The sequence below is a fragment of the Amycolatopsis eburnea genome (genome assembly GCF_003937945.1).
GTDB lineage: Bacteria > Actinomycetota > Actinomycetes > Mycobacteriales > Pseudonocardiaceae > Amycolatopsis > Amycolatopsis eburnea.
Genome location: NZ_RSEC01000058.1, coordinates 787258 through 1017943, shown reverse-complemented (window position 1 = coordinate 1017943; position 230686 = coordinate 787258). Strand labels below are relative to the sequence as shown.

Sequence of the window (230686 nt, the reverse complement as noted above, 5' to 3'; positions counted from 1 at the left end):
GGAACGTCGACTGCCGCCAGGCCGGCCCGCCCGGCTCGGTGCGGATCGGCGCGATGACGTTCACCAGCTGCGCCTGGTTCGCCATCGTGACGCGATCGACGTTGCGCAGCAGCGAACTCAGCAGCGACCCGACGACGACCGCGTCGGTGACGGTGTAGTCGTCCTCGATGATCCGCGGGTGCTCCCGCCAGCCGCCTTCGGCGAGCCGCGCCTGGTCGACCTCGTTCCAGCGGCGCAGGTCCCAGACGTTCCACTCGTCGACGCTGATCCCGACGTCGAGCCCGAGCTCGTCGATGATCCCCGCCACCGTGCCGATGTAGGCGTCGAGCGCGGCGCCGCTGGCCAGGTAGCTGTCGGTGTCGCCGTGCAGTTCCTGGTAGTAGGCGTGCAGCGAGATGTGGTCGACGAGCCCGGCCGTGTGGCGCAGCACCGTGCGCTCCCACTCGCCGAACGTCGGCATGTCCGCGTGCGAACTGCCGGCGACGACGAGCTCGAGGCCCGGGTCGATCATCCGCATGACCCGCGCGGTCTCGGCGGCCAGGCGGCCGTACTCGTCGGCGGTCTTGTGGCCGATCTGCCAGGGGCCGTCCATCTCGTTGCCCAGGCACCACAGCTTGAACCCGAACGGGCGGTCGGCGCCGTTCGCGCGCCGCCGCTCGCTCAGTTCCGTGCCACCGGGGTGGTTGCAGTACTCCAGGACGTCGGTGGCTTCCTGGATGCCGCGGGTACCGAGGTTGACCGCGTACATCACCTCGATACCCGCGGCTTCGGCCCACGCGACGAATTCGTGCAGGCCGAAGCGGTTGGACTCCACGCTGTGCCAGGACGGGTCGAGCCGGCGGGGCCGGTCCGGGCCGACGCCGTCCTCCCAGCGGTAGCCGGAGACGAAGTTGCCGCCGGGGTACCGGACAACCGTCGGCCCGAGTTCCCGCACCAGCTCCAGGACGTCGCCGCGGAAGCCGCGTTCGTCCGAAGTGGAGTGCCCGGGTTCGTACAACCCGGTGTACACGGACCGGCCCATGTGCTCGACGAACGAGCCGAAGAGGCGACGCGGGACGGGGCCGATGACCTGGCCCGCGTCGCCTTCGATGTGGACGCTCATCCCGCGCTGACCGTGAAGCCCTGCTGGTTTCCGTAGTCCACAATGGCCTGCTGCCAGGCCGCCAGCCCGGCGTCGAGGCCGGTGCCGTTCAGGTAGGCCTTGCCCGCGGTGTCGCTGAAGACGCTGTTGGCGTAGGTCTGGTACGGCAGGTAGGTCCAGCCCGGGGCGACGTCCTTCGACGCCTGCGTGAGCACCTCGTTGACCTTCTGGCCGCCGAAGTACGGCAGCGCCTCGCCGACGAACGCGGGTGAGGTCAGGTCGGCCGTGGTGGACGGGAAGCCACCGCTCTTGATGAACGGCTGGACGCCGCCGCCGTGGTTGAGCCAGCGCACGAACCCCGCCGCCAGCGCCGGGTTGGCGCTCTGCTTGAGCACCGACTGCGCGCTGCCGCCGTTCTCCGCGGTGACCGCCTTCTGCCCGTCGTAGGTCGGCATCGGCGCGACCGCCCACTTGCCGCTGCCGCCGGGGACCGAGGAGATGAAGTTGCCCGGCATCCAGGCACCGGTGACCAGGGAGGAGATGGTGCCGTCGCCGAGGGCGCGGAACCAGTCGTCGGACCACTCCTTGACCGGGGCGAGCAGCTTGCCGCCGATCAGCTGGTCCCACATCGCGGTCCACTTCTTGGTGCCCGCGTCGGCGAGGTTCACCTTCACGTTCCGGCCGTCGACGCTGAACGGGTGCCCGCCGGCCTGCCAGATCATGCTCAGCGCGAACCCGGGGTCGCCGGTGTCCGAGGTGATGTACTTCGTGGGGTCGGCGGCGTGCAGCTTCTTCGCCGCGGCGATGTACTCGTCCCAAGTCTTCGGCACCGCGATGGCGTTCTTGTCGAAGACTTCCTTGTTGTAGAACAGCGCCATCGGCCCGGAGTCCTGCGGCAGGCCGTAGATCCCGTTGCCGTTCTTGACCTGCGCCCACGTCGAGGCGCTGTAGTCCTTTTCGAACGAGCCGAAGCCGAACTGGTTCAGGTCGGCCAGCGCGTCGGTCAGCGCGAACTGCGGGAGGGCGTAGTACTCGATCTGCGCGACGTCCGGCGCGCCGGAGCCCGCCTTGATCGCGTTCTGCAGCTTGGTGTACTCGTCCTTGTTCGTTCCGGCGTTGACGTAGTTGACCTTGACGTTCGGGTATTCCTTCTCGAACGCGGCGACCTGGTCCTTGGCCGACGGGGTCCAGCTCCAGTAGGTGATCGTCCCGCCGGCCTTGAGCGCGGCGTCGACGGAGTCCTGGGTGCCGGTGGCGGCGGCGGGCCCGGACGTGCTCCCGGAGGAGCACCCGGCCGCGAGGGCGGCGGCGAGCGCCACGGCGGCGAACGCCTTGGCGCGACTGCGGATGCGTGACATCGAGTGTCCCTTCACGACGGTGTGACGGCTATTGCTTGACGCTGCCCGCGCTCAGCCCGGACTGCCAGAACCGTTGCATGAGCAGGAAAGCGAGGACGAGGGGGATGATCGTGAGCAACGACCCCGTGAGCACGAGGTTGAAGATCGGCTGCGCGCCGGCGCCGTTGGCCTGCGCGCTCCACTGGTTGAGCCCGACGGTCAGCGGGTACCACTTCGGTTCGCTGAGCATGATCAGCGGCAGGAAGTAGTTGTTCCAGGTCTGCACCATCGTGAACAGCGCGACGGTGACGATCCCGGGCACCAGCTGGCGCAGCGTCACGGTGAGGAAGATCCGGAACTCGCCCGCGCCGTCGATCCGCGCCGCCTCCAGCAGCTCGTCGGGGATGGCGTCGGCGGCGTAGACCCAGATCAGGTAGAGGCCGAACGGGCTGATCAGCGACGGGATGATGATGGCCAGCGGGGTGTTGGTCAGGCCCAGCTTGCTGAACATCAGGAACGTCGGCACGGCGAGCGCGGTGGCCGGCACGGCGACCGCGCCGAGCACGACGGCGAACACCGCGCGGCGGCCCGGGAAGCGGTACTTGGCCAGCCCGTACCCCGCCGCGGTGGCGAGGATGGTCGCGCCGCCGGCGCCGACCACGACGTAGAGCAGCGTGTTGCCCAGCCAGCGGAAGAAGATCCCGTTGTTGTAGGTGAACGTCTGGGCGATGTTGTCGAAGAGCGCGAACGGCCCGCCGAAGGACAGGCCCGACGTCGAGAACAGCGCCGCCTGGGTCTTGGTCGCGTTGATCACCAGCCACGCCAGGGGAACCAGGGTGTAGAGCAGGTACAGCGCCATGACGGCGGTGAGCGTGCGCGACTTCCTGGGCCGCGTCACCGAAAACGTGGCCACGTCACATCCCCTTCCGGGTACCGCGCAGCTGCACGACGTAGGCGATGACCGCGGTGATCACGCCCATCACGATCGCGACCGTGGCGGAGTAGTTGTACTGCTGACCGGCGAAGGAAAGGTTGTAGGCGTACATGTTCGGCGTGTAGAAGGTGCCGATCACGTTCGGCACCAGGTTGCGCATGATGTTCGGCTCGTTGAACAGCTGGAAGCTGCCGATGATCGAGAAGATCGTCGCGATCACGATGGCGCCGCGGATGGCGGGGAGCTTGACGGAGAAGATCGTGCGGAACGTGCCGGCGCCGTCGATCGCGGCGGCCTCGAACAGCTCCTTGGGGATCACCTTCAGCGCCGAGTAGAAGATGAGCATGTTGTAGCCGACGAACTCCCAGGTCACGACGTTGCCGATGGAGGTGAGCAGCCAGTTCTGGGACAGCGGCTTGACGGCGTCGGTGCCGAGCAGGTGGTTGAGGTCCGCGGCGAGTCCGAAGTGGTCACCGTAGATGAAGCCCCACATCAGCGCGGCGACCACGGCGGGCACCGCGTACGGCAGGAAGATCACGATCCGGAAGAACCCGGCGGCGTGCAGCCGGGCGCTGTCGATCGCCAGCGCCGCGACCAGCGCGAGCAGCAGCATGATCGGCACCTGCACGGCGAGGAACACCAGCACCCGCTGGAAGGACTCCCAGAACTTCGGGTCGGCGAGCACCTGCGCGTAGTTGTCGGCGCCGACGAAGACCGTGCCGCCGAAGAAGGCCTGGTCGCGGAAGAGGCTGAGGACGAAGGCGTAGACGACGGGCGCGATGAACGTCAGCGCGAACACGAGCATGAAGGGGGCGACGAAGAGCCAGCCGCGCCAGTTCCGCCGCCGACGGCGGGCCCGCGGCGCCGGCCGAGCCGGTGCCGCGACGGGCGGTGCCGCTGTGGACGTCATCGTCCCTCCGGGTTTTCGTACCGATGTTTACGTCAACATTTCCGCGCCGAAGGGTAACGTGTTGACGTAAACATGTCCAGGACACCCGAGGAGCCACCCGTGCCGACTGCATCCCCCCGCCGTGGACCGTCGATGGCGGACGTCGCGCGCGAGGCCGGGGTGTCCGGTCAGACGGTGTCGCGGGTCGCGAACGGCCGGACGAACGTCGACGACGCCACGCGCGACCGGGTCCTCGCCGCGATGCGCCGGATCGGCTACCGGCCCAACAGCGCGGCCCGCGCGCTGCGCAACGGCAAGTTCCGCAGCATCGGCGTGATCATCTCGGCGCTCCCGACGTTCGGCAACAGCCGCACCCTCGACGCCATCGCGGCGGCCGTCGTCGCGCAGGGGTTCTCGATCATCCTGATGCCGGTGACGCGGCCGACGCAGGGCGAGGTGACGGGCGCCTTCAGCAAGCTGAACGAGCAGGCGGTCGACGGCGTGATCATCCTGATCGAGCAGCACCAGCTCGACCAGAGCGAAATCGAGCTGCCGCACGGGCTTCCGGTGGTCGTGATCGATTCGAGCGCGCGCTACGACTACCCCGTCGTGGACACCGACCAGGCCGACGGCGCCGCGACGGCGACCCGGCACCTGCTTTCGCTGGGGCACGAGACGGTGTGGCACATCGCGGGCCCACCGCAGTCCTATTCGGCCGAACGGCGGCGGAAGTCCTGGCGGTCCACTTTGGAGCTGGCGGGTGCGTTCGTGCCCCCGGTGCTGACGGGTGACTGGTCTCCGTCGTCGGGCTACGAGGCGGGTTTGACGCTGGCGGCGGACCCGTCGGTGACGGCGGTGTTCGCGGCGAACGACCAGATGGCGCTGGGCTTGTTGCGAGCGTTGCACGAGACGGGCCGGCCGGTGCCGGGCGAGGTGAGCGTGGTCGGGTTCGACGACATGGAGGAGTCGGCGCACTTCTGGCCCCCGCTGACGACGATCCGCCAGTCCTTCGAGGCGGTCGGACGGCACGCGGTGGCGGCGCTGCTGACGGAGATCGAGACGGGCGCGGAGGCGGGCGAACCGGTGAGCGTCCCGACGGAGCTGGTCCTGCGCTCCAGCACGGCACCTCCCCCGGTGAGCTGAAGCGAGGGCCGCGGAATTGTCGGTGCCGTCCGGTAGCGTGGAAAACGGGGGGCGCCCCCGAGCGGCAGTTCTCGTTTCAGCGTGGGGAAGGCGGGGCATTACCGGCCCACCAAGCCGGGACCCCCGGCCCGCGAACGTCGCAATGGTGTGGACCATTCGGCGTCATCCCCACCGAAACGAGGCCGCCATGCTCGCCATTCTCGCCGCCGTGCTCTTCGGGCTCGCCCTGCTGATGGAGCTGGCCGGGTTCGGGCTCGGCCCGGTCATCACGACCGGGACGCTGACCACCGCCGGCTTGCTGTGCGTGGCCCTGCACCTGGCCGGGGTCGCCACCGACCGGTCGCGGTTCAGCCGGCGGCGGCGCCGCTGACCTCCGCCGCGCGCGTCAGCACCTGCGCGAACACCTCGGCCGACTGCGCGCCGGCGACGCCGAAGCGCTGGTCGACCACGAAGAACGGGACGCCGGACGCGCCGAGCGCGCGGGCCTGCTCGCCGTCCGCCGCGACTTCGGCTTCGTAGGCGTCGGATTCGAGCACGGCCCGCGCCTCCCCGGCGTCGAGCCCCGCCTCGGCGGCCAGCTCCACCAGCGAATCGCGGTCGAACAGCGACCGGCGCTCGGTGAAGTGCGCGCGGTAGAACCGGTCGACGACGGCGTCGGCCAGCCCGCGGTCGGCGGCCAAGTGGACCAGGCGGTGGCCGTCGACGGTGTTGCCCATGTGGACCCCGTCCAGGTGGTACTCGAGCCCGTCGGCGGCCGCGCGCTCTTCCATCTGCGCTTCCATCGCGTCGGCCTCTTCCAGTGTGCGGCCGTACTTTTCGGCCAGCACCTCCCGCGTCGGCCGCGAAGTCCCGCGCGGGAACGACGGGTCGAGCTGGAACGAGTGGTGCACCACCTCGACTTCGACACCGAGTTCGGCGACCGCCTGCTCGAAGCGGCGTTTGCCGAGATAGCACCAGGGACAGACGAGATCGGACCAGATGTCTACGCGCACGGGACCAAGCTAACCGGAGGGGCGCCGCGCACTTCAAGGTAACCGGCGGCGACCTGCGGGATAGGGTGGGCCCGGTGACCGTCTCGACCGACGACATCGTCCGGCACGCCGCGCGGCTGCTGTTCGCCGGCACCCGCCTCGACCTCGGCCGGATGGCCGCCGAACTGGGGATCTCGCGCACCACGTTCTTCCGCCGCGTCGGCAACCGCGACGACGTCATGGGCGCGGGGCTGCGCCTGCTGTCCGACCGCACCTGGCAGCGCGCCCTCGACGGCTGGCGCGCCACCCACGGCGACGCGGTCCGCACGCCGGACGGCCGGTTGCGCTGCCTGTGGGTCATGGAGGAGTACCGCCGCGAAGTCGCCGGCAACGACGGCATGCGCAAGCTGATCGAGGCGGAGTCGACGGTCGCGCTGCGCGTGCTGACCGACCCGCGCGGGGCGGTTCAGCCGGTACTGGTCGACCAGCACGTGGAGCTGTTCCGCGCCGACGCCGAGGCGGCCGGGCTGACGCCGTTGGTGGACCTGCCGGACCTGGCGTTCGCGGTGGTGCGGCTGGGCGAGTCGTTCCTGTACTCGGACGTGCTGGCCGCCCGCACGGTGGACCTGGCGGTGGCGACGACCCTGCTGGACACGCTCGTCCGCGGCGCCCTGGAGCCGGCCGCTTCCCGCTGACCGGCGATCGGCCGGGCAGACCACGCGGCCAGGTGACCCCGCCGCCGGTCGCACTTTTGTCACGTGCGTGAGTGCCGGACCGGCCAGGTTCACTGAGCGACCGCACAGTCCGTCAACCACTCACCCATTCGGCCGTTGTGGAACATTTCAGCGAAGTGTTTCATAAGGCGACCGGAAAGCGGTTACCCCGCGCCCGGCCCGCGGCACGCCCTTCGTTGCCGTGCAACGGTTCCATCGGTCCGCCCGTCCGTGTCCGGGCCCGCTTTCGCCTGCCCGGGGAAAGAGAGCGATCCATGTCCGTACTCACCAGCCCGCCGACGTCGTCAGGCCCGGGTGAGAAAATTTCCCGCCGCCGCCCGTGGCGCGTGAAGGCCGCCGGGGTCATCGCCGCCGCGCTGGCGGTGACCACCGCGGTCGCCTCGCCGGCACCCGCCGCCGACAACCCCTACGAGCGCGGGCCGGACCCGACCACGGCCAGCATCGAGGCCAGCCGGGGCAGCTTCGCGACCAGCACCACCACCGTGTCGAGGCTGGCCGTCTCCGGCTTCGGCGGCGGCACCATCTACTACCCGACGAGCACGACCGCCGGCACGTTCGGCGCGATCTCGATCGCCCCCGGCTTCACCGCCACGCAGTCGAGCATCGCCTGGCTGGGCCCGCGCCTGGCGTCCCAGGGCTTCGTCGTGTTCACCATCGACACCCTGACCACCAGCGACCAGCCCGACAGCCGCGGCAGGCAGCTGCTGGCCTCGCTCGACTACCTCACCCAGCAGAGCTCGGTCCGGTCCCGCATCGACAGCAGCAGGCTCGGCGTCGTCGGGCACTCGATGGGCGGCGGCGGCACGCTCGAAGCCGCGCGCTCACGGCCGTCGCTGCAGGCCGCCGTGCCGCTGACCGGCTGGAACCTGACGAAGAACTGGTCGACCGTGAGCGTGCCGACCCTGGTCGTCGGGGCGGAGGCGGACACCATCGCGCCGGTGGCGACGCACTCGATCCCGTTCTACACCAGCCTGCCGTCCACTTTGGACAAGGCGTACCTCGAGCTGCGCGGCGCCAGCCACTTCGCGCCGAACACGTCGAACACGACGATCGCGAAGTACACGCTGTCCTGGCTCAAGCGGTTCATCGACAACGACACCCGCTACGAGCAGTTCCTCTGCCCGATCCCGGGCACCAGCCTGTCCATTTCGGACTACCGGGGCACCTGCCCGCACCACGGCTGACGGCGGCCGCCGGGCCCGCGCGTCAGCGTTCCGCGGGCTCGGCGGACCACTGCAGCAGGAACCGCAGCGCCTCTTCCGAGGGTGACCCGGGTTCGGCGGTGTAGGCCACCAGCCGCTGCCCCGGGTGCGTCTCGACGGCGAACTGCTGCACGTCCAGGGTGACCGGCCCGGCCACCGGGTGGCGGTAGGTCTTGGTCAGCTCGCGGGCCCCGCGCACCTGGTGGCTGTCCCACCACAGCCGGAAGTCCGCGTCCTTCTCCAGCAGCTCGCGCACGAGCGCGGCGAGCACCGGGTCGGCGGGATCGCGGCCCGCCTCCATCCGCAGCACCTCGACGCACGCGCCCGCCGCGCGCGGCCAGTCCGCGTACCGGGCGCGGTAGTCCTCGTCGAGGAACGTCAGCCGGATCAGGTTGCGCTCGGCGGGCGGCCGCGCTCCGAAATCGCCCAGCAGCGCGACCGCCGCGCGGTTCCAGGCCAGCACGTCCTGGCGGCGGTTCAGCACCATCGCCGGAACGTCCGGCATGCCGTCGAGCAGCTGCCGCAGCGGGCCGGCGACGGTGTCCCCGGCCGGCGCCCGGGTCTCCGGCGCGACGTCGGCCAGGGTGAACAGGTACGCGCGCTCGTCCGGCGCCAGCCGCAACGCGTCGGCGAGCGCGTCGAGGACCGCACGGGACACGCGCCGCGTGCGGCCCTGCTCCAGCCGGACCACGTAGTCGATGCTGATGTGCGCGAGCTGGGCCAGCTCCTCCCGGCGCAGGCCGGGGACCCGCCGGAGGCGGCCGTCGTCGGGCAGCCCGGCCCGGCGCGGGTCGAGCGCGGCGCGGCGAGCCCGCAGGAACTCGCCCAGTTCGGTACCTGCCATGCCCCCAGTGTCGCAAGGCCGCCCGCCGCGTGCCTGGTACCAGGGTGCATAGGCAGTTCCCTCCCTGGCCCGCCACCCGGAACCGGGCGACGGTGGAGCCATGACCGAACGAACCACCCTCCGCATCGGCGACCTGACCACCGGCCGGATCGGCTACGGCGCGATGCGCCTCACCGGCCCCGGCCACTGGGGCGACTACCCCGACCGCGCCGCGGGCATCGCACTGCTGCGCCAGGTCGTCGACGCCGGCGTGACGCTGATCGACACCGCCGACGTCTACGGCCCGCACACCAACGAGCAGCTCATCCGCGACGCCCTCCACCCGTACCCGGAGCACCTGGTGCTCGCGACCAAGGGCGGCTTCGTCCGCAGCGGCCCGGAGATCTCGACGATCGCCGCGATCGGGCACCGCCAGTACCTGCGCCAGTCCGCGCTGCTGAGCGCGCGCCGCCTCGGCGTCGAGCGGATCGACCTCTACTACCTGCACAGCGGCTACGCGCAGGACGCCTCGTTCGAAGACCAGGTCGGCACGCTCGCGGAGCTGCGGCGGGAAGGCGTGATCGGGCACATCGGCCTGTCCAACGTGACGCTGGAGCAGCTGAAGGCCGCGCGGGAGATCGTCGAGATCGCCGCCGTCACCGCGCACTACAACGTCGTGGACCGCCACGAGCAGCCGTTGCTGGACGCCGCCGCCGAGGCCGGCGCGGTCTTCGTGCCGTGGCAGCCGGTGTCGCTCAGCACGCCGGGCGCGCCCACCGACACCGCCGGGCCGGCCGCCGTCCGCGGCGTCCTCGAACCGATCGCAGCACGGCACGGCGCCACCGTCTCCCAGGTCGCTCTCGCTTGGCTGCTCGGCCGCTCGCCCGCCGTCCTGCCGATCCCCGGCACGACGTCGCTGGCGCACGTGCGCGAGAACCTCGCCGCGCAGGACCTCGTGCTCAGCCCGGACGAGACCGCCGCGATCACCGCGCTACGACACTGACCTTCCCCCTGGTGTGCCCGGCTTCCTGGTAGGTGAACGCGGCACGCAGGTCGTCGAACGGGTAGGTCCGGTCGATGACCGGCGTGAGCGCGCCGGACTCGGCGAACGCGGCCAGCTCGCCCAGCACCGCCTGCTTGTCCGGGCAGGCCACCGCGTCGGCGAGGACGACCCGCCGTCGCGCGAAGGGGCCGGACGCCAGCGCGGCGAAGACGTGCCCGGCGGGCTGCAGCCAGCGCCCGGCCGGGCCGCCGACGGCGACGAAGGTGCCTCCGCGCTCAAGCACCCGGCGGCAGGCGAACACCGACCGGCCGCCGGCGATGTCCAGCACGAGGTCGTACCGGCGGCCGCTCCGCGTGAAGTCTTCGGTCCGGTAGTCGACGACGTGCGCGGCGCCGAGCGAGCGCACGAGGTCGGCACCGGCCGCGCCGCACACGGCGTCGACGTGCGCGCCGAGCGCCTTGGCCAGCTGGACGGCGAAGGTGCCGACCCCGCCGGAAGCGCCGTTGACCAGCACCCGCTGCCCCGGCGCCACGCCGCGCAGGGAGAGCAGCGCGGTGACGCCGGCCATCGGCATCGTCGCGGCCTGCTCGTGCGTCAGGTTCGCCGGCATCGGCGCCAGCAGGTCTTCGGGCACGCAGACGTACTCGGCGTGGGCGCCTCGCGGCAGGAGTGCGTAGACGTCGTCACCGGGCGCGAAGCGTGTCCCGGCGGTCTCGACCCGGCCGGCCAGGTCGCAGCCGAGCACCCCGGCCGGCGGGCGGCGGAGCCCGAAGCCGCCGGTCATCAGGCGGGCCACGCGGGGCTCGCCTCTCAGGAAGTGCCAGTCGTACGGGTTGACCGAAGTGGCGTGGACCCGGACGAGCACTTCGCCCGCGCCGGGCACCGGATCGGGCACGTCCTCCCAGTTCAGGCTGTCGGGCGGGCCGTACACACGCTGGACGAGAGCCTTCATCGCGCCTCCCTTACGTTGTAAGTCTTACGTCGTAAGGTAGCTCCGGACCGGACGGGGGGTCAAGGCAGACTTACGTTGTACGATCTTGCGCGTGACCACCGAAGCCCGGATCCCGCTGAGCCGGGAGCGCGTCCTCCGCACGGCCGTCGCGCTCGCCGACGAGCACGGCCTGCCCGCGGTGACGATGCGCCGGCTCGCGGAGGAGCTCGGCGCCGAGGCGATGTCGCTCTACTACCACGTGGCCAAGAAGGAAGACGTGCTCGACGGGATCGTCGACGTCGTGGCCCAGGAGATCAACGAGGCGGTCGCCGCGCTCGAGGCGGGCCCGGACTGGAAGCTGACGGCCCGGCGGCGCATCCTCGCCGCCCGCGAGGTGTTCCTCCGCCACCGCTGGGCCCCGGCGCTGTTCGGGACGCGGTCGTCGACGAGCCCGGCGGTGCTGAAGTACTACGACAACCTGGTCGGCTTGATGCGCGAAGGCGGCTTCTCGCACGACCGGATCCACCACGCGCTGCACGCGCTCGGCAGCCGGGCGCTGGGGTTCAGCCAGGAGCCGTTCGACCCCGGCCCGGGCGCGTCGGCCGAGGTCCCGCCGGAAGTGGTCGCGCAGCTGCCGAACCTGGTGGCCATGCTGAGCGAGATCGCCCACGACGACCCGGATTCGACGCTGGGCTGGTGCGACGACCAGGCGGAGTTCGAGTTCGGCCTGGACCTCGTCCTCGACGGGCTGGACCGGTTGCGGTAGTCCACCAGGTGGGACACCCCGGCGTACCGGAGCAGAATCGGCGGGGTGTCACGACCACTGCGGAAGCTCGGCTTCCTGACCATCGGCCTCTTCGACGCGGCCGACCCGCGGCGGGGGCACGAGTCGACCCTCGAGATCATCGAGCTGGGTGAGCGGCTCGGGTTCGACAGCGCCTGGGTGCGGCACCGCCACCTGCAGTACGGCATCTCGTCGCCGGTCGCCGTGCTCGCCGCCGCGTCGCAGCGGACCAGCCGGATCCACCTCGGCACCGCCGTCATCCCGCTCGGCTGGGAAAACCCGCTGCGGCTCGCCGAGGACCTCGCCACCGTCGACCTGCTGTCGGGCGGGCGGCTCAACCCCGGGCTCAGCGTCGGCCCGCCGATGCGGTGGGACGACGTCAAGCAGGCCCTCTACCCGGACACCGCCGACGTCGAAGACTTCTCCTACGACCGGGTGGAACGGCTGCTCGGGTTCGTGCGCGGCAAGCCGGCCACCGGGTTCAGCGGCACGCAGGGGTTCGAGGTGTTCTCCGACCGCGTCCAGCCGCAGGCACCCGGGCTCGGCGACCGCCTCTGGTACGGCGGCGCGAGCCTGCGCTCGGCCGAGTGGGCGGGCAAGCACGCGATGAACTTCCTGACCAGCAGCGTGGTCAGGGCCGAAGGCGACAGCACGGACTTCGCGGAAATCCAGCTGTCGCACATCAAAGCGTTCCGCGCGCACCACCCCGACGGCGAGTCCGCCCGCGTCTCGCAGGGCCTGGTCGTGATCCCGACCGACAGCGCGACGCCGGAGCAGCGCGCGAAGTACGAGGAATACGCCCGGAAACGGCTGCCCCGCACGGCCGAACCGCAGGGCCCGGCCCGGATGCTCTTCTCCCCCGACTTCGTGGGCACGTCGGCCGAGATCGCCGAACGGCTCCACGCGCACGAGGCGTTCCGCGAAGTCGACGAGGTGGCTTTCGCCCTGCCGTTCACCTTCGACCACGAAGACTACGTGCAGATCCTCACCGACATCGCGGAACGCCTCGGCCCGGCGCTGGGCCGGAGTTCCTGACCTACTTGTTGGTGCCCGGGGTCAGCACCTTGTCGATCACGAAGACCGTGGCGTTCTTCGTGGGGATGTTGCCGCACAGGATCTTCGCGCCGTTGACGGTCATGTTCTCACCCGAACCCTCGATCTTCAGCGGGCCGCCGGCGGTGTTCAGCGTGTCGAGCGAGCCCGCGGACGCGAGGCCCTTGGCGTCGTAGCGCTTGCCGACGACGTGGTACTGCAGGATCGGCGCCAGCTCGGCGGGTTTGCCGGCCAGCTCGTTGAACTTGGCGTCGCCCAGCGCGGCGAACGCCGGGTCGGCCGGCGCGAACACCGTGATGGCCTGCTGGCTGTTGAGCGTGTCGACCAGGTTGGTGGCCTTGACCGCGGCCACCAGCTTGGTCAGCAGCGGGTTGGTCGACGCGGCCGAGGCGACCGGCTGCGGGCCCATCGAGTCCAGCGAACCGGGCGCGGAACCCTGCGGCAGCTGGGAACAGGCCGGACCGAACACGTCGGCGTTGGTGGTCACGCCGTCCGCGGCGGCCGCGCTGGAGGACGGCGCGGCCATCGACGACGACGGCGCCATCGAGCTGCTGGAGCTGCCCGACGAAGCGGTGTCGCTGCTGCTGCACGCGGTCAGCGAAAGGGCGGCGACAGCGGCGACGCCGATTCCGGCGACACGAAGCTTGGTCACGAAAATCACTCCCACAATGAGCTTGGAACTTCTTCTTGTCCGGTATTCGGAACTACTCGGAAAGCGGATTGGCGCCCGATCGGGTGATCCGGGTCACCGCGCGGTGAATGCGATGCTGTGCCACCCGGTCGCGCCGTCGGGAACGGTGCCGGCGCGCATTTCGGTCTGCGTGTACCCGCTTTTGTCGGTCGCCCGGCAGACGACCTGGTGCCCGCCGGGCCCGGCGTCGAACTCGGCCCACCACATGCGCCAGGTGTCGAGGTTGACTTCCTGCGACAGCATGGCTTCGCGCCACGGCCCGTCGTCGATCCGCACCTCGACCTTCGCGATCCCGGTGTGCTGCGCCCAGGCGATCCCCGCCACGCGGACTTTCCCCGACGGGACGGTTTCGAAACCCTTCGGCGTGTCGATCCGCGATTCCGTCTTGATCGGCGCTTCGCGACCCCAGCCGCGTTTCAGCCAGTAGGCCTGCCGGGCCCGCCAGGTCGTCACTTCGAGGTCGGCCACCCATTTCGTGGCCGACACGTACCCGTACAAGCCGGGGATGACGAGCCGCGCCGGGAATCCGTGCTCGATCGGCAGCGGCTCGCCGTTCATCCCGATGGCGAGCATGGCGCCGCGCCCGCGGTCCAGCGCCGCGGCGACCGGGCTGCCCGACGTCCAGCCGTCCACACTGGACGAATAGAGCTGCTCGGCACCCGGGCGCACCCCGGCTTCCTCCAGCAGGTCGGCCAGGTCGACGCCGATGAAGTTCGCGGTGGACACGTAGGTGCCGCCGACTTCGTTGGACACGCAGGTCATGGTGATGGTGCGCTCGACGAGCGGCCGGTTCCGGATGTCGCCGTAGCGGTACCGGATTTCGCGGTCCACCATGCCGTGCAGCCGCAGGCTCCAGTCTTCGGTGCGGACCTGCGGGACCGACAACGCGGTGTCCACGCGGTAGAAGTCGGCGTTGCGGGTGACGAAGGTGGGCGTGCCGAGCTTCGCGAAGTCGGCGTCGGCCGGGATCATCGGCGCCGTGCGCACCGGGACCAGCCGCCCGACCGCCGCCCGCGACGACGCCGCGTCCCGGCTGCCGGCGAGCAGCTGCCCGCCGAACCCCGCCACCCCGGCCCCGGCGACGACCCCGGCGCCGGCCAGCAGGACCGTCCGGCGCGAGGAGCCGGCCGCGGGTTCGGGCCCGACCTCGCGCCGGGCCAGGCGGTGCAGCAAGACGAACACCGCGACGCCGGCGACCAGGCTCGCCAGCGGGGCGAGCAGCGCGACCGCGCCGAGGTCGGGCCGGGCGTACACCGCGACGAGCCCGACCAGGCCGAACCCGCTGATCACGACGATCCCGGGCCACGGCGTGCGGCGGGAGAGCAGGCCCGCCACCGCCGCGACGGCCACCATGACGACGGCCATCCCCGACAGCAGCACGAGCTTGTCGTAGGTGCCGAAGGTGCGGACCGCGAAGTCCTTGAGCCCCACCGGGGTCAGGTCGATCGCGCCGTTGCCGACCGCCAGGTACGGCGACGCGTTGACGCCGACCAGCCCGGCGATCAGGTGCCCCGCCGCGAGCGCCGCGGCGAGCGCCACGACGCCCAGCGCCGCGGCGACCCAGCGGCGCAGCCGGGGTTCGGCCGCTACCGGCCGGTCGGCAGTCGAGGTGCTCATCGCGCTCCTGTTCAGGGTCTGGGGATACGCCCCAATGTGGCGTTCGGTGCGTCCAGCGCACCCAATGTGGCGTTCGGTGCGTTGGACGCAACCAACGCCACATTGGGGCGTTCCGTGGTCAGGTCAGGTCTATCCGGGTGACCGCCGGGGTTGTCGGGCCCGCGGAACCGCCCGCGGGCTCGACCGTGATGCCGATCCGGTCGACGTCCGGCGGCACCGTGGTCGCCATCGGGCGCATGCGGTCCGGGGACTCCGGCTGCATCAGGCCGGCCGAGTGCGCGCCGCCCTTGCCGATCAGCCAGACCTGGTAGACGTGCGCCGTGTCGAGGGCGGGCAGGCCGGACGCGAGCAGCACGGCCTGGTGGCGGCTGCGGGACACCACGAGCGTCGCGCTGCCCTGGCCGGAGCTCCGGATCGCCGTGGCGTCCGGGGCGGCCAGCACCGGATCCGCCTGCTGCCGCGGGACGGTCGTGGTCTGCACGCCCGCCACGACCACCCCCACCACGGCCGCCGCGGCGGCGCCGAACAGCGCGACGCGCAGCTGCCACGTCTTGGCGCGGCTGAGCTTGCGCACCACGGGCACCCGCGGCGGCAGCTGGCGGGTGCGGGCCACGTCGGCGAGCACCACCAGCTTCAGCTCCGGCGGCGGAGTCACCTCGGCGGCCACGCCGAGCCGGGCGCCGGTCGCGCGCAGCTCCTCGACCTCCTGGCGGCAGGCGGCGCACTCCCCGAGGTGCCGTTCGAACTCCGCGCGGTCCACATCGGACACGGCGTCGAGCGCGTAGGCCCCGGTCAGCGTGTGCAGCTCGGCGGTCATCGGTCCACCCCCAAGCAGTCACGCAGGCGGATCAGGCCGTCGCGGATCCGGGTCTTCACGGTCCCCGGCGCCACCTTCAGCACCTCAGCGACCTCGGGGTAGGTGTAGCCGTTGTAGTAGGCGAGCACGATCGACTCGCGCTGCAGCTCGGTCAGCGCGGACAGGCACTGCCGCACCCGCTGCTGGTCCAGGCCGGCCAAAGTGGACTCGGTGACCTCGTCGAACGGCCGCCGCACGTCCATCCGCCCGGCCCGGTCCTCCCGGTCGAGCACGGCCTGGTGCGAGCGCACGCGGTCGACGGCCCGGCGGTGCGCGATCGTCAGCACCCACGAAAGCGCGCTCCCGCGCTCCGGGACGTACCTCGCGGCCTTGCGCCACACCTCCACCAGCACCTCCTGAGCCACTTCCTCGGCTTGCGCGTGGTTGCGCAGCACGCGCGTCACCAGCCCGAGCACCGGACCGGCGACGAGGTCGTAGAGCGACGAGAACGCCGCCTCGTCCCCCGCCGCCACCCGCCGCAGCAGTTCTTCGGCGCTCGGCGCGAGCGCCGGCGTTTCGCCCGGATGCAGCCGTAGCCGTCCACGCTCACCCATGTCCGGCACCCTCCACGTCACCCACCACGCCCTCCGGCCTCGGCAGGGGTTCGCGGCCGGACGGCGGCGCGGACTGGTGGGCAGTGGCCCTTCCCACCCGGAAGGCCCAACTCCGGGGCGCGGACCCATCCGGCGGCGCGGCGGCTCCGAAAGCTCGGGACGTGAAGCTCCGCCGCGCATCAGCCGGCGGGGAAAGTCGCGGCGGTTTGCCCCGTGGCGGCTTCGCCGACGTCCTGAATGACTCATTCAGGTCTTCGGAGGTCCTGAATGACTCATTCAAGACACCGCAGGGCCGCCCGGCGACTTTGCCGGGGCCCGGTCAGCCGGCGGGGAAAGTGCCCGTTCGGCCATGCCGACGGTGACCTCCGACACTTCTTGATCACCCCGAAGTGTGAAAGTTTTTCGGAACGCTGGGCGTTGACCTCACTATGCGTTATCCCTGGAACAAGCCGAAGTTAACCGACGAGTAGCAAAGGGGGTCCGATGAGCGACCCGCACAGCGTGACCAGCGCCAGCCTCGACTTCGCCCTGCGCACCTTCGGGGCCGGTCCGCGGCCGGTTCCCGCCGAGCTGGAGTACGACACCCGGGACCCGTACGCGGTCGCCGTGGTGCTGCACGCCGGCCCGAGCGCGGTCCGGTGGCTGTTCGGCCGCGACCTGCTGGCCGACGGCCTGCTCGCCCGCTGCGGCGACGGCGACGTCCGGATCGGGCCCGCCGGCGACCCCGCCCTGGTCGTCGTCGAGCTGACCTCCCCCGACGGCGCCGCCGTGCTCGAGGCGCCCGCGAAGGAGATCGCGGCCTTCCTGGACCGGACCTACGACGTCGTCCCGGCCGGCAGCGAGAGCGACTGGTTCGACTTCGACACCGAGCTGGAGAAGCTCTCCTACCAGGACTGAGTACCGTCCCGGCGTGAGCTTCTTCCTGACGAAGGTCCTCGACGCACTGGACGACGGCGGGGACCGCCCGCTGTTCATCCAGGACAGCGTCACGACCTACCACCAGGCCCGCGACCGCCTCCGCCGGCTGCACGCGGGCCTCGGCGGGACCGGCGTCGTCGCGGTCGACCTCCGCAACCGCCCCGAGACGGTCCTCGTCCAGCTCGCCGCCCTGCTGCGCGGGGCGACCGTCCTCCTGGTCCCGGCCTCCGCGCCGGACGGCCAGCGGTACCCGGGCGTGACCACCGTCGTCACCGACCGCCCGCACCACTGGCCCGGCGAAGACGTCCGCACCCTCGACGACCTCGACGGCGAGCCCGAGCCGCTCGACCCGCCGGACGCCGTCCGCCTGCTCTTCCCCACCGGTGGCACCACCGGCACCCCCAAGCTCATCCGCCACAGCGGCATCTACGACGGCATGGCGCACATCTTCGCGCCGTCCCCGGACGGCCCGGGCCGCACGCTGCTCGTCGCCCCGATGACGCACATGACCGGCAACGCCACCGTGCTCGGCGCTCTGCTGCGGCGCGACACCGTGGTGGTGCACGACGGCTTCGACGCGGGCGCGGTCCTCGCCGCGATCCAGGAGCACCAGATCGACACGCTTTCGCTGACCCCGCCGCGGCTGGCGGCCGTCCTCGACCACCCCGCGCGCGCACGCACCGACCTCAGCAGCGTCCGCTCGCTGTCCCTCGGCGCCGCGCCGCTGCCGCCGCACCGGCTCGCGCAGGCCCTCGACGTGTTCGGGCCGGTCGTCGGCCAGGGCTACGGCCTCACCGAAGCCCCGATGATCGCGAGCATCTCCGCGGCCGAGCTGATCGACCGGCCGGAGCGGCTGGGCTCGGTCGGCCGGGTCGTGCCCGGCATGGAGGCCCGGCTCACCGCCGACGGCGAGGTCGAAGTGCGCGGACTGTCCATGATGGACGGTTACCTCGACGGCCCGGACGTCGGCGCCGGCTGGCTGCGCACCGGCGACCTCGGCCGCTTCGACGACGAAGGCTACCTGTACCTGCTCGACCGCGCGGACGACGTCGTCGTGGTCGGCGAGCACGGCACGAAGGTCCCCACGACCGTCGTCGAGCACGCCATCGCGGCGCACCCGGCGATCGCGGCCGCGGCCGTCTTCGGCGTCCCCGGCCCGGACGGGCAGCTGCTGCACGCCGTCGTCGTGGCCACCGGGCCGGTCACCGCCGAGGACGTCCGGGCCCGCGCCCGGGCCGCCTTCGGCCGGGAGCACTACGTCCCGGCGGCCGTGGACTTCGTCGGCGCGCTGCCGCTCACCGAAGTAGGCAAGGTCGACAAGCGCGCGCTCGTTCAGCTCGTGACGGCGCCGTCCGACGACGACTTGACCAGCTTGACGTACTTGCCGAGCACGCCTTCCGGGAACTTGTTCGGCAACGGCTCCCAGCCCTGACGGCGGGCGGCCAGCTCGGCCGCGTCCACCAGCAGGTCGATGCTGCGCGCCTTGATGTCGACGGCGATCCGGTCGCCGGTGCGGACGAACGCGATCGGGCCGCCGTCGACCGCCTCCGGGGCGACGTGGCCGATGCACAGGCCGGTGGTGCCGCCGGAGAACCGGCCGTCGGTCAGCAGGAGGACGTCGCGGCCGAGGCCGGCGCCCTTGATCGCCGCGGTGATCGCCAGCATCTCCCGCATGCCCGGCCCGCCCTTGGGGCCCTCGTAGCGGATGACGACGACGTCGCCCGCCTCGATCCGGCCCTCGTTCAGCGCCGCCATCGCCTCCTGCTCGCGTTCGAACACGCGCGCCGGGCCCTCGAAGTTGGCCGTGTCGAAGCCCGCGGACTTCACGACGGCGCCCTCGGGGGCGAGCGAGCCGCGCAGGATGTTGATGCCACCGGTCGGGTGCAACGGGTTGTCCAGCCGGCGCAGGACCTCGCCGTCGATCGGGTCGGGGTCCAGCTCGGCGAGGTTCTCCGCGACGGTCCGGCCGGTGACGGTCAGCGCGTCGCCGTGGATCAGGCCTTCGTCCAGGAGCGCCTTCATCAGCACCGGAATGCCGCCGTGGCGGTCGATGTCGTTCATGACGTACTTGCCGAACGGCTTCAGGTCGCCCAGGTGCGGGACGCGGTCGCCGACGCGGTTGAAGTCGTCCAGCGTCAGCTCGACCTTCGCCTCGTGCGCGATGGCCAGCAGGTGCAGCACGGCGTTGGTCGAGCCGCCGAGCGCCATCACGACGGTGATCGCGTTCTCGAACGCCTCGCGCGTGAGGATGTCCCGCGCGGTGATGCCCTTTTCGAGCAGCCCGACGACGGCTTCACCCGAAAGGTGCGCGTAGTGGTCGCGGCGGCGGTCCGCGGACGGCGGCGCGGCCGAGCCCGGCATGCTCATCCCCATCGCCTCGGCCGCCGAGGCCATCGTGTTCGCCGTGTACATCCCGCCGCAGGCACCCTCACCAGGGCAGATCGCGCGTTCGATGCGGTCCAGGTCGGCGGTCTTGAGCCGGCCCGCGCGGCACGCGCCGACCGCCTCGAAGGCGTCGATCAGCGTGACGTCCTTCTCGGTGCCGTCGGTCAGCTTCACCCAGCCGGGGGCGATCGTGCCCGCGTAGAGGAACACCGACGCGAGGTCGAGGCGCGCGGCGGCCATCAGCATGCCGGGCAGCGACTTGTCGCAGCCGGCCAGCAGGATCGAGCCGTCGAGCCGCTCGGCCTGCATGACCGTCTCGACGGAGTCGGCGATGACCTCGCGCGAGACCAGCGAGAAGTGCATGCCGTCGTGGCCCATGGAGATGCCGTCGGACACCGAGATCGTGCCGAACTGCAGCGGGTAGCCGCCGGCCGCGTGCACGCCTTCCTTGGACGCCTGCGCGAGCCGGTCCAGCGACAGGTTGCACGGCGTGATCTCGTTCCACGAACTGGCGACGCCGATGATCGGCTTGCGCCAGTCGCCGTCCCCCATCCCGACGGCGCGGAGCATGCCGCGGGCGGGCGCGGCCTCGATGCCGTCGGTCACCGTGCGGCTGCGGGGTTTCGGATCGATCGTCATCGCGGGGCCCTCCGGTACGACGTTCGGACGCACTGCATGCTACCCGCGTCCGCGCGGTCCGCTGGCCGGAACGAAGGGCTTCCCGGACCCGGGCGAACCGGCGAAAACTCGGGCAGATGATCGCCACGGTGGTGTGGGGCACGGGCAACGTCGGCCGTGCGGCAATCCGGGCCGTCGACGCCCATCCGGCACTGGAGCTGACCGGCGTGCTGGTGCACGACCCGGCCAAGGTCGGCAAGGACGCGGGCGCGCTGGCGGGCGTCGGGGACCTCGGCGTCGCCGCGACCGACGACATCGACGCCGTGCTCGGCGCGAAGCCGCGAGCGGTGGTCTACGCCGCTTCCGGGGACGTCCGGTTCGACGACGCGCTCGCCGACATCGTCCGCGCGGTCGGCACGGGCGCGGTCGTCGTGACCCCGGCCCTCTACCCGCTCTACGACCAGCGCAACGCGCCCCCGGAACTGCGCGACCCGGTGCTGGCGGCGATCAAGGAGGGCGGCGGCTCGCTGTTCGTCTCCGGCGTCGACCCCGGCTGGGGCAACGACGTGCTGCCGCTGCTGATCAGCGGGCTCGGCACGGACGTCGACGGCATCCGCTGCCAGGAGATCTTCGACTACTCGACCTACGAGCAGCCCGACTCCGTCCGGTACCTGGTCGGCATGGGCCAGCCGATGGACTACGACCCGCCGATGCTGATGACCGGCGTGCCGTCGATGGTGTGGGGCGGGCAGGTCCGGCTGATCGCGCGCGGCCTCGGCGTCGAGGTGACCGAACTGCGCGAGACGCTGCAACGGCGGCCGCTCGAGGAAACCGTGTCCACGCGGACGATGGGCGAGTTCGAGAAGGGCACGCAGGGCGCGGTGCGGTTCGAGGTGCAGGGCATCGTCGACGGCGAGCCGCGGATCGTCATCGAGCACGTGACGCGCATCCACCCGTCGTGCGCGCCGGACTGGCCCATGCCGCCCAGTGGGGACGGCGCCCACCGCGTGATCATCGAAGGCCGGCCGCGCATCGAGGTCAGCGTCGAAGCTTCCGACGAGGGCGAAAACCGTTCGGCGGGCGGCAATGCCACCGCCGTCGGCAGGCTCGTCGGCGCGATCGACTGGCTGGCCGCGGCGGAACCCGGCCTCTACGACGCACTCGACGTCCCGCTGCGCCCGGCAGCCGGCAAGCTCGGAAGGAGGCGCTCGTGAACATCGACATCCCCGAGGGCAAGGACCCGATCGGCTACGTCTGGGGTGAAATGGTGCCCGGCATCGGGATCGCCGCGTCGCAGTTTTCGCTGGCGGTGTACGAGCACACGACGTTGGGGCTGCGGGAGTTCGAGGCCGCGCGGCTGCGGATCGCGCAGCTCAACGGGTGCGTCTTCTGCCTCGACTGGCGGACCGAACGCGACGGAGTGAAGGTCGAGGAGGAGTTCGCGGACGCCGTGCTCGAGTGGCGCACGACGGACCGCTTCGACGAGCGCACGCGGCTCGCGGCGGAGTACGCCGAGCGGTACACCTTGGACCACCACAACCTGGACGACGAGTTCTGGAAGCGGATGTCTTCCCAGTACACGCAAAAGGAGATCGTCGAGCTGAGCATGAGCCTCGGCGCGTGGCTCGCTTTCGGCCGCCTGAACCACGTCCTGGGCCTGGACACCGTCTGCGTCCTGCCGTCCCACCGGTCGTGAGGGGCGCTCCGGCCCCTCACGACCTTCGGGTCAGAAGTCCGTGGCGATGATCTTCTCGATGTTGCGCTCGGCCAGGGCCGTGATCGTGACGAACGGGTTGACGCTGGTGTTGCCCGGGATCAGGGAGCCGTCGATCGCGTACAGGCCCGGGTAGCCGGCGAGCCTGCCGTAGTTGTCGGTCGCCTTGCCGAGCACCGCGCCGCCGAGCGGGTGGTAGGTGAGGTGGTCGCCCCAGATCTTGTACACGCCGAAGAGGTCGGTGCGGTAGATCGTCCCCTCGGTCGCGTTGATCTTGTCGAAGATGGTCTTCGCCATGTCGATCGACGGCTGCTTCCACGCCGTCTGCCAGTTCAGCTCGACCGCGCGGGTCGTCGGGTTCCAGGTGAACTGCGCGCGGTTCGGGTTCTTCGTGATGGACAGGTAGAACGACGCCCACGTCTCGATCCCGGTCGGCAGCGGCGCGACCTCCGCGAAGGCCCCGCCCGCGGCCCAGTTGTCGATGCCGCCGCACGGGATGGACGACTGGAGGCTGCCGGTCGGGTCCCAGATGTGGTTGGCGCGCCCGCACATCACGTTCCCGTTGTCGCCCCAGCCCTTGCCGACCTCGCCGTTCAGGTTGGGCAGCGCGCCGGTCGCCTTCAGCTTCACCAGCAGCTTGCTCGTGCCGACGCTGCCCGCGGCGAAGAACACCTTGGCCGCCGTGACGGTCTTGATGGCGGACACCGCGCCCGCCGTGGTCAACTGCTCGATGGTCACCGCGTAACCGCCGGACGCGGGCACCGCCTGGGTCACGCGGTGCAGCGGGGAGATGGTGACGCGGCCGGTCGCGGCGATCCGCGGGAGGTAGGTCTTCTGCAGGGACTTCTTGCCGTAGTTGTTGCCGTACAGGATTTCCCCGGCCAGCGCCGACTTCGGCACGGTGCCGGCGGCTTCCTGCTCCATGTAGTTCCAGTCGTACACGTCGGGCACGAACACGAACGGGAACCCGGACCGCTGCGCCTGTTTGCGGCCCACGCGGGCGTACTGGTAGGCGTCGGTGGTGTCGAACCAGGCCGGGCGCACGGTGGCGACGCCGAGGCCGGCGTTGGCGCGCGGGTAGTAGGTGTTGTACATCTCGTCGGCGTTCACGGTCGGGAGGATCGCGCCGAAGTTCTCCCGCTTGGGCGTGACGGCCATGCCGCCGTTGACGAGCGAGCCGCCGCCGACCCCGCGGCCCTGGTAGACGGTGATGCCGCTGAACTCTTCGGCGTCGAGGATGCCGGTGTAGCGCGGGATGTCCTTGTCGATGGGGAACCCGAGGAAGTTGGACAGCGGCTGCTTCGTCTTGGTGCGCAACCAGAACGAGCGCTGGTCCGGGCTGGTCGTGTTGGCGAAGATCTTGCCGTCCGGGCCGGGCGTGTCCCAGGCCATGCCCATCTCGACCATGTGCACGTCGACGCCGGCTTCCGCGAGCCGGAGCGCGGCGACCGAGCCGCCGTAGCCGGTGCCGATCACCAGCGCGGAGACGGTGGCGCCGTCGGGGATCGCGGCCGGGGCGGCGGCGGCTTTTCCAGCCAGCGCGGCACCCGCCAAGATAGAACCGGTTCCTGCGAGGAAAAGACGACGGGAAACTGCCCCAGAAGTTGTACTCCACATGGATTCGTCGCGCATGTGATAGTCCTCACCGTTGAGGTATAATAGAACAGGTTATAACTCAGTGGTGCAGACAAGTCGACATATACCCGCCGGTAACATCCCCGGGTTGCGCGGGGGTTCCGCTGAATGGGCCATGATGGACGACTGTGGAGTCCACCCGTGTGGACCGCTGGCTTTGGGCGGTCCGGCTGACGAAGACCCGCCCGGACGCCGCGGCGGCGTGCCGCGGCGGGCACGTGCGCGTCAACGACAAGCCCGCCAAACCCGCGACGACCGTCGTCCCCGGCGACGAGGTGCGCCTGCGCATCGGCGGCACGACCAAGGTCCTCGACGTCGTCCGCGTGATCCAGAAGCGCGTCGGCGCCCCGGACGCGGCGACGTGCTACGTCGACCGCACCCCGAAACCACCCCCGGAGACGGCGATCCCGGTCGCCCGCCGGGACCGCGGCGCGGGCCGGCCGACCAAACGGGAGCGTCGCGTGCTCGACGCGTTCCGGCAGCGGGAGCCCTAGCGACCCCGGCAAAGTCGGTCGCCGGTTCGCGCCGACCGGAGTGGCCAACACAACGACCGGAGCGGCCAACACGTCCGGGGCTCCGGTGTGTTGGCCACTCCGGTCGCCGAACTGGCCGTTCCGGTCGCCGAACTGGCCGTTCCGGGCGATCCGCCCGTCTGGCGAGGTGAACGACCCTTTCATGACGTTCCGGCGGCCGCCGTCGATGGTCATCCGGCGACTTGATCGAGGGATCGCCGTCCGCGGCCCGGCCTGGCCGGACAGAGCGGGGAATTCGCCGTGCCCGGGTCCGCTCGCGGGGAAAACGGGTAGTCCCGGTACGTGACACGGGCGACGGGGAGAACGAGTCCTGGCGATCAGACCGCCACCCCGGACCGGCTGCTGGCCGCCGCGCGGCCGCTCGTCGTGCGCTACTGCCGCGCCCGGCTCGGGACCGGGCAGGATCCCGACGACGTCGTGCAGGACGTCTGCCTCGCGGTGCTGAAGGCGCTGCCCGCGCGGCCGGCGGCGCGGCCCTTCCCGATCTTCGTCTGCGGTATCGCCCGCCACCACGTCGAGGCCGCCCGCAGGGCCGCTGCCCGGCGGCGGGCCGAGCCGGTCGCCGAGCTGCCGGATGAGGGCGACGCGACGCTGGACCCCGAGCACCACGCGCTGCGGCGCGAGCTCGGCGAGCGGATGGCGAAGCTGCTGCGGGTCCTGCCGGACAAGCAGCGCGAGATCCTGGTGCTGCGCGTGGCCGTCGGCCTGTCCGCGGAGGAGACGGCGGCGGTGGTCGGGTCGACGCCGGGCGCGGTGCGCGTCGCCCAGCACCGGGCGCTGAACCAGCTGCGCAAAGCCGTCGCGGGTTGAGCGGCCGGCGCTACCCTGGCCTGGTGAGCGACAGCGAGAACTTCGAAGGACGCGACGTCGGGTCCGGGATCTCGGTGATCCGCGAGAGCACCGACGTCGTCGGCTCCGGGCCGCGCCTGCACCGGCACCCGTACGCCGAGACGTTCGTGATCATCCGCGGCCGCGCCCGGTTCACCATCGGCGACGAGCAGCGCGACGGCGGCGCCGGGGACGTGCTCGTCGTCCCGGCCGGCGTCGCGCACAAGTTCGCGGTGCTCGGCCCCGGGGTCTACGAGGCCGTGCACATCCACGAAAGCGACCACTTCATCACCGAGTGGCTGGAGTAGCGCTCAGAGCCCGCGCTCGCCGATCATGCCGCGCAGCTTGCTCAGCGCGCGGTACTGCGTGATCCGGACGTTGCCGGGCGAGATGCCCAGCGCGTCCGCGGTCTCGTTCGCCGACAGCCCGACGACGATCCGCATCGACAGGATCTCCTGGTGCAGCGGCGGCAGCAGCGCGAGCAGCTTGCCCAGCCGCGCCCCGAGGTCGAGGTCCAGGACGTGGCTCTCGGGCTCGTTCCCGCCGAGCGGCCGGTCCGGCAGCTCCGGTACCGGCTTCGACCGGTCGCGCGCCACGGACCGGAAGGCGTCGGCGACCTTGTTCGCGGCGATGGCCCGCACGAGGTACAGGAACGAGCCCCCGCGGTCCTGGTACCCGGGCAGCACCTTCAGCACGGCCAGGCACACCTCCTGCGCGACGTCGTCGGCGGAGAGGTAGGACAGGTCGCGCCCGCCGATCCGCGCCCGGCAGTACCGCACGACCGTCGGCTTGACCAGCCGCAGCAGCGTCTGCACGGCGTCCGGGTCCCCGGCCCGCGCGGCCGCCACGACGGGGTCGAGCTCCTCCTTCCCGAGCTTCCCCTCCGGCCGCGGCAAGTCCGCCGGCACGGAATAGCCGTCCACCGCCTCCGGCGCCGCCGGGATCATGGTTTCCACGGGTCCCTCCTCGCGTTCGAACAATCGGTTATCGAGGCGCTGAACAGGGACGTTGCACACCCGCACTTCTTGTCCACAAGTTGTCCGTTAACCAGAAACCGCCTGGTCGGCGGCCCCGCCGGGCACCACCGGATTTCCGGTCAAATTCTTGACAATTCCTGCCCGCGTGCGAGGAGCGGTAGCGAAAACGCGCTGTTCGCCGATCCACCGCCCGTACCGCCGCCGACCACCAGGACCCCCTCATGATCACCCACTGAATGCCGCCCCCTGACGCCACCGGAGAGTGTTCCCCGATGACGGATCCCGATCCCGGTCTGTCCGGCGCCCGCACGGCGGACCGATTCGACGTGTTCCTGTGTTCCACCCGCGCCGACGCCGGCAGCGCGACCGCGGTCGACCGGATCGAAGAAGCGCTGCGCGCGGACGGGCTCCGCGTGTTCCGCGACACCGGCATCGGCGTTTTCGAGCCGATCACCCGGGAACTCGCGGACGCGATCGCCGGCTCGCGCGTGCTGCTCGCCTACTATTCGCGGATTCTGCCGACCCGGTACGCGTGCCAGTGGGAATTGACGGCCGCGTTCGTCGCCGCCCGGCGCCACGGCGACCCCGCGGACCGCGTGCTGGTGATCAACCCGGAGCCGGGGACCGGGCACCTCGCGCCGGTCGAGCTGGCCGACGCGAAGTTCTTCACCGGCCCGGTGACCGCCGAAACGCTCCCGGCGCTCGTCGGCCGGGTGCGGCGGAAGGTCGAGCGCGCCGCGGTCCCGCTCGGCGCGCCCGCCGGTGCGGCAGCCCCGGCCGGACGGCGACCGCCGCCCCGGCTCGTCGGGCGGTACCCCGAGCTGTGGGCCGTCCACAGTGCACTGCACGCGGCCGCTTTTCCCGGCGCGACACCGTATTCGCGGCCGGTCGCCGTGCTGCGCGGGCTGCCTGGGGCCGGCAAGACGGCGTTGGCCGAGCAGTACGCCTACCTGTTCCACGACGCGTTCGGCGGCGGGGTCGTCCGGCTCGGCCCGTTCGGGCACCTCGAACCGGACGACTTCCTCGCGCAGTTCCCGCTCGCCCTCGCGAAGGCCGCCGCGGACCGCCTCGGCACCGACGTCTCCGGACTCGACCTCGACCGCCTGCGCGAGCTGCTCGCCGACCGGATCGACGCGGCGGGCGAGCGGGTGCTGGTGCTCGTCGACGACGTGCCGGCGGGCCTGCCGCCCACGGTCCTCGACCGGCTGCTCCTGCCGAGCGAGCGGGTGTACACGCTGATCACCAGCCGGTTCGGGCACGCGCCGTGGGACACCGCGACCGTGGACCTCACCGGCCTGACCCCGGAGGAGGGCCTGCGGCTCTTCGCGGAGTTCCGGGCCCCCGAAGGCGACGCCGAACGCGCGGCCGTGCTCCGCTTCGCCGACCGCTGCGGCGGGCACCCGGTCACCTTGCGGGCCACGGCCTTCGCGGTCCGGCACCGGCCGGGACCGCTGACCGACGACGTGTTCGCCGCGCTGCCGGACACCGCGCCGCAGGCGGTCCGCGACCTGCTCGCCGGCCTGAGCCCGCTGGCCCGCGACGTCGTCCGCCTGGGCACGGTGCTGGCGCCGGTGCCGTTCCCGGCGGACCTGCCCTGCGCGGTGCTCGGCCCGGTCGGCGCGCCGGAGCTGACCGCGGCCGTGGACGAGCTCGTCACGCGGGGCTTCGCCACCCGGTCCGACGGCGAACTGCGGCTGCAGGCACTGGTCGTCGAGGTCGCCCGCACCGAGCCCGCCCCCGCCGGGTTCGCCGGCCGGGCGGCCGAGGCGCTGCTCGGCCGGCTCCCCGGCGACCGCGACTTCCTGCTCCAGCACGCCCGCGCACTGGCCGAACACGCGCCCGGTCACCGCGTCCGGCTGCTGCGGCCGGTGGCCGCGGCGTACGAGGCCCAGGGCGACCCGGCCACGGCCGGCGAGGTGCACGCGGTCATCCTCGCGACCGGCGAAGCCACTTCGGCGGACTTCGCGGCGGGGGCCCGCGTCGAGATCGCCTGCGGGCTGTACGCGGAAGCCGTCGACCACGCGCGGGCCGCGCGGGCGCTGGCCGGCGACGAAGCCGAGCGGTACGCCGCCGGGCTGGCCGAAGCGCAGGCCCTCGACTGCCTGGGCGACTACGCCGAAGCGGACCGCACGTTCTGGGCGCGGCACGGCGACGGCCTCCCGGCCGAGGGCGAGGAGCGGTACCGGGCCGCGCTCGCCGTCGCGCTCGCCCGGCGGCTGCGCGGGCGGCCGCGGGACGCCGTCGCCCTCCTCGAACCGCTGCTCGCGGAGCTGCGGGACGCGCCGCCGGGCCCGGTCCGCGACGAGCTCGCGCCGGCCACCCGGCTGGAGTACGCGCGGAGCCTCCAGCTGGCCGGGCGGCCCCGCCGGGCGCGGGAGGTCGCCGGCGCCGTCGTCGCGGAGTACCACGCGAGCGGCCGGGAGCGGCACGCCCGCTGCGTCGAGGCCGAGCTGGTGCGCGCCGACGCGATGCTGGCGCTCGACCTGCGCGACCTGCGCGCCGATCCGGACGGCTGGGAGCGTTCGGCGGCCGAACTGCGGGACCTCGAAAGGAACTACGCGAAGCGGTACGGCTCCGAGAACCCGCTCACCTTGACCGCGACCGTGTTCGCCGACCGCGCCCTGCTGGCGCTCGGCCAGCCGAAGCAGGCGCTCGCCGTGCTGTCCGCGACCGAGCAGGTCGTGCTGCGGGTGCTCGGCGACGACCACCCGCTGCGCTACCGGATCCGGCACGGCATGGGGCTGGCGCACGCCCAGCTGCGCGAATTCGGCCGCCAGGCCGAACTGCTCGAGGACATCCTCGAACCGCAGATCCGGCTGCTGGGACGGGCCCACCCGGAGACCATCGAGAGCCGGCTCGACCTCGGGATCGCCCTCGCGCTGAGCGGCCGCGGCCCCCGCGCGCGGGCGACCGAGCTGGTCGACGGCGCCGCGCGGGACATCGCCGAAGCGCTGGGCGCGGCCACCGAACTGTCGGCCAAGGCACAGGCCGCGAAGCGCGTCGTGCGGCTCCCCCAGCCGTTCGTCTCCGCGCTCTTCACCGTCGAACGGCTGATCTGGCCGGGCCGCGAGAAAGGCGAATGACCATGGAACGTCAGCTGGCCGACCGCTACCGCCTCGGTCCACCCCTCGGTCGCGGACCGGCCGGCGAAGTCTTCGCCGCCACCGATCCCGCCGGCCGCGAGTACGCCGTCAAGCTCCTCGACGCGAGCCTGACCGGGGACCGCGACGCCGTCGAGCGGTTCCTGCGCGCCCAGTCCCCGCTCGTGGGCCTGGCGCACGAGCACCTGGTGACCCTGCACGACCTGGTCGTCGAGGGGGACACCGTCGCGCTGGTCGTGGACCGGGTGCCGGGTGGTTCGCTGCGCGAGCGGCTGAGCGCGTCCGGGACGCTGCTGCCGGCCGAGATCGCCCGGATCGGCGCCGGGATCGCGGCGGCGCTGCAGGTGGTGCACGACGCCGGGGTCGTGCACGGCGACGTCAAGCCGTCCAACGTGCTGATGGACGACACCGGCGCGGTGCGGGTGCCGAAGCTGACCGACACCGGCGTCGCGCTGCTGGCCCCGCGGCCGGCGCACACTTCGCTGGCGACCGCGTCGAAGTACGCGGCCCCCGAGGTGGTGCGCGGCGGGCAACCGGGGCCCGCCGCCGACCTCTACGCGCTCGGCGTCGTGCTCTACGAGCTCTACTGCGGGGTCGCCCCGTTCACCGGCGGGTTCGTCCGCGACGCGGGTGAAGGCCCGGGACGGCCCGGCGAGATCCCGGCCCCGCTGTGGGACCTGCTGCGGCTGCTGCTCGCCGTCGAGCCGTCGTTGCGGCCGCGGGCGGGCCAGGTCGCGACCGTGCTCACCGCGATGCTGCCGGACCTCGTCGGCGCTCCCGTCGGGCAGCGGCTCGACCGGCCCCCACCCCCCGAAACCGGCCACGCGGCCCCCTTCCCGATCGGAGACGACATGTTCGGCGAGCAGTTGTACAGCCCACCCCCGAAGAAGCGGAAGAAGTGGATCCCCGTCACGGCCGCGGCGGCGGTGCTGGCCGCCGCCGGCGTCACGACGGTGGCGCTGGCGAGTTCGGGCGGCACCCCGGCGGCCGCGCCCGCCCCGGTGACGATCACGCAGGCCCCGCCCACGGCCACGGTGACCGCCGCCGCACCCACCACGGCGAGCACCACGTCCGCGTCGGCCGTCCCGGCTTCCGCCGCCGGCGACGCGACGGTCGAGCAGTACCTGAGCGAGCTGACCCCGGTCGAGGGGTCCTTCGACCGCGGCCACGAGACCGGCAACATCGGCGGCGAGCCGTACCTGCACACGGTCGGCACCGGCGTCCAGGAGTGCTCGGAAGCCGACACGGCCGAGTACAACATCTCCAAGGGCTACCGGAAGTTCACCGCCACCGCCGGCCTCGACGACAACTCCGCCGACTCCGGCCTGAAGGTGCAGCTCGAGATCTTCGGCGACGGCCGCAAGCTGCAGACGACGGTGCTGGAACTGAACAAGCCCACGGCGATCGACCTCGACGTCACCGGTGTGCTTCGGTTGAAGATCGGCTGGCAGCCGGTCAAGTCCGGGTCGTGCGGCGATTCCGGCAACTACCTGAACCTCGGCGAGGCGAAGCTGCTCGGGGTGCCGGGCGAGGTGCCCACGTCCCTGGCCCCGACCGGCTGACCGCGTGTCTTGAATGACTCATTCAGGTCCTCGGAAGTCCTGAATGAGTCATTCAAGACCGTGGGGGTCAGGCTGCCAGCGGACGCCATACGCGAAGCCCGGCGCCAGGTGCCGGAACTGGACGTGCACCTCACCGGCGTCGTCGGCGGTCAGCGCCGTCCCGCGCGGGAACCGGTCGCGCGTGTCGTTCTGGAACGCCTTCTCCAGCTTCACGATCTTCTCCGGCACCTGGTCCCGGAAGCGGACGTGCAGGTCGAACAACTCGCACGGGTGCCGCGGCACGCACACGTAATGCGGTTCCCGCAGCCGCGCCCGGAACCGCAGCGCGATCTCGTGCCGCTGGCCGCGCCGCAACGGCGCCGGCAATCGCAACGCGAGCCCGACGCGGTCGCTCGACTCCATCTCGCGCTTGGTCAGCACACCGCCGTGGAACACGTCGACCTCGAGATCCGCGGCACTCACGGACGCGCCGGAATTGGCGGTCGTGGTGAGCGTCAGCGCGAGATCGAGTTCGCTGATTTCGTCGGCGTCCGCGACCACCCGGCGGATTTCGAACACCTCCGCCTCGGGCTGGTCCAGTGCCAGTGAGACGCGCAGTTCTTCGGTGTGCCAACTGCGGCTCGGGTAGGGCGACGGCGAGTGCGGCCGGGCGGCCGCCACCGCCATTGCCGCGATCTGCTCGATGCCGTCGTCGATGCGCCGCCGGACGGTGCGGTCGTCGCGTTCCAGCGTGGTCGCGGCCCAGCGCACCCGCTCCTGGTAGAAGGGCTTGCGCGCGGCTTCGTCCAGCGCGAACGCGGCCAGCAGCGCGATCCTCAGGTCTTCCGGCAGGGTCTCGACCAGCGGGCGCAAGCTATTCGTGAGTTTACGCCGCATCTCCACGGTGTCGTCATCTTCCAAAATGCCGCATGTGGTGCGCAACGCCGGGCCGACCCGATCGCCGAGCGGTGTGGTGAAAATTGCCCTCCCCTTGCGGAGAATCTTCAGCTCACCGACCACGTCCGCCGCACTGAGGTCCACCGTTCCTCCCCTGCCCGCTCCACGCACGGGGATCAATAATCGTCACCGCCGCGGCCGGTGTCCAGTCGATCATGACGGGACGAACGGATCGTTATCCCGGGGTTTCCTTTCCCCTCGTTAGCGGAAACAGGAAACTCCTTGTCGGCCCGTTCCGATGGGCCGCATTCTGCATGGGCCGCACCGATTCCGCGGCGATAAACCACAAGACCGCCGGGTGTTCCCGGGTGCCCGGGTGGCGCCCGCGTGCGCCCAGTCGAAGGAGTCGAAATGAAGGTCGTCTGTTCGTTTTCGCTGCTCCTGCGGCTGGCTTTCTGGCTGACCGCGTCGGCGCTGGTCGCCGGGGTCGCGCTGGGCCACCAGCCGGACCCGGCCACCGCGCCGCGGCAGCTCACCCCGGTGGTCGCCGCGCACGGAGAGGAGGTGCGGTAGCGATGCAGACCCACGCCATCGGGCTCGTCCTGGCCCTGCTGACCGTCGTGTTCGGCTGAGGCCGGCATGCGACACGACCACGCGCCGGCCGGGGCCACCGCCCCGGCCGGACGGTGTCCCGGCACCGTTTCCACGGCCATACTTGTCCTTCGACGAGGGTGGGTGCTGATGAGCGAACGAGCGACGTTCGGCGCGGAGCTGCGCCGCCTGCGCCACGCCGCCGGCCTCTCCCTCACGGAACTGGCGGACCGCGTCCACTACAGCAAGGGCTACCTGAGCAAGGTCGAAACCGGGCTCACCACGCCCAACGCGGCGCTGGCCGCCCTGTGCGAAGCCGAGCTCGGCGCGCCCGGGGCGCTCACCGCACTGCTGCCGCGCGAACCCGCCCGCCGGCGCACCCGGCCCGACGTCCGCCCATCAGGCCTGCCGCCGGCGACCGCGGGCTTCACCGGCCGGGCCGCCGAACTTCAGGCGGTCCGCGACGCGCTGGAAGCCGAGGCCGGCGTCTGCGTCGTGTCCGGCATGGGCGGCGTCGGCAAGACGGCGCTCGCGGTGCGCTGCGCCCACCGCCTCGAAGCGGCGTTCGCCGACGGGTGCCTGTTCGTCGACCTCCACGGCCACGCCGACGCCCCGGTGCCGGCCGCCGCGGTGCACGACCGCCTGCTGCGCGTGCTGGGCGTGCCCGCGGAGCGGATCCCGGCCGACCCCGACGACCGCGCCGCGCTCTACCGCTCCCGGCTGCGCGGCCGGAGCCTGCTGCTCGTGCTCGACAACGCGGGCAGCGCCGCGCAGGTCCGCCCGCTGCTCCCTGCCGAACCGAAGTGCCGGGTGCTCGTCACCGCCCGGTCGCGGCTGAGCGCGCTCGACGACGCGCGGCACGTCTCGCTCGACGTGCTGCCCGCCGACGCGGCGGCGGAGCTGGTCTCGGCGCTGACCGGGGCCGGCGAGGCGGACGCGGCGCGCGTCGCGGACCGGTGCGGCCGGCTGCCGCTGGCCATCCGGATCGCCGCGGCCCGGCTGCGCGCGCACCCGGCGTGGGACCTGGCCGAGCTGGACCGGCGGCTGGCGGACGAAGCCGGCCGGCTCGGCGAGCTCGACGACGGCGAACGCAGCCTGTCCGCGGCCTTCCGGCTGTCGGCCCGGCAGCTCGGCACCGCGGAGGCCCGGCTGTTCGGGCTGCTGGCCCTGCACCCGGGCAGCGACCTCGACGTGCGCGCGGCGAGCGCGCTGGGCGGGCTCCCGCCGCGGGAGACCGACCGGCTGCTCGACCGGCTGCACGACGCGTACCTGGTCACCCAGCCCGCGACCGACCGCTACGGCTTCCACGACCTCCTGCGCGTGTTCGCCGCCGGCACCCCGCTGGCCGAGGGCGAGCGGGAGCGGGCGTTCGGCAGGCTCGCCGCGTTCGCCGTCCGCGAGGCCGAGCGGGCCGACCGCGAACTGGCGCCGCAGCGCTACCGCCCGGAGATCGCTTACCCCGACGGCCTTCCCGAGCCGGCCCCGCTCGACGGCGTCGCGTGGTTCCGCGCGGAGTGGCCGAACCTGGTCGCGCTGTGCCGCCGGGCCGGCGAGCTGGGCGAGCACGAGCGCTGCTGGCAGCTCGCGTTCTGCCTGCGCGGCTACTTCTTCCTGGCGAAGCTGTGGGACCCGTGGATCGCGACGCACCGCTGGGCCCGCGCGGCGGCCGAAGCGGCGGGCGACCGCTGGGCGCTGGCGACGACGACGGCCAACCTCGGCGTCGCGCTGGTCGACCGCGGCGACCTCGACGGGGCGTCGGAGTGCTACCGCGAAGCCCTGCGGGAGTACCGCGCGATCGGCGACCGCCACGGCGAGGCGACCGCGCTCGCGCACGACGCCTGGGCCGCCCACTACCGCGGGGAGCACGCCGCGGCCCTGCGCGGTTTCCGGACGGCACTGGAGTTCTACGAGCAGGCGGGCAACGACCGCAACGCCGCCATCACGAACCGCGGCATCGCGCTGGTGCTCGTCGCGCTCGGCGAGGCGGCCGAAGCCGCGGAGCTCGCGGCGGGCACGCTGGCCGTGTTCGACGCACTGGACCTGGACCTCGACGCCGCGATGGCGCTGAACTGCCTGGGCTGGGCCCGGTTCCACACCGGCGAGCACGACCTCGCGGCCGCGGCCTACCGCGAAGCGGCGGCGCGGGCGGAAGCCTGCGACAGCGAACACGAAGCGGCGCGCGCATACACGGGGCTGGGCAACGTGGCGGCGGCCCGCGGCGCGCGCGAGGAGGCGGCGGGGTTCTGGGCCCAGGCGGAGGAGATCCACCCGGACCTCGACCCGGTCGTCGTCGGCGAAGCCCGCGTCCGGCCGGCGTAACGGGAACTCACGGGACACCGACTCTGGTGGCGCCCCCGAGCGGACGGAGAACGATGGTGACGCGCCGCCCCCGGGTTTTCGTGTCGTACTCGCACGACGACGAGAACCACAAGACACTCGTGCGCCGGTTCGCCGAGTTCCTGCACCGGCACGTCGGTCTCGAGGTGCACCTCGACCAGTGGGCGGACGGCTACCGGATCGACTGGGCGAAGTGGGCGGCGCGCCAGCTCCAGCAGGCCGACTTCACCCTCGCGATCGCCTCCCCGGTGTACCGGCGGCGCCTCGACGGCGACGAGCCGCCGCAGATCGGCTGGGGCGCCCAGTTCGAGGGGGCCATCCTCCGCAACCAGCTCAGCAGCGACATCGACGAGTACACCGCGCGGATCCTGCCGGTCGTGCTGCCGGGCCGGGCGATCGAGGAGATCCCCGGCTTCCTGACCCCGTATTCGGCGTCGCACTACCGGATCCGGCAGTTCCAGCTGGACGACCCGGGCGTGCGGAGCCTGGTGCGGGCGATCGCGGGCCGGGCCGAGCACCCCGGACCCGGCGACGAGCCCGGAGCGTTCGCCCTGCCCGGGTTCGTCCCGCCCGCGCGGCGCCGGAAACTGTTGCTGACCACCGAATTGAAGCCGGTGTCGAAGGGACCGGACGTCCGGCTCGGCGCGGTCGGCATCGACGGCGTCCACTACGGCAACGGCATCGCCTATCGCTGCTCGATGTTCTGCAGCGAACCGCGTGGTGTCGTCGAGTACCCGCTCGGGCGGAAGTACAAGAAGTTCGAAACGACGGTCGGTGTCCTCGACGACGCGAGCGATTCCCAGCAGACCGGCTACTTCGAGATCTTCCTCGACGGCGTCGCCCACCCGGGCGCGACGGTGAAGCTCGGCTCCCCGGCGCACCTGGCCGTCGACGTCTCCGAAGTGCTGCGGCTGCGGCTGGTGGCCTACCGCACGGACACGACGGCCCACCCGATGCTCGCGGGCGCGCGCCTGGCGGGCGGCCTGTCCAACGGCCTCCCCGAACTCGGCTGGGGCGATCCGGTTCTCTACACCTGATCGTGACGCGGGCACCGGATTGGCCCCGGCGGGCACCGGGTACTTGTTGATCATGAGCCCGAGGATGTGGCGCCTGTTGATCTCGGGGTCGTTGCGGCTGTTCCTGATCAGCGCCGTGCCGGCCGCCGTGCACCTTTCCGTGCTCGCCGGGTTGCTGGCCGGGGTGATCGCCTTCTTGGTGCCGGCACCGCGGGCGCCGAGCAATGTCGAGGGGTCTGGCTAGTCTCGCGACCCGGCGGGCCCGGCGCCCGGGCCCGGCAAAGTCGCGCCGGCGAGCCGCGGAATGTCATGAAAGGGTCGTTCATGTCGTCTGGCGAGGTGAACGACCCTTTCATGACATCGCGGATCGCCGGATCGGCCGTGCTGCGCGACCCGGCCGGCGCGGGCGCCGAGCGATGCCACGGGGTCTAGCCAGCCACCACCCGCGCCAGCACCGACGGCACCTCCCGCTCGAGGTCCCCCGCCGCCCCCTCCACCCCCGCCAGGTGACGCAGCAACGCCTGCTGGAACAGCCCGTCCAGCAGCGCATACGCCACCGACGCCGGAACGTCCACCGGCTCCGACACCAGTTCCGCGTACCTCGACACCACGTGCCAGATCATCTCTTCGCGCCGCCGGTCGATCTCCAGGACGTCGGCGCGGAACGACTCCTCGAACAGGCTCTGGTTGCGCAGGTCGTACCAGAGCCGGTGCAGCTTCGCGTCCGCGCGCAGCGTTGCCGCCATCGCCTTCGCGAAGTCGCGTTGCAGCTCTGCCGCCGTGCGGGCGCGGGCGACGATTTCGTCGTACCGGGTGACGCACACCTCTTCGAACTGGCGGACGCAGTGGGTCAGCAGGTCGACCTTGTCGGCGAAGTAGTAGTGCAGCACGCCGTGCGAGAAGTCGGAGTTCTGCGCGATCTCCCGCAGGCTCGTCCGCGCGTAGCCGAGCTCGGCCAGCGTCAGCAGCGCGGACTCCGCCAGCTGCGCCCGCCGCTGTTCGAACTTGTCGACCTGGCGGCGCGAGATCCGGTCCCGCGTCCGCTCCTTCGCCTCTGTCACCTGCACCGTCCGTCGTTTCCCGGGTTGACCGGGTCAGTCTATCGGGCACTTGACCAACTTTTCCTGGACGAGTGTCAAGGAAACTCTTGACGACTGTCCAGACCTTGGCTGATGCTGTGGCCCAGCCGTCTCGAGGAGGAGATGTCATGGGTGGGTACGACCTGACCGGACGAGCAGCGCTGGTCACCGGCGGAGCACGCGGCCTCGGGGCCGGCATGGCCGAGGCGCTGGCCAGGGCGGGTGCCGCGGTGGTGATCGCCGACGTCCGGGAGGACCTGGGCCGGGCGACCGCCGACGCGCTCAAGCAGACCGGCGCGACCGCCGCGTTCGTGCCCCTCGACGTCACCGACGACGCGGGCTGGGAGCAGGCCGTCACGGCCACCGTCGCCGAGCTCGGCAGGCTGGACATCGTGGTCAACAACGCCGGCGTGGAGATCTCCGGCCTGGTCGCCGACCTCGACCCGGCCGACGTGCGGCGGATGCTCGACGTAAACGTCCTGGGCACCGCGCTCGGCATCAAGCACGCCTTCCGCGCGATGCGCCCGGGCGGCGCGGCGGGCAACGGCGGCGCCGTCGTCAACATCGCCTCGGTCGCCGCGACCATCGCCTTCCCCGGCATCGCGGGCTACTCGGCGACGAAGTCCGCGGTCGACCGGCTGACCCGGGTGGCCGCGATGGAGTCCGGGAAGCTCGGCTACGGCGTGCGCGTCAACTGCGTCTACCCCGGCCTCGTCCCGACCGAGATGGGCAACCAGCTCGCCACCGACGTCGTGCGGCTCGGGCTCTTCCCCAGCGTCGAGGACGCGATCGGCGCCGTCGTCGAGCAGACCCCGGCGGGCCGGCTCGGCGAGGTCACCGACATGGCCGACGCCGTCGTCTTCCTGGCCTCCGACGCCGCCCGCTTCGTCACCGGCGCCGGCCTGCCGGTCGACGGCGGCATGGGCATGTGACCTGATCGCGATGCGCCTGGTCGACTACCTCGACAAGGGGGCCACCCTCGGCCCCGCGGCGCCGTGCCTGACGATGGACGGCGCCTCGCTGAGCTACGCGTCCGTCCAGGAGCTGTCCTGGCGGATCGCACGGGCACTGGCCGGCTCCGGCGTCCGGCCGGGCGAAAAGGTCGCCATCCTCTCCGCCAACGACCCCACCGCGTTCGCGTGCGTCTTCGGCGTTTCGCGCGCGGGCGCGGTGTGGTGCCCGGTCAACCCGCGCAACGCCGCCGGGGAGAACCGGGACCTCCTGGACCTCTTCGACTGCACCTGCCTGATCTACCAGTCGTCGTTCGCGCCGCTGGTCGAGCAGCTCCGGCCGGACCTGCCGAAGCTGAAGACGGCGGTCTGCCTCGACGACGGCTCGTTCGAGGACTGGCTCGGCGACGCCGCGCCGTGGGAAGCGCCGCCGGTGGACGACGTCGTGATGGTCGTCGGCACCGGCGGCACCACCGGCCGGCCCAAGGGCGTCGTGCTGACCGGGCACAACATCGAGACGATGACCGCGCTGACGCTGATGAGCTACCCCTTCCGCGGCCGGCCGCGGTACCTGGCACTGGCGCCGCTCACGCACGCGGCGGGCGTGCTGTGCTTCCCGGTGCTCGCGCTGGGCGGCGAGGTCGTCGTGATGCCGGCCCCGGACCTGACGGCGTTCCTCGGCCTTGTCGAGGAACGCGGGATCACGCACACGTTCCTGCCGCCGACGTTGATCTACCTGCTCCTGGACAACGCCGCGCTCGACACGACGGACCTCTCGTCGCTGCAGTGCCTCTGGTACGGCGCGGCGCCGATGTCGACCGCGCGGCTGCGGGAGGCGATCGAGCGGATCGGGCCGGTGCTGGGCCAGCTGTTCGGGCAGTCCGAGGCCCCGATGATGATCTCCACGCTGGCGCCGGCGGACCACCTGCACCCGGACGGGACGCTCGCCGTGGAACGGTTCGCCTCGGCGGGCAAGCCGACACCGCTCACTCAGGTGTCCATAGTGGACAGTAACGGACGCGCCCTGCCGCCGGGCGAACGCGGCGAGATCGTCGTGCGCGGACCGCTCGTGATGGCCGGGTACTACAAGGATCCCGAAGCCACGGCCAAGGCGTCGGCGGGCGGCTGGCACCACACCGGCGACATCGGCTACCTCGACGAGGACAACTACCTCTACATCGTGGACCGCTTGAAGGACATGATCATCAGCGGCGGGTTCAACGTCTACTCCGCCGAAGTCGAGCAGGCGCTGCTGAGCCACCCCGCGGTCCGCGACTGCGCCGTCGTCGGGCTGCCGCACGAGAAGTGGGGCGAGCAGGTCACCGCCGTGGTGCAGGTCCACGCGGGCCGCGACGTGACCGCCGACGAGCTGCGGGCGTTCGCGAAGGGGCTGCTCGGGAGCGTCAAGGCGCCCAAGGAGGTGCTCGTCTGGCCGGACCTGCCGCGGTCCAAGGTCGGCAAGGTGCTGAAGGTGGAGATCAAGCAGCAGCTGCTTGCCACCGGCGCAGCTTCTCCGGGTTCCGCACCGCCCACACGCGCCTGATCGAGTCCCCGGCGATGTCGAACGCGATGACGGCCACGACCACGCCGTCCTGGCTCGCGACCAGGCCCGGCCGCCCGTTGACCGTGCGCTCGGCGAGCGTCATCGCGGAAACGCGGGCCGCGAGCCCCACAGCGTAACCCGCGATCCGCTCGCGGCCTTCGACCGGGCGCAGGACGGCGGCGGCCAGGCCACCGCCGTCGGCCGTCAAGGTCGCTTCGGGGTCGAGGAGACCGATCAGGCCGTCGATGTCCTTGGCCTCCCACGCCGCTTTGAACGCCCGCACGACACCGGCCCGCGCCGGCGCCGGCTCCCGGACCACCCGGACCCGGCGCCGCGCGGCCGAGGCGAGCTGGCGGCAGGCGGGCGCCGACCGGTCGAGGACCGCCGCGACCTCGGCGAACGGGTAGCCGAACACGTCGTGCAGCACGAACGCCACCCGCTCGGCCGGGGTCATCGCGTCCAGCACGACGAGGAACGCGATGGTCACCGACTCGGCCAGCGCGACGCGGTCGGCGGGATCGGCGAGCGGGTCTTCGGGCACCGGCTCGGGGAGCCACTCCCCGACGTACCGCTCGCGCCGGACCCGCGCCGAACCGAGCAGGTCCAAGCAGAGGCGGGCGGCGACCGTCGTGAGCCACGCGCCGGGCGACTCGATCGCCTCGCGCTGCGACGCGGACAGCGCGTACCACCGCGCGAAGGCCTCTTGGACGACGTCTTCGGCGTCGCTCAGCGAGCCCAGCAGCCGGTAGGCGAGGCCGGTCAGCTGCCGGCGCTCGTGCACGATCGCGGTGGTCACGCTCATCCGACGAGTTCCGGCGCCCGGTTGTGACGCACGCACCGGCCCCGCAGCACGACCGCCACCGGGGCGGCGAGCTGCCCGAGGTCTTCCCGTGGATCCCGGGCGTAGACGACGGCGTCGGCCGGGGCACCGGGCTCCAGGCCGCGCAGGCCCAGGTACTCGCGCGCGCTCCAGGACGCCGCCGCCAGCGCGTCGTGCGGCCGGACGCCCGCGGCGGCCAGCGCGCGGACCTCCGCGAGGATCCCGCCGTGCGGCAAGGAATCCGTGCCAGCCAGCACGCGCACCCCGGCTTCCGCCGCGGCCGCCGTCAGCGTGGCGTGGCCGCGCGCGCCGGAGAGGTACCAGCTCCGCTTCGGACCGTCCGGCCACCCTTCCGCGCGCGCCCGGCCCGCGGTGATCACCGACAACGTCGGCGTCAGCGCCGTGCCGTGCGCGGCCATCCGCGCCAGCAGGTCCGGGTCGAGGCACATGCCGTGCTCCAGGGAGTCGACGCCCGCCGCGACCGCCGCCGCGCCGCCTTCCGGGTGCTGGCTGTGCACCGCGACCCGGCCGCCGACGGCGTGCACCTCGCGCACGACGGCCGCCAGCACGTCGGCGGGGACCGCGGAATCGCCGACGCGCCAGTCCGCGACGATCTTCGCCCACCCGGTCCGCGCGGCCTGCGCCGCCGCCAGCGCGGGCAGCTCGGCGTGGTCCGCGCGGCGGCCCCAGCCGTCGAAGAACTGGCCGTGCTGCGCCAGCCACGGGCCGGCGTGCCGGGCCCGCGGCACGTCGGGGTCCTCGCCGAACCACGGCGGCGGCTCGCCCGGCAGTCCCGGCGAGCGGATCAGCGTGACCCCGGCGTCGACGTGCTGGTGCAGCTGCTCCCGGAGCACGTCGCCGTCCATCGGCTGCCCCGGCTCGGTCGCGCCGGGGTGGGTGTGCGCGTCGACCAGGCCGGGCACCAGCCAGCCCTCGGCGACGAGCGTCGCGCCCGGGACCGGGTCGGTGGTCCAGCGGTCGCCGTCGGCGTACAGGTCGGCGTACTCGCCGTGCGGCAGGGCGTACCCCCGGATGCGGACGATCACCACACCGAACGTACCCGCGTACGCAGCCGGTCGTAGCCGCAAGAGCCGTACGTCGGCGGACGACCGCGGCGGCCGGGATGCCGACGATTGAGGGCGTCGAAAAGGAGGCGTCCATGAGGCTCAAAAGCCAGGCTCGCAAGTGGTGGCTGGTCGGACACATCGTCTCGGCGGGACTGTGGATCGGGATCGACGCCGTGCTCGGCATCCTGGTCTGCACCGCGCTGCTCACCGACGACCCCGCCGTCCGCGCCACCGGCCTGGAGGCACTCGGGCTGTTCGCCGTGTGGCCGATGTTCACCGCAGCGCTCCTCACCCTCACCACCGGGGCCGTGCTCGGCCTCGGGTCGAAGTACGGCCTGGTCCGCTACTGGTGGGTGGCCGTGAAGCTCGCCGTCAACGTCCTGATGGCGCTGCTGATCCTCTTCGCGCTGCGCCCCGGGATCGACGTCGCCACCGAGCAGCCGGAAGGCCTGCTCTACCCCGTGGTCGTCGCCCCGGCCCTGTTGCTGTTCGCCAGCGTCCTCGCGGTCTTCAAGCCGTGGGGCCGCGTCCGGAAGGAGTCCCGTGACCCAGCCAGTGGAAACGACCGCGCTGACGAAGCGCTACGGACCGGCCGCCGCGGTCGAGGACCTGAACCTCTCGGTGCCCGCCGGTGAGGTGTACGGCTTCCTCGGCCCCAACGGCGCCGGCAAGACGACGACGTTGCGGATGCTGCTCGGCCTGATCCGGCCGACCTCCGGGAGCGTCCGCGTGCTCGGCGCCGAACCCGGCCCGAGCAGCCTCACCCGCGTCGGCGCGCTCATCGAAGGCCCCGCGTTCTACCCGTACCTCTCCGGCCGGGCGAACCTGCGGATCCTCGCCGACCACGCCGGCGTGCGGCGGACCCGCGTCGACGCCGTGCTCGACGTCGTCAGCCTGACCGATCGCGCCAAGGACCGGTATTCGACGTACTCGCTCGGCATGAAGCAGCGGCTCGGCCTCGCCGCGGCGCTTCTGAAGGACCCCGAGCTGGTCGTCCTCGACGAGCCGACCAACGGCCTCGACCCGGCCGGCATGGCCGACATGCGGGTCACCCTGCGCAAGCTCGCCGCGGACGGCTGCACCGTGCTGCTGTCCAGCCACCTGCTGGCCGAGGTCGAGCAGATCTGCGACCGCGTCGGCGTGCTCGACCACGGGCGGCTCGTCACCGAGACCACCGTGGCGGACCTGCGGGCGGGCGGCGCGCTGCGCGTCGTCGCGGAACCCCTCGAGCAGGCCCGCGACCACCTGCGCCGGCACTACGGCGGCGTCCGCGTCGACGGCCCGGCGCTCGAACTCGACGTCGAGCCCGCGGAAGCCGGGCGCGTGAACGCCGGGCTGGTCGGCGCCGGGTGCGTCGTCACCGAGCTGCGCTGGCGCGAACCCGACCTGGAACAGACCTTCCTCGCCCTGACCGGAGGTACCCCCGATGCTGCGTGACATCCGAGCCGAGCTGCTCAAGCAGTCCCGCCGCCCGGCGAGCTGGCTGCTGCTCGCCGTCGCCGTCGTGCTGACCCTGACCTTCGGCTACGCCATCCCGTACGCCGGCCTGAGCGGGACGACGTCCGGGCCGCCCGGCTCGAACCGCGGGCTCGCCGCGATGCTGCCGGACGCGTTCGTCGGCAGCGCACTGGGCGGGCTGCCGATCTTCGTCGGCGCCCTCGCGCTGATCTTCGGCGTGCTGGTGGCCGGCAGCGAATACGGCTACGGGACCTGGAAGACCGTGCTGGTGCAGCACCCCTCGCGGATCGCGGTCTACAGCGCGAAGCTGGTCACCGTCGCGCTCGCCGCGCTGGCCGTCGTGCTCGCGCTGTTCGCGGCGGCGGCGGGCGCGAGCGCGCTCGTCGCGGCCCTGCAGGACCAGCCGCCGACCTGGCCGCCGGTCGCCGACGTCGTGCGCGGCCTCGGCGCGGGCTGGCTGGTCACCACGATGTGGGGCGCGCTCGGCGTGCTCCTCGCGATCGGCCTGCGCTCGGTCGCGCTGCCGATCGGGCTCGGCCTGGTGTGGCTGCTCGCCGTGCAGAACTTGCTGGCGTCCATCGCCGCGCCGCTGCTGGACTGGGTCGCGCAGCTGCAGAAGGGACTGCCGGGACCGAACGCGGGCGCGCTGGCCGCGGCGTTCGGGGCGAGCGCGCCGGGGGTCGAGCGGATCGTCGGCTCCGGGCAGGCCGCCCTCGTGCTGGCCGGGTACGTGGTCGTCTTCGGCGTCCTCGGCGGCTGGCTGCTGCACCGGCGTGACATCACCTGAACGGCCGGTGCGGTGCGCTTGTGCCCGGTCACACCCGGTGTAGTGTTTGCCGGTCCGACCGGCGGCCGCGACCACGTGAGGTGCCATGACAGTGCGGCGGTACCCGGTCGCGATCGTGCTCGTCGTCCTCACCGCGACGCTGGTCGTGGTCAACGGCTTCGCGTTCTGGGGCGACACCTTCGCGCTGTGGGTCGACGACGCCATGCAGCTGAGCGCCGGGGTCGGCGCGGTCGTCTGCGGCGTCGTCGCCGCCCGGCGGGCACGCGGGCACCAGCGCTGGTGGCGGGTCCTGGTGGCGGTCGGCATGGCGGGCTGGTCGCTCGGGCAGTGCGTCTGGTCGTGGTACCAGCTGGTCGACGGACGCGGGCTGCCGTCGCCGTCGCTGGCCGACGTCGGCTACCTGAGCTTCCCGGTGTTCGCGCTCGCCGCCTTGGTCACGCTGGCCAGGGCGCGCGTGCGGCCGGACCGCGAACGCTGGCAGCCCGCGCAGTGGACGGCGCACTTCGGCGTCGCGGTGGTGCTCGACGGCCTGATCGTCACCGGCTCGCTGTTCATCCTCACCTGGACCGCGGCGCTCGGGCAGCTCGTCCGCGCCACCGCACCGGACAAGCTGACCTGGTCCGTGGCGATCTCCTACCCGCTGTCGGACCTGGTGATCGTGGTCGTCGCGGTGCTGCTGGTGGTGTTCGACCGGGTGGACCGGCCCTACCGGGCGAACCTGCTGCTGGCCGCGGTCGGGATCGTCGCGCTGGCCGCGTCCGACAGCGTGTTCGCCTACCTCGTCAGCATCGGCGCGGAGAGCATGAAGCCGTGGTCGGACGGCGGGTTCGTGCTCGGTCCCCTGTTCATCGCCTTCGCGCTGCTGGCCACGCCCGGCACCCGGCGGCGCGACGACGCGAACCAGCCGGTCGGGATCGACTGGTGGCAGCTGGCGCTGCCGTACGTGCCGGTCACCGCGGTCGCGCTGCTGATCACCGTGCAGGTGGTGGCGGGCGCCGGCCCGGACGCCGTCGAGGTGTACGTCGGCGTGCTCGTGGTGTTCCTGGTGCTCGCCCGGCAGCTGCTTTCCCTGCTGGACAACAGGTTGCTGCTGCGCCGGGTGTACGAAGGCCGGCAGCAGCTGACCCACCAGGCCTACCACGACCCGCTGACCGGCCTGGCCAACCGCGCGCTGTTCGCCGACCGGCTGGACCGCGCGGTGGAGAGCGGGCCCCGGCCGCTGGTGCTCATCTTCGTCGACCTCGACGACTTCAAGGAGGTCAACGACCGCTTCGGGCACGCGGGCGGCGACGTCCTGCTGCACGCCGTCGCCCAGCGGCTGCTGAGCTGCGTCCGCGCGGGCGACACGGTGGCGCGCCTGGGCGGCGACGAGTTCGCGATCCTCCTGGAGGGCGAGGTGGACGCCCCGCAGGCGGTCGCCGACCGGATCCAGGGCGCGCTGCGGCGGCCGTTCGCGGTGCACGGCACGCTGGTCCCGGTGCGGGCGAGCATGGGACTGGTGGTGCCGGACCCGGCCGAACCGCTGGTCACGTCGGACGTGCTGCTCGGCCGCGCCGACACGTCGATGTACGCGGGCAAGCGCCTCGGCAAGGACACGACGGTGGTCTACCGCCCCACCGACGACGGCCCGCCCGACTTCCCGGCGGCCCTGCGCCGCGCGGCCGGCGGCATCCCGGAGGGCTTCGGCCTGGTGTTCCAGCCGATCGTCCGGCTGCCGGACGCGACCCCGGTGGCGGTCGAGGCGCTGGCCCGCTGGACCACGCGCGACGGCACGTCGGTGTCGCCGGAGACGTTCGTCCGCGCGGCCGAAGGGGCCGGCCTCGGCGCGGAGCTGGACGCGCTGGTGCTGGACCTGGCCTGCCGCGAGATCACCGCGGCCGGCGTGGACCTGACGGTGCACGTGAACGTGTGCGCCAGCCGCCTCGGCGCCGAGGCGCTGGAGGAGAGCGTCAGCGCGAGCCTCGCCCGCTACGGCCTGCCGGCGGACCGCCTCGTCGTCGAGATCACCGAGACGGTCCCGGTCCCGGACCTCGCCGCGGGCGCCGCCGCGATCCGCCGCCTGCAGACCCTCGGCGTCCGGGTGGCGCTGGACGACTTCGGCGCGGGGTACAGCTCGCTGACCGTGCTGCACGCCCTGCCGGTCGACCTGATCAAGCTGGACCGGGCCCTGACGACCGGCATCCAGCCCGACCGCGACGCGGCGCTGTGCCGGTCGCTGGTCGGGCTGTGCCGCGACCTCGAGGTGGCGGTGGTCGCGGAGGGCATCGAGACGGCCGAGCAGGCGGAGCTGGTCACGAAGGCCGGCTGCCCGGCCGCACAGGGCTACCGGTTCGGCCACCCGGCCCCGCTGTCCTCGCTCCGCCTGTCGGCCGCCCCGCTGCGCCGCTGACTGCCGGCTGACGTCGCGCCGGGTGGGCCCGCGGTGTCTTGAATGAGTCATTCAGGACCTCCGAAGACCTGAATGACTCATTCAAGACCTCGGCGAAGCCGCCGCCGAGCCCGCCTCAGCCTGCCGTCACCCCGGGCGGCAGCACCCCGAAGATCGTCGCCGTCGAGCCCGCGCCCCGCCGGTTGATCGGGCCGCCCGCCAGCACCCACGCGCCCGTCGTCGGCAGCTCCTTCAGGTTCGCCAGGATCTCCAGGCTGATCCGGTGCCGCCGGTAGACCAGCTTCGACACCGTGTACGTCTCGTCGGTGCCGACGTCCGGGCTGAACGTGTCGGTCCCGGTGCCGCCACGGCGGCCGAGCCGTCCCGTGTCGATCAGCCACTTGACCGCGGGGATCGAAAACCCGGGCTGGTGCAGCACGCCGTTCGCGTCGGTGTTCGGGAAGGCGGGGGTGCCCCACTTGGCGTCCCAGCCGGTCCACAGCACGACGACGCTCTCGTCGGGGATGCGGCCGTAGCGCCGTTCCCACGCCTTCAGGTCGTCGATCGTCACCGCGTAGTCCGGGTCGTGGGCCGCCTTGGCCCGTACGTCGATCTTCACAGCGGGCCGGAACAGATCGGCCGGGTCCATTTCGTCGGCCAGCGGCTCGCCGGTGTTGAAGTGGCCGGGCGCGCCCCAGTGCGTGCCGGTGTGCTCGCCTTCGCGGACGAACTGCAGGTAGTAGCCGTCGTCGGGGATGGTGGCGATGGTTTCCAGCTCGAAGGCCGGGTCGCCGGGGAAGACGTTGGTCGTCGCCGGGTCGTTGACGTGCGACAGGTTGACCAGGTTCAGCTGGTCGAGCCGCACCGGCGGGGTCGCCGCCTCGGCCGTCCGCCCGGACAGCGCGGCGCCGAACACCCCGGCCAGCCCCGCGGCCAGCACCCTGCGTCTCATCGGCATGGGGATCACCTTTCCCACCAGTGCCGCCCGTGCGGCGGCTCGCACGGTCCTATCACCCAGGCTCGGCGCAGCCAAGGAGTTGCGCGAGGATGGACGCCATGGACGACACCGAAGACCGCGCCGACGACGGCATCCTCGACCCCGAGGACACATTGGACGACCGCGACGAACTGGCGGAGGGTTATTCCCCACCGGAACGCGCGCAGGCGACCGAAGGCTGGGGCACCACCGCCCGTGAGACGGCGGAGGGCGAAAGCTGGGAAGCGCGCCTGGCGCGCGAAGTCCCGGACCTCTCGTCCGAAGCGGACGGAGACGGCCTCGGCGACAGCGAAGACACCGACGGCGAACTGGTGGACGACGAGGTCGGCGACGTCCGGGCGGGCCGCCTGGTGGCCGCGGACGAAGGCTTCGGCGAGGACAGCGACGAGGAGCTGTACGCCTCGGACGCGGGCATCGACGGCGGCGCGGCCTCGGCGGAGGAAGCCGCGGTCCACGTGATCGACCCGTCGCGCCGCTGGTGAAGTGACGGAACGGACCCCGGGTTCGAGGGTGCCCGGGCCCGCTCCGCCGGACGCCGGATCGACGGCGGCCGGTGGAGTAGCCGGCCACCACGGGGAAAGGCGATCCGGCCCGCGGCCGTGGCGGGGAACCACGAACCGCCCCCTCGACGGTTCGTGCCGGCGCCACCGACCCGTGCCACGGTGCCGGACGGGCCTTGCGCGAACCTTTCCCGGCCCTTTCCGGGTCGGTTACAGTGGGCGCCCGAGCGAGCACGGGGAGGGCGATCGGTGCGGTTCTGGCTGCTGGGCGAGCTCGACGTCCGCGCCGGCGACCGGGTCGTGGAGATCCGGCGGCCCCGCCTCCAGGGTTTGCTCACCGCGCTGCTGACCGACCTGAACAAGGTGGTGCCCGCCGACGTCCTCGCCGAACGGGTCTGGGGCGAGCGGCTGCCCGCCCATCCGCGCAATGCCTTGTACAGCTACGTTTCCCGGCTGCGCACGGCGCTCGGCGCGGCGCTCATCACCCAGCGCTCCGGCGGCTACCTGCTGACGGCGGATCCGGAAACCGTCGACCTGCACGTCTTCCAGCGGCTGCTCGGCGAGGCGGGGACGACCGACGACGACGAGACGAAGGCGGCGTTGCTGACGCGGGCGCTGGGCCTCTGGCGCGGCGACCCCTTCGGCAGCCTCGACACGCCGTGGTTCGTGAACCAGCGCGAGGCACTGGCGAGCCGCCGCCTCAGTGCGCAGCTGGATCTCGCCGACCTCCGGTTGCGCGGCAACCGGCCCGGCGAACTCGTGCCCGAGCTGACCGCGCTGGCCGAAGCCCACCCGCTGGACGAGCGCGTCCGCGGGCAGCTGGTGCTCGCGCTGCACCGCGCCGGCCGCCGAGGCGACGCCCTGCGCGAGTACGACCGCATCCGCCGTCTGCTGGCCGAAGAGCTCGGCACCGACCCCGGTGCGCAGCTGCGGCAGGTGCACGACCGCGTCCTGCGCGGCGAACCCGGCGCCTCGAGGCCGGTCCCGCACCAGCTGCCGGCGGCCCCGGCGGCGTTCGTCGGCCGCGCCGCCCTGCTGGCGGAGCTCGACCGGGCGACGGAAACCGCGGGCCCGGTGGTGATCTCGGCGATCGGCGGCGCGGGCGGGATCGGGAAGACGTGGCTGGCGCTGCACTGGGCCGCCGGGAAGCTCGACGACTTCCCGGACGGGCAGCTGTACGTGAACCTCCGCGGCTTCGACCCGGTCGCCGAGCCGATGCCGGTTTCCGTTGCGGTGCGCGGGTTCCTGCACGCCCTGGGCGTGGACGGCACCGCGGTGCCACCGAACCCGGACGCCCAGCTCGCGCTGTACCGCAGCCTGCTCGCGGGAAAGCGCGTTCTCGTCGTGCTCGACAACGCCGCCGACAGCGCGCAGGCCGCCCCGCTGCTGCCCGGCAGCCCCACCTGCCGCGTGCTGGTGACCAGCCGGAACCGGCTCGGCGGGCTCGTCGCGGCGCACGGCGCCCGGCCGGTCCCCCTGGACGTGCTGCCCGCGCGCGAGGCGCGCGAACTGCTCGACCGGCAGATCGGCCGCGAGCGGCTCGACGACGAAACGGCGGCCGAGCTGATCCGCCTCTGCGCCGGGCTCCCGCTCGCGCTCGGCATCGTCGCGGCCCGCGCGGTCACTTCACCGGAGCTGCCGCCGTCGTCGCTGGCCGAGGAACTGCGCGACCAGGCGGCGCGGTTGGACGGCCTGGACGCGGGCGACGCCGGGCTGAGCCTGCGAACGGTGTTCTCCTGGTCCCTGCGCCACCTCACCGACGAGGCTTCGGCGTTGTTCGGCCTGCTGGCCGCCGCTCCCGGCCCCGACATCGGCCTCCCCGCCGCGGCGGCCCTGGCGGGCCGTCCCCTCCCAGCGACGCGGAAGGTGTTGCGCACCCTCGAAAACGCGCACCTGCTGACGAGGACGGCGAGCGGCCGCTACCGGATGCACGACCTCGTCCGGCTCTACGCGGCCGAGCGGTCGGAACCCGTCCGCGAAGAAGCCCTGCGGCGGGTCACCGACTTCTACCTCCAGACGTCCTGGCACGGCCACCTCGCGATCGAGCCGCTCCAGACGCCGATCACGCTAGAGCCGCCGTTGCCGGGCGTCGAAGCACAGCGGTTCGACGGCCAGTCCGAAGCGGTGCGGTGGTTCGCCGCCGAGCACGCGTGCCTGACCGCGACGACCGAACTGGCAGCCGAGCGCGGCTGGCACGCCCAGGTCTGGCAGCTGGCCTGGCTGCTCAACGAATTCCGCGCCCGCCAAGGACAACTGCGCGAACGCGAGGCCGCAGGGCGCCTCGCCCTCGCGGCGGCGGCGCAGCTCGGCGACGTCACCGCGCAGCTGATCGCGTACCGGATCCACGCCAGCGCCAGCATCTTCGCGGGCAAGCCCGAAGTGGCGCTCGAGTGCCTGCCGCGCGCACTGGCACTGGCCGAGCGCGCAGGCGACCGGCTCCAGCAGGCCCACCTGCACTACGTCCTGGCCGGCGCGTGGGAGTACCACGCCCAGGACTACCGCGCCGAACTGGAGCAGTGCCAACGCATCTTCGAGCTGATCGAGCCGGACGACGCACCCCGCCTCTACATCAGGGCCCTCGACCTGGTCGGCTTCTGCCACCTCCAGTGGAGCGACTGGCCGGAGGCCCGCCACTGGCTCGACCGGGCCGCAGCGACCGCCCGCAAGTACGGCGACCCGGACGGCGAAGCGCACGCCCTCGGCAACCTGGGCTTCGTCGCCCTGCGCAGCGGCGACTGGCCCGAGGCCGTCGCGAACCTGGAGCGGGCGGTCGACATCCTGACGACGATCGGCAACGAGCGCCACGCGACGTTCTTCCTGGTGGGCCTCGGCGACAGCTACCGCATCGTGGGCCGCGAGGACGACGCGCGACGGGTGCTCCACGACGCGCTCGACCGCTACCGGGTCCATCCGGAAGGCGCACAGTTGAAGGAAGTCGAGGCTTGTTTCCTGGCTCTTGGGGGTTGATCTTTTAGCACCCGTTCGTGTGATGAACAGGTGTTCGTATAGCCGGTAGTCTTGGTGTGTGGACAGAGAAGCGGTGTGGCAAGCGGACGCGGTGGCCTTGGCCGACCGTGTTGTTTCGCTGCTCACTGTGGTGCGGTCTGCTGAGGCGGAAATCGGTGCGTTGCTGGTGGAAATCGAATCCCGCGGCGTCCAGGAACTCTTCGGATACCGCACCACCGCACGCCTGTACGAACACCTCGCCGACGTCCCGCATGCCGCCGCCAGACGCACCGTCGCCCGCGCCCAGGCCCTCTACTCCTCCGACGCCACCCCCGCCCTCGCTCCCGCCACCGGCGCCGCTGCCGTGACCGGCTCGTTGAGCACTCCAATGATCGACACCATCATCGACGCCGTCTCCCGGATCCCCGCGACCCATCGCGACACCGCCGAGGCCGATCTTCTGACTTTCGCCGCCGAGGGCGGTCACAAGCAAGTCGCCGCCCTGGGCGCCCGGATCTTGGCTCACCTCGATCCCGACGGCGTTGAACCCGACGACACCGAACCCGCCACCCCCACCCGGGAACTGTCGCTGCGCCGCAAACGCACCGGAACCTGGGAACTGTCCGGCCGCTTCGACGACGAAACCGGCACCCGCGCCAGCGCCCTGCTCGACGCACTGGCCGAACGCCGCGGCGCCGACGACCTCCGCTCCCCACAAGAACGCTACGGCGACGCCTTCTCCGATGCGGTCGACCTGGCGTTGAACTCCCCGGAGCTGCCCACCCAAGCTGGGGAACGCGCCCACGTCATGGTCGCGGTCTCCCTGTCCGACCTGAAATCCGGCCTCGGCCACGCCACCCTCGGCGACACCGGCCTGATCACAGCCGCCGAAGCCCGCCTCCACGCCTGCGACTGCAAACTGATCCCCGCCGTCCTCGGCACCCACAGCGAACCCCTCGACTTAGGTCGTGCCCGCCGCCTGATCAGCCCCGGCTTGCGCCGCGCGTTGTTCCTGCGCGACCGCGGCTGCGCCTTCCCCGGTTGCCACCGCCCACCGCGGCATTGCCAGGGCCACCACATCCGCCACTGGGCCGAGGGCGGTCCCACTGACCTGGCCAACCTGGTCCTGCTCTGCGGCCACCACCACCGGCTCCTGCACCGCTCCGGCTGGCAAGTCCGCATCGCCACCGACGGCCACCCCGAATTCCTGCCACCACGGTTCCTGGACAAACGCCGAAAACCCCGGCGCAACAACATCCACCAACCCCTGCCCTTCGCAGCCTGAACACGGGACAGGCCCGCAGCCACCGGCTACGGGCCTACACCCACGCGCCCAATCCGCCCGCCCACGCTCCAGCCCCCTCCAGTCCTGGCTCTGCGTGGCCTTCCGTCGTCTACCGCCGATTGCCGGTGCCTCAGCTGGCCCGCACGCCCACGCTCCAGCCGCCTCCTGCCCCGCGGCTTTACGCGCCCACGCGCCCGATCCAGCCGCCCACGCTCCAGTCGCCTCCCGCCCCGAGGCTTTTGCGCGCCCCGCGCGTCATCACTGCCCATCCACGTCCCGAAAGCCCCTCGCCGCAGGGCTTCGCGTGCCGCTCGGACACCACTGCCGCCCACGGTCACCATCGCCCCCCTCCCACTCCCCGGCCGCCACTCGCTCAGGCTCAACGCCGCGTCCCTCGAACGGCAAAGAAACGACGGCCACCACCCACCTCGCCGCTCGAGGACAACCCCGTCCGCATCAGCTCAACGCGCGGAAAGCCACCGACCTCACCGAAATCCCGGCCCACCGGCCCGAAAACGCGCACCCAGCCGAGGAACGACGGTCACCGCCAGCAGACAACACGCCAAGCACGTCACCCCAAGAAACCCGCTAAACCCGGTTGTACTCCCGCACCGCATCGAGGTACTCCGAAATAGCATCCCGGTTCCGCAGCAGGCATTCCGCCCGCCGAGCCATCCGATCCCGCTCCGCCTCCAACGTAGCCAGCATCTCCGGCGTCGCATCCGGAAAATAAATCGCCCGAGGCTTGTCCAGACACGGCAGGATCTGCTTGATGATCCGCGTCGGCAACCCAGCATCAAGCAGCCCGCGAACCTGCAGCACCCGATCGACCGTAGGCTCGTCGTAATCCCGATACCCATTGGCCCCGCGCGAAGCGACGATCAACCCCTGCTCCTCGTAGTACCGGAGCAGCCTGCGCGCGGTTCCGGTCCGTTCCGCCAGCTCGCCGATGCGCATGTGTGCCACCTCACGTAGACCTTCACACGTATGTGAGGGTTTCAGCATAACCGCATGACGATCTCCAGTACCCGGACCGCGACGCCCGCCCTGCTCGCCTTGACCACCGCCGCGTTCGTCACCGTGCTCACCGAGGCGTTGCCCGCTGGGGTCCTGCCCGGGATGAGCGCCGGGCTCGGGGTGAGCGTGGCCGCCGCCGGGCAGGCTGTGACGGTTTACGCGCTCGGGACCGCGCTCACCGCCGTTCCGCTCGCCGCCGCGACCGCGGCCTGGTCGCGCAAACGCTTGCTGCTGGCCGGGGTGGCCGGGTTCGCCGTGGCCAACACCGTGACGACGCTGTCCGCGGACTACGTGCTCACGATGGTCGCGCGGTTCGTCGCCGGGATCGCCGCCGGCGTCGTCTGGGCCTTGCTCGCCGGGTATGCGCGCCGGCTCGTGCCGGATGCTCCCGGCAAGGCGATCGCGGTGGTGATGGCGGGTATTCCGCTGGCGCTGTCGCTGGGGATTCCGGCCGGGACGTTCCTCGGCGAGCTGCTCGGCTGGCGCTGGGCGTTCGGGGTCATGTCGGCGATCGCGGCCGTCTTGCTGGCCTGGATCGCCGCGCGGGTTCCGGACCAGCCGGGGCAGGCGGGCGGGCGGATTCCGGTGCGGCGCACGCTGAGCGTGCCGGGGGTGGTGCCGGTGCTGGCCGTGACGCTCGTCTTCGTCCTCGCGCACACCGTGCTCTACACCTACATCGCGACCTTCCTCGCCCACGCCGGGCTCGGTGGCTCGGTCGACGTCGTGCTGCTGGTGTTCGGCGTCGCCTCGATGGTGGGCATCGGGGTCGTCGGCGCGGTGATCGACCGGGCGCCGCGGGCGCTGATGGTGGTCAGCACGGTCCTCGTCGCGGTGGCCGCGGCGGTGCTGGCGGTGTTCGCGGGCAGCCCGGTGCTGGTCTACGCCGCCGTCGCGGTGTGGGGACTCGGCTGGGGCGGGGTTCCGACGTTGCTGCAGACAGCCGCCGGTACCGCGGGCGGTGAGGCGGCGGACAACGCGCAGGCCATGCTCGTCACGCTCTGGAACGCGGCGATGGCCGCGGGCGGGGCGGCCGGCGGCGTCCTGCTCGACGCCGCCGGGCCGTCGTCGTTCCCCTGGACGCTCCTGCTGCTCCTGCTGCCGGTGCTGGCCGTGGTGCTCGGCGCGCGGCGGCACGGGTTTCCATCGTCCTGAGTGGACGAAGGGCCCGGGCGCGCTCACGCCCGGGCCCTCCAGCTTCTAGCAGCGGCCCGCGATGGCCCGCAGCAGTTCCGCGTTCGCGGTGTCGCCGGACAGCTCCCAGGCGAACACGCCGCCGAGCCCCTGCGACTTCGCGTACCCCGCCTTGGCCGAGGCCGTTTCGGGCGTGTCGTAGCTCCACCACTGCGAGCCGCACTTCGCGTACGCCGTGCCGGCGACCTTGCCGTTCGCGGGACAGGTCGTCTTGAGGACCTTGTAGTCCTCGACGCCCGCTTCGTACGTGCCCGGCGCCGGGCCGGTCGCGGTGCCGCCGGGCTGCTTCTGCGTGACGCCGTCCCAGCCGCGGCCGTAGAAACCGAGGCCGAGCAGCATCTTCGACGACGGGACGCCCTGGTGGCGCAGCTTCTGGATGGCCGCGTCGGCGTAGTACCCGGCGTGCGGGATGCCCGGGTAGGACCGCAGCGGCGAGTGCGGCGCGGTGGGCCCGGTCGGCTGGCCGCCCGCGACGAAGTAGTCGTAGGTCATCACGTTGTACCAGTCGAGGTACCGGCTCGCGCTGCCGTAGTCGGTGGCGTCGATCTTGCCGTTCTTCGAGCCGTCCGCGGTGATGGCGGCGGTGACGAGCTGCTTGTGCCCGAACTTCGCGCGCAGCGCCTTGACCAGTTCGGTGAACGCCTTCGGCCCGCTGGTGTCGCAGGTGTCGCCGCAGGCGTTGGGGTACTCCCAGTCGATGTCGATCCCGTCGAAGACGCCCGCCCAGCGCGGGTCGTTGACGAGGTGGTAGCAGGATTCGGCGAACGCGGCCGGGTTCTTCGCCGCTTCGCCGAAGCCGGCCGACCAGGTCCAGCCGCCGAAGGACCACAGCACCTTCAGCTTCGGGTGCAGCTTCTTCAGCTCGAGGATCTGGTTGAAGCTGCCGTGCAACGGGCCGCTGTCCGCCTGGCCGCTCACGCTCGTGGCGGCGTCGTAGGGCATGTCGTGGTCGGCCCACGGGTCGCCGACGGCGCAGCCACCGCCGGTGACGTTGCCGAAGGCGTAGTTGATGTGGGTCAGCTTCGCGGCCGAACCGGACGTCTCGATGTCCTTGACGTGGTAGTTGCGCGCGTAGACGTCCCAGTCGGCGAAGTAGGCCATCACCTTGCCCGAGGCCGGCCCGGCCTCGGCGGGCGGCGCGACGACGGTGGCGCCGGCGAGGGCCAGCGCGGCGGCGGCGATGCTCTTTTTCATCCGGTGCACGAAAATCTCCTTCGGCGAACCGCCCGTTCGGGTCCGAGGAGGCTAACAGGTCCAGACCACTGCGGACCAGAGCTAAACGTTGGGGTCAAAGGGTTTCCCGGTACCCCCGCAGCCGGGTGCGGATTCACGGCGTGCGATGATCGGCGGATGACCGAGTTCGGCTGCGCGCGCTGCTCGGGCGCCGACGCCCTCACCGCGCTGGCGTTCTGCACGACTCGCTTGCGCGAGACCCACCGGTTGGTCGAACGTTCGCATTTCGGCGTTTCCCTGCGCGAATGCCCGGAATGCGGCCAGGCTTTCGCCGCGATCTTCACGGAATTCGTCGACTGGAAGGGCGGGGAGGACGCGCAGTACTTCGACTTCGTGCCGCTCACCGCCACCGAGGTGACCTCGTTGGCGGCGCAGGGATCCCGCGTCGACCTCGCGGAGCTCGGCGCGCTCGGCAGCGTCCGGCGGCGGCTTTCCTCGAGCTGGCCGACCGGCGAGGAGAAGCGGATCGGCTGGCGGACGGACTCCCTTTCGGTGCGCGAAGGCTACTGAGCCAGCCGGAGGATCGCGGCGGCCGAACGGTCGACGTCGGCTTCGGTCGTGGACCAGTTGGAGACCGAGATCCGCAGGTAGCGGCGGCCGCGCCAGGTCGTGCCGCCGAGCCAGCAGGTGCCGTCCTCCTGCACCTTGCGGACGAGTTCGTCCGTTCCGTCCCCGAAGGACACCAGAACCTGGTTGAGCACGACGTCGTTGGCGATTTCGGCGCCGCCGTCGGCGAGCCGCGCGGCGAACCGGCGCGCGAGCCGGCAGCAGCGGTCGACGAGCTCGGCGACGCCGTCGCGGCCCAGTTCGCGCAGTGCCGCCCAGACCGCGAAGCCGCGCGCGCGGCGCGAGGATTCCAAGGTCAGGTCGCCCAGGCCGGCGAGTTCACCCGCACCGGCCAGGTAGGCGGCGCGATAGGCGATCGCCTCGGCGTGGACGTCCGGCCGGGCGCAGAAGACGAAGCCCGAGTCGTACGGGACGTTCAGCCACTTGTGGCCGTCGCAGGCCCAGGAGTCGGCGAGCTCGACGCCGTCGAGCAGCGGCGCCGTGGCCGGGTTCGCCGCGGCCCACAGCCCGAAGGCGCCGTCGACGTGCACCCAGGCCCGGTGGGCGTGCGCGGCTTCGCAGGCGGCGCGCAGGTCGTCGCAGGCACCGGTGTTGACGTTGCCCGCCTGGAGGCAGACGATCACCGGCCCGCTCCCGGCGTCGAGTGCCCGCCGGAGGTCGGCGACATCGATGGCACCCTGACCGCCGGCGGCCACCGGCTCGATCGCGCCGGTGCCGAAGCCGAGCAGCCGCAGCGCGCGGTCGATGGTGGCGTGCCGTTCTTCGCTCGCGACGATCCGGACCCGCGGCGCACCGGCGAGCCCATCGCGTTCGACGTCCCACCCGGCTCGGCGAGGACGTGGTGCCGCGCGGCGGCGAGCCCGACGGTGTTCGCCCCCTGGCCGCCGGTGACGAACCCGGCGGACGCGGTGGCCGGGATGCCGAGCAGCTCCTTGAGCCAGCGCCCCGCGGTGTCCTCCGCGGCGGCCGCGGCCGGGGAGAGCACGGCGTTGAAGCCGTTCTGGTCCCACCCGGCGGCGAGGACGTCGGCCGCGGTGGCGGCGGGCAGGGCACCCCCGATGACGAACCCGAAGAACCGCGGCCCGGCGGTGGCGACGAGCCCGGAGCCGCCGGCGCGCGCGAGCTCTTCGAGCACTTCGGACGGCGGCGTCGGACCGGCCGGCAGGGGACCGCCGAAGTCCGGCGGCGCCGCGGCGGTCGCGACCGGACGGTCCGGCAGGCTCGACCGGTAGTCGGCGGCCAGCTCGGCGGCACGGATCAGGAGGGCACGCGTCTCGTCCACGCGCCGACTCTAGGCCGGGCGGACCGCACCGCCCCGATCATCGACACCAAACTGTTCACCTTCTGAGCACTTTGCCGTGGGAACAATCCCGGCCGTCCCGGCGTAACGTCCTGTTATGGAGATCCCGCTGAAGACCGACCGGCTCGTGATCCGGGACTGGACGGTCGACGACGCCGAAGCCGCGTTCGCCGTCTACGGCGCGGAGGACGTCACGCACTGGCTCACCCCGGCGATGGACCGCGTCGGTGACCTCGGCGCCATGCGCGCCGTGCTGAACGCCTGGCAAGAGACCCAGCCGAACCTCGTCCCGCCGCGCGGGCGGTGGGCCGTCGAACGCCGGGAGGACGGGAAGGTCATCGGCGGCCTCGGCATCCGGCTGCTGCCGCCGTTCGAAGAGGACCTCGAACTCAGCTGGCAGCTCTCCCCCGAGGTCTGGGGCCAGGGCTACGCGTCGGAGGCCGCCACCGCGCTCATCAAGTGGGCCTTCACCCAGGACACCGACGAGCTGTTCGCCGTCGCGCGGCCGAACAACACGCGCGCGATCGCCGTCGCGAAGCGGCTCGGCATGCAGTGGGTCGGCGAGACCGAGAAGTACTACAACCTGCGGCTGCAGGTCTACCGGGTCCGGCCCACCGACCTCATCGGCTGACCGGCTCCAGCAGGAAGACACGGATTTCGCGGTGCTCGGCCCGCACGGCGTACCGGTCGTACGCGGGCCAGTACGCGGCGACGGCGTCCCACATCTCCTGGCGCTCGTCGCCGGCCAGGAGGCGGCCGGTGACCTCCTCGGTCCGCCCGTGCCGGGTGACGGTGGCCGCCGGGTGCGCGAGGAGGTTGGCCGACCAGGCCGGGTGCGTCTCGCCGCCCCAGTTCGAGCCGATCACGACGTAGCCGCCGGCACGCTCGACGTACAGCAGCGGCACCTGCCGCGGCTCGCCGCTGCGGCGGCCGGTGGTCGTGAGCAGCAACGTCCGCAGCCCGACCGCCGCGCCGACGCCGACCCGACCGCCGCTGATCCGCAGCAGCACCCGGTCGGCCGGCACGAGCGCCCGGCCCACGGCGGCGAACGCCTTGCTCTTGCCCAACCCCGCGAACACCCCGCGCAAACCAGCCACGGTCGAACCTTAGGTCACCACGGTGACGGCGCCGGCGGCGCCACGACCGGCGGACGGTCGTCGCAGGTGATCGTGTTCGGCAGCAGCCACGGCGCGAGCCAGCCGCCGTCGTTGCCGCCCAGGTCGGTCAGCGAGAACTCCGAACCCGTCGGCGGGAAGCCGAACGACCCGCAGTTGTTGACGCCCACCGCGCCGACGTTGCGCGCGTCGACGTTCCGGAACGACGCCGACCCCGCCGAGCGGGCGCTGAGCACCGAGGTCCCGGCGCCGTCGACGCGCAGGTCCGCGAACTCGAGCCCGGTGATCTTGTACTTGTCCTTCACCGGGAAGTCGCTGACCAGCATGATCGCGTTGTAGGTGCTGTCGAGGAAGTGGTCGCCGGTCACCTCGACGTCGGCGGCGATGTCCTTCTCCAGCGCGTAGAACCAGAGCGCGCCCAGCCCGATCTTCCAGTTCAGCTCGAACGTCCCGGCCCGGACGGTCGTGTTGTCCGTGATCCGCAGCGACCCGCCGAACGCCTCGGCGCCGAACCGCGAACCCACCTGGATGGCGCTGCCCTCGCGGATCGGGTCCGCCACCAGGTTGCCCGAGACCGTGTTGTCGACGCCGCCGTACAGCGCGATCCCGTTGGCCAGCACCGGCGTCTGGATCGTGTTGTGGTCGAACGTGTTCCGCGCGTCCTGGCTCTTCTCCGACCACATCGCCAGGCCGTCGTCGCCGGTGTTGCGGACGAAGTTGTTCGCCACCACCGAATCCGTGACTCCCGTGTGGAAGTTCAGCCCGTCGGCGATCTGGTCGGCGATGACGTTGTTCGTGACGCGCGTGTTCCGCATCGGCCCGTCGAACCAGAGGCCGACCTTCGTGTGGTGGAGGTACAACGAGTCCACAGTGGAGTCGCTGAGCGCGCCGCCGATCGCGTTGACCTGGTCGGTGTCGACGCGTTCCCGGACGTCGCCTTCGATCGCGAAGCCCGACAGGTGGACGTCGTGACTGCCCCCGGCAGCGGCTTCTTCGCCGTAGACGCCGACGCCGTGCCCCTTGAGGGTCGTGTACCAGCTGCCGGCACCTTCGATCGTGACGTCGTCGACGATGACGTGCCGGTTGACCTGGTACGTCCCGGGCGGCAGGTACACCTTCGAGTGCGCGCGCCGCGCGAAGGCGATGGCGCGGTCGAGGGCGTCGGCCGAGTCGCGGCGGCCGGTCGGGTCCGCGCCGAAGAGAAGTGCGTTGGCCGCGAACGGAACCACGCGCGGCGGCGCCACCTGCTCGGAGTCGAGCAGGTCGACGACCGTCCACGCGGCACCGGCCGACGCGGTCAGGCGCACCTTGTCCCCCGCCCGGTACGACCGGCCGAGCAGGAGCCGCTGCTCGTCGTAGAAGTGGCTGGGGCGGAACGGTTTCGCGATCGACGGCGCCGGCGTGGTCGCCGCGGGCACGCACCCGCACTCGGTGATCCACCAGTCCGGGTGCAGCAGGTCGGCGTCCGGGTCGTTGCTGAACGGGTATTGGTTGTACAGCCAGGAATACTGCGAAGTCAGCGTCATCCGCTGCCGGTGACCGCCGTTCACGGTGACGTCGAGGGGCGCGGTGATCCCGCCGCCGCGCGGGGCGTCGGGGATGCTGTAGCGGACGGTGATCGCGTTGGCCGCGGCGGGCAACGTGAACTCGACGTACTGCCCCGGCGCCAGGCGGACGGCGCGCCGTCCGGAAGCCTCCGAAGGCAGCGTGTACGCGGTGCGGTCGGGGCCGATCACGACGCCGTCGGTGCGCGCGTTCTCCGCCTCCTGTTCCAGGAAGCCGACGGCGGCGCCGCGCCCGGCGACCAGCGCGGGATCGAGCGCGGCCCGCGTCACGACCGGCCGGCCGGCGGCAGCCGCCGGTGCCGCCACCGAGACGAGCGCGGTGACCGCGACGAGCACGGCTCCGAAGGTGCGTCGCGACATCCAGGGCCTCGTTTCGCCGGAGGGACTGCGGCGGAAGATTAGGCGACGCTCGCGCATCAAACAAGACTTTGCTCGGAAGTTGCAAGAAGAAGTCGATTCCTTGCGTCGGTTTCCTCTGGCAGAGTTCAGGCATGACTCGTCCCGAATCCGCCGCCGAGGTCTTCGACGCGCTCGGCATGGACTACGAGCACGCGTTCCGCACCGCGACCGCCCAGCGCGCGGCGATCACCGACCTCCTCGCGGACCTGCCGCCGGAGGCGAAGGTGCTCGACCTCGGCGCGGGCACCGGGCGCCCCACCGCGGAGCTGCTGGTGGCCGCCGGTCACGACGTCAGCGGGTACGACGTCGCGCCGCGGATGGTCGAGCTCGCGCGCACCCAGGTCCCCGCCGCCCGGTTCGAGCTCGCCGACATGCGCGAGCTGTCCTTCGAGCCCGGCAGCTGGGACGCGATCACGGCGTTCTTCTCGATGCTGCAGCTCCCCCGCGCCGAGCAGGAGGCGATGCTCGGCCGGCTGGCGGACTGGCTGAAGCCGGGCGGCGTGCTGCTGTTCGCCACCGTGCCGGCTGACGTCGACGGGGTCGACATCGTCTTCATGGGACACCCGGTCCGCGCGAGCAGCTTCACCGCCGAGGCGCTCGCCGAGCGGCTGCGGGGCGCCGGCCTGGAGATCCTCCGCGAGGACCAGGCGGAGTTCGTCCCCGACCACCCCGGCGCCGGACCCGAGCCGCACGTCTACCTCACCGCGCGCAAACCGGCCTGAGCCCGTCAAGACCTCACGAGCACGATCACCCGGCGGAGATGAATTTTGCTCAAGTTCGTGCATGTCCCGAGCCGGGGACCCGAGCTAAAGTGAGGAATGGGCATCGAAGCTCTGGCCAGGCCGGTACCGCGGGAGCACCGTGAGCTCGTCCGCGAGATGCTGGCCAGGCTGCCGGAGTTCGCCGATCGGCTCGCCCGCCTGCTCAGCGAAGAGGACGAGTTCTACCGCCAGGTCGAGGACGTCGCGCCCGGCGAGCTGCGCCAGGTCTGCCGGGCCAACCTCGAACGGGCGCTGACCGCGCTGGTCGAAGGCCGCGGCCTCGCCCTCGACGCCGCCCGCAAGACCGGGCTCGTCCAAGCGCGCCAGGGCATCCCGCTGCCGGCGGTGCTGCGCGCGTTCCGGATCGGCGGCACCTTCGTCTACGAAGCGCTGCTCGAACTCGCCGGCCCGGAGTTCCTCAACCCCACCCGGACGATCGAGATCAACTCCTACGTCTGGAAGGCGATCGACCTCTACTCCGACGCGCTCACCACGGCGTATGAAGAGGTCGCGGCCGAGCCGTCGCACGCGAACGCCCGACTGCTGGACGACCTGCTGCGCGGGCGGCTCGCGAACCAGGCCGAGATGGAGGCGGCCGCGCGCGAACTCGGCCTGCCGACCGCGGGGATGTTCGTCGCGGTGGTCACCGAACACGTCGAGCCGGAGGCGCAGGACTCCGTCGAAGCGCTGCTGCGGGCCCGCCGCTGGCGGTCGGCGTGGCGGCCCGGCGGCGAGGCGGGCCTGGTCGCGATCGACCGGATCGAGGACGTCCGGCGGCTGCGCGAAGTGCTGGGATCGCTGCCGGTGGCGGCCGGGATGAGCCGTCCGTTCAGCGGGTTCCCCGACGTCCCGGACGCCCTGCACCGCGCGCGGATCGCCCGCCGCTCGCTGCCGTCGGCGACCGCGGGCGTGGTGGTGTTCGGCGATTCGCCGGTGACGACGCTGGTGGCGGCGGCGCCGGGGATGGCCCGCGACGTCGTCCGCTCCGCGCTGTCCGGGGTGCTCGCCCTGCCCGGCGCGGAACGCAAGGTCCTGCTCGACACGCTGCTCGCGTGGTTCGCCGGCCACGGCTCGGCGAAGGAGGCCGCGGACCGGCTGTTCGTGCACCCCAACACGGTCCGCTACCGCCTGCGGCGCGTGCAGGAACTGACCAAGCGCGACCTCACCGACCCGGTCGACGTCGGCGAGCTGTACGTCGCGCTGGAGTCGGTGCGGCTGGATCCGGAGCTCGACTGACCTATTGACTTTCGATAGATATCGAGCGATAGTCGGCGCCATGATTCCCGAGAAGTGGGCCGTGCGCGCGCTCAGAGTCTTTTTGGTGCTGCTGTTCGGCGTCCTCGTCGTGTTCCAGACGCTGTCGCTGCCGGGCGGGATCGCCTACACGACGTCGCAGAACCCGAACGACGCGAACCTGCGCTGGCCGCTGACCGCCATCGCGGTGTTCCTCGTGCTGTGCGTCGAGGTCGTGCTGGTCGCGACGTGGAAGCTGCTGACACTGGTCAAGAACGACCGGATCTTCACGCCGGCGTCCCTGAAGTGGGTCGACGTGATCGTCTGGGCGGTGGCCGCGGCGTGGCTGGTCTTCGTCGGCATGCTGCTGTTCGTCGGCTTCAACGCGGACGACCCCGGCATGCCGATGCTGCTGTTCCTGGTGACGGTGGCGATCACGGTGTTCGGCCTGCTCCTGGTCGTCATGCGGGCCCTGCTGCGGCGGGCCACCACGTTGCAGTCCGACATGGAAGCGGTCATCTGATGCCGATCGTCGTGCGCATCGACGTCGAACTGGCCAAGCGGAAGATGAGCGTCGGCGAGTTCGCCGAGAAGGTCGGCCTGACCCCGGCGAACGTGGCGGTGCTGAAGAACGGGCGCGCGAAGGCCGTGCGGTTCAGCACGCTGGAAGCGATGTGCCGGGTCCTCGGCTGCCAGCCCGGCGACCTGCTGGAGTGGGTCGAAGACGAACCCTAGCCGACAATCTTTTTTGTCTTGACTCCCGCACTTGTCGGTGCGATGGTGTGCTCAGCGCAGCGACGGACCACACGGAGGCAGGGCCATGCGGAAGCTGATTCTGGGTTTCTACGTCTCCCTCGACGGCAAGAGCGCCGACGGGGACAACGGGATCCGGGACGTCATGACGAGCATCGACGACCCCGAGCAGGAGGAGTACTTCGTCAACCGGCTCTGGGAAGCCGGCGCGTTCCTCATGGGCCGCACCACCTACGAGATCATGGCCGGGTACTGGCCGACCAGCGACCACCCGTCCGCCAAGGCGATGAACGAGATCCCGAAGGTCGTCTTCTCCCGCACCCTGACCTCGGCCGACGACTGGCCGGAAACCCGCATCGCCGGCGGGGACACGGCGACGGAGATCGCCAAGCTCAAGGCCGAGCCCGGCAAGGACCTCGTCGCCGCCGGGGGTACCTCGTTCCTGCACTCGCTGATCAAGCTCGGGGTCGTCGACGAATACCGGCTGTGGGTGCTGCCCGCCGTCACGGGGAAGGGCACCGCGCTGTTCCCGGAGCTGGCCGAGGCCGTGAAGCTGCGCCTGGTGAAGAGCACCGCCTTCCCGTCCGGGATCCTCGAACTGGTCTACGCACCGGCCTAAGCCGCGTCGGCCTGGACCAGGCGCGCCAGTTCCAGCAGCGTGCCCTCGAAACCCGGACCGGCGGTGAGCTCCACCGTGAGCGGACCCCCGCGCCGGTCCGTGCCCACCGGGAGCGCCACCGCCGGCTCCGTCCACTGGGGACGGTCCACGGCGGCCGAGACGACCACGTCCGGGCGCACGCCGCCGCGGCGGCGATCCGCGTCGAGGTCGAGGACCACGTTGCCGTGCAACGAAAGCAGGGCCGCGACGTCGGCCACCGCGTCGCGCAGTTCGCGGTCGGCGATCGAGTCCGAACGCGCGCCGATCGCCGCGCGGGAGGGTTCGGCGCCCAGTCTCGGGACGAGGACGGCGAGGTCGCCGGGGGCGCACGTGAGCACGCGGATGCCCGGCACGCCCGCCAGGGGGTCGGTGATGGTGATGCCCGCGCTCGCGGCCGCCGCCACGATCCGGGCCCGCCAGCGCGCGGTGGCCGCGATGGCGACCAGCGAAGGGTCCTGCGACAACAGGGAAATTCTCCTCTGCACTTCCGGCGCGGCGGATACGGATCGTCCGATGGTGGGGCCGTGCCCGTTGTGCCCGGGAACAAACTTGTTTGGTCGCTTGGTCCGAACGGCGGCGCCCATGCGACCTTCCGGTGGCACGCCGTGGCTGTGACCGCCGGTCACACTTTGACGCGCGACGTGGCGCGGGCCACTATCCGGGCACTGATTACCGCCGGGTAATTTGCGTCCGGAGTACGACCCTGGAGGACCGTTGCGACGAGCTTTCGGCCTGATCTTGCTGGCACTGGGGGTGTTCGCGGTCGCGGGGGCGGTGCTCCTGCCGGCCTACGTCTACCCGAAGCTCGCCAAGGTGCCACTGGACCAGGATTCGACGTCGGTGCTCGAGGGCACCGCGAGCAAGGTCCTCGCCGTCGTCGACAAGGGGCAGGGCCCGGTCACCGAGATCCGCGAGAACGCCAAGCTGACCGCGGTCGCCCACGTGCAGGCGAACTTCGCCGCACCGGAGATGCGTCAGGACACCGACTACGCGGTCTGGCTGCTCGCCGTGCAGGTCAAGGACGACGCCGACGACACCGTGGTCAGCGCGAGCAAGCGGCAGGTCTGCTTCGACCGGCGCACCGCTGAGGGCTACGACCCGCGCGGGGAGACCGATCCGCCGTGCGACGCCAAGAGCAGCTACATCACCGAACTGAAGGAGACGGCGGAGAAGGACGGCGAGAAGCCGGCGGAGACCAACGACTACAAGGCACAGCCCGGGCTGAACTTCAAGTTCCCGTTCAGCGCCGAGCAGAAGGACTACCGGGTCTACGACGACAACACCGGCGCGGCCGTCATCGCGCGGTACACCGGCACCGAGACGGTGAACGGGATCGAGACCTACAAGTACGTCCAGGACATCCCGGACACGAAGATCGCGACGAAGTCCGTGCCCGGTTCGCTCGTCGGCTCCACCCAGCCGACCGCCGACGCCGAGCTCTACTACCGCGGCGTCACCACGATGTGGGTCGAGCCGGTCACCGGGATCCAGGTGAAGCAGCAGCAACAGCAGCACCAGGAGCTGCGCACCGGGACCACGCCCCCGACCGTCGTCTTCGACGGCACCTTGGCCTACAACGGGAAGACCATCTCGCAGATGGTCGACCAGGTGAACGCGAACAAGGGCAGGCTGGAGCTCCTCTCGAGCACCGGCCCGCTCTGGCTGGGGATCGGCGGTGGCGTGCTGATCGTCGTCGCGATCGTCCTGCTGGTCCGCCGCCGCCCGGCCGAGCCACCCGCGCCGCCGCGGCGGCGTCAGGTGGCCTTCGCCCGCACCTAACGCTTTTCCAGCACCAGCACCAGATTCCACGACGCGATTTCGCGGAGGCCGGGAATCCGCACGATCCCCATCGCCCAGCCCGGGTGGTAGCGCGGGTACCCGGCCACCAGATCGGCCAGCGGTGTCGTTTTCGCCCAGCGGAGCGCGGCGCCGACGGAAACCGGGAACAGGCTTTCCCCGAATTTGTTCTTGGGCTGCTTCCCGAGTTTCCGGGCATAACGCTGGCGGGCGTAGTACCCGCCGAGGAAATGCCACGGCGCGGTCTCGTGCCCGCCCCACGGTGAATACCACGGGGTGAACGACGCGAAGACCGTGCCACCGGGTTTGGTCACGCGGCACATCTCGTCGAGCATGACCCACGGCTCGGCGACGTGCTCCAGCACGTTGGAGGAGTAGCAGACGTCCACGGATCCGGTGCGCACCGGCAGTTCCGTGCCGCTGGCGCGGATCATGTTCTCCCCCGGCTCGCCGCGCGCGGACAGCTCGCCGACGTCCGGGTCGAGGCCGAGGTAGACCGCGCCGGCCGCGCGGAAGGCGTCGGAGAAATAGCCGGGGCCACCGCCGACGTCGAGCACCGTGCGCCCGGAAAGCGGCGTGTGGGACGCCAATTGCCGGACGGAGTCGGCCGCGAGCGTGGAATAGAAGCCGTCGGGGTCGGTCTGCTCGGTGAGGAACGCCCGGAACAGCGTCACGGAACGGCCGAGCGTGGCGCGGTGGGGCCGCGCCGTCGCGGAGAGCACCGGATTACCTACCATTGAACCGTCGCTTTCCCGAATACGTTCATCTACTGTGTACGCACCAGTAACCTAGCACCGTCGCTACAGTTGGGATAACCCGATGGAACGTCCTCGCGTGCTCCTCGTCAACTGGCGCGACACCGGCCACCCCGAGGGCGGCGGGTCGGAGCGGTACGTCGAGCGGATGGCCGAAGGGCTCGCGAGAGCGGGGTACCGGGTCGAGATCCAGTGCGCGGCCTACCCGGGCGCGAGCGCGGGCGAGTGGCGCGACGGTGTCCGCTACCGGCGCCGCGGCGGGAAGTTCGGCGTGTACGCGCACGCGTTGCGCGCGATCCGCCGCGCCCGCGCCGATCTCGTCGTCGACGTGCAGAACGGCATGCCGTTCTTCGCCCGGCTGGTGGCCGGCTGCCCCGTGCTGGTGCTCGTGCACCACGTCCACAAGGAACAGTGGATCAGCGCGCTCGGCGAGGCGCTGGGCCGGGCGGGCTGGTGGATCGAGTCGCGGCTGGCGCCGTGGCTGTTCCGCAAGTGCCGCTACGTAACGGTTTCCGAGGTCACCAAGGGCGAGCTGGCCGGCCTCGGCGTCGAGCCGGACCGCGTCGCGGTGGTGCCGAACGGGCTGGACGCGCCCCCGGCGTGCGAGTCCGGCCGGGCGCCCGAGCCGACCCTGGTCGCGGTGAGCAGGCTGGTGCCGCACAAGCGGATCGAGCACGCCATCGACGTCGTCGCGCGGCTCGCCGGGCGCTGGCCGTCCCTGCGGCTGGAGGTGGTCGGCCAGGGCCCGTGGGACGAGGTGCTGCGCGCGCACGCGGCGTCCCGGGGCGTCACCGACCGCGTGGTGCTGCACGGCTGGGTCGACGAACGGACCAAGCACGAGATCCTCGCGCGCTCCTGGCTGCACCTGTGCCCGTCGGTCAAGGAGGGCTGGGGCATCGTCATCATGGAGGCCGCGGCGCACGGCGTGCCGTCGGTCGCCTACCGCGCCGCCGGCGGGGTCGCGGAGTCCATTGTGGAGGGCCGGACCGGCCTGCTGGCCGACGACTTCGACCACTTCACCGCGCAGGTCGACGGCCTGCTCGCGGACGGCCTGCGGCGCGCGGAGATGGGCCTGGCCGGCGCCGCGCGGGCCGGGACGTTCAGCTGGGAGCGCAGCGCGGCCGAGTTCGCTTCACTGGTGCGGGAAGTCTCCGGCCGGGAGGCGCCCCGGCCGCGGGTGCTGGCCGGCGCCCCGGAACTCGCTCAGCCCCGGCCCTGACGTCGCGCTTGCGTCTTGAATGAGTCATTCAGGTCTTCGGAGGTCCTGAATGAGTCATTCAAGACGTCGGCGAGACCTGGTCACGCACCGCGTCGGCGAACTCGGCCAGCAGGCGAACCGCGGCGGGGGCGTCGAAGTCGCGACGGCGGGCCCGGACCGTAACCGTCGTGGTGCCGCCGGTGGTCGCGGCGCCGAACGCCACGCCGGAGCGGCCGCTCGCGGCCGGGTAGAACGCCAGTGCGCGCACGGTGTCCGCGGTGGACACCAGGCCGAGGTTCGACACCAGGAACGTCGAGCCCAGCCGTCCGGCCAGCAGGCGGGTTCCCAGCCGGGCGACCCGGCTGCTGCGCGCGGGGAAGTCCGGCTCGGGCGGCTGCGTGCGCAGCAGCGCGGCGACGTCCGCCGCGCGGGAACCCAGCGGCAGCCGGAAGAACGCGCTGTCGTGCACCGGTTCCGGGGCCGCGCCGGAGCGCCGGGACGCGCCCAGCGCGGCGACGACCCGCGCGGTCCGGGCGCCGTGCGCGCGGTTCCAGCGTTCGGTGGCGCGGGCGGCGGCCGTGACGAACCCGGGCGCCCCGAGCCGCAGCCGCGGTTCGTCCCGGGCCGCGAAGACGTCCCCTGTGGACGGAACGGCCCGGTCCGGCACGATCCGGCCCGGTGGCGCGAAAAGCGCCTCAGCGAGCCGCTGGACGGCCGACACGAGAAAGGGTTTGCCGCCGCCGCGTGCGCCGATCCCGGTCGCCGCCGAGGAAACCGGGACGTCGAGGAGGATGCCGAGCAGTGCCAGGAGGCCGAGGCCGTCGAGGGCCCCGTGGTGCGCGGCGACGAGCACCGTGGCCGGGTCGGCGCGGACGGCGACGCGGACGAGCGGTTCGGTGCGTTCGTAGGGCTGGGCAGCGAACCGGTCGCGGACGGCGGGCAGGTCGTCCGCCCGCTCGATCCCGGGCACAGCACCGAGATGGGGGTACTGCTGGATCGCGGCGGCCAGGCGCGCCCGGAGCTTCTCCGGTTCCGGCGCGGCCGCGGCGAGGTCCGCTTCGAGGAGGATGCTCCAGGAAACGGTGGGGTCGCCGTAGAGCCCGACGACGCGGTGGGCGTGGTCGGAGGCGAGCCGGGTCACGCCGTCAGCGGTTCCCGTAGATCTTGCCGGGGTGGTCGGCCGGGTTGTACTTCACCTGCGCGTTGAGCTTGTCCTGAACCGGGGCGGCGGTGTCCGGGTCCGCGCCCTTGACGAGGGCGAACCCCGCCCCGGTCGCCACCCCGCCGCCGATGATGACGGCGACGACCGCGCCGATGACCGTGCCCACGTGTCACTCCTTCCGCGGCGGGGAAATCCTGCCGCGGCCCAATGTACGCATCGGTAACATGCGGCACAACAGTGCGACGCACAGCAATCCCAGCGCTACTCCGTTCGCCACCAACGCGGGCGTCCACGAGATCCCTTTCACCGGCGGCACACCCGGCGTCCGGTACAGCGTCAGCCATTCACCCGACCACACCGGTGTCGCGTCGGCGAGCAACCGTGGATCGACGTAGCCGGGGGTGCCGTGTTCGACGAGGATCCAGCCGATCCCCGCGTCGGTGAGCTCCCGCGCGGACGTCGCGGCGCGGACGTCGCCGATCCGCGGGTCCTCGCCGGCGATCCGCTCGTCCCCCACCTGCAGGGTGTCGTCCATCAGCACGGGTTTCGGCAGCGCGCGCGGCGCCGGGTCCAGCTGGGTGCGGCCGTCGTTCCAGGCGAACCCGCGGAACGCCGAAAGCGGCAGGGCGAGCACGTCGCCGGGGCGGTCACCGAGCACTTCGGACACCGCGCGCCAGTCGTCCGGGTACCGCGCGGTGCCGAGCCGTCCCCAGCCACCCCACGCCAGGTCCGGCATGGTGACCAGCGGGAGCGCGATCGCCGCCGTCGCCAAGGCGATCCGCCCGCGTCCGGTTTTCAGCTGCGCCGCGGCGGCTTCGACGGCCAGCGCGAAGCCGAGCGCGAGCGGCAACGCCCACCAGGCCACCCACTTCTGGGCGTCGCGCAGGAGCCCGGCGCCGGGCAGGTACCGCGTCGCCGCGGTCAGCAGCGCGGTTCCGCCGGGCAACGTCGCCAGCGACGCCAGCAGCACCCCCGCGACGCCGAGCAGGGACAGCGACCACACCGGCGCCTTCCCCCAGCGCCGCGCCAGCGGCCGGAGCCCGGCCACGGCGATCGCGACGACGACGAGCGTCAGCACCGGGACCAGCGGCATGGCCCGGCTGCCGGGCACGGTTTCGGCGTTCCAGATGCCGCCCAGCCCGAGCACGCTCAGCAGCGCGGGACCCCAGCTTTCGGCGCGCGCGCTGAACGCCGTGACGCCGGCCGGATCGGAGAACGTGCCGCCGGCGTTGAGGAAAGTGGGCACCAGCCACGGGAGGTTCAGCGCGAGGGCGATCGGGATCGTCTGCCAGAGCCGCCGGGATCCGGCCGACACCACCATGACGGCGGCCGCGAGCAGACCGCCGGGCGGGGTGAGGACCGCCGCCGCGCTCGCGAGCACCAGCCGCGGCAGGGAATTCGGTTCGTGCGCACGTACTCCCAGCCCGGCGGCGGCGATCCACGGCAGGCACGCGTAGGTCAGCAGCAGCGGCCAGTGCCCGATGAACAGCCGCTCGGCGACGTACGGCGTCCAGGCGTACGTCGTCGCGGCGACGAGCCGGGTACCGAGGTGCTCGGTCGGGACCAGCCGGCCCGCCCCGAGCGCGGCGGCGAAGAGGGCCAGCAACAGCACGATCTTCTGGACGATGTCGCCCGGTAGCACGGTGGTGGCCAGCGCGACGGCGGCGTCGGCGGGCACCGAACGCGGCAGCGTGCTGCCGAGCCCGAGGGCGTCCGGCACGAAGTACTGGCGGGGCGCGAACACCATGTCGTAGCCGAGGGTGAACCCGCGGCGCAGCAAGGGCGCGCAGACGGCGAGAGCGAGCACAGCGGACCACGCGGGGAGCGCGAACCGCCTGCCCGGTGCGTCCACGGCCCTTCCTTTCCGGTGCGCGCGAGGTTATGGTCGCTGCTCATTACTCGCCGGTAATGGGAGCCCGCCGTTGAGCGTAGCCACCGAAGCCCCGGCCCGGACCGGCAACCGGGTCGCGGCGATCCTCGTCTCGCTCGCGCTCGCGGGCAACAACGCGGCGAGTTACGTGCTCAGCCTGGTGGCCGCGCGGATCCTCGCGCCCGGCGCGTTCGGCGAGCTGAGCTCGCTGCTGGCGGTGCTGGTGATCGGCGTCGTCCCGGCGATGGGGCTGCAGACGGTCGTCGCCCTGCGGGTGGCGCGGTCGTCGTCACCGGCCCACGGGCCGTTGTTCGCGCTCGGGCTGGTGACGAGCGGGATCGTCGCGACGGCGGCGTTGACGCTCAGCCCGTTGCTGGTGCTCCTGCTGCACCTGGGCTCGCTGACGCCGGCGCTGCTGGTGACGGCCGCGCTCGGGCCGCTGACGCTGCTGGGGTTGTTCCACGGTCTCCTGCAGGGCGCGCACCGGTTCGCGCGGCTGGCCGGGCTGATCGCGCTGGAGGGGTTCGGCAAGGTCGGCGGTTCGCTGCTCGGCCTGCTGCTGACGGGTTCGACGGCCGGCGCGCTGGCCGGGACCGCGCTCGGTTCGCTCGCGGTCGTGGTGGCGGGCTGGCAGCTGTGCGGCCGTCCGCGCCCGCGCTGGGCCGACCGCCACGGCGGCGAAGTACTCCATACGGCGCAAGCGATGCTGGCGCTGGTGCTGCTGGTGAACCTGGACCTGGTGCTGGCGCGGCACACGCTGCCGGCCGGCGCGGCGGGCGAGTACGCGCTGGGTGCGATCGTCACGAAGATCGCGTACTGGCTGCCGCAAGCGGTCGGGGTGCTGGTGCTGCCGCGGTTCGCGGCGGCGTCGGGACGGCGGCGGGTGCTGCCGGTGGCGCTCGCGGTGTGCGCCGGCCTGGATGCCTTGGTGCTGCTGGTTTCGGTGGTCGTGGGTCCGGCATTGCTGGGCGTGATCGGGGGTTCCCGCTACGCCGGGAGCACCATGCCGGTGTGGCCGTTCGCGCTGGCGGGGTCGATGCTGGCGCTGGTGCAGATCCTGCTGTACGCCCGGCTGGCCGACGGCGACCGGCGGGTCACGCTGCTGATGTGGACGGCGGTGGCCGCGGAGGCGCTACTGATCGTGTCGTGGCTGCACGGGTCGGCCACGCAGGTCGTCACGGCGGCGGCGTGCTGTGCGGGCGGCCTCGCGGTGGCGGGCGCGGTGCTGGAGCTGCGGGCACGCCGGAGCTCATGAAAGGGTCGTTCATGTCGTCACGTGGCGGGGCCCGGCAAAGTCGCGCCGGCGAGCGGGTGACCGGCGGCAGAGTCGCCTGGGCCGCGTGGTCTGCCCGGCGCCGCGGGGATGTCATGAAAGGGTCGTTCATGTCGTCTGACGAGGTGAACGACCCTTTCATGACATCGCGGACCGGCCGCACCGGCCCGACTTTGCCGGAGCCCTGACGCCTGACCTCGTGAACGACCCTTTCACGACGTCTCAGGCGGGCGCGCGGGCCGGGTGAACCAGTCCACGCACGTCGACACCATCGCCGCCGCAGCCAGCAGCAGGGCCGCCTGCGTCACCGGGCCGTACGCCCACTCCTGGCCGTGGCCCAGAACCCTCCCCGTCACCGAAACCGCGGCCGCCACGGCCATGCCGCCGAACGCCAGGTACCTGGGCGCCCGCTCGGAGAACTGGCGCACCAGCAGGCACGCGATCAGCAGCACCACCGGCAGCATCCCGCCCAGCGCCACCAGCAGCCCGATCAGCACCACCGGCACCGCCGCGCCACCCGCCACGACGCGGTACGGCCGCCGCCGGGCCGGCCAGGCCACGCCGATCAGCACCAGGAGCACCGCCACCGCGCCGATCAGCAGGCCCGTCCGGTACGAGAAGTCCGGCGTGAACGACAGCGACACCACCCCGCCCGCGCCGGCCGGGACCAGCCAGGCCTGCTGCCAGCCGTCGACGCGGGTGCGGGCCAGCTCGCGACCGTCCACAGTGGCCACCCAGCCCGCGTTCGCGTTCTCCGGGATCGCCAGCACCGCTTCCTCGCCCGGCCCGACCGTCACCGTGCGCGAAGTCGCGTCCCACGTTCCCACCTGCACCGTCCGGTGCACGGGCGGCGCCGCGGACGCCTTCGCCGGGCGCAGCCACAGGTCCTGGACCACAAAGGACTCCGACCGGTCCGTCCGCAGCTCGTGCCCGCCCTCCGGCAGCGCGATGCCGCCCTCGGAATCCCGGCACATCCGCAGTTCCAGCGGCCGGTGCGCGGTGATGTCGGCCAGCGTGCCCTGCACCGACGTGCGGTAGTCGAGGCCGTCGAGGTGGACGTTCGGGCCCGACCCGCACGGCACCGTGAACGCCGGATCCGGGCCGGGCAGCAGCCCGGGCGTGCCCGACAGCTCCAGGCTGCCGATGCCGACGACCGCGCGGGCCGCCGGATCGTCGTCGTCGCCCGGCAGCACCAGCTGCAGCTGGTCGGTGTCCAGCGGTTCGAACGACGCCGCCCCGCTCGCGTCCAGCTCGACCGTCCGCGTGCCGGACCGGCCGACCAGCTCCACCTGCCGCGGCGCGCGGGCCCCGCTGCCCGGCGCAACCCCGATGTGCAGCCCGGAAATCCGCTTCGGCGACGCCCACCCGAGGGTCAGCGTCGGCCGCAGGTCCGTCACGTCGGGGCGCCACGTCGTGCCCGCGTCGCCGTCCACAGCCGCGAAGCCCGCCGCCGCCGGGTCGCCGGCCAGCTGGGACGTCGACGCGACCGTCACCCCCGGCAGCTGCACGGGGTTCCGGCCGCCGCCCGCGGGCAGCACCGAGCCGCCGACCAGGTACGTCTCCTCGGCCGGGGTGCTGAACAGGCGCCGGATCCCGTCCGGCTCCTCGCCGTCGCGCGCGGCCGAAGCGTCACACCGCACGGCGTCGCGCACCGGCAGGCACGCGTACCGCGGTGCCGCGCCGCGCGTGAACGCGAAGCCGGGCGCCGGACCGACCGGCAGGTCCGCGGGCACCTCCAGGGCGCGCTGCGGCTCGGTGCCGGGGATCTTCAGCTCCGCGATCCCGACGTTGCCGTCCTGCCGCCCGACCACCAGCGACAGCAGCGTGATCCGCACCTTGCGGGTCACCCCGCCGGCGACGCTGTAGGGGTGCGGGCCCGCGCCGCGGACCACCTGCTGGTCGACCGAACCGTTGTCGGTGGTGATCCGGATCCGGGTCGGCGGCCAGCCGACGCGGATGTCGTCCACCAGCTGCAAGTCGACCGAGTTGACCAGCCGCGGGGTGTCCAGCTCGACCTCGAGCCACTGGCCGATCGGCCCGGTGAACGACGACGAGTGCCACGCCGTGCGCGGGTCGCCGTCGATCGCGGCGAACGGCTGGTGACCGGGGTCGGAGCCGCCGAACGCGTCCGCGAAGGACGCCGCCGTGGACGCCGTCACCGCGCGGATCCCGCGGTACGCGGCCACGGTCTGGTGCTCCTGCCCGGGGAACGGCAGCACGTCGCCCGCCGCGCGCTGCTGGCGGTAGGCCTCGCCCGCGGTCAGCGTCTGGCTGAGGTTGTCCCGGACGCCGCCGACGTTCCGCTCGGCACGGCGCAGGCCGTCGGTCACCAGGCGCGGCCCGCCGGGCGAGCCGCCGTCGCCGGTGAGCACGGCCGGCGTCGAGGGGTCGAGCTGCCCGGAGTCGATCAGGGGAAGCAGGTTCTCCGGGCCGCCGCTCACCGTGGGGACGTCCTTTGTGGACGTCGCGGTGGCGAGCGGCACCGGCCGTTGCACCTGGTAGACCTCGAGCGGGCCGAACTCCGCCGCCTTCGCGATGCCCGGCGAGCCGGCCAGCCCCGCACGCAAAGTGGCGATGGGCGGGGCGTTCGTCCGCTCGCGCTCGATGTCGTTGCGCAGCAGCAGGAACCGGTAGCCCGACCGCGCGAGCAGCGCGGCGAGCCCGGGATCGCCGCGGCCGTCGGCGAGCGCCGCGTCCACGGAGTCCATCAGCCGCGTGTTGCCTTCGGACCCCAGCGGGACCTGGTTGCGCACCGCCCACGGGCTCTTCGCGATCGCCTGCGCGGGCTCGTCGACCGTGCGGCCCCAGTCGTACTCGCCGAACCCGGTGGCCGGCAGCAGCAGCGTGCGCGCGTTCGGGTCGGCCTTCGCGACGTAGCCCATGGCGTCGTACCAGTAGCCGGGAACCTCGTCCCAGCCCGGCCCGGAGCGCAGGTTCAGCAGCCACGCCGGCGCGGCCATCACCAGCACCAGCAGCAGCCCCACCGCGGGCCGCACGAACCGGCGCGCGGACGTCACCCGAGCCGGGCTCGAGATGCCGTGCGCGAACGCGAGCATCAGCGGCAGCCGCAGCACCGGCTCGAACTTGTGGACGTTGCGCAGCGGCGCGAGCGGCCCGTCGAGCAGGTGCCGGACCTGCTCGGCGACCGGGCTGTCGAGCGTGCCGACGTAGCCGATGGTCAGCAGGGTCAGGCCGGTGACCACGCCGAGGACGAGGAACCGCCGCTCCGGCAGGCCGCGCCGGGTCAGCCCGAACAGGCCGACGCCCGCGACGAGCCCGGTGGCGAGCATCAGCACCGGGTTGTCGATCAGCGACCAGCCGCCGGGCCACCACGGCGTGCCCTGCACGACGTAGGCGACCCACTGGTTGGTCCCGCGCAGCACCTCGAACAGCGACATCGGCGCGGTGGTGTTCGTCGCGGACTCGATGTAGTCGAGGAACGGCAGGCTGTATTCGCCGAGCAGCAGCAGCGGCAGGATCCACCACAGCGTCACGCCGACGACGAAGACGAACCACCACAGGACGAGCTCGACGTGCTTGCGCGTCCACTTGCGCGTGAGCAGCCACAGTCCCGGCAGGACGAGCGCCATCACGACCATCGCGCCGTTGACGCCGCCCATGCACAGCACGGCCAGCGCGGACAGCCCGGCCGCGCGCCGCGGCGACCCGATCGTCCCGGCCCGCACCAGCGGCACCAGCGCCCACGGCAGCAGCACGGCGGGCAGCATTTCCGCGGACAGACCGCCGATTTCGGTCAGCATGCGCGGGGCGAGCGCGTAGCCGAGCGCGCCGATCAGCCGCGTGCGCTCGGAGCCGATCTTCATCGCGCGCGCCAGCAGCAGCGCCCCGCCGAACGCGGCCGACAGCAGGAGCGCGCCCCACAGCCGTTGCGCGATCCACGCGGGCACGCCGACCGCCCGGCACAGCGCGAAGAAGGGACCCATCGGGAAGAGGTAGCCGTACGCCTGGTTCTGCAGCTCCCCCGCCGTGGCCTCGGGGTTCCACAGGTGCAGCGCGCGGCCGAGGAACGCGAGCGGGTCGACGGCGAGGTCGAGCTTGGTGTCGAACGTCGTCTTCCCCGGCATCTGCAGGAACGACAACGTGGTCAGCGCCAGCACGATCCAGGTGCTCGGCCGCCGGAAGAAGGCGCCCTTCCGGACGCGCCCGGAAGGTGGGGCGTCGTCCCGGGTTCGTTCGCGGGTGCCGGTTACCATCCGGTAGATACTAGGCGGAAACCTGGCTACCATGTGCCGACGATCCTCCCGAATTCAGGCAGGTGCGCCATCTCGTTCGAAGATGCCTGGGCCTTGGCCGAGCCGGTCAAGGGCTGGATGACACGCGCGCAGGGCGAAGCGCTGTGGGACGCCGCGTGCCGGCTGGAAAAGGGCGACGTCGTCCTGGAAATCGGCAGCCACCAGGGCCGGTCCACGATCGTCCTCGGCGCGGCGGCCCGCACGGTGGGTGCCACCGTGATCGCGGTCGACCCCTTCGTGGACGGCCGCCTCTTCGGCGGATCCCCGACGCGGCAACTGTTCGAGCGCAACATCCGCCGCGCTGGCCTCGACGACGTCGTCGAGCTGGTCGCGGGCTACAGCACGGCACTGCGCCCGCACTGGGACCGGCCGATCCAGCTGCTCTACATCGACGGCAAGCACGACTACTGGACCTACACCGACGACCTGCGCTGGTCGGCGTACCTGCCGCCGGGTGCGGAGATCCTGGTCCACGACTGCTTTTCCTCGGTCGGCGTCACGCTCGGCACGATCGCGAAGGTCCTCTTCGGACGCCGCTACACCTACCTGGACCGGGCGACGTCGCTGGCGCGGTTCCGCCTGTCCCCACCGTCCGCCCGCGATCGGCTGCGCGTGGTGGCGCAGCTTCCGTGGTTCCTGCGCAACGTCGTGCTGAAGGTGCTGCTGCGCCTGCGGTTGCGCCCGGTCGCGCGCCTGCTTGGCCACGACAGCCCGTACGACCCCTACTGAGCAATCGGTTTCCCCACTTCGGCCTTGGCGACGCAGACCGGCGCGCCCGGGCTGGACAGACGGACGGCGACGCTGTCGAAGAGGCCGTCCACCGGCAGGTACAGCGAGTGCAGCCCGGCCTGGAACCAGACCGGCGTGCGGTCCACCAGGCCCTCGCCACCGTCCGATGTGTAGTAGTCGAGCTTGAGCAAGTGCCTGCCCAGCACCGGTTTGTCCAGGCCGACGCGCACCGGTGTCTCGCCGATCGCGTAGCCGCAGTTCGGCACCGGGCCGGGCACCCCGCGCGAAACCGGGTCCACGCCGGTGATCTTGTGCGGCGTACCGGTGGTGTCGAGCAGGTGCATCCGGCTGGTGGGCTGGTCGAAGCGCGTCCCGGGCAGCAGGCCGACCACCCGTGACGCGCGGGAGTCCGCGCCGAACCATTCGTGCACCACGTCCGACGGCACGAAGGTGTCGTAGAAGACCAGGTCCGGATCCTCGCCGACGGCGGCCCGCACGTTCGCGACGTACTGCCCCGAGTGCTCGAACCGCAACGCCGGAGCCAGCCGCGTGAACCCGGAAGCGGAACTGGCGAGCAAAAGCACGCACAGCGCTAGCGCGATCGGCCGCTCACGCTTTCCGCCGGACGGCGCAACTTCCGCGGGCGGCAGGAAAGCGAACGCTCCACAAAGGGCAGCCACGAGTGCGAGATCGGCGACGTACCGCGGATCGTCGCCGGCCGACGGGCCGACTTCGCGCAGCCGGGTCAGCGCGAGCAGGGCGACGTCCACGGCGAACACGGCCGCGAGCAGTCCCCACGCGCCCCACGCCCGTCGCCCGCCGACCCGCCCGCCGGCGAGCACCACCGCCAGCGCGGCCAGCACGAGCAAGACCACCACGGCGAACGGCGAGGGTGCCCAGGTCGCGCCCGGCCCCGGGCCGGACCACGGCCCGCCGGCCAGCCCCGGCAGCAGGGTGTCGCCGAGCATCCGCGCGGTCAGGTCGGCGACCGTACCCGCCGACAGCGGCGACGTGCCCGTCCCGACCTGGCTCGACGTCACCGCGAAGAAGACCACCACGAACGCCACCAGCACCGCGGCGTGGCCCAGCCAGTAGCGGACGTGGTCGCGGAAGGACCGTCCGAGCAGGACGGTCACGGCGGCCAGCAGCACCGGGATCACCGCCGCCTTTTCGTAGAACGCGAGCCCGAACAGCGTCCAGGCGAACGTCCCGAGCCACCAGCGGCCGCCGTCGGCCAGGTAGCGGACGTGCGCGTGCAGCGCCGCGGCGGCGGCCAGCACGACCGGCACCACCTGGATCCCGAACGACCACCACAGCGTCGGGACCAGCAGCAGCGTCGACGCCGTGAACACGGTGAACGGCACCAGGATCGCCCACCGGCGGCCGAAGCAGCGCACGAGCAGGCACCAGAAGTAGACCGTCGCAAGCGCTTTCATCGCCAGCAGCGGCAGCGCGAACAACGGGAAGTTCAGCGGTGCCCACCAGGTCAGCACGGCGGCGAGGAAGAACCCGCCGGGCTGCAGGTGCCCGTGGTAGTCCTGGAACAGGAAGCCGGGGTCGAACGGGCCGGCCACGGCTGCCTGCCAGGTGACCACGAAGTCGTCCTGCGCGAAACTCCCGTGCAGGGCCGCCCACCCGTGCAGCAGCAACGGGACCAGCCCGGCCACGAACGCGGCCAGGACCACAGTGGACGGTCTTCGGATCGCCCGTGGCGCGGGCTGCCCGGTTTCCAGCAACACGGGTGTCCTCACTTCTTGCAGGCGGGCGGCTGGCACATCAGCTTGCTCAGCGCTTGGTAGAAGACGTCGGAGATCTTGCGCGGGTCCGGGGTGGTGAACGACTCGCCGCCGGTCGCGGCCGAGACCTGCCGCAGCTCGCTCGCGTCGATGTCCGGGCCGATGCCGATCCCGATGACGGGCAGCGGTTTCCGCGGGTCCTGCAGCCGGTTCAGCTCGGCGAGCAGGCCGGGCAGCCCGATCGAGTCGCTGTCCTCGTTGCGGCCGTCGGTGAGCACGACGACGACGTTGATCCGGCCGAGCTGCCAGTTCTGGCGGGCGTTCTGGTACGCGGCGAGGATCGAGTCGTACAGGCCGGTCGCGCCGCCGGGTTTCGGCTTGACCGCCTGCAGCGTCGCCACCCCGCCCGAGCCGAGCTGCTGCGAAATCGTCCGCATCGGCAGCAGTTCCTTGAAGTCCTTGACGCCGTCGAGCTTGGTGGAGAACAGCCACAGGCCGATTTCGGTGGTCGGCTTGAACAACCCGAGGCCCTGCGTCGCGGCTTCGAGGGTGAGGGCCATCCGGCTGCGGCCGGTGCCCGGGACCGTGGCGGCCATCGAGCCGGACACGTCGAGCAGCACCTGGACGCGGGCGCTGAGGTTCGCCCCCGCCCACGCCTGGAGCACGGCGTACATCGACTCCGGCGGCGGTGGCCCGCCCGGGCGCGGCGCGGCATCGGTCCGCGTGTCGCGGGGGCGATCGCCGAGCAGCTGACCGGACGGCGTCCGGAACCCGGCGTCCGCAAACGCTTTCGTCGCGGTCTGGTCGAGCAGGAGCCGCAGGAAGCGTTCGGCCGCCGACCGCGAGGCTTCCGACGCGCGCGGCAGCACGACGTACGGGTAGTCGAAGCCCGGCACCCCTGCCGCCGGGTACGCGGCGACGAGCTTGCGGGCCAGCACCGACTGCTCCGATGCCGGTGACGCGGTGTACGGCTCCTTCACCGCCGAGAGTTCGCGGATCTTCTCGGTGAACGCCGCGGCCGGGTCGGGCGCGTCCTTCGTGAGCTGCTGCAACCCGATCAGCGCGGAGATCGCCGCGGGGTCGCGGCCCGGGTCGGGCAGTCCGACCGGGTTCGCGGCCAGGACGTCCGCCCAGGACGGCGACTTCCCCGGCCAGCCGGCCCGCTTCGCGACGTCGTCGGTGAGCGCCAGCACCACCGGCGAACTCGCCACCGACTGCCCGGTCTCGGGCAGGTTCCACGCGCCGCCGTCGCGGGCCTGCAGCAGCCACGTGCTCGACTCCGGCACCCAGACGTCCGGGCCGGTCGCGCCGTTGGCTTCGAGCGCGGCGGCGGTGGCCGGCGACGCGCTCGAGGTGACTTCGACGGCGTAGCAGTCCTGCTGCGGCACGGTCCCGGCGAGCGCGGTGAGCACCGGCGCGATGTCCGGCGCGGCCGTGACGCGCACCGGCGTGGTCGTGTCGCAGCCGCCGCCGGCCAGCCGGTCCTTGAGGTAGCCGACGCCGGCCCAGGCGAGCAGGGCGGCCACGAGCAGCGCGCTCAGTACCACGACCCGCGCGTCGATGCGCCGGGCCCGCGCCGGGTGTGCCGCCATGCACGTCCTTCCGTGGTGAAGTGCTGGCAGCTTGCCAGCCGGGTGAGCGGGAAGCCAGTACCGGCAGCGGACCGTGACCATCCCCTCGTGAAGCCGGGGTGAAGGAATTGTGTCGTGCGGCCATTTTGGTGATTGACAAGAACTGCGTAACGTTCGCCGCTTGACGCCCGTCCCACTTGGGTAACATCACCATGGCGAATCGCGGAGACGATTTCGCCGTCCCCGAAACGGCGATGAGGCACCGAACGGAGACGCAACCCGTGCGCACGATGTACGACGCGGTCACGGCCGCGAACATCCCCGCCGACGCCCGGATGGTGGCGGGGTACATCGACAAGATCAAACTCGAACCCTGGTCCGCCGCCGACTGGGCACGCTTCCCCCAGGCCGTGAAGGTCACGATCGTCAAGAAGGCGTCCACCAACGACGGCCACGTCCTGGACGTCGAGCCCGGCGATGCCACCCCGGGCGAAGCGCCGGGCTGGGTCCGGATGCGCCGCGCGGCGGGCGCGGACCCGACCGTCTACTGCAGCCTCTCGACCTGGCCGTCGGTGCGCTCGGCGTTCGCCTCCGCCGGCGTCGCCGAGCCGCACTACTGGATCGCGCACTACAACGGCGATCCGACGATCCCCGACGGCGCGGTCGCCAAGCAGTACGCCGGCAACGTCGCCCCGGGCTACGACCTTTCGTCCGTCGTCGACTTCTGGCCGGGAGTGGACGGAACCGCACCCGCCTCGACTGGAGTGGAGATCATGGAGCGCATCACCGTCACCCCGCCGAACGGCGACCAGAACGCCGTCCGCGTCTTTCTGTCCGGCAGCCCCGGCGCGGCGGTCATCATCCGCCCCCGCCTCGGCGGCGACGGCTTCTCGAAGCCGATGTGGGTCGGTGACATCTTCGCGTGGGGCAACGACCACCAGGGCGTGGGCCACAACCCGACGCAGACGCCGGGGTACAACAACAAGCTGACGTCCCACCGCCGGTACGACCTGCCGGGCGCGGTGTGGGCGGACATCAACTACAGCTCGGCGGACCCCTTCGAGATCGACATCGTCGGGTAGCGCTCAGGCGGGTGGCAGCGCTCGGCACAACGCGTCGAGCGCTGCCGGGTAAGCGTGTTCGGGCGGCGTCGCGTACCCCACCACCAGACCGTCCATTGTGGACATAGTCGCCGCCGGGTGGCGGAACGCGGCCAGGCCGTCCAGCGCGAGGCCCTGCCACGCCGCGGCTTTGAGCGCGGACGCCTCCGTGCCCGGCGGCAGCCGCAGCACCGCGTGCAGCCCGGCGGCGATGCCGGTGGGCACGACGTGCGGTGCCCGCTCGGCCAGCGCCGTCACCAGCAGGTCGCGGCGGCGCCGGTAGCGCTGGCGCATGCGGCGGACGTGCCGGTCGTACGACCCCGAAGCCAGGAACTCCGCCAGCGTCAGCTGGTCCAGCACACCCGCCCACGCCTCGCGCTCGCCCTTGACCGCGAGCACCGGGTCGACGAGGTGCGCGGGCAGCACCAGCCAGCCCAGCCGCAGCGCCGGGGACAGGCTCTTGCTGACCGAACCCACGTAGACGACGTGCTCCGGGTCCAGGCCCTGGACCGCGCCGACCGGCTTGCGGTCGTAGCGGAACTCGCCGTCGTAGTCGTCTTCGAGCAGGACGCCGCCGGTCGCGCGGACGTGGCCGAGCACCGCGGTGCGGCGGTCGTGGTGCAGCGGGCCGCCGGTCGGGAACTGGTGGGCCGGGGTCAGCAGCACCGCCGGGACGTCGAGGTCCTCGACGCGCGCGCCGCGCTCGTCCAGGTCCAGCGGCACGGTCGGGACGTTCGCCGCGGCGAAGATCGCGCGATGGAACGCGAGGCCGTAGGACTCGACGGCGAGCGGGCCGGGCAGCACCGCGGGGAACAGCAGCCGCAGGGCGTGCGCGAACCCCGAGCACACGACGATCCGCTCCGGCGACGTCCGCACGCCGCGCGCCCGGGCCAGGTACCCGGCGAGCGCTTCCCGCAGTTCACGGCGGCCGCGCGGGTCGCCGGGGCCGAAGGCGTCGTGCGGGGCCACGGCCAGCGCGCGCTTCGCCGCGGCGAGCCATTCGGTGCGCGGGAACGAAGTCGCGTCCGGCTGGCCCTGCCGCAGGTCGTACCGGGGCGCCGGCGCGGACGGCGCTTTCCGGGGCACCCGCACCGGTTCGAGCGGTTCGACGCGTTCGGCGACGCGCGTGCCGGAACCCTGGACGGCGGTGAGCCAGCCCTCGGCGACCAGCTCGGCGTAGGCGTCGGCGACGGTGTTGCGAGCCAGCCCGAGGTCCGCGGCCAGCGACCGGTACGGCGGCAGCCGGGTGCCCGGGGCGAGCCGCCCGGCGCGGACGGCGTCCCGCAGCGCGGTGATCAGCGCGGCCCGCTTGCCGCCGGTGCCCGCCAGCTCCAGGTGCAGGTCCCGCTCCCCCGGATTGACCCACGAATCCACCACGGAAATGCACCCTACACGCGGGTCAACCGGGCCCTAGATTTCTGGTCATGACGAACCGAGTGAACTTCGCCAAGACCGCCCCGAAGGCCTTCAAGGCCCTGATCGGCTTCGACGCCGCGGCCCGCGCCGGGCTCGACCCCGCGCTGGTCGAGCTGGTCCAGATCCGCGCGTCGCAGCTCAACCGCTGCGCCTACTGCCTGCACATGCACACCTCGGACGCCCGCAAGGCCGGCGAGAGCGAGGAACGGCTGCACATGGTGGCCGTGTGGCACGAGGCCGCGAACTTCTTCAGCGAGAAGGAGCAGGCCGCGCTCGCGCTGACCGAGGCCGTCACGCTCGTCCAGGGCGGCGTGCCCGACGACGTCTACGCCCGCGCCGCGGCCCAGTTCGGCGAGGAGGAACTGGCCCAGCTGCTCGCGCTGATCTTCACGATCAACACGTGGAACCGCATCGCGATCACCACGGCGAAGGTCCCCGGCACGGACGAACGGGCGGCCTGACGCCATGAACGACTCTTTCATGTCGTCAGATGACATGAAAGAGTCGTTCATGGCATGGGGTCCCGGGCTCCGGCAAAGTCGCCGGGGGCGAGCGGGTGCCGGCCGCAGGCCGGCTGCGTGGTCTGCCCGGCGTCGCGGGAATGTCATGAAAGGGTCGTTCATGTCGTCTGGCGAGGTGAACGACCCTTTCATGACATCGCGGATGGGCGGATCGGCCGTGCTGCCCGACTTTGCCGGGCCCGGACAGCGGGGTCAGTCGGCGAGCGCCAGGAGGTCGCCCTCAGGGACCGGCTCTTCGGCCGGGCGCTTGCGGGCCACCAGGCCGCTGATCGCGATCAGCAGGCCCAGCACCGCGATGCCGGTGACCACGCTCAGCGCCGGGGTCAGCCCGGTCAGCAGCGCGGCCGGGGAGGCCTCGCGGCCGCCGTTGGCGGTCAGGACCGCCGTCACCACCGCCAGGCCGATCGCGCCGCCCACTTGCAGGGACGTGTTCAGCAGGCCGCCCGCCAGGCCCTGCTCGTTGTCGGCGACGCCTGCCGTGCCCTGGATGTTGAGGGACGAGAACGCCAGCGTGAAGCCGATGCCGAGCAGGATCATGCTGGGCAGGACGAAGCCCGCGTAGCCCGAGTGCTCGTCGATCCGCAGGAACAGCGCGTAGCCGAGGACGTGCGCGACCACGCCCGCGAAGATCGTGCGCGGGGTGCCGACGCGGTCGATCAGCGGCTCGATGCGGGGCGAGCCGAACGCCACGATCAGGGCGGCGGGCAGGAAGCCCAGCGCCGTCTGCAGCGCGGACCAGCCCAGCACCCGCTGCAGGTACAGCATCACGACGAACTGGAACCCGATGTAAGCGCCGAAGAACAGCGCGCCGCCGAGGTTGGCGCGGGCCAGCGGGCCCGAGCGCAGGATGCCCAGCCGCAGCAGCGGGTGCGCGCTGCGCTTCTCGATGAGCACGAACGTCACCAGCAGCGCGAGCGCGACCACGAACGTGATGAGCGTCCGCGGCGCGGCCCAGCCGATCTCCGGGGCCTCGACGACGCCGAACACCAGCAGCAGCGAGCCGGCGGCGCCGGTGATGGCGCCCGGGAAGTCGTAGCCGCGACCCGCTTCGCGCTCATACGACGGGATCAGCTTCCACGCGGCGGCGAACGCGATCAGCGCGATCGGCGCCGGGAGCAGGAACGTCCAGCGCCAGCCGACCTCGGTCAGCAGGCCGGAGAACACGAGCCCGGCGGAGTACCCGCTGGCGCCGAACACGGCGAAGATGCTGATCGCCTTGTTGCGGGCCGGGCCCTCCTGGAACGTCGTGGTGATGATGGACAGCGCGGCCGGCGCCGTGAACGCGGCGGCCAGGCCCTTGATGAACCGGCTGGCGATGAGCAGCGCGCCGTCGTCGACGACGCCGCCGAGCAGCGAGGCCAGCGCGAACACGGCGACGGCGACGAGGAACACCCGGCGGCGGCCGAGCAGGTCGGCGGTGCGCCCGCCGAGCAGCAGCAGCCCGCCGTAGCCGAGGACGTACCCGCTGACGACCCATTGCAGGGCGTTGGTGGAGAGGCCGAGGTCGGCCTGGATGGCGGGCAGCGCCACCCCGACCATCGACACGTCGAGCGCGTCGAGGCCGATGACGATCGAAACGGTGAGCAGGACACCCCAGAGACGTGCGTCCCACCGCGTTGAGGTGGTGGACAAGGACACGGAAGAGCTCATGGCGGCGACAGTACATGCACACGCATCTAATGTCTAAGCATTTAATGTATTTGCATCTGATGCCCGTGCATGCTAGGTTGGTCGCCGTGAGCGACGTCGCTGAGCAAGGCCTGGTGCAGGAGTGGCACGAGCTGCTGGCGCGCTACTCGGCCGTGTTCAGCACGCTCGAGTGCCGCCTCCAGGAGCGCCACGGGATCGGCGCGAACGAGTTCGAGGCCCTCGAGCGCCTCGCGACCTGCGACTTCAAGTGCCGCTCGGCCGACCTGACCGGCGCCGTCCACCTGAGCCAGAGCGCCACCTCGCGGCTGGTCGCCCGGCTGGAGAAGGAAGGCTTGGTCGAGCGCGCGCTGTGCGAAGTGGACCGGCGCGGCATCTTCGTGACGCTCACCGACGCCGGTCGCGAGCGCTACCTCGCGGCGAAGCAGACCCACCGCGAAGTGCTGAACGAGACCCTCCGCTAACCGACCGGACCCTCGATCGCCTTCACCGGCACCTGACGCTGCGCGCCGTCCGCGCTGGTCACCGTCAGGGTCAGCTGGTCGCCCGGGTGGTGGCCGTCCAGCACGGTCGTCAACGTCGTCGCCGAGTCGACCGGCTTGCCGTCGACGGCCGTGATGACGTCGCCGGCCGCGAGCCCCGCCTTCTGCGCCGGGCCGCGCGGAACCACCTGGCGGACCTGGGCGCCGCCGCCCTGGCCGTCGGTGACCGAGACGCCGATGAACGCCGTCTTGCCGATGTGGACCGTGTCCGACGCCGTGCCCGCGACGATCTGGTGGGCGATGTCGACCGCTTTGGTGATCGGGATGGCGAAGCCCTGACCGGCACCGCCGCTGCGGCGGCCGTTGAGCTGGTAGCCGGTGGACGCGGCCGTGTCGACGCCGATGACCTGCGCGTCCGCGTTGACCAGCGGACCGCCGGAGTCGCCCGATTCGATGTTCGCCCGGACCTGGATCAGGCCCTTGAGCTGCTCGGACGAGCCGCTGGACTCGTCCGAGGCGGTGATCGACTGGTCCAGCGCGGTCACCGTGCCGGGCGCGGGCACCGGGTCGCCGCCCTTGCCGCCCGCGTTGCCGAGACCGAGGATCTGGTCGCCGACCGCGACCTTCGACGAGTCGCCGATGACCGCGGTGGGCAGGCCGGACGCCTTCCGCAGCCGCAGGACGGCGATGTCTTCGCTGCGGTTGTAGCCGACGACGTCCGCCGTGTACGTGTCCCCCGTGCCGATGCTGGTGGCCTTGATGCTGGTCGCGCCGGCGACGACGTGGTTGTTGGTGAGCACCTCGCCGTCCGGGGTCAGCACGATGCCGGTGCCCGCCGCGGCCGCGCCCTGCAGGCCCAGCTCGGTTTCGATGTTGACGATGGCCGGGTTGACCTTGGCCGACACGGCATCGACGTCGAGCACCGTCTGCGACGCGCTGGGCTGGCCGGAGTACCCGAAGTTCTGGTTGCCGCTCGCGGTGGGGTTGTTCGCCCCGGCGATCACGTGCCCGATGCCGAGCCCGGCGACCACGGCCAGCGCGATCGCGACCACGGTGAGGGTCAGCGTCCGCAGCGGGTGCCGCTTGCGCGGCGGCGGCTGGTACGCGGGTGGCGGGTACATCGGCTGGGTGTACTGCGGGTACGGGCGGCCCCACTGGTCGCGGGGCTGGTCGTAGTACTGCTGCTGCCCGTAGTACTCCTGGCCGTAGTACTGCTGGTACGGCGGGTAGTCACCGCCGCTCTGCGGTCCTCGGTCGTACTCGCTCATGCACAGCTCCAGCCCTCGACAAAGCCTCCGGCCCGTCCATGGAACGCCTCGTTCCTGAGAATTTCCTGGCGTCCTTCCATGGACTCGCTGTGATTTACCCGGTGTCCTCAGCCGGTAACCACCGACGCCGTCAGCCGGGTGGCCCGGTCGCGGAGCCCCGCCACCCGCGGGTCGGCCGTGCCCGAGTGGACTTCGACGCTCACCCCGGCGGTCGTCGCGGCGGCGCGGGCCGCCTCGGCCACCGCCGCCAGATCGGTGGCCGAAAGCGCGTCCGGCGGCACCCGCTCCGCCAGGTCGAGCACCGCCGCCGCGGCGGTGATCACCTCCGCCGCCGGCTCGCACGCGCGACGGCGGGCGTCGGCCAGCGCGCGGTCCCGCGTCTCGCCGGGCGGCAGCCGGTGCGCGCGGTTCAGCGTCCGGAACGCGTGCGCCTCCTTCTCGGCCAGGCGCAGCGCGTGCATGCTCAACGTCTCGGCCGAGAGCAGGGCCGCGGCCTGGGCCACCTGCAGGGCCGCCGTCGCGCCGCCGCCCGGGGACGCCTCGGACGCGAGGGTCTTGAGGTAGTCGCTCATGATCTGATCACGCATGGCTCACCGCCGGATCCGTTCCATGCCGGGGTCGACCAGCGGCTCGGCGGCCACAGTGGCCGCGACCCGGCGGCCGAAGTACTCGATCTCCACGCTGCTGCCGATGTCCGCCGACGCCGCGAGCCACGCGTAGGCGATCGGCCGTCCCACGGTGTACCCGTACGCCGCGCTGGTGATGTAGCCCGAAGCCACGCCGTCGACGAACACCGGTTCCTTGCCCAGCACGACCGTGCGGCCGTCGTCGATCGTCAGGCACCGCAGCCGCCGCGACGGCGTCCGGCCCTCCAGGGCGTCCCGGCCCAGGAAATCACCCTTCGCCGGCCGCACCGCGAAGTCGACGCCGGCCTCGTACGGGTCGTGCTCGGTCGTCATGTCGGTGCCCCACAGCCGATAACCCTTTTCCAGCCGCAGGCTGTTGAACGCCGCCCGCCCGGCCGCGATGACACCGAGGGGCTGCCCGGCCGCCCACAGCGCGTCCCACAGCCGCAGTCCGTTGTCCGCGCTGGTGTAGATCTCCCAGCCGAGTTCGCCCACATAGGACAGTCGCATCGCGACCACCGGCACCCCGGCGATCCGCGCCTTCCGCGCCCGGAAGTACTTCAGCCCGGTGTGCGAAAAGTCCTCCTGCGACAACGGCTGCACGAGGTTCCGCGCCAGCGGACCCCAGACGCCGATGCAACACGTGCCGCCGGTGATGTCCCGGACCCGGACGCCGGGCGGCGCGTGCTTGACGAAGTGGTCGACGTCGATGTTCCCGTTGATCCCGACCTGGAACAGCTCCGGTTCGAGCCGCGCCACGGTGACGTCGCTGCGGATGCCGCCGGCGTTGTCGAGCATCAGCGTGTAGGTCACCGAGCCGACTGACTTGTCGAGCTGGTTGGTGGTCAGCGACTGCAGGAACTCCAGCGAGCCGGGCCCGCTGATCTCCACGCGCTTCAACGGCGTCATGTCGTACAGCGCGACGCCGTTGCGCGTGTGCCACGCCTCGGCCGCCGCGATCGGCGAGTGGAACTGCGCCGACCACGCGTCCCGCGCCGGCGGGAGCGCGTCGTGCGGGAGCTTCTTCAGCAGCGGCGCGTTGGCTTCGAACCAGTGCGGCCGCTCCCAGCCACCGGCCTCCAGGAACACCGCGCCCAGCTCGCGCTGCCGGGCGTGGAACGGCGTCACGCGCAGGTCGCGCGGGGAAAGCTTGGGCTGCAACGGGTGCAGGACGTCGTAGACCTCGACGAAGTTCTGCTGCGCGGTCTCCCGCACGTACGACGGCGCGAGCTGGACCTCTTCGAACCGGTGGACGTCGATGTCGTGGGTGTCCACTTCGGAATGCCCGTCGACGAGCAGCTCCGCCACCGCCTTCGCGATGCCCGCGGAGTGCGTCACCCAGATCGCCTCCGCCAGCCAGAACCCGCGGACGTCCGCGGATTCGCCGACCAGCGACTGGCCGTCGGGGGTGAAGGAGAAGATCCCGTTGAAGCCTTCTTCGACCTTGGTTCCGCCCAGCGCGGGCAGCAGCAGCTTGCTCTCCTCCCACGACGGCGCGAAGTCGTCCTCGGTGAAGGGCAGCATCGAGGGCATCGCCGTTTCGGTCACGGAATGGTCCAGTGTGGACTCTTCGACCGGCATCGGGCGGTGCGCGTAGGAGCCGATGCCGATCCGGTCGACGTGCTCGCGGAAGTACAGGTCCTGGTCCTGGTGGCGCAGGATCGGCAGGCTCGCCTCGACCTCCTCGGTGTTGCGCCCGGCCAGTTCCGCGACCTGCCCGGTCTTCGCGTACTGGTGCGCCAGTGGCAGCAGCGGGACGTCCATGCCCGCCATCGCGCCGATCTCCCGGCCCCAGAACCCCGCGCACGACACGACGACGTCGGCCGGGAAGTCGCCCTGATCGGTCCGGACACCCGTGACGCGGCCACCCTCTTGGAGAACGTCGGTCACGCGCGTGGACCCGATGAACCGCGCACCCCGCGAAGTGGCCCGCTCGGCGAGCACCTCGACGGCTTTCGCGGCCCGCGCCAGCCCGTCGGTCGGGGTGTGCAGGGCGCCGAAGATCCGCGAGCCGTCCAGGAGCGGCCAGCGCTCGACGCACTCGGCGGCGTCGATGAGGGAACCGGGCACGCCCCACGACGTCGCCCAGCCGTGCTTGCGCTTGAGGTCCTCCCAGCGGGCCGGCGTGGTCGCGACCTCCATGCCCCCGACCTGGAGGAAGCAGTCCAGCTCTTTCAGTTTCGACACGGTGTAGCGCGCGAAGTCCGTCATCGCCTTGGACGCGTTGGTCTGGAACACCAGGCCGGGTGCGTGCGAGGTGGACCCGCCGGTGCGCGGCAGCGGGCCGCGGTCGAGCACGGTGACGTCGGACCAGCCCCGGGTGGTCAGCTCGTCGGCCAGGTTCGCGCCGACGATGCCGGCGCCGATGATCACGACTCGCGGTGCGGTCATGGCGGATCTCCTAACGGAAGACGACGGTGCTGTTGCCGTTGAGCAGGACGCGGCGTTCGCAGTGCCAGCGGACCGCGCGGGAGAGGGCGAGGGCTTCGGCGTCGCGGCCGACGGTCACCAGCTCGCGCGGCGAGTACGTGTGGTCGACGCGCTGGACCTCCTGCTCGATGATCGGGCCCTCGTCGAGGTCGGGCGTGACGTAGTGCGCGGTGGCGCCGACGTACTTGACGCCGCGGTCGTAGGCCTGGTGGTAGGGCTTGGCGCCCTTGAAGCCGGGCAGGAACGAGTGGTGGATGTTGATCGCGCGGCCTTCGAGCTTCTGGCACAGCTCGTTGGACAACACCTGCATGTACCGCGCGAGCACGACCAAGTCTGCTTCGTACTCCCCGACCAGGTCGAGGAGCCGCTGCTCGGCCTCCGGCTTGGTGTCCGGCGTGACCGGGACGTGCACGAACGGCACCCCGGCCGCCTCCGCCATCGGCCGCAGGTCTTCGTGGTTGGAGACGACTACCGCGATCTCCGCGCCGAGGCCGCCCGCGCGCCAGCGGAAGAGCAGGTCGTTGAGGCAGTGCCCGAACTTCGACACCATCACGAGGATCCGCGGCGGCGTGCCGTCGGAGAAGCCGAACTCCATGCCGAAATCGCCTGCCACCGGGGCGAACGCGCGGGTCAGGTCGTCCACCGTGGCCGGTCCGGCGCAGGTGAACGACGTGCGTAGGAACAGCGAGCCGCGGACGTCGTCGTCGAACTGCTGGTGCTCGACGATGTCGCAGCCCTGCCCGACGAGGAACGTCGTGACGGCGTGCACGATGCCCGCGCGTTCGGGGCACTTGAGCGTCAGGGTGAAGGTCACGAGACGTACTCCAGACTCGCGTCGGCCAGCCAGGCCTTGAAGTAGTCCGAAAAGGACTGTCGCACGAGAATCGTGAACCCCTCTTCCCGGACCATGAGCACGATCCCGGTGCGCGCCAGCAACGTCTGCACGCAGGTACCCGGCGCCGCCGTCTCCAGGTCGATCGAGCACCCGTGCGCGAGAACGTCGGCCGCGTGTTCACCGGTCAGCCGGTAGACGTTGCGCTGCGCCGAGACGTCCACGACCGCGTCGCTTTCACGTGAAAGCGACGCTTCCAGCTCGGCCTGGCGGCCGGGTTCGGCGAGGACGAGGTACTCGTCGGGGCCCATCCAGAGGACGTCGACGCCGTTGCCGCTGGTGAAGGTGCACGGGCCGGGCAAGGGGACGCCGAGGAGCGAGCCGCCTTCGCGGAGGCGGACGGTGAGCTGGGTGCGGAACGGTTCGTCGACCGCGTCAACCGTCACGGCGGGCTCCTTCCTTGTCGAAGAGGACGGATTCGGTCACGGTCACCGGCACGACCTCGTCGCCGACGGGGACGTACAGCGTTTCGCCGATCCGCTCGCGGCCCGAGCGCACCAAGGCCAGCGCGAAGGTGCGGCCCAGGGCGGCGCTGTCGTAGCTGGAGGTCACGTGGCCGAGCATCCGCACCGGCGGTTCCGGCACGGTTTCGGACTCGATGATCTGCGATCCTTCCGGCAGCAGCACGAACGGATCGACCGGCAGCAGGCCGACGAACTGCTTGCGGTCCGGCCGGTTGTTCTCGGCACGGGCGAAGGAGCGCTTGCCGATGAAGTCGGCCTTCTTCTTCGACACCGCCCAGGACATGCCGAGGTCCTGCGGGGTGACCGTGCCGTCGGTGTCCTGGCCGATGATCGGGTAGCCCTTCTCCGCGCGCAGGACGTGCATGGTCTCGGTGCCGTACGGCGTCGCCCCGTGGTCCACTATGGACTGCCAGAGCGCGGGCCCGTGCCACGACGGGACGTTGATCTCGTAGGCCAGTTCGCCGGAGAAGCTGATCCGGCAGACCCGTGCCTGGAGACCGGCGACCTCGGCGTCCTGCCAGGTCATGAACCCGAAGGCCTCGTTGGAGACGTCGAGGCCGGGTGCCAGGCGGCTGAGGACCTCCCGCGAACGCGGGCCCACCAGCGGGATCGTGGTCCAGTGCTCGGTGACCGAGGTGGCGAACACCTTCAGGTGCGGCCACTCCGTCTGGAGCCACTCCTCCATCCACTCGAGCACCATGGCCGCGTTGCCGGTCGTGGTCGTGACGAGGAAGCGCTCTTCGCCGACGCGGATGACCGTGCCGTCGTCGATGACCATGCCGTCGACGCCGCACATCACGCCGTAGCGAATGCGACCGACCTTCAGCGTGCTCATCATGTTCGTGTAGAGCATGTCGAGGAACCAGCCGGCGTCCGGGCCCTGGACGTCGATCTTGCCCAACGTGGACCCGTCCATCACCGCGACGTCGTTGCGCGCCGCGCGGCATTCGCGCCGGACGGCGTCGGCCATCGACTCGCCGGGCCGCGGGTAGTACCACGGGCGCTTCCACTGCCCGACGTTCTCGAACTCGGCGCCGTGCTCGACGTGCCACGGGTGGATCGTGGTGACGCGCACGGGGTCGTGCAGCTCGCCGCGGTTCCGGCCGGCCAGCGCGGCGAACGAGACCGGTGTGTAGGGCGGGCGGAACGTCGTCGGCCGCCGGTCGGCGAGGTCGGCGCCGAGGGCTTCGGCGGTGATGCCGGCCGCGAGCATGCCGGACGTCTTGCCCTGGTCGTGCGCGGTGCCGATGGTCGTGTACCGCTTGACGTGCTCCAGCGACGTGAGCCCGGCGCCGGTGGCGCGCAGCACGTCGGACACCGTGGCGTCCCGCTGCTGGTCCACGAACCGCGTGTCCACTTCGGACTCCGGCGCGGGCACCTGCCAGAGCACCTTGGTCTCCGGCAACCCTTCGCCCGCGGCCGCGCCCACCACGCTCACGTTCGGCAGGTCACCGGCCGGGACGTACGAGCCGAGTTCCGGGGCGTAGCGCAGGGTGCCGCGGGCCTGGCTGTAGAGGTGCACGGCCGGGTTCCAGCCGCCGGACACGAGCAGCAGGTCGCACGGCACCCGCTCGCCCTGCAGCTCGCCGAGCTTCGCCACGTGCGCGGCCGTGATGTGCTCGTCACCGTCGGTCCCGATGACGCCGTACCCCTCGCGGGCATCGACGATCCGCACGATCTCCGCCCCCGCGCGCGCCAGATCGGAAGCCGCCTCGTACGCGGAATCGTTGGTGGTGAACACGACCACGCGTTTGCCGACCAGGACGCCGTAGCGGTTCAGGTACGTGCGGGCCGCCGAAGCCAGCATGATGCCAGGGCGGTCGTTGTCCGGGAAGACGATCGGCCGTTCGTGGGCGCCGGTGGCGACGACGATCCGCTTCGCCCGGATCCGCCAGACCCGCTGCCGCGAAGTGCGCTCGGGGGGTTCGCCCCGGCGTTCCAGGGCGAGCACGAAACCGTCGTCGTAGATGCCGAACGCCGTGGTGCGCGAAAGGAACCGGACACCCTCCGGCGCCTCGCCGTCGGGCTGGTCGTCGACCAGCAGGACCCGGCCCGACGCGGCGGTCGCGGCGGCACGACCGGCGGGTCCGGCGCCGATGACCAGGACGTCGCAGTGGGCGTGCTTGGCGTCGTACCGCGCCGGGTCCGGTTCGGTGGCGAGCCGTCCCTGACCGCGCAGGCCGCGGGCCTCCAGGCCGTCGTACAGCTCCACCGTGGTGGCCTGCTGCATCGGTTCGGGAAACGGCTTTTCGATCTGCACCAGCGCGTTCGAGTCCTCGACGCCGGCGCCGACGATGCCGCGCGGCCTGCCGTACTTGATGCTGGTCGCGACCCGGTGGATGCCGTTGGCCAGCAACGCGGACGCCAGCGTGTCGCCGAGGAAACCGGTCAGCTCGCGGCCGTCGAAGGTGAACTTGAGGGGGACGCCGGACAGTCGGGTCACGGGATCACCGGCCTGGGCTCGTCGAGGCGGTAGACCGCCTTCAGGTCGTGGGTGCGGGTGTCGCGGACGGCGTTGAACCACCGGCGGCAGCCCGCGGAATGGCTCCAGCGCTCGGCGAACGGGCCGCTCGGGTTCTCGCGGAAGAACACGAACTTCGCCCATTCCTCATCGGACAGTGCCGACGGGTCCGCGGGGTAGGCGACGTGCGCCTGGCCGCCGTAGTGGAACTCGGCTTCCTCACGCGGCCCGCACCAGGGGCAGGGAATCAGTTGCACGGCAGGACTCCTAATGCGCGACGGCGGCGGCGCCGTGCTCGTCGACGAGGGCACCGGTGGTGAACCGGTCGAGGCTGAAGGGTTCGGCGTACTCGTGCGGCTTGCCCCGCGCGATGGTGGCCGCGAAGACGTCGCCGACACCGGGCGTGGCCTTGAACCCGCCGGTGCCCCAGCCGCAGTTGAGGAACAGGTTCTCCACCGGCGTCAGGCCGATGATCGGCGACGCGTCCGGGCTGACGTCGACGATCCCGGCCCACGTCCGCAGCAGGTGCGCCCGCGCGAACACCGGGAACAGCTCCAGCGCGGCCGCCATCTGCTCCTCGATGACGTGGAACGAACCGCGCTGGCCGTAGCCGTTGTAGCTGTCGATGCCCGCACCCATCACGAGTTCGCCCTTGTGCGCCTGGGAAACGTAGACGTGCACGGCGTTCGACATGACGACGGTCGGGTGGATCGGCTCCAGCAGCTCGGACACCAAGGCCTGCAACGGGTGCGAGTTCAGCGGCAGGTCCAGCCCCACCATGCGGGCCAGCACCGACGTGTGCCCGGCGGCGCACAGCGCGACCTTGCCCGCGGCGATCCGGCCCCGGGACGTCTCGACACCGGTGACCCGTCCGTCCACTGTGGAGATTCCGGTGACCTCGCAGTTTTGGATCAGGTCGACGCCCATCCCGTGCGCGGCGCGGGCGAAACCCCAGGCCACGTAGTCGTGCTTCGCGATGCCCGCGCGCGGCTGGTAGGTCGCGCCGAGCACCGGGTAGCGGACGTCCGGCGAGGTGTTGACGATCGGGCAGATCTCCTTGACGCCGTGGGCATCCACCCATTCGGCGTCGATGCCGTTGAGCTTGTTGGCCTCGACGCGGCGGACGCTGTCGCGGACGTCCTGCAGGCTGTGCGCGAGGTTCAGCACCCCGCGCTGGCTGAACAGGATCGGGTAGCCGAGGTCTTCTTCGAGCCCTTCCCACAGCTTGAGGGAATGCTCGTAGATGCCGGAACTCTCGTCCCAGAGGTAGTTGGAGCGGATGATCGTGGTGTTGCGGGCCATGTTGCCGCCCGCGAGCCAGCCCTTCTCCAGCACGGCGACGTTCGTGATGCCCTGCTTGGCCAGGTAGTACGCGGTGGCGAGCCCGTGTCCGCCGCCACCGACGATGACCACGTCGTAGGCCTTGCGTGGCTCGGGGTCGCGCCAAAGGAAGTCCGGGTGCTCCGGCAGGTCGGTCATCGGGTCTCCTCCCCGGGGTACAGCGGGAACGCTTCGGCGAGCGCGGTGACCCGGGCGCGCAGCTTCTCGACGTCGTAGCCGGGCTTGAGCGCTTCGGCGATGACGTCGGCGGCCTCGCGGAACTCCGCGTCGCCGAAGCCGCGGGTGGCCAGGGCGGGAGTGCCGATCCGCAGGCCGGAGGTGACCATCGGCGGGCGCGGGTCGAACGGGACGGCGTTGCGGTTGACGGTGATGCCGACCTCGTGCAGCCGGTCCTCGGCCTGCTTGCCGTCCAGATCGGCGTTCCGCAGGTCCACGAGCACCAGGTGGACGTCGGTGCCGCCGGTCAGCACGTCGATCCCGGCCTCCAGGAGCCGTTCGGCCAGGATCTTCGCGCCGCTGAGCGTCCGCTGCTGACGTTCCGCGAACTCGGGCTCGGCCGCCATCTTGAACGCGACGGCCTTGGCGGCGATGACGTGTTCGAGCGGGCCACCCTGCTGACCGGGGAAAACGGCCGAATTGACCTTCTTCGCCAGCGCCGGGTCGTTCGTCAGCACGACGCCGCCGCGCGGGCCGCCGAGGGTCTTGTGCGTGGTCGTCGTCGTGACGTGCGCGTGCGGCACCGGCGACGGGTGCAGCCCGGCGGCGACCAGGCCGGCGAAGTGCGCCATGTCGACCATCAGGTACGCGCCGATCTCGTCGGCGATCTCGCGGAAGCGCGCGAAGTCGAGCTGCCGCGGGTAGGCCGACCAGCCGGCGATGATCAGCTTCGGCCGGTGCTCCTTCGCGAGCCGTTCGACTTCCGCCATGTCGACCCGGTAGTCCTTTTCGGACACTTCGTAGGCGGCGACGTCGTAGAGCAGGCCGGAGAAGTTGATCCGCATGCCGTGCGTCAGGTGCCCGCCGTGGGCGAGCGAGAGGCCGAGGATCTTGTCGCCGGGCTTCAGCAACGCCGCCATCGCGGCCGCGTTGGCCTGGGCGCCGGAGTGCGGCTGGACGTTCGCGAAACCGGCCCCGAACAACGCCTTCACGCGGTCGATGGCGAGCTGCTCGAGGACGTCGACGTGCTCGCAGCCGCCGTAGTAGCGCCGTCCCGGGTAGCCCTCGGCGTACTTGTTGGTCAGCACCGAGCCCTGGGCCTGCAGCACGGACAGCGGCGCGAAGTTCTCGGAGGCGATCATCTCCAGCGTCGACCGCTGGCGGTGCAGCTCGGCGCCGATCGCTTCGGCCACCGCCGGGTCGTAGTCGGCCAGGGAGTGATTGAGCATCGCGGACCCTTCGTGGTCGACTTCTGATATATCAATCGTCGATGTAGGCTAAGCGCCATGCACCCGCAGGTCAATCCCCCCTCGCTGGCCGAACAGGCGTACCTCTTCGTCCGTGATCGCCTGGTCATGCTGGACATCCCGCCGGGCTCCCCCATCAACGAAGAAGAGCTCGGCACCACGCTCGGCATGGGCCGCACGCCGATCCGCGAGGCGCTGAAACGGCTGGAGTCCGAACGGCTGGTCGTCGCGTACCCGCGGCGCGGGACGTTCGCCACCGACGTCAACATCTCCGACCTCGCGCACATCTCCGAGGTCCGGCGCACGCTGGAGCCGATGGCGACGGCCGCCGCGGCTTCCCGCGCCACCGACGCCGACCGGGCGACGCTGACCGAGCTGCGCGCGCAGCTCGACGCCGGGGTCCCGAGCGGGGACAACGCCGAGCTGCTGCGCACCGACCTCGCCCTGCACCGGGCCATCTACCGGTGCGTGCACAACCCGTACCTCGAGGACACGCTGATCCGGTACGACAACCTCGCCACCCGGATCTGGTGCGTATTCGTGCCCCGGCTGTCCGGGATGGCCGGCCACGTCGACGAGCACGTCCCGCTCCTCACCGCGATCATCGAGGGCGACGCCGAGAAGGCGGCCGCGCTCACGCTGGAGCACGTCACCGGCTTCGAGGCCGCCATCCGGGCGCTGATCTAAGCCAGCCTCGCCCGGACCCAGTCGTGGAAGGCGCCGATGTGGTGCTCGCTGGGCACGAGCACGCCGCCGTTGACGTAGGAGCGCGAGTCCATGGCGAGCTGGCAGCGTTCGCACGCCTCGAAGTCCTGCAGGTTGACGCGGTGGAACAGCTCGACCGAGCGGGTCAGGTCGCGCCCGGACTCGACCACCTCCGGCAGGTACAGCCAGTCGCAGCGCACCAGCGTCCGGTCCGGGGCCAGCGGGAACATCCGGTGGACGATGACGTGGTCCGGCACCAGGTTGACGAAGACACCCGGCTTGATGGTGATCGCGTAGTACTTGCGGTCCTGGGCTTCGGTGACCCCGGGCAGCCGGTCGACGCCCTCGCTGCCGTCGATCGTGAAGCCCTTGATCTCGCCGCCGAACTCGGCGCCGTGGCCGACGTAGTACTGCGCGGCGTACCCGTCGGCGAACTCCGGGAGCACCTCGGTGAGCTCCGGGTGGATCGTCGCGCAGTGGTAGCACTCCATGAAGTTCTCGATGATCTGCTTCCAGTTCGCCTTCACGTCGTACTCGATGCGCTTGCCCAGCGCGAGGCCGTCGATGCCGTAGGCGTCGATCTCGGTCGGCCCGCCGAGGCGCTCGGTGACGGCGCCGACGACGGTCTCCTCGAACGACGGCGGCTCGTCGGCCAGGCAGACCCAGGCGTAGCCGAGCCATTCGCGCAGGTGCACCTTCGTGAGGCCGAACTCGGTCCGGTCGACGTCCGGCATCCCGGTGAGGTTCGGCGCGGCGACGAGCTTGCCGTCGAGGCCGTACGTCCAGGCGTGGTACGGGCACTGGAAGGCGCGCTTGACCGTGCCGCTCTCGGCCGTGCAGAGCCGGGCGCCGCGGTGGCGGCAGACGTTGAGGAACGCGGTGAGCTTGCCGTCGCGGCCCCGGGAGACGAGGACGCTCTCCTTGCCGACCTGGACGGTTTCGAACGCCCCGGGTCCGGCCAGGTCGGCGCTGCGCACGGCGCAGAACCAGTCCGCCTCGAAGATCTTCGCCTGTTCCAGCGCGAAGATCGCCGGGTCGGTGTAGGAGCTGCCGGGCAACGTGGCGAGCAGGCTCGGCGGGAGATCGATTGCGGTCACCGGCGTGGTCCTCTCCGCGGGAGTTGCGCAGAACGCGTCTAGTTGCTCACTCCGAAACAGAGTGACTGCCGCCCCGCACGCCTGTCAATACGCTGTCCGGCCCCTGTGGATAAGCGGCACTTTCACGTGAAAGTGCCGCTTATCCACAGGCGGTGGGGCCGTGGATGGCCCGGCGGAACAGTGTTTCGATCTCCGCGCGGGTCGGGCGCGGGTCGGCCAGGGCCGCCTGCATCAGCAGGCCGCAGAACAAACCCGCCAGCAGCCGGCCGGTGAGCGGGTCGGTCCGCGAGCCGAAGAACGCGATGAGCGCTTCGTCCCAGGCCGCGCTCGCCTTGCGCAGCGCGGGCCGGTGCAGTGCCGCGACGTACAGGTCGTACTCGACGACGGTGTCGCGGTACTGCTCGTTGATGTAGCCCATCACCAGGTCGGCGAGCGCCGCGGCGAAGTCGGCGTCCGGCGGGAGCGCGGACTCCCACTCCTTCAGCGCGTGGACGTTCTTCTCGGCGGCCTCGTGCAGGGCGACCTCCAGGAGGTCGTCCAGCGTCGCGAAGTGGTAGGTCGTCGAGCCGAGCGGGACACCGGCCGCCGCCGCCACCGACCGGTGCGTGACCCCGTCGATCCCCCGCTGCGCGACCACCTCGATCGCCGCCTTGGCGATCCGCGCGCGCCGTTCGGGGTCGTTCGGACCGCGGCGCCGCGTCGCGCCGGGTTCGCTCTTCGCCATCGAGCCCCCTTGTGGACATCTGTACACACTTCGCGTACAAATGTACGCACTCCAGGCACCGAGCAGCCACTACCGATCCGGGAAGGGCCGCATGAAAGACCTGTACATCGACGGGAACTGGGCGGACGCCGCGGCCGGAACGCGGTCCGACGTGCTGAACCCCGCCACCGGCGAGGTCATCGAGACCGTCGCCGAGGCCGGCCGCGAAGAGGTCGACGCCGCCGTCCGCGCCGCCCGCCGGGCGTTCGACGAGGGCCCGTGGCGCCGCACGACCGCCGGCGAACGCGGCGCGCTGCTGCGCAAGACGGCCGACCTGCTGGTCCGCGACCGCGAGGAGCTGGCCCGCACCGAGAGCCTCGACACCGGCAAGACGCTGGGCGAAGGCCGCATCGACATCGACGACGTCACGAACGTCTTCCGCTACTACGCCGACCTCGCGGACAAGGACGCCGGGCGGCTGGTCGACGCGGGCAGCGCGAGCGTCGTCAGCCGGATCGTGCACGAGCCCGTCGGCGTCTGCGCGCTGATCGCGCCGTGGAACTACCCGCTGCTGCAGATGTCCTGGAAGGTCGCGCCCGCCCTCGCCGCGGGCAACACCGTGGTGCTCAAGCCCAGCGAAGTCACCCCGCTGACCACGATCAAGCTCGTCGCCCTGCTGGAAGAAGCCGGCGTGCCGGCCGGCGTCGTCAACCTGCTGCTCGGGCCGGGCCACGTCGGCGCGGCGATGGTCGAGCACCCGGCCGTGGACCTCGTCTCCTTCACCGGCGGCTACGCGACCGGCGAGAAGATCATGACCGCCGCCGCGAAGGGCGTCCGCCGGGTCGCCCTCGAACTCGGCGGCAAGAACCCGAACGTGGTGTTCGCCGACGCCGACTACGACACCGCGCTGGACTACGCGCTGATGGCCGCGTTCGTCCACTCGGGACAGGTCTGCTCGGCGGGCGCGCGGCTGATCGTGCAGGACGAGATCCACGACCGGTTCGTCGCGGACCTCGCCGCGCGCGCCGACAAGATCCGCGTCGGCGACGGTCTCGACCCCGCGACCGAGACCGGCCCGCTCGTCTCGGCGCAGCACCGCGCCAAGGTCGAGGGCTACATCGAAAGCGCTATCCGGGAAGGCGCCACGCTCCGGGCGGGCGGCAAGCGGCCCGAAGGAGCGCAGTACGAAAAGGGCTTTTTCCTGCGCCCCACCGTGTTTTCCGACTGCACCAGGGACATGGCGGTCGTCCGGGAAGAGGTCTTCGGCCCGGTCGTCACCGTGGAACGCTTCACCGAAGAGGCTGACGCGATCGCGCTGGCCAACGACACCGAGTACGGGCTCGCCGGAGCCGTGTGGACGTCGGACGCGTCCCGCGCCCAGCGCGTCGCCGGGGCCCTGCGCCACGGCACCGTGTGGATCAACGACTACCACCCCTACCTGCCGCAGGCGGAGTGGGGCGGCTACGGGAGATCCGGCATCGGCCGCGAGCTCGGACCGTCCGGGCTCGCGGAGTACCAGGAGAGCAAGCACGTCTACCAGAACATCGATCCCGTTCCGCAGCACTGGTTCAAGGGATGACTCCCACCACGTGAGGACGCCACGATGACCACACAGGAAAAGCCGAACGCCGCCCCGGACGACAGCTCCGACCTCGAAAAGTTCGGCTACCGCCAGGAACTCGAACGCTCCCTGGGCTCCTTCTCCAGCTTCGCCGCCGGGTTCTCCTACATCTCGATCATGACCGGCGTGTTCCAGCTCTTCTTCTTCGGCTTCGCCTCGGGCGGGCCGGCGTTCATCTGGACCTGGCCGCTGGTCTTCCTCGGCCAGCTCGCCGTCGCGCTGTGCTTCGCCGAGCTCGCCGGCCAGTTCCCGCTGGCCGGGTCGGTCTACCAATGGGCGAAACAGATCGCGAAGCCCGCGACGTCGTGGCTGGCCGGCTGGATCATGATCATCGGCGCGATCGTCACGGCCGGCGCCGTCGCGGTCGCCTACCAGATCATCCTGCCGCAGGTCTCGACCGTGTTCCAGCTCGTCGGCAGCGACTCCGACGCCGGGCTGACGTCGGCCCCGGGCGGCGCGCAGAACGCCATCATCCTGGCTTTGGTGCTGGTCGTGTTCGCCACGATCGTGAACGTCATCGGCGTCAAGCTGATGGCGAAGATCAACAACTTCGGCGTCGCGGTGGAGCTGTCCGCGGTCATCCTGCTGATCATCGCGCTGGCCATCCACATCAAGCGCGGCCCGCAGGTCGTCTTCGAAACGCACGGCACGGGTGACGGTCACTCACTCGGGTACCTCGGGGCGTTCCTGGTGGCGTCGCTGATGAGCGCGTACGTCTTCTACGGCTTCGACACCGCGGGCTCGCTCGCCGAAGAAACCACGCAGCCGCGCAAGCACGCGCCGCGCGCGATCCTGCGGGCGCTCACGGCGTCGTTCATCGTCGGCGGCCTGGTGATGCTGGTCGGGATGATGGCGGTCGGCAACATCGACGCCGACGAGCTGAGCACGTCCGGCATGCCCTACCTGCTCAAGAGCACCCTCGGCGAAGGACTCGGCGACGCCTTCCTGATCTGCTCGGCGATCGCGATCACCGTGTGCTGCCTGGCCGTGCAGACCGCGGCCATCCGGATGACCTGGGCGATGGCCCGCGACGGCCGCCTGCCGTTCAGCCGCGCGATGGCGAAGGTGTCGCCGCGCTCGAAGACGCCGATCCTGCCGGCGCTGATCACCGGCGGGCTCACGGTCGTGGTGCTGCTGATCAACCTGGGCAACCAGCGGGCGTTCTTCATCCTGACCTCGACCGCGATCATCCTGTTCTACATCCCCTACCTGATGGTCACCGGCCCGATGCTGCTGCGCCGCCTGCGCGGGCAGTGGCCGCGCCCCGGGCACGGCCCGTACTTCAAGCTGGGCCGCTGGGGCACGCTGGTGAACCTGGTGGCGGTGCTCTACGGCGCCGGGATGACGGTGAACCTGATCTGGCCGCGCGCCGAGGTCTACGGCGACGACCACTGGTACTTCCAGTGGGGCGCGGTGATCGTCACCGGGCTGATCGCGGTCATCGGTGCGATCATGCTCTACATCCGGCGCCGCACGTGGGGCTCCGCGCACACGAGCCCCGAGCACATGCCCGACAACGCCCCGGACACCTTGCCCGGCTAGGAGGACGCATGAGTACCGAAACCTACGACTTCGTCATCGTCGGCGGTGGCTCGGCGGGCTGCGCGCTGGCGAACCGGCTCTCGGCCGACCCGGCGAACAAGGTCCTCGTCCTGGAGGCGGGCCGGTCCGACTACAAGTGGGACGTCTTCATCCACATGCCGGCCGCGCTGACGTTCCCGATCGGGTCGAAGTTCTACGACTGGGGCTACCGCAGCGAACCCGAGCCGTACATGAACCGCCGTCGCATCTACCACGCGCGCGGCAAGGTGCTCGGCGGGTCGTCCAGCATCAACGGGATGATCTTCCAGCGCGGCAACCCGATGGACTACGAACGCTGGGGCGCCGACCCCGGGATGTCCACTTGGGACTACGCGCACTGCCTGCCGTACTTCAACCGCATGGAAAACTGCCTCGCGGACGCACCGGACGGCCAGTGGCGCGGCCACGACGGCCCGCTGGAACTCGAGCGCGGCCCGGCGTCGAACCCGTTGTTCCAGGCCTTCTTCGACGCCGCCGAGCAGGCGGGTTACCCGCGCACCGACGACGTCAACGGCTACCGGCAGGAAGGCTTCGCTGCGTTCGACCGGAACGTCCGGAAAGGACGGCGGCTGTCCGCGGCCGGCGCGTACCTGCACCCGGTGATGCACCGCCCGAACCTCACGGTGAAGACGCACGCGTTCGTGTCGCAGATCCTCTTCGACGGCACGCGCGCGATCGGCGTCGAGTACGCCCAGGGCCGCAACGCGCCGGGTGAGGTGTACGGCAAGGAGATCATCCTCTGCGGCGGCGCGATTAACAGCCCGCAGCTGCTGCAGCTGTCCGGCGTCGGGAACGCCGCCGAGCTGGAGAAGCTCGGCATCGACGTCGTCAAGGACCTGCCGGGCGTCGGCGAAAACCTGCAGGACCACCTGGAGGTGTACATCCAGTACGCCTGCAAGCAGCCGGTGTCGATGCAGCCGTCGCTGGCGAAGTGGAAGCGGCCCTACATCGGCGCGCAGTGGCTGTTCCTGCGGTCCGGGCCGGCCGCGACCAACCACTTCGAGGGCGGCGGGTTCGTCCGGTCCAACGACGAGGTGAAGTACCCGAACCTGATGTTCCACTTCCTGCCGGTGGCGATCCGCTACGACGGTTCGTCGCCCACGGGCGGCCACGGCTACCAGGTGCACGTCGGCCCGATGTACGCCGACACCCGGGGCTCGGTGAAGATCAAGTCCACCGACCCGCGGGAGCACCCGGCGATCCGGTTCAACTACCTGTCGACGCCGAACGACCGGCGCGAATGGGTCGAGGCCGTGCGGGTGGCGCGGAAGATCCTCAACCAGTCCGCGCTCGACCCGTTCAACGGCGGGGAGATCTCGCCGGGGCCGTCGGTCGAGACGGACGAGGAGATCCTCGACTGGGTCGCCAAGGACGCCGAGACCGCGCTGCACCCGTCGTGCACGGCCAAGATGGGCGTGGACGAGAAGTCCGTCGTCGACCCGCAGACCATGCGCGTGCACGGCACCGAGGGCCTGCGCGTGGTCGACGCGTCGGTGATGCCCTACATCACCAACGGCAACATCTACGCGCCGGTGATGATGACCGCCGAGAAGGCCGCCGACCTGATCCTCGGCAACACCCCGCTCGCCCCGGTCAAGCTGCCGTTCTACCGGCACGGCGAAACCGCCGCGAAGTAGCCCGGACGCCGTAACGCCCGTACCGCCATCCTCGGTACGGGCGTTCGGCGTGCCCGGAATACCCGTTACCGGATAACGAAAAACTACCCCGGCGTACCCCTTGACGACGCCCTTCGCGGGACTCAGACTTTGTTGCGTATCACAGTTGATGTTCCCCCATGCGCAACTATACGGAGGCGTCATGATTCGCGCGTGCACGGTGGACGAGCTGCCCCCCGGTGAATCCGTCCGGATCCCCGGGGCTCCCGCCATCGCGGTGTTCCACACCGAGGCCGGGGAGCTGTACGCCATCGACGACACGTGCACCCACCAGGACGCCTCGCTCGCCGACGGCTGGCTCGAAGGCTGCTTCGTCGAGTGCCCGCTGCACGCGGCGCTGTTCGACTTGCGTACGGGCATGCCGACCTGCCTGCCGGCGAAGGAGCCGGTGCGCACCTACCCGGTCCTCGTCGACGACGGGGTCGTCTACGTCCAGGGCGTGGCCGGCGAGGACGCGGCGTGAAGCGGATCGCCGTCGTCGGGGCCTCGCTCGCCGGGGTCCGCGCCGCGCAGGAGCTGCGCGCGCAGGGCTACGACGGCGGGATCGTGCTGATCGGCGAGGAGCCGCACCTGCCCTACGACCGGCCGCCGCTGTCGAAGGGCTTCCTCGCCGGCACGGCTTCCGCCGCTTCCCTGGAGCTGCTCGACGCCGGCGACCTCGCCTCGCTGGCCCTGGACTTCCGGCTCGGGGTGCGCGCGACGGCGCTGGAGCCCGCGGCGCGTCGGGTGCTGCTGTCGGACGGCGGCTCGGTGCACGCGGACGGCGTTGTCATCGCCACCGGCGGCCGGGCGCGCACCTTGCCGGGCTTCGAGGGCGCGTTCGTGCTGCGGACCCTCGACGACGCCGTCGCCCTGCGCGCGGCCTTGGTGCCCGGGGCCCGCGTGGCGGTCGTCGGGGCCGGGTTCATCGGCGCCGAGGTGGCCTCGACGTGCCGGTCGCTGGGCCTCGACGTGGTCGTGCTGGAGGCGCTGGCCGCGCCGCTCGCCCCGGTACTGGGCCCGTCGCTGGCCGCGGTGTGCGCCCGGCTGCACGCCGAGCACGGCACGGACCTGCGTTGCGGCGTCCAGGTTTCGGGCCTTTCCCCGGCGGGCGTCGAGCTGGCCGACGGCTCGCTGGTCCCGGCCGACGTGGTCGTCACCGGTGTCGGCATGACCCCGGCGACGGAGTGGCTGGCCGGCTCCGGGTTGAAGGTCGGCAACGGCGTCCACACCGACGAGGGACTGGTCACGTCACTGCCCCAGGTGGTCGCGGTCGGCGATGTCGCCCGTTACGGGGGCCGTCGGCACGAGCACTGGACGAACGCGTCGGAGCAGGCCCCGGTCGCGGTGGCCAACCTGCTGGCCGGGCGGACTTCGCGGACGTACGAACCGAGCGGGTACGTCTGGTCGGACCAGTATTCGGGGCGGCTGCAGCTGGCCGGGCACCCCCGTCCGGACGACACGCTTTCCTTCGTCGACGGCGACCCGTCGTCCTCGTCCTTCGTGGCGACCTGGCAGCGCGACGGCGAGACGGTGGGGGTGTTCGCGCTGAACAACGCGAAGCTGTTCAACCGCCTTCGCCGCCAGTCCCTCCGGCGGCCCGCGACCGTCTGAAAGTCTCAATCGGGGTTTCAAGGATACGCTTCACCCGCATGGAGCTGACCCTTCCCGAACTCCGCGCCTTGACGAGCTGGGCGGCAGCCTGCGCCACGCGGGCCCTGCCCCGGTACGAAGCCCGGGTCCCCGGCGACCCGCGTCCCCGCCAGGCGATCGCCGCGGCGGAGGCGTTCGCGGCCGGCGAGCCGCGCACGAAGACGTTGCGCACGACGGCCTGGGCCGCCCTCGCGGCGGCGGGCGAGACGTCCGATCCGGTCGCGTCGGCGGCCGCGCGGGCCGCGGTCGGGGCGGCCGGGGCCGCTTACCTGCACCCGCTGGAGTCCCCGCACCAGGTCAAGCACATCGTCGGCCCGGCGCAGCAGGCCGCCCTGGCGTGCGAACTGGACGGCGGCGACGCGGAGGCGGAGATCCGCTGGGCCCTTTCGCAAGCCCCACCGGAGGTGTCCACCCTGCTGCACCGCTTCCCACCCGGCAAGCCCGGCCGTACCCGCCTGGGCGAACTGCACCGCCGGCTGGAAACGGCCCTGCGCGGCACTTTCACGTGAAAGTGCCGGACTCCGGCGTTACAGCGCGAGGTCGTCCAGGTCGGATTCCAGGCGGGCGCGCCAGGTCCACCGGCGCTCAGTCGTGTCCGCGCCCTCCGGGGCCGGTGGCCCCAGCGGCAGTGCCGGGTCCGTGACCTTGAACGTCACCCGGTACGCCAGCACCGACGCCGCCGTGCGGAGCCAGGTGTCGCCCGTCGTTCCCGTCGGTGGGGCGACGCCCAGCGCGTGGCCGAACCACGTCGGGAGCAGCGCGTTCGAGCCCAGTGCGTCGGTGATGCGGGTGCGCAGGCGGACCTGCAGGTCGTGCCACGCCCGTTCGGCGCGCTCCAGCTGCGGGACCACCCGCGCCTCGACCGCGTCCGCCTCGCGCAGGGCCAGGCGGGCCTGGTCCGCCGCCGTGACGGCGGCCGGGATCTCCTCGTCCAGCAGCGTGCGGCGCCGGGTCGTCAGTGCGCGCAGGCGGGACTCCGCGTCGCCGCGGCCGCGGGAGCCGCGGTCGGTCGAGGCCAGGACGCCGATGACGTCGAGCAGGTCGGCGTCGCACCGGGCCTGTGCCTCGCGCACCGAAGAAAGGCGCTCGATCTCCTCGGAGTAGCGCCCGCGCTGCTCCTTCGTGACGAGCTCCTTGTGCAGGTCGTCCCACCGCGCCGCCTCGGCCGCGAGCGCGCGCGTTTCCGCGCCGACGTCGTCGAGGTCGGCGCGCGGGACGCCGTCGGACACGCGGACCGCGCGCTCCAGCGCGTGCACCTGCTGCTGCAGCCGCTCCAGGCGGCGGCCGAGCAGCTCGATCCGGTCCTCCTGCCGGGTCGCGCCGCCGCTCTCGAGCCGCTCGCTCAGGTCGGCGACGTCCTGACCCAAGCGGTCGTCGGCCTCGCGCAGCCCGTCGACCGCCGCGAACAGCTCCGCGAGGTCGCGCCGCGTGGTGTCGACCGGCTCGACGTACTCCTGCTCGAACTCGGGGTCGTCGCCGTAGGTCGCGTAGCCGTGGCTCACGGGATCCGGCTTTCCCGCCACAGCAGCCCGGCCGTGGCCGCGACGCCCAGCGCCGTCAGGATCGTGCAGGCCACCGACGGCGGCCACGGGATCAGCGCGCCAACGAGCAGCGCGGCCGTCACGCTGCCCGCCCACGCCGCGCGCGTGCGTTCGCGGATGACGGCGCCGGCCCGGCGGACCGGCGCGAAGCCGATCCACAGACCCGCCGTGAACAGCGGGACCAGCGCGAGCAGCCACACCGGCGTCAGCACCTCGAACAGCACGAGCGCGCCGGCGACCAGCGGCACCAGCACCGGCGCGGCCGCGAACCACACGACCGCGCGCTGGGTCGCCGCGTGCCGGGCCTCGAGCTTGGCGTTGGCGAGCCGGTGCTCGGCCTCCTCGAACGCCAGCTCGGCGTCGAGCAGCCGGTGCGCGCTCGCGACGAGCCCGTCCATCGCCTCGACGTCGCCGGGCGGGGTCGCCAGCCCGGCGCGCAGGTCCTGCTTGAGCCGGGCCACGCGCCCTTCCGCGAGGTCGCGGTCGTGCTGCGCTGGAGTCGTCACGCGGACACTTTAAGTGCCGCGGCCGTCACCACCGGCCAACGCCGCCGGTGCGTCTACAAATCACCGAGGGCGGTGACGGGTGACTCCACGCAGTCGGCGACGAACCGCAGGAACCCGCCCGCCGTGCCGCCGTCGCAGACGCGGTGGTCGAACGCCAGCGTCAGCTCGCAAACCTTCCGCGCGGCCAGCGCGCCGTCGACCACCCACGGCCGGTCGATGATCCGGCCGATGCCGAGGATCGCGGCCTCGGGGTGGTTGATGATCGCGGCCGAGCCGTCCACGCCGAAGACGCCGTAGTTGTTGACGGTGAACGTGCCGCCGGTGAGGTCCGCGGGCGCCAGCTTGCCGTCCCGCGCGGTGCGGGCGCGGTCGCCGATCGCCGCCGAGAGGTCCCGGGTCGACAGCGCGCCGGCGTCCCGCACGACCGGCACGACCAGCCCGCGGTCGGTCTGCGCGGCGAACCCGAGGTGGATCTCGTCCAGCAGGACGATCTCTTCGCCCTCGACGCGCGAGTTCAGCTCCGGGTACTTCTTCAGCCCGGCGACGGCGAACCGCGCGATCAGCCCGAGCAGGCTGACCGGCCGGTCGGTCTTGGCGTTCAGCGCCGCGCGGGCGGCGACCAGCCCGGTCGCGTCGACGTCCACCCAGACCGTGGCCTCGGGGATCTCGCGCCGGGACGTCGTCAGCTTGTCGGCGACGGCCTTGCGCACGCCGGTCAACGGGATCCGCTTCCCCTTCGCGGCGGGCTTCTTCAGCGCCGCCTCGACGTCGGCTCGGCGGATGATCCCGTCGGCACCGGAGGCGGTCACCTTCGCGAGGTCGATCCCGTTGTCCGAAGCCAGCTTCCGGACGAACGGCGAGATGACGCCGGGCGCCTTGGCCTTCGGCGCGGGCGCCTCGACGCGCCGGGCGCGCTTGCGGCGAGTCGCCGGCGCGGTGCCGTACCCGATGAGGACGTTGCCGCTGCCCGACGACGTCGTGACGCCCGGCTCGGCGAACCCGCCGACGCTCAGCAGCGGCGCCCCGACCGGCAGCAGCTGCCCCGGCTCGCCGTGCAGCGCGGACACCACGCCGGCGAACGGCACCGGCACCTCGACCGCCGCCTTCGCGGTCTCGACCTCGACGACGATCTGGTCGACGGTCACGGTGTCGCCGACCTGCACGCGCCAGTCCAGGATCGCCGCCTCGGTCAGGCCTTCGCCGAGGTCCGGCAGCAGGAAGTCAGGCACCGGCCACCACCGGGGTGTCGTTCCACTGCAGGCGCGCGATGGTGTCGAGGATCCGGTCGACGTCCGGCAGCGTGTGCCGCTCCAGCTTCGGCGCCGGGTACGGGATGTCGAGCCCGGTCACCCGCAGCACGGGCGCGTGCAGCTGGTGGAAGCACTGCTCGGTGACGCGCGCGACGACCTCGGCGCCGTAGCCGCCGAAGCCCGCGGCCTCGTGCACGACCACCGCGCGGCCGGTGCGGCGCACGGACGCCGTCACGGTCTCGTCGTCGAACGGGCTCAGGGAGCGCAGGTCCACGACCTCGACGTCCCAGCCTTCGTCCTTCGCCGCCTCGGCGGTTTCCATGGCGGTGGCGACCATCGGGCCGTAGGCGATGAGCGTGACGTCCGTGCCGGTCTTGCGGACGACGGCCTTGTCCATGGCCGGGCCGGTGCGCGTGAAGGTGACGTCTTCGCCGGACCAGTAGCGCGCCTTGGGTTCGAGGAAGACGACCGGGTCCGGCGAGTCGATGGCGTCGCGGAGCAGGTCGTAGGCGTCCTGCGCGGTGCCCGGCGTGACGACGCGCAGGCCCGGCGTGTGCGTGTAGTAGGCCTCGCTGGAGTCGCAGTGGTGCTCGACGCCGCCGATGCCGCCGGCGTAGGGGATGCGGATGACCATCGGCAGCGAAAGCGCGCCGCGGGTGCGGTTGCGCAGCTTCGCCACGTGCGAGGTGATCTGCTCGAACGCGGGGTAGGCGAAGGCGTCGAACTGCATCTCGACGACCGGGCGGAAGCCGCCCATGGCCATCCCGACGGCGAACCCGACGATGCCGGACTCGGCCAGCGGCGTGTCGAAGCAGCGGTTCTCGCCGAAGTCGGCGGTGATCCCGTCGGTGACCCGGAAGACCCCGCCGAGCGCGCCGACGTCCTCGCCGAAGACGAGCACGCGGTCGTCGTCCTTGAGCGCGTCGCGCAGGGCGGCGTTGAGCGCCTGCGCCATCGTGGTCGTCATCAGGCCTCCAGCTCGGCTTTGAGCGCGGCCCGCTGGGCTTCGAGCTGGCGGGTCGGCTCGGCGTAGACGTGGTCGAACAGGGACATCGGGTCCAGCTCGGGCTCGGCGTTGAGGGTGTCGCGGACGGTCTGGGCGAACTCCTCGGCTTCGGCGTGGCAAAGCTCGATGTCGTGCTCGCTCAGCGCGTCGCCGAGGTAGGTCTCGAGCCGCTTGAGCGGGTCGGCTTCGCGCCACTTCGCGACTTCTTCGGCGTTGCGGTAGCGGGTCGCGTCGTCGGCGTTGGTGTGGGCGTCGATGCGGTAGGTGTGCGCCTCGACGAGCACCGGGCCCTTGCCTTCGCGCGCGTGCTTCACGGCGTCGTCGAGGACGGCGAGGACCGCGACGAGGTCGTTGCCGTCGACCTGCTCGGCGCGCATGCCGTAGCCGACGCCCTTGTACGCCAGCGCTTCCGCGGCACTCTGCTTCTCGAAGGGGACGGAGATGGCGTAGCGGTTGTTCTGCACGAAGAACACCGCGGGCGCCTTGAAGACGGCGGCGAAGTTGAGCGCCTCGTGGAAGTCGCCCTCGCTGGTGGCGCCGTCCCCGATGAGCGCGAGCGCGACGGCGTCCTCACCCCGGCGCTGCATGGCGTGCGCGAGCCCGGCGGCGTGCAGGGTCTGCGTCGCGAGCGGGGTGCACTGCGGCGCCACCCGCGTCTCGGCCGGGTCGTACCCGCAGTGCGCGTCGCCGCGAAGCAGCGTCAGGACTTCGCCGGGCTTGAGGCCGCGCGCGACGAGGGCGACGGAGTCCCGGTAGGTGGGGAAGAGCCAGTCGTTGTCCTGCAGCGCCAGCGCGGCGGCGACCTGGCAGGCCTCCTGGCCGGCGCTGGAGGGGTAAACGGCGAGCCGGCCCTGCTTGGTGAGCGCGGTCGCCTGCACGTCGAACCGGCGGCCGAGGAGCATCAGCCGGTAGGCCTCCTTGAGCCGGTCTCCGGCCGGCTCGGCGTACCCGTGGTGCCGGTCGACGGGCGTCCCGTCCTCGGCGACGAACCGCACCGGCGACGCGGACGGCAGCAAGGCTTCCACGGACACCACCTCTCGCAGACATATGATGCTGGAATGGTGGTTCTCGGCGGTGTTGTGTTCAAGGGTTCGGCGAAATGAGCGACAAACAGTCTCCAGCGGGGTCGTCCGGCGACCAAACGTCTTTTTCGAGCGTGGCTCTCGGCGGCCCGCCAGGACGAACGGTCCCGGCCCTGGACGAGGTCGACCGCGCGATGCTGGCGGAGCTGTCCGCGGACGGCCGCCTGGCGGTCCGCGCCCTGGCCGAGCGCCTGCACATCTCGCGCACGAACGCCTACGCACGGTTGGAGCGCTTGATCACGGAGGGCGTGATCACGGGCTTCGGCGCCCGCATCGACCCGCGTCGTGCGGGGTTGGGGACGTCGGCGTACATCATGGTGACGGTCGAGCAGACGTCTTGGCGGACGATGGCCACGGACCTGCACGAGATTCCGTATGTCGACCACGTGGCTTTGGTGGGTGGGGACTTCGACATCCTGCTGCTGGTGCGGACGCCGGACAACCAGACGCTGCGGGACGTGGTGCTGGAGCGGCTGCAGGCGTTGGAGGGGGTGCGGTCGACGCGGACTTGGCTGATCTTCGAGGAGTTGCCGGGGTCGGTGCTGGGCTGACCCGCCGGGTCAGTCGAACTCGTCGTACTCCGGCCGCTCCTTCCACTCCGGCGGGGTGTACGCGATGCCGTCCAGGGTGCAGCCGACGAACCGGACGTCCTCGCTGAAGGTCACGTTCCCGAAGTCGGTGTTGCCGCTGAACTCGACGTTGAGGAACCACCCGTCCCTGGCGAAGGTGACTTCGACGAACCGGGCGTCACGCCCGAAGTCGACGCCCGGCAGGTACGCCGCGTCCGCGAAGGTGGCCCGCGCGAAATCGGCACGGCCGCCGAACGCGGCCTCGCTGAAGATGACCTTGCCGGCGAACTGGGTCTTCCCAAACCGTGCGTCACCCCGGAACCGGGCGCACCGGAACACCGTCGCCCCGAAGAAGGTCGCTTCGTCGAACCGGGCGTCGGCGAGAAAGGTGACGCCGTCGAAGCGGGTGCTGTCGGAGAACTCCGCCTCCGCGAACCAGGCTTCGCCCTCGAACACCGCCTCGTCGAACCTCGTGCTGCCGCGGAACCGGATGCCCAGCAGCGAGGTCTGCCCGACGAACCTGGCGCGGGCGAAGTTGGCGTTCCGCAGGGAACAGTCGTGGAACTTCAGATCGATCAGCACGGCCCCACCGAGGTCGAGATCGAGGTCCGCCCAGTACCGGTCCCGGTCGGCTCCGGCAGGCGCCAAGTGGCCGGTGAGGATCTGCTGCGCGGTCACCCGCACCTCACGCTCCTCCAGGCACGCACGGCGGTCGTCCTCGGCCACCGGGTCGTACGGCATGCGCAGGTAGGCGCTGATCACGTTGACGATGGTCTGCCGGTGCGCCGGGTTGTCCTGCGCCAGACGCTCGAGCGCGTAGAGCCCGGCCAGCCGGACCGGCGCCTTCTCGGCACCGAGTTGCTCGGCCGCCTTGAGGTAGCGGTCGCTGATCCGCCGTTCGGCGGCGTCGTGGCGGGCATCTTCGTTGGCTTGCTCGCGCAGGAGCAGGTCGTTGCGTTTCGTGGCGAGGTCGTGCTCGGCCGTTTGCTGCCGCCGGGCGGCCAGCAGCAGGGCGATGAACCCACCCGCGCCCAGCACGCCACGACGGCGACGAGGACCGGGACGACCGCCGAAACGGCGATCGTCCGGTTCGAGAGCAGCCGGTTCTCCCTCTGACCATCCCCCATCCACCCAGGATCGCAGCTTTGCGGGCGGCTCCCGGAAGTTCACCCCGCCGGTCCCGGAGACCGCCTACGCTGCCGCACATGACCGGCTACACCTGCACCAGCTGCGGCGAGCACCACGAAGAACTCCCCTTCGCCTACTCCGCACCGGCTCCCGCCTTCTGGCAGGACGCCCCCACCGACGTGCTCGAACCCGAACGCTGCGTCATCAGCGGCGAGCACTACTTCCTCCGCGGCCGCCTGGTCCTCCCCGTCCGGGACGCCGACCAGGACTTCGAGTGGGGTGTCTGGGTCTCCGTCAGCAAGGACAACTTCTTCCGCGCCGAAGAACTCTGGGACGACCCGAAGCGCACCGACGAGCCGCCGTACTTCGGGTGGCTCGCGACCGAGCTGCCCGGGTACGAGCCCGGGACGCTCAACCTCAAGACCAACCTCCACACCCGCCCGCCCGGCGAGCGGCCGCTGATCGAAGTCGAGCCCACCGGCCACCCGCTCGCCGTCGAGCAGCGGGACGGGATCACGCTGATCCGGGTCCAGGCCGTCGCCGAGCTGCTCCGGCACCCCTGACGAACGGGCAGAACCCTTGCCCGCCGGCACCCTTGTACTTCACCGCCACACCGGCTAAATGTGATCCCAGCACCGCCCGACTCTTATTTTATGTCGAGAAATAACTACCCCGAAACCTATTGACGCCGGTCGTCCGCCCGGTGAGGATCGGCCGGTCCGCCGTTCATCGCAGAATGGACCAGACCATGGCCAGAAGATCCCGCGCGTGGGTTCGTGCGCGCCGAAGTTCGCTCGTCACCTTGATGAGCCTGAGTCTGCTGGGCGGGATCGCCCAAGCGACGCCGGCCCAAGCCGACGCACCGGCACAGCCCGTCATCGGGCAGCCCGCCAAGGACGCGAACGGCTGCGCCAAGATCGAGAAGAGCCTGCCCACCCTCGCGGACTGGCCGAAGGTCGACAGCCGGTTCAAGGGCAAGGCCGACGACGAGGCGCGCATCGCCAAGATCCTCGCGGGCATGACGCTCGAGGAGAAGGTCGGGCAGATGACGCAGCCCGAGATCACCTCGATCACCCCCGACGAGGTCAGGCAGTACGCCATCGGCTCCGTCCTCAACGGCGGCGGCGCGTGGCCCGGCGGCAACAAGCACGCCACCCAGCAGGACTGGCTGAACCTCGCCGACGCCTACTGGAACGCCTCCAAGACCAGCCGCACCAAGATCCCCGTCATCTGGGGCATCGACGCGGTGCACGGCAACAACAACGTCTACGGCGCGACCGTCTTCCCGCACAACATCGGCCTCGGCGCCGCGCACGACCCGTGCCTGGTCCGCGACGTCGCCGGCGCCACCGCCCGGCAGATCCGCGCCACCGGCCAGGACTGGGCCTTCTCGCCCACGCTCGCCGTCGTGCAGGACGACCGCTGGGGCCGCACCTACGAAGGCTTCTCCGAGGACCCGCGCATCACGCGCTCCTACGGCTTCGAGGCCATCGACGGCCTGCAGGACGGCGCCACCAAGCGCATCGGCTACAACGGCGTCATCGCCACCGCCAAGCACTTCATCGGCGACGGCGGCACGATCAAGGGCCAGGACCAGGGCGTCAACCCCTCGTCTGAGGCCGACATGATCAACATCCACGGCCAGGGCTACTACGGCGCGCTCGCCGCCGGCACCCAGACCGTGATGGTGTCGTTCAACAGCTGGACCAACGCCGACCTCGGCATCAACGAGGGCAAGCTGCACGGCAGCGACAAGGCGCTGAACCAGATCCTCAAGGGCAAGATGGGCTTCGACGGCCTGGTCGTGTCCGACTGGAACGGCATCGGCCAGGTCACCGGCTGCACGAACTCCTCGTGCCCGCAGGCGATCAACGCCGGCATCGACATCGTGATGGTGCCCGCCGACTGGAAGGCGTTCATCACCAACACGGTCGCCCAGGTGCAGAACGGCCAGATCCCGATGGCGCGCATCGACGACGCCGTCACGCGCATCCTGCGCGTCAAGCTCCGCGACGGCCTGTTCGAGTCGCAGAAGCCGTCCGACCGCTCCTACGCGAACTCCGACGAGGCGCTGAAGGACAACTGGCTGGCCCGTGACGCGGCGCGCGCGTCGCAGACGCTGCTGAAGAACAACGGCAACGTGCTGCCGCTGAAGCCGACGTCGAAGGTGCTGGTGGTCGGCAAGAGCGCCGACAGCATCCAGAACCAGACCGGTGGCTGGACGCTGAGCTGGCAGGGCACCGGCAACACCAACGCCGACTTCCCGAACGCCACCTCGATCCTGGCCGGCATCAAGCAGGACCTCGGCGACGCGAACGTCACCTTCGACGCGACCGGCAACGTCGACCCGAAGGGCTACGACGCGGTCATCGCCGTCATCGGCGAGACACCGTACGCCGAGGGCGTGGGCGACCTGACCCGCAAGACGCTCGAGGCGGCGAAGCTCTACCCCGAGGACCTGGCCGTGCTGGACAAGGTCAGCGGCAAGGGCACCCCGGTCGTCACCGTGTACGTCGGCGGCCGCCCGCTGTACATGAACAAGGAGATCAACCGCTCCGACGCGTTCGTGGCGGCCTGGCTGCCCGGTACCGAGGGCGGCGGCGTCGCCGACATGCTGGTCAAGGGCAAGGACGGCACGGGCTACCAGGGCACGCTGTCGTACTCGTGGCCGAAGAGCGCGTGCCAGTCGCCGCTCAACCCGTGGTCGCCGGACTACGACCCGCTGTTCAAGCTGGGCTACGGCCTGAAGAGCGGCCAGCGCGTCACGATCGGCCAGCTGGACGAGACCCCGGGCCCGGCGGCCTGCGGCAGCACCGGCGGCGGCGGGACGGCGACCGAGGACCTCTCGATCTACGACCGCACCGACGTGCCGCCGTACACCAGCCAGATCGGCTCCGCTTCGAACTGGGGCGGCACCGTGATCGGCCCGGACGGCACGGCTTCGCACCCGGAGATCAACACGGTCCCGACGGACGTCAACGTGCAGGGCGACGGCCTGAAGGCGACCTGGACGGGTACCGGAGCGGCCCAGCTCTACATGCAGAACACGGCGGGCACGAACGACCTGCGCAGCTACCTGAACGCGGACGGGGCGCTCGAGTTCGACACGACCGTGCAGCAGGCGCCGGTCAACCGGACGGTGATCAGCATGCACTGCGTCTACCCGTGCTTCTCGGAGGTGAACGCGACGAAGCTGTTCACCGACCTGGCGGGCGGCCCGAAGACGACGGTCAAGATCCCGTTGTCCTGCTTCAACAACGGGCTGGACTTCGAGCACATCAACACGCCGTTCCTGGTGTACACGGACGCGCCATTCCAGGCGTCGTTCGCGAACGTGCGCTGGGTGCCCAACGGGGCGAAGGATCCTGATGCGAGACCTTGTTCGAGTTTGACCTAGGTGGTGACCGGGCCGGGAGCGGACAGCTCCCGGCCCGGTTCTTTTCAGCTTGACCGAGCTGGGCTGAAGGGGACGTTGCTCTCATCTAACGTGCTGAAGGGGACTTTCCTCTCAGCACATCGCAGGAAAGTCCCCTTCAGCCCACCTCGCCCCGCTCCCGAGGTTCGCGCCGGCCCGCGACAGCTTTGCCGGACCCCTGGGGCCGGGAGCGGACAGCTCCTGGCCCGGTTCTTTTCCAGCTCGGCCGAGCGGGCGTTCAGGGCGTTCGCAGCCAGTGGTCGAGCACCGGGATGTCCTCGGCGAGGAGCCCGCGGGACGGCACGACGCGGTGGAGCAGCGCACCGCCGTGATGGTGCGCGGACACCCACTCGCGGTCGGCGTCGGTCAGCTCGTCGTCGACCCAGATGAACGGTCGTCCGGCCGCCCACTCCACGAGTGGCCGGGTCTTCCAGTGCAGGCCGAACCACCGGTCTTCGCGCTCGCGCTCGGCGGAGGGCTCCGGCCAGCGCACGACCGGCAGCGGCGGGAGGCCGAGCCGGGGTGCCAGCTCGGTGTTGGCCTCGTGTTCCCAGGTCGTGGCCCAGACGAGGGCGCAGGGCAGCGCGGCCAGCCGAAGCCCCATTCCCGGATCGAGCCGGTCCAGGTGGGAATCCCCCGCGGCACCGAACGGCAGCAGGGTTCCGTCGATGTCGAGGAACAGCAACGGACGTTGGTGGTGACCGCTTCGCACGAGCGGACGATAGCCGCTCAGTGCTGCATCCCGTACGACTTCTGGCACGGGTAGCCATCATTGGTCGCCGACCAGCTCGGCGGGTAGCCGTTCTGGGCCCACGCCGCGTAGGCCTGTGCGTAGCTGTACCCCCGCGCGTGCAGCCACTGGCACGGTGTCTGGCCCGCCGCCGGGGTGATCGTGATCCACGGCTGGGCGGTGATCCAGCCCGGCTGGGCGTACCACTGGCTCGACGCGGCGACGCCCGCCGGGGCCGTGGTCACCGTCTGCGGCGGTGGGACGTAGACGGTCTGCGGTACCGGCGCCGTCACCGTCGGCGTGCTCGGGGCCGTCACCGTCGCGGTCGAAACCGGGGCCTGGGAAGCATTCCCGGCGATCGTGCGCGGCAAGCCGCACGAAGCCAGCGCGAGCACGGCCGAGAGCGCCGCGACTGTCCGAAGTGTACGCATGAGCGTCCTCATCCCGTCCTGGTCATGTGGCTGCCGACGATGACGCCGCCGGAAACGGTGTACGTGCCCGAGAACGTGCGGGTGGTGCCGTCCGTCTGGGCCGCCGACAGCACCACGGACACCGTGCTGCCGCGGACGTCGGTGACCGTCAGCGTGTCCCACGCCGTCGTCGCGAAACCGTTGGCGTACTTGGTGAATCCGCCGGCACCCGCGATGCGGCTGCCGCCGAGGGACCACGCGGTGGCGAAATCACGGCGGTTGATCGCGTCGTAGTAGGCGATCACCACGCCCGCTGCGGAAACCGGCGGCTGGACGTACACCGGCGCGGGCACCGCGACCGTCGCGGTGCTGGTCACCGGTACCTGCGGGACCACGGTGACCGGCACCGGCACGCCCGTCACGGGGATCCCGCACGCGGCCGCGCCCAGCAGCACCAGGGCGGCCACGGCGATTCTGGTCGCGTTCACGGCCATCACCTACTTCCGTGTCCGCCCCCTGGAATCGGGCGGCCGGCGGGATCCGCAACGGATCCGGCGAACCGCGACGCAAGCGTTATCCCGACAATTCCTGCCGGGAGATGTCGTAGGCCGTCATCGCGGCGGCCAGGTGGCGGGCGTCCTCGGGTCGCGTCGCGTCGTAGCCGGTGATCAGCTGGACGCGCCCGAGCCGGTAGGTGAGCGTGTTGCGGTGGATGTTCAACGCGGTCGCCGCTTCGCCGCGGTTGTAGCCCGATGTCACGAACGCGCGCAGGGCGTCGATCAGGTGCGGGTGCTCCGCCAGCGGCACCAGGACCGCGGCGAGGGCTTCCCGCGCCGGGCTCGGCCTGGCCAGCTGGTACTCGATCGCCAGGTCCGCCAGGCGGTACAGCCGGGGCGGCCGGCGCAGGCTTTCCGCCAGGCCGAGGACTTCCCCGGCTTCGGCGTGCGCGGCCGGGATGTCCGCGAGCCGCCGCGCGTGGGCGGCCGCCGCGGTGCACGCGCGCCCGCAGACGCGGTCCACTCGCGACGCGACCGCCTCGGCCGCCATCCCGGCGGGCACCAGGAGCACGCCACCGTCCCCTTTGAACGTCACCAGGACGCCCGGCTGGCTGTCCAAATCGGACCGGACCGCCCGAAAAAGATCCGTCGCCGCACGGGAACCCGCCGACGCGGGCAGCGACGGCAGGTGGAACACCACGACGTCGTAGCTCTCCGCCAGGTCGCGCCGCCGCACCGGACGGCCCGAAAGCAGGCTGGCCGCCAGGTTCTGGCGGTCCTCGCGCCGCTCCCAGTCGAGGTCGTCGCGCTCCTTCAGGTACGCCGAGGCGACGCGCGGCATCACCTCGCCGAGGAAGTCCAGCATCCGCGCGCCGAGCAGCGCGCGGTCGCCGGCCGCCAGGTCCCACGCGACGCTCGCGGCCAGCGGGTAGATCTTCAGCACGGCGTCCAGCGGCAGGCCGTCGCGGGCCCGCTCGGCGCCCCACGCGATCGGCAGCGCCAGCTCCCGCTCGGTCGGGCGCCGGTCCTCGGCGACCGTCGTCAGGAACAGCTCGAACACCGCGCGCGCATTGGCGACCAGGTCGCCTTCCAGCACGCTCGCCGGCAGCAGCCGGTACGCCGGGATCTCGGCGGCGCACCGGGCGATCATCGCGGCCGCGATCTCCCCGGCCCTGGGGAACAGCGCGTCGACGGCGTCCATGGCGAGCATTGTCACCATGCACAAACGGCCACGGCAAGTTTCTGCGCGTTTTGCCAGCAGACAGCGTTGATCAAGAGGCGCATGCTGTGCATGACAACCAGACGAAGGGACTTCGCAATGGCGCGGGGAACGAAACGATGGCTGGCCGCGATCGGCCTGGCGGGCGCACTGGTGCTGAGCGCGGCGGTCCCGGCCCAGGCGGCCGCGGGCGGCAACAACGACTTCGCGTGCCGTCCGAGCGCGGCCCACCCGAACCCGGTCGTGCTGCTCCACGGCACCTTCGCCACCTACTACGAGGACCTCAACTTCCTCCAGGCCGACCTCGCCGCCCGCGGCTACTGCACGTTCTCCCTGACCTACGGCGCCTACCCGCAGTTCCCCTTCGCCGGCGGCCTCAAGCCGGTCGCGGAGTCGTCGCTGGAGATCAAGGACTTCGTCGAAAGGGTCCGCGCGGCCACCGGCGCGGCGAAGGTCGACGTCGTCGGGCACTCCGAAGGCGGCCTCCAGTCGCTCTACCTGGCCAAGATGCAGGGCATCCAGAGCGAGATCGGCAAGGTCGTCGCCATCGCCCCGCCGACGCACGGCGCCAACGCGTCCGGCCTGCTGACGCTCGCCTACACGCTCCTGGGCAAGTCCACGTGGGACACGATCGTGAAGACGATCGGCCTGCCGATCTTCGCCGACGAACTGGACGGCGGCGCGGCGATCGTCGCGCTCAACACCGGCCCGGTCGCCCAGCCCGGCATCGCCTACACGATCATCACCTCCCGCTACGACGAGCTGGTGACCCCGACGGAGACGTCGTTCATCCGCGAACCCGGCGTGCACAACACCTACGTCCAGGATTCGTGCCCGTTCGACCCGGTCGGCCACATCGGCGAGGCGTACGACCCGAACGTCTGGCACCTGGTGCGCAACGCCCTCGACCCGGCGAACGCCACGCCGATCAAGGTCTGCGCGGTGGGTTCGCCGGGCTGAGCCGGCCCGGCGGCAAGCCGGGCGCCAGGCCCGCTAGGCCCGGCCGATCGCGAAGACGTGCAGGTCGCGGTCGGACGGCAGGGTCACCGACGCGATCGTCTTCCCGGCCGGGGCGTCGAACGGCGCCGTCGCGTACACCGACGCCCCGCCGCCCGGGCCGCCCGGCTGGTTGCGGTGGTCCGTGCGGGCCACCAGCGTGTTGCCGAACACCGGATCGGTGCCGCCGCCCGGGAAGACCCAGTCGCCGAAGGACAGGTCGGCCTGCGCGGTGGTGCCGTCGGTGAACGTGACCGTCGCCGAGGCCCGGTGGTCGCCGTTGGAGGCCGTGCCGATGAACGACAACCGCGTCCCGGACACCGCGACCGTCTGCCCGGCCGGGACGACGTTGTCCGGACGGCCCGCCGGTGCCGCCGGCCAGGTGAACGTCGTGCCGGACACCGAGGCCGGCTCGCCGCCGGTCAGGCCGGCCGCGGCGAGGGCCTGGCGCGAAAGGCTGTTCCCGGCGCCGTCGATGTCGGCCGAACCGGCGTCGCCGTCGTCGGAGATGCCGACGTTCGAGTACGCCGCCGCGAGCCCGCCCGGCGGCGCGACCAGCACGATCACCGAGCCGGGCACGGACGTCGCGCCGCCGCGGACGGTCACCGGCACCTGGTAGTAGCCCTCGGGCGTCCCGGCGGCGACCGACACGCTCAGCTTCGCGGTCCCGCCGCCGGTCCGGTCGTCGAGCCGGAGCTGCCGCGGCCCGGTCACCGCAATCCCGGACGGCGCCTGCGTGGCCACGTCCAGCACGCGGTCGTGCCCGCCGAGCCGCTGCGCGGTGACGGTGGCTTCCCCGGTCCCGCCGGGTGCGACGACGACCTGGTTGGTCGCCGAGGCCAGGAACGGCTTCTCCCCGTCCCGATAGGACGGTGGCGCCACATCGGCCGCCCAGCGTGTGTCCGGAGTGGACACCAGCGAGAAGTCCAGGCGGCCGCCGTCCCGCACGGTGTTCGCGGGCAGGGACGTCCGGTTCCAGTCGCGGCCGTTCAGCGACAGGGCGTGGACGTACGTCGCCGGTGCCTGGGGCGCCCGGATGTCGAGCGTCCGGCCGGACGGCAGCGAGAGCACCGCGCGTTCGAACAGCGGGCTGTGCACGACCAGGTCCGGCGTCCCCGGCGTGGCCGGGTAGATGCCGAGCGCGGCCCAGACGTACCACGACGACTGCGCGCCGAGGTCGTCGTTGCCCGGCTCGCCGTCCGGGGTCGCGCTGAACAGCGTCGTCGCGATCTCGCGGACCACCTGCTGGGTCTTCCACGGCTGCCCGACGTGGTTGTACAGCCACGGGACGCCGAAGTCGGGCTCGTTGCCCGCCCACATGTACGGCTCGTTCGGGCCGACGTTCAGCTTCTGGAAGAACGTGTCCAAACGGGACGAGACCGCGGCCGGTCCGCCCATCGCCGTCACCAGCCCGGCCGGGTCCTGCGGCACCAGCCACGTGTACTGCGCCGCGTTGCCCTCGTCGAAGCCGTCCTGGCCGAACTTGCCCGGCGGCGGCGGGACGTAGGCCGGGCCGTCCGGGAAGCGGCCGTCCTGCCCGCGTGGCTGGACGTACCCGGTGAGCGGGTTGAAGAGGTTCTGCCAGTTCTGGCCGCGTTTCGTGAACTCGCGGGCGACGTCCCGGTCCCCGATGCCCTGCGCGAACCGCGCGATGGCGAAGTCGTCGATCGCCCACTCCAGGGTGATCGACGCGCCGACGCGGGCGTGGTCGCCGCGGGAGGCGTCGTTGTTCGGCAGGTACCCGCGCGCGACGTAGTCGGCGATGCCCCGGCGCTCCTGGTAGGCCCCCGGCGTTCCGTCCACTGTGGTCGCGCCCTTGACCAGGTACTCCAGCGCCGTCTTGACGTCGAAGTCCCGCGCGCCGAACGCGTACAGGTTCGAGAGCAGCGCGACCGAGCTGTCGCCGGTCATCTGGCCGGTGTAGTCGTTCGCCATCGGCCAGCGCGGCCACCAGCCGCCCTGCACGGCGTCGTTGGTCAGCGACTGCGCCATGTCACTGGCTTCCCGCGGGAAGAGCATGGCGTGCAGCGGCGCGAGCGAGCGGTAGGTGTCCCAGTCGGAGAAGTTCGCGTACTGGTGGCGGCCCTTCGGCAGCGTCCGGACCTGGTCGTCGAAGCCGGTGTACCGGCCGTCGGCGTCGTCGAACGTGTTGGGGTGCAGCAACGAGCGGTACAGGGCGGTGTAGAACGTCTTGAGCTGTGCTTCGTCGCGACCGGCGACCCGGATCTTGCCCAGCGCCTGCGCCCACTTGTCCCGAGTGGACTTCCGGACCGCGCCGAAGTCCCAGCCGGGGACTTCGGCGGCCATGTTGGCCTTCGCGCCGTCGACGCCCACATAGGACATCGACACCTTCGCGTGCACGGTGCCCGAAGCGAAGGTCAGGTACGCGCCCGCGTGCGGCGAGTCGACGCTGTCGGTGCCCGGCTTGACCGCCGAGCCGTCCCAGGTCCCGTGCGCGGTGAACGGCTGGTCGAAGGTGATGGCGTAGAAAACGGTGTACTTGTTGGGCTTGCCGCAGAAGTTGCCGGTGGTGGCCGATCCGCTCACTTCGCGGTCGCCGGTGATCTTCAAGGTGGCCGCGGAGTTCCCGGCGAGGCTGGCGCCGCCCTTGACGAGCACCTGCGGCGTCGAGCCGGCCGGGTAGGTGAACGCGGCGAGCCCGGTGCGGGTGGTGGCGGTCAGCTCGGCCCGGACCTTCGAGTCCGCGAGCGTCACGGCGTAGTAGCCGGGCTCGGCCCGCTCGTCGTCGTGGGTGAAGTGCTCGACGCGGTTCCAGGGCGCGGTGCCGACGTCGCCGGTGACCGGCAGGATCGGCACGTCGCCGAACGCGTTGCAGCCGACCGAGGCGTGGTCGAGGCTGAATCCCCGGATCTGGTCGGAGTGGTACTGGTAGCCGGCGTACGCGCCTTGGGTGTCCGGCGAGAACTGCATCATCCCGAACGGCGCCGCCGGGCCGGGGAAGTTGTTGATCTCGCCGACCGAGCTGCCGCCGCGACCGGTGCCGATCAGCGGGTCGACGTAGGCCGCCGGGTCCCCGACCAGCGCTGACAACGTTGTCGGAGCCGCTGAAGCGACGCCGGGCACCCCGATCACCGCCGTCGCGGCCAGCGCCGCCATGAACCTGTACCGCACCCGGTGCCTCCCAGAGCCGACAGCCTTGTCATCCGACCTTTGCCGGTCCCCGAGCCCCGGGTCAACACTTCGACAAAGACCTGTCTCGTGCCTCAAGGTGTGAAGATCCGGTCAGGATCGGGTGGTGGCCGTGTCAGGACGCCTAACCTCGACCTCGTGTGCGCACGTGTACTGGTCGCCGAGGACGACGAGAAGCAGGCCGAAGTCCTCCGGCTCTACCTCGAGAGCGAGGGCCACACCGTGGTGCTCGCGCCGGACGGCCGGGCCGCCCTCGACGAAGCCCGCCGCGACCGCCCCGACCTGCTGGTCCTCGACGTGATGATGCCGAAGGTCGACGGCCTCGACGTCTGCCGGGTGCTGCGGCAGGAGTCCGACGTGGCGGTGCTGATGCTCACCGCCCGCGCCACGGAGGACGACCTGCTGCTGGGGCTCGACCTCGGCGCGGACGACTACCTGACCAAGCCCTACAGCCCGCGGGAGCTGATGGCCCGGGTCCGGACGCTGCTGCGGCGGACCGCCGGCCGGCGCGAGCCACCGGACACGGCGTTGCGCGCCGGCGCGCTGCGGCTCGACCCGGTTCGGCACGAGGTGTCGGTCGCCGGCCGCCCGGTGGAGACCACCCCGGGCGAGTTCCAGCTGCTGGAGACTCTGATCCGGCAGCCGGGGCGGGTCTTCACACGGCGGCAGCTGCTGGAGCTGACCCGCGGCGACGACCGGTTCGTCAGCACCCGGATCATCGACGTCCACGTGCTCAACCTGCGCAAGAAGCTCGAACCGGACCCGCAGAAGCCGGTCTACCTGCGGACCGTGTTCGGCGTGGGCTACAAGCTGACCCCCGAAGATGGCGCGTAGCTTCCCGAGGCGGCGCAGTCTCGTCGTCCGGCTCACCGCCGTCTCGCTGCTCATCGCGCTCGCCTCGATCGCCGCGACCGCGTGGCTCGCGGTGCAGACCACCACCCGCGCGATCCAGCAGGAGCAGGGCCAGGCGCTTTCCGGCGACGCGACGATCTACACCGAACTGCTCGGCTTCGCGGCGGCCAACCACACCTGGGGCCAGGTCGGCCCGCGGCTGAAAGCGCTGTCCGAGCAGACCGGCCGGCGGATCGTGCTGACCACCCTGGACCGGCACGTCCTCGGCGACTCCGGCGGCACCCCGGTCACGCTGCCGGTCAAGGCGACCGCGTCCGTCGACCCGCTGCACGTCGACCCGGTGCTGCTGCCCCAGGCCGGGACGAGCGGGATCGACCCGCGCGCGGCCGGTCCCTTCCGGCTGACCTCGGCCGAGCGCGACGACCTCGCGTCGCTGGCCACGAAGACCGCCGCCTGCCTCGCCTCGGTCGGCCTGCCCAGCCAGGTGCGCGAGTCGCCGAGCGGGCGGCCGCAGCTCGCCGGGCTCGATCCGCTGTCCGCGCGCTACTTCGCCGCGAAGTGCGGGCTCTACGAGCTGGCCGTGCCGACGCCGACCGAGCAGGCCGCGCTCGACAGCCTCAACGAGGCCGTCAACCGCTGCCTGCGAAGCCAGGGCGCGGAGGACGTGAAGCTCGGCCTCGACCTGGAAGTCCTCGGCGTCACCGACCAGCGCCCGACCCAGGGCTGCCTCGACTCGGCCCGCCGCGAACAGCTGACGCCGTTCGTCGCGCCGCCCGCGTTGCTGTTCACGCTCGGGCCGGGCGGGTCGCAGCTGCCGACGTTCACGCTGTCCCGCGAGAACCTCGCCCGGATCCTCGCGGTCACCGGCGGCGTGCTCGTGCTGGCCGTCGCGCTCACCGTGCTGGTGGCGACCCGGCTGTCCCGCCCGCTGCGGGCGCTGACCGAAGCGGCGAAGCAGGACCGTCCGGCGCCGGTGAAGTCGCGTGACGAAGTCGGCTACCTCGCGGCCGCGTTCAACGACCTCACCGCGCGGCGGGAGCGCATCGAGGAGCTGCGCAAGGCGATGGTCAGCGACATCGCGCACGAACTGCGCAACCCGCTCAACGTCATCCGCGGCCGGCTGGAGGCCGCCGAGGACGGTCACCTGCCCTTCGACCGCGCGCTGAGCGCGTCCCTGCTCGAAGAAACCGTGCTGCTGCAGCACATCGTCGACGACCTCCAGGACCTCGCCGCCGCGGACGCCGGTCAGCTGCGCCTGCACCCCGAGCCGCTCGACGCGGCCGAGCTGGCCGGGCACGTCGCCGTCGCCCACGCCGACCGGGCCGCCGCGGCCGGCGTCGGGCTCACCGTCGAAGCCGGCGGCGACACCGCGCTGACCGCCGATCCGGTGCGGCTGCGGCAGATCGTCGGCAACCTGGTGACGAACGCGGTCCGGCACACCCCGCCCGGCGGCCGGGTGACGATCCACGTCTCGTCCACTGTGGACGAGGTGGCGCTGGCCGTCGCGGACACCGGCACCGGGATCGCCGCCGAGGACCTGCCGCACGTGTTCGACCGGTTCTGGCGGGCCGAGAAGTCCCGCAGCCGCCAGACCGGCGGCAGCGGGCTCGGCCTCGCCATCGTGCGGCACCTCGTGCAGGCCCACGGCGGCACGGTCACCGTCGAGTCCGCAGTGGACGCCGGGTCGACGTTCACCGTCCGGCTACCGAAGGCGGATCCCGGTGGTGAGGGTGCCGGGGTGCGGGACCCTCAGGACGTGCAGCCGCCGGGCACCGTCGCGCAGGAAGGTGACCGGGGTCGCGGTGACGGTCGCGGCCAGGGCGGTGCCCCAGCCGATGGTGATCGTCAGGCCTGACGCCGTCGCGCTCGCGCCCGCGCCGTGAGTGACCGGGGTCCCGTCGGCGAACCGGACGTCGTCGCCCGGGTGCAGGACGAGCGGGATCTGCTCGGTCAGTGGTGTCGTGCCGCGGACCTCACGGGTCACGGTGTCCCGGGTGATGGTCAGGACCGTCCGGATGCGACTGTCCAACCCGTACCGGACAACGACCGGCGCCGCACCGGGCACCTGCCGGGTGCCGTCCCAGGCGCGGTCGCCGATGGCGTACGTCGCGTCGAGCAGGCCGCGCGCGTCCGGGCTGCCGTTGGGCAGCAGGCTCGCCCAGCACTGCGCGTCGTCCTGCTGGGAGTGCACGACCATGCCCGCCCGCGGGTGCCACAGCAGGCCCTGCGCGCCGCGGACGTAGCTCGACGGCCGCGTCCCCCAGAACCCGGCGAGGTAGAGCTGCGGGCGCCGGACGTAGACGTAGGTCTGGTTCAGCTCGTCGTCCCGGCGCTGCACGGCGAAGTCGGCCGAGCGCAGGTACGGGAGCTGCCGGACCGCGGCCTGCTTCTCGCCACGGGAAGGGAACGCTTCGCCGTAGGAGACGTGCGCGAGGATGCGCGGGGAAGTGTCCTGTTTGGCTGGTCCGATGGCCGGGCCCGGAACCGCCGCCCACTGCCTGCGCATCTCGGCGCGGTCCTCGCGGGTGGTGAAGAACGCGGCCAGGTCCGGGACTTCCGGGACGAACAGCGACGCGAGGTTGGTCCGGTCCGGGTCCGGGATGACGTCGTCGTAAAAGGACACGTGGGTGCGGCTCGACGTGGCGACGTAGGTGAGCGAGCCGGAACCGTCGGGTTCGCGGACGACGTTGTAGCCGAACCAGTCCGCGAACTTCCGCGCCATCGCGACGACGGTCCGGTTCCGGGTCAGCGCGTAGATCTCCGCGATTTCCGGCAGCATCACCTCGAAGTTGTAGTTGACGTCCATCCCGGTCGGCTCGTAGAAGAAACCCGCCGGGCTCTGGCCGTTCGCGGCGAGGAACTCGATCCGGTCGTGCAACTGCCTGCCCAGCACGGGATCCGGGTCCAGCCTCAAGGCGAGCTGGGACGACGACAGCCCGGACGCGTTCTGGTTGGCGTACTCGACCGGGTGCGCCCAGATCGGGTTGGCCGGGTTCAGGAACCACGTCATGCCCTGCCGCAGGGCGGCGGTCAGCTCGCCGCGGCGCGCCGGCAGCGCGTCGACCTGCCGCAGGTTGGCGAGGGTCTTCGCGAGGTAGCCCATGCCGAACCCGGTGGCGGCCTTGGACTTCTCGGTGATCGAGTACTCCGGGAACGAGCCGTCGGCGTGCTGCAGGTTCAGGTAGTGCGCGATCGCGGCGTCGAGCCGGTTCCGCAGGGCGGGGTCGAGGTGGTACGGGTTCCACAGGCGCCGGTTCGCGTAGAACCAGCTCAGGGTGTAGACGTGCTCCTGGACGCGGGCGTTGTACGGCTCACTCGGCGTCCGCCACCAGCCACCGCCGAAGAAGCCGAGGGTGGCCGGATCAGTGCTGACATCGTTGACAATGCCCGGCAAAATGGCGAGGTAGGGCGCGAAGCGCTGCTCCAGCGGCGAGAAGAGCCGCCGGTCCGGGGCACCGGGCGGGAGCGGGGCGAGCGGCGGGAACGGCCCCGCGGGCAGGGGTACCGCAGCCGACGCCGTCCCCGCGAGGGCGAGCACGGCGGCGGCGGTGGCCCCGCCGAGGAAGGTTCTGCGATCGATCACGATTGCCTCCTAGCCTTTGAGGCCGCTCTGGGCGAGCCCTTCGACGAACTGGCGCTGCGCGATGACGAACACGATCAGGACCGGCACGACCGTGGTGGTCGCGGCGGCGAGCTGGACGTTCCAGAGGTGGCCACCGTAGACGTCGACGTACTGCGTCAGCGCCACCGGCAGCGTGAACATGTCCTTGTCGGTCAGGTACACCAACGGTTCCAGGAAGAAGTTCCAGGTGTTGAGGAACGTGAAGATGGCCACGGCGGCCAGCGCGGGCTTGGCGATCGGCAGGGCGACGCGCCTGTAGAGCCCGAACCGCGAGAGGCCGTCGAGCCGGCCCGCCTCCTCGAGTTCGTTCGGGATGGTGATGAAGAACTGGCGCATCACGAACGTCGCCAGCACGCTCGGCGCCCCGAAGATCGGGACCACGATGAGCGGCCAGTGCGTGTTCGTCAGGCCGAGGTCGTCGACCACCCGGAACAACGGGATGATCGTGACCTCGCTCGGCACCATCAGTCCGATGAGGATCAGCGCGAAGAGCTTCTCGCCGCGGAACCGGATGCGGGCGAACGCGTACCCGGCCAGCGAGGAGAAGAACATCGTCCCGAGCGTGACGAGCACGGCGATGTACAGGCTGTTGAAGTACTGCTGCGCCAACGGGAAGTCGGTGAACGCCGTCCGGTAGTTCTCCCACTGCGGCTGGTTCGGGAACAGCTTCGGCGGGTACGCGAGCACCTCGTTGGCCGGCAGCAGCGACGCCGTGATCATCCACCACGTGGGGAACACGAACGGCACGGCCAGCACGACCATCACCGCGTAGCAGGCGATCTTGGCCCTACGACTCATGGAACACCCACCGCCTCCGCATCCGCCACTGCAGCAGCGTGAGCACCAGGATGACGAGGAACAGCACGACGGCCAGCGCCGAGCCGTAGCCGAGGTCGTGGTTGGCGAAGGCCTGTTGGTAGAAGTAGAAGACCAGGACGTTGGTGCTGTCGGCGGGCCCGCCCAGCGTCAGCACCTGGATCTGCGCGAACACCTGCAGCGCGCCGGCGACGGTGATGATCGCCGTCAGCAACGTGGTCGGGCTGATCATCGGCAGGATCACCGACCGGAACCGCCGCCACGGACCGGCACCGTCCAATTGCGACGCCTCCATGACGGACGACGGGATGCCCTGCAGCGCGGCGAGGAACAGCACCATGTTGAGCCCGACGTTCTTCAGCACCTGCACCACGATCACCGAGAGCATCGCGGTGCCGTTGCCGCGCAGCCAGTTCGGCCCGTCGACGCCGATCGTCTGCAGCAGCGAGTTGATCCCGCCGTTGTCCTGCAGGAGGAAGTTCCACACGATCGTCCAGGCGACGAGCGTGATGACCACCGGCGAAAAGAAGACCGTGCGGAACACCGTGGTACCGCGCAGTTTCAGGTTGAGCAGCAACGCCAGCGACAGCGCCAGCGCGAGGTTCAGCACGACCAGGCCGACGCAGAAGATCGCCGTCGCACGGGCGACCTTCGGCGCGGTCGGGTCGTCGAAGAGCTTCGCGTAGTTGTCCGCACCCGCGAACGTCGAAGTCCCGGCGAGGAGGTTGACGTCCTGGAAGCTGTACCAGACCACCGCGACCAGCGGCGCCACCACGAAAGCGAGGAAGCCGAGAGCCTGCGGGGCGATGAACAGCCACCCCGCCAGCTCCTCGCGCTTCTTCGACGTCCAGGTCATTGGCTCAGCGCCGGGTCGATGGCCTGGCAGACCCCGGCGAGCGCGGCGGGCACGTTCGCGTCCGGCTTCCACATCGGGTCCAAAGCGGACTGCACGAGCGACGCGATCCGCGCACTGCCGGTGTGCGACGGCAGCACCGCGCCGGTCTTGATGCCGTTCACCACGACGTTCTGCAGCTGCTCCTGGCTGAACAGCGGGTTCGCCTTCGCCAGGGTGGCCGCGTTGAGCAGGCTTTCGCGAGCCGGCGGGAAGTACTGGCCGAGCTTCGCCGAGTTGGCCGGGTTGGTGAAGAACGCGAGGAAGTCCGCGGCGGCCTTGGCGTGCTTGCCCTTCACCGGGACGCCGATCCCGGCCTGGCCGATGACCTGCGCGTTCGCCTTCGGCCCGGCGGGCAGCGGGACGATGCCCCACTCGAACGGCTTGGCCTTGAGCAGCCCGGCGCGGCTGATCTGCGCGATCGTCAGGCCGGCTTCCCCGGCGAAGAAGTCCGCCGTCGTGCCCGGGCCGGGCAGCGCCTTGTCGGTGAAGATCGCCTGGTGCAGGAAGGTCATCGCGGACGTCATCTCCGGGGAGGTGAACCCGCACGTCTTGCCGTCCGGCCCCCAGGCGTCGGCGCCGAAGCCGCGCCACACCGAGGCGAGCAGCACCCACTGCTTGTACTCGAACTCGCGGATGACCAGGCCCGCCTTGCCGGTGTCCTTCGCGGCGACCTGGGTGGCGATCCGCTTGGCCGCGTCCCAGTTCCACTGTCCACTCGCGACGAGCTGGTCGGGTGTTTCGGTGATTCCCGCCTGGGTGAGCAGGTTCTTGTTGTAGAACATGCCGAACGGCGACGTCGAGAACGGGTAGGCGTACAGGCCGCTGTCCTTGGTCCACAGCTTCGTCGCCGACGGGACCAGTTCGGCCGCGTTGTACCCGGCGGCCGCGTCCAAAGTGGGCTTGAGGTCGGTGAGCGCGCCGGACTGGACGAAGTCGGGCGCGTCGCGCTCGAGGATCCACGCGAGGTCCGGCGGGTTGCCGCCGGAGAGCTGGGTGGTGAGCGCGGCCGAGTAGGCGCTCGTGTCACCCGGGACGACGTCGAACTTGACCGACGCGACCTCCGGGTGGGTCTTGCGGTACTCGGTGGCGATGGAGTCGAAGAGGGCGAGCTGGTTCTTGTCCGTCGTCCAGACGGTCATGCGCAGTGCGATGTTCTTGTCGTCGCCGGCGCCGCCCGAGCACGCCGTCGAAGCCAGTGCGACGGCGGACAGGGCCGCGGCGAGCAGCCGGATTCTCCGGTAGGCCACGATGCCTCCTGGTTATTCGAATTAGCAGGGACGGTAAAGCGCCGCCCACTGCACTGTCAACAGGCCGTTCGGCCTCAGCGGGAGTCTGTTGTGGAGGGTCCGGCCGCGGTGGCGCCTTCGTGGATCGTGCACGGCAGGAGCAGCTGGCGCGACTGGGGTTTCTTCAACAGCTCGACGAGCACGCGCACGGCGTGCACGCCCATTTCGTGGCGCGGGATGCGGAACATCGACCAGTCGGTCGCGGTGCTGGGCACGGCGTGCGCGTGCGGCTGCTGCGACGGGTCGGCGTCGCCCAGCACGACCAGCGAGAGGTCCTCGGGCACGCTCAGCCCGAGGTCGTGCGCGCACGCCAGGATGCCGTCGGCCATCGCCGAGCTTTCGACGAGCAACGCCGTTACGCGCTCGTCGAGCGCCTGCTGCAGCGCGATCGCCGGGTCGTCGGCGAGGAAGACCAGCGGCGGACGGCGGTGCTTGCGCGCGGCGGCCTCGTACCCGGCGCGGCGGTCGAGCGTCGGCTCGTTCTCCTCGGTGACGCTGAGCAGCCCGATCCGGCGGTGCCCGAGGCCCCACAGCCACTCGTGGACCTCACGGGTGGCGGCGACGTAGTCCGCGCCGACGTAGCTGATCGGCCCGGTCGGCGACTCGCGGCGGCCGACGAACACGAACGGGAACTGCTCCTCGACCAGCTGCGCGAGTTCCTGCGGATCGTTGTGGCGGCCGAGCAGGATCGAGCCGTCGGCGATGCGCAGCCGGTTCGTGCCCGCTTCGTAGATGCGGCGGCGCCCGTCGCGGCGGCCACCGCTGGTGAACAGCAGCAGGTCGAAGCCCTGCTGCTCGGCCTCCTCCTCGATGCCGAGCAGGAACGGCCGGTAGAAGTCGGCCACCCCGGACGGGAACACCGACTCGTAGGTGAACACGCCGAGGATCTGGTTGGACCCGCCGCGCAGCCGGCGGCCCATGATGTCCACGGTGTAGCCGGTTTCGCGGAGCACCTGCTGCACGCGGTCGCGCGTCTCCGGGGTGATCCGCAGGCTGTCGGAGCCGTTGAGCACCATGGACACGACGGCCTGTGAGACGCCGGCCAGGCGCGCCACCTGGGCCTGCGTGACCCGGCCCGAACCCGCCGTCATCCGTGACTCCTCCTCGCGCGACTCCGCCAGACCTTACCGGCGGCACGGTCAGTACCCCCGCACTTCCGGCCACCGGCGTTCCACCCCGGCGGCGTCCAGCACGCGCGCGAAGTCCTCGAAGAGCCGGCTGTCTTCGCGCACGGCCTTCGGCTCGACGTCCTCGCCGACGGCGAACGCGGCGAGCAGCCCGGCGACCTCACCGATGTTCCACTCGACGGGGTGCAGCCGGAAGCAGCCGTTCGTGATGTGCGTGGTGCCGATGTTCTTGCCCGCCGGCAGCAGGTTCCGGGTCCGGACGGGCAGCAGCGCGCCGAGCGGGATCTCGTACGGCACGCTGGCGACGTCGATGTAGTTGTCCCCACCGGTCGACGGGTGCAGGTCGATCCGGTAGCTCCCGACCCCGACGGCGTCCGCCCGCCGGACGCGCCCGGCGACCCCGAGGATCTCGGCCGAGACGTCGTGTTCGGTGACCGTCGTGACGGCCTTGATGCGGCGCGCTTCGCGGACGTACGCGGACTTCGCGAGCCCGTCCGCGGTGTCGGTGACGTCGGGGCGGAGCCTGAGCCCGGGGAAGCCGGTCCCGCCGTCCGCGCGGGGTGCCTCGGTCTGCAGCCAGTAGAGGACCGACAGGCTGAGCTGCTTGGCTTCGCGGTGCGCGGTTTCGACGTCGGCGTCGGTGGTGTGGCCGGGGATCGTGAGGGCGGGCTTGAGCCAGTAGTCGTTGAGCGGCCAGTTGACCAGGGTGACGTCGGAGTCGAACGCGCCTGCGGTGTGGAGGTTGCGCGCGAGGATGCGGCGGAACGTCCACAGTTCCTTGTCGCCGGCATCGGCGCTCTGGTCGGCGCTGACGGCCAGGGGGTCGCCGGGCGGGTTCGGCACGAACGTGCGCTTGACCGGCTCGAGGGTCCGCGGGTCGGGGGCGACGAAGCCGAGCAGCGGGCCGGGCCAGAAGTCCGGCTGGTAGTCGCGCCAGAAGCCGTACATCTCGGGCTTGTCGATGACGTGGTTTTCGCCTTCGTGGTGCGAAACGGCGAAGCAGTAGGTGATGCCCTGCAGGTTGGCCGGGTCGGCTTTCTCCGGCGCGTGCGGCTCGCCGTGCTCGGCCCGGGATTCGGCCCCGGTGACGTGCTCGGCGCCGGCGAGCGGCAGGAGGTCGCCGTTCTCGGTGGCGTCGAGGACGTACTGGGCTTTGACGGTGACGCGGTCTTCGCCGTTCTCGACGACCACGGCGTCGACCCGGTCGCCGTCGGTGTGCACCGCGACCGGCCGGTGGCGGCGCAGGACGTGGATCCGCCCGGCGCTGACGTGCGGCGCGAGCATGGCTTCGATGACGGCGAGCGCCACCCGCGGCTCGTGGCAGAGCTTGCTGACCTTCCCGGCCCCGGGGTTGAGTTCGGCGTGCTTCGCGGCTTCGGCGCGGAGCGGGTAGTGGCGGCGGTAGTGGTCGCGGATGCCGGCGCGCAGCTCGCGGTAGGTGCGGGTGGACCCGAACCGCTCGATCCACGGGTTTTCGTCCGGTGGAACGGCTTGCGCGGTGAGCTGGCCGCCGAGCCAGTCGGTCTCCTCGGTGAGGACGACCCGCCGGCCGCGGGAAGCGGCGGCCAGCGCGGCGGCGACCCCGCCGAGCCCGCCGCCGACGATGAGGATCTCGGTGCCCAGTTCCTTCATGAAGCCTTCCCCGCGCGGTGATAATTCGAATTACTACGCGGGTATGGTGCGGGTGGATGTGGTGGGGAGTCAAGGGACAGAACCGGACAGTGTGCGGTCAGGTGCGGTCGCCGCCCAGGGGCGCGGCGGGTCGCGTCGGGCGGTCCGGCGGTGTCTTGAATGACTCATTCAGGTCTTCGGAGGTCCTGAATGAGTCATTCAAGACGTCGGGCAAGCCGTCGCAGGACCGATGCCTAGCCGGTCAGGCGGCGAGCATCGACGTGGCCAGCCGCTTCGCCGTGCGGAACGGGCCTGCGTCCTGGGCCACCACGGACTGCACCGCGGCCCCCTCGAGCACCAGCATCAGCTCATCGGCCAGCCGGTCAGCCCCAGCGGCCCCCGCCCGCGCGAGCTGGGCCCGCAGGTACCCGTGCAGTGCCGTCTTGTGGTGGCGGACCACCTCGCGGACCGGGTCGGCCGGGTCGGGGAACTCCGAAGTCGCGTTGAGGAACGCGCACCCTCGATACCCGTCCCGGGACAGCCACTCCTCGTACGCGTCGAACACCGCCAGCACCCGCTGGCGCGGGTCCGGGTGCGCCGCCGTGATCTCGTCGACCTGCTCCTGCCACGCCCGGTCGCGCTCGCGCAGGTACGCCACCACGAGCCGGCTCTTCGAACCGAAGTTGCCGTACAGGGCCGCCTTCGTGACACCCGCCTCCGCCGCCACCGCGTCGACGCCGACGACGTGGATGCCGTCCCGGTAGAACAGCGTCGACGCGGCCTTGAGCACCTTCCCCCGCGCGTCACCGGGGCGAGTCCGGCCCATCACACCTCCCGGTCTGCCGCTCCACCTGCCACAACCGTACCAGCCCTTGACAGCCAACAGACCGGTCTGTCTGATGGTGGCATGGCGACCAAGGCGGAAGCGACGACGTCCTGGTGGCCCCTCGCCGCGGCCGGCGCCGGGGTCATCGCCCTCTGCTACGGGTTCGCGCGGTACGCCTACGGGCTGTTCGTGCCGCGGTTCAGCGAGACGTTCGGGCTGACCACCGTCGGCATCGGCGTGCTCGGCGGGCTCTCGACCGCCGGCTACGCGGCCGGGCTGCTCCTGGCCCCGCGGACGTCGGCGCGCTCGGCGCGCGGCACCGTGCTGCTCGCCGGCGCGGCCGCCACGACCGGGCTCGCGCTCATGGCGCTGGCCCCGGGCGTCGCCGCGTTCGCCGCCGGCATCGTGGTCGCGGGCGCCAGCGCGGGGCTCGTGTCGCCCGGTGTCGCCCAGCTCATCGGCGAGACCACCGGCCAGGCTCGTGCCCAGACCTGGGCCAACACCGGCACCGGGCTCGGGCTCGCCGCGTCCGCGTTCACGCCGTTGCTCGCCCTCGGCTGGCCGGTGGTCTGGGCGGCGTTCGCCGGGCTCGGCGCGGTCGTGACGCTGCTCGCCTGGCGGACGCTCCCCCGCACCCGGCCCGCCGTCGTCACCACCGGCGGCGGGCACGGCCTCCGGCCGCTGGTGCTCAACGCCGTGCTCATCGGGGTCACGAGCGCGCCCTACTGGACGTTCTCCGGCTCCCGGCTCGCCGAAAGCGGACTGAGCCCGGTGGCCGTGACCTGGTGCTGGTTCGCGATCGGCGTCGCCGGGCTGGCAGGCGGCCTGGCCGGCCGGGTCGTCGAACGCGCCGGGCTGACGGCCGCCAACCTCGCGACCTGGACGCTCGCCGCGGCCGGGCTCGCCCTCCTCGCCGTGCCCGGCCTCGGGCCGGCCGGCGCGCTGGTGTCCAGCGCGCTCTTCGGCAGCACGTACATGGCGTTGACCGGCCTGTGCATCGTCTGGGCCGCCCGGGTGTCACCCGAGCGGCCCGCCCGCGGCGTCACCTGGTCCTACGTCGGGCTCGGCGCCGGGCAGACCGCGGCCGGCCCGCTGGCCGGCGCGGCCGCCGCGGGCATCGGGCTCGGACCGGTGTTCATACTGACCGGTCTGGTCGCTCTCCTCGCGTGGACCCCGTGGTTCAAGCCAGCGACGCCGGCAGACCCGCGGCCGTGACCAACGCCGGGCCGGGGAACTTGACCGCGCGCGACAAGCGGTCCCCGGTCACCGTGAACACCCACAGCCCCTCCGCGCGCAGGACGCCCGCGTCGTCCGGGCGGTAGCTGCCCGCGGCGGGCTGGCCGTTGGCGCGCGTGGGCCGCAGCCGGATCCCCTTGTCCGCCCGGAAGGCGTAGCGCTCCAGGAACGGCAGGCACACGCTCACGCCCTTGAACCACACCGGGTGCGGCACGGCTTCGAGGCTGAAGTCGTCGTGGATGACGGTCCGGATGGCCGCGGTGTCCTGCGCCTCGAACGCCGCGACGTAGCGGTCGAGCAACGCCCGTTCGACTTCCTGGTCCGGGGGCGCCGCGTCGAGGTCCAGCTCGTCGAGCCGCTGCCGGGCCCGCTGCAGCAGGCTCTTCACCGCGGGCACGCTGACGTCGAGCGTTTCCGCGATTTCGGCGGCGGACCACGACAGCACCTCCCGGAGCAGGAACGCCGCCCGTTGCCGCGCTGGCAGGTGCTGCAGCGCCGCGATCAGCGCCAGCCGCACCGACTCGCGCCGGACGACGACCTCCCCGGGGTCGCCCAGCACCGCGTCGGGCAGCGGCTCGAGCCACGCGAGCGCGCCGGCCCCGAACTCCCGGACGTCGGGATCGCCCGACGGCGCCCCCAGCCCGGCGGGCAGCATCCGACGGCTGTGGTGCTTCAGCTCGGTGAGGCACGTGTTGGTCGCGATCCGGTACAGCCACGTCTTGAGCGACGACCGCCCCTCGAACGCGCCGACCCCGCGCGCGGCCCGGAGGTACGTCTCCTGGACGACGTCTTCGGCGTCCTGGTAGGACCCCGTCATCCGGTAGCAGTGGGCGAGCAGCGCGGGGCGGAGCGCGTCGAACTCGTCCCGCAGCCGCGCGCTCCCGGCCAGTGGCATCGCCTCAGCTGACATCGCGCACTCCCCGCTCCTGGATGGCCTCCAAAGCATCCCTCATCCCGGCGAAGCCCGAGCGGTAGAACCGGGGTCCGAACGACACCCGCGCCACGCCCAACGCCGCCAGGCCGTCGAGGTCCAGCGCCGGATTCGTGTTGCCGTTGACCGGCCCGCCGACGTCGGCGACGAGCCGGCCGAGCGCGTCGCCGGGTGCCCCGATCGGGTACACGCAATCCGCGCCGGCCTCCCGGTAACCGCGGCCGCGCCGGACGGCCTCCGCCACCCGGTCCGCCTCGGGCACCCCGGCGGGCGGCAGGAAGACGTCGATCCGCGCGTTGACGACCAGCGGGACCCCGCTCGCGTCGGCGGCCGCGCGCACTTCGGCCAGCCAGTCCGCGTGCGCTTCCGCGTCCCGCAGCCGCCCGGCGCGGTGGTCGGTGTCCTCGAGGTTGCAGCCGGCCACCCCGGCTTCGACGAGCCGGTCCACGAGTTCACGAGGCGCCAAGCCGTAGCCGGCCTCGGCATCGACGGTCACCGGGACGGGCACCGCACGCGCGATCCGCGCGGCCGCCGCGAACATCTCTTGCCACGGCGCCGCTTCGCCGTCCTGGTACCCGAGCACGTCGGCCACGGCGGCACTGGACGTCGCCACCACGGGGAACCCGGTCTCGACGACCAGTTCCGCGCTGGCTTCGTCCCAGGCGTTCGGCAGCACCAGCAGCTCGCCGTGGTGCAGCTCGCGCAGCAGGTCGGCGTGGGCTTTCAGGTCGGTCATGGCTCAGTTCTCCTTCGGTTCGCGACTCGGGACGAAACAGCCGGCCAGCACGCCGGCGGCGGCGAGGGCGGCGCTGAGGACGACGGCGGCGGTGAACCCGCCGGTGAACGCGTCGTAGCCGCCGGCCAGCGAGAACCCGGCGACCAGGACGGCCACGCCGAAGGCCCCGCCGAGCTGGCGCATCGCGCTGAACGCACCGGAAGCCTTGCCGAGGAACCGCGGCCCGGCCGAGGTCAGCACCGCGCTCTGCACGGCGGGCAGGCACATCGCGATGCCGGTGCCCGACAGCACCAGCGGCGCGGCGAGCGCCCAGTACGTGCTCGCCGGGCCGGCGACCGCGGCGATCCAGAGCATGGCGAGCCCGTGCAGGCCCAGGCCGGCGACGATGAACGGCCGCTCGCCGAACCGGCCGACCAGGCGCCCCGCCAGCTGCGGGACGACCACGGTGGTCAGGCCCCACGGCGCCAGCCCGGCCCCGGCGGCGAGCGGCCCGTACCCGAGCCCTTCCTGCAGGAACTGGGCCATGAAGAACGTGGCGCCCAGCGCGGAGGCCCAGTGGAAGAAGATCACCGCGTTGCCCGCCGAGAACCGGCGCGAGCGGAACAGCCCCAGCGGGAGCATCGGGTGCGCCGCCCGCCGCTGCCAGGCGACGAACCCGCCGAACGCGGCCAGCCCGGCCACGAGCGGTCCGGCGACGCCCACCCAGCTCGCGGTGCCGACCTGCGCCAAGCCCCACACGACCCCGAACGAACCAGCGCCCGCCAGCAGCAGGCCCGGCACGTCGAGGGCGCGATCGGGCCCGTGGCTCTCCTCGATCCGGGTCAGGGCGAGCACGGCGAGCACCGCGCCGACGGGGACGTTGATCCAGAAGATCCACGGCCACGAGATGCCCGCCACCACGGCACCGCCCAGCAGCGGCCCGAGCGGGACCGCCACCCCGCTCACGCTCGCGAAGACGCCGAGCGCCTTCGGCCGCAGCTCCGGCGGGAACGCGGCACCCAGCAGCGCCAGCGCGAGCGGCATGACGAACGCGGCGCCGGCGCCCTGCAGCACCCGGCCGGCGATCAGGGTGCCGGCGTCCGGCGCGAGGGCGCAGACCAGCGAGGCCAGCGCGAACACGCTGACGCCGGCCACGAACACCCGCCGCCGTCCCCACCGGTCGCCGGCGGCCGCGGCCGTCATGAGCAGGACGGCGAAGCTCAGGCCGTAGGCGTTGACCGTCCATTCGAGTTCGGCGACCGACGCGCCGGTGCCGGCCTTGATCGCGGTCAACGCGGTCGCCACGACGAGCGCGTCGAGCACGACCATCATCGAAGCGACGGAGGTGATCGCCAGGACCCACCTGCGCTTCGCGGTTCCTACCTCGGGTACCGCCGGTGTGGGCGGGGTTTCGACACGCACTCGGGACTCCTCGCGGCTCGGTTGCGGTGCTTCCATGAGATGGACACCGCGCGAACCGAAAAGGAATCGGTGCCTAGAGGGGCAACCCCGAATAGTTGTCCGCGAGCTCGGTCGCGGCGGCCGCCGACGTCACCGTGCGGCGGAGCTGGGCCAGCTGGAGCTGGGCGTCGAAGTCGTCGCCGTGGCGGTGCAGCATCGACGTCATCCACCACGAGAAGTGCGTGCAGCGCCAGACCCGCCGCAGGGCGGTGTCCGAGTACGCGTCGACCAGTTCGTCGCGGCCGTCCTTCAGCGAAGCGGTGAGCGCCTTCGCCAGCAGGGCGACGTCCGCGACCGCCAGGTTCAGGCCCTTCGCCCCGGTCGGCGGCACGATGTGCGCGGCGTCCCCGGCGAGGTAGAGGTTCCCGTGCCGCATCGGCGTCGCGACGAAGCTGCGCATCGGCAGCACGCTCTTCTCGGTGATCGGCCCGGTCTCCAGCGCCCACCCGGGGTGCCCCAGCCGGGTGGCGAGCGCGTCCCAGATCCGGTCGTCGCTCCACGCGGCGATGTCCTCGTCCGGCGCCACCTGCAGGTAGAACCGGCTCACCCGCGGCGAGCGCATGCTGTGCATCGCGAACCCGTCCGGGTGCCAGGCGTAGATCAGCTCGTCGGCCGACGGCGCGACGTCGGCCAGCACCCCCAGCCAGGCGAACGGGTAAGCGCGCTCCCAGACCTCGGCGTCCGGGATCGACGCCCGGCTCGGTCCGTGGAAGCCGTCGCAGCCGACGACGACGTCCGCGTCGACGCGCTGCGCCCGGCCGGCCTCGTCCACGAAGGTCACGTGCGGCTGCCCGGTGACGTCGTGCAGGGTGACGTCGGTGGCCGAGTAGTACGCCGGGCGACCGGCCTTCTCCCGCGCCGCCATGAGGTCCTTGGTGATCTCGGTCTGCCCGTAGATCGTCACCGACCGGCCGACGAGGTCCACGAAGTCCAGGTGGTGGCGCTCGCCGGGCCACTGCAGGTGGATGCCCCGGTGCTCCATGCCCTCGACGTCGAGCCGGGCGCCGAGCCCGGTGTCGCGCAGGAGACCGACCGTGCCCGCCTCGAGCATGCCCGCGCGGATGCGGGCCTGGACGTAGTCCGGGGTCTGCCGTTCGAGCAGCACCGAGTCGATGCCTTCGAGGCCGAGCAGGTGGGACAGCAGCAGCCCGGCCGGGCCGGCGCCGACGATGGCGACCTGGGTGCGCACGGCAACGTCCTTTCGCGTGGAGGAGGCCCCGAGCATCCCCCGCCCGGCCCGGCGCCCACCACCGGACTCTCATTCAATGAGAGAGTGTCCGCGAGATTCCGCGGGCCGCCGCGCGCAGCGCCGGGATCTGCATCCGCGCCGAGTCGTCGTTGGGGACGATCACCGACAGCGCCGCGACGACGTCGCCGCCGCGCCCCCGCAGCGGGACGGCGATCCCGGTGGTCTCCTCGTCGATGAAGCCCGCGCAGTACGCGTAGCCGTCCCGCCGGACGTCGGCGAGGAAGCGCCGCAGCCGCGCCGGCTCGGTCAGCGTGGTCCGGCGGAACGCGCCGAGCGGGCCGGCCAGCACCTGTTCCTGCAGGTCGGCGGGTGCGTGGGCGAGCAGCACGAGCCCGGACGACGACGCGTGCAGCGGCAGCCGCCCGGCCACGCGCGTCACGTTGACGACCGCCCCGGGCGCGGAAAGCCGTTCGACGAACAGGACTTCGCGGTCCTCCAGCACGGCGAGCTGCGTGTGGTGCCCGACGACGGCGTGCAGGTCCTCCATGAACGGCAGCGCCGCCTCCCGCAGCCCCAGCGTCGGAGAAGCGCGCGAAGCCAGCTCCCACAGCCGGACGCCCACCCGGACCCTCCGATCGGTGTCGCGCCGGAGCCAGCCGTGCCCGACCAGCTCCTCGATCAGCCGCGACGCGGTCGCGACGTGCAGCCCGGTCCGCCGCGCGATGTCGGTGACGCGCAGCGCGGGCGCGTCCGGCTCGAAGGTCTCGAAGATCCGGACGACCCGCGTCAGCACGGAGTCGCGTTTCACCACGTCAGGCAGTGTGCCCCACCTTTCGCGGCGGGGCACGCTCCCGTGATCACGGCAGAGAGTTCAGGAACGGCTCGTGGCTGTTCTGGAACTCCCAGTTGTAGTACTTGTCCCAGTTGATCGACCAGGTCATCAACCCGCGCAGCGCGGGCGAGGTGCCGCCGCGCAGCGTGTACGAGCCGCAGCCGCTGCCCTTGACCAGGCAGTTGACGGCCGTCTGGACGTCCGCGGGCGAGGTGTAGCCGTTGCCCGCGCTGACCGCGGCGGGCAGGCCGATCGCGATCTGGTCCGGCCGCAGCCCGGGGAAGAACTGGCCGGTGTTCGCGACGCTGAACCCGGCCTTGAGCATGTCCGTCATCGCGATGTGGAAGTCGGCGCCGCCCATGTTGTGGTACTGGTTGTCCAGGCCCATGACCGGCCCAGAGTTGTAGTCCTGGACGTGCAGCACGGTGAGCGAGTCCCGCAGCGCGTGGATGACCGGCAGGTAGGCGCCGGTCCGCGCGTCCCCGGCGCTCGTGCCGCCGTAGAACTGGTAGCCGACCTGCACGAAGAAGGTCTCCGGCGCCATCGTCAGCACGAAACCCGAGCCGTACTTGGCCTTGAGCGTCTTCAGCGCGGAGATCAGGTTGACGATGACCGGCGTGGTCGGGTTGCGGAAGTCGGTGTCCCCGGCGTTGAGCGACAGCGAGTGACCCTCGAAGTCGATGTCGAGGCCGTCGAGCCCGTACTTGTCGATGATCGCGGAGACGGAGCTGACGAACTTGTCCCGCGCGGCGGTGGAGGTCAGCTGCACCTGGCCGTTCTGCCCGCCGATGGAGATGACGACCTTCTTGCCCTGCGCCTGCTTCGCCTTGATGGCGGCGATGAAGTCGGCGTCGCTCTCGACGTTCGGGCATTCGGCGACCGGGCACCGGGTGAAGCGGATGTCGCCCGAGGTCACGGAAGTCGGCTCCCCGAAGGCGAGGTCGATGATGTCCCAGGCGGCGGGCACGTCGGCCATCCGCACGTAGCCGGAGCCGTTCGCGAAGCTGGCGTGCAGGTAGCCGACGAGCGCGTGCTTGGGCAGCCCGGTGTCGACGCACCCGGTGGTGGTGGCACTGGTGGTGGCGGATTTCGGCGACTCACCGGCACTGTTGTAGGCGGCGACGGCGTAGCTGTGGGTTTCGCAGGCCTTCAGTCCCGAGATGGTGGCGCTGGTCCCGGTCGTCGTGGCGACGACGGTGCTGCCTTCGTAGACGCGGTACCCGGTCACGGTGCCGGCGCTCGCGCCCCAGCTGAGGGCGATGGAGTTCGCCGTGATGCTGCCGGTGGCCGGTACGCCGGGCGCACCGGGCGTGCCGGGGGTGTTCCCGCCGGGGCCGTCGAGGACGACGTCGTCGGCGTAGTAGGTGCCGGCGCCGTACCAGCCGTGGAGGTAGAGCTGGGCGGAGGTCTGGTTGCCGGTGGTGAAGGTGAGCTGCAGCTGGTTGTACGCGCTCGCGTTGCCGGACCAGGTGGAGGCGCCGCCGGTGATGCCGAGGTAGACGGGGTTCCCGCGCACCCAGGCGGAGACGGTGTAGGTCGTGTTCGGCTGAACGGACACGGTTTGGGAGCACTGGGCGTAGTCGGCACCGACGGGCGTGGCGGCGAGGGCGTAGCTGCCGCCGTGCACGGGGGTGCTGACGGTGGTGGCACCGGAGCAGGTCCAGCCGGAGAGCGAGCCGGCTTCGAAACCGGGGTTGGCGAGGAGGTTGGCCGCTTCGGCGTTGCCGGTCAGGAGACCGGAGAACGCCAGTACCAGGGCGGCGAGGGTTGCGGACAGTCTGGAACGCCTCATCGGGTCCTCCAGTCGGGGAGATACCCGGTATTGTCTAGACCAATATGTAAAATGTCCAGACCAAATGAGGGTGGGACCGTCGCGGGCGAGCCGGCCGGCGGTGCGGCGATGTCATGAAAGGGTCGTTCATGGCGCCTGACGAGATGAACGACCCTTTCATGACATCCCCCGCGGCCACGATCAAGAACGAAGCTCCGCGAGCACCCTTGACCACCAGCCGGGAAAGAAGGGCCAGCCCATCGCGGGCGAGCCGGCCTGCGCCCCGACGAAGTCAGGTCAGCACGGCGGCCGCGCAGTCTGCCCGGCGCTGCGGCAATGTCATGAAAGAGTCGTTCATGGCGTCCGACGAGGTGAACGACCCTTTCACGACATCCCCGCGGCCGCGATCAAGAACGAAGCTCCGCGAGCACCTTGGCCACCAGCCGGGTCCGCCCCGCGCGCGAGCGGTCGATCACCTGGACGCTGCGCCACCCCGCCGGAACCCGCTCCGCGAGCAGCTCCTCGCGCCACTTCCCCACCCGCCGCACGTGGCGCGCGAACGACCGCGGCCGCACGACCCGGCCGCGGCGGCGTTGCCCTTCCAGCGCCTGCTCCGCCGGGACGTCGAGGAACAGCAGCCGGACCGGACGGCCGCTCACCGCGCCGACCAGGGCCAGCAGCGCGCGGGTCGAAGCCCTCGTCGACGGTTCGTGCACCACGATCGGGCCCGCCGCCCCGAGCGCGCGGCCGACGATCCGCGCGCGGTGCCAGGCGTGCACCACCGGCCGGTAGCAGCGGTACGGCACCGCGGGGGCCACCGCCCCGAGCCGCTCGCGGACCTGGTCGGAGTCCAGCACCGGCAGGCCCGTCGCCGCGTGGCGGAGCATCGTCGTCTTGCCCGCGCCCGGGAGGCCCGCCACGACCAGCATGTCGCGTGGCCCGAGTTCGATGACAGTGGGCTCGCTCATGCACCCTCAACGCCCGGCCGAAGGTAATGGTTCCTTTACTATCGACTCACGGACAGTAATGGGAACATCTTTCGCGGGGTGTGTGCCACCCGGCCGGACGCGCGGTCATCACGCGCCGTGCCGTGAGGCCGGAAACCCATGCAGGACAACGCATCCGACGACGGCCACTTCGGGTGAAGTTGCCGCGCGCCCCTTCCTTGTGCCCGGAAAACGCTTATCTTCTGAAGGGGACACCGCTAGAACAGGGGACCTCGTCATGACCCAGTCGCTGGAACTCCCGGTCCAGGAATTCTGTCTCGATTGGACACTCACGGGCGACGAAGGAAGCAAGGTCGCGGTCACCCTCAGCGGGCAGGTGTCGCTGCTCGACAACAACCGGTTCTACAAGATCGACGGCGTCGTCTACGTCACGGAGGGTGACGCCGACATCCGCGCGGTCGGCAACCCGTGCCTGTCCGTGCGGCGCAACGGCGTCGAGAAGACGGGGCGGCAGTGGGGCTGGGAGATGTGCTCGGCCCGCAAACGCCTGGCCGCACTCAACACGATGGAGGGCTACTTCGTCCGGACGGGTTACTGGGCGCCCGCCGACCGCGCCATCCAGCTGAGCCTCTGCGCCGAATCCGGGTGGAGCCGGCGCAAGAGCTACAGCCCGCACGTCACCGTCCGGATGGTCGACTGACCATTGAGGCTTATTCTGGTTAGGCCGCCACGCCCCCACCGGATACCGCTGGTCACCGCGAAAGTCATGTGGCGGCCGACGGCCGAATAAGTCTCATTGTGGACGCCCGGCGCCGCGCCGCCGCGACGACCAGCCCGGCCGCGAGCGCCCCCGCCACCGCGCACCCGGCGCCGAACCCGGGCGACGGCTCGTGCAGGCGCAGCACCGACACGCACAGCCAGACCGCCGCGCCGAACAGGATGCCCAGCACCGGGCCGCCGACCGGCGCGCCGCGCCAGCGGTGGCCGTTGCGGATGGTGCGCAGCCCGGATTCGAGGTAGGCGAGCGCGAACAACGCCAAGATGAGGCTGCCCGCGCCCATCGCGCTGGCCAGCGGGTGCTGGCTGGTGAGGAGCGTGAACGTCTGGGTGATCGGGCCGGTCCGGACGGTCGCCGTGACCGCGCCGCCGACGATCCACCGCGCGATCCCCGGCAGGGTGAGCTCCGCGGTGAAGCCGTTGCCCTCGGGTTTCGCGGTGGTTTCCGCCGAGCCGAGCGGGATCCCGGCCGCGGACAGGTCGATCGCGACCGGCCCGGGGTTCCCGGAACCGCTGAAGATGAGCGGCTTGCTGAGGTCCACCTCGACCGGCGCCGAGACGGCCGTCCCGCCGAGGTTCAGCGTCGGCGACGCCGAGTGCGGCAGCCGTTCGGGGTTGAGCAGCGCGAGGACGATCAGCGCGAGGCCCGCGAGCGCCGCGCCGACGCGCAGCCAGATCACGGGCGCGGCCGAACTCCCCGGCTGTTGGGCGGGGTTCGGGTCCAGGTGGGGATGTGGCGCGGCCAAGGTGGGGTTCGGGGCGCCGGGCCGCTGGACCGGGCGGGTACGAGCGGGATCGAGGGCCGCCGACCCGGGCCCGGCCACCTGCGCGGCCGGGGCCGTCGGTGCGTTCAACCCCGCGATCACCCTCGGCGGCAGGTGCAGCACCGGCACCCCGGACCGCTCCAGCCACCCGGGTCCGTACACCGCCGTCGCCGCCGCGGCCAGGTCGGCCGCGAACGACTCCGCCTCGCGATAACGCGAGTCCAGTTCACGCGCCAGGCTTCGCATCACCACGCCCGCGATCGGCATCGGGACGCCCGCGATCGGCATCGGGTCGGTGAACATGTGCTGGCGCATCATGCTGATCGCGCCGCGGGTGTTGTCGAACGGCAGGCGGCCCGACAGCAGCTCGTACAGCACCGTGCCCGCCGCGTAGACGTCCGCCGCCGGGCTCAGCGCGTTGCCCATCGCCTGCTCGGGTGCGATGTACGCCGGGGTGCCGAGGATCTCGCCGCCGTGGGTCACCAGGGTGGCGCCTTCGCTGATCACGCGGGCGATGCCGAAGTCGGCCACCTTCACCACGCCCTGCGTGCTGAACAGCAGGTTCCGCGGCTTGACGTCGAGGTGCAGCACCCCCGCCAGGTGCGCCGCGTGCAGGCCGGCCAGCATCGCCAGGCCGATCGCGCACGCCTGCTCGCCGCTGACGCCGTCGCCGTGGAAGCGGCTGTGGACCGTGCCGCCGTCGAGGCGTTCCATCACCAGCAGGTGCTCGCGGCCCGTGCGGACGTAGTCGTACACCGGAACGATGTGCGGGTGGTCCAGGCTCGCCAGCACCCGCGCCTCGCGGTCGAAGAGCTCGCTGCTCGTCGCGTGGTTGAGGACGTCCCAGGGCAGCTGCTTGATCGCGACGCTGCGGCCGAGCGTCCGGTGCACGCCGGCGAACACCACGCCCATGCCGCCTTCGCCGATTTCCGCCCCGATGTCGTACTGCGGCAGGGCGGCGATCAGCTCGGCCGGTGCGCTCATCGGGTGAATTCCTGCGTCGACGGCAGCGGCAGCCGGGTCGTGACGCCGTCTTCGGCGGGCGTGACCGCCGGCGGTGCCGGATGCGGGGTGAGGTAGCCGAGCAGGAACGCGATCGCCGCGGCGCCCAGCACCACCGGGAGCTCGATCGCCGGCTCCGGCGGGACGAGCCGCAGCACCGACAGGCTGATCACCGCGACCAGCCCGGTGCCGAACCCGGCGGGCAGGAAGCGCAGGCCGCGGCGCCAGCGGTTGGGCGCCAGCCGGTGCCGGGCCAGCGCGAGCAGCGTGGCCGCCCAGGCGAGGACCGTCAGCACGAGCATCGCCAGTCCGAAGACGCCGTACACCGACCAGACGGAGCCGCGGACGTCGGCGACCGTCGTCGCTTCACCGAGCGTGGCGCGCTGCGCGTCGAGCAGCTCCACCGACGACGGCAGCAGCCCGGTCGCCTGCCCGCTGAGGTCACCGAGGTCGAGCACGAACGTCCGGGTCGCCGAGCCGCGGGCCGGCACCTCGAACGGCGCTGTCGTGTCGTAGGCGAAGAACGTCAGCGCGAGGGCGACCCCCGACAGCCGCACGCTGCGGACCTTCACCGGCGCGGTGCCGGTGTTGGTGGCCACGACCTTCAGCTCGACCTGGCTCGCCGGGTCGATCGGGACGGTGGCGTCCTCGATCGGCCGCTGGTCGATCGACACCTGCACCCCGAGCGAGCCGGATTCGGCCGACGCGGCCGGCGCGCCGAGCACCACCGCGCACAAACCCAACGCAACCCCCGCCGCGATGACACGTCCCATTGGGCATCCCCTACTTGCGTTATCCAACTCGTCCGGAATGCTACAGCGAGCACACACCGGGGAGGGACGTCCGATGCGATTCGTGGTTCGGCTGTTTTCGGTCGCCGTGGCCGGAACGTTGCTCTTGCTCACCTTCGCGGGCAACGCCAACGCACAATACACATCGTCGGTTGGTTTGAAACCGTCGAGCGGCAAGGCCGGGAGTTCTTTCACCATTTCCTGGAATTTCTACCCGTGCGCCACGGCGATCACCTTTTCCTGGAACGGCACGCCGATGTGGACGGCGAACGCGAGCCTCGACCAGACGAGCGGAACGGTCGCGGCCACCGTGCCCGCGGGCGCCCAGCCGGGCACCTACCCCGTCACCGGCACCTGCACCAACGCGCGGACCAAGCTGCCGCTCACCGCGAGCAGCCGGTTCACGGTGACCGCGACGCCCACCACGACCCCGCCCCCACCCACGACGACCACCCCGCCGGTCGTCACCACGCGGCCGACCCGGCCGGGCACCACCACGACCCCGCCCCCGACGATCACCACCCCGCCGTCCACCACGACCACCCCGCCGACGACAACGACGCCGCCCACCACGCCCGGCACCCCCACCACCACCAGCACCGAGCCCAAGCCCGGGGAACTGGTGCTCGACCGGCCGAGCATCCAGCCCGGCGAGTCGCTCGCCGCGTCCGGGCGGGGGTGCCAGCCGGGCCGGGTCGTGACGCTCACCTCCGACGGCGCCGAGGTCGGCTCGGCCGTCACCGACGGCTCCGGCGCGTTCACCGCGCCCGTCGAGTTCACCCGGATCGAGGCCGGGCGGCACACCGTCGTCGCCGAGTGCGGGGTGCGGCTGACCGGGGCCGTCGACCAGGTCGTCACCCGCTCCTCCGGCGGCCAGACCGGCACGCTGGTCGTCCTCGTGTTCTTCGTCCTCGCCGGCATCACGGTGATCCGCTTCCGGTGATCCCCGGTTGACAGGCAGCCGTGTGGCTGCCTATCGTCAAAAGGCAGCCAGACGGCTGCATGTTTGAAGGGGCACAGCCGAGGAAGGCGCGATGGACGAGGTCTTCAAAGCGCTGGCCGACCCCAGCCGGCGACGGCTGCTGGACGTGCTCAACGAGCGCAACGGCCAGACCCTGCGCGAGCTCTGCGCGGGACTGGACATGGCCCGCCAGTCGGTGAGCAAGCACCTGGCCGTGCTCGAGGCGGCCGGGCTGGTGACGACCACCCGGCGCGGCCGGGAAAAGCTGCACCACCTCGACGCCGCGCCGATCAACGCGATCGCCGACCGCTGGATGACCCGCTACGACCGCAGGCGGGCCGGCGCGCTGGCCGACCTGAAACGAGCACTGGAGTCCGCACCGATGAACGAATTCGCCTACACGACCTACATCAACACGACGCCGGAAAAGCTCTGGCAAGCGCTTACCGACCCGGCCTTCACCCGCCAGTACTGGGGCGTTTCCTTCGAAACCGACTGGAAAAAGGGCTCGCCGATGATCTGGGACGAAAGCGGCGCGAAAACGGAACACCCGGACCAGGTCGTCCTGGAATCAGATCCGTACCGCCGGCTTTCCTACACCTGGCACACCTTCACCGCGGAATGGGCGGCCGGCAACGAGATCGATGCCGAAACGCTCGCAAAACTGCAGGGCGAAAGCCGCACCAAGGTCACGTTCACCCTCGAACCGCAGGGGGAAATGGTGAAGCTGACCGTGCTGCACGACGGTTTCGACGACGACAGCACGACGCTGGCGATGTGCAGCCAGGGCTGGCCCGCCCTGCTGTCGAGCCTGAAAACGCTGCTGGAGACCGGTGTCCCCCTTCCGTGATCCCGGCCAATCGGTCGATCCTCCTGAACGCGACACATCTGGCACAGGGAAAAGTCTGAATCCTCCCCTTTCGTGGGCGGCAGGCTGAAGTCCGGGTGAATTCCCGCCGATCGACGCCATCCGATGCGGTTTCGCGGGCGTTAGGCTCGCATAATCCGTGACCGGTGATGGTCCGATCGAGTGACGGGAGAGTGCGCGTGCCGGGGTCAGTACGTGCTCGCTGGATCGCGGCGGCGGTCGTGCTCGTCGTCGTGGCGGGCGCTGCCGTGGTGTTCTGGCCCGACCGGGCCGCCGCCGGCGATCCGGAGATCGCGGTTTCGCGCTCGGCGTGCGGCACCGGCTGGTCCGAGCCGAAGCCCGGCCCGCAGACGTTCCGGCTGCACAACACCGGCTCGGTGACCGCCGAGGTCGACCTGATCGACCCGGCGACCGGCGTGATCTACGGCGAGGTCGAGGGCCTCGGCCCGGACACCACCCGCCCGCTCCAGGTCAACCTGGGCAACGGCAGCTACGCGTTCCGCTGCCTGCCCGAGGACGCGGGCGCGATCGTCGGGCCCGCCGTGCGGATCAGCGGTGGGGCCGACCGGACCGGGCCGGGCGTCGCGCCGGTGACGCACAACGACCTGCTCGGCCCGCTCAAGGCCTACCAGCAGCACGTCACGACCGGGCTCGGCGAACTGGTCGCGGACACCGGCGCGCTGAAGGCCGCCGTGCACGGCGGGGACCGCGCGGCGAGCCGGGCCGCCTGGCTGACCGCGCACCTGACCTACGAACGCCTCGGCGCCGCCTACGACGCGTTCGGCGACTCCGACGGCGCCCTCAACGGCACCGCCGACGGCCTGCCCGCCGGCCCGGCCGATCCCGGGTTCACCGGCTTCCACCGCCTGGAGCAGGGCCTGTGGCACGGCGAGGACCTCGGCGCGCTCGCCGCCGTCGCCGACCGGCTGGACACCGACGCCCGCGCGCTGCAGTCGTCCTTCGGCGAGAGCCAGGTCGACGGCAACGACCTCGGGCTGCGCGCGCACGAGATCATGGAGAACACGCTGCAGTTCGAACTCACCGGCCGCACCGACTACGGCAGCGGCACCACCCTCGCCACGGCCCGCGCGAACCTCGACGGCACGCGCGCGGTGCTCGACGTCCTCCGCCCGCTGCTGGCCCCGCGCTACCCCGACCTGTCCAAGGTGGACAGCTGGCTGACGCGCACGCAGTCCGCTTTGGACGCCGCACACCGACCGGACGGCAGCTGGACTCCGCTGGCGCAGCTTTCCCAGCCGCAGCGGCAAAAGCTCAACGCCGACGTCGGCGAGCTGACCGAGCTGCTGGCCCCGATCGCCGCCATCGCCGAGCCGAGGAGGGTTTCGTGACCGGCCTGCCTCGTCGTTCGTTCCTGCGCCGCGCCGCGATGGGCGCCGGCCTGACCGTCGCCGCCGGGGCCGGGCTCGGTGCCTCCTCCGTCATCGACAGCGCGGCGCCCGTTCCCTTCCACGGCAAGAACCAGGCCGCGATCCTGCGGAACCCGCCGACGCAGACGATCGTCGCCTCCTTCGACGTCGTCGCGGAGTCCAAGGCCGAGCTGACCGAGCTCTTCCGCGCGATCACCGATCGGGCCCGCTTCCTCACCGCCGGCGGCGCTCCCGCGGCGCTGGGCATCAGCGCGCCGCCCGCCGACTCCGGGGTGCTCGGGCCGGTGGTGCCCGGCGGCGACCTCGGCGTCATCCTCGGGGCCGGCGCGTCGCTCTTCGACGACCGGTACGGCCTGGCGAAGCTCAAACCGTCCAAGCTCAAGCCGATGCCGACGTTCCCGAACGACGCGCTCGACCCCGCGCAGTGCCACGGCGACCTCAGCCTGACCCTGTCGGCGAACAGCACCGACACCGTGCTGCACGCCCTGCGCGACATCGCCCGCGCGACCCGCGGCGGCATGCAGCCGCGCTGGAAGCTGACCGGCTTCAGCTCCCCGCCGCGCCCGGCGGGCACCCCGCGGAACCTGATGGGGTTCAAGGACGGCACGGCCAACCCGACCGGGTCCGAAGTGGACCGTCTGGTGTGGACGACCGGCGCCGGCGAACCCGCGTGGACCGCGGGCGGCAGTTACCAGGTGGTCCGGCTGATCCGGATGCTGGTGGAGTTCTGGGACCGGGTTTCGCTGGCCGAGCAGGAGAACATGTTCGGCCGCCGCCGCGACACCGGCGCTCCGCTCGACGGGACCGAGGAGACCGACGTCCCCCGCTACGCCGACGACCCGATCGGCACGGTGATCCCGCTGACCAGCCACATCCGCAAGGCCAACCCGCGCACCCCGGAGACCGACCCGAGCCGGATCCTGCGCCGCGCGGTGAACTACGACCGCGGTGTCGACAGCAACGGCAACCTCGACATGGGCCTGATCTTCGTCTGCTACCAGCAGGACCTCGAGCGCCAGTTCGAGGCGGTCCAGACGCGGCTGGCCGACGAACCCCTGACCGACTACATCTCCCCGTTCGGCGGCGGCTACTTCTTCGCGCTGCCGGGCGTCACCGGGCCGGACGACCACTTCGGCCGCGCATTGCTCGCCTGACTGGCGATCCCACCACGAAAGGAATCTCCACTGTGGACACCAGAACCCGCCGGCGACGGCGCGGCCTGCTCGGTGCCGGGGCCCTCGCCTCGGTGGCCACGCTGGCCATCGTCACCGGCTCCGCGGCGACCACCGCGGACGCCCAGCCGCTGAACCTCTTCCCCGCCCACTGGATCCCGACGGCCACGCCGATCAAGCACGTCGTGGTCATCTTCGGCGAGAACATCTCGTTCGACCACTACTTCGGCACGTACCCGAACGCGGCCAACACCGACGGCACGCCGTTCCAGGCCGCGCACGGCACCCCGAAGGTCAACGGCCTCGACAAGAAGCTGCTGACCGACAACCCGAACGCGTACAACCCGAAGCGGCTCACGCACGAGCAGGCGATGACCTGCGACCAGAACCACAACTACGGCGCCGAGCAGGCCGCGTTCAACGGCGGCAAGATGGACGAGTTCGTCGAGAAGACCGAGACGGACAAGTGCACCGGCCAGCCCGTCCTGTTCGGCGAGCCCGGCCTGGTGATGGACTACTACGACGGCAACACCGTCACCGGCATGTGGAACTACGCCCAGCACTACGCGTTGAACGACAACTCGTTCAACACGGTGTTCGGCCCCTCCAGCCCGGGCGCGATCGACCTGATCTCGGGCAACACCCACGGCGTCCAGGCGGTCGACCCCGTCACGCACGAGCCGGTCAGCGACGCGTACGCGGTGCAGTCACCGGACGCCAACGGCGTCGGCACGATGATCAACGACCCGGACCCGGCGTGGGACGACTGCTCCGGCAAGAACCACACGAGCAAGGACAACCTGGCCACGATGCACGGCCGGAACATCGGTGACCTGCTCAACCAGCGCCACGTGACGTGGGGCTGGTTCCAGGGCGGTTTCCGCCCGACCGGTTCGGCCAACGGCTACGCGGTGTGCGGCCAGACCCACACGAACGTCGGCGGCAACGCGGTCGTCGACTACAGCCCGCACCACGAGCCGTTCCAGTACTACCCGTCGACGGCGAACCCGAAGCACCTCCCGCCGTCCTCGGTGCAGGCGATCGGGCAGACCGACCGAGCGAACCACCAGTACGACATCTCGGACTTCAACGACTCGCTGGCGGCCGGCTCGATGCCCGCGGTGAGCTTCCTGAAGGCCCCGGAGTACCAGGACGGCCACGCGGGCTACTCGGACCCGCTGGACGAGCAGCAGTTCGTGGTCAACGAGATCAACAAGATCCAGCAGTCCCCGGACTGGAAGTCGACCGCGATCGTGCTGGCCTACGACGACTCGGACGGCTGGTACGACCACCAGCGCTCGCCGATCGTCAACGGTTCCCACGACGCTTCGCAGGACCAGGCGGTCTGCACGGGCAAGCCGGCCGTCCTGGGCGGCTACGCGGACCGCTGCGGCTACGGCCCGCGGCTGCCGCTGCTGGTGGTTTCGCCGTTCAGCAAGGTGAACCACGTCGACCACACGCTGACGGACCAGACGTCGGTGCTGAAGTTCGTCGAAGACAACTGGTTCACCGGCCGGATCGGCGACTCGTCGTTCGACACGCGGGCCGGCTCGCTGACCGGGATGTTCGACTTCTGGCACCCGCAGGCGAAGAAGGTCACCTTGGACCCGAAGACGGGCGCGGTGACGCACAGCTAGCCCAAGCGCCCCAAGGCGGCCTTGGTTGCGTCTGACGCACCGAAGGCCGCCTTGGGTGCGTCAGACGCACCGAAGGCCACATTGGGGCGCTTCAGCCGACGGGGTCGAGGTCCCAGGTCAGGGTGACCACCGTGCCGCTCTCGCCGGCGGAGATGTCCGCGCGGTCGGCGCTGGCGCGCAGCAGGAGCAGGCCGCGGCCGCGCGGGGAGACCGGGCGCGGGTCGACCACCGGGGTCCGCCACCGGCCGTGGTCGGTGATCACCACTTCGACCCGGTCCTCGTACGCCGCCGCGTCCAGGTCGACCAGCCCGGAACCCGCGCCGTCGTAGGCGTGGTCGGCGACGTTCGCCAGCGCTTCGTACGCCGCCAGCACGATGTCGTGCGCCCGTGCCTCGTCGACGCCCGCCGCCCGCACCCACGCCATCAGGTCGTGCCGGAGCTTGCGCAGCGCCTCGGGGACCGCTTCGACGCCGTGGCAGCGGAACGAACCGGCCGGTTCGCGCATCGGGGCTCGCCCTTCTTCCGTGCCGGGGGCCGTCACGTGAGTGCTTCGTCGACCGTCGGGTGGACGCTGACCCACGTGTCGAGGCCGGTGGTCTTCAGCGGGCCGGACGTCACCGGGGAATCGCTGACCACCCGCAGCGCGTGCTCGGTCATCCTGCGGTGCGCCGACGCCAGCACCTGCAGGCCCGCCGAGCAGAAGAACGTCACCGACCGCAGGTCGACCACCAGCTTCTCCGGCTCGTCGGCCAGCACCGCGGCCACGACGTCCTCGAACTCCGGCGCGCTGAGCAGGTCGATCTCCCCCGCCACGCCCAGCACCGCGGCGCGGCCCCGCCAATCGAGCGTGACCGCCAGCTCGGTGGCGGGCAGGTCCCGTGATGAAGACGTCACGGCCCCTTATCGTGCCCCACTCCCCGGCAAACGGCTACCGGTGCGGGAGCTGCACCACCGAGACCCAGAAGTCGTCGATCTTCCGGACCACCTCGGTGAACTTCTCGAAGTCGACCGGCTTGGTGACGTAGGCGTTCGCGTGCAGCTCGTAGCTGCGCACGATGTCCTCCTGCGCCTCGGAGGTCGTCAGCACGACGACCGGGATCGTGCGCAGCTGCGGGTCCTGCTTGATCTCGCCGAGCAGCTCCCGGCCGTCCTTGCGGGGCAGGTTGAGGTCGAGCAGGATCAGCCCGGGCCGCGGTGCCGCCCGGAACCGCCCCTCCCGGTTGAGGAACTCGAGCGCCTCGACGCCGTCGGCCGCGACGTGCAGCGCGTTGCGGATCTTGTGGTGCTCGAACGCTTCCCGCGTCATCAGCACGTCGCCGGGGTCGTCCTCGACGAGCAGGATGTCGATCGGGGCAGGCGCCTGCGTCATACTTCCCCATTGTCCTCTCGCGCCGGCAGCGTGAAGCGGAACGTCGTGTCGGTGGCCGCGGTGTCGAGCCAGATCCGGCCGCCGTGGTACTCGACGATCCGGCGGCACAGGGCGAGCCCGATGCCCGTGCCCGGGTAGGCCGAGCGCGTGTGGAGGCGCTGGAACAGCGCGAACACCCGTTCGGCGTATTCGGCGTCGATGCCGATGCCGTTGTCCGACACCGAAAACACCCAGTCGTCGCCGTCGCGCTCCGCGGTGACCCGGACTTCCGGCGGGGTCTCGCCCTTGAACTTCAGCGCGTTGCCGATCAGGTTCTGGAACACCGCCGTCATCAGGGCAGGCTCGACGCGCACCTCGGGGAGGTCGACGTGGGTGACCTTGCCGCCGCTCAGGGACAGCGCGACTTCGAGGTTCGCCAGCGCGTCGTCGACCAGCCGGTCGGCGCCGACCAGCACGTGCTCGCCCGGTTTCCGGCCGACGCGCGAAAACGCCAGCAGGTCGTTGATCAGGATCTGCATCCGCTTCGCGCCGTCGACGGCGTACTCGATGTACTGCTCGCCGCGCTCGTCGAGCAGGCCCTGGTAGCGCCGCTGGAGCAGCTGGCAGAAGCTGGCGACCTTCCGCAGCGGCTCCTGCAGGTCGTGCGAAGCGACGTAGGCGAACTGTTCCAGGTCGGCGTTGGACCGCTCCAGCTCGCGCGTCCGCCGGTCGAGCAGCGCGTGCGCGCGCTCCAGCTCGGCGACCTCGTCGAGGATGCGCTGCCGCATGGCTTCGACGTCGGCGCCGAGCTGCGCGATCTCCCGCGGCCCGCTGCCGTGCACCGGCAGGTGGACGTCCTGGTCGGCGACCTGGCGGACCTCGTCGGCCAGCCCGAGGATCGGCCGGGTGATGATCCGCCGCAGCCCGAAGGACAGCAACGCGAACAGCACCACGAGCAGGACGCCGATGACGACGAGCATCTCGTTCAGCAGGCTCGCCGCGGCGTCGAGCCGGGCCCGGCCGGCGTCCCGGACCGCGGCGAGGTGGCCGAGCTGGGTGTCGAGCGCCGAGCGCACCGCGTTGAACAGCTCCTGGCCGCGCGCGACCTCGGCCGGGGTCACCGGCGGCGCGCCGGGCGCGATGGCCGGCGCGGCGGCGGCCTGCCACGTCGTGGCGGCCCGCAGCACGGCTTCGAGGTCGTCACCGAGCTCCGTGCCCGGGACCGCACCGGCCTGCCGCAGCTGGGTGACGGCGACGGCCTGCGCCTGGACGCCGTCGGTGTAGGGCGCGAGGAAGTCCGGCCGGCGGCCGAGCTGGTAGCCGCGGACGCCGGTTTCCTGGTTCAGCAGCGCCGTCGACAGCTGGAGGGCGGACAGGCGCTGCGGGCCGATCACGTCGAGCAGGCGGTTGCGGGAGGCGGTGAGGTTGTGCAGCGCGATCCCGCCGCCGATCAGCGCGGCGAGGAGCAGCGCGGTCTCGGCGACGGCGAGCAGGGTCAGCCAGCGGCCGATCGACCAGCCGCGCGCTCCGGCGGTCATCGGGCGGGCTCCCCGGGTTCGTGGCGGAGCAGGGCGAGGGCGACGTCGTCGTCGAGCGGCCCGGAGTTGAACCGCTCGGCGCGGGCGATCAGCTCGTCGAGCAGGTCGGTGCCGTCCAGGCCGCCGCGGTGGCGGATGTCGAGCACGAGCTCGGCCATCCGCTCGTGGCCGAGCCGTTCGGACCCGGCGCCGACGCGGCCCTCGAAGACGCCGTCGGTGTAGAGCAGCAGCGACCACCCCGGCTCCAGCGGGACGTCGAGGGCCTCCCACTTCGCGCCCTCGACGATGCCGAGCGGGACGCCTACGCGGCCGCCGGAGAGCAGGTGCCCGTCGCCGGGGGTGAGCAGCAGCGGCGGCAGGTGCCCGGCCAGCGACAGGCGCAAGGATCTTCGGTCCGGCGCGACGACGACCATGCACACCGTGGCGAACAGCGGCTCGATCCGCTCGTGCACCAGCACCCGCTCGACCATGCCCAGCACGTCGGCCATCGGCAGGCCGGCCATCACGAGCGAGCGCCACGCGATCCGCAGCGCGACGCCGAGCGCGGCCTCGTCCGGGCCGTGGCCGCAGACGTCGCCGATCATCATGTGCACGCTGCCGTCGGCGAGTTCGATGGCGTCGTAGAAGTCGCCGCCCAGCAGGGATCCGTTGCGGCCGGGCCGGTAGCGGGCGGCCAGGTCGAGGTGGGGGTCGCGCAGCAGCGGGCTGGGCAGCAGGCCGCGTTCGAGCCGCGCGTTCTCCCGCGCGAGCAGCTGTTGCTGGAGGAACTGCTGCTCGACCTGCTCGGCACGCTTGCGCTCGCGGGCGAAGCGCAGCGCCTTCACCAGCAGGGGCCCGTCCACCTGGTCCTTGACGAGGTAGTCCTGCGCGCCGGCGGCGACCGCGGCGACGCCGGTGGCCTGGTCGTGCCCGCCGGTCAGCACGACGATCGCGACGCCGGGCGCGTGCTGGCCGAGTTTCGTCAGGCCGCTGAGGCCCATCGCGTCGGGCAGCTGCAGGTCGAGCACGACGCAGTCGGCGGTGAGCGGGCCGGTCAGCGCGGCGGAGAGCGTCTCGACGCGTTCGAGGGAGAACGGCACGGCCGTGTCCGCCAGCATCTCCTCGACCAGCAGCGCGTCGCCGTCGTCGTCCTCGACCAGCAGCACCCGCAGGCGGGTGCCGGGATCCCACGATGAGTCGTGCGCGGCGGTCACCGGCTTCTCCCGTTCGGCTGCCCTCGGCCAGCACATCCAGACGATCAACCCTAGCGGCACCGGCGTCGGCCGCCTACGGCCGCGGAACCGGTCTCACCGGGGTAGCGCTTTATAGCACTCCGGTGTGACACCGGGCGGGTAACAGTTCGGTGCACGGCCGTGCCGGATCCGGTCGTTCCCGGCCTACGCTCCGGCCATGCCCGCCCGCCACGCCGCTTTCGCCTGGTGGGGCGCGACGGCGTGCTGGTTCCTCGGGACGTTGCTGGGCGGGCGCCGGACACCCGTGGAAGCGGCCGTCCCGCCGCCGGTCGCGGTGCTGGTGTACGCCGTTTGCGCGGGGCTGTGGGCGTTGCTGGTGTACGGCGTGTACCGCGGGGTGAAGGGAACGCGCGTCGCGCTGGCGGTCGTCGGCGCGCTCGGCATCGTCGACCTCGTGGTGCAGCTGGTCGGCGACGTCGTGACCCGCGCGTACGGGCACGGCGCGTTCTTCCTGGCCGCGCTGGTCCTTTCGGGCGCGGGGTTCGTCCTGCTGTTCAGGCCCAGCTGACACCGGTCTCGGCAGCGTGAAGGTACGCCGCGTCCAAAGCACCCCAATGTGGCGTTCGGTGCGTTGAGCGCACCCAATGTGGCATTCGGTGCGTTGGACGCACCCAACGCCACATTGGGGCGCATGAGACCGAGCCGCGATCCCGGCACCGGCGGACAGCGGACGGCCGCGCTGGTCCTTTCGGGCGCGGGTTCGTCCTGCTGTTCAGGCCCCGCTGAGCCGCGCGGCGAGGAACTCCTGCTCGACGGCGTTGTCGCTCAGCTCCAGCGCGGCCCGGTAGGCCTCGGCCGCTTCGGCGTCTCGGCCGAGGCGGTGCAGCAGGTCCGCCTTGGTGGCGGGCAAGTAGCGGTAGCCGGCCAGCCTGCCGGCGGCTTCCAGCCTGCCGACCTCGGCGAGCGCCGCCGCCGGACCGTCCACCATGGACAGTGCGACCGCGCGGTTGAGCGCCACCACCGGCGACGGCCACAGGCCCAGCAGCACGTCGTACAGGACGAGGATCTGCGGCCAGTCCGTCTCGGCGTAGCTCGGTGCCTGCGCGTGCAGCGCGGCGATGGCGGCCTGGACACTGAACCGCCCGGGCGGGCCGGCCTTCAGCGCCTCGACGACGAGCCGGTCGGCCTCGGCGATCAGCCCGGTGTCCCAGCGAGCGCGGTCCTGGTCTTCCAGCCGCAGCAGCCGTCCCGCGGCGTCGGTCCGGGTGGCACGGCGGGCCTGGTGGACCAGCAGCAGCGCCAGCAGCCCTGCGACCTCGGTGTCGGCGGGCAGCAGGGCACGCAGCAGCCGCGCGAGGTCGAGGGCGCGCCCGGTCAGCTCGTCGCGGACCAGGCCGGCGCCGGTGGGCGCGGTGTGCCCGGCCGAGAAGAGCAGGTGGACGACGGTCAGCACGACCGACACCCGCGCGGGCAGGTCGGCGGCGGACGGCACCGCGTACGGGATGCGCGCGGCCGCGATCTTCTTCTTCGCCCGCGTGAGCCGGGCGGCCATGGTCGGCTCCGGCACCAGGAACGCGTGCGCGATGTCGGCGGTCGCGACCCCGCAGACCAGGCGCAGCGTCAGCGCGATCTGCGCCTCCTGCGCCAGCGCCGGGTGGCAGCAGGTGAAGACCAGCCGCAGCCGGTCGTCCGGGATCGGCCCGGCCGGCTCCGGCACGTCGGCGGCCTCGGGCTCGACCAGCAGCGGCAGCTTGCGCCGCAGCACCTCCCGGTGCCGGACGCCGTTGAGCGCGGTCCGGCGCGCGACCGTGGTCAGCCACGCGCCGGGCCGATCCGGGACGCCGTCGCGCGCCCAGCGTTCGAGGGCCTGCAGGTAGGCGTCCTGCACGGCCTCCTCGGCCTCGTCGAGGTCGCGGGTGACGCGCACCGTCGCGGCGAGCACGGCGGCCCACTCGCGCCGGTGCGCCTCGGCGACGGCGTCCGCGGCGGAGCTCAGTCCGGCACCACCTGGAAGTCGATCAGCGGCCGGACCTCGACGCCGCCCTCGACGACCGGCGTCAGCTTCGCGCAGGCCAGCGCGTGGTCGAGGTCGCGGGCTTCGAGCAGGTACACCCCGGCCAGCACCTCCTTGGTCTCGACGAACGGCCCGTCGGTGACGAGGTCGCCGCGGATCGCGGTGGCCGTCTCGTTGGGCTGCAGCGCCAGGCCGGCGGTCACCTTCCCGCCCAGCTCGCCGATCCGCTCCGGCAGCCCGATGTGCCGGTCCATGATCTCCTTCGGCAGGTCTTCGGGCGGGACGCGCTCGTAGATCAGCACCGCGTACTGCGCCATGTCCGGTTCCTCTCGTCGTGGTCCTTTCCTACCCCGTCACGCGAGCGGAGGCGAAATCGACAGCTCAGAACAACGGACGTCCGGAATCCTTCGCGGCGACGTACGCGCGCCAGTCGGTGGTGACCTGGTCGGCGTAGCTCGTCGCGAAGGCGCGGGTCTCGGCCTGCAGGCCCGGCACCGACGTGATCGCGCCGTCGATGGCCGCGTCCGCGGAGTAGCCGAGGCCGGTGCCGGGGATGTCCTGGTCGGCGCGGGCGTGCGCGGCGGCGAGCAGGCGGCCGACGTCGCGGACGGTGTCGTCCCAGATCGCCGACGACGTCAGGTCGCCGATCTCCAGGTCTTCGGCGAACGGCGACTTCTCCTTCACCAGCACCGGGGTGGTCCCGACGCTCGCCCAGCCGGCCAGGGGTTCGGACTGGTTCGCGAGCCACCGCAGCGCCAGTGCCGGCCGCTGCCCGCCGGTCAGCGTGGTGGCGTTCGGCGCGAGCTGCTTCGGCGCCGGGTCGACCTCCTGCTTGAGCTCCAGGATCCGGTCGTCGGACGCCGACGTCGTGTCGCCTTCGACGAGCACGTACCAGCGGAACCGGCCCAGGCTGCCGGTGCCCGCGCCGGTCCGCCGCCGGACGTCCTTAACGACGGCTTCGGCCGCCTTCAGCGGCTTGCCCGCGGTGGTCCGGTAGGCCGCGACCGCGTCGACCAGCTGCGTCCGGGTCGCCGCGGACACGGTCTGCAGCTCGGGGTCGGCCTTGAAGTGCCCGCCGGTGGTCCACTTCGCGACGAGGTCGGCCCGCTTGTCCGCCGCGGACGCGTCGATGAGGTCGCCGACGAGGTCGGAGGTGTTGCCCGCGGTCAGCCGCCAGCTCGCTTCGTCGTTCGTCCCGTGGAACTTCCCGATCCACTGGGCGTACTCGGCGACGAACGTGTCGACGTCGGTGGCGATCTGGCTCGCGCTGCGGCCGTCCGCGCGCCCGGCGAGCACGATCGAGACGGCCTCGCGGCGCAGCTCCCACGTCCACGAACCGCGCCAGGCGTCGTCGGTGTCGTTGATCGCGAACTGCTCTTCGTTGTCGGCCCCGCGGTCGGCGCCGGTGTTCTCGAGGTGGGCGTCACCGGTCAGCCACACGTCGCCGCCCGCGGTGGCGTACGCGGACGGCGCCAGTTCGCCGAGATCCCGGTAGTAGAGCGGCGAAGTGCCGCGGAAGAACGCCCACGCGCTCGACGCGAGCGCCTGCGTCCGCAGCGTCAGTTCGTCGTCGGTCGCGCCGGCGTTCAGCACGTGCAGCGCGTGGTCGCGGTCGTACACCACCGCGACCGGGTCGCGGGCGAGCCCGGCCGCCTCCCCGGGCGCGGCGGTGGCGAGCAGCGTGACTACGACCAGGGTCCCCACAGTGGTTCGGCGCATCCGAACAGAGTTACCGGGCCGAGGTGAATCCCGGTCAGCGTGCGGCCAACGTGACGGCGAACGTGTTGCCGTCACTCTGGAACAGTGAACTCAGGTACGCGGTGAACGTCCCGCAGCCGGTCAGCACCGGGATCGCGTACGTCCCGGTCACCGGCCCGCCGGTGGCGAGCGCGAACCCGCCGCCGGTGCGCAGGTCCACCGGGATCGGCGCGCTCGCCCGGCACCCCGCGTCGGCGACCGGCAGGCCGAACAGCGTCACCTGCGGGAGCGTCAGCGCCAGCTTCGCGTGCGCGACGAAGCCGTCACCGGTGAGTTCGCCGGTCTGCGGGCCGTCCGGGCTGAACTTCAGGTCGGCCGTCCCGGGCACGAACCCGAAGACCTTGAACTCCGCGCGCGTCCGGTCGAACGCCGGGGTGAACCCGGTGAACGAGCCGGTGACCGGCGCGGTCGCGCCCAGCGCCTTGAGCGTCGTCGTGCCGGTGACGCCGTAGTCGCGCACGGTCTGGGTGCTGCCCAGGTCGAACGACAGCAGCACCGGGTCCTGGCCGGCGTCGAGCGTGCAGTCCGAGGTGAACGAGCCGAGCCCGGTGAACGAGCCGTCGGCCTTCTTCGGCGTGAGGCGGGTGCTGAAGCCGCCGATCGTCAGCGCCGTCTTGCCCGCGTTCGGCAGCTGCACCGGCGGGACCGTGCCCGACGCCTGCGTGGTGAACGGCCCCGACGCCGGCACCGCCGTCTTCGCCACCGTCAGCGGCAAGGTCAAGGGCAGCGTCAGCGGGCCGTTGGTCAGCGTCACCCCTGCGGACGCCGTCCCTTCGATGCTCGCCGCGCCGACCAGGGCCAGGCCGCGGGTGGACTTGTCGGGCACGGTCACCGAGACCCCGAGGTCCGTCGTCGTGAACGTGCCGCCCGGCGCGGACGGCACGTCGAACGACGCCTTGATCTCCACGTCCAGCTTCTGCAGCCCGATCAACGGGAACGGGCAGGTGTAGGTCAGCTTCTTCGTGATCGGCGTCGACGCGTGCGCGGGCACGGCCGCGAGCGGCAGCACCAGGCAGGCGAGGGCCGCCGCGAGCAACGACCGGGCGTTCGGCACGGGATTTCCCTTCGGGGGCATGGCACCGGCCCCCGCCGCGGCGCGACGGGGGCCGGCAGATCGGGCTACTTCTTGGCGAGCACCAGGTCCAGCGAGTTGCCGTCGCTCTTGGCGAACGCGCTGATGATGTCGTTGAACGAGCCGCAGTTCTGCAGCGCGGACAGCGAGTAGGTGCCCGACAGCTTCCCGCCCTTGAGCAGGTCGAAGTCGGCGCCGGTGGTCATCTCGCTGGTCGACGGGGTCGTCGTGCCGCACTTCGGGTCGGTGCTGATCGGGATGCCGAACAGGTTGACCGTGGTGAGGAACGTGTCGAACTTGATGTGCGCCTTGAAGCCGGTGCCGACGAGCTCACCGGTCTGCGGGCCGTTCTGCACGACCTTGACGTCCGAGCTGCCCTGCAGGAAGCCGAACAGCTTGAAGTCGGTGTGCGTCGGTTCCAGGACCAGGTTGCCGGTGAACTTCTTGGCCGCCAGGTCGACGTCCGCGTCGAACGAGCCCTTGATCGGCGCGGTGCTGCCGAGGGACTTCAGCGCGGTCTGGCCGGTGATGCCGAAGGAGTACTTGATGCCCCCGCCCGGCGGCGGGGTCGTCGAAGTGGGCGGCGGGGTCGTCGAGGTGGGCGGCGGCGGGGTGGTCGAGGTGGGCGGCGGCGGAGTCGTCGTGCCGCCACCGCCGCCGTTGATGGTGATGGTGGCCAGGGTGTTGTTCTGGCCGGCGTCCTGCGTGCAGGGCGCGTCGATGGTGCCGTCCGGCGTGATGCCGGTGACCGAGCCGTCGGCCTTGCGCGGGGTGACCTTGAGGTTCAGGTCACCGACGGTGATCTTCGCCTGGCCGGGCTGGGTGAACGTCAGCGACGGCGTCTTGCCCGCCGCGTTGATGTTCATCTCACCCGAGGCCGGGATGTTCGTCTTGTCCAGCGTGATCGGGACGTTGACCGGGAGGTTCAGCCCCGGGGCGGCCACGGTCGCCGCCGCCGCCGCGGTGCCCTCGAGCGTCGTGGCGCCGATCAGGCTGAGGCCGCTGACGGTGTCCGCGTTGATCGTGGACACGGCCTTGATGTCGAAGGCGCCGGTCGGCTGCCCGGTGTTCACCGTGGTCGGCAGATCGGTGTTGATCACCACCTTCAGCCCCTGCGAACCCACCAGCGGGAAGGTGCAGTGGTAGTTCAGCGTCAGCGAGATCGGGTCGGCAGCACTGGCCTGCGCCCCGAGCACCAGCGCACTGGCGACCAGCCCCACCGCCGCCGTGGCCGCGGCGGCCGCGACCGCCGTCTTCTTCTTGCCTCTTGGGTGACTCACGATGGTCCTTCCGTGTATCAACAGTGATACGAAACGGCGCGCACATTCAGCGAGAATCGCGACCGACCGTAAGCTAACGAGTGCCGATGGCGTCAATCAAGAGCTTTTGGTGAAAACGCCACGCCACACCGGCAAATTGTCACACCGGCACGTCACGCGGCACAGGTTCCTAGCAGGCCGAGGAAGGTTTCCCCAGTACAGCGCGGTCGGCGAACCGCTGACGCGCGTGACAACTCCCCGCCGCGGAATGTTGACGCACGTGCCAACCGGTCATTCTCTCCTTGCTCGCGCACAACCGCGCCGCGTAGCTTCGAAACCCATGAAAAGAATGCACAGCGCGGTGCTCGCATTGGCGGCGACCGCACTTCTGTCGTGCGCTGCCTGTGGCTCCGACGCCCCCGCCGACCCCGGCCGCCACGCCGACCCGGCGGCCCTCGCCTGGGTCGACAAGGTGTGCACCGGCGTCGCCGCGGGCTCGGCGAAGCTGGCCCAGCCGCCCGCCGTCGACAACGCCGACCCGGTGAAGACCCGCGACGCGATGGTCGGCTTCCTGGCCCGGCTCGGCTCCGCCCTCGACGACATGGCGGGCGGCATCCGCGGGGCGGGCGTCCCGCCGGTCCCGGATGGACAGTCCGCAGTGGACAAGGCCACCGGCAACCTCACCGAGACCAAGGCCAAGGTCGGCGAGACGAAGACCAAGATGGAGCAGGCGAAGGTCACCGACGACGCCAGCCTGCGGAAGGTCATCGCCGAAGCCGACGCCACCATGGGCCAGCTCGCCGACCCGGAGGGCCCGATCAAGGACCTCAAGGCGAACCCCGAGCTGGACCTGGCCTTCAGCGAGTCCGCGACCTGCAAGCGCGTCTACGGGAGCGGCGCGTGACCGCCCGCCGCGTGCTCGCCGTCTTCCTGGCGCTGGCGCTCGCCGGCGTGTTCGCACCCGCGGCGTCGGCGGCGCCGGCGGCCGGTCCCTTCGACGACTCGTTCTACACGCCGCCGTCGCCGCTGCCCGCGGGCAAGCCGGGCGACGTGCTCCGCTGGCGCCCGTCGAACGCGGGCCCGCGCAAGGCGTCGGTCGACGCGTGGCAGGTGATGTACCTGTCGACGAACGCGCTCGGGCAGCCCGACGCGGTCACCGGCACCGTGCTGGTGCCCAAGACCGCGAACCGCGCCACCGCCCCGATCGTCTCGTTCGACCCGGGCACGCACGGGCCGGCGTTCGGCTGCACGCCGTCGAAGATGATCGACATCGGCGCGTTCTACGAGCAGCCGGGGCTCGACGACCTGCTCGACGCCGGGTACGCCGTCACCGTCCCGGACTACGAGGGCTACCAGAGCACGCCGAAGACGACCTACGTCGTGGGCCGCTCCGAAGGCCCGGCGGTGATCGACGGGGTCCGCGCGGCCCAGCGGCTCACCGCGGCCGGGCTGTCTTCGACGTCGAAGGTCGTCTTCCGCGGCTACTCCCAGGGCGGCGGGGCCGCGGCGTGGGCCGGGGAGCTGCAGCCGACGTACGCGCCCGAGCTGAACCTCGTCGGGATCGCGGCCGGCGGCGTGCCTTCGGACCTGGTCCAGGTGACGCTGCAGCTGGACGGGAAGTTCGGGTTCGGCGTGTTCGCCTACGCGCTGGTGGGGCTCGACCAGGCCTACCCCGAACTCCAGCTCGACTCGTTCCTCAGCGACAACGGCCGCGCGAAGCTCGCCGAGATGAAGCAGAGCGCGTGCACGTTCGAGCTGCTCACGACGTACGCGAACCAGAAGATCGCGGACTACACGACCGGCCCGGGCTACATCAAGCCCGCGTGGGTGGCCCGGCTGAACGAGAACAAGCTCGGCGGCACCCCGCCGAAGGTGCCGGTGTTCCAGTACCACGCCACCGGCGACCAGCTGGTGCAGTTCGCGCAGGCCGACGCGCTGCACCAGGCGTACTGCGCGGCCGGCGTGGCGGAGACGTGGAAGACCTACGACACCGACCACATCACGCTGGTCTACACCGGCAACGCCGACGTCCTGGCCTTCGTCAAGGACCGGATCGAGGGCAAACCGGCGAGCTCGAACTGCTGATCAGCGGTCGCGCCCGCCGTGGGGGCGCTGCTGCCAGGAGCTGATCACCGAGCTGACGTACTCGCGCCACTGGTCCTGCGGGTCCGGTGGCGGCGCCGCCGTCGCGGGACCCGCGGGCTTGCGGCCCGCGCCGGCCGGCGCGCTCGGCTTCTTGGCCGGGGAGTCGCGCACCTCGGCGGTGAGCGGCGGCGGCGCCGCGGACGCGCTCAGCGTCTCCACCGCCTCGCTGGAGGCCGGCGGCGGAACGGAGGCGGACGCACCGGGCGGCGGCACGGCCGTCCCGCCGACCTGGTGCGGCTGGAGCAGCACGACGGCGGCCAGCCCGAGCGCGACCACCCCGCCCGCGGCGAGGATGAACGGCTTCGTCCGGCGCGAGGTGTCGGCGGGCGGCGTGTCCCGCGGGCGTTCGTCCTCGGGCTCCGGCGCCGCGAGTTCGGCGTCGAGGATGGCGAGCGGATCGGGCTGGGGTTCGGGCGCGGGTTCGGGTTCCTCGGCGAGCTTCGCGTCGAGTTCACCGCGGATCATCAGCGGTTTCGTCTGCGAGAGGTTCACCAGTTCGGCGACCGAGGGCAGCTCGCTCCCCTCGCCCTTGCGTGCCATCGAAAGACCTCCACCCTGTCGGCGTCACCTGGAGGAACCATGCCCGAGCCGCGAGAGCTGCTCCGCTTCGCCGTCGTCGGCTCGGCCGCGTACGGAGTCACCCTACTGGGCGACTACAGCCTGAAGCTCACCGTGTTCCGGGACAAGCCCGTGACGGCGCTCGCGATCGCCACCATCGCCTCGACGGCGTTCGCGTACCTGCTGTCCCGGCGCTGGTCGTTCGCGGGCCGCGGCGGGCACCACCGGCTGCGCGAGGCGACGCTGTTCTTCGTGGTCAACGCGGGTGCGGTGGCCGTGAACCTGGTGCCGCCGCTGGTGTCGCGGTACGTGCTGCTGCTGGCCGTCCCGCACGTGGGGTTCGTGGCGCAGGAGGTCGCGGACTTCGTGGCGGGGATGGTGCTGGGCACGCTGGCCGGGACGGCGTTCCGCTGGTACGGCTACCGGCGGTGGGTGTTCCCGCGGTCAACGCCCCCAGCCGGCGTCCCCCGAGGTGGTGAACCCGAGCTTGCCGTAGAGCGGCTTCCCGGCCCGGTCGGGCGGTCCGCGATGTCATGAAAGGGTCGTTCACCTCGCCAGACGCCATGAACGACCCTTTCATGACATCCCCGCGGCCCGGGCAGACCGCACGGCCAGGTCAGCCGCGGTCCGGCAGCGCCCGCTCCGCCAGCAGCGCCAGCTCCAGCCGCAGCCGCTCGCCCGGGTCGTCCAGCCGCTCCCCGAACAGCTCGCCCAGCTTCTTCAGCCGGGCGCGGATCGTCTGCGGGTGCAGGTCGAGCAGCCGGCCCAGCTCGGGCGCGCTGCCCCGGGTCTGGACCAGCGCCAGCAACGTCTCCGCCAGCTGCTCCCGGCGCCGCCCGGACAGGCCCGACAGCGGCTCCAGCGTCGTCTCCGCGAGCTGCGCGACCAGGAACTCGTCCGCCAGCAGGAGCAGCGTCGTCACGTGGTCGCGGCACCAGACCACCGGGCCCGGCGCGTCCAGCAGCCCGCGCGCGGCCAGGTCGACCGCGCGGCGGGCCACCCGGAACGACTCGGGGGCCGACGCGAGCGGGACCAGCGGGCCGACCGCCGCCGTCCAGCCGGCCGGGAGCGCGGTCAGGCCCGCCAGGTCCGTGTCCGGGGCCGGGGTCAGCGCGGCGGGCGGGTCGCCCGACGGGTCGGCCGGGACGTGCTCGGGCAGCAGCCCGGGCGGGAACTCCGGGGCGCCCGGCAGCGCCCGGAACGCCACCGCGGCCACCCGCGAAGGCACCGGGAGCGCGGAGGCGGCGACCAGACCGTCCACTTCGGCCGGTGTGCGGCCGCCGAGGAGGGCGCGCAGCAGGCGGCGGTGGCGTTCGCCGGTGCCGGACACCGCCGCTTCGGCCGCGCTGTACCCCTCCGCGACCGCCGCCATCGACGTCTCGACGTCGGCGAACATGCCCTCGGCCGCGCCGTAGAGGACGTCGCCGGACAGGCCGGCTTCCCGTGCGATGTCGGCGATCCACCGCCAGGTCACCCGGCTCGACACGCGCACGGCCGCCTGCACGGACTCGCGGCTCAGGCCATTGTGGAACGCCGCGCGCCCGTGCCCGCGGAACTCGGCGAGCCGGTCGGCCTGCCACATCGCGGGCGTGCCGACGCGGTCGATGTCCCGCTCGATCCCGCGCCGCGCCTGCTCGATCGCGGCGGCGCGCGCCGGGCCGGAACCGAAACCCACGGAATATTCCGGAACTTCGGCGGCGATGGCGTCGACGCAGGCGCGGGCGATCTCCGGGATCCGCGGGCGCACGGCGTCGCCGAGCTCGTGCGGCAGCCGGGCCCACACCGAGCCGTCCGAGGCAGCGGGAACGCGCATGGGGAATTCAGTCCTCCACTGGGAATTGGCGCCTCAGAAATAACCCCCGCCACCTGACACGGAGCGTAGAACGCGCACCCGTCCGTGTCAAAAGGACGTGTCCGCGTCACCCTTTCAGGGAACCCGTCGTTGATTAATCCGTCACGCACCGGTCGGATACGCTCAGCCCACACCGGACTCGAAGGGGGATTTGGTGGTCGAGTACCGCAGCTTCCGCCTGCTGGCCTCGCTGCCACGCGCGCTCGGCGCGGGCCTGCGCCCGCACGTCAAGCACGCCGCGGCGTCGATGATCCAGGAGGTCCAGCGCACGGTCCCGGCCTACGGCCAGCCGCTCAAGGGCGTCTTCGGGAAGGTGCTGGTCAAGAGCGTCGAGTACGCGGTGCAGCACTGCGTCGACTCGATGGGCGAACCGGAGCTGTCCCACGAGCACTGGGTCGAGTTCTACCGCGGCCGCGGCCGGATCGAGTTCACCGAAGGCCGCAACCTCGACGCGCTGCAGGACAGCGCCACGATCGGGGCGCGGGTGGCCTGGCGGGCGATGCACCCCGGCGTCGTCGCGGCGGGTGTCGACCCGGCCGTGATTTCGGTCGCGGCGGAGGCCATCTTCGCCTACGTCGACGAGCTGTGCGCCACCGCGATCGAGGGCTACCAGGACGCGCAGGCCAAGGCCGAGGGCGCCGTCCCGGTCCGGCGGCGGCGCCTGCTGGAGCTGATCGTCCAGGGCCCGGAAGGCGCCCCGAGCAGCATCGCGGAGCTGGCAGGCGGCGCGGGCTGGCCCCTGCCGGAGACCGCGGCGATGGTCGCCCTCGAGCGCGGCCCGGACGCGGCCGACTTCCCGGCCGACCTGCTCGGCGACGGCGTCCTGGCCGACCTCGACGGCCCCGAGCCGCACCTGCTGACCCGCGACCCGGACACCGAGCTGAGGCCCCTGGAGGCCAAGCTCGACGGCTGGCGCGCGGCGGTCTCCCCGACGGTCCCGCTGGCCGACGCCCCGGCCGCCCTGCGCACGGCCCGCCGCGCGCTGTCCCTGTCCGGCCCGGACATCCCCGGCCCGATCATCTGGTGCCGCGACCACCTGGCCACGCTCTGGCTGCTGGCCGAGGACTTCCTGGCCGCGGAGCTGGCCCGCCAGAGCCTCGACCCGTTCGCCTCCCTGAGCGAAAAGCAGCGCGACCGGCTCGGCGAGACGCTCCTGGCCTGGCTGGAGACCCGCGGCGGAGCGCCCGAGATCGCCCAGCGCCTGGGGGTGCACCCGCAGACGGTCCGCAACCGCTTGCGCCAGCTGGAGGAGCTGTTCGGCGACCGGTTGAAGGACGCGGACGACCGGCTGGGGATGCAGCTGGCCCTGCGAGCGCAACGGCTGATGCGGGCACACCGCCCGTCGGAGCGCTGAGCCCGCGCCTCGCAGCGGCGATGGGGATTTGACCGGCACCCGCCGCGCCCGCCGCTCGCACCAGCTGCCCGAGCGCACTGCCGAGCCAGCAGCCCGCCTGCGGAGGTGGCCGGCCCCGGACATGGCCGCAACCCCAGCCCAGCCCCCGCGGCCGCCCAGCAAGCGCCCCAAGGCGGCCTTGGTTGCGTTGAATCAGCACTGCGGCGCGCAGCGCCTCCGTTGAGGGTGGTGGCGGGGGCATGGATGGAGCACCGAAGGCCACATTGGGGCGCTCGGGGCACCAGCTCAACGCCGCGTCCCCGCGGGCGTGCCGCCACGGGTATGGGCGGGGCCACTGAGCACCCGGTCCAGCGCGCGCACCGGCATCGGCAGCACCCGCCGCCAGGGGCGGCGCCCAGGCCGGGCCCGCGGCAGCGGCGGACCGAAATGAATACTCGCGCGGCAGGACATCAGCGCGTCCGGTGCGTCATTGCGACCATGCCGTCGAGAATTACTCGGATACCGCCGGAATGTCGATACACTTTACCCGCGCCCCGGTAAAACCCGCACGCGCGCACGTCTTTCCGCAAAGCTTCTTGTCATGCTCGGCGTGGATTCCCCCGCCGTGGTGTTCACCACACCGGCGCAAGTAGTCGGATGCCCTATTTTCAGCCTCGCGAGAAAGGCCGCCGATGACACTCCACACGCACGACCTCACCTTGCACGGCCGGCGCGTCCGGCTGCACGAGTACCTGCCCGGCACGGACGCCGCCGACGAAACGATCGTGCTGCTGCACGGGATCGCGGGCAGCGCCGAGACCTGGGCCCCGGTCCTCGAACGCTGGACCGGCTGCCGCGTGCTCGCCCCGGATCTGCCCGGCCACGGGGAATCCGACGCGCCGCGGACCGACTACGGTCTCGGCGCGATGGCGAGCATCGTGCGGGACGTCCTCGCGGTGTCCGGCGTGCGGCACGCGACCATCGCGGGGCACTCGCTCGGCGGCGGTATCGCAATGCAGTTCGCCTACCAGTTCCCGGAAATGTGCGACCGGCTCGTCCTGGTCGGCAGCGCCGGCCTCGGTCCCGAGGTGAGTCCCGTGCTGCGCGCCACCGCACTGCCCGGCGCGCGGGTCGCCGTGGCGCTCGCGGTGAACCGGTGGACGCTCGCGATCGCGCGAGCCGCCGCCCGCGCGGGACGCCGGCTCGGGGGATCGTTGAAACCTGAAACACGGGAGCTGGCCAGGCATTTCGGCTCGCTGGCCGACCCCGGACGGCGGCGTGCGTTCCTCGCGATCGCCCGCAGCCTGATCGACCTGCGCGGGCAGCGCGCGAGCGCCGTGGAGAAGCTCTACCTGGCCGAATCCGTGCCGATGCTGCTGGTCTGGGGCGCACGCGACCCGCTGATCCCCGCCGCGCACGGACGCCGGACCGCCGAACTGCTGCCGGACAGCCGCTTGACGGTGCTGGGAAACGTGAAACACTTTCCGCACGTGGCCGATCCGGACGGGTTCTGCCTGCTGCTCAACGAGTTCGTCTCCGGGACCACGCCCGCGCGGCTGACGCTCGACGACGTCGTCGCCCGCCTCCTGGCCGGCTGAACCCCGCGAAACGGCCGCCGGAAAAGTTGTCATCCGCGCACCATCGCCCGACGGCGGAAGTGTCACCTCCCCTCGCGCCGTTCCACCCGTTCGGGTGTAGTCCGGACGGGTTACCCGGAAGTCAGCGGAGAACCCGTTGACAGTGCAGTTCGCGCGAAATTATGTTGCCTGAGCCACAAAAATCGGATCGGCTTCGACGACGAAGAGGCCGATTTTGTTGCCAGCAAGGATAAAACACATGACCGACGTGGACACCGGGTTCGCCGGCCCCGCCCTGCGGGCGAACCGGCCCCAGCCCGGCGAGCGCCCTTCCGGACCGGCTTACCGGCAGCAGTCCGTGTCGGCCGACCGGCCCCGGCCCGCCTACCCACCCGTCCCCCGGACCCCGGCGGAACCCCAGCACGGGCGCGCATCCGGCGCCATCGGGCTGTGGGCTTCGCTGCCCCGCGAACTGGCCGTGCGGTTCAAGCCGCGCGTCGACCCGCTCGCCCGCGCCATCCTGCAGGAGGTCCAGCGGGCGGTGCCCGAGTACCGCCAGCCGCTCGAGGGCGCGTTCGGGCACATCATCACGCAGGGTGTGCGGCAGTCGATCATCCAGTGCCTCGACAGTGTCGGCACCCCCGGTGCCGTCCCGCTCGAGACGTGGACGACCGTGTTCCGCAACCTCGGCAAGATCGAGTTCAACGAGGGCCGCAGCCTCGACTGCCTGCAGACCGCGTACCGCGTCGGCGGGCGGGTCGCGTGGCGGCACATCTCGGAGTTCGGGCAGGCCGCCGGCGTCTCCGCCGACACGCTGTGCACGAGCGCCGAGGCGATTTTCGCCTACGTCGACGAAATCTCCGCGTTGTCGATCGAGGGCTACACGGCGGCCCAGACGCGGGCCGCGGGCACCCGCGCGCGCCGCCGGAGACGGTTGCTCGACCTGCTGCTCGCCGATCCGCCGTCCGCACCGCAGACCATCACCGCGCAGGCCGCCACGGCGCAGTGGCCGCTGCCGGCCGAGGTCACCGTCGTCGCCCTCGAACCCCGGGCCGACCAGCACAGCCTCGCCGCGCCGGACCTGCACTCCGACGTCCTCGTCGATCTCGAGGGCAGCGAGCCGTGCCTGGTCACCGGCGACCCGGCCAAGCACCTGACCAACCTCTCCGAACGGCTGCGCGGCTGGCGCGCGGTGGTCGGCCCGACCGTGCGGCTCACCGACGCGCCGCGGTCGCTGCTCTGGGCGCGCCGGACGTTGAAGCTCGTCCAGCGCGGCGTGCTGCCGGACGCTCCGGTGACGCGCTGCACCGACCACCTGTCCACGCTGTGGCTGCTCGCCGACGAGTTCCTGGTCCGCGAGCTGTGTTCGCGCAGCCTGGAGCCGTTCAAGGACCTCACCCCGAAGCAGCGGGCGCGCCTCGGCGAGACGCTGCTGATCTGGCTGCAGTCGCGCGGCAGCGCGCCCGAGATCGCGAAGAAGCTCAAGGTGCACCCGCAGACCGTGCGGTACCGCATGCACCAGCTGATCGACCTGTTCGGCGACCGGCTGAACAACGCCGACGACCGGCTCGACATGGAGATCGCCCTGCGCGCGGAGGCACTCCTCGGTTCCTGACCACGATGAGGTGGGCGGATGACGGGACCACCCGTCGAAACGACGTACGGGCCGATGCTCGGCGGCGACGGACGGCCGGGCCGGCTGTGGGCCCTGCTCCCCCGTGAGCTGGCCGCGGTGTTCCGGCCGCGGCTGCTGGACGTCGCCGACGAGGTGCTGCGCGAGATCCAGCGGACGATCCCGGACTACGCGCGGCCGCTCGACGGCGCGTTCGGCAAGGCGCTGCGGGCCGGCGTGCAGGCGGCGATCCTGCAGTTCGTCGACCGGATCGCCGCTTCCGGCCCGGCGCCGGACGACCGGCGGAAGCTGTTCGTCGGGCTCGGCGTGCACGAGCTCGCGCAGGGCCGCAACCTCGACGTCCTGCAGGCGGCCTACCGGGTCGGCGCGCGGGTGACGTGGCGGCGGATGGCGGAGGTCGGGACGCGCGCCGGTGTGCCGTCGGCGACGCTGTGCCTGCTGGCCGAGGCGATCTTCGCCTACATCGACGAGCTGTCCGCGTTGTCGATCGAAGGGCACGCGGCGGCGCAGGCCCGGGCGGCGGGCGCGCTGGAACGGCGGCGGCGCCGGCTGCTGGACCTGCTGCTGGCGGACCCGCCGTCGCCGTCGCGGACGGTGCAGGAAGCCGCGGCGGCGGCGCAGTGGCCGCTGCCGCACCGGCTCGTCGCGGTGGCGCTCGACGGGGCCGGCGACGTCAGCGGCCTCGACGCGCTGGAGGACTTCGAAGACGGGACGCCGCGGCTGCTGCTGGCCGCGCCCGAGGACCGCGGCGCACTGACGGCCGCGCTGGCCGGGCACCGCGCCGCGGTCGGGCCGCCGGTGCCGCCGCGCCAGGCGGGCCGGTCGCTGGCGACGGCGCAGGAAGCCCTGCGCCTGGTGGCCGCCGACGTCCTCCCCGACGAACCGCTGACCTGGTGCGAAGACCACCTCGCGACGCTGTGGCTGCGCAAGGAGCCGTTCCTCGCCACGGAGGCGTGCCGGCGGCGGCTGGCCCCGCTGACGGCGTTGACGCCGAAGCAGTACAACCGTCTCGCGGGCACGCTGCTGGCGTGGCTGGAGACGTGCGGCAACGTCCGGGAGGTCGCCGATCGCCTGGCGATCCACCCGCAGACGGTCCGCGCGCGGGCGCAGGAGCTGGAAACCCTGTTCGCGGACCACCTCCGCAACCCGGACGACCGCTTCGAGATGATCCTCGCCCTCCGCGCGACGTTGACGTAGCTCGCACGTCCGGGGCCCGCCAGCCCGGGCTGGAGCGCCCCAATGTGGCCTTGGTTGCGTGAGACGCACCCAATGTGGCCTTCGGTGCGTCTGACGCACCGAACGCCACATTGGGGCGCTGGGGCCGGTCATGTCACTGGCGGCGGACGCCGGCCGCCACCACGAACGGGATCGCCACGAACAGCCGGTCCTCGCGCGCCCTCGTGGCCTGCTCGTCGAGCCACGCCCCGTCGCCGCCGAGGTCGGCGAGCATCGGCAGGCACGCGCCGTCGGTCCAGACCGCGGTGCGGACCTCGACCGTGACGTCGGTGAACCCGTTGTCCAGCAACAGGTTCCGGTAGCGGCGCGCGACCCGCGGGCTCGGCACCCGGTCCGCGCGGGCGTGGACGAGCGCGCGGGTGCGCGCCGGGTCGTCGGAGTCGATCAGGACGGTGTCCCAGTCCTGCCCGGTGAGCACCGCGCGGCCGCCGGGCGCCAGCACCCGGCGCGCTTCGCCGACCGCCTGGCCGGGATCGGCGAGGGTGTGCAGCACCTTGTCGGCGCGGTAGCCGGTGACCGAACCGTCGGGCAGCGGCAGCGAAGCCGCGTCGGCGACGTGGAATTCGCCGGCGGGCCAGCGCTCGGCGGCAGCCTCGACCATGGCCGCGTTCAGGTCGACGCCGATCGCGCGCACCCCGCGGGCGGCCAGCTCGCCGACCGCGCGGCCGCCGCCGCAGCCGACGTCGACCACGGTCGTCCCCAGGTCGCGGTAGGTGAGTTCGCGCAGGTCACGGGCCTCGGGCCGGTCGTCGAAGGCATCCAGGAGAGCAAGCAGCGTGGACATGGCCGCCATCCTGCGACTTAATGTCGGCATGAAGTCAATAGGCGAGGTGGCGGCCCGGTTCGGGGTCCCCGCGCACGTGCTGCGCCACTGGGAGGCGGAGGGGCTGCTGACGCCCGCGCGCGCCGGCAACCGCCGCCGCTACACCGACACCGACGAGCACCGGGTGGCGGCGATCCTGGTCTCGAAGGAGGCGGGCCTCGGCCTCGCGGACATCCGGGCGGTGCTGGCGGCCGGGTCGGCGCCGGCCCGCGAAGAACTGCTGGCCGCCCACCGGCGGCGGCTGGAAGCCCGGCTCGCCCGGACACAGGCGGCGCTCGACCTGCTCGCCGGCGGACCGTGCCCGCACGACGACATCATGACCTGCCCCCACTTCCGCGGCCTGCTGGCCGAACGGCTGCCCTCAGACGCCTGACGCGTCCTCCCCGAACACCTCCGCGTCGTGCACGATCTCCTCGAGCACCGCCGAAAAGTACGGCCGCCAGACCGCGGGCGAAAGCTCCCTGCTCCCCACCCGGGTCACCGCCGCGGGCAGCCCACGGGCGCGCCGCCAGGCCGCGAACGCGTCCAGCCACGCGTCCGCCGTCGCGCCGCCCGCCCGGCCCGGTGCGCCGAACAGCGCCGTGGCCGGGGAGCACAGCAGCCACCAGACCGGCGGGGTTTCCGCGGTCGCTTCGTGCAGCCGCCGTGCGCCCAGCACCCTCGCGCGCCACGCGGTGTCGGCGTCTTCCGCGAACACCCCCGCCGCGTGCACGATCCCCCGCAACGGCAGCCCGCCCGCCGTCGCCTCGGCGATCAACCGGTCCGCGACACCACGCTCGGCGAGGTCACCGGCAACGACCACGACGTCCGCGCCAGGGAGGTCGGCCATCCCGCCGTTCCGTCCGGAAAGGACGATCCGGGTGGCGCCGTGGTCGGCCAGCCAGCGGGCGGTGGCCAGGCCGAGCGGGCCGAACGCACCCGTCACCACGTACGCCCCCGGGCCGGCCGGGACTTCGGGAGCGAGCGGGACGCGGGTCAGCCGCGCTGCGTACCGGACGTCGTGGCGCCAGCGGACTTCGTCCTCGGACGCGTCCGCCCGCAGCTCGCGGGCGAGTGCGTCCACATCGGACCGGGCGTCGAAGTCGGCGATGCTCGCCCGCAGGTCCGGGCGTTCGCAGGCGAGCACCCGGATCAGCCCGCGCAGGCACACCAGCCCCGGCTCGTCGTGCGCCTGCGTCACCAGGTGGAAGCGGACCCCGCGGTCGAGCCGGGCGACCACCGACGAGATCGTGCGCAGGAGCTCGCGCGCGTCTTCGGGGTCGTGGTAGGCGTGCGGGGCGCCGGTGAGGAACACGACGCCGCGCACCGGCCGCCCGGCCAGGAACGCGGGCAGCTCGCCGAAGTCGTCCTGGGGCAGGGAAAGGGCTTCGTCGCCGGTTTCGGCCAGCGCCAGTGCGAGCGCGACGGCCCGGCCGAGCGCGGCCGGGTGCTCGTCGGTGAGCAGCAGCCACGACCCGGGCGGTACCGGCGGCGCCGGTGGCAGGGGCGCTTCGGGCCAGGTCACTTCGAACGCCCGGGTGGCGAACGGGACGCCCGGCGACACCGCGCGCGCGTCCTCCAGCGGCCCGGTCACCGCAGGCCGTCCGGGGTGGGCAGGCCGGCCAGGTAGCGCTCCCGGCACTCGGCCCGGGTCGGCGGCAGCTCGCCCGCGCCCAGCACGACGACCCGGCGCGGCGTGAGCCCGTGCCGCTCCGACAACGCGCCACGCACGGCCCGCTCGACCGCTCCGCGCGGCGGGAGGCTCCCCGCGGCCAGCTCGACGACGAGCACGACCTGCGCCCCGGGGACGGCGAACGCGGCGGCGTCCCGGACCGCCGGATGGGCGCCCCTGGCGGTCATTTCCAGGTCCCTCGGGTGATGCCCGGCGGCGAACGCGGCCCCGTCCCGCACCGCCGAATCGGCACCCCCGGCCGTCGCTTCAAGGTCCCGCGGATGCCTGGCCGCGAACGCGACCGCGTCCCGCACCGCCGAATCGGCACCCCCGGCCGCCGCTTCGAGATCCCGCAGGTGATGCCCGGCCGCGAACGCGGCCCCGTCCCGCACCGCCGAATCGGCACCCCCGGCCGCCGCTTCGAGATCCCGCAGGTGATGCCCGGCCGCGAACGCGGCCCCGTCCCGCACCGCCGGATCGGCACCCCCGGCCGCCGCTTCAAGGCCCCGCAGGTGATGCCCAGCGGCGAAGTCGTCGTCGAGGACGGACAGCTCACCCGACTCGTCGAGCACCCCGAGGTGGCCGGTGCGCAGCCACCACCGCGGCTCGTCGTCCCCCGTGAGGAACGCGCAGAACACGCGGGCGGACTCACCGGGCCGGTTCCGGTAGCCGCGGGCGACGTTCGGACCGCTCACCCAGATCTCGCCGGGCTCGCCCGCGGGCAGCCGCCGTCCGTCGGGGCCGACGATCGCGACGCGCTGGCCCGCCGGCCGTCCACATGCGACCAGCGCCGTCGCTTCGGCCACGACGTAGCACACCCGCAGCTGCCCGGACGCGCCGAACGCCGCACGCACCCGGTCCAGATCCGGGTCGGCGCTGCTCACGAGCGTGGTCACGGGCCCGAGTGCCGCCGGCCGCTCGACGAGCACCACGGGACGGCCCGTCGCGAGCGGCACGGCGACCGCGAGCAGCAGGCCGAGTGGATCGCTGAGCGGCGAACGGCTCACCAGCTCACCCGGTCCCAGCACGGCCGCCGCCTGCCGGGCGTTGGCGACGATGTTCGCGTGCGTGACCATCACCGCGCCCGGGTACTGCAAGTACGCCACGTCTTCGGCGGCGACCGGGTCCTCGGTGAAGCCCGGCGCATCGGGAACGGCGTCCACCGCGAGCACGCGGTGCCCGCACGTGTCCAAAGTAGACAAGAACCGCCGGGTGTCGGCGACCGTCGCCGACGTCGCCAGCAGGATCACCGGTTCCGCGTCCGCCAGGACACGGGCGCGGTCCGGGCCGACGGAGATCGCGACCAGCCCGGCCCGGAGCACGCCGAGGAACGCCACGACGTGCTCCACCGGATCCGCGACGAGGATCGCCGCGCGCTGCCCGGGTTCGGTGACCTGGCGCAGGGCCGCGGCGACGGCGGTCACCCGGTGGTCCAGCCCGGCCCAGGTCACCGTCCGCCTTCCGGCGCCGAGGCGGGTAAGCGCTCTCTCGGTCCCCGTGGCCGCGGCGCGCGCGGTCAGGAGCGTCGAGAGCGTGGTGGCCCCGGCCGCGGTGGTCAGCCCGCCGGCGGCCGGTTCTGAACTCGTGAGCATCGGTCCCTCGTGCATTCTCAGGCGGCGGACATCCCGGTGACGCGCCACTTCCCGCCGACGCGCTCGGCCGTGACGCTCAGCTGCGCGGCACCGGTGCTGCGCTGCCCGTCGCCCCGCGTCCCGGTCTGGTCGAGGAACACCAGCAGCGCCGCGCGGTCGCCGTCCAGGAGCTTCACGCCGGACGCGACGGCGGTCGAGGTGACCACCAGCTTCTGGTCCGCGGCGAGCTTGCGCACCTGGCCGAAGAGCTGGTCGTACTGGGCCAGCGCGGGACCGGTGAGAACGGCCTTCGCCGCCTGCTCGCTCTTGGCCGGGTTGTCGAAGCGGTAGGAGAAGACCGTGCCGAGCGCGGCGCTGATCTGCTTCGCCGCGTCCGCGGTGCCCGAGGCGTCGGCGAGCGCGCTGTTGTGCGCCACAACGGCGTTCGTCTGCCGCGCTTCGATCGCGCACCACCCGGCGACGCCCGCCATGACCACGGCGACCACCGCGAACACGAGCCACGAACGCCGGCGCGGGGCGGCGGGCGGGTCCGGTTCGGCGTCCGGTCCGGGTTCCGGGTCGTGGTGGCGACCGGCCACCTTGACGGCTCGCTTCTTCGTCGGAACGGTCACGGTGCCTCCCCGGTCGGGACCTGGCCGAGCCCGGTGACGCGCCAGCCGTCCGGGCCGCGGGTCAGGTCGGCCTGGAACCGGTTGCGCTTGGTCACGGCGTCGCCGCCGTCGGGTGCGACGACCAGCTCGACCGACGCGATCAGCTTCGCCGTCCCCGCGCCGGTGTCCACTTCGGTCACCGCGGCGTCGGTGACCTTGCCGGTGGTGACGGTCTTCGCCTGCGCGATCCGGTCGAGGCTCCCCTGCCGGTCGGCCGCCAGCTCGTCGTGCAGCGCGCCGCCCGACAGATCGAGCCAGTGCTGGTACCCCGGCGCCGCCTGCCGGTAGTCCAAAGTGGTCAGTCCGGCGACGGCGGTTCGCCCGGCCTGCAACGCGTCCTCCCGGACGACCGCGCGCGCGACGCCGTCGTCGTGCGCCGCCTGCCACCAGGTGAACCCGGACCACCCGGCCGCCGCGGTCGCCAGGACCGCGGCCGCCGGGGCCAGCCACGTCAGGATCTTCACGGCCGTCCTCCCGGTGCGTTCTGCGAGCCCCGCACGTTCGTCGGGTCGCCCTTCGGCAGCGCGCAGCGCGCGGCCGTGTTGAGCGGGCGGGTCGAGGTGTCCAGGCCGTCGCGGTACGGCGTCGAGTACCCGGTCGTGCACGGCGGCGGGTCGAAGAAGGTCAGCGACAGCCCGAAGTGGGCACCGTCCGGGCGCACCACCGCGCTTCCCGCCGCGACCGCCCGCGGTGCGGTGATCAGCAGCTGCCGCAGCCCGTCCCGCCGGTTCTCCAGGACGTCCGCGGTGGTCAGCAGGTTCGCCAGCAGCACCCCCAGCTGCGGCCCCGAGCCGCGGATCAGCTCGCTCACCTCGTTCGCCGCGGCCGGCACCGCCGGGATCAGCGTGCGCAGGTCGCCGTCGGACTCCTTCAGCGTCGACGCGAGCAGCTTGGCGTTCGCGCCGAACTCGCGGATCGCGCCGGCCTGCTGCACCTGGGTGTCGAGCACGACGTGGGCGTCGGTGACGAACCGGGTCAGCGGCGCCACGTGCGCGCTCGCCGCCTGCACGAACTCGATGCCGCGGCCGACCAGCTGGTCCAGCGCCGGGCCGGCGTCAGTCGTCGCCTTGTACAGCTCGTCGACGACCGTGCGCAGCGCGGGCTTCGGCACCGAGTTGGCGAAGGTGTCCACTGTCGACAAGACGACGTCGACCGGCAGCGGGATCTTCGTGTCCGCCTGCGTGATCACCGAGCCGTCGTGCAGCTTCGGCCCGCCGTCGCTGCGCGGTCGGAGGTCGACGTACTGCTCGCCGACGGCCGAGCGGTCGGCGACGATCGCCTCGGTGTCGGCCGGGACCGGCGCGGTGCCGGCGTCGATTTCGAGGTCGGCTTCCATCCCGGCCGGGGTCAGGCGCAGCTCGCCGACCCGGCCGATCGGCACCCCGCGGTAGGTGACCTCCGCGTTGGTGAAGATGCCGCCGCCGGTCGGGAACTGCGCCTGCACGGTGTAGCCGCGGTCGAAGAACACCTTGTCCAGACCGGCGTAGGTGGCCCCGACGTAGGCCACGCCGAGGACGGCGATGACCACGAAGAGGGTCACCTGGACGCGCACGAACCGGGTCAGCATCAGTGACCCACCTTGAGGAAGCCGTTGAGGTAGTCGCCGCGGATGGCGTCGAGCGCCGCGTCCGGGAAGGGGAAGGTGAAGATCATCTCCATCGCCTTCGGCAGCTTGTCACCGGAATCCGCCAGCCGCCGAAGCAGCGGTTCGAGCGCCTTGAGGTCGGCGACCAGGTCGTCCTTGCTCCTGTTCACCGTGTCGACGGCGACCGAAGTCAGGCCGTCGAGGGACTTGAGCATCCCGACCAGCGCCTCCCGCTGCTGGTTGAGCACGCCGATGCCGGGCGTGAGGCCGTTGAGCGTCGTGGTGATCTGGCCGGTGTGCGCGTTCAGCGTCTGCGCGAGCTTGTTGACGCTCTCGATCGCCCGCGTGATTTCGGTGCGGTGCTCGTCGAGCCCGCGCACGAACGCGTCCAAACTGGACAACAGGCTGCGGGCGGCGGTCTCGCGCCCGCCGAGGGCTTCGTTGAGCTGGTGGCTGATGTTCTGGACCTGCGCCACCCCACCACCGTTGAGCAGCAGGGACAACGCCCCGAAGACCTCCTCGATCTCCGGCGTCAGCGTGGACTGGTCCAGCGGGATGGTCGCCCCGTCCAGCAGCCGGCCCGACGGCGTCGCGTCGGGCGGCGCGGCCAGCTCGACGAACTTCTCGCCGAGGATGCTGGCCTGCCGCAGCCGGGCGACGGCGTTGCCCGGCAGGTCGACGTCGCTGTTGAGCAGCATGTCCACGATCGCGCTGTGCCCGTCCGGCGCCAGCTCCACCTTGACGACCTGCCCGACCGGGACGTCGTTGACCTTGACGCCGGACTGCGGCACCAGGTCGAGCACGTTGGTGAAGCTCGCGGTGACGTGGATCGGGTGGTCGCCGAGCGCGGCACCGCCGGGCAGCGGGATGTCGTAGACGCTGACCCCGCGCCCGCAGCCGGTGGTGACGAGCGCGAGCGTCACCACCGCGGCGAGCTTGACCAGGGACTTCATTTCCCCTCCGGGAACTCGAGGAGGTTGCCGCGGCCGTCGATGGTCCCGTTCGCCTGGTCGTAGGCGCCCAGGAGGTTCGTCAACGCGTTCGGCGCCGCTTGCAGCGCTTCGGCGAGTGAATCCTTCTGGTTGACCAGGATCTTCGTGACGTCGGCGACCTTGTCCACATCGGACTGCACCTTGCCGCGGTTGTCCTTGATGAACCCCTGCACGACGGTCAGCGCCTGGGTCAGCTCGGTCAGCGCGCCGGAGAACTGGTCGCGCTGGTCGGCCAGCACCTTGCTCAGCGACGCGATCTGCGAGATCGCCTGCTTCACCTGCCCGTCGTTGGCGGCGAGCATGGCGGTGAACTTGCTGATGTTGTCGACCGAACCGAACAGGTCGTCCTTCGAGTCGCTGGCGGCGCGGGCGAACTCGCCGAGGTTCTTGATCGCCGTGCCGATGGTCTGCCCGTTACCGCTGAGGTACTCGGCCGACTTGGTCAGCACCTCGCTGACGGCGCCGTCCTTGTTGGCGCCCTGCGGTCCCAGCGCGGACATCAGCTGGTTGAGGCTGTGCAGCAGGTCGTCGACCTCGACCGGGGTCGCGGTGCGCTCGCGCGGGATCGAAGCGCCGTCGGGCAGCTGCGGTCCGCCGCGGTAGACGGGCGTGATCTGCACGTACCGGTCCGCGACCAGGCTCGGCGTGATCACCACGGCACCGGCGTCGGCGGGCAGCCGCGCATCCGGCTTCAGCGTCATCGTCACCTTGACGTCGGTGCCGTTCGGTTCCACTTCGGACACCGACCCGATGGCGACGCCGAGCACGCGGACGTCGGAGTTGGGGTAGATGCCGACGGCGGCGGTGAAGTACGCGGTCAGCGTCCGCTCGGCGGGCGCGGTCACGACCGGCCACGCCGCCGAGACGACGAGCGCGAGCACGACGCCGACGGTGAGGGCGCGCAGTCTCGCCCGCCGTCGCGCCTGTGCTCCCAGGTCGGTCAGCTGGTGCGCCATCAGCGTCCCCCGTTCTTCGGCGGCAGGCAGCTTCCCGGCGTGGTGCCGGTGGGGATCAGCCCGCAGATGTAGGTGTCGATCCACCGGCCGTTGCCGACGGCGTTGCCGAGCAGCCGGTAGAACGGCCCGGCCAGGCGCAGGCTGTCCTCGAGCTTCCCCTGGTTCTGCTGCAGCACGGTCGCGACGCGGTCGAGCTGGTCGAGCGCCGGGCCGAGCGTCTTCTGGTTGTCCGCGACCAGCCCGCGCAGCTGGATCGCCAGGTTCTTGATGCCGCTGAACAGCTGCGCGATCGCGTCCTTGCGCGCGTTCAGCTCGGTGAGCAGCGTGTTGCCGTCGCGGATCAGCGCCTGGATCTGGTCCGACCGCTCGCCGAGCGTCTTCGAGACCTCGTTGGTGTTCTGGAACAGTTTGACCAGCTCTTCGTCGCGCGAGGCCAGCGTTTGCGACAGCGCGGCGATGCCGTCGAACGCGGTCCGCACGTCCTGCGGTGCCGACTCGCCGAGCGTGTCGGACAGCGTGCGGAACGCCTGCGCGAGCTGGTCGGTGTCGATCGCCCCGACCGTGCCGGCCAGGTCGTTGAAGACCGTGGTGACGTCGTAGGGCGAGCTGGTGCGCTCGGGCGGGATCGGCTGGTCCGGGTCCAGCTCGCCGTTGCCGACCGGGTCGAGTACGAGGTTCTTCTGACCCAGCAACGTCTTGATCTTGATCGCCGCGGTCGTCCGGTTCCCGACCCAGGTGTCCTTGACGCGGAACAGCACTTCGACGTGGTCGCCGGCCAGCCGCACGTCGGTGACCTCGCCGACCTTCACCCCGGCCACCCGGACCTCGTCGTTCGGCTTGAGCCCGGCGGCCTCGTGGAACTCCGCCTTGTAGGTCGTACCGCCGCCGACCAGCGGCAGGTCGTCGGAGAAGAACGTGGCGCCGCCGATCAGCGCCATCACCAGCGCGGTCGCCGCGCCGACGGCGATCGGGTTCCGGCTGCGGAACGGCTTGATGCGAGGGGGTTTCACCGGCACCTCCCGGCCGTGACGGGGATGCCGGGCGGCGGGCCGCCGGGCGCCGGTTTCGCGTCGGTCTCCACCGCGCAGAGGTAGAAGTTCGCCCAGGAGCCGTAGGAGAACAGCGTGCCGATCCGGTCGAGCTTCTTCGGCAGGTTGTCGATGAACTGCTGGAACACCGGGGTGTTGTCCGCCAGGTTCTTCGACAGGTCGCCGAGCGCGGTGATGCTGTCCTTGAGCGGCTGACGTCCTTGCTCCAGCAGCCCGGCGGTGGCGGTGGTCAGCTCGCCGAGGCCGCCGATCGCCTGCCCGATCGGCTTCGCGTCCGCGGCCAGGCCGGTGACCAGCTGGGCGGTGGTGTCGACGAGCGCGTCGAACTGGTCGCCCTGGGCGTTCACGGTGTCGAGCACGGTGTTGAGGTTGCCGATCACCTGCCCGATGACGGCGTCCTTGCCGGCCAAAGTGGACGTCAGCGACGCCGTGTGCCGCAGCAGGCTTTCGATCGTGCTGCCCTCGCCCTGCAGCACCTGGATGATCTCGAACGACAGCTGGTTGACGTCGTTGGGCGACAGCGCCTGGAAGAGCGGCTTGAAACCGTTGAACAACGCGGTGAGGTCGAGCGCCGGGGTGGTCCGGTCCAACGGGATCTGCGCGCCTTCGGCCAGCGTCGGCGAGGTGTCGGTGGCGCCGGGGTCGACCGAGAGGTAGCGCTGCCCGACCAGGTTGCGGTAGCGGATCGTCACCGCGGCCGACGCCGTGAGCCGGTGCGTGCGGTCGACCGAGAAGTCGACGTCGGCCAGGCGGTGCTCGACGACCCGCACCGAGTCGACCTGGCCGATCCGGACCCCGGCCATGCGGACCTCGTCACCGGGGTTGACCGAGGTGGCGTCGGTGAAGCGGGCCGTGTAGCCGATGGTGGCACCGACGCTGGAGTTGGCGATGGTGATCGCGAGGATCGCGGTGGCGACCGCGGTCACCAGGAAGAAGATCAGGCCCTTGACGGCGGGTCCCGCGACGCTCCTCATCGGACGGTCACCTCCGTGCCGCGCAGGGCGGGTCCGATCAGGACACTGCTCCAGTCCGGGACGTCCCCCAGCGCAGGCTTCAGCAGCTCCGCGACCAGCTGCCGCTCGCCCGGCGAGTTGGCCGGGCCGAGGTCGCCGTCGGTGACTCCCGGAGCCGCGGCTCCCCCGCCGTAGCACTTCGGGCCGCCGGTGGCGTCGAACCGCGGGGTGTCGCGGCCGGGGACGTACTTGTCCCGCGGGTCCTGGACGGTGAGCGTCACGTGCAGGCCCGGCTCGTTCGTGCCCTTGCCCAGCGCTTTCTCCATCAGCGGCTTGAGCCGGTTCACCGCGTCGAACAGGCACGGGAACTCGGGTGAGTACTGCGAAAGCAGCTCCAGCGACGGGCGGCTTTCAACGGAGACGCCGATGATGTTGTCCTTGTTCTTCCGGAGGAAGTCGTTCAGGTGACCGGTCGCGCTGGTGACGCTCGTGTAGAGGTTGTCGAGGTCCGCGCGGGTGTCCACAATGGTCTTCGCGGTCGTCGACAGGTCGGTCAGCGCCTGCAGGATGTCCGGCGCGGCGGTGGTGTAGACGTCGGCCGCGTTCGCCAGCCCGGTGATGTCCGCCTTGAACTGCGGCATCAGCGGGTTCACCTGGGCCAGCAGGTCCTGCAGCTTGACGATGCTGTCGCCGATCGGCTGCCCCCGGTTGTCGAGGGCTTGGGAGATCGCGCCGAGGGAGCTGTTCAGCTTCTGCGGCTGCACCGCGCGCAACAGCGGCAGCAGGTCGCCGAGGACGCGTTCGAGTTCGATCGCGCTCGACGAGCGGTCCTGCGCGATGACGTCCCCCGCCTGCAGCGTCCCTTGTGGATGGTCCGGCAGCACGAGGTTGACGTACCGCTCGCCGAAGACGGTCTTCGGCAGCAACCGCGCGGAGACGTTGCCCGGCAGCTGGCCGATCTTGGCCGGGTCGAGCGCCAGGTCGATCTCGGCGCCGGTGCGCGTGCTGCGGACCGCGCGGACCTCGCCGAACGGCACGCCCTTGACCTTCACCTCGGCGGTCGGCGCGAGCTGGTTGCCGACGCGGTCCGCCCGCAACGTCACCAGCTCCGAGTCGTCGAAGTCCTTGTCGTAGATGGCGACCGCGAGGTAGCCGAGCAGCACGAGCACGCCGAGGAAGGCGACCCCGGCGAGCTGCGTGGCGAAGCGGCTCATCCGGACACCTTCACCGTGGTCGTCGCGCCCCAGATGGCCAGCGACAGGAACAGGTCGAGCACGCTGATCAGCACGATCGACGTCCGCACGGCCCGGCCGACCGCGACGCCGACGCCCGCCGGCCCGCCGCTGGCGCGGTAGCCGTAGAAGCAGTGCGTCAGGATCACGCCGACGCTGAAGACGAGCACCTTGCCGAACGACCACAGCACGTCGCCGGGCGGCAGGAACAGCGTGAAGTAGTGGTCGTAGGTGCCGCCGGACTGTCCGAAGAAGACGACGGTCGTCAGCCGGGAGCCGAGGTAGGAGATCAGCAGCCCGACGACGTACAGCGGGATGATCGCGATGAACCCGGCCACGATCCGGGTGGTGACCAGGTACGGCATGCTCCGCACGGCCATCACTTCGAGGGCGTCGATCTCCTCGGAGATCCGCATCGCGCCGAGCTGCGCGGTGAACCCGCTGCCCACTGTGGACGACAGCGCGAGCCCGGCGACCAGCGGCGCGATCTCGCGGGTGTTGAAGTACGCGGTCAGGAATCCGGTCATGGCCGAGATGTTGATCTGGTTCAGCGCGCTGAACCCCTGCAGGCCCACGGTGACGCCGGTGAACACGCACAGCCCGACCATCACGCCGATCGTGCCGCCGATGACCGCGAGCGCGCCGCTGCCGAACGTCACCTCCGCCAGCAGCCGCACCACCTCGCGGAAGTAGCGGGTCACCGCGAGCGGGACGGCGGCGATCGCCCGGACGTAGAACATCAGCTGGTCGCCGAGTTCGAACAGCCGGTCGCCGGGTTTGCCGAGGATGGCCACTCAGGTTCCCTTCGCCGGGACGAGCTGCAGGTACAGCGCGGTCAGCACGGTGTTGACGAAGAACAGCAGCAGGAAGGTGATGACGACGGACTGGTTGACGACGTCGCCGACGCCCTTGGGGCCGCCCTTCGGGTTCAGGCCGCGGTAGGACGCGACCACCCCGGCGAGGTAACCGAAGATCACCGCCTTCACGGAGCTGACGACGAGGTCCGGCAGCTGCGCGAGGGCGTTGAAGCTGGCCAGGTACGCGCCGGGCGTGCCGCCCTGGACGATGACGTTGAAGAAGTAGCCGCCCAGCACGCCGACCACGCTGACGAGCCCGTTGAGCAGCACGGACACCCCGACGGCGGCCTGCACCCGCGGCACGATCAGCCGGTGGATCGGCGAGACGCCGAGCACCTCCATCGCGGCGATCTCCTCGCGGATGCTGCGCGCGCCGAGGTCGGCGCAGATGGCGCTGCCGCCCGCGCCGGCGATGATCAGCGTCGTCACGATCGGGCTGGCCTGCTGCACGACGGCCAGGACGCTGGCCGCGCCGTTGAACTGCTGGGCGCCGATCTGGCTGGTGAGCGAGCCGAGCTGCAGCGAGATGACCGCGCCGAACGGGATGGACACCAGGATCGCCGGCGTGATGGACACGCTGGCGATGAACCAGAACTGCTGGACGAACTCGCGCAGCTGGTACGGGCGGCGGAACATCGCCAGGATGATGTCGAGGCCCATCGCGCACATGCGGCCGAACTCGCGCAGGCCGTTCGCCGCTTTCCGGGGAGCTTCGCTGAGCAGGGTGGTCATGCTTGCTTGCACCCGGAGCTGAAGCAACGCAGGGTGAGGTTGGAGACGAAGGTGTTGCCCGGCCCCGAAACCAGGCCGGTGAGCAGCCGGCTCAGGTCCTCCCGCCCGGTGCACCCGGCGAACGCGGGCGTGGTGAACGTCGACGTCACCTTCACCGGCGGGGCCGGCAGCGAAATCGGCACCAGTGCCTTGATGTTCACGGACGCGGGCTGGGCCGTCCGGCAGTCCGGGCCGACGTCGAGGGCCTTGCCGTCCACCTTCACGTTCGAGAGCTTGATGAACACCTTCGCGGTCACGTCGGTGTCGGCGCAGATGTTCGTCTGCGTGGTCTTGCAGTTGGTGTCCTTGCCGGTCTTCACGGTGGCGGTGCCGGTGGCGTCGCCGTCCGGCACGATCTCGACCCGGCCCGTGGTGCCCATGAACCGGAACGCGACGAAGTAGCCGTCGGTCGGCGGGATGGTCAGCTTGCCGGTGATCGGCACCGTGTTGGTGAGACCGCCCAGCGCGCCGTCGAACGTGCCCGGCGGGAAGGCGATGTCCGACCCGAGCTTGGCGACGTGGCTCGTGGTCGGCTGCTGCGCGTCCCCCAGGGTGAACCCGAAGGGGATCTGCGTGGCCGCTTGCGGCTGCGGCGCGTCCTCGTTGGGCGCGGCTTCCGCGGCACCCAACGAGAACGCGACCAGCACCAGCACGAGCGGCAGCGAGAACCGGGTCAGCACGGACGTCCAGCCTTCCTCATCGAAGGAGATCCTTTCCGAAGCTACTGACGATTCTCGTTGCGGGACAAGGGTTCTTCACGTTCTTGTCACGCGGGTCTGCGTTTTCGCGGCCCTACCTCACTTCTTGGTGAGGGTCACTTCCAGCTTGTTGCCCGGGCCGGAGGCGAGACCGCTGATCAACCCGGTCAGGAAGCCGCAGCCGGTGAACTGCGGGATGCCGTAGGTCGCGGTCAGCTTGCCGCCCTTGAGCGGGTCGAAGCCGGGAGCCGAAGCGAGCGGCACGTCGGCCGGCTGCACCGTGTGGCACGACTTCGACTGCAGGATCGGGAACCCGAAGACCCGCACCTTGGTCAGCTGGACGTCGATCCGCGCGTCCGCCTTGACCGCCCCGCCGGTGAGCGTGCCGTTGATGGCGCCGACCTGGTCGAGCTTCACGGTCGCCGACGCCGGGATGAAGCCGAGGACGCGGAAGTCCACGTCCGACTTCGGCAGCGCGAGCTGGGCGCCGAACCCGCCGGACGCGGCGTCGAGCTTCGCGTCCAGGCTGCCCGGGCCGAGCGGCAGCGTGGCGTGCAGCTGCTTGAGGAACGACTTGCCCTTGACCGAGTACTTGACGTCGACGCTGCCCGGCGGTGTGGTCGGCTGGGTCGTCGGCGTGGTCGGCTCGGTGGTGGGGGGCGTCGGTTCCGTCGTCGGGGTGGTGGGTTCCGTGGTGGGAGTCGTCGGCTCCGTGGTCGGGGTCGTCGGCTCGGTCGTGGGAGTCGTCGGTTCCGTCGTCGGGGTCGTCGGCTCCGTGGTCGGAGTCGTCGGCTCGGTCGTCGGCGTGGTCGGCTCCGTCGTGGGAGTCGTCGGCTCGGTCGTCGGGGTCGTCGGCTCCGTGGTCGGGGTCGTCGGTTCCGTCGTCGGCGTGGTCGGCTCGGTGGTCGGAGTCGTGGGCTCCGTCGTCGGCGTGGTCGGCTCGGTGGTCGGAGTCGTGGGCTCCGTCGTCGGGGTCGTCGGCTCGGTCGTCGGAGTCGTCGGGGTGGTGGGGGTCGTCGGCGTGGTCGGCGTGGTCGGCGTCGTGGTGCCGCCGGCCGGCTTGATCTCGAACGTGCCGAGCAGCTGGTTCTGGCCCGGGACGGCGACGCAGTCCGACGTGAACGTGCCCAGGTCGGTCGGCTGGCCGTCCGCGGTGCGCGGGGTCATCGTGGTGCTGAAGTTCCCGACCGTCACCGAGGCGGTGCCGGGGCTGGGGAACGTCACCGCCGGCGCCTTGCCGCTGCTCTTGACGTGGAACGCGCCCGAGGGCGGCACCGGCGTCGACGCGATGGTCAGCGGCAGGTTCAGGTTCAGCGTCTTGTCGACCGGGTACTTGAGCTGCGCCGCGGCCTTCGCCGAGCCGTCGAGCGAGGTGGCGCCGACCAGGGCGAGGCCCTCGGCGGCGGTCTCCGGCACGGTGACGTCGACGTCGAAGGTGATCGGCGTCGACGACGCGCCCGCGACGGCGTTGTCGGGCAGGTTCGTGTCGATCTTCACCGACAGGACCTGGTCGCCGATCAACGGGAACGGGCAGTTGTAGTTCAACGTCAGGGTCACCGGCGCGGCCTCGGTCGGCCCGGCCCCGACGAGCGCCACGGTCGCCGCGACCCCCGCGGCGGTGGCGGCGGCCAGGCCGAACGCGGGCTTTCTCGACTTCCACGAAAATCTCACGGGTCGTCACCTCAGGGAATGGGGGAATTTCAGCGAAAAGTACCTCCGTGTTTCCGGGCGAACAAGCGACCGTGAATTCTTTGTCACCCGCGGGGGATCACCCTCAGCGGGAAGGGTCACGCAGGTCAGCGGTTGTCACACGGGTGCGATGCGCGCCGTCGAAAATTGTCACGCGCACGGGGAGTGGTCGCGATCTTCTTGCTCGCGGTGCGGCTGTCCCGTTACCTTTTCCAAAGTTAGGGGAAGGAGCGGCCATGAACCAGCCGGTCATCGCCGTGACCGACCTCGCGAAGCAGTACGGCGAAGTCACCGCGCTCGCCGGGATCAGCCTGACCGTCGCCCGCGGCGCGGTGCTCGCGGTCCTGGGCCACAACGGCGCCGGGAAGACCACGCTGATCGACATCCTCAGCACGCGCGTCCGGCCGAGCGCGGGCACCGCCCGGGTGTGCGGCTACGACGTCGTGCAGCGCGGGCGCGCGGTGCGGCGGCGGATCGGGGTGACCGGGCAGTTCGCCGCGGTCGACGACGCCCTGTCCGGGCGCGGGAACCTCGTGCTGATCGCCCGGCTGCTGGGCGCGAAGCCCCGCCAGGCGCAGGCCCGGGCCGCGGAGCTGATCGCGGCCTTCGGTCTCGAAGACGCGGCCGACCGGCCCGCCGCGACCTACTCCGGCGGGATGAAGCGGCGGCTGGACCTGGCCGCGGGCCTCGTCGGCGCGCCGCAGGTGCTGTTCCTCGACGAGCCGACGACGGGACTGGACCCGGTGAGCCGGTCCGGGCTGTGGTCGGTCGTCGAAGGGCTCGCGGCGCGCGGCACGACCGTCGTGCTCACCACGCAGTACCTCGAGGAGGCGGACCGGCTGGCCGACCACGTCGTCGTCCTCGGCCTCGGGCACATCACGGTGTCCGGGACGCCCGCACAGCTCAAGGGACGGCTGGGCAACCGGACCGCGACGCTGACCTTCGGCACCGAGCTGGCACTGCAACGGGCCGTGGACGCGTTGTCCCGCTTGGGAATGGCGGCCGGGCGCACCGGGCTCGTCCTCGCCGTGCCGCTGACCGGGCCCGGCGACATCCCGGTGCTGGTGCGCGCGCTCGACACGGCGGGCGCGCCGCTGCGGGACCTCACGGTGACCGAGCCGACGCTCGACGACGTCTACCTGTCCCTGCACCGGACGGCGGTCGGCTGGTGACGCAGGCGCGGCACCGGGCGGCCGTCTCCGCGCTCGGCGACCCCGCGGCGTGGCCGGAATCCGGGTTCTGGACCCAGGTTCGCGTGCTGGCGGGCCGTTCGCTGCGCACGGCGTTCGGCGACCGCCGGCTGGTCTTCTTCGGACTGTTGCAGCCGGTGGTGCTGCTCCTGTTGTTCAGCCAGGTGTTCAGCGGCGTCGGCGCCCTGCCGGGCGTGGCGGCGTACCAGGGTTACGTGAACTTCCTGGTACCGGCGACGTTGGTGAACATCGCGATGACGACGGCGATGAGCTCGGGCGCGGGCCTGCTCGCGGAGATCTACGGCGGCTTCACCGGCCGCCTCCGCTGCCTGCCGATCTCCCTGGTCTCGGTACTGGTCGCCCGCACACTGGCGGACTCCGCGCGGCTCGCCGTCCAGCTCGTGGTGACGGCGCTGGCGAGCGTGCTGTTCCTCGGTTTCCGCCCCGCGGGCGGCGTGCTCGGCCTGGGGCTGGCGCTGCTGCTGACGCTCGTGGTCGGCTGGTGCCTGAGCTGGGTGTTCGTCGCGATCACGACGTGGCTGCGCAAGGCGGAAACCCTGCAGGCGGCGTCGTTCGTGGTGATGTTCCCGCTTATGTTCTCCTCCAGCGCGTACATGCCGCTGGACACGATGCCGGCGTGGGTGCGGGTGGTGTCGGAGGTCAACCCGCTGACGTACGCGATCGACGCGACCCGGGCGCTGGCGCTGGCCCGCCCGATCGGCTGGTCGGTCCTCACGGCACTGGTGATCGCGGCGGTGGCCGCGGTGGCGGGTTCGACATTGGCGGCCCGCACCTTCCGCAACCGCGCTTGAGGGGGCGGCGGGCAAAGCGCCCCAATGTGGCGTTGGTTGCGTTGAATCAGCACTGCGGCGCGGAGCGCCTCCGTTGAGGGTGGTGGCGGGGGCATGGATGGAGCACCGAACGCCACATTGGGTGCGCTGGACGCACCGAACGCCACATTGGGGCGCATGGCCGGATCTAGACCGGGACTTCAGCCCAGCGCCTCCAGGTGCGTCGCCGCTTCTTCCGCGCCGCCCGCCGCCGCGAAGGAGTCGCGGATCTGTTCGGCCCCGGGCCGGTAGTGCCCGGCCGATTCGATCGCCGTCCGGAGGTCGGCCGCCTTGGCGCGGTCGAACCGCACGCGCACGCCCGCCGACGCCGCGACCACCTGCTGGGCCAGCATCGACTGGTCGTCCCGGATCGGCGCCACCACCAGCGGCACCCCGGCCGCGAGCGCCTCGCACACCGTGTTGTGCCCGCCGTGGCAGACCACCACCGACGCGTGCGCGAACACCGCCACCTGCGGGATCCGCCGGGCCAGGGCGACACTTTCGCTGATCAAGTGACCGCTCGGGTCCACCACCAGGCCCTGCACGTCCGGCATCCCCGCCAGCGCGTCCACGCTCTCGGCGAGGAACCGGGCCCCCGCCGTCGCGTTCGACGTTCCCAGCGTCACCACGACCAGCGGCCGATCGTCCACAGGGGACCAGTCACCGGGCGCCGGAGGCAGCGCCGGGCCGACGTAGGACACCGGTACCGCCAGCCGGGACTCGCCGGCCAGCGCCCGGGTCGTGAACGCCAGCACCAGGTGCGGGGAGAACCGCAGGTCGCCGAGCAGGACGCCGTGCCGCGCGCGCAGGCCCGCCTGCAGTTCGTCCACCCAGGACGCGATCTTCGGCAGCGAGCCCAGCGGGTCGGCCAGCTCGGTGGACGTCGACGCCGACGTCGCCCACGGCAGCCCGCACCGCGCGGCCACCAGCGCGCCCGCCATCGCCTGCTGGTCCACGACGACGACGTCCGGTTCGAACGCCGCGACGGCCGCCAGCACGCCGGGCACCATCGCGTCCGCCAGCGGCACCAGGTACGACTCCCACAGGTACTTCAGCGCCGCGAACCCGCGCAGCTCCGGCGGGCGCAGGGCCACCGAAAACGGCGCGGAGTCCCCCGCCGGGTAGACCCGCCCGGCGACCACTGTGGACAGTGCGGGCACCGGACCGCACCAGGCCACCGAGTGCCCGCGCGCTTCGAGCACCGCGGCCACCCCCTGCAGCGGCGCCACGTGCCCGGCCAGCGGCGGGACGACCAGCAGGAACCTCACGCCGCGTGCCGATCGATCCACTTGAGCACCAGCTCGCGCACTTCGCGGTGCTGCTCCACCAGCACCGAGTGCCCTTGTCCTTCGAAGACGTGCAGCTCGCCGTGCGGCAGCAACGACGTCAGGGCTTCGAGGTCGTCGGCCTGGTAGCCGTGACTGCCCAAAATGGACAGTACCGGGCAGCCGATCGCCGCCACCTGCTCCCAGGTGAGCAACGGCCCGAGCGGTACCTCCTCCGCCATCTTCGTCGACGTGATCCGCTCGGCCGCCAGCCGCGCCAGCCGCCGGTGGTGCGCGCTGAAGTTCGCCTCGATCCAGTCGAAGCTCTCCTCCACCTGCAGGAACCGCACGGTGTGCGCGAGGATCTCGCCCATCTTCCCGGCCCAGACCTCGGTGGCCGGCTCGGACTCGATGCACACGATGCTGCGGACCCGGGAAGGGTTCGCCACGGCGTAGCTGTAGGCGAGCGTGCCGCCGAAGCTGTTGCCCACCAGGTGCACCGGCCGGTCGACGGCCAGCTGCACGAGCAGGTCGTCGAGGTCGGCGACGAAGTCCCCGAGCGTGTAGCCGCGCACCGGGCGCTCGGTCTTGCCGTGCCCGCGCAGGTCGTAGCTGATCACGTCGATGCCCGCGGCCGCGACCGGCGGCGCCAGCGTCAGGTAGAAGCTCGCCAGGCTGTCGGTGCCCATGCCGTGCAGGAACACCACGGTCTCGGTGCCGCCGGCGGGCACGAGCTGCACGTTCGTGCGCAGCCCGTTGACGGTCATCGTGGGCACGTGCGCTCCCCCACGAACCGGGCGATGTCGCCGACGGTCAGGCCGATGACGTCGTCGAGGTCCTTCTCCGCCAAGTGCTCGGCGAGGTTGACGTCCGCGCCGAAGTGCTCGGCGAGGATGCTCGCGAAGGTCACCAGGTCGATGCTCTCCAGTTGCAGGTCCTCGTGGAACGTCGTGTCGGGCGTGATCTCGATCCCGAGCACCTCGGCGTCGCCGACGAGCTCGGCGAGCAGCTCGGCGACGACGTCGAACGTCGCGGACGCGTGGTCGATGGTCATGGCGTGCTCCTGTGGTGTGCGATGGCGGTCTCCCCGGTCAGCTCGACCGTGACGGCGTGACCCGGCAGCTCCCGGTGCCTGCCGGACACCGTGCCGTCGTCGTGGACGCGGATTTCCGCGGGGTACACGGGCTCGGCGAGCCGGGCCCGCACGGCGTCCTTCGCGGCGATCTGCCGCAGCAGCCAGCCGCGCTGCTGCCGCGGTGGCACGGCGGCGAACTCGGCGCGTTCCTCCGCGCTGAGGTAGACGCCGGCGTAGATGTCCCGCGCGGCGACCGTCGGCCAGCGGTCGGTGACCGCGACCGAGCCGTCCTCCCGCCGTTCGGACAGCAGGTTTTCCGCGGGGAAGGCGTAGACGCGGTGGGCCGCGCGGTCGCACGGGAACCGGACGTCCCGCCAGCCCTCGACGCTCGCCAGCACCCGGCCGTCGCGCACCAGCTCGGCGTCCATCTCCAGGACGTCGGGCCGCGGCAGCCGGACCCGCGCCTGGCAGGTCACGCGGGTGCCTGGCGGCGGTTCGGGGCCGTACCAGGTGAGCTTGCCGATCGAGCGCGGGAACGCGAGCAGGCCGTCGGACCGGGTCGCCATCAGCCAGCAGCCGAGCAGCTGGCCGACGTTGTCGAGCAGCCCGCCGGGCGCCGGCGGCACGACCAGTTCGCCGCGGATGTGCTGCTCGCCGAGCCCGGTCAGCCGGGCCAGGCCCTGGTAGGCCGGGCCGTGGAACATCTCGCGCCGCTCGTAGATCTCGGCCGCGCTCAGCGGCGGCGCGGTCTCCGGCCCGGGCACCCCGGCCGGCGACGGCGGTGGTGCGAACACCCCGACCTCGACGGTCAGCAGCGCGTACGGTCCGATCTCGACGGTCACGCGGTCGCCCTCGCGGCTCAGCGACAACGGCACCCGCTGGGCGGGCGACGCGATCAGCCAGCGCGAGAAGACGGCGTCCCGCACGGTCACCGCCTTCGTGCCCGGCCAGGTGCGTTCGACGGCCCGGCAGGCGAGGTCGACGAGCGTCGTCGCGGGCACCACCGGGCGGAAGTCGTCCTCGTCGGGCCAGTCGTCGCGCTGGCGGAAGAACCGGTGGTCGCGCAGATAAGGCATCGCGGCCAGCGATACGTCCACTGTGGACTCGGTACGGCGTCGCGCGGCCGCCGCGACGACGTCCGCCGCGCTCCGGCGCGTCTCGGTGAGCAGCGCGGTGAACTCGGCGACGATGGCGTCCGGAACCCCCGCGGGCAGCTCGGGCGGCGCCGCGGTGTCCAGCAGGCCCCGGGCCGATTCTCCCAGTGACAGCAGGGGTTTCCCGGTGTTGAGCCGGATCCGCCGCGGTTCGAGCGCCGCGAAGTCGGGGTCGCCGCCCTCGGTCCACAACGCGGTCGCGACCCGCCGCAGCTGCGCGAGCCCGGATCGCGTACCCGACGCGGCCGCGACCACCAGGTGCCGCCGCTCGCCGAGGGTATCGGTGACGAACGAGCCGAGCTGCCCGGCGCCGACCTGCACGAACGCCCGGAACCCGGCGTCGTGCAGCGCCTCGGTCAGCTGCCGGAAGCGGACCGGGCGCAGCAGGTGGTCGAGGTAGAGGCGCCGGACGTCCGCCGCGGCCGCCGGGTACGGCCGCGTCGTCGTCGCCGACCACACCGGCACCGCGGGCGCCAGCAGGTCCAGGTCCGCGACGAGCCGGGCGAACGGCGCGAGGTGCGGTTCCATCAGCGGGGTGTGGAAGCCGGACCGGAACGGCAGGGTCCGGGCCACGATGCCGAGCCCGCGGCAGGTCACCGCGAATTCCGCGACGACGTCCGGCGGGCCGCACACGATGGTCTGCTGAGCCGCGTTCTCGTGCGAGATCACCAGATCGCCGGGGAGCAGCTCGGTGACCCGCGCGGCGGCACAACCCAGCACCAGGTAGTCCGCCTCCGGCAGCTCGAACCCGCCGGGCCAGTACTTTTCCAGCAGGTCCGGCTCGGCCCGGTACATCCCGGCGGCCTGCATGGCCGTCCACTCGCCCGCGCTGTGCCCGGCGAGCGCGTCCGGGCGGATCCCCAGCCGCCGCAGGGCGTGGTCGAGCAGCAGCCCGGTCGACGACACGCTCGTGGCGCGGGCGGGCACGGTCACCGTCGACCACTGTGGACGGTCGAGGCCGAAGTGCCGGGCCACGTCGTCGAGGCGCGGCTCGGCGTCGGCCTCCAGGCCCGGGTAGAGGAACGCGGTCTTAGCGGCGGGCAGCAACGGGTCGGTCGTGCACCAGATGTCCCCGCCGCCGTGCCACGACCGGCCCTCGGCCGCGACCTTCGCGAGCACGCGGCGGGCCGTGGCGAGCTTGCGCTCGTCCGGGCCGACGATCCCGAGGCGGCACGGCCCGGCGCCCTCGCCGGGCTTCTCGAGCTGCTCCAGCAGCGCTTCCGGGGTGGCCGCGGCCAGCCGCAGCACGCGTTCCGGTTCGTCGACGCGGACCCGTCGCTTCGGCGCCGGATCCCCGGCTTCGAGCACGACGTGCGCGTTCACCCCGCCGAAGCCGAACGCGTTGACCGCGGCCACCCGCGGCAGGTCGCCCCACGGCTCGGCCTCGGCCAGCACCCGGAACCGGGTCTTGTCGAGCAGCGGGTTCGGGTCGGCGCAGTTGAGCGTCGGCGGCAGGACCCCGTGGTGCAGCGCGAGCGCGACCTTCACCAGCCCGGCGACCCCGGCGGTCGGCAGCGTGTGGCCGATCATCGACTTGACCGAGCCGATTACCGAGCGCGGCCCGCTCGCCTGGCCGAAGACGTCGGCGACGGTGGTCAGCTCGGCCGCGTCGCCGGCCGGCGTAGCGGTGCCGTGCGCCTCCAGCAGGCCGATTTCCGCCAGGTCCAGCCCGGCCCAGGCGCGCCGCAGGGCGAGGGTCTGCCCGGCGACGGACGGGCTGAGCAGGCTCGCGCCCCGCCCGTCGCTCGACGTGCCGCTGCCGCGGATCACGGCGTAGACGCGGTCGCCGTCGCGGCGGGCGTCGGCCAGCCGCTTGAGCACGACGATCGCGGTGCCCTCGCCGATGAGCATGCCGTCCGCGGCGCGGGACAGCGGGCTGATCCGCTGGCTCGGCGACAACGCGCCGAGCTGGGTGAACAGCGCCCACAGCGTGTCGTCCTGCGTCTGGTGGGCCCCGCCGGCCAGCACGACGTCGCAGCGGCCGCGGGCCAGCTCGCCGATCGCCTGGTCGACCGCGACCAGCGAGGACGCGCACGCGGCGTCCACTGTGTACGCCGGGCCGCCGAGGTCGAGCCGGTTCGCGACGCGGGCCGCGGCGAGGTTCGGCACCAGCCCGGCCGCGGTCTCCGGGCGGAACTCGCCCAGCGGTTCGAGGAGGGCCGCGCGCAGCCGGTCGAGGACGTCCTGACCGGCCGCGGGCAGCAGCTCGCCGACCGTGCGGGTGATCTGCCGGACGGTGCGGACGCGCTGGTCGAAGCCCTGCAGGCCCGGCGAGAGGTACCCGCCGCGGCCGAGCACGACGCCGATCCGTTCGGGGTGACCGAGCCTGCCGAGGCCGCCGGCGTCCTCGACCGCGGTCACGGCGACGGCCAGCGCGGTGAGCTGGTCCGGCTCGGTGCCGTCGAGGGACGTCGGCGGCACGCCGTGCGCGATCGGGTCGAAGTCCAGGGTGTCCGCGGTGAAGCCGCCGCGCCGGCCGTGGGTCCGGTCGGGCGCGGCGCCGTCGTGGCCGTGGAACGCCGGATCGCGGCGGTGCGGCGGGACGTCCGTGACGGCGTCGGTCCCGGCCACCAGGTTCCGCCAGTACTGGTCCACTGTGGACGCGCCGGGCAGGAACACGCCCATGCCGGTGATCGCCACCGGCTCCTGGCTCACCACAACGACGCCGTGTACAGGACCGCGCGGTCCGTGCCGTAGGCGAGTTCGCGCAGCAGGGCCGCGACGCCCTCGTCCGCGTCGAGCAGCCCGACGTCCCGGCGTTCGTACTCGCGGGCCAGCTCCGGCGAGACCATGCCGCTGTGGTCGGCGGCGGGCGCCCACGGTCCCCAGTGGACGGTCACCGCGCGGCCCGGCCAGGTCTTCGCCAGTGTCGCCAGCGCGTCGTTCGCCGCGGCGTAGTCGGTCTGGCCGCGATTGCCGAGCACCGCAGCGATGCTGCCGAAGAAGGTGACGAACCCGGGCTCGGCGCCGGTCTCCGCCAGCGCGGCGAGCAGGGTGCGGGCACCGTCCGCTTTGGTCTCGAAGACCGTCCGGAACGACTGCTCGTCCTTGTCCGCCATGAGCTTGTCGTCGATGACCCCCGCGGCGAAGACGACGCCGTCGACCCGGCCGCGGAGGCCCTTGACCAGGTGGTGCACGGCCTCCGGGTCCCGCACGTCGAGTTCGGTGTAGGCCGGGTTCCCGCCCGCGGCGCGGATCTCGCCGAGTGTCCGGCCGATCTCGCGCTGGGCCAGCACGGTCCGCACCCGGCGTTCGATGTCGGCGACCGAACCACCGCGGCCGGCCAGCACCGCCCGCATCGCGGCGGGGTCGGCGGGCAGGTCGTCCGGCTCGCCCGGCCACGGCGTGCGCCCGGCCAGCTCGATCCGGCAGCCGGAGGCGGCGAAGGCGACGGCCGCGCGGGCGGTGATCCCGCGGGCGCCGCCGATCAGGAGGACCACGGACTCCGGGCCGAGGCCCAGCGCGGCCAGCTCGCCGCCGCCCGGACCTGCGCCGGAGTAGGCGATCGAACCCAGGTCCGCGGGCCGGGGTTCGATCGTGAACCGGCCGCCGTCGTCGTGGCCGACCACCGCGGGCCCGTCACTGAGGGCCTCGTCGACCAGCACCTTGGCGACGTCCCGCGTGACCTCGACGAGCCGGGTGACGCCGTCGCGTTCGAGCGCGGCCGACCGGACCAGGCCGCGCAGGCCCGGCACCGCGTCCGGCGCGGCGGCCACGAGCACGGTCCCGCGCAGGGCCTTGAGCCGGCCGAACACGTCGGTCAGGTCGCGGGCGAGGAGCACGGTGATGTCCGCGTCGCCCTCGACGACTTCCGCCCCGGCCGCGGCGAAGGCGGTACTGACGGAGTCGTCCTCGCCGAGCACCGCCACGGATTTCCCGTGCAGCCGCGCGGGATCCGGGTCGAGCGGCACCGGCACCCGGTCGAGCCGGTACCGGGTCGGCGCGGCGGCCGCCGGGGTGGGACTCAGCCAGCTCTCCAGGTGCGCGGTCAGCGCGTCGGCCGTCCGGTCGCGGCTGAGCTGGTCGGTGCGGTCGTCGGCGGGCAGCCCCAGCCGGGACAGCAGCGTGCCCGCGATTTCGGTGCGCTTGATCGAGTCGATCGACAGGTCGGCTTCGAGGTCGAGGTCGCCGGCGATCATCTCGGCCGGGTAGCCGGTGCGTTCGCTGATCACGCCGATCACGGTGCCCAGGACGTCGGCCGGTGTCTCGGTGACCGGTTCGGGTTCCGGTTCCGCGTGCACCACCGGTATCGGAGCGGGCGCCGCGGGCGCCGGGGCGGGCGCGCTGCCGAGGTAGCCGAGCATCACTTCCCGTTGCGCCGCCACGAGTTCGCGGGTGGTGCGCAGGAAGTCGACGACGGCCTGGTCGCGGCCGGGAGCGGGCTGGGTCATGGCGGTACTCCGGATTCGTCGGGCCGGGGGCAGGGCGGGGACCTCGGCACCGGGCGCGCGGGCGGACCGCCCGTCCACGGCCCAGGCGGTGGGGGACGGCGCCGGGGGCTTCGCGCGCACCAGGCGTTCGGTGCGGACGTCGACCCCAGCGGAAGCGAGTTTGGCCAGCGCGGCCAGGAACCCGGTCAGGTCGGGTCCACAAGCGACGACGGTGTGCGGGCGGTCGCCGAGGATCTCCCCGACCAGCCGGGACAGCACCCGGCCGGGTCCGGCTTCGACGAACGTCCGCGCGCCCGCCGCGTACATCGACTCGATCTGGTCGAGGAACCGCACCGGGGAACCGATCTGCGCGGCGAGTTCGGCCGCGACGTCATCGGTGTAGGGCGCCGCGGTGCGGTTCGCCCAGACCGGCAATTCCGGGTCCACAAGGGACTCCGCCGCGAGTTCCGCCGCGAAGACGGCACCAGCGGCGGCGACCAGCGGGCTGTGGAACGCGCAGGCGACCGGGATCCGCTTGGCGGCGAACCCGGTCTCCCGCAGCCGCCGGATCGCGCGTTCGACCGCCGCCACCGGTCCGGAAAGGACGACCTGCTCGGGCGCGTTGTGGTTGGCCACCACGACGTCCGGGCCGATCAGGGTGGACGTCAGCGCGTCCCGCGGTGCTTTGACCGCGGCCATCGCACCGGGCTCGGTGACCTCGGCGATGGCCCGCGCGCGGGCCCGGCTGAGCCGCAGCAACGTCCCGGTGTCGAACGCGCCCGCGACCGACAGCGCGACCAGCTCGCCGTAGCTGTGCCCGGCCAGGAAGTCCGGGCGGACGCCGACCTGATCCAGCAGCCGGGCGACCGCCGTCTCGACGAGCCCGAGCGCGGGCTGGGCCACCTGCGTGTCGGTAAGGGCTTTCTCTTGCTCCTGGACGGCGGCCGACGCGAACACCCGGGGCGGGAACGCTTTCGCGGCGACGTCGGGGGCGAGCTTGAGCAGCTCGGCCAGCTCCGGGAAGTGCACGAACAGCTCGGCGAGCATGCCGGGGCGCTGGCTGCCCTGGCCGGGGAACAGGAAGGCGATCTTCCCCGGGTCGGCGTCGGCGCGCCGGATCCCGGCAAGGGCTTTCTCGGCGACGGCCGGCCAGTCGCGCGGGCCGTGCCGGCGGTCCGGGGCGACCGGACCGGCGCCGAGCACGGCGTGGAAGTTGGTGCCGCCGAAGCCGAACGCGCTGACCCCGGCCAGCCGGGCCGGTTCCGCCCACGGGCGCGCCGCGGTGGTGAACGTGAACGGGCTGGCGACCGGGTCCCAGGCGGTGTTCGGCTCGCTCAGGTGCAGCGTCGGCGGGACGACTTCGTGCCAGAGCGCCAGCGCCGCCTTGATCAGCCCGGCCAGCCCGGCCGCGCACTTCGTGTGGCCGATCTGGCTCTTGACCGAGCCGAGCGCGCAGCTGCCGGGCGCGGCGCCCGCGGCGGCGAAGAACCCGGTCAGCGTCCGCAGTTCGGTCGCGTCCCCGACCACCGTTCCCGTGCCGTGCGCTTCGACGAGACCGACGTCCACAGGGGACACCCCGGCGTCGCGGTAAGCGCGTTCCAGGGCGCGGTACTGGCCTTCCGGGCGGGGCGCGGTCAGGCCGAGCGCCTTGCCGTCGCTGGCCGCGCCGACACCCTTGACCACGGCGTAGACCCGGTCGCCGTCGCGCTCGGCGTCGGCGAGGCGCTTGAGCACCAGGCAGGCGACGCCCTCGCCGAGCGCGATCCCGTCGGCGGCGGCGTCGAACGGGCGGCAGCGGCCGGTCGGCGAGAGCGCGCCGGCCGAGGTGAACATGAGGTAGTCGTGGATGCCGTTGTGCAGGTCGACCGCGCCGCAGAGGACCAGTTCGCTCGTCCCGGCGCGCAGTTCCTTGGCGGCGAGGTCCAGCGCGGCCAGCGAGGAACCGCAGGCGGCGTCGACCGTGTAGTTGGCGCCGCCGAGGTCGAGCCGGTTGGCGATCCGGCCGGAGATGACGTTGGCGAGCGTGCCCGGGAAGGTGTCCTCGGTCGGTTCGGGCAGCTGCGCCAGGAGTTCCGGCGGTACCTCGTCGAGGTAGCCGTCGAGCAGGGACCGCAGGGTGCCCGCGTTGGCCAGGTCGCCGCCCGCCTCCGCGCCGAACACGACGCTCGTGCGCTCGCGGTCGAAGTCCCGGTGCGCGTACCCGGCGTCTTCGAGGGCGCGGCGCGCGATCTCCAGCGAAACCAGCTGGGCCGGGTCGATGCTCCCCATCGCGGACGGCGGGATGCCGAAGTCGAGCGGGTCGACCGCCACCGGGGGCAGGAACCCGCCCCACTTGGACGTCGACTGTCCGAAGTAGACCTCCGGGTCCCAGCGCTCCGGCGGCACCTCGGTGACGGCGTCCTCGCCGCGCAGGACGTTCGACCAGAACGCTTCGAGGTCCGGCGCGCCGGGGAACGCGCAGGCCATCCCGATGACGGCGATGTCCCGGGTTTCCCCCGGTGGTACGGGTTCTTCGGCGCGGGTGAACGTTTTCCCGGCCGAGACTTCGCGGTGCAGCTCGGCGATCGTCGTCCTCCGGTCGCGCAGCACGGCGACCTCCCCGGCCATGAACATCCCTTCGGCCAGCTGGGTTTCCTCGTCGAGGGTTTCCCCGCCGTGGCGGAGACCCTTGCTCGCGACGCGCAGCCGTCCGGTGTTCAGCTCCTCCAGCCGCTGCCAGGCTTCCTGCGCGGGCACGTCCCGCAGGCTCGCTTTGACCCGCTCGAATTCGGCGGTGTACGGGCTGGGCAGGCAGCGCGTGCGGTGACCGGGCGCGGTCTCCAGCGTGACGGTGGTGGCGGCTTCGAGCGCGCGCCGCTGGAACAGATCGGTGATCGCGCCGTGCGTCACGGCTTCTTCGGTGAAGAGGTACGCGGTGCCCATCAGAACCCCGACGGCGTCGAGCGGCGCCGCCATCGCCCGGACCACCGCGGCCGAGCGCGCGTCGTGGATCCCGCCGGCGAACAGCACTTCGACGTCCTTCGCCGCGCCCAGCACGGCCAGTTGTTCTTCCCACAGCTCGAAACTCGCGCGTGGGCCGACGTGCCCGCCGCATTCGGCGCCTTCGAAGACGAACCGGCGGACCCCGGCGTCGAGGTACTGGCCGAGCAGGATCGGCGACGGCACGTGCACGAAGGTCGCGATCCCCTCGGCTTCGAGGGCCTTGGCCTGCCCGGGTTTCCCGCCCGCGATCAGCACGCACCGCGGCCGGGCGGCGCGGATCGCGGCGAGCTGCGCGGCCCGCAGGTCGTCCGGCACGAAGCCGAGGATCCCCGCGCCCCACGGCCGGTCGCCGAGCAGTTCGGCCGTGCGGGTCAGGAGTTCGGTGGTGCGCGCGCCGTTCGACGTGGCGACGGCGACGAACGGGAAGCCGCCCGCTTCGGCGACCGCGGCGGCGAACGCGGGCTGGTCGCTCACCCGCGTCATCGGCCCCTGGACGACCGGGAGCGTGGTGCCCAGCGTCCGCAGGAGCCGGTCCGGTGCGGCCACCTCGGGAACGGTGGCACCGGTGATCCGGCGCACGTCCGATTCCACTGTGGACGTCGTGACCACGCCCGCCGCGCCACCGGCCAGTGCGCCGACGGCGGTCCGCGGCCCGGCCACGGTCCCCCAGACCGGGACGTCGAAGGCGTTCAGGAGTTGTTGCAGCAGCACGAAGTCGCTCAGCTCGCCGCCGCGCGCGACCAGCCCCAGCGCGCCGTGCGCCACCGCCTCGGCGGCCGTGGCGACGTCACCGACTTCCGCGAGCGCACCGGCCCACGGCGCTTTCGTCCGGACGGCGAAGGCCGCGCCCGCGGGCAACGGGCCGTCGGTGCGCACCCCGTGGGGCACCCGGACCCGGTCGGCGACCAGCGCCACGGCCGCCGGATCGGCGCCGTCGAGCACGCCGAGGCCGCCACCGCGGGCGACCGCGGCGACGGCGTCCGGGTCGCCGAACCCGAGGCAACGCAGCCGTCGAACGTGCGACGGCGGGACGAGCTCGGCCATCGGCGGACCTCCTGAGCGCGGGGTGGGGCGATCTTCAGAAATAACGCACCGGACCGGTGAAAAGCAATACTCGTGCTAGAGTACGAAACCGCGGAACACCCCGCGATCACACCCCTGACCAGCACTTTTATCACCTGGATCGCAACCGAGGAATGCATTTCCCGCACGCAAGTGACAATTCGACCGTGAAATACCTGGAGCCCGCGTGGAACTGACTGGACGGGTCGTCGTGCTGACCGGCGCGGCCCACGGGATCGGGGCCGCCATGGCCCGCCGCTTCGCCGCCGAGGGCGCGGCGGGCGTGGTGGTGTCCGACGTGGACACCGCGGGCGCGGCCCGGGTGGCGGACGAGATCGCCACCGCCGGCGGGCGGGCCGTCGCGGCGACCGCCGACGCGACGTCCAAAAAGGACCTGAAGGCGCTGGTCGCGACCGCCCGCGCCGAGTTCGGCCCGGTGGACCTGTTCTGCGCCAACGCCGGCGCGGCGTTCGGCACCGGCGTCCACGCGTCCGACGAGCAGTGGCAGAAGTCGTGGGAGATCAACGTGCTGCAGCACGTGCACGCCGCCCAAGCCGTGCTGCCGTCGATGCTCGCGCGCGGCGAAGGCCACCTGCTGCTCACGGCGTCGGCCGCCGGCCTGCTCGGCACCCCGGGCGACGCGCCGTACTCGGTGACCAAGCACGCGGCGGTCGGCCTCGCGGAGTGGCTGGCGATCACCTACCGGCCCCGCGGGATCCGGGTCAGCGCGCTGTGCCCGCTCGGCGTCCGCACGGCGCTGCTCGAACCCGGCATCGCCGCCGGCCACCCGGCCGCGCTGGCGATCGCGGCGGCGGCGCCGCTGCTCGAACCCGAGGACGTCGCCGAAGCCGTCGTGCGCGGGCTCGGCAAGGAGGAGTTCCTGATCCTGCCGCACGAATCGGTGCGGGAGTCGTTCGCGCGCAAGGCGGGCGCGGTCGACGCGTGGATCGACGAGATGGCCGTGGGAGGCTGAAGTGGAGTACCGCAGGGTCGGCGCGAGCGGGCTCGCCGTCAGCGACATCGCGTACGGCAACTGGCTGACGCACCACGAACCCGGCTGTGTCGCGGCGGCACTGGACGCCGGCATCACGACGTTCCACACCGCGGCCGCGTGGGACGGCGGCGCGGCCGAAGAGGCCTACGGCGCGGCGTTTTCCGGTGCGCTGCGCGACGAACTGGTCCTGTGCACCGGCGTCTTCTGGCCGGAGGGCCCGGGCCCGAACGCCGCCGGCCTGAGCCGCAAGCACGTCATCGCGTCGTGCGAGGGCTCCCTGCGACGGCTGCGGACCGACCACATCGACGTCTACCAGCTGCTGCGCTTCGACTTCCGCACCCCGGTCGCGGAGACGTTCCTAGCGTTGTCCGACCTGGTGCGGCAGGGGAAGGTCCGGTACGTGGGCACGTCGGAGTGGACGGCCGAGCAGCTGCTGCAGGCCCACGAAGCCGCGCAGCGCTACGACGTCCCGCTGATCGCCAACCAGCCGCACTACTCGATGCTGTGGCGGGTGGCGGAGGCGCAGGTGATGCCGGTGTGCGACCGGATCGGCGTCGGCCAGTTCGCGTCGGTGCCGCTCGCCCAGGGCGTCCTCACGGGCAAGTACCACGACGGCCGCATCCAGGCGGGCTCCCGCGCGGCCGGCCCGGCGTACGCGCGGCCGTTGCTGATGCCGGAGCTGCTGGAGCGGGTGGAGCTGCTGCGCGGCGTCGCCGACGACGCGGGCCTGACGATGGCGCAGCTCGCGCTGGCGTGGACGCTGCAGCACGAGGGCGTCGCCGCGACGGTGGCCGGGGCGAGCACGCCGGAGCAGGTCACGGAGAACGCGAAGGCGAGTGGTGTGCGGCTGGACCTCGACGTCCTGACGCGGATCGACCACCTGCTCGGCAGCTTCGTCCAGACCGACCCGCGACTGGTGTGGTCCCCGCCCGCTCAGCCCGCACCGGCACGGACGTAGCGGCCCGCGATGTCATGAAAGAGTCGTTCACCTCGCCGGACGCCATGAAAGAGTCGTTCACGACGCCCGGACGTCAGCCGGCGCCGAGGCAGACGAACGGGCGGCGGAACGGGTCCACCGCGATCGCGTCCGCCAGCGCCAGCGCGGGGCTCTCCCGCTCCGCCAGCGCCCGGTAGTAGTCGTCCATCGCCGCCGCCGACGCCAGGTCTCCGACGCGGGACAGCGGTGCGATCACCGTCCGCGAGCCGCTGGCCAGCAACGCGCTGGCGAACCCCAGCGCCTCGTCGCCGGGCCGGATGCGGTTGAGCGCCAGCTCGCACGCGGCGAACACGACTTGCCGCGGCGGCTGCCGCAGCCCGGCCATCTCGTGGCCGAAAAGCGCGCCGTCGGCGAGTTCGAGGCGGGAGAAGAGGGCGTTCTCCGGCTCGTGCGCGCCGTGCGCGGCGAAGTGCGCGAGCTTCGCGCCGTCCATCGCGCGCAGGACGGACTTCACCGTGGCCTTGGCGCCGGTCATGGTCGTCGCGGTGCGGTAGTGCGTGGTCAGCTTCTCGAGCTCACCGCGCGCCCCGGCCAGCCCCGGCCCGCGGACGAGCACGATCTTCCGCGCCCGGGTCAGCTTGGTGAGCTCGGCGGCGAGCCACGCGGTCGCCGAGGGCGCGACCACGGTCGGCCGCCCCCGCAGCCCCGGCAGCACGCCCCACGGCACGGCGTAGAGCGGCCCGGTCGGGACGATGACCAGCTCCCGCTCGCCGAACAGCTCGGCGAGGGGCTGGATGAGCTGCGCGTCGAGCTTGTCGGCCTGCTTGCGCGCGGACGCCATGACGACCTCGGCCAGCCGCTCGGGCAGGTTGTCCGGCGCGAGCGCGTCGAGGTCGACGTTGAGCACCCGCGCGGACTCGGCGGCGGCCCCGGCCGACCCGAGCCGCACCAGCCGGCATTCGCCCCCGGCCACGACCACGGCGACGAGCTCGTCCCCGGAAGCGGCGAAGCTGACCATGGCCCGCTCCCCGAGCCGCGCGACGACCTCCCCGAGCCCGGCCACCGGCCGCGGCCGCCCCCAGCGCCCGGTGTGCCACCCGAGCCGCTGGGCTTCGCGAAGCCGTTCGTTGTACTTGGCCCGCAGCCCGGCGATCGGGTGCCCGTCGTGCTGGGCCTCCTGGATGGCCTGCCCGAGCCCCCGCACCTCGGCGACGCTCGCGGCCAGCTCGGGATCGGTCCCGGCGGAGAGCGGCTCGTACCGGTAGGTCTGCGCGCGCGTGCGTTCGAGCCAGACGAACAGCCGCCGCGCGTCGTTGCGTTCGAGCACGAGCTTGACGGCGAGATCGGCGAGCTCCTGGCCGTGCAGCGCGGTCCCGGAGACGAGGTCGAGCCCGCCCATCCGGTCCCGCACGGCGTCGAGTTCGGTGAGCCCGGACCGGATTTCGGTGAGCGCCTTCGCCCGGCTCCCCTGCGCGACGGCCAGCTCGGCCCGGCAGAGGCGGCGCAGCATCCGGTAGTCGATCGGGGTGAGCTGCCCGGGACGGGGGACCTTCCCGAGGGTCTCGACGGCGCGCTTGAGGTTCCCCCGCCGGATGTCGAGCCGCACGGCGAGCATCCGCGCGGTGGCGGCCTGGTCGGTCAAACGCGGCACCGGCATCTTCTCGGCCGCCCGCAACGCCCGGCCCGGCAAAGCCGCCGTGAACACCCCGGTCCGCAGCGCTTCACGGGTGTCGGCCTGCAAGCCGATGACGGTGGCGTTCGCGACGCACGTCTTGCAGCCGACCTTGAGCATCCGCCTGCGCGCCGCGGCCGCCATCTGCCGGGCGAGGGCGAGGTCGTCGCTCAGCAGCGCGGCGGAGGCCCGGTGCAGCTCGACGAACCCCAGGTCGCGGGTGACGCTGTCCTGATCGGCCATCACCTCCATGTGGCTGTCGAGGTGGGCACCGGCCTCATCGGCCAGCCCGGCGGCGAGCAGGGCCTGGGCCTGCTCGAGCCAGAGCCACGGCGGCGCGTCCCGGCCCAGCGCGCGATAGCTGCGCTCGCTCAGCTCGTAGAGCCGGAGGGCTTCCGGAACGTCACCCGTCCGGAGCGCCAGCGTGCCCAGGTTCCGGTGGATGTCGGCGGCCTGGGCACGCAGCTCGTGCTTTTCGGCCAGCTCCAGCGACCGGTTCAGGTCGGCGCGAGCCTGCTGGACGTTGCCCAGCCGGATGTGGCTGGAGGCGCGCATGGTCAGAGTCTGGGCGAACGCCTCGATCCGCGACTCCGGCGCGCTCCCGTGCCGCAGCCGGTATTCCTGGTGCTCCAGCGACAGATCGAAGTACTGGAGACTGTCCTCGTTGCGCCCGACGGTGGTCAGCTTCGCGGCGTAGTTGTGGTCGAGGGCGCCGTTGAGCTCCGCCTTGAGCACGAGATCATCGATCGCACCGGTCAGCAACCGCACGTCGTCGAGCGCGGCGAGGCCGGCTCCCACGTCCCCGGTGATCTCCGAGGACAGCGCGGCGAGCAGGCTCGACACGCGGATGCGCACCACGAGCCAGTCGGTGTAGTGCTCGTCCGGCACGGGATAGATCGAGTCGAGCAGGCCCACCGCTCGCCGGAGGAGCCGGACACCTTCGTGGTAGCGCGCGAGGCAGGACTTGTCCGCGGCCGTCCGGTGAAGCTGTCGGACCTTCTCGATGACTTCGGTCGGGTCGAGCTTTGTCACGGGCACCCCACTATGACAGCACAGCCCGTAGCAGAAAGAAGCCCGCCCACCGGAAGAAGATCGGCGGGCGGGCGATCACGTTTCGATGAAGCTCAGCGGGCGACCTGGTAGCAGGGCGGACCGCAGTTCGGCGTCACGACCGGACCGTCGGTCTTCGGGACCGTGATGTGCTCGTGGTCGATGTGCACCCAGCCGTGCTCGTCGGGCTCCGGGTGCGGGACCACCGGGCCGGCCTTCTCGATCGGTTCCGGCGTCTCGTCGGGCTTCGTGTCCGTGGGCGTCGACATGGTCGATCTCCTCTCCCCTGGGGATCTGCCTGGGGACGCTGGCCGTGACGGTGAGTCCCCCTCGCGAGGCCCTCTCCTCGCGAACGGCCCAATAGTTCCACAACGGAGCAATGATCGGGAGGGTTTTCGCTACGGAAAGTCAGCTCCACCGCTGTGATCAGGCTAGACGCTCCGAGTGGACCGTCCTAAAGAGTGAAGTCTGTAACGACGTCCACACCGGACGTGCATCGACCCTCAGCCCCGCGGGTACCACTCGATCATGAAACTGACCTCCACGGTGCTCGGCGCGCCGGACCCGCACGCGCTCGCGGCGTTCTACTCGGAGCTGCTCGGCTGGCCGATCCGGACCGATGAACCGGAGTGGGTGACGCTGCGCCCCGAGGACGGGAGCGCCGGGCTCTCGTTCCAGCTCGAAACCGGGCACGTCCCGCCCACCTGGCCGCCCGTCGACGGCGCCCAGCAGATGCAGCTGCACCTCGACGTCGAAGTGGACGACCTCGACGAAGCCACCCGGACCGCGGTGGCCGCCGGAGCCGTCGTCGCGGACTTCCAGCCGCAGGACGACGTGCGGGTCTGCTTCGACCCCGCCGGGCACCCGTTCTGCCTCTGGACGAGGTGACGCCCCGCGTTCGGGCGGTCACAGGATCCGCTATGTTCGGCTGAGGTCGGCGTCGCGGCGAACGGAGTTGAGTCCTGTGGGGGTGCACCGGATCTGGCACCACGGCCTGGTCCCCACCGAAGGAAAACGCCCCCTCGACGCCTTGCGCAGCAGGCTGATCAGCCGCCAGCGGCAGCACGACGACTACACCGTCACCGATCTCGGCTCGTCCGACGACGGCGGGTCGCGCCGGTGCGATCTCGAATTCGCTTACGGCGACGGGGAAGGCCGCTACTCCGTTCAGGTATTCCTCTCGCTTTGCTACCGCGCGGGCGAAGACCGGGTGACGTGGCTGCTGGCCGCGGCGTGCACGCGGCCGTGGCGCAGCTGCCACGTCGCGCCCGCGCACCGGATCGGGCTGGAGGAACTGGGCGCCAGCGGGCACGACGAAATCCCCATCGAAACGCCGGTGCTGGCCATGCGCGGCTGGTCCCGCGAGGAGTGCGACCACCTCGCCGACCTGCTGGGCGAAGCGCTGGTGGCGCCCTGGCGGACGTCGGCGGTGCTGGTGCTCGCCGAGCCGCCGACGGTGCCCGTCTCGGGCTGGCCGGGGCTGGTCAACGTCTTCGACGTCGACGACCGCTTCCGCCGCACGCTCAACCGGAACCTCCCGCTCGGCTGCGCGGTCCCGGCGGGCGCGCGGCTGTACGCGCCGCCGTGCGACCAGCTGCCGGACTTCGTCGAGACGGCCAGCCCGGTGTCCGGCGAAGCGCTCGAAGGCGCGATCACGCAGCTGCTCCAGGCGCGCGGCCGGACGCCGCTGCCCGAGGAGTGGGCCGGGGTGGCGAGCGTGCGCGCCTGGTACGCGGCCGATCCGTTCGTCGCGCCGGACCGGGGGCCGGACGCCGAGCTGACCGGGAAGCTCGGCCGCGCCGAGCGGGAACTGGCCGAGGCCCGCCGGGTGATCACGATCCTGCGGAAGAAGGCGAAGGCCCACGCCGAAGAGCGCGATCGCCACGCCTGCGAGGTGAAGGCGTTGCGCGGCCGGCTCGAGGACGTCTCCGCGACGGACGTCGTGTGCCTGCGCGAGCAGCTCGCGCAGCTGCAGGAGGAGGTGGACGACTGCGCGCGCGCGTTCGAGGAAACCGAGGCCGAGCGCGACGAACTCAGGCGCGTCAACGGCTTGCTGGCCGGCCGCCTCGCCCGCCACCACGACGCGGACGACGAAGTGGCCGCCGCCGGCCGCCCGCCGGAGGAGTTCCCCAGCTTCGCCGAGCTGATCGCCGCGGCGACGGCGTCGCTGAAGCACCTCGCGATCACCGCCGACCCGGCGCCGGCCGCGATCCTCGACCACCACCCGAAAGCCGCCGCCTGGCGCCGCAAGGCGTGGGACGCGCTCCGGACGCTCGACGCGTACGCGGGCGCGCGCACGTCGTCGCTCGACGCGGGCCAGGATCCGGGCCCCGAGCTGTCGGACGTGCTCGCGTTCGCCCGCACCGGCCAGCCGGGTTCGCTGATCAGCGCCAACATCATCGCGCTGGCCGAGTCGGACACGGTGACCACGAACGAACGGCTCCGCCAGGCCAGGACGTTCCGCGTCGCCCCCCGCACCAACCCGGCGGGCCGCGACTACTTCGGCGCGCACATCGCCTTGGAGCGCTTCAAAGCACCCGCGCCGCGCCTGCACTTCCTCGACGACACCGACCGCACCGGCACGGTGTACGTCGGGTACCTGGGCGCCCACCTGCCGACGTCGAAGACCAACTGAGCGAGAATCGCGCGCATGACGGAGAAACACCTGGCGTACTGCTGGATCGCGCGCGGCGAGCGGGTGCTGTTCCTCCGCCGCGCGGCCGGCGTGTTCCGCGCGGGCCAGTGGGAACTGCCGGGCGGAACCGCCGAGCCGGGCGAGCCCTTCCAGACGACCGCGGTCCGGGAAGCGGCCGAGGAAACGGGATTGCGCGTCCGGGTCACGGGTGAGCTGGGGCGCGCCGAGTGGCCGGACATCGCGGGCCGCGACCTGCGGATCCACGCGGTCGTCTACGCGGCCGAAGAAACCGGGCCGGCCGACGTCGTGCTCAACCCGGCGGAACACGACGACTTCGCTTGGCTGACGCGGGCGCAAGCGCTGGAACTGCCGTTGCCGGACCACTTCCGTGAGGTCCTGGATCGGTAGCTCCCCCTCCGCCATAATCGGCCGGTGAGCGGGGATCCGGGTGTGGTGAACGCCGTCGGCGGCGTCGTTTCGGGATCCGTGCTCCAGGCGGGCACGATCACCGGCGACGTGCATTTCCACGAGCACCACCCGGTTTCCGGCGCGACACCGCCGGCCGGCCGGATACCCGCGTCCGGGCTCTTCGTGGGCCGCACCGGCGAGCTGGACCGGCTGGAGCGGCTCCTGCGTGAGCCCGGACGGCCGTCGGTCGCGGTGGTGCACGGGATGGGCGGCGTCGGCAAGAGCACGCTCGTGGCGCGGTTCGCCCGCCTCAACGCCGAGCGGTTCGGCTTCACCTGGTGGATCACCGCCGACACCCCCGCCGCGCTGCGGGCCGGGCTCGCCGACCTCGCGGTGGCCGTCGACCCGGGCACCGCCGGGCTGCCGGTGCGCGAGCGCGTCGAGGTGGCGCTCCGCCGGCTCGCCGGCACCGACGGCTGGCTGCTCGTCCTGGACAACCTGACCACGCCCGCCGACGCCGACGAAGTGCTCACGCGGGTGTCCACCGGCACGATCGTGCTCACCAGCAGGCAGCGCACGGGCTGGCGCGGCACGCCGTCCCTCGCCGTGGACGTCCTCCCGGCCGGCGACGCGGAAGAACTGCTGACACGCGTCGTCGCCGAGGACTGGCCCGACGCCGACGTCCCGGACGCCGCGCGGTTGTGCGAGGAGCTGGGCCGGCTGCCGCTGGCGGTGGAGCAGGCCGGCGCGTACCTCGCGCAGACGCGCATCACCCCGTCCGCCTACCTCGACCTGCTCGCCAGGTACCCCGCGCGGGTGTTCGCCGCGACCGCGGAAGGCGGCGACGCGCAGCGCACCATGGCGCGGGTGTGGCACGTCACCCTCGACCGCCTCGCGGACACCCCGGCGCCGGCCGTGCTGCGCCAGCTGGCCTGGTACGCCCCCGACGGCATCGCGCGGCGGCTGTTCGACGACGAGGGCCCGGACACCCTCGACGCGCTGGGCAAGCTCCACGCCTTCAGCATGATCAAGCTGTCCACCGCCGAGATCGCCGTCCACCGCCTGGTCCAGAGCGTCACGCGCACGCCGGACCCGGCCGATCCCCACCGGCGGCCCGACCTGATCGCGACCGCGCTCGTCGCGGCCACCGGCCGGCTGGCGGGCCACCTCACCGACCACAGCTGCCGCGATCCGCGCGCCTGGCCGCGGTACACGGCCGTGCTGCCGCACGCGAGGGCGCTGCTCGGCTTCGCCCCACCGGAGACCGACTCCGCTGGCACCCTCCGGCTCCTGAACGACGCCGGGAGCTTCCTGCGCGACCAAGGCGACTACGCGGGCGCCGTCGAGCTCCTGGAACGCTGCGTGCGCGGCAGCGGCCGGGTGTTCGGCGACCAGGACCGGTCGACGCTGGCGGCGCGCAGCAACCTGGCCGGCGCGTACCGCGAGACCGGCAGGCCGGACCGCGCCATCCGGATGTTCGAAGCGGTCCTCGCCGACGGCGAGCGCGTGCTCGGGCCGGACCACCCCGACCTCCTGGCCGTGCGCAGCAACCTGGCGATCGCCTGCACGGCGACCGGGAACCTGCGGGAAGCCCTGCCGCTTTCCGAAGCCGCCGCCGCCCGGCACGAGCAGGTCCTCGGCATCGACCACCCGAACACGATCACGTGCCGCAGCAGCCTCGCCGCCTGTTACGAGTCGGCAGGCGATCTCGCGCGCGCCATCGCGCTCTACGAGGCCACGCTCGAGCAACGCGTCCGGATCCTGGGTCCCGAGCACCGCGACACCCTGCGGTCCCGCGCCAAGCTCGCGTCGGCGCAGGCCAACACCGGTAACCCGGCCCGCGCCGCCGAACTCCACCGGACGACCATCGCCGCCTTGGCGCGGACGGTGGGCGAGGACCACCCGCAGACCCTCGCCGCCCGCGACGAGCTCGCCGACTTCCAGCGCTCGATGGGCGAGCTCGCGGAAGCGATCGCGAGCTACGAGGCGACGCTCGAAGTCCGCACCCGGACCGCCGGGCCCGTGCACCCCGAGACGCTCGACACCCGGATGCGGCTCGCGGCGGCCATCGTGTCGGCGGGACGGACGGGGGACGGGCTCGCCGAGCACCGGAAGATCGTCGCGGACTGCGAACGGGCGCTGGGCAGCGACCACCCGACGACGGTGAACGCCCGGGCGGTGCTGGCCGCCGCCCTGCGCCGGTCCGGCGACCTCACGGGCGCCGTCAGCGAGTACCGGCGGCTGCTGCCCGACGCCGAACGGATCCTCGGCCCGGACCACCCGAGCACGCTCGCGTGCCGCAAGGCCTTCGCGCACACACTGGCCGCCGCGGGAGATCTCCCGAACGCGATCACGCTGCTGGACGCCACCGCGGCCGGCTTCGAGCGGGTGCTGGGACCCGCCCACCCGTCGACCTTGAGCGCCCGGAGCCAACTCGCGTCTGCCTGGCTCACCGCCGGCGAAAGGGCGAAAGCGCTCGCCCTCAGCCAAGACGTCCGCGCCGACGCGGTCCGGGTGCTCGGCGTCGACCACACGGACGCGATCGGGTACCTGAGCGAACTCGCCGCCGCTCAGGAGCAGTCCGGCGACGTCACCGGTGCGCTCCGGAACCACCGGGCCGCGCTCGCGGACGCGGAGCGCGTCCTCGGCGCGGACCACCCCACCACCCTCACCCTGCGCAACAACGTCGCGAACGCCCACGAATCGGCCGGCGACGTGGCCACGGCCATCCCGTTGCACGAGGCTCTCCTGGCCGACCGGATCCGGTTGCTGGGAAACGAAAACCCGGACACCATGAGCACGAGAAGCAACCTCGCCAACGCCTACCTGACCGCCGGTCGCCTCGGCGAAGCCGCGGCGATGGCCGAGGCGGTGACCGCCGACCTGACCCGGGTCCTGGGCGCCGACCACCCCGACACGCTCGTCGCCCGGAACACCCTCGCCCGGACCTGCTTGCTGGGCGGCGATCCCGCCCGGGCGGCGCAGCTGCTGACCGGCGTCCTCGCGGATCGACGGCGCACCCTGGGTGACGAGCACCCCGACACCCTCGTGTCCCTTGCGGACCTGGGCTCGGCCCGGCTGTCCGAAGGCGACACCGCCACCGCACTCACCCTGCTGCGGCGCGCGCGGGACGGCTTCGAGAAGATCATGGGGCCCGCTGACCCGCAGACGAGAGCGCTGCAGGACCGCATCGACCGGCTCACGGGCGAAGGGAGCTGAAACCGTTGGCCCGACTGCACGTCGGCTGTGCGATGTGGACCCACAAGGCGTGGCCCGGCCGGTTCCTGCCGCCGGCGTTGCCGCCCAAGGAACGCCTGCGCGCCTACGCGGGCTGGTGCAACGCGGTCGAAGGCAACACGACGTTCTACGCGACTCCCGCCCGCACTACGGTCGAGACGTGGTCCGAGCAGACCGGGCCCGGCTTCCGGTTCGTGGTCAAGCTCCCCAAGGTCGTCACGCACGAGCGCCGCTTCACCGGCGTCGAGGCCGAGATGCGCGCGTTCCTGGACGCGATCGAGCCGCTCGGCGACCGCGCGGTCCTGTGGACCCAGCTCCCCGGCTCGTTCGCTCCCTCGGACGTCGACGCCCTCGCCCGCTTCCTGCGTCGGCTCCCGGCCGGCCTCCGCCGGGCGGTGGAGGTGCGTCACCCGTCGTTCTTCACCGACGCCGCGTCGACGTCGTTGCTGGAGGGAACCCTGGCCGGCGCGGACGCGGAGTGGGTTCCGTTCGACACCACGGTGTTCTTCCAGAGCCCGCCGGTCAGTGCGGCGGAGCAGGAGGCGTGGGCGAAGAAACCCCGGCTGCCCCGGCGCACCCGGGCGTTGACGGACCAGCCGATCGTCCGCTACCTGGGCCGGGATTCGGTCGAGGAGACGGTGGAAGGCTGGCGGCCTTGGGTCGAGGCGGCCGCCGCTTGGCTGCGCGAGGGCCGGTCGCCGACCGTTTTCGTGCACACGCCGGACAACGACGAGGCACCGGCGCTGGCCCGGCGGTTCCACGCGGAGGTGCGCGCGCTGGTCCCGGATCTGGAGGCACTGCCGGAACCGGACCCGATCGAGCCGGCGACGTTGTTCTGAGCTGGGCGGCTCACTCCGGCCGCTGCACCCGATAGCGCACGTGCAGCACCCGGTCGCCCTGAACCACTTCGGCGGGGTCTGCCAGCAGGTGCTGCGCGTGGACCGAACCGAAGTAGCGCTTGCCGGACCCGAACACGACGGGGACGACGTCCATCCGCACCTCGTCGACCAAGCCCGCGGCCAGCACCTGGCCCCCGACGTCGCCGGCGGCGACCTCGACCACGCGGTCACCCGCGAGCTCCTGCGCCTTGGCCACGGCCGCCTCGACTCCGCCGACGAAGTGGAACGGCGCCCCGGGGTCCCAGCCCGCGGGCGGCGGCCGGTGCGTCACGACGACCACGTGGTCGACGCCGGCCGGGGGCTTGCCGTCCCAGCCGTCCGTCAGGTCGAACACGTGGCGGCCGACGATCGTCGCCCCGATCCGGTCCCAGTACGGCCGGGTGTAGTCGTAGGACGCCTGCGACACCTTCACCGCGCCGCTCCCGTCCAGCGGGACGTCACCGCCGGACAGCCAGTCGAACAGCGGTCCGGGCTGGTCGTTCTCGTCCGCGACGAAGCCGTCCACCGACACCGAGCTGTACAGCACCACTTCGCCCACGGAGCCCTCCTCTGGTTCGGGATGCCCCGGAAAATAGCGGGTCGTGCGCCGTCGTTCTTGTAAGAAATCAATCGGCGGGCAACGGCCAGCCGTCCAGCGCGTGGCCGGGGTGTTCGCGCAGGAACCGCCGCCGGACTTCGACGTACCGGGTCGGCGTGAGCCCGGTGAACGCCCGGAATTCGTGGCCGAAGTGGGCTTGGTCGAAGTAGCCCGCGCTCCCGGCGAGGTGACCCCAGTCGACCGGCCCGGCGGGGTCGAGCGCGAACACGGTGGCGGTGAAGCGGTAGGTGCGGGCCAGCCGTTTCGGCGTGACGCCGACGAGCGCCTTGAACCGCTGCGCCAGGTGCGTGGTGCTGACCCCGGCAGCCGCGCTCAGGTCGCCGATCGCCACCGCCCCGCCGGCCGCCGCGATGACGCCGCTCGTGTGGCGGACCAGCCCCAGGCCGCTGGTCTCGGCCAGCCGTCGCACCAGTTCGTCCTCGAGCAGCGCGAGCATCTCCCGCGGCCGGTCCGCGGTCGCCAGCCGGTCTCGCAGCTCGGCGACGGCGGGCCGGCCCCAGACCTGCTCCACCGTCACCGGCCGGTCGCACAGCTCCGCGGCGGGCATCGGCAGGAACGGCGCCAGGCCCCACGGCTTGAGGTGCACGCCGACCGACCGGGTCGGGTGCGGGTAGCCGAAGTCCATCGCGCGGGTGCGCATGGCGACCACGCAGCCGTCGGCGTACTCGGCCGTCTCGACGTCGGTGCCGGCACGGATGCGGAACGGCGCCCCGAGGTTGACGATGAGCAACGCCGACGGCGCCGGCGGCAGCGTCAGCCGGGCGTACGGCGGCGCGCCCGCCAGGTAGTACAGGTCGTCGATCAGCCCGTCCAGCGGCGGTCGCGGCGCTCTGGACACGTACTCCACGCCCCCAGCATCGCCGGGGTGGTCCCGCCGCGCTACCCGCGCGGTCCGTCACCGGTCCTTTTCCGCGGCCACGGCGGACGCGGACAGCAGCGTCGCGGCGGTGAGACCGCCCCAGAGCACGCCGGGGCCGCGGGCGGCGAGCGCGGTGATGACCGCCGGGGAGACGGCGAGGCCGAAGCCCGTCGAGAGCTGGAAACGGGCGAGCGCGCGGCCCAGGAGGTGGGCCGGCGCGAGGGCGGTGACGAGCGCGGTGGCGCTGCCCGCGTACGCGATCTCGCCCAGCGTGCAGACCACGGACACCGCGGCGACGGCCGGGGCGCCCAGTGCGGTCGCCGCGAGGAAGCCGAGGTAGGACGCGGCAAGCACCACGCCGGCGAGCGCCAGCGCGGTCCGGCGCGGGATGCGGGACAGCCAGCCGGTGACCGGCACCTGCAGCGTGACCACCAGCACCGTGTTGGCCACGAAGACGGCCGCCGGCCACACCGGGGACGCGTGCAGCCGGGTCACCAGGACCAGCGGCACCGCGATTTCGGGGACGGTGAGGCAGAACGCGTAGACCACGTTGGCGGCCAGGAGCGAACGCATCCGCGGTGCGGGCCCGGCGGCCGTGCCCGGAGTGGCGGCCAGGTCCGCGCGGAGGCGGACCGACCAGGCCAGCGCCGCCGCGACGAGGTAGACCAAGCCGGTGCCGAACGCCATCGCCCGCAACGCCGTGGTGCCGCCCGCCAGGCACGCGGTGGCCAGAAGCGCGCCCACGCCCAGACCGGCGTTGCGCAGCGCGCGGCCGCCCGCGAGAGCCGCGTCGCGTTCCCGGCCGTGAGCGACGGTGGCCACGAGAGCCGCGTGCGCGGCCGGCCACGCCTGGTTGCCGATGCCGAGGAAGAGCGCCGCCGCCGCGAACAGCCCGGTGTGCCCGGCCGGGGCGATCAGCAGCAGCGCCACGCCCGCGACCCGGACCAGCATCGACGCCGCCACGACCGTGCTGCGCGCGCCGCCGTCCAGCCAGCGGCCCACCACCGGTACGCAGCACAGGCCCACGACGATCCCCGCCGTCATCGCGATGCCGGTGACCGGCGCGGACAGCCCGAGCACCGTCACCCCGTACAGCAGCAAGAAGGGCCGCAGCAGGCCGGTGCCGAGCGCGTCCACCACCACGGCGGCGGCGTAGCGGGGACCGCCGGAAGCCCGGAGGAGGGCGCGCGGCCGGATCTGGGTCGTCATGACGTCCACCGTGCGGCCGGCCGCCGGGCTCGCCGTGCCGATTGACGAACACCGTCAACCGGTGCCGCCGGGACGCGTCGAGCCGGTGAGAATGCGGGGATGACGTTGAGGATCGCCCTCGGCGGCCCGCCTGCCGAGCGGCTGCGGTTCGCCGCTTCGCCGCTGGCCGAGCTGACCGCGATGCTGCACGTGCTGGCCGAGCCGGCCCACCACCCGCGCCTCGCCGGCTGGGCCGCGGACGTCTGGGCCGGCTTGCGGCCGGAGCCGGCCGAGCGGCTCCGGGAGGCGGAGTTCCTCTGGCGTTCGTCGCGGGCCGACTTCCTGGTCCCGGCCCACCCCCGGCCGACCCTCGCCGAGGAACTGGACGACGTCGACCGCCTCGACGACGAAACCTACGTGACGGCCGCGCTGATCACGACGTGCGGCAACAACCGCGTCCACTTCGGAACGCCGTCGCCCCTGTCCGACGCGACGGCGCGCGAGCGGGCCCTGGACCTCGCCCAAGCCCGCGGCGCACGCCAGGAGGCGTTCGCGGAGCGGCTGCTCGCGGACCCGGCGGCCGTGCGCGCGCGGGTGCGCGACACCCTCGAACAGTGCGCGGAAGCCTTCTTCGACGCCGCTTGGACCGGCATCGCCGCGCAGCTCGCCGGAGATCTGCGCCTGAAGAACGACCTCCTTCGCCGCCAGGGCATCCCGGCGGCCCTCGCCGCCGTCTCCGGCTCGGTCACCCTGTCCCCCGACGGCGACACCCTCGTCGTGGACAAGCTCCTGGACCACGCGACCGCGGCTGCCGACGTCGTCCTGATCCCGAGCGTCTTCGGCCACCCGCACCTGGTGGCGATCCATGCGCCCGGGCGGCGGCCGGCGGTGCAGTACCCGATCGCGGCGCCGGATCCGGTGCCGCTGGAGACGGTCACGCTCCGGCTGTCGGCACTGGCCCACCCGGTGCGGCTGCGCCTGCTGCGCACCCTGGCCCGCGGCCCGCACACGACCGGCGAGCTGGCCGTCGCGTGGGAGCTTTCGGCGCCGGAGGTTTCCCGCCACCTCGCCGTCCTGCGCCGCGCGGGCCTGCTCACGCCCCGGCGGCAGGGCCGGTACGTCCGCTACTCCGTCAACCTGCCCGAGCTGCAGGCGCTGGGCACCGACCTGCTGGCGGCCGTGCTGCGATAACCCGTTGAGCACCCCGGCGAGCGCGTGCCACGCTCCCGAAGTGGCCACCCCGTTCCCCACCGCGCTGGCGAGGCGGCTGGTCGACGCGCAGTTCCCGCGGTGGGCCGGGCTGCCGCTGCGCCGGTTCGCGCCGGCCGGGTCCGACCACGTGATCCACCGGCTGGGCGAAGACCTTTCCGTGCGGCTGCCCCGCCACCCGGGCGCGATCGGGCAGGCGGAGAAGGAAGCCGAGTGGCTGCCCCGGCTCGCCCCGCACCTGCCGCTCGCCGTCCCCGTCCCGGTGGCGGTGGGCGAACCCGGCTTCGGCTACCCGTGGCCGTGGGCGGTGTCGCGCTGGCTGGACGGCGAGGTGGCGACCGTCGAAGCCCTTTCGGACTCCCACGACGCCGCTCGCGCGCTGGCCGGGTTCCTGACCGCGCTGCACCGGTTCGACGCCGAACCGGCCGCGGACCTCACGCGCTCGCCCTTGGCCGCGCGGGATCCGGCAACCCGGTCCGCCATCGCGAAAACCGCCGGCGTGTTCGACGCGGCGGCGATGACCGACCTGTGGGACGCGGCCCTCGCCGCGCCCGCGGGCCGCCCGGCGTGGTGCCACGGCGACTTCCACACGGGCAACCTGCTCACGACCGGCGGCCGCCTCAGCGCCGTCATCGACTTCGGCGAGCTGGGCGTGGGCGATCCGGCCTGCGACCTGATCATCGCGTTCACACTGATGTCGGCCGGGACGCGGGCCACCTTCCGGGCCGCGCTGGGGGTCGACGACGCGACCTGGGTCCGGGGTCGCGGGTGGGCGTTGGCCACGGGCTTGAACGCCTACACGGCTTATGCCGCGGTCGATTCCCGCGTCGCCGCGCAGACGACCCGCCAGATCACCGAGGCCCTCACCGGTTGATGCTCCGCAGGTACCGCAGCAGCACGCTCTCGCCGTCCGTGAGCACCGAAGCCAGCTCCAGCGCCGCCGGGTCCACCACCCCGCCCAGCGCCGCGCGGCTCGCTGTCCCCGCCACCAGGAACGGCGCCACCGTCAAGCGGAACTCGTCGACCACGCCCGCCTCGATCAGCGAGCCGAACAGCTTCGGCCCGCCCTCGCAGTCGATGCGTCCCAGGCCCTCGGCCACCAACGTGGAAACCACCGCGGCGCCCGGCACGTCGGTCTCGCCCACCACGAACACCCGCGCGCCGTTGGCCGCCCAAGCGTCGCGCAACGGCTCGGGAGCCGCCGCGGAGGTGAACACCAGCGTCGGGACCGCCGCCTTCGTGATCACCGGGGCGTCGGCCGGCAGGGAGCGGCCCGAGGTCACCACCGCCACCGGGGCGATCGGCGCCAGCCCGAAACGACGCCGGCGCTCCGCCGTGCGCTCGTCCGGGCGCATGCCCTCGAACCCTTCCGCCATCGCCGTTCCCGCGCCGACCAGGACGACGTCGGCCAGGTCGTTGCCGAGCCGGTAGACGATCCGGTCGGCCGGGGTCGAGAGGCCGCCCGACACGCCGTCGACGGTGATCGCGCCGTCCGCGCTGGACACGAAGTTCACCGCCAGCCACCGGGGGCCGGCCGGGTAGGCGTAGAGCTGCTCGAGGTCCGCGTCGGCCAGGTCCCGCTCGACCGGCCAGACCTGCCGGATCACTCCCACCGGAGCGCCTTCGCCGGCGGGCGGGTGCCCGCGATGCTCGCCGCCATCTCGGCCACGTGCCGCGTCGAACGCGGGTGCGCGGTGCGGATGATCGCCGCCCCGGCCGACGCCGTCAGCGCCGCCAGCGCCAGGCCCGCCGGGGTTCCGTCGCCGGCCGGCTCGGCCAGCACCGGCACGTCCGCGGGCAGTGAAGGCGCCGACCGCACGACCCCCACGTCCAGGACGGCTCCTTCGGCCGGCACCCCGCGGGCCACCGCGTCGGACACCGACGGCCCGGCGTACCCGGCGCCGAAGCGGGCCGCGACGTCGACGAGGTCGGCGCGGGCGAGGATCAGGTCGGCGCCCGCCGCGCAACAAGCCGACGCGACCGAGACGTCCGCGGTGTCGACCGCCAGGACCAAGTCGGGGAAAGTCGCACGCGCCCACGCGACCAGGGGTTCGGCGCCGGTTCCGGCGAAACCCACCAGATCGGCGCCGTCCGCGACGGCGCCGGACACCGCCGCCCGCGCCGCGTCGGGCTCCGGGAGCACCTGCACCACGGCCAGCACCAGCGCGTGGTCACTGCTCAACCGGCGGCCCCGGAAGACGAGGTCGGGGGTTTTCATCGCGCTCTCCCTGCTGGACGTCCGTGCCTCGCGATCATAAGCGAGGCCATCGAGGGGAGAGCTGTTCGCCGTCAGGTGGCGGGGCACCGTCGCCGGGCCACCCGACTCTCGACGGTGTCCTCAGGAGGCGAGCGCCTCGTTGATCGCCTGCAGTTCCCGTGCCGTGCGGGTGGCGGTGAACTCGATGACGTCGTACCGGGCGAGGCGCTGGACCACGAACGGGTCACTGGCGAGCACGGCGTCGAGCTTGCCCCGCAGCATCGAGCGGGTCAGGATCACGTGGTCGGCCGCGCCGTTGCCCTTACCGCAAACCAGAAATAGTCCTTTCGTGAATTGTTTGCGCACCCACTCCGAATGGTCCGGGAGCGCGTAGTCGACTTCTGTTTCGGGCGCTGTGTAGGTCAGCAGTGCGAGGTACATGATTCGATGGTAGAACTCCCGCGACCACTTCGCACCCGAAGTTCCGGTCAAGAAAACGACAATTCCTTTACCAACACTTTTTCGACATTCTCCCGCATTGCCGTACGCCCGTCGTCGTACGTCCCGGTGTCGCCGCCGGGCCGACGCGGCGGAGGACGGACGGCGCGACACTCGAGGCCATGAACGCACTGACGAGGATCTGGCACGACGGGCGGCGGGCCGAGCGCGTCGCCTACGCCGTCGGCGCGGCGCTGTTCCTCAGCGGCGTGGTGCACGCGGCCGTCCTGCTCGCCACCGGCGGCTCGTGGCTGGGGCCGCTGTCGCTGCGCAAGGCCGTCACGTTCGGCCTGTCCTTCGGGCTGACGCTGGCGTCGGTGGCCTGGGCGACGTCGTTCCTGACCGTCCGCGACCGGTGGCGCACCGCGCTGCTCGGCGCGTTCACCGCCGCGAGCGTCGTCGAAGTGCTGCTGGTCAGCATGCAGGCCTGGCGCGGGGTGCCGTCGCACTTCAACTTCGAGACGCCGTTCGACAACGTCGTTTCGATGACGCTCGCCGCGGGCGGCGGGGTGCTCATCGTGACCGTCATCGGCTTCACGGCGGCCGCGCTGGTCGAGCCGGGGCCGGCCGCGCCGAGCCTGCGCCTGGCCGTCCGGGCCGGTCTCGCCGTCCTGCTCGTCGCGCTGGCCACCGGCGCGGTGATGATCGGCCGCGGGGTCGTGGCGGCCCGTGGCGGCGACCCGCAGCTGGCCTACACGACGGCGGGGTCGCTCAAGCCGCTGCACGCGGTGGCGATGCACGCGATCCTCGTGCTGCCCGCGCTGGCCTGGCTGCTGCGGTTCACCCGCTGGCCCGAGGCGCACCGGCTGCTCGTGGTCAAGGTCGCCGTCGCCGCCGACGCCGTGCTGACCGCCGTCGTCGGCGTCGAGTCCTTCACCGGCGTCGACCCGCTCGCCGCGCCGCTGCCGGTCACGGCCCTGTCCGCGCTGGCCGCCCTCGCACTGGCCGGCACCGGCGCCTACGCGCTCAGCGGTGTTGAACCGCGTTTCCGATTCGTACGTGTTCGCGATGGGAAGGCAAGGGGCCGGTAAAGCGGCGGACGGAGAACACGCGTGCGGCACGGTATGACCACCAGGGGCCTCTTCCAGCAGAGCGCGGCCCACAGCCCGTCGTTCTTCTCCGTGGCCAGGGCGATGGGGCCGCACGCCGACGACCTCGCGGACTTCTGCATCCCCTGTAACCCCTACTTCCCGACCGACGGGATGTTCGGCGAGCTGGAGCGCAACCTCCGCACGATCCTCAAGTTCTACCCGAGCGACGCCGGCGCGATCACCGCGCAGCTGGCGAGCGTGCTGCGGCTCAACCCGTCGACGATCTCGCTCGCCAACGGCTCGACCGAGCTGATCACCTGGATCGACCAGCTGCTGGTCGATTCCAGTGTCGCCGTCCCGATCCCGACGTTCGGCCGCTGGACCGACCAGCCGCTGGAGACCGGCAAGCGCGTGGACATGTTCGTGCTCAAGGAAGCGAACAACTTCGAGCTCCGGGTGGACGAGTACGTCGAGTTCATCAAGCGCCGCGGCTCCCGGGTCGCGGTGCTGTGCAACCCGAACAACCCCGACGGCGGCTACCTCCCGCGGCGCGAGGTGATCCGGTTCATGGACGCCCTCGAGGACCTGGACCTCGTGGTGATCGACGAATCGTTCGTCGACTTCGTCGAAGTGGAGATGAACGCGTCGGTGGCGGCCGAAGCCGTCGTGCGGCCCAACGTGATCGTGCTGAAGAGCCTCGGCAAGAACTTCGGGCTGCACGGCATCCGCTTCGGCTACCAGGTGTCGAACCCGGCGCTGACGCGCAAACTGTCGGCCGCGCTGCCGAAGTGGAACCTGAACTCGCTCGCCGAAACCGTGATCTTCATGCTCGCCGAGCACCGCGCGGAATACGAGGAAAGCCTCAAGAAGCTCGCGCTCGACCGGTTCATGATGAATTCGCAGCTGAACCAGTTCCCGGAACTGACGGTCTACCCGTCGCAGGCGAACTTCCTGCTCGTCAAGCTGCCCGGTTCGGTCGACGGCGCCGAGCTGTGCGACTACCTGCTCGCCGAGCACCACCTGCTGGTGCGCCAGTGCGGCAACAAGATCGGCATGACCAGCCAGTTCATGCGCTTCGGGGTGCGGCCGGACACCGAGGTCGAGCGGCTGGTCGAAGGGCTGCGCGGGGTCGAGCGGCTCGGCGGCGGGCGGCACGCGACGCCGGCGATCGAGCTCGTCTCGCACTCCCGCGAACCGGAACGGTCGATCAGCTGAGCACCTGGGCGATGGCCGACTTCCAGGCGAACACCCGGCCGTTCGCCGAACTCGACCGCGCCGGCCGCACGCGCCGCCTGCGCCGGCTCGCCGAAGCGGCGCTGACCGCCTACGACGTGCCGGTGGCCCGGCTGACCCCGCTGGCGCACGGGCTCAACACGGCGTTCCGCGTCGACGGCGCGGACGGCCACCGGTACGTCCTGCGGGTGCAGCGCCCGGACGGGCCGGGACCGGCGCGGGTGCGCTCGGAAATGGCCTGGCTTTCCGCGCTGCGCCGCGAAACCGACCTCGTCGTCCCGCGGCCGGTGCCGACGCGCGAGCGGGACCTGGTCGCCGTGGTCGCCGACCCGGCGGTGCCGGAGCCGCGCACGTGCGTGCTCTGCCACTGGGTCGACGGCCGGTTCGTCGACGAGCGGCTCAGCGCGCCGCAGCTGTACGCGGTCGGCGAGTTCACCGCGCGGCTGCACCTGCACGGCGCCCGGATGAACGGCCTCGACCGCGGCCGCGTCGACGACCTCACCGAGTTCGGCCGCACGCAGGTGGACGGCTTCTCCGCGGCGGTCGTCGACCGGGCGGTCGCGCGGACCGGCGACGAGCGGATCCGGGACGCGGTGGCGCGCGTCCGCGCGGTGCGGGCCGAGCTGGGCTTCGGCGCCGACGCGTTCGGCCTGGTGCACGGCGACCTGCGGCAGGTGAACTACCTGTTCCACCGCGGCCGCGTGCGGGCGATCGACTTCGACGACTGCGGCTTCGGGCACTACGCGTACGACCTCGCGGTGACCCTCGGCGCGCTCCGGCACCTGCCGCAGCGGGAAGAACTGCGCGAGGCCCTGCTGGACGGCTACCGCTCGGTCCGCCCCGCCCCCGCCACGACCGACCCGCGGGTCCTGGCCGCGTTCGCCACCCTCCGCCGCGTCCAGCTCCGCCTCCGCTGACGCGTCGCTTTCACGTGAAAGCTACGCCCCCAGGTCGCCGCTTTCACGTGAAAGCGACGTGTTACAGCTTGGCGTTACAATTGCTACATGGCTGGACGATCGAGCAACGCCACCAGTACCCGGGACCGGCTGCTGCTGGCCGCCGGCCAGCTCCTGCACGAGGCCGGCGACGGGCCGGTGTCGACGCGGGCGATCTGCGAGCGCGCCGGCGTCCAGGCCCCCACGCTGTACCACCACTTCGGCAGCAAGCAGGGCCTGCTCGACGCCGTCGTGAACTACGGCTTCACGCAGTACGTCCAGGCCCCGGACGCCGGCGGCGACCCGGTGGACCGGATCCGCGAAGGCTGGGACCGGCACGTCGAATACGGCCTCGCGCACCCCGCGTTCTACGTGCTGCTCTACGGCCAGATCGAGCCCGGCGTGCCCTGCAACCTCACGTCGAGCGCGGAAGCGATGCTGCTGGAGCTGTTCACACCGCTCGCGCGCGAAGGACGGCTGCGCGTCGAGGCCGCGGAGGCCGCGCGGCAGTTCGCGGCGGCCAACAGCGGGGTCACCCTCAGCCTCATCGCCCAGCCGGAAGACAGCCGCGACACGGGGATGTCCGCGCAGGTCAGGGAGTCCGTGCTGGCCGGGCTGCTCGCCGAAGAACCGGCCGGCGGCTCGTCCGTCGGGGCACTCGCGGTCGCTTTGTCGACCGCGCTCGCCGACGACGTCGACGCCCTGACGACCACCGAGCGCCAGATGCTGCGGGAGTGGCTGCACCGGATCGCGGGCTGACGCCGGGCGCTACATTTGCTACATTGACGTCTATGACAAGTGTAGTGAACCAGTTCGGCCTGTTCCTCGCCCCGCACCGCGACGACGCGGCCCGGAAGGAGCAGGCGATCGCGGCGGACGCGCTCGGCTACGGCACGGTCTGGCTCGGCACCGGCCGGAACTCGGTCGGCGACCTCGCCTTCGTCGAAGACCTGCTCGCGTCGACCGAGCGGATCACCGTGGCGACGGCGATCGTCAACATGTGGGTCGACGAGCCGGAAACCCTCGCGGCGTCCTACCACCGGCTCGCCGGCCGCTACGGAAAGCGCTTGCTGCTCGGCATCGGCGTCGGGCACCCCGAGTCGGTCACCGAATACCGCAGCCCCTACGACAAGATCGTCGACTACCTCGACCGGCTCGACGCGGCCGGTGTGCCGTCGGACGCCCGGATCCTCGCCGCGCTCGGCGACCGCGTGCTGAAGCTGGCCGCCGAACGCACCGCGGGCGCGCACCCGTACCTCGTCCCGGTGGCGCACACGCGGCACGCCCGGTCGATCCTCGGCGCGGGCAAACTCCTCGCCCCCGAACAGAAAGTGGTCGTCGACGACGACCCGGTGGCCGCGCGCGCCATCGGCCGCCCGTACGTCCGGAACCCGTACCTGGGGCTGCGGAACTACGTGAACAACCTGCTGCGGCACGGCTACACCGAAGCCGACGTCGACGGCGGGGGCAGCGACCGCCTCATCGACGACCTGGTGCTCCACGGCACGGCCGAAACGATCGCGAAGGGTCTTCAGTCCCATGTGGACGCCGGGGCGGACCACGTGGCGGTGCAGGTGCTCGGCCCGTCACCCGACGTCGAACTGGTCCACCAGCGGCAACTCGCCGAGGTGCTGCTCTGATCAGTCCGGCGCCGGGGCCAGCGCGTTCAGGGCGGTGACGATCGTGCGTTCCTCGTAGGCGAAGTGAGCGTCCAATGCGGACGCCAGCCGGTCGAACTCCGCGCGCAGCCGGACCGGATCGGTTTCCCCGTCGGCCAGCCGCTGGATCTCCTCTTGTAGCTGCGCGACGACGCCGTGTTCTTCCTCCAGCTTCGCCAGCGCGGGGGCGAGCGCCGGGAAGCGCGCCGCGAGCATGGGGAAGATCGCGCCGCCTTCCCCGGTGTGGTGGCGGGTGAGCGCGGCGCAGAAGCCGGAACACTTCGCGCTCAGCCGCCGCGTTTCCCCGGCGCGCAGGTCCCGCAGTTCGGCGCGGAGCCAGTCGTGCACCTGGACGAGCCAATCGCCCATGCGGCGCCCGTGGTCGAGCCGGTGCAGCTCGACCACGGGCAGGATCCGGGTCGTGCGCGCCTGGTACGCCGCGAAGCCCGGCTCCCGCTCGGCCACGGCGGCGAACAGCGCGTCGCGGTCCGGCGGGAGCGCGGCCATCGCCTCGAAGGTCTCCGCGGCCGTTTCCACGGTGACCAGCGGGTTCCGGCGGATGTTGTGGTACCACGCGGGGTGCTTCGGCGAACCCATCGCCGAAGCGACGACGACCAGGCGGCCGTCGATGTCCAAGTCCCCCAAGGGAACCCGGTGCGGGCGGCCGGTGCGGGCGCCGGTGGTGGTGAGGTGGATCAAGCTGCTCCTTTGGCGACGAAGGTGGTCGCCGGAGGCCGTGAGCCGACACGGAACGGGCGCGCGGAGGGCACACTCCTGCCAGGAACGGCAGAACGTGTCGAACTCAAGGGGGCTGAGTAGCCACTACCTCCGTGCGATAGGCCCATCCGGGGCGCATCCGCACAGTAGCACGGAATCAGCGCGCGGCGTCGGCGGCTTTCTGCGCCTCGTTGGCGGCGTGGTCGGCCTGTTCGTAGCTTTCCTTCGCCTGCTCGAACTCCGCCGTCGCGCGCTCGGCGCGTTCCTCGGCCTCGGCGAGGCGGCTGCGCAGGTCCTCGACGCGCGCGGTGGCCTGCTCGGCGGCCCGCTGGGTGCGGACGAGGTCGCGTTCGACGACCGCGCGTTCCTTCGCCAGCTCGGCGGCCTCCTTGCGCAGGCGGTCGCGTTCCGCGCGGGCCCGGGCGCGTTCCTCTTCCTCACGGCGGTGATCGCGCTTGGGCTTCGCCGGCTCGGCCTTGTCGACCAGCTTCGCCGGGCGCTTCCCGGTGGCGGGCGGCACGGTGGCGGCGAGGGTGAACCACTGGTCGGTGTCCTGGTGCGCGACCGACGTCAGGCGCCCGGCGACCGCGAGCGCGGCGGTGCCCGGGTCGGCCGCGACGGCCTCCAAAGTGGCCTCGACCTCGCGGGACACGGTGTCGCTCATCGACGGCAGCTCGTGCATGATCCGCCGCACGAGCTCGCCGCGGCGGCGGGTCAGCGCGCGCAGGTCGTCCCCGGCCAGGCGGGTGTGCGCGTCCCGCAGCTCGTCGCCCAGCTCGGCCAGCTCCCGCAACCCGCCGTCGTCCTCCCGGGCCAGCCGGTTGACGATCGCGGCGGCCGTGGTCGGCTTCCGCAGCTCCTTGATCTGCTTCGCGAGCTCGGCGTTCCCCTCGGCCTTCGCCGCTTTCGCCGCCGCGTTGCGCGCGCTGACGAACTCCGCGAGGTCACCCCCGTAGAGCTCGCCGGCCACCGTGTCCAGGTCCATCGTGCTCCAGCGAACCACATCGGACTGGTGCGAGCACCTGCGAGGAGTCATCATCGGGGGCATGTTCTTCGATCTGGGTGTCCGGGACTTCCTCGACCGCGCGGAAACGGTGTACCCGGACCGCGTCGCGGTGGTCGACGAGCCGGACCAGCCGGCGCCGAGCTGGGGTTCCCTCACCTACCGCGAGGTGGCCCGCCGGGCCCGCGCGCAGGCCGCCCACCTCGACGCGCTGGGCGTGCCGGCCGGCGGGCGCGTCGCGATGGTGTCCCACAACGCCGCGCGGCTGCTCGTGTCGTTCTTCGGCGTGTCCGGCTGGGGCCGGATCCTGGTGCCGGTGAACTTCCGGCTGGCACCGGCCGAGGTCAAGTACATCGTGGAGCACTCCGGCGCCGAGGTCCTGATCGTCGACCCGGAGCTGGAACACCTGCTCGACACGGTGACGGCGAAGCACGTGTTCGTCCTCGGCCGCGACGACGACGCCATCTGGGGCGGCGACGGCACCCCCGAGCCCTGGGACGGCGACGAGTCGGCCACGGCGACGATCAACTACACCTCCGGCACGACCGCGCGGCCCAAGGGCGTCCAGCTGACCCACCGCAACATCTGGCTGAACGCGGTCGTGTTCGGCCTGCACACGACGTTGAGCGACCACGACGTCCTGTTGCACACGCTGCCGATGTTCCACTGCAACGGCTGGGGCATGCCGTACGCGGTGACCGGCCTCGGCGGGCGGCACATCGTGCTGCGCAAGGTCGACGGCACCGAGATCCTCCGGCGGATCGAGGAGCACGGCGTGACGATCCTGTGCGCCGCCCCCGCGGTGGTCACGGCGGCCCTCGACGGCGCCGCGACTTGGGAAGGCGAGATCCCGGGCCGCGACCGCGTCCGCATCGTCGTGGCCGGCGCACCCCCGCCGACCCGCACGATCGAGCGGGTGCGCGCCGAGCTGGGCTGGGAGTTCATCCAGATCTACGGCCTGACCGAGACGGCGCCGCTGCTGACGGTCAACCGGATGCGCAGCGAGTGGGACGGCCTCGACCCGCACGAGCAGGCCCGCCTGCTCGGCCGCGCGGGCACGCCGGCACTGGGCGTCCGCATCGACGTCGACACCGACGGCGAGGTCCTCGCGCGGTCGAACCACAACCTGGACGGCTACTGGGAGAACCCGTCGGAGACCGCCCGCGTGCAGGAGGGCAACTGGTTCCACACGGGCGACGGCGGCACGTTCGAGGATGGTTACCTGACGATCGCGGACCGCAAGAAGGACGTGATCATCTCCGGCGGCGAGAACGTCTCGTCGATCGAGGTGGAGGACGCGCTCAACTCCCACCCGGCGGTCCGCGAGGCCGCGGTGATCGGCATCCCGGACGAGAAGTGGGGCGAGCTGGTGACGGCGCTGGTCGTCACTTCGGCGGAGGTTTCGGCGGAGGAGCTGATCAAGCACTGCCGGGAGTACCTGGCGGGGTACAAGTGCCCGAAGCGGGTGGAGTTCCTGGACGAGCTGCCCCGGACGGCGACCGGGAAGATCCAGAAGTTCAAGCTGCGGGAGCCGTTTTGGCAGGGCCAGTCCCGCCAGGTGAACTGAGGTTCACCTTCGACACCGGCTCGGGGCCCGACAGTGCGCCCCAATGTGGCCTTGGTTGCGTCAGACGCACCCAATGTGGCGTTCGGTGCGTCTGACGCACCGAACGCCACATTGGGGCGCTTGCCCCGAGCGTCGATCAACTCGCGACGCTAACGGACCAGCCGGAAGAACGTCCGCACCTCGTCCACGAACAGCTCCGGCTGCTCGTAAGCCGCGAAGTGCCCGCCCCGCTCCAGCTCGTGCCACTGCCGGATGTCGGTGTACCGCTTCGCCGCCCATCGCCGTGAGGGCCGCGGCATCTCCTTCGGGAAGATCGAACACCCCGTCGGCACGTCGACCGTGTCGTCCGTCGCCTCCGAGAACCAGCGCTGCACCTGCCGGATGCTCTCCCAGTACAACCGCGCCGACGACGCCGCCGTTCCGGTGAGCCAGTACAGCGTCACGTCGTCGAGCAGCTCGTCGCGCGTGAACGGGAAGCCGTCGGACCAGGCGTGGAACTTCTCCACCAGCCACCCGCACAGCCCCGCCGGCGAATCGAGCAGGCTGTAGCCGATCGTCTGCGGGCGGGTCGACTGCAGCACCGAGTACCCGTCTTCCCAGCGCTGCGCGTGCTCGAGCGCGTCGAGCGCCGCGCGCTCGGCCGGCGTCAGGTCGTCGAACGTGGCCGGGTCGGGGGCGGCGATCGGCGGGTTCAGGTGGATGCCCGCCAGGTGCGCGGCGTCCTGCTGGGCCAGCGACGTCGTGATCGACGTCCCCCAGTCGCCGCCCTGGGCGCCGTACCGCGCGTAGCCGAGCCGGGCCATCAGTTCCGCCCACGCGGCGGCGATCCGTTCGATGCCCCAGCCCGGCGAGGACGGCTTGTCGCTGAAGCCGTAGCCCGGCAGCGACGGGATCACCAGGTGAAACTCCGCCGCGAGCGGCTCGATCACCTTGCCGAACTCGAGGAACGACCCCGGCCAGCCGTGCGTCAGCAGCAGCGGCAGCGCGTCTTCCCGGGCCGAGCGCACGTGCAGGAAGTGGAGGCCCAAGCCGTCGATTTCCGTGCGGTACTGCGGAAACCGGTTGAACCGCGCCTCCACCCGCCGCCAGTCGTACGCCTCCGCCCAGTACTCGCACAACGGGCGCAGGTAGTCCAGCGGCGTGCCCTGGCTCCAGTCACCGGGCCCCGCCTCGGGCCAGCGCGTCCGGCGCAGGCGCGAGCGCAGGTCCGCCAGCTCGGCCTCGGGAACGTCGATCCGGAACGGCGAGATCACGCGGGCACGTAGGTCAGCTGGACGACGCCGTTGGAGAACGTGGCGGATTTCGCCAGCACCAGCGGGAACGACGGCCCCTCCGCCGGGAACAACCGCTTCCCCCGCCCCACGACGATCGGGTACAGCAGCAGGTTCAGCTCGTCGATCAGGCCTTCCGTGAGCAGCCACCGCACGGCCGTGGTGCTGCCACTGGTCATGATCGACCCACCCGGCTCGGCCTTCAGCGCCCGGATCGCCTCGGCCGGGTCGCCGGTCAGCAGCGTCGAGTTGTTCCAGGTGACCTCGGTCAGCGTCGACGACAGCACGTACTTGCGCACGCTGTTCATGAACTCGGCGCCTTCGTCGTCCTCGACGGTCCGCCCGGGCCACGCCTCGGCGAACCCTTCGTAGGTGACGCGCCCGAGCAGCATCGCGTCGGCCGCGGCCATCCCGGCCCCGACGGCCCGGCCGATTTCGTCGTTCCAGTACCGGAGCGACCACTTGTCCGGCGCTTCGACCACGCCGTCGAGCGAGGTGAACAGGTTCGCGACGATCTTGCGCACGTACGGCTCCCTCGGCTCGCCTCCGGTCTCGGCTGCGTCCGTCGCGGCAGCCATGATCGGGAGCCTACCCCGCGCCCCGGACCGTCCGCAGGCCCCGATAACCGCCTCGCAACGCCCACCGAGTAGCTGAACATGGCCGACTACACCGTGATCACGAGTGCGGGGACCCACTACACCAGGCAGGCGGTGGTCCTCAGCATCCGGGCCGGTCACACCTGGGAAACCGGCTGCGACGGCTACAGAGCGACCATCCGCGCGATGACGTACTGCCCGGACTCCACCTGCACGGCGCAGCACGCAGAAGGACAACCTCGAAAACCTGCCAGAGGGCTGAGCCACCGGCGAACGATCAGGACCGTCCACTCGCGACGGTCGCACGCACCCGCACGCTGTTCGCCTCCGCCAGCGCCCGTTCCTCCTCCGTCACGGCCTCCAGCCGCGCCGGGACGTCCTTGTGGTGCGGCGTCCCGGCGATCGGGTCCCGGTCCAGCGCGTCGGTGAGCAGGTTGATCCGCGGCCCGCTCACCACCCGGCCGCCGTCGGCAGCCGGGTGCGCCATGCCGTACCCGTGCGGCAGCGCCAGCTGGCCCGGCCGCAACCCCGGGTCGGCTTCGGCGCGCACGACGACGCGCCCCGCCGACGTCACGACCGCCACCCAGTCCCCCGGCTCAGCACCGATCGACGCCAGCTCCTCCGGCCGCGCCCGCAACGCGCCGTCGGGGTCGGTGCGGCGCCAGCGCGGGTCGCGCAGGATCTGGTTCGCGTTGTGCGCC

The 230686-nt window shown here is 72.1% G+C and carries 205 protein-coding genes and 1 pseudogene (2 of these 206 running past the window's edge); 90 read left to right on the top strand and 116 right to left on the bottom strand.

Annotated features, from left to right (window positions below):
- The 4 genes in view from EIY87_RS30320 to EIY87_RS30305 are tightly spaced (at most 28 nt apart) and all read right to left on the bottom strand, a layout consistent with a single transcriptional unit that may run on beyond the window.
- A protein-coding gene (locus tag EIY87_RS30320) for an alpha-N-arabinofuranosidase (RefSeq protein WP_125313235.1) crosses the window boundary here: on the bottom strand, positions 1–1102 show its 5' portion. The gene continues 419 nt to the left of window position 1, outside the view; the window shows 1102 of its 1521 coding nt (coding positions 1–1102); it begins with the start codon at positions 1100–1102; its stop codon lies beyond the left edge, outside the window.
- Entirely contained in the window at positions 1099–2439 is a 1341-nt protein-coding gene (locus EIY87_RS30315) for an ABC transporter substrate-binding protein (protein WP_191984308.1), read from the bottom strand. The genes EIY87_RS30320 and EIY87_RS30315 overlap by 4 nt, the downstream gene beginning before the upstream one ends.
- Before the next feature lie 28 nt (positions 2440–2467).
- Positions 2468–3331 carry a carbohydrate ABC transporter permease gene (locus EIY87_RS30310; protein ID WP_125313234.1) on the bottom strand — a complete coding sequence of 288 codons (864 nt, stop codon included), beginning with the start codon at positions 3329–3331 and terminating at the stop codon, positions 2468–2470.
- 1 nt (position 3332) lies between these two features.
- Positions 3333–4262: a carbohydrate ABC transporter permease gene (locus EIY87_RS30305; protein WP_191984307.1), complete on the bottom strand. Its 930-nt coding sequence runs from the start codon at positions 4260–4262 to the stop codon at positions 3333–3335.
- 132 nt (positions 4263–4394) lie between these two features.
- Here EIY87_RS30305 and EIY87_RS30300 point away from each other — a divergent pair, with 132 nt between their 5' ends.
- Complete coding sequence (locus EIY87_RS30300; protein WP_225440157.1) at positions 4395–5384, top strand: LacI family DNA-binding transcriptional regulator; 990 nt, start codon at positions 4395–4397, stop codon at positions 5382–5384.
- Between the two features lie 187 nt (positions 5385–5571).
- Entirely contained in the window at positions 5572–5754 is a 183-nt protein-coding gene (locus tag EIY87_RS30295; protein WP_091317050.1) for a hypothetical protein, read from the top strand.
- On the opposite strand, the gene EIY87_RS30290 is transcribed toward EIY87_RS30295, so the two are convergent.
- Complete coding sequence (locus tag EIY87_RS30290) at positions 5732–6364, bottom strand: DsbA family oxidoreductase (protein ID WP_125313609.1); 633 nt, start codon at positions 6362–6364, stop codon at positions 5732–5734. The two genes, EIY87_RS30295 and EIY87_RS30290, sit on opposite strands and share 23 nt — an antisense overlap.
- Before the next feature lie 86 nt (positions 6365–6450).
- On the opposite strand from EIY87_RS30290, the gene EIY87_RS30285 reads away from it, so the two are divergent.
- Both EIY87_RS30285 and bdeA read left to right on the top strand, forming a co-directional pair.
- Complete coding sequence (locus tag EIY87_RS30285; RefSeq protein ID WP_125313232.1) at positions 6451–7050, top strand: QsdR family transcriptional regulator; 600 nt, start codon at positions 6451–6453, stop codon at positions 7048–7050.
- A 293-nt stretch (positions 7051–7343) separates the two neighbouring features.
- Positions 7344–8273 carry a bis(hydroxyethyl) terephthalate hydrolase gene (gene bdeA / locus EIY87_RS30280; protein WP_125313231.1) on the top strand — a complete coding sequence of 310 codons (930 nt, stop codon included), beginning with the start codon at positions 7344–7346 and terminating at the stop codon, positions 8271–8273.
- 22 nt (positions 8274–8295) lie between these two features.
- On the opposite strand, the gene EIY87_RS30275 is transcribed toward bdeA, so the two are convergent.
- Positions 8296–9135 carry a helix-turn-helix transcriptional regulator gene (locus tag EIY87_RS30275; RefSeq protein WP_125313230.1) on the bottom strand — a complete coding sequence of 280 codons (840 nt, stop codon included), beginning with the start codon at positions 9133–9135 and terminating at the stop codon, positions 8296–8298.
- Between the two features lie 100 nt (positions 9136–9235).
- Here EIY87_RS30275 and EIY87_RS30270 point away from each other — a divergent pair, with 100 nt between their 5' ends.
- Entirely contained in the window at positions 9236–10117 is an 882-nt protein-coding gene (locus tag EIY87_RS30270; protein WP_125313229.1) for an aldo/keto reductase, read from the top strand.
- Here EIY87_RS30270 and EIY87_RS30265 read toward each other — a convergent pair.
- A complete protein-coding gene (locus tag EIY87_RS30265; protein WP_125313228.1) occupies positions 10098–11069 on the bottom strand; it encodes an NAD(P)-dependent alcohol dehydrogenase in 972 nt (323 codons plus the stop codon). The genes EIY87_RS30270 and EIY87_RS30265 overlap by 20 nt on opposite strands.
- A 91-nt stretch (positions 11070–11160) precedes the next feature.
- On the opposite strand from EIY87_RS30265, the gene EIY87_RS30260 reads away from it, so the two are divergent.
- A complete protein-coding gene (locus tag EIY87_RS30260; protein WP_125313227.1) occupies positions 11161–11814 on the top strand; it encodes a TetR/AcrR family transcriptional regulator in 654 nt (217 codons plus the stop codon).
- 45 nt (positions 11815–11859) lie between these two features.
- Entirely contained in the window at positions 11860–12867 is a 1008-nt protein-coding gene (locus tag EIY87_RS30255; RefSeq protein WP_125313226.1) for an LLM class flavin-dependent oxidoreductase, read from the top strand.
- A 1-nt stretch (position 12868) separates the two neighbouring features.
- On the opposite strand, the gene EIY87_RS30250 is transcribed toward EIY87_RS30255, so the two are convergent.
- From EIY87_RS30250 to sigK, 4 genes are all read right to left on the bottom strand, one after another.
- Positions 12869–13537, bottom strand: coding sequence for a fasciclin domain-containing protein (locus EIY87_RS30250; protein ID WP_125313225.1), 669 nt, complete (start codon positions 13535–13537; stop codon positions 12869–12871).
- A gap of 93 nt (positions 13538–13630) precedes the next feature.
- Positions 13631–15193: a molybdopterin-dependent oxidoreductase gene (locus EIY87_RS30245; protein ID WP_191984305.1), complete on the bottom strand. Its 1563-nt coding sequence runs from the start codon at positions 15191–15193 to the stop codon at positions 13631–13633.
- 118 nt (positions 15194–15311) lie between these two features.
- Complete coding sequence (locus EIY87_RS30240) at positions 15312–16010, bottom strand: anti-sigma factor (protein ID WP_125313224.1); 699 nt, start codon at positions 16008–16010, stop codon at positions 15312–15314.
- Positions 16007–16603 (bottom strand): ECF RNA polymerase sigma factor SigK, encoded by a 597-nt coding sequence (gene sigK, locus EIY87_RS30235; protein WP_125313223.1) that lies wholly within the window; start codon positions 16601–16603, stop codon positions 16007–16009. The genes EIY87_RS30240 and sigK overlap by 4 nt, the downstream gene beginning before the upstream one ends.
- Positions 16604–17086: 483 nt before the next feature.
- On the opposite strand from sigK, the gene EIY87_RS30230 reads away from it, so the two are divergent.
- Positions 17087–17500, top strand: coding sequence for an SsgA family sporulation/cell division regulator (locus tag EIY87_RS30230; protein ID WP_125313222.1), 414 nt, complete (start codon positions 17087–17089; stop codon positions 17498–17500).
- A gap of 13 nt (positions 17501–17513) precedes the next feature.
- On the top strand, positions 17514–18953 hold the full coding sequence (locus tag EIY87_RS30225) for a class I adenylate-forming enzyme family protein (RefSeq protein ID WP_125313221.1): 1440 nt from the start codon (positions 17514–17516) through the stop codon (positions 18951–18953).
- Here EIY87_RS30225 and ilvD read toward each other — a convergent pair.
- A complete protein-coding gene (ilvD, locus tag EIY87_RS30220) occupies positions 18854–20545 on the bottom strand; it encodes a dihydroxy-acid dehydratase (protein WP_125313220.1) in 1692 nt (563 codons plus the stop codon). The two genes, EIY87_RS30225 and ilvD, sit on opposite strands and share 100 nt — an antisense overlap.
- 116 nt (positions 20546–20661) lie before the next feature.
- On the opposite strand from ilvD, the gene EIY87_RS30215 reads away from it, so the two are divergent.
- Together EIY87_RS30215 and EIY87_RS30210 are read left to right on the top strand one after the other, a co-directional pair.
- The gene (locus tag EIY87_RS30215) at positions 20662–21738 is read left to right on the top strand and encodes an NAD(P)H-dependent amine dehydrogenase family protein (RefSeq protein ID WP_125313219.1); all 1077 of its coding nucleotides are present in this window, start codon (positions 20662–20664) and stop codon (positions 21736–21738) included.
- Complete coding sequence (locus EIY87_RS30210; RefSeq protein WP_125313218.1) at positions 21735–22220, top strand: carboxymuconolactone decarboxylase family protein; 486 nt, start codon at positions 21735–21737, stop codon at positions 22218–22220. Before EIY87_RS30215 ends, EIY87_RS30210 begins: the two co-directional genes overlap by 4 nt.
- A gap of 30 nt (positions 22221–22250) precedes the next feature.
- Here the strand turns inward: EIY87_RS30210 and EIY87_RS30205 are convergent, their stop codons facing one another.
- Entirely contained in the window at positions 22251–23792 is a 1542-nt protein-coding gene (locus tag EIY87_RS30205; protein WP_125313217.1) for a GMC oxidoreductase, read from the bottom strand.
- A gap of 224 nt (positions 23793–24016) precedes the next feature.
- On the opposite strand from EIY87_RS30205, the gene EIY87_RS30200 reads away from it, so the two are divergent.
- The 3 genes from EIY87_RS30200 (at position 24017) to EIY87_RS30190 (ending at position 25542) form a co-directional block, all read left to right on the top strand.
- Positions 24017–24367, top strand: coding sequence for an RNA-binding S4 domain-containing protein (locus tag EIY87_RS30200; RefSeq protein ID WP_125313607.1), 351 nt, complete (start codon positions 24017–24019; stop codon positions 24365–24367).
- A gap of 321 nt (positions 24368–24688) precedes the next feature.
- A complete protein-coding gene (locus EIY87_RS30195) occupies positions 24689–25216 on the top strand; it encodes a sigma-70 family RNA polymerase sigma factor (protein ID WP_125313216.1) in 528 nt (175 codons plus the stop codon).
- Between the two features lie 23 nt (positions 25217–25239).
- Positions 25240–25542, top strand: coding sequence for a cupin domain-containing protein (locus EIY87_RS30190; RefSeq protein WP_125313215.1), 303 nt, complete (start codon positions 25240–25242; stop codon positions 25540–25542).
- A gap of 3 nt (positions 25543–25545) precedes the next feature.
- Here the strand turns inward: EIY87_RS30190 and shbA are convergent, their stop codons facing one another.
- Entirely contained in the window at positions 25546–26181 is a 636-nt protein-coding gene (gene shbA / locus EIY87_RS30185) for an RNA polymerase sigma factor ShbA (protein WP_191984339.1), read from the bottom strand.
- Between the two features lie 302 nt (positions 26182–26483).
- Between shbA and EIY87_RS30180 the strand changes: the two genes are divergently transcribed.
- Together EIY87_RS30180 and EIY87_RS30175 are read left to right on the top strand one after the other, a co-directional pair.
- Positions 26484–29294: a toll/interleukin-1 receptor domain-containing protein gene (locus tag EIY87_RS30180; RefSeq protein ID WP_125313213.1), complete on the top strand. Its 2811-nt coding sequence runs from the start codon at positions 26484–26486 to the stop codon at positions 29292–29294.
- Positions 29291–30874 (top strand): protein kinase domain-containing protein, encoded by a 1584-nt coding sequence (locus EIY87_RS30175; protein WP_125313212.1) that lies wholly within the window; start codon positions 29291–29293, stop codon positions 30872–30874. Before EIY87_RS30180 ends, EIY87_RS30175 begins: the two co-directional genes overlap by 4 nt.
- Positions 30875–30922: 48 nt before the next feature.
- Here EIY87_RS30175 and EIY87_RS30170 read toward each other — a convergent pair whose 3' ends face one another.
- Entirely contained in the window at positions 30923–31894 is a 972-nt protein-coding gene (locus EIY87_RS30170) for a hypothetical protein (protein WP_225440110.1), read from the bottom strand.
- Positions 31895–32161: 267 nt separating this feature from the next.
- On the opposite strand from EIY87_RS30170, the gene EIY87_RS47795 reads away from it, so the two are divergent.
- The 4 genes from EIY87_RS47795 to EIY87_RS47790 all read left to right on the top strand — a co-directional run bounded on the left by EIY87_RS47795 (position 32162) and on the right by EIY87_RS47790 (position 35938).
- Positions 32162–32323, top strand: coding sequence for a hypothetical protein (locus tag EIY87_RS47795; RefSeq protein ID WP_158641379.1), 162 nt, complete (start codon positions 32162–32164; stop codon positions 32321–32323).
- 168 nt (positions 32324–32491) lie between these two features.
- Positions 32492–34660 (top strand): ATP-binding protein, encoded by a 2169-nt coding sequence (locus EIY87_RS30165; protein WP_125313211.1) that lies wholly within the window; start codon positions 32492–32494, stop codon positions 34658–34660.
- A gap of 56 nt (positions 34661–34716) precedes the next feature.
- Positions 34717–35715: an SEFIR domain-containing protein gene (locus tag EIY87_RS30160; protein ID WP_225440109.1), complete on the top strand. Its 999-nt coding sequence runs from the start codon at positions 34717–34719 to the stop codon at positions 35713–35715.
- A 52-nt stretch (positions 35716–35767) separates the two neighbouring features.
- Positions 35768–35938, top strand: a complete 171-nt coding sequence (locus EIY87_RS47790) for a hypothetical protein (protein WP_158641378.1) — start codon at positions 35768–35770, stop codon at positions 35936–35938.
- A gap of 184 nt (positions 35939–36122) precedes the next feature.
- Here EIY87_RS47790 and EIY87_RS30155 read toward each other — a convergent pair whose 3' ends face one another.
- Positions 36123–36755, bottom strand: a complete 633-nt coding sequence (locus EIY87_RS30155; RefSeq protein ID WP_125313209.1) for a TetR/AcrR family transcriptional regulator — start codon at positions 36753–36755, stop codon at positions 36123–36125.
- A 146-nt stretch (positions 36756–36901) separates the two neighbouring features.
- Here EIY87_RS30155 and EIY87_RS30150 point away from each other — a divergent pair, with 146 nt between their 5' ends.
- Together EIY87_RS30150 and EIY87_RS30145 are read left to right on the top strand one after the other, a co-directional pair.
- On the top strand, positions 36902–37705 hold the full coding sequence (locus tag EIY87_RS30150) for an SDR family NAD(P)-dependent oxidoreductase (protein ID WP_125313208.1): 804 nt from the start codon (positions 36902–36904) through the stop codon (positions 37703–37705).
- Between the two features lie 10 nt (positions 37706–37715).
- The gene (locus EIY87_RS30145) at positions 37716–39266 is read left to right on the top strand and encodes an acyl-CoA synthetase (RefSeq protein WP_125313207.1); all 1551 of its coding nucleotides are present in this window, start codon (positions 37716–37718) and stop codon (positions 39264–39266) included.
- On the opposite strand, the gene sigJ is transcribed toward EIY87_RS30145, so the two are convergent.
- Positions 39202–40068, bottom strand: coding sequence for an RNA polymerase sigma factor SigJ (gene sigJ / locus EIY87_RS30140; RefSeq protein ID WP_125313206.1), 867 nt, complete (start codon positions 40066–40068; stop codon positions 39202–39204). The genes EIY87_RS30145 and sigJ overlap by 65 nt on opposite strands.
- Positions 40065–41132 carry an amidohydrolase family protein gene (locus tag EIY87_RS30135; RefSeq protein WP_191984303.1) on the bottom strand — a complete coding sequence of 356 codons (1068 nt, stop codon included), beginning with the start codon at positions 41130–41132 and terminating at the stop codon, positions 40065–40067. Before EIY87_RS30135 ends, sigJ begins: the two co-directional genes overlap by 4 nt.
- A 113-nt stretch (positions 41133–41245) precedes the next feature.
- On the opposite strand from EIY87_RS30135, the gene EIY87_RS30130 reads away from it, so the two are divergent.
- The 4 genes from EIY87_RS30130 to EIY87_RS30115 all read left to right on the top strand — a co-directional run bounded on the left by EIY87_RS30130 (position 41246) and on the right by EIY87_RS30115 (position 45787).
- Positions 41246–41788 carry a hypothetical protein gene (locus EIY87_RS30130; RefSeq protein WP_125313204.1) on the top strand — a complete coding sequence of 181 codons (543 nt, stop codon included), beginning with the start codon at positions 41246–41248 and terminating at the stop codon, positions 41786–41788.
- Positions 41697–42590 (top strand): ABC transporter ATP-binding protein, encoded by an 894-nt coding sequence (locus EIY87_RS30125; RefSeq protein ID WP_125313203.1) that lies wholly within the window; start codon positions 41697–41699, stop codon positions 42588–42590. The genes EIY87_RS30130 and EIY87_RS30125 overlap by 92 nt, the downstream gene beginning before the upstream one ends.
- On the top strand, positions 42580–43398 hold the full coding sequence (locus EIY87_RS30120) for an ABC transporter permease (RefSeq protein ID WP_125313202.1): 819 nt from the start codon (positions 42580–42582) through the stop codon (positions 43396–43398). Before EIY87_RS30125 ends, EIY87_RS30120 begins: the two co-directional genes overlap by 11 nt.
- 85 nt (positions 43399–43483) lie before the next feature.
- Positions 43484–45787 carry a putative bifunctional diguanylate cyclase/phosphodiesterase gene (locus EIY87_RS30115; protein WP_125313201.1) on the top strand — a complete coding sequence of 768 codons (2304 nt, stop codon included), beginning with the start codon at positions 43484–43486 and terminating at the stop codon, positions 45785–45787.
- A 115-nt stretch (positions 45788–45902) separates the two neighbouring features.
- On the opposite strand, the gene EIY87_RS30110 is transcribed toward EIY87_RS30115, so the two are convergent.
- Positions 45903–46724, bottom strand: a complete 822-nt coding sequence (locus EIY87_RS30110; protein ID WP_125313200.1) for a cyclase family protein — start codon at positions 46722–46724, stop codon at positions 45903–45905.
- Positions 46725–46822: 98 nt separating this feature from the next.
- Here EIY87_RS30110 and EIY87_RS30105 point away from each other — a divergent pair, with 98 nt between their 5' ends.
- From EIY87_RS30105 to EIY87_RS30095, 3 genes are all read left to right on the top strand, one after another.
- Positions 46823–47245 (top strand): DUF5709 domain-containing protein, encoded by a 423-nt coding sequence (locus EIY87_RS30105; protein WP_404800114.1) that lies wholly within the window; start codon positions 46823–46825, stop codon positions 47243–47245.
- A 267-nt stretch (positions 47246–47512) separates the two neighbouring features.
- A complete protein-coding gene (locus EIY87_RS30100; protein ID WP_125313198.1) occupies positions 47513–50230 on the top strand; it encodes an AfsR/SARP family transcriptional regulator in 2718 nt (905 codons plus the stop codon).
- 91 nt (positions 50231–50321) lie between these two features.
- Positions 50322–51494, top strand: coding sequence for an HNH endonuclease signature motif containing protein (locus EIY87_RS30095; RefSeq protein WP_404800107.1), 1173 nt, complete (start codon positions 50322–50324; stop codon positions 51492–51494).
- Positions 51495–52082: 588 nt separating this feature from the next.
- Here EIY87_RS30095 and EIY87_RS30090 read toward each other — a convergent pair.
- Entirely contained in the window at positions 52083–52451 is a 369-nt protein-coding gene (locus EIY87_RS30090; RefSeq protein ID WP_125313196.1) for a MerR family transcriptional regulator, read from the bottom strand.
- A gap of 54 nt (positions 52452–52505) precedes the next feature.
- Here EIY87_RS30090 and EIY87_RS30085 point away from each other — a divergent pair, with 54 nt between their 5' ends.
- Positions 52506–53663, top strand: a complete 1158-nt coding sequence (locus EIY87_RS30085; protein ID WP_125313195.1) for an MFS transporter — start codon at positions 52506–52508, stop codon at positions 53661–53663.
- Between the two features lie 45 nt (positions 53664–53708).
- Here EIY87_RS30085 and EIY87_RS30080 read toward each other — a convergent pair whose 3' ends face one another.
- Positions 53709–54896 carry a glycoside hydrolase family 18 protein gene (locus tag EIY87_RS30080; protein WP_191984338.1) on the bottom strand — a complete coding sequence of 396 codons (1188 nt, stop codon included), beginning with the start codon at positions 54894–54896 and terminating at the stop codon, positions 53709–53711.
- 156 nt (positions 54897–55052) lie between these two features.
- Here EIY87_RS30080 and EIY87_RS30075 point away from each other — a divergent pair, with 156 nt between their 5' ends.
- The gene (locus EIY87_RS30075) at positions 55053–55445 is read left to right on the top strand and encodes a hypothetical protein (RefSeq protein WP_125313193.1); all 393 of its coding nucleotides are present in this window, start codon (positions 55053–55055) and stop codon (positions 55443–55445) included.
- On the opposite strand, the pseudogene EIY87_RS30070 reads toward EIY87_RS30075, so the two are convergent.
- Positions 55439–56784: pseudogene (locus EIY87_RS30070) on the bottom strand (pyridoxal phosphate-dependent decarboxylase family protein). The gene EIY87_RS30075 and the pseudogene EIY87_RS30070 overlap by 7 nt on opposite strands.
- Before the next feature lie 115 nt (positions 56785–56899).
- Here EIY87_RS30070 and EIY87_RS30065 point away from each other — a divergent pair.
- Positions 56900–57433, top strand: coding sequence for a GNAT family N-acetyltransferase (locus tag EIY87_RS30065; RefSeq protein WP_125313192.1), 534 nt, complete (start codon positions 56900–56902; stop codon positions 57431–57433).
- On the opposite strand, the gene EIY87_RS30060 is transcribed toward EIY87_RS30065, so the two are convergent.
- A complete protein-coding gene (locus EIY87_RS30060; protein WP_191984336.1) occupies positions 57423–57890 on the bottom strand; it encodes a nitroreductase family deazaflavin-dependent oxidoreductase in 468 nt (155 codons plus the stop codon). The two genes, EIY87_RS30065 and EIY87_RS30060, sit on opposite strands and share 11 nt — an antisense overlap.
- 23 nt (positions 57891–57913) lie before the next feature.
- Positions 57914–59842, bottom strand: coding sequence for a glycosyl hydrolase family 28-related protein (locus EIY87_RS30055; RefSeq protein WP_191984302.1), 1929 nt, complete (start codon positions 59840–59842; stop codon positions 57914–57916).
- Positions 59843–59973: 131 nt separating this feature from the next.
- On the opposite strand from EIY87_RS30055, the gene EIY87_RS30050 reads away from it, so the two are divergent.
- The 5 genes from EIY87_RS30050 to EIY87_RS30030 all read left to right on the top strand — a co-directional run bounded on the left by EIY87_RS30050 (position 59974) and on the right by EIY87_RS30030 (position 63247).
- On the top strand, positions 59974–60603 hold the full coding sequence (locus EIY87_RS30050; RefSeq protein WP_125313189.1) for a class I SAM-dependent methyltransferase: 630 nt from the start codon (positions 59974–59976) through the stop codon (positions 60601–60603).
- Positions 60604–60699: 96 nt separating this feature from the next.
- On the top strand, positions 60700–61878 hold the full coding sequence (locus tag EIY87_RS30045; protein ID WP_125313188.1) for a PucR family transcriptional regulator: 1179 nt from the start codon (positions 60700–60702) through the stop codon (positions 61876–61878).
- 40 nt (positions 61879–61918) lie between these two features.
- Positions 61919–62398, top strand: a complete 480-nt coding sequence (locus tag EIY87_RS30040) for a DUF2975 domain-containing protein (protein WP_125313187.1) — start codon at positions 61919–61921, stop codon at positions 62396–62398.
- On the top strand, positions 62398–62610 hold the full coding sequence (locus EIY87_RS30035; protein ID WP_125313186.1) for a helix-turn-helix domain-containing protein: 213 nt from the start codon (positions 62398–62400) through the stop codon (positions 62608–62610). The genes EIY87_RS30040 and EIY87_RS30035 overlap by 1 nt, the downstream gene beginning before the upstream one ends.
- 85 nt (positions 62611–62695) lie before the next feature.
- Positions 62696–63247, top strand: coding sequence for a dihydrofolate reductase family protein (locus EIY87_RS30030; protein WP_125313185.1), 552 nt, complete (start codon positions 62696–62698; stop codon positions 63245–63247).
- On the opposite strand, the gene EIY87_RS30025 is transcribed toward EIY87_RS30030, so the two are convergent.
- Positions 63244–63750 carry a hypothetical protein gene (locus EIY87_RS30025; protein ID WP_225440108.1) on the bottom strand — a complete coding sequence of 169 codons (507 nt, stop codon included), beginning with the start codon at positions 63748–63750 and terminating at the stop codon, positions 63244–63246. The two genes, EIY87_RS30030 and EIY87_RS30025, sit on opposite strands and share 4 nt — an antisense overlap.
- A 250-nt stretch (positions 63751–64000) precedes the next feature.
- On the opposite strand from EIY87_RS30025, the gene EIY87_RS30020 reads away from it, so the two are divergent.
- Positions 64001–65065: a DUF3068 domain-containing protein gene (locus tag EIY87_RS30020; protein WP_125313184.1), complete on the top strand. Its 1065-nt coding sequence runs from the start codon at positions 64001–64003 to the stop codon at positions 65063–65065.
- Here the strand turns inward: EIY87_RS30020 and EIY87_RS30015 are convergent.
- Positions 65062–65757 (bottom strand): class I SAM-dependent methyltransferase, encoded by a 696-nt coding sequence (locus EIY87_RS30015; protein WP_125313604.1) that lies wholly within the window; start codon positions 65755–65757, stop codon positions 65062–65064. The two genes, EIY87_RS30020 and EIY87_RS30015, sit on opposite strands and share 4 nt — an antisense overlap.
- 160 nt (positions 65758–65917) lie before the next feature.
- Between EIY87_RS30015 and EIY87_RS30010 the strand changes: the two genes are divergently transcribed.
- The gene (locus EIY87_RS30010) at positions 65918–67057 is read left to right on the top strand and encodes a glycosyltransferase family 4 protein (protein ID WP_125313603.1); all 1140 of its coding nucleotides are present in this window, start codon (positions 65918–65920) and stop codon (positions 67055–67057) included.
- Positions 67058–67115: 58 nt separating this feature from the next.
- On the opposite strand, the gene EIY87_RS30005 is transcribed toward EIY87_RS30010, so the two are convergent.
- The 3 genes from EIY87_RS30005 to EIY87_RS29995 are packed head-to-tail and all read right to left on the bottom strand — an operon-like array spanning position 67116 to position 70050.
- A complete protein-coding gene (locus EIY87_RS30005) occupies positions 67116–68177 on the bottom strand; it encodes a hypothetical protein (protein WP_125313183.1) in 1062 nt (353 codons plus the stop codon).
- Between the two features lie 4 nt (positions 68178–68181).
- The gene (locus EIY87_RS30000) at positions 68182–68364 is read right to left on the bottom strand and encodes a hypothetical protein (RefSeq protein WP_125313182.1); all 183 of its coding nucleotides are present in this window, start codon (positions 68362–68364) and stop codon (positions 68182–68184) included.
- A 3-nt stretch (positions 68365–68367) separates the two neighbouring features.
- On the bottom strand, positions 68368–70050 hold the full coding sequence (locus EIY87_RS29995; RefSeq protein ID WP_125313181.1) for a hypothetical protein: 1683 nt from the start codon (positions 70048–70050) through the stop codon (positions 68368–68370).
- Positions 70051–70120: 70 nt separating this feature from the next.
- Here EIY87_RS29995 and EIY87_RS29990 point away from each other — a divergent pair, with 70 nt between their 5' ends.
- On the top strand, positions 70121–71323 hold the full coding sequence (locus EIY87_RS29990) for a polysaccharide biosynthesis protein (protein ID WP_125313180.1): 1203 nt from the start codon (positions 70121–70123) through the stop codon (positions 71321–71323).
- A gap of 230 nt (positions 71324–71553) precedes the next feature.
- Here the strand turns inward: EIY87_RS29990 and EIY87_RS29985 are convergent, their stop codons facing one another.
- The gene (locus EIY87_RS29985) at positions 71554–75555 is read right to left on the bottom strand and encodes an alpha-(1->3)-arabinofuranosyltransferase (protein ID WP_125313179.1); all 4002 of its coding nucleotides are present in this window, start codon (positions 75553–75555) and stop codon (positions 71554–71556) included.
- Between the two features lie 93 nt (positions 75556–75648).
- On the opposite strand from EIY87_RS29985, the gene EIY87_RS29980 reads away from it, so the two are divergent.
- Positions 75649–76323 carry a class I SAM-dependent methyltransferase gene (locus EIY87_RS29980; RefSeq protein WP_125313178.1) on the top strand — a complete coding sequence of 225 codons (675 nt, stop codon included), beginning with the start codon at positions 75649–75651 and terminating at the stop codon, positions 76321–76323.
- Here EIY87_RS29980 and EIY87_RS29975 read toward each other — a convergent pair.
- Positions 76317–78056 (bottom strand): hypothetical protein, encoded by a 1740-nt coding sequence (locus EIY87_RS29975; protein ID WP_404800113.1) that lies wholly within the window; start codon positions 78054–78056, stop codon positions 76317–76319. The two genes, EIY87_RS29980 and EIY87_RS29975, sit on opposite strands and share 7 nt — an antisense overlap.
- A gap of 14 nt (positions 78057–78070) precedes the next feature.
- Positions 78071–79651, bottom strand: coding sequence for a substrate-binding and VWA domain-containing protein (locus EIY87_RS29970; RefSeq protein ID WP_125313177.1), 1581 nt, complete (start codon positions 79649–79651; stop codon positions 78071–78073).
- 260 nt (positions 79652–79911) lie between these two features.
- On the opposite strand from EIY87_RS29970, the gene EIY87_RS29965 reads away from it, so the two are divergent.
- On the top strand, positions 79912–80712 hold the full coding sequence (locus EIY87_RS29965) for a glycoside hydrolase family 25 domain-containing protein (protein ID WP_125313176.1): 801 nt from the start codon (positions 79912–79914) through the stop codon (positions 80710–80712).
- A gap of 3 nt (positions 80713–80715) precedes the next feature.
- Here the strand turns inward: EIY87_RS29965 and pdxR are convergent, their stop codons facing one another.
- Positions 80716–82107 carry a MocR-like pyridoxine biosynthesis transcription factor PdxR gene (gene pdxR, locus EIY87_RS29960; RefSeq protein WP_125313175.1) on the bottom strand — a complete coding sequence of 464 codons (1392 nt, stop codon included), beginning with the start codon at positions 82105–82107 and terminating at the stop codon, positions 80716–80718.
- Between the two features lie 47 nt (positions 82108–82154).
- Between pdxR and EIY87_RS29955 the strand changes: the two genes are divergently transcribed.
- A complete protein-coding gene (locus tag EIY87_RS29955) occupies positions 82155–82607 on the top strand; it encodes a carboxymuconolactone decarboxylase family protein (RefSeq protein WP_125313174.1) in 453 nt (150 codons plus the stop codon).
- A gap of 252 nt (positions 82608–82859) precedes the next feature.
- Here EIY87_RS29955 and EIY87_RS29950 read toward each other — a convergent pair whose 3' ends face one another.
- Positions 82860–84317 (bottom strand): MFS transporter, encoded by a 1458-nt coding sequence (locus EIY87_RS29950; protein WP_125313173.1) that lies wholly within the window; start codon positions 84315–84317, stop codon positions 82860–82862.
- Positions 84318–84403: 86 nt separating this feature from the next.
- Between EIY87_RS29950 and EIY87_RS29945 the strand changes: the two genes are divergently transcribed.
- Entirely contained in the window at positions 84404–84778 is a 375-nt protein-coding gene (locus tag EIY87_RS29945) for a MarR family winged helix-turn-helix transcriptional regulator (protein WP_125313172.1), read from the top strand.
- Here the strand turns inward: EIY87_RS29945 and EIY87_RS29940 are convergent.
- The 9 genes from EIY87_RS29940 to glyA form a co-directional block, all read right to left on the bottom strand.
- Positions 84775–86064, bottom strand: a complete 1290-nt coding sequence (locus EIY87_RS29940; protein ID WP_125313171.1) for a S1C family serine protease — start codon at positions 86062–86064, stop codon at positions 84775–84777. The genes EIY87_RS29945 and EIY87_RS29940 overlap by 4 nt on opposite strands.
- Positions 86065–86171: 107 nt before the next feature.
- Positions 86172–86651 carry a cyclodeaminase/cyclohydrolase family protein gene (locus EIY87_RS29935; RefSeq protein ID WP_125313170.1) on the bottom strand — a complete coding sequence of 160 codons (480 nt, stop codon included), beginning with the start codon at positions 86649–86651 and terminating at the stop codon, positions 86172–86174.
- A 3-nt stretch (positions 86652–86654) separates the two neighbouring features.
- Positions 86655–89081, bottom strand: coding sequence for a GcvT family protein (locus EIY87_RS29930; RefSeq protein ID WP_125313169.1), 2427 nt, complete (start codon positions 89079–89081; stop codon positions 86655–86657).
- A gap of 10 nt (positions 89082–89091) precedes the next feature.
- Positions 89092–89934 (bottom strand): formyltetrahydrofolate deformylase, encoded by an 843-nt coding sequence (gene purU, locus EIY87_RS29925; RefSeq protein ID WP_125313168.1) that lies wholly within the window; start codon positions 89932–89934, stop codon positions 89092–89094.
- On the bottom strand, positions 89931–90398 hold the full coding sequence (locus tag EIY87_RS29920; protein ID WP_125313167.1) for a sarcosine oxidase subunit gamma: 468 nt from the start codon (positions 90396–90398) through the stop codon (positions 89931–89933). The genes purU and EIY87_RS29920 overlap by 4 nt, the downstream gene beginning before the upstream one ends.
- Positions 90388–92919, bottom strand: coding sequence for a 2Fe-2S iron-sulfur cluster-binding protein (locus EIY87_RS29915; protein ID WP_125313166.1), 2532 nt, complete (start codon positions 92917–92919; stop codon positions 90388–90390). The genes EIY87_RS29920 and EIY87_RS29915 overlap by 11 nt, the downstream gene beginning before the upstream one ends.
- Positions 92916–93194 (bottom strand): sarcosine oxidase subunit delta, encoded by a 279-nt coding sequence (locus tag EIY87_RS29910; protein ID WP_125313165.1) that lies wholly within the window; start codon positions 93192–93194, stop codon positions 92916–92918. Before EIY87_RS29910 ends, EIY87_RS29915 begins: the two co-directional genes overlap by 4 nt.
- A 10-nt stretch (positions 93195–93204) precedes the next feature.
- The gene (locus tag EIY87_RS29905) at positions 93205–94416 is read right to left on the bottom strand and encodes a sarcosine oxidase subunit beta family protein (protein WP_125313164.1); all 1212 of its coding nucleotides are present in this window, start codon (positions 94414–94416) and stop codon (positions 93205–93207) included.
- On the bottom strand, positions 94413–95663 hold the full coding sequence (glyA, locus tag EIY87_RS29900; protein ID WP_125313163.1) for a serine hydroxymethyltransferase: 1251 nt from the start codon (positions 95661–95663) through the stop codon (positions 94413–94415). Before glyA ends, EIY87_RS29905 begins: the two co-directional genes overlap by 4 nt.
- Before the next feature lie 57 nt (positions 95664–95720).
- On the opposite strand from glyA, the gene EIY87_RS29895 reads away from it, so the two are divergent.
- Positions 95721–96368, top strand: coding sequence for a GntR family transcriptional regulator (locus EIY87_RS29895; protein ID WP_125313162.1), 648 nt, complete (start codon positions 95721–95723; stop codon positions 96366–96368).
- On the opposite strand, the gene EIY87_RS29890 is transcribed toward EIY87_RS29895, so the two are convergent.
- Complete coding sequence (locus tag EIY87_RS29890; protein WP_125313161.1) at positions 96365–97483, bottom strand: aromatic ring-hydroxylating oxygenase subunit alpha; 1119 nt, start codon at positions 97481–97483, stop codon at positions 96365–96367. The genes EIY87_RS29895 and EIY87_RS29890 overlap by 4 nt on opposite strands.
- A gap of 139 nt (positions 97484–97622) precedes the next feature.
- Positions 97623–98207, bottom strand: coding sequence for a TetR/AcrR family transcriptional regulator (locus tag EIY87_RS29885; protein WP_125313160.1), 585 nt, complete (start codon positions 98205–98207; stop codon positions 97623–97625).
- 91 nt (positions 98208–98298) lie between these two features.
- Between EIY87_RS29885 and EIY87_RS29880 the strand changes: the two genes are divergently transcribed.
- The 6 genes from EIY87_RS29880 to EIY87_RS29855 all read left to right on the top strand — a co-directional run bounded on the left by EIY87_RS29880 (position 98299) and on the right by EIY87_RS29855 (position 105205).
- Positions 98299–99765, top strand: a complete 1467-nt coding sequence (locus tag EIY87_RS29880; protein WP_125313159.1) for an aldehyde dehydrogenase family protein — start codon at positions 98299–98301, stop codon at positions 99763–99765.
- A 24-nt stretch (positions 99766–99789) separates the two neighbouring features.
- Positions 99790–101349 (top strand): amino acid permease, encoded by a 1560-nt coding sequence (locus tag EIY87_RS29875; protein ID WP_125313158.1) that lies wholly within the window; start codon positions 99790–99792, stop codon positions 101347–101349.
- A gap of 8 nt (positions 101350–101357) precedes the next feature.
- On the top strand, positions 101358–103025 hold the full coding sequence (betA, locus tag EIY87_RS29870) for a choline dehydrogenase (RefSeq protein WP_125313157.1): 1668 nt from the start codon (positions 101358–101360) through the stop codon (positions 103023–103025).
- Positions 103026–103206: 181 nt separating this feature from the next.
- The gene (locus EIY87_RS29865) at positions 103207–103527 is read left to right on the top strand and encodes a bifunctional 3-phenylpropionate/cinnamic acid dioxygenase ferredoxin subunit (protein ID WP_125313156.1); all 321 of its coding nucleotides are present in this window, start codon (positions 103207–103209) and stop codon (positions 103525–103527) included.
- On the top strand, positions 103524–104657 hold the full coding sequence (locus EIY87_RS29860; protein WP_125313155.1) for an NAD(P)/FAD-dependent oxidoreductase: 1134 nt from the start codon (positions 103524–103526) through the stop codon (positions 104655–104657). Before EIY87_RS29865 ends, EIY87_RS29860 begins: the two co-directional genes overlap by 4 nt.
- Before the next feature lie 38 nt (positions 104658–104695).
- Positions 104696–105205: a putative immunity protein gene (locus tag EIY87_RS29855; RefSeq protein WP_125313154.1), complete on the top strand. Its 510-nt coding sequence runs from the start codon at positions 104696–104698 to the stop codon at positions 105203–105205.
- Between the two features lie 18 nt (positions 105206–105223).
- Here the strand turns inward: EIY87_RS29855 and EIY87_RS29850 are convergent, their stop codons facing one another.
- From EIY87_RS29850 to pdhA, 5 genes are read right to left on the bottom strand one after another with little or no spacing between them, the layout of a single operon-like run.
- Complete coding sequence (locus EIY87_RS29850; protein WP_125313153.1) at positions 105224–106198, bottom strand: coiled-coil domain-containing protein; 975 nt, start codon at positions 106196–106198, stop codon at positions 105224–105226.
- Positions 106195–106743, bottom strand: coding sequence for a hypothetical protein (locus tag EIY87_RS29845; protein ID WP_125313152.1), 549 nt, complete (start codon positions 106741–106743; stop codon positions 106195–106197). The genes EIY87_RS29850 and EIY87_RS29845 overlap by 4 nt, the downstream gene beginning before the upstream one ends.
- 53 nt (positions 106744–106796) lie before the next feature.
- Positions 106797–107972 carry a dihydrolipoamide acetyltransferase family protein gene (locus EIY87_RS29840; protein WP_125313151.1) on the bottom strand — a complete coding sequence of 392 codons (1176 nt, stop codon included), beginning with the start codon at positions 107970–107972 and terminating at the stop codon, positions 106797–106799.
- Positions 107965–108960 (bottom strand): alpha-ketoacid dehydrogenase subunit beta, encoded by a 996-nt coding sequence (locus EIY87_RS29835; RefSeq protein WP_125313150.1) that lies wholly within the window; start codon positions 108958–108960, stop codon positions 107965–107967. Before EIY87_RS29835 ends, EIY87_RS29840 begins: the two co-directional genes overlap by 8 nt.
- Positions 108960–110030: a pyruvate dehydrogenase (acetyl-transferring) E1 component subunit alpha gene (pdhA, locus tag EIY87_RS29830; protein ID WP_191984301.1), complete on the bottom strand. Its 1071-nt coding sequence runs from the start codon at positions 110028–110030 to the stop codon at positions 108960–108962. The genes EIY87_RS29835 and pdhA overlap by 1 nt, the downstream gene beginning before the upstream one ends.
- 125 nt (positions 110031–110155) lie before the next feature.
- Here pdhA and EIY87_RS29825 point away from each other — a divergent pair, with 125 nt between their 5' ends.
- Positions 110156–110632: an Lrp/AsnC family transcriptional regulator gene (locus tag EIY87_RS29825; RefSeq protein ID WP_125313148.1), complete on the top strand. Its 477-nt coding sequence runs from the start codon at positions 110156–110158 to the stop codon at positions 110630–110632.
- Between the two features lie 9 nt (positions 110633–110641).
- On the opposite strand, the gene EIY87_RS29820 is transcribed toward EIY87_RS29825, so the two are convergent.
- Positions 110642–111688: a pentapeptide repeat-containing protein gene (locus EIY87_RS29820; protein ID WP_125313147.1), complete on the bottom strand. Its 1047-nt coding sequence runs from the start codon at positions 111686–111688 to the stop codon at positions 110642–110644.
- Positions 111689–111855: 167 nt separating this feature from the next.
- Between EIY87_RS29820 and EIY87_RS29815 the strand changes: the two genes are divergently transcribed.
- Both EIY87_RS29815 and EIY87_RS29810 read left to right on the top strand, forming a co-directional pair.
- A complete protein-coding gene (locus EIY87_RS29815) occupies positions 111856–112341 on the top strand; it encodes a DUF2199 domain-containing protein (RefSeq protein WP_125313146.1) in 486 nt (161 codons plus the stop codon).
- A 242-nt stretch (positions 112342–112583) separates the two neighbouring features.
- A complete protein-coding gene (locus EIY87_RS29810; protein WP_125313145.1) occupies positions 112584–115175 on the top strand; it encodes a glycoside hydrolase family 3 protein in 2592 nt (863 codons plus the stop codon).
- A gap of 256 nt (positions 115176–115431) precedes the next feature.
- On the opposite strand, the gene EIY87_RS29805 is transcribed toward EIY87_RS29810, so the two are convergent.
- The 4 genes from EIY87_RS29805 to EIY87_RS29790 all read right to left on the bottom strand — a co-directional run bounded on the left by EIY87_RS29805 (position 115432) and on the right by EIY87_RS29790 (position 118031).
- Positions 115432–115905, bottom strand: a complete 474-nt coding sequence (locus tag EIY87_RS29805) for an HAD domain-containing protein (protein WP_125313144.1) — start codon at positions 115903–115905, stop codon at positions 115432–115434.
- Between the two features lie 17 nt (positions 115906–115922).
- A complete protein-coding gene (locus EIY87_RS29800; RefSeq protein WP_225440106.1) occupies positions 115923–116354 on the bottom strand; it encodes a RodZ family helix-turn-helix domain-containing protein in 432 nt (143 codons plus the stop codon).
- A gap of 8 nt (positions 116355–116362) precedes the next feature.
- Entirely contained in the window at positions 116363–116827 is a 465-nt protein-coding gene (locus EIY87_RS29795; protein ID WP_125313143.1) for a hypothetical protein, read from the bottom strand.
- A 79-nt stretch (positions 116828–116906) separates the two neighbouring features.
- Positions 116907–118031, bottom strand: a complete 1125-nt coding sequence (locus tag EIY87_RS29790; RefSeq protein ID WP_158641377.1) for a PucR family transcriptional regulator — start codon at positions 118029–118031, stop codon at positions 116907–116909.
- A 117-nt stretch (positions 118032–118148) separates the two neighbouring features.
- On the opposite strand from EIY87_RS29790, the gene EIY87_RS29785 reads away from it, so the two are divergent.
- Positions 118149–119009, top strand: coding sequence for an esterase/lipase family protein (locus EIY87_RS29785; RefSeq protein ID WP_125313141.1), 861 nt, complete (start codon positions 118149–118151; stop codon positions 119007–119009).
- A gap of 33 nt (positions 119010–119042) precedes the next feature.
- Here the strand turns inward: EIY87_RS29785 and EIY87_RS29780 are convergent, their stop codons facing one another.
- The gene (locus EIY87_RS29780; RefSeq protein WP_225440105.1) at positions 119043–122177 is read right to left on the bottom strand and encodes a GH92 family glycosyl hydrolase; all 3135 of its coding nucleotides are present in this window, start codon (positions 122175–122177) and stop codon (positions 119043–119045) included.
- A gap of 156 nt (positions 122178–122333) precedes the next feature.
- Here EIY87_RS29780 and EIY87_RS29775 point away from each other — a divergent pair, with 156 nt between their 5' ends.
- A complete protein-coding gene (locus EIY87_RS29775; RefSeq protein ID WP_125313140.1) occupies positions 122334–123029 on the top strand; it encodes a response regulator transcription factor in 696 nt (231 codons plus the stop codon).
- Positions 123019–124902, top strand: coding sequence for a sensor histidine kinase (locus EIY87_RS29770; RefSeq protein WP_125313139.1), 1884 nt, complete (start codon positions 123019–123021; stop codon positions 124900–124902). The genes EIY87_RS29775 and EIY87_RS29770 overlap by 11 nt, the downstream gene beginning before the upstream one ends.
- Positions 124903–126639: 1737 nt before the next feature.
- Here EIY87_RS29770 and EIY87_RS29765 read toward each other — a convergent pair.
- The 6 genes from EIY87_RS29765 to EIY87_RS29740 all read right to left on the bottom strand — a co-directional run bounded on the left by EIY87_RS29765 (position 126640) and on the right by EIY87_RS29740 (position 133230).
- Positions 126640–127467, bottom strand: coding sequence for a carbohydrate ABC transporter permease (locus EIY87_RS29765; protein ID WP_125313138.1), 828 nt, complete (start codon positions 127465–127467; stop codon positions 126640–126642).
- Complete coding sequence (locus EIY87_RS29760; RefSeq protein WP_125313137.1) at positions 127457–128341, bottom strand: carbohydrate ABC transporter permease; 885 nt, start codon at positions 128339–128341, stop codon at positions 127457–127459. The genes EIY87_RS29765 and EIY87_RS29760 overlap by 11 nt, the downstream gene beginning before the upstream one ends.
- The gene (locus EIY87_RS29755; protein ID WP_225440104.1) at positions 128338–129627 is read right to left on the bottom strand and encodes an ABC transporter substrate-binding protein; all 1290 of its coding nucleotides are present in this window, start codon (positions 129625–129627) and stop codon (positions 128338–128340) included. Before EIY87_RS29755 ends, EIY87_RS29760 begins: the two co-directional genes overlap by 4 nt.
- 74 nt (positions 129628–129701) lie before the next feature.
- Positions 129702–130757 (bottom strand): LacI family DNA-binding transcriptional regulator, encoded by a 1056-nt coding sequence (locus EIY87_RS29750; protein ID WP_125313136.1) that lies wholly within the window; start codon positions 130755–130757, stop codon positions 129702–129704.
- Positions 130758–130805: 48 nt separating this feature from the next.
- Positions 130806–132425, bottom strand: a complete 1620-nt coding sequence (locus tag EIY87_RS29745) for an FAD-dependent oxidoreductase (protein ID WP_125313135.1) — start codon at positions 132423–132425, stop codon at positions 130806–130808.
- A gap of 241 nt (positions 132426–132666) precedes the next feature.
- A complete protein-coding gene (locus EIY87_RS29740; RefSeq protein WP_125313134.1) occupies positions 132667–133230 on the bottom strand; it encodes a TetR/AcrR family transcriptional regulator in 564 nt (187 codons plus the stop codon).
- A gap of 81 nt (positions 133231–133311) precedes the next feature.
- Between EIY87_RS29740 and EIY87_RS29735 the strand changes: the two genes are divergently transcribed.
- Positions 133312–134445, top strand: a complete 1134-nt coding sequence (locus EIY87_RS29735; protein ID WP_125313133.1) for an MFS transporter — start codon at positions 133312–133314, stop codon at positions 134443–134445.
- Here the strand turns inward: EIY87_RS29735 and EIY87_RS29730 are convergent.
- The 7 genes from EIY87_RS29730 to EIY87_RS29700 all read right to left on the bottom strand — a co-directional run bounded on the left by EIY87_RS29730 (position 134411) and on the right by EIY87_RS29700 (position 142333).
- Positions 134411–135376: an RNA polymerase subunit sigma-70 gene (locus tag EIY87_RS29730; RefSeq protein WP_191984300.1), complete on the bottom strand. Its 966-nt coding sequence runs from the start codon at positions 135374–135376 to the stop codon at positions 134411–134413. The genes EIY87_RS29735 and EIY87_RS29730 overlap by 35 nt on opposite strands.
- A complete protein-coding gene (locus tag EIY87_RS29725; RefSeq protein ID WP_125313132.1) occupies positions 135366–136133 on the bottom strand; it encodes an isocitrate lyase/PEP mutase family protein in 768 nt (255 codons plus the stop codon). Before EIY87_RS29725 ends, EIY87_RS29730 begins: the two co-directional genes overlap by 11 nt.
- Before the next feature lie 3 nt (positions 136134–136136).
- A complete protein-coding gene (locus EIY87_RS29720) occupies positions 136137–137534 on the bottom strand; it encodes a DHA2 family efflux MFS transporter permease subunit (RefSeq protein ID WP_225440103.1) in 1398 nt (465 codons plus the stop codon).
- 73 nt (positions 137535–137607) lie between these two features.
- Positions 137608–138762 (bottom strand): 4-hydroxybenzoate 3-monooxygenase, encoded by a 1155-nt coding sequence (locus EIY87_RS29715; RefSeq protein WP_125313131.1) that lies wholly within the window; start codon positions 138760–138762, stop codon positions 137608–137610.
- Between the two features lie 73 nt (positions 138763–138835).
- Positions 138836–139573, bottom strand: a complete 738-nt coding sequence (locus tag EIY87_RS29710; RefSeq protein WP_375336754.1) for an IclR family transcriptional regulator — start codon at positions 139571–139573, stop codon at positions 138836–138838.
- Positions 139574–139619: 46 nt separating this feature from the next.
- Complete coding sequence (locus tag EIY87_RS29705; protein WP_125313130.1) at positions 139620–141386, bottom strand: chitinase; 1767 nt, start codon at positions 141384–141386, stop codon at positions 139620–139622.
- Between the two features lie 386 nt (positions 141387–141772).
- On the bottom strand, positions 141773–142333 hold the full coding sequence (locus EIY87_RS29700; RefSeq protein ID WP_125313129.1) for an AAA family ATPase: 561 nt from the start codon (positions 142331–142333) through the stop codon (positions 141773–141775).
- A gap of 256 nt (positions 142334–142589) precedes the next feature.
- Between EIY87_RS29700 and EIY87_RS29695 the strand changes: the two genes are divergently transcribed.
- Complete coding sequence (locus EIY87_RS29695) at positions 142590–143012, top strand: hypothetical protein (protein ID WP_125313128.1); 423 nt, start codon at positions 142590–142592, stop codon at positions 143010–143012.
- 64 nt (positions 143013–143076) lie between these two features.
- Here EIY87_RS29695 and EIY87_RS29690 read toward each other — a convergent pair whose 3' ends face one another.
- Both EIY87_RS29690 and EIY87_RS29685 read right to left on the bottom strand, forming a co-directional pair.
- Positions 143077–144837 carry a serine/threonine-protein kinase gene (locus EIY87_RS29690; protein WP_125313127.1) on the bottom strand — a complete coding sequence of 587 codons (1761 nt, stop codon included), beginning with the start codon at positions 144835–144837 and terminating at the stop codon, positions 143077–143079.
- Positions 144834–145628, bottom strand: a complete 795-nt coding sequence (locus EIY87_RS29685) for a hypothetical protein (protein WP_125313126.1) — start codon at positions 145626–145628, stop codon at positions 144834–144836. The genes EIY87_RS29690 and EIY87_RS29685 overlap by 4 nt, the downstream gene beginning before the upstream one ends.
- A 73-nt stretch (positions 145629–145701) precedes the next feature.
- On the opposite strand from EIY87_RS29685, the gene EIY87_RS48525 reads away from it, so the two are divergent.
- The 5 genes from EIY87_RS48525 (at position 145702) to EIY87_RS29655 (ending at position 151672) form a co-directional block, all read left to right on the top strand.
- Entirely contained in the window at positions 145702–146589 is an 888-nt protein-coding gene (locus EIY87_RS48525; protein WP_225440102.1) for a hypothetical protein, read from the top strand.
- Between the two features lie 91 nt (positions 146590–146680).
- Positions 146681–147457 carry an ArsR/SmtB family transcription factor gene (locus EIY87_RS29670; RefSeq protein ID WP_125313123.1) on the top strand — a complete coding sequence of 259 codons (777 nt, stop codon included), beginning with the start codon at positions 146681–146683 and terminating at the stop codon, positions 147455–147457.
- A 197-nt stretch (positions 147458–147654) separates the two neighbouring features.
- Positions 147655–148824: an EfeM/EfeO family lipoprotein gene (locus EIY87_RS29665; protein WP_225440101.1), complete on the top strand. Its 1170-nt coding sequence runs from the start codon at positions 147655–147657 to the stop codon at positions 148822–148824.
- Positions 148821–150017, top strand: a complete 1197-nt coding sequence (locus EIY87_RS29660; RefSeq protein WP_125313121.1) for a Dyp-type peroxidase — start codon at positions 148821–148823, stop codon at positions 150015–150017. The genes EIY87_RS29665 and EIY87_RS29660 overlap by 4 nt, the downstream gene beginning before the upstream one ends.
- 32 nt (positions 150018–150049) lie before the next feature.
- On the top strand, positions 150050–151672 hold the full coding sequence (locus tag EIY87_RS29655) for a phospholipase C (protein ID WP_125313120.1): 1623 nt from the start codon (positions 150050–150052) through the stop codon (positions 151670–151672).
- A gap of 91 nt (positions 151673–151763) precedes the next feature.
- Here the strand turns inward: EIY87_RS29655 and EIY87_RS29650 are convergent, their stop codons facing one another.
- From EIY87_RS29650 to EIY87_RS29630, 5 genes are read right to left on the bottom strand one after another with little or no spacing between them, the layout of a single operon-like run.
- Positions 151764–152177, bottom strand: coding sequence for an ATP-binding protein (locus tag EIY87_RS29650; RefSeq protein WP_125313119.1), 414 nt, complete (start codon positions 152175–152177; stop codon positions 151764–151766).
- A gap of 32 nt (positions 152178–152209) precedes the next feature.
- A complete protein-coding gene (locus EIY87_RS29645; RefSeq protein ID WP_225440100.1) occupies positions 152210–152566 on the bottom strand; it encodes an STAS domain-containing protein in 357 nt (118 codons plus the stop codon).
- Between the two features lie 34 nt (positions 152567–152600).
- A complete protein-coding gene (locus EIY87_RS29640; protein ID WP_125313118.1) occupies positions 152601–153041 on the bottom strand; it encodes a response regulator in 441 nt (146 codons plus the stop codon).
- Positions 153038–154558, bottom strand: coding sequence for a sensor histidine kinase (locus EIY87_RS29635; RefSeq protein ID WP_125313117.1), 1521 nt, complete (start codon positions 154556–154558; stop codon positions 153038–153040). Before EIY87_RS29635 ends, EIY87_RS29640 begins: the two co-directional genes overlap by 4 nt.
- Complete coding sequence (locus EIY87_RS29630; protein ID WP_125313116.1) at positions 154555–155751, bottom strand: PP2C family protein-serine/threonine phosphatase; 1197 nt, start codon at positions 155749–155751, stop codon at positions 154555–154557. The genes EIY87_RS29635 and EIY87_RS29630 overlap by 4 nt, the downstream gene beginning before the upstream one ends.
- 196 nt (positions 155752–155947) lie before the next feature.
- Here EIY87_RS29630 and EIY87_RS29625 point away from each other — a divergent pair, with 196 nt between their 5' ends.
- Entirely contained in the window at positions 155948–156298 is a 351-nt protein-coding gene (locus EIY87_RS29625) for a hypothetical protein (protein ID WP_125313115.1), read from the top strand.
- A gap of 204 nt (positions 156299–156502) precedes the next feature.
- On the opposite strand, the gene EIY87_RS29620 is transcribed toward EIY87_RS29625, so the two are convergent.
- The 5 genes from EIY87_RS29620 to EIY87_RS29600 form a co-directional block, all read right to left on the bottom strand.
- Positions 156503–157726: an RNA polymerase sigma factor gene (locus EIY87_RS29620; RefSeq protein WP_225440154.1), complete on the bottom strand. Its 1224-nt coding sequence runs from the start codon at positions 157724–157726 to the stop codon at positions 156503–156505.
- Complete coding sequence (locus tag EIY87_RS29615) at positions 157723–158061, bottom strand: YciI family protein (RefSeq protein ID WP_125313113.1); 339 nt, start codon at positions 158059–158061, stop codon at positions 157723–157725. Before EIY87_RS29615 ends, EIY87_RS29620 begins: the two co-directional genes overlap by 4 nt.
- Positions 158062–158125: 64 nt before the next feature.
- Complete coding sequence (locus tag EIY87_RS29610) at positions 158126–159463, bottom strand: DUF2252 family protein (protein ID WP_225440099.1); 1338 nt, start codon at positions 159461–159463, stop codon at positions 158126–158128.
- 34 nt (positions 159464–159497) lie between these two features.
- Entirely contained in the window at positions 159498–160556 is a 1059-nt protein-coding gene (locus tag EIY87_RS29605) for a DUF6801 domain-containing protein (protein WP_125313112.1), read from the bottom strand.
- Between the two features lie 65 nt (positions 160557–160621).
- Positions 160622–161854: a DUF6801 domain-containing protein gene (locus tag EIY87_RS29600; RefSeq protein ID WP_125313111.1), complete on the bottom strand. Its 1233-nt coding sequence runs from the start codon at positions 161852–161854 to the stop codon at positions 160622–160624.
- Positions 161855–162173: 319 nt separating this feature from the next.
- Between EIY87_RS29600 and EIY87_RS29595 the strand changes: the two genes are divergently transcribed.
- On the top strand, positions 162174–162737 hold the full coding sequence (locus EIY87_RS29595) for a hypothetical protein (protein WP_225440098.1): 564 nt from the start codon (positions 162174–162176) through the stop codon (positions 162735–162737).
- Positions 162734–163918: a lipase family protein gene (locus EIY87_RS29590; protein WP_125313110.1), complete on the top strand. Its 1185-nt coding sequence runs from the start codon at positions 162734–162736 to the stop codon at positions 163916–163918. The genes EIY87_RS29595 and EIY87_RS29590 overlap by 4 nt, the downstream gene beginning before the upstream one ends.
- Here EIY87_RS29590 and EIY87_RS29585 read toward each other — a convergent pair whose 3' ends face one another.
- Positions 163919–164518: a hypothetical protein gene (locus EIY87_RS29585; protein WP_125313109.1), complete on the bottom strand. Its 600-nt coding sequence runs from the start codon at positions 164516–164518 to the stop codon at positions 163919–163921.
- Between the two features lie 39 nt (positions 164519–164557).
- Between EIY87_RS29585 and EIY87_RS29580 the strand changes: the two genes are divergently transcribed.
- Positions 164558–165073, top strand: coding sequence for a GtrA family protein (locus EIY87_RS29580; RefSeq protein WP_125313108.1), 516 nt, complete (start codon positions 164558–164560; stop codon positions 165071–165073).
- Between the two features lie 79 nt (positions 165074–165152).
- Here the strand turns inward: EIY87_RS29580 and EIY87_RS29575 are convergent, their stop codons facing one another.
- Positions 165153–166349: a helix-turn-helix domain-containing protein gene (locus EIY87_RS29575; protein WP_125313107.1), complete on the bottom strand. Its 1197-nt coding sequence runs from the start codon at positions 166347–166349 to the stop codon at positions 165153–165155.
- A 190-nt stretch (positions 166350–166539) separates the two neighbouring features.
- Between EIY87_RS29575 and EIY87_RS29570 the strand changes: the two genes are divergently transcribed.
- The 4 genes from EIY87_RS29570 (at position 166540) to EIY87_RS29555 (ending at position 172128) form a co-directional block, all read left to right on the top strand.
- Entirely contained in the window at positions 166540–167742 is a 1203-nt protein-coding gene (locus tag EIY87_RS29570) for a PucR family transcriptional regulator (protein ID WP_125313106.1), read from the top strand.
- Positions 167743–168413: 671 nt separating this feature from the next.
- Positions 168414–169319 (top strand): alpha/beta fold hydrolase, encoded by a 906-nt coding sequence (locus tag EIY87_RS29565; protein ID WP_125313105.1) that lies wholly within the window; start codon positions 168414–168416, stop codon positions 169317–169319.
- A 238-nt stretch (positions 169320–169557) separates the two neighbouring features.
- Positions 169558–170913, top strand: a complete 1356-nt coding sequence (locus tag EIY87_RS29560; RefSeq protein WP_125313104.1) for a helix-turn-helix domain-containing protein — start codon at positions 169558–169560, stop codon at positions 170911–170913.
- Between the two features lie 18 nt (positions 170914–170931).
- Positions 170932–172128 (top strand): helix-turn-helix domain-containing protein, encoded by a 1197-nt coding sequence (locus EIY87_RS29555; protein WP_125313103.1) that lies wholly within the window; start codon positions 170932–170934, stop codon positions 172126–172128.
- A 133-nt stretch (positions 172129–172261) separates the two neighbouring features.
- Here EIY87_RS29555 and EIY87_RS29550 read toward each other — a convergent pair whose 3' ends face one another.
- A complete protein-coding gene (locus EIY87_RS29550) occupies positions 172262–172951 on the bottom strand; it encodes a methyltransferase domain-containing protein (RefSeq protein WP_125313102.1) in 690 nt (229 codons plus the stop codon).
- On the opposite strand from EIY87_RS29550, the gene EIY87_RS29545 reads away from it, so the two are divergent.
- Entirely contained in the window at positions 172950–173363 is a 414-nt protein-coding gene (locus EIY87_RS29545; protein ID WP_225440096.1) for a MerR family transcriptional regulator, read from the top strand. The genes EIY87_RS29550 and EIY87_RS29545 overlap by 2 nt on opposite strands.
- On the opposite strand, the gene EIY87_RS29540 is transcribed toward EIY87_RS29545, so the two are convergent.
- The 14 genes from EIY87_RS29540 to EIY87_RS29475 form a co-directional block, all read right to left on the bottom strand.
- Positions 173352–174563: a KR domain-containing protein gene (locus EIY87_RS29540; protein WP_125313101.1), complete on the bottom strand. Its 1212-nt coding sequence runs from the start codon at positions 174561–174563 to the stop codon at positions 173352–173354. The genes EIY87_RS29545 and EIY87_RS29540 overlap by 12 nt on opposite strands.
- Entirely contained in the window at positions 174560–176233 is a 1674-nt protein-coding gene (locus EIY87_RS48515) for an AMP-binding protein (protein WP_225440095.1), read from the bottom strand. Before EIY87_RS48515 ends, EIY87_RS29540 begins: the two co-directional genes overlap by 4 nt.
- 17 nt (positions 176234–176250) lie before the next feature.
- Positions 176251–176844 (bottom strand): hypothetical protein, encoded by a 594-nt coding sequence (locus EIY87_RS29530; RefSeq protein WP_125313099.1) that lies wholly within the window; start codon positions 176842–176844, stop codon positions 176251–176253.
- Positions 176841–177347: a hypothetical protein gene (locus EIY87_RS29525; RefSeq protein ID WP_225440094.1), complete on the bottom strand. Its 507-nt coding sequence runs from the start codon at positions 177345–177347 to the stop codon at positions 176841–176843. The genes EIY87_RS29530 and EIY87_RS29525 overlap by 4 nt, the downstream gene beginning before the upstream one ends.
- The gene (locus EIY87_RS29520; RefSeq protein ID WP_125313098.1) at positions 177344–178450 is read right to left on the bottom strand and encodes an MlaD family protein; all 1107 of its coding nucleotides are present in this window, start codon (positions 178448–178450) and stop codon (positions 177344–177346) included. The genes EIY87_RS29525 and EIY87_RS29520 overlap by 4 nt, the downstream gene beginning before the upstream one ends.
- A complete protein-coding gene (locus EIY87_RS29515; RefSeq protein ID WP_125313097.1) occupies positions 178450–179421 on the bottom strand; it encodes an MCE family protein in 972 nt (323 codons plus the stop codon). Before EIY87_RS29515 ends, EIY87_RS29520 begins: the two co-directional genes overlap by 1 nt.
- Entirely contained in the window at positions 179418–180416 is a 999-nt protein-coding gene (locus EIY87_RS29510) for an MCE family protein (protein ID WP_125313096.1), read from the bottom strand. Before EIY87_RS29510 ends, EIY87_RS29515 begins: the two co-directional genes overlap by 4 nt.
- Positions 180416–181432: an MCE family protein gene (locus EIY87_RS29505; RefSeq protein WP_263855637.1), complete on the bottom strand. Its 1017-nt coding sequence runs from the start codon at positions 181430–181432 to the stop codon at positions 180416–180418. Before EIY87_RS29505 ends, EIY87_RS29510 begins: the two co-directional genes overlap by 1 nt.
- Positions 181423–182439: an MCE family protein gene (locus tag EIY87_RS29500; RefSeq protein ID WP_125313095.1), complete on the bottom strand. Its 1017-nt coding sequence runs from the start codon at positions 182437–182439 to the stop codon at positions 181423–181425. The genes EIY87_RS29505 and EIY87_RS29500 overlap by 10 nt, the downstream gene beginning before the upstream one ends.
- On the bottom strand, positions 182436–183632 hold the full coding sequence (locus EIY87_RS29495) for an MCE family protein (RefSeq protein WP_125313094.1): 1197 nt from the start codon (positions 183630–183632) through the stop codon (positions 182436–182438). Before EIY87_RS29495 ends, EIY87_RS29500 begins: the two co-directional genes overlap by 4 nt.
- Positions 183629–184390: an MlaE family ABC transporter permease gene (locus EIY87_RS29490; protein WP_225440153.1), complete on the bottom strand. Its 762-nt coding sequence runs from the start codon at positions 184388–184390 to the stop codon at positions 183629–183631. Before EIY87_RS29490 ends, EIY87_RS29495 begins: the two co-directional genes overlap by 4 nt.
- Before the next feature lie 54 nt (positions 184391–184444).
- Positions 184445–185239, bottom strand: coding sequence for an MlaE family ABC transporter permease (locus tag EIY87_RS29485; RefSeq protein ID WP_125313092.1), 795 nt, complete (start codon positions 185237–185239; stop codon positions 184445–184447).
- Positions 185236–185958, bottom strand: coding sequence for a hypothetical protein (locus EIY87_RS29480; RefSeq protein ID WP_125313091.1), 723 nt, complete (start codon positions 185956–185958; stop codon positions 185236–185238). The genes EIY87_RS29485 and EIY87_RS29480 overlap by 4 nt, the downstream gene beginning before the upstream one ends.
- Before the next feature lie 117 nt (positions 185959–186075).
- Positions 186076–187647: a DUF6801 domain-containing protein gene (locus EIY87_RS29475; protein WP_125313090.1), complete on the bottom strand. Its 1572-nt coding sequence runs from the start codon at positions 187645–187647 to the stop codon at positions 186076–186078.
- 254 nt (positions 187648–187901) lie between these two features.
- Here EIY87_RS29475 and EIY87_RS29470 point away from each other — a divergent pair, with 254 nt between their 5' ends.
- A complete protein-coding gene (locus EIY87_RS29470) occupies positions 187902–188837 on the top strand; it encodes an ATP-binding cassette domain-containing protein (RefSeq protein ID WP_125313089.1) in 936 nt (311 codons plus the stop codon).
- Positions 188834–189667, top strand: coding sequence for an ABC transporter permease (locus EIY87_RS29465; RefSeq protein ID WP_125313088.1), 834 nt, complete (start codon positions 188834–188836; stop codon positions 189665–189667). Before EIY87_RS29470 ends, EIY87_RS29465 begins: the two co-directional genes overlap by 4 nt.
- 179 nt (positions 189668–189846) lie before the next feature.
- On the opposite strand, the gene EIY87_RS47780 is transcribed toward EIY87_RS29465, so the two are convergent.
- The 5 genes from EIY87_RS47780 to EIY87_RS29440 are packed head-to-tail and all read right to left on the bottom strand — an operon-like array spanning position 189847 to position 201575.
- Positions 189847–190953, bottom strand: coding sequence for a glycosyltransferase (locus EIY87_RS47780; protein WP_158641376.1), 1107 nt, complete (start codon positions 190951–190953; stop codon positions 189847–189849).
- Positions 190950–191726 carry an alpha/beta fold hydrolase gene (locus EIY87_RS29455; protein WP_125313087.1) on the bottom strand — a complete coding sequence of 259 codons (777 nt, stop codon included), beginning with the start codon at positions 191724–191726 and terminating at the stop codon, positions 190950–190952. Before EIY87_RS29455 ends, EIY87_RS47780 begins: the two co-directional genes overlap by 4 nt.
- Positions 191714–192004, bottom strand: a complete 291-nt coding sequence (locus EIY87_RS29450) for a phosphopantetheine-binding protein (protein ID WP_086856267.1) — start codon at positions 192002–192004, stop codon at positions 191714–191716. Before EIY87_RS29450 ends, EIY87_RS29455 begins: the two co-directional genes overlap by 13 nt.
- Entirely contained in the window at positions 192001–195834 is a 3834-nt protein-coding gene (locus EIY87_RS29445; RefSeq protein ID WP_225440092.1) for a beta-ketoacyl synthase N-terminal-like domain-containing protein, read from the bottom strand. The genes EIY87_RS29450 and EIY87_RS29445 overlap by 4 nt, the downstream gene beginning before the upstream one ends.
- Positions 195831–201575: a type I polyketide synthase gene (locus EIY87_RS29440; RefSeq protein WP_125313085.1), complete on the bottom strand. Its 5745-nt coding sequence runs from the start codon at positions 201573–201575 to the stop codon at positions 195831–195833. Before EIY87_RS29440 ends, EIY87_RS29445 begins: the two co-directional genes overlap by 4 nt.
- 205 nt (positions 201576–201780) lie before the next feature.
- On the opposite strand from EIY87_RS29440, the gene EIY87_RS29435 reads away from it, so the two are divergent.
- Positions 201781–202566 carry an SDR family oxidoreductase gene (locus EIY87_RS29435; RefSeq protein WP_125313084.1) on the top strand — a complete coding sequence of 262 codons (786 nt, stop codon included), beginning with the start codon at positions 201781–201783 and terminating at the stop codon, positions 202564–202566.
- Position 202567: 1 nt separating this feature from the next.
- Positions 202568–203545 carry an aldo/keto reductase gene (locus EIY87_RS29430; protein WP_125313083.1) on the top strand — a complete coding sequence of 326 codons (978 nt, stop codon included), beginning with the start codon at positions 202568–202570 and terminating at the stop codon, positions 203543–203545.
- Positions 203546–203618: 73 nt separating this feature from the next.
- Here EIY87_RS29430 and EIY87_RS29425 read toward each other — a convergent pair whose 3' ends face one another.
- Together EIY87_RS29425 and EIY87_RS29420 are read right to left on the bottom strand one after the other, a co-directional pair.
- Positions 203619–206234: a CHAT domain-containing protein gene (locus EIY87_RS29425; protein WP_404800106.1), complete on the bottom strand. Its 2616-nt coding sequence runs from the start codon at positions 206232–206234 to the stop codon at positions 203619–203621.
- An 86-nt stretch (positions 206235–206320) separates the two neighbouring features.
- Positions 206321–206515, bottom strand: a complete 195-nt coding sequence (locus EIY87_RS29420) for a hypothetical protein (protein WP_125313082.1) — start codon at positions 206513–206515, stop codon at positions 206321–206323.
- 259 nt (positions 206516–206774) lie between these two features.
- Between EIY87_RS29420 and EIY87_RS29415 the strand changes: the two genes are divergently transcribed.
- The 5 genes from EIY87_RS29415 (at position 206775) to EIY87_RS29395 (ending at position 213365) form a co-directional block, all read left to right on the top strand.
- Positions 206775–207134, top strand: coding sequence for a VOC family protein (locus EIY87_RS29415; RefSeq protein ID WP_125313081.1), 360 nt, complete (start codon positions 206775–206777; stop codon positions 207132–207134).
- 76 nt (positions 207135–207210) lie between these two features.
- Positions 207211–208881, top strand: coding sequence for a hypothetical protein (locus EIY87_RS29410; protein ID WP_125313080.1), 1671 nt, complete (start codon positions 207211–207213; stop codon positions 208879–208881).
- Between the two features lie 15 nt (positions 208882–208896).
- On the top strand, positions 208897–209289 hold the full coding sequence (locus tag EIY87_RS29405; RefSeq protein WP_125313079.1) for an NUDIX hydrolase: 393 nt from the start codon (positions 208897–208899) through the stop codon (positions 209287–209289).
- Between the two features lie 24 nt (positions 209290–209313).
- Positions 209314–212508, top strand: coding sequence for a tetratricopeptide repeat protein (locus tag EIY87_RS29400; RefSeq protein ID WP_125313078.1), 3195 nt, complete (start codon positions 209314–209316; stop codon positions 212506–212508).
- Positions 212509–212540: 32 nt separating this feature from the next.
- Positions 212541–213365, top strand: a complete 825-nt coding sequence (locus EIY87_RS29395) for a DUF72 domain-containing protein (protein WP_125313589.1) — start codon at positions 212541–212543, stop codon at positions 213363–213365.
- A gap of 10 nt (positions 213366–213375) precedes the next feature.
- Here EIY87_RS29395 and EIY87_RS29390 read toward each other — a convergent pair whose 3' ends face one another.
- From EIY87_RS29390 to EIY87_RS29380, 3 genes are all read right to left on the bottom strand, one after another.
- Positions 213376–213963, bottom strand: coding sequence for a dihydrofolate reductase family protein (locus EIY87_RS29390; RefSeq protein ID WP_125313077.1), 588 nt, complete (start codon positions 213961–213963; stop codon positions 213376–213378).
- Between the two features lie 67 nt (positions 213964–214030).
- Entirely contained in the window at positions 214031–214870 is an 840-nt protein-coding gene (locus EIY87_RS29385; protein ID WP_125313076.1) for a helix-turn-helix domain-containing protein, read from the bottom strand.
- A 48-nt stretch (positions 214871–214918) separates the two neighbouring features.
- Positions 214919–216091, bottom strand: a complete 1173-nt coding sequence (locus EIY87_RS29380) for an MFS transporter (protein WP_125313075.1) — start codon at positions 216089–216091, stop codon at positions 214919–214921.
- Between the two features lie 99 nt (positions 216092–216190).
- Between EIY87_RS29380 and EIY87_RS29375 the strand changes: the two genes are divergently transcribed.
- Positions 216191–217261, top strand: a complete 1071-nt coding sequence (locus EIY87_RS29375; protein ID WP_125313074.1) for a DUF5937 family protein — start codon at positions 216191–216193, stop codon at positions 217259–217261.
- A 40-nt stretch (positions 217262–217301) separates the two neighbouring features.
- Positions 217302–218153: an aminoglycoside phosphotransferase family protein gene (locus tag EIY87_RS29370; RefSeq protein WP_125313073.1), complete on the top strand. Its 852-nt coding sequence runs from the start codon at positions 217302–217304 to the stop codon at positions 218151–218153.
- Here the strand turns inward: EIY87_RS29370 and EIY87_RS29365 are convergent.
- The 3 genes from EIY87_RS29365 to EIY87_RS29355 all read right to left on the bottom strand — a co-directional run bounded on the left by EIY87_RS29365 (position 218143) and on the right by EIY87_RS29355 (position 219917).
- Complete coding sequence (locus tag EIY87_RS29365) at positions 218143–218886, bottom strand: dihydrofolate reductase family protein (RefSeq protein WP_125313588.1); 744 nt, start codon at positions 218884–218886, stop codon at positions 218143–218145. The two genes, EIY87_RS29370 and EIY87_RS29365, sit on opposite strands and share 11 nt — an antisense overlap.
- Positions 218883–219497, bottom strand: a complete 615-nt coding sequence (locus EIY87_RS29360) for a pterin-binding domain-containing protein (RefSeq protein ID WP_125313072.1) — start codon at positions 219495–219497, stop codon at positions 218883–218885. The genes EIY87_RS29365 and EIY87_RS29360 overlap by 4 nt, the downstream gene beginning before the upstream one ends.
- 120 nt (positions 219498–219617) lie before the next feature.
- The gene (locus tag EIY87_RS29355; protein ID WP_125313071.1) at positions 219618–219917 is read right to left on the bottom strand and encodes a YciI family protein; all 300 of its coding nucleotides are present in this window, start codon (positions 219915–219917) and stop codon (positions 219618–219620) included.
- A 179-nt stretch (positions 219918–220096) separates the two neighbouring features.
- Here EIY87_RS29355 and EIY87_RS29350 point away from each other — a divergent pair, with 179 nt between their 5' ends.
- The 5 genes from EIY87_RS29350 to EIY87_RS29330 all read left to right on the top strand — a co-directional run bounded on the left by EIY87_RS29350 (position 220097) and on the right by EIY87_RS29330 (position 224813).
- Positions 220097–221005, top strand: coding sequence for a hypothetical protein (locus EIY87_RS29350; RefSeq protein ID WP_125313070.1), 909 nt, complete (start codon positions 220097–220099; stop codon positions 221003–221005).
- Between the two features lie 33 nt (positions 221006–221038).
- A complete protein-coding gene (locus EIY87_RS29345; protein WP_225440091.1) occupies positions 221039–222220 on the top strand; it encodes a pyridoxal phosphate-dependent aminotransferase in 1182 nt (393 codons plus the stop codon).
- An 11-nt stretch (positions 222221–222231) separates the two neighbouring features.
- Complete coding sequence (locus EIY87_RS29340; RefSeq protein ID WP_125313068.1) at positions 222232–223155, top strand: phosphotransferase enzyme family protein; 924 nt, start codon at positions 222232–222234, stop codon at positions 223153–223155.
- Between the two features lie 87 nt (positions 223156–223242).
- Positions 223243–223932, top strand: coding sequence for a TetR/AcrR family transcriptional regulator (locus EIY87_RS29335; RefSeq protein WP_125313067.1), 690 nt, complete (start codon positions 223243–223245; stop codon positions 223930–223932).
- A 32-nt stretch (positions 223933–223964) separates the two neighbouring features.
- Positions 223965–224813: an LLM class F420-dependent oxidoreductase gene (locus EIY87_RS29330; RefSeq protein WP_225440090.1), complete on the top strand. Its 849-nt coding sequence runs from the start codon at positions 223965–223967 to the stop codon at positions 224811–224813.
- On the opposite strand, the gene EIY87_RS29325 is transcribed toward EIY87_RS29330, so the two are convergent.
- Both EIY87_RS29325 and EIY87_RS29320 read right to left on the bottom strand, forming a co-directional pair.
- Positions 224814–225530, bottom strand: coding sequence for a nitroreductase/quinone reductase family protein (locus tag EIY87_RS29325; protein ID WP_125313066.1), 717 nt, complete (start codon positions 225528–225530; stop codon positions 224814–224816).
- Between the two features lie 175 nt (positions 225531–225705).
- Positions 225706–226533, bottom strand: a complete 828-nt coding sequence (locus tag EIY87_RS29320) for a hypothetical protein (RefSeq protein ID WP_191984299.1) — start codon at positions 226531–226533, stop codon at positions 225706–225708.
- 61 nt (positions 226534–226594) lie between these two features.
- Between EIY87_RS29320 and EIY87_RS29315 the strand changes: the two genes are divergently transcribed.
- A complete protein-coding gene (locus tag EIY87_RS29315) occupies positions 226595–228118 on the top strand; it encodes an AMP-binding protein (RefSeq protein WP_125313065.1) in 1524 nt (507 codons plus the stop codon).
- 149 nt (positions 228119–228267) lie between these two features.
- Here the strand turns inward: EIY87_RS29315 and EIY87_RS29310 are convergent, their stop codons facing one another.
- The 3 genes from EIY87_RS29310 to EIY87_RS29300 form a co-directional block, all read right to left on the bottom strand.
- Complete coding sequence (locus tag EIY87_RS29310) at positions 228268–229371, bottom strand: epoxide hydrolase family protein (RefSeq protein ID WP_125313064.1); 1104 nt, start codon at positions 229369–229371, stop codon at positions 228268–228270.
- Positions 229368–229967, bottom strand: a complete 600-nt coding sequence (locus EIY87_RS29305; RefSeq protein ID WP_404800105.1) for a dihydrofolate reductase family protein — start codon at positions 229965–229967, stop codon at positions 229368–229370. Before EIY87_RS29305 ends, EIY87_RS29310 begins: the two co-directional genes overlap by 4 nt.
- Positions 229968–230262: 295 nt before the next feature.
- On the bottom strand, positions 230263–230686 hold the final stretch of the coding sequence (locus tag EIY87_RS29300; RefSeq protein WP_125313063.1) for a molybdopterin-dependent oxidoreductase. 1886 nt of this gene lie beyond the right edge of the window; 424 of the gene's 2310 nt are visible here — the last part of the coding sequence; its start codon lies beyond the right edge, outside the window; it ends in the stop codon at positions 230263–230265.

Bases quoted from the DNA above. Each gene is read 5' to 3' on its own strand.
- EIY87_RS48525 (WP_225440102.1), top strand. From the start codon at position 145,702: ATGCGATTCGTGGTTCGGCTGTTTTCGGTCGCCGTGGCCGGAACGTTG.
- EIY87_RS30040 (WP_125313187.1), top strand. From the start codon at position 61,919: ATGATTCCCGAGAAGTGGGCCGTGCGCGCGCTCAGAGTCTTTTTGGTG.
- EIY87_RS29360 (WP_125313072.1), bottom strand. From the start codon at position 219,497: ATGAAAACCCCCGACCTCGTCTTCCGGGGCCGCCGGTTGAGCAGTGAC.
- EIY87_RS29320 (WP_191984299.1), bottom strand. From the start codon at position 226,533: ATGGACCTGGACACGGTGGCCGGCGAGCTCTACGGGGGTGACCTCGCG.
- EIY87_RS29305 (WP_404800105.1), bottom strand. From the start codon at position 229,967: ATGGCTGCCGCGACGGACGCAGCCGAGACCGGAGGCGAGCCGAGGGAG.
- EIY87_RS29785 (WP_125313141.1), top strand. From the start codon at position 118,149: ATGGCGCGGGGAACGAAACGATGGCTGGCCGCGATCGGCCTGGCGGGC.
- EIY87_RS30305 (WP_191984307.1), bottom strand. From the start codon at position 4,262: ATGACGTCCACAGCGGCACCGCCCGTCGCGGCACCGGCTCGGCCGGCG.
- ilvD (WP_125313220.1), bottom strand. From the start codon at position 20,545: ATGACGATCGATCCGAAACCCCGCAGCCGCACGGTGACCGACGGCATC.
- EIY87_RS29790 (WP_158641377.1), bottom strand. From the start codon at position 118,031: ATGGACGCCGTCGACGCGCTGTTCCCCAGGGCCGGGGAGATCGCGGCC.
- EIY87_RS29970 (WP_125313177.1), bottom strand. From the start codon at position 79,651: ATGGCGGCACACCCGGCGCGGGCCCGGCGCATCGACGCGCGGGTCGTG.
- EIY87_RS29895 (WP_125313162.1), top strand. From the start codon at position 95,721: ATGCACCCGCAGGTCAATCCCCCCTCGCTGGCCGAACAGGCGTACCTC.
- EIY87_RS30270 (WP_125313229.1), top strand. From the start codon at position 9,236: ATGACCGAACGAACCACCCTCCGCATCGGCGACCTGACCACCGGCCGG.
- EIY87_RS29985 (WP_125313179.1), bottom strand. From the start codon at position 75,555: ATGGTAACCGGCACCCGCGAACGAACCCGGGACGACGCCCCACCTTCC.
- EIY87_RS29810 (WP_125313145.1), top strand. From the start codon at position 112,584: ATGAGCCTGAGTCTGCTGGGCGGGATCGCCCAAGCGACGCCGGCCCAA.
- EIY87_RS29955 (WP_125313174.1), top strand. From the start codon at position 82,155: ATGACGAACCGAGTGAACTTCGCCAAGACCGCCCCGAAGGCCTTCAAG.
- EIY87_RS29735 (WP_125313133.1), top strand. From the start codon at position 133,312: ATGGCGACCAAGGCGGAAGCGACGACGTCCTGGTGGCCCCTCGCCGCG.
- EIY87_RS29625 (WP_125313115.1), top strand. From the start codon at position 155,948: ATGCCCGCCCGCCACGCCGCTTTCGCCTGGTGGGGCGCGACGGCGTGC.
- EIY87_RS29490 (WP_225440153.1), bottom strand. From the start codon at position 184,390: ATGTTCTACGTCCGGGCGATCGCCGCCGTCCCGCTCGCGGTGACCCGC.
- EIY87_RS29515 (WP_125313097.1), bottom strand. From the start codon at position 179,421: ATGAAGTCCCTGGTCAAGCTCGCCGCGGTGGTGACGCTCGCGCTCGTC.
- sigK (WP_125313223.1), bottom strand. From the start codon at position 16,603: ATGGGTGAGCGTGGACGGCTACGGCTGCATCCGGGCGAAACGCCGGCG.
- EIY87_RS29510 (WP_125313096.1), bottom strand. From the start codon at position 180,416: ATGGCGCACCAGCTGACCGACCTGGGAGCACAGGCGCGACGGCGGGCG.
- EIY87_RS29750 (WP_125313136.1), bottom strand. From the start codon at position 130,757: ATGACGGCGGGTTCGGGCCGGGTCACGCAGGCCCAGGTGGCGCGCCTG.
- EIY87_RS29695 (WP_125313128.1), top strand. From the start codon at position 142,590: ATGACCCAGTCGCTGGAACTCCCGGTCCAGGAATTCTGTCTCGATTGG.
- EIY87_RS29940 (WP_125313171.1), bottom strand. From the start codon at position 86,064: ATGAGCGAGTACGACCGAGGACCGCAGAGCGGCGGTGACTACCCGCCG.
- EIY87_RS30045 (WP_125313188.1), top strand. From the start codon at position 60,700: ATGGGCATCGAAGCTCTGGCCAGGCCGGTACCGCGGGAGCACCGTGAG.
- EIY87_RS29930 (WP_125313169.1), bottom strand. From the start codon at position 89,081: ATGACCGCACCGCGAGTCGTGATCATCGGCGCCGGCATCGTCGGCGCG.
- EIY87_RS48515 (WP_225440095.1), bottom strand. From the start codon at position 176,233: ATGCTCACGAGTTCAGAACCGGCCGCCGGCGGGCTGACCACCGCGGCC.
- EIY87_RS30035 (WP_125313186.1), top strand. From the start codon at position 62,398: ATGCCGATCGTCGTGCGCATCGACGTCGAACTGGCCAAGCGGAAGATG.
- EIY87_RS29880 (WP_125313159.1), top strand. From the start codon at position 98,299: ATGAAAGACCTGTACATCGACGGGAACTGGGCGGACGCCGCGGCCGGA.
- EIY87_RS29345 (WP_225440091.1), top strand. From the start codon at position 221,039: ATGACCACCAGGGGCCTCTTCCAGCAGAGCGCGGCCCACAGCCCGTCG.
- EIY87_RS30145 (WP_125313207.1), top strand. From the start codon at position 37,716: ATGCGCCTGGTCGACTACCTCGACAAGGGGGCCACCCTCGGCCCCGCG.
- EIY87_RS29865 (WP_125313156.1), top strand. From the start codon at position 103,207: ATGATTCGCGCGTGCACGGTGGACGAGCTGCCCCCCGGTGAATCCGTC.
- bdeA (WP_125313231.1), top strand. From the start codon at position 7,344: ATGTCCGTACTCACCAGCCCGCCGACGTCGTCAGGCCCGGGTGAGAAA.
- EIY87_RS29770 (WP_125313139.1), top strand. From the start codon at position 123,019: ATGGCGCGTAGCTTCCCGAGGCGGCGCAGTCTCGTCGTCCGGCTCACC.
- EIY87_RS29800 (WP_225440106.1), bottom strand. From the start codon at position 116,354: ATGCGTACACTTCGGACAGTCGCGGCGCTCTCGGCCGTGCTCGCGCTG.
- EIY87_RS29575 (WP_125313107.1), bottom strand. From the start codon at position 166,349: ATGCGCGTTCCCGCTGCCTCGGACGGCTCGGTGTGGGCCCGGCTGCCG.
- EIY87_RS29500 (WP_125313095.1), bottom strand. From the start codon at position 182,439: ATGAGGAGCGTCGCGGGACCCGCCGTCAAGGGCCTGATCTTCTTCCTG.
- EIY87_RS29815 (WP_125313146.1), top strand. From the start codon at position 111,856: ATGACCGGCTACACCTGCACCAGCTGCGGCGAGCACCACGAAGAACTC.
- EIY87_RS47790 (WP_158641378.1), top strand. From the start codon at position 35,768: ATGAGCCCGAGGATGTGGCGCCTGTTGATCTCGGGGTCGTTGCGGCTG.
- EIY87_RS29595 (WP_225440098.1), top strand. From the start codon at position 162,174: ATGAAAAGAATGCACAGCGCGGTGCTCGCATTGGCGGCGACCGCACTT.
- EIY87_RS29330 (WP_225440090.1), top strand. From the start codon at position 223,965: ATGACAAGTGTAGTGAACCAGTTCGGCCTGTTCCTCGCCCCGCACCGC.
- EIY87_RS29470 (WP_125313089.1), top strand. From the start codon at position 187,902: ATGAACCAGCCGGTCATCGCCGTGACCGACCTCGCGAAGCAGTACGGC.
- EIY87_RS30055 (WP_191984302.1), bottom strand. From the start codon at position 59,842: ATGTCGCGACGCACCTTCGGAGCCGTGCTCGTCGCGGTCACCGCGCTC.
- EIY87_RS29835 (WP_125313150.1), bottom strand. From the start codon at position 108,960: ATGACGACCACGATGGCGCAGGCGCTCAACGCCGCCCTGCGCGACGCG.
- EIY87_RS29350 (WP_125313070.1), top strand. From the start codon at position 220,097: ATGAACGCACTGACGAGGATCTGGCACGACGGGCGGCGGGCCGAGCGC.
- EIY87_RS29705 (WP_125313130.1), bottom strand. From the start codon at position 141,386: ATGAGGCGTTCCAGACTGTCCGCAACCCTCGCCGCCCTGGTACTGGCG.
- EIY87_RS30050 (WP_125313189.1), top strand. From the start codon at position 59,974: ATGACTCGTCCCGAATCCGCCGCCGAGGTCTTCGACGCGCTCGGCATG.
- EIY87_RS30230 (WP_125313222.1), top strand. From the start codon at position 17,087: ATGAGCGACCCGCACAGCGTGACCAGCGCCAGCCTCGACTTCGCCCTG.
- EIY87_RS29765 (WP_125313138.1), bottom strand. From the start codon at position 127,467: ATGAGTCGTAGGGCCAAGATCGCCTGCTACGCGGTGATGGTCGTGCTG.
- EIY87_RS29355 (WP_125313071.1), bottom strand. From the start codon at position 219,917: ATGTACCTCGCACTGCTGACCTACACAGCGCCCGAAACAGAAGTCGAC.
- EIY87_RS29550 (WP_125313102.1), bottom strand. From the start codon at position 172,951: ATGTCCACGCTGCTTGCTCTCCTGGATGCCTTCGACGACCGGCCCGAG.
- EIY87_RS30180 (WP_125313213.1), top strand. From the start codon at position 26,484: ATGACGGATCCCGATCCCGGTCTGTCCGGCGCCCGCACGGCGGACCGA.
- EIY87_RS29875 (WP_125313158.1), top strand. From the start codon at position 99,790: ATGACCACACAGGAAAAGCCGAACGCCGCCCCGGACGACAGCTCCGAC.
- EIY87_RS29545 (WP_225440096.1), top strand. From the start codon at position 172,950: ATGGCCGCCATCCTGCGACTTAATGTCGGCATGAAGTCAATAGGCGAG.
- EIY87_RS30315 (WP_191984308.1), bottom strand. From the start codon at position 2,439: ATGTCACGCATCCGCAGTCGCGCCAAGGCGTTCGCCGCCGTGGCGCTC.
- EIY87_RS47795 (WP_158641379.1), top strand. From the start codon at position 32,162: ATGAAGGTCGTCTGTTCGTTTTCGCTGCTCCTGCGGCTGGCTTTCTGG.
- EIY87_RS29565 (WP_125313105.1), top strand. From the start codon at position 168,414: ATGACACTCCACACGCACGACCTCACCTTGCACGGCCGGCGCGTCCGG.
- EIY87_RS30105 (WP_404800114.1), top strand. From the start codon at position 46,823: ATGGACGACACCGAAGACCGCGCCGACGACGGCATCCTCGACCCCGAG.
- EIY87_RS29580 (WP_125313108.1), top strand. From the start codon at position 164,558: ATGCCCGAGCCGCGAGAGCTGCTCCGCTTCGCCGTCGTCGGCTCGGCC.
- EIY87_RS29795 (WP_125313143.1), bottom strand. From the start codon at position 116,827: ATGGCCGTGAACGCGACCAGAATCGCCGTGGCCGCCCTGGTGCTGCTG.
- EIY87_RS30090 (WP_125313196.1), bottom strand. From the start codon at position 52,451: ATGCGCATCGGCGAGCTGGCGGAACGGACCGGAACCGCGCGCAGGCTG.
- EIY87_RS29640 (WP_125313118.1), bottom strand. From the start codon at position 153,041: ATGACGCAGGCGCCTGCCCCGATCGACATCCTGCTCGTCGAGGACGAC.
- EIY87_RS29935 (WP_125313170.1), bottom strand. From the start codon at position 86,651: ATGCGTGATCAGATCATGAGCGACTACCTCAAGACCCTCGCGTCCGAG.
- EIY87_RS30245 (WP_191984305.1), bottom strand. From the start codon at position 15,193: ATGAGCACCTCGACTGCCGACCGGCCGGTAGCGGCCGAACCCCGGCTG.
- EIY87_RS29635 (WP_125313117.1), bottom strand. From the start codon at position 154,558: ATGACCGCCGGAGCGCGCGGCTGGTCGATCGGCCGCTGGCTGACCCTG.
- EIY87_RS29315 (WP_125313065.1), top strand. From the start codon at position 226,595: ATGTTCTTCGATCTGGGTGTCCGGGACTTCCTCGACCGCGCGGAAACG.
- EIY87_RS29855 (WP_125313154.1), top strand. From the start codon at position 104,696: ATGGAGCTGACCCTTCCCGAACTCCGCGCCTTGACGAGCTGGGCGGCA.
- EIY87_RS30165 (WP_125313211.1), top strand. From the start codon at position 32,492: ATGAGCGAACGAGCGACGTTCGGCGCGGAGCTGCGCCGCCTGCGCCAC.
- EIY87_RS30075 (WP_125313193.1), top strand. From the start codon at position 55,053: ATGACCGAGTTCGGCTGCGCGCGCTGCTCGGGCGCCGACGCCCTCACC.
- EIY87_RS29420 (WP_125313082.1), bottom strand. From the start codon at position 206,515: ATGTCGACGCCCACGGACACGAAGCCCGACGAGACGCCGGAACCGATC.
- EIY87_RS30150 (WP_125313208.1), top strand. From the start codon at position 36,902: ATGGGTGGGTACGACCTGACCGGACGAGCAGCGCTGGTCACCGGCGGA.
- EIY87_RS29745 (WP_125313135.1), bottom strand. From the start codon at position 132,425: ATGAAGGAACTGGGCACCGAGATCCTCATCGTCGGCGGCGGGCTCGGC.
- EIY87_RS30240 (WP_125313224.1), bottom strand. From the start codon at position 16,010: ATGACCGCCGAGCTGCACACGCTGACCGGGGCCTACGCGCTCGACGCC.
- EIY87_RS29495 (WP_125313094.1), bottom strand. From the start codon at position 183,632: ATGAGCCGCTTCGCCACGCAGCTCGCCGGGGTCGCCTTCCTCGGCGTG.
- EIY87_RS30175 (WP_125313212.1), top strand. From the start codon at position 29,291: ATGACCATGGAACGTCAGCTGGCCGACCGCTACCGCCTCGGTCCACCC.
- EIY87_RS29950 (WP_125313173.1), bottom strand. From the start codon at position 84,317: ATGAGCTCTTCCGTGTCCTTGTCCACCACCTCAACGCGGTGGGACGCA.
- EIY87_RS29450 (WP_086856267.1), bottom strand. From the start codon at position 192,004: ATGACCATCGACCACGCGTCCGCGACGTTCGACGTCGTCGCCGAGCTG.
- EIY87_RS30300 (WP_225440157.1), top strand. From the start codon at position 4,395: ATGGCGGACGTCGCGCGCGAGGCCGGGGTGTCCGGTCAGACGGTGTCG.
- EIY87_RS29760 (WP_125313137.1), bottom strand. From the start codon at position 128,341: ATGACCTGGACGTCGAAGAAGCGCGAGGAGCTGGCGGGGTGGCTGTTC.
- EIY87_RS30130 (WP_125313204.1), top strand. From the start codon at position 41,246: ATGAGGCTCAAAAGCCAGGCTCGCAAGTGGTGGCTGGTCGGACACATC.
- EIY87_RS29585 (WP_125313109.1), bottom strand. From the start codon at position 164,518: ATGGCACGCAAGGGCGAGGGGAGCGAGCTGCCCTCGGTCGCCGAACTG.
- EIY87_RS29650 (WP_125313119.1), bottom strand. From the start codon at position 152,177: ATGCGCGAACCGGCCGGTTCGTTCCGCTGCCACGGCGTCGAAGCGGTC.
- EIY87_RS29725 (WP_125313132.1), bottom strand. From the start codon at position 136,133: ATGACCGACCTGAAAGCCCACGCCGACCTGCTGCGCGAGCTGCACCAC.
- EIY87_RS29375 (WP_125313074.1), top strand. From the start codon at position 216,191: ATGACGTTGAGGATCGCCCTCGGCGGCCCGCCTGCCGAGCGGCTGCGG.
- EIY87_RS29690 (WP_125313127.1), bottom strand. From the start codon at position 144,837: ATGAGCGCACCGGCCGAGCTGATCGCCGCCCTGCCGCAGTACGACATC.
- EIY87_RS29395 (WP_125313589.1), top strand. From the start codon at position 212,541: ATGTGGACCCACAAGGCGTGGCCCGGCCGGTTCCTGCCGCCGGCGTTG.
- EIY87_RS29615 (WP_125313113.1), bottom strand. From the start codon at position 158,061: ATGGCGCAGTACGCGGTGCTGATCTACGAGCGCGTCCCGCCCGAAGAC.
- EIY87_RS29610 (WP_225440099.1), bottom strand. From the start codon at position 159,463: ATGCGCCGAACCACTGTGGGGACCCTGGTCGTAGTCACGCTGCTCGCC.
- betA (WP_125313157.1), top strand. From the start codon at position 101,358: ATGAGTACCGAAACCTACGACTTCGTCATCGTCGGCGGTGGCTCGGCG.
- EIY87_RS30030 (WP_125313185.1), top strand. From the start codon at position 62,696: ATGCGGAAGCTGATTCTGGGTTTCTACGTCTCCCTCGACGGCAAGAGC.
- EIY87_RS30120 (WP_125313202.1), top strand. From the start codon at position 42,580: ATGCTGCGTGACATCCGAGCCGAGCTGCTCAAGCAGTCCCGCCGCCCG.
- EIY87_RS30085 (WP_125313195.1), top strand. From the start codon at position 52,506: ATGACGATCTCCAGTACCCGGACCGCGACGCCCGCCCTGCTCGCCTTG.
- EIY87_RS30110 (WP_125313200.1), bottom strand. From the start codon at position 46,724: ATGCCGATGAGACGCAGGGTGCTGGCCGCGGGGCTGGCCGGGGTGTTC.
- EIY87_RS30275 (WP_125313230.1), bottom strand. From the start codon at position 9,135: ATGGCAGGTACCGAACTGGGCGAGTTCCTGCGGGCTCGCCGCGCCGCG.
- EIY87_RS29380 (WP_125313075.1), bottom strand. From the start codon at position 216,091: ATGACGACCCAGATCCGGCCGCGCGCCCTCCTCCGGGCTTCCGGCGGT.
- EIY87_RS29335 (WP_125313067.1), top strand. From the start codon at position 223,243: ATGGCTGGACGATCGAGCAACGCCACCAGTACCCGGGACCGGCTGCTG.
- EIY87_RS29670 (WP_125313123.1), top strand. From the start codon at position 146,681: ATGGACGAGGTCTTCAAAGCGCTGGCCGACCCCAGCCGGCGACGGCTG.
- sigJ (WP_125313206.1), bottom strand. From the start codon at position 40,068: ATGAGCGTGACCACCGCGATCGTGCACGAGCGCCGGCAGCTGACCGGC.
- EIY87_RS29700 (WP_125313129.1), bottom strand. From the start codon at position 142,333: ATGAGCGAGCCCACTGTCATCGAACTCGGGCCACGCGACATGCTGGTC.
- EIY87_RS29405 (WP_125313079.1), top strand. From the start codon at position 208,897: ATGACGGAGAAACACCTGGCGTACTGCTGGATCGCGCGCGGCGAGCGG.
- EIY87_RS29340 (WP_125313068.1), top strand. From the start codon at position 222,232: ATGGCCGACTTCCAGGCGAACACCCGGCCGTTCGCCGAACTCGACCGC.
- EIY87_RS29560 (WP_125313104.1), top strand. From the start codon at position 169,558: ATGACCGACGTGGACACCGGGTTCGCCGGCCCCGCCCTGCGGGCGAAC.
- EIY87_RS30115 (WP_125313201.1), top strand. From the start codon at position 43,484: ATGACAGTGCGGCGGTACCCGGTCGCGATCGTGCTCGTCGTCCTCACC.
- EIY87_RS29520 (WP_125313098.1), bottom strand. From the start codon at position 178,450: ATGCTGACCCGGTTCGTGCGCGTCCAGGTGACCCTCTTCGTGGTCATC.
- EIY87_RS29730 (WP_191984300.1), bottom strand. From the start codon at position 135,376: ATGTCAGCTGAGGCGATGCCACTGGCCGGGAGCGCGCGGCTGCGGGAC.
- EIY87_RS29905 (WP_125313164.1), bottom strand. From the start codon at position 94,416: ATGACCGACCTGCCGGAGCACCCGGACTTCCTTTGGCGCGACCCCGAG.
- EIY87_RS29440 (WP_125313085.1), bottom strand. From the start codon at position 201,575: ATGGCCGAGCTCGTCCCGCCGTCGCACGTTCGACGGCTGCGTTGCCTC.
- EIY87_RS30065 (WP_125313192.1), top strand. From the start codon at position 56,900: ATGGAGATCCCGCTGAAGACCGACCGGCTCGTGATCCGGGACTGGACG.
- EIY87_RS29740 (WP_125313134.1), bottom strand. From the start codon at position 133,230: ATGGGCCGGACTCGCCCCGGTGACGCGCGGGGGAAGGTGCTCAAGGCC.
- EIY87_RS29885 (WP_125313160.1), bottom strand. From the start codon at position 98,207: ATGGCGAAGAGCGAACCCGGCGCGACGCGGCGCCGCGGTCCGAACGAC.
- EIY87_RS30215 (WP_125313219.1), top strand. From the start codon at position 20,662: ATGATCGCCACGGTGGTGTGGGGCACGGGCAACGTCGGCCGTGCGGCA.
- EIY87_RS29685 (WP_125313126.1), bottom strand. From the start codon at position 145,628: ATGGGACGTGTCATCGCGGCGGGGGTTGCGTTGGGTTTGTGCGCGGTG.
- glyA (WP_125313163.1), bottom strand. From the start codon at position 95,663: ATGCTCAATCACTCCCTGGCCGACTACGACCCGGCGGTGGCCGAAGCG.
- EIY87_RS29485 (WP_125313092.1), bottom strand. From the start codon at position 185,239: ATGACCACCCTGCTCAGCGAAGCTCCCCGGAAAGCGGCGAACGGCCTG.
- shbA (WP_191984339.1), bottom strand. From the start codon at position 26,181: ATGATCCCGGCGGCGCCGGAGGCGGTGGACGGCTATTCCGTGCCGGCG.
- EIY87_RS30295 (WP_091317050.1), top strand. From the start codon at position 5,572: ATGCTCGCCATTCTCGCCGCCGTGCTCTTCGGGCTCGCCCTGCTGATG.
- EIY87_RS30265 (WP_125313228.1), bottom strand. From the start codon at position 11,069: ATGAAGGCTCTCGTCCAGCGTGTGTACGGCCCGCCCGACAGCCTGAAC.
- EIY87_RS30080 (WP_191984338.1), bottom strand. From the start codon at position 54,896: ATGAAAAAGAGCATCGCCGCCGCCGCGCTGGCCCTCGCCGGCGCCACC.
- EIY87_RS29555 (WP_125313103.1), top strand. From the start codon at position 170,932: ATGACGGGACCACCCGTCGAAACGACGTACGGGCCGATGCTCGGCGGC.
- EIY87_RS29415 (WP_125313081.1), top strand. From the start codon at position 206,775: ATGAAACTGACCTCCACGGTGCTCGGCGCGCCGGACCCGCACGCGCTC.